Here is a 224,573-nt window from a genome sequence, read left to right as displayed (position 1 = left end):
CCTTATATCGCGACGGCTCCAAGCTCTCGCAGCCGCTCGCAGCGACGTCCGATCTCGGCGGCGAAGCGGTCGAGGAAGAGCAGCCGCAGCGAGCGTTCCAGCATCCGTTGCAGATCGCCGAGCGCATCGTCTACCGGTACATCGCCAAACGCCGCCGCATGCCTGAACGCCGCAGCGGCTACACGCAAAAAGCGATCGTCGGCGGCCACAAAGTCTACTTGCGCACCGGCGAGTACGACGGCGGCCAACTGGGCGAGATCTTCATCGACATGCACAAGGAAGGCGCGGCCTTCCGCTCGCTGATGAACAACTTCGCGATCGCGGTTTCACTGGGTTTACAGCACGGCGTGCCGCTGGAGGAGTTCGTCGACGCATTTACGTTCACGCGCTTCGAGCCGAACGGACCCGTCGTCGGCCACAACCACATCAAGATGGCGACGTCGATCCTCGACTACATCTTCCGCGAGCTAGCCGTCAGCTATCTCGGCCGCTACGAGCTCGCGCACGTACAGCCCGAAATGAACATGGACTCGATGGGACCCGTGCATGAGGAAGATTACTTCGGTGAGGAAGCCGGCGAAGTGCAGTACGTCACGGCGGGCGTCAGCGAAAAGATGCATCCAACCAGCACGCACCTGCGGCCCAACGGTGTTCCGCATGCACAAACGCTTGACGTCGTCGAACGCGTTATCGAGAGCCCCGGGGATGCGCCCGCAATGGCCACCGCCGGCACCGCGACTGCGGTAGCGTCAAAGACAGCGCAGATCACCGCCGCCAAAGCGAAAGGCTACACGGGAAACGCGTGCGCGGAATGCGGACAGCTGACGATGGTGCGTAACGGGTCGTGTGAAAAATGCGATTCATGCGGAGCTACGAGCGGCTGCAGCTAGAAATACCCCCGGATCAAGCGGCGCTCAACAGCAGACTATAGAGTAATCTTGCCGTCCCAATCGCCGCCCGACGGGACAGACGCGTGTTGATGGATGAGCTGCCACCTTCCGTCGCGCTTCTCGAAGCAATCGGTTTGACGCGCCATTACGCGTTTGGCGGCGCCGCTCTTAAGCACGATCTCGACCTTTTGGACCGTGCAAACAATGCCCATATTACCGTTCAGCATCGCGTCGGTCTCGAGTAACTCTACGTGACACGATTGAAAATTGCTGAAGACACTGTCAAACATCTTTCGCGCCGGTTGAACGCCCCGTGACGCAAAGGGCGGAATGTCGAACCAAAGCACATTGGGCGCCCAGTGCCGCGTGCTCTGCTCACCGGTCATTGATTCTGCCATTTCCTTCACGATGGAAATTAGGGTTTGCTCGTCGTCCTCTGCCATAATAGCCTCCATGCGTTGATTCTCCAGTATCCGGTTACGGGAGAGTCAAGATCGGCCAGAAGATTTCCGTACGCACGACGTCGTCGTTTGACATTCCGGTCATCTCGAGATAGCACTCGCGAATCGGACCGTCCGCCCCGATCGCATGCTCCGCCACGTACTTGCCAAGGGCAGCATAAGAGGGCCCTGCGGTGGACAGCGGCCCACGATGCACGGCAACGGCTGCTTCGACCGCGGGAATCTCCATTACGCGCACGCGACCCGATTCTGCTAGCGCTTTCGAAATCGGCACGAAGATCAGGCTCTCGCCGATTTCCTCGCTGAAAACTTCGGTTGCAAAGAGCCCGCCGCCCGGTCCGGCGGGAGTTTCACCTTGCGCACGCAACGCGGCATAGATTTCTCGGAACGCTTCTGCCCACCATGCGGCCATTGCACCCAATTCCACGATCTCGGTGATCGCCGCTGCCATAACAGCCGGGACAAAACGGTGTTCCACCGCAATCTCCATGGTTGTAGGCTCGAGCATGGCACGAAGCAGCGCAACGGTCACCCGCGCATTTTCGAGCTGTGCCTCCATGTGTTTCAGATGAGCAACGATGATCTCGTTGCGCTCGTCCATGTTTGAGGCCCCCAGAACCGCCTTGACCTGTTCCACGGGCATTTTGAGTTTGCGGAGGTGACGGATCAACTGCGCAGCCTCGAGTTGCGCTGCGCTATAAAAGCGGTACCCGGTGTTCGGGTCGACGTCGAACGGGCTAAGCAAGCCCACATCGTGATAGTGCCGCAAGGCCTTCACGCTCAAGTGCGTTGCCCGTGAGAAATCGCCGATCGTCAGTAGAGGTTCCAACCAGCGCTCAAGGCAGTTTTGAGCGTCGCAGATTCCATAACCCGTGCGCTGCGAGGATAGCGCAGAAAACGGAGGTGGTTGCGAGCGCGAGGAGTGTCCAAACGAAGAAGAACACTCCGCTAGATGCAGCGAGCGTGCCGGCCGGCAGTCCTCCTGGTCTGTTCACGTGAACGGTGAAAACTACCATGCCGGCCAGCGATCCGAGGAGCATGATCACGTGCCCCGATCGCCGCTCGGCGAGCACCAGCGCCCCGTATAGCCAGATGACGAGGATAGCTATTACCGCGATGTTTGCGGCCGGCGACCTATCGGTCCCATAGACGATGTCATCCGTCAAGTGGAGCGACAGCAGAATGATCGCGAGCAAAGACATGACGGTTAAGATACGGTTGTTGCGGTTCAAATGTAGTCCTAGCATTTCCGCGTGCTAACACCCGGCTTGCCATCGTACTTTCCTTCTAACTTCATACCGTTGAAGGACAGCGTGAAGTAGTCGTCCGTCTTGGATTGCAGCCAGTGCACGTGGTAGGTATTCCCGCCGGTATTTTGCCACCGGCCGACGCCGCTCTGCACGAGCGAACTGCCCCTATATGACGCGCCGCCGTTCTCGTTGAACGTGACAGTATAGCCGTTCCACCAATTCCACGTGCCGACGATGCGCTTCTCCTCTTTGTCGATCGTAGCGCGAAGAAACGAAGCCCAGCGTTTACCCGCGTGAACCTCGACCGTATCGCCCAACTCTAGACGAGCCTTCTTCTCGCGCCAATACTCCAGCGCGTCGCTGTAGAGCCGCACCGCTGGATTCTCCTGGCCGGGAGTGACGACGCGCCAGTGTTCTACGAGGAAGGTGTAATTCTTGAGATTCCGATCGATGATGGCGGGATCTTCCGTCGACATGTCCTTTAGGGTCGATCTCATCTGCTGAAGACTGAATTCTTGGCCGACACCTGCGCACGGTACCTGAGCCGCCGCTGGGGCCTCACCTAAGAAGCTGCCGCAAAGAAATATGACTGCGGCGATCACGCCGGCTAACAACGATCCAAGGCGTCTCAAGAACGTACCTCCTGCCGGCCCATCATTTCGACACAGGAATAGACTCCACTTGGGATATATGGCCTATCCATGAACGGTATTGTCGTGACGATCGCCTCCCTTGTGCTTGCTGCGGCTTTGCCTGCAGCGCCGGCGCCACTCGCCGGTCTGCAGTATCTGGTTGGTACCTGGAACTGCACGTACCACGCGGGAGCGACACGCTTCGCTTACCGTGCCGCCTATGCTTACGATAGTGACGGCCGTATTTTACGGCAAAGTGCTACTTGGACGGGCGGCGGCGACGAAGAGTTACAAGCGTACGACGCGCAGCACGGCCGTTGGACGGCGATCGTTCTCGACACACAAGGAACTGCCACAGTCATGCGTGCGACCGGCAGCGATCCGACGCACATCGCCTATCACAGCATCTACCCCGACGCAAGTATTGCGGTAACGTTCGATCGCGTCTCCGCGACGGAATACACGCTGCACGGAACGGTTCGCACGGGTGGCAAGACCATCACCTCAGTCGATACCTGCGTCCGCGCTAGCCATTAATGACGATAACGACCTTCGCGCGAGCGTGACCTTGATCCACGTACCCGAGTGCTGCAGCCGTTTCGTCCAAGGTATAGCATCGATCGATGGCGGGCTTGAGCTTTCCCTCGCCGGCAAGTCCGGCCAGAAAGCCTAGGTCGCCCTGATTGCTCCTTGCAATGAACGACACATACTTGCGCGAGCCAAGGCGCGAACGCACCGTCATTGCCACTAGCCGAGCCAACAGCCCGAAAAGTGTGACATTTTTCGGCGCGCCCGCCGCGACGTAACGACCGTCGGCAGTTAGGATTGCTCCGAGCTGCGCGAGCGGCCGATCTCCTACAAGATCGTAAATAACATCATATCGATCTTCGGTTTGCGTGAAATCTTGCTGTGTGTAGTCGATGACACGATCCGCGCCAAGAGATCGCGCCAACTCTACGTTGCCCGTGCTGCAAACGCCGGTTACGGTTGCGCCCAAGTTCTTGGCAATCTGCACCGCGAACGTACCGACGCCGCCCGACGAACCATTTATCAGGACACGCTGCCCAGGGCGGACTTTTCCGTAGTCGCGCAACCCTTGCAAAGCCGTGAGGGCAGATATCGGCAATGCCGCGGCTTCCTCGTACGTTAGGGTTTCCGGCTTCTTGACGAGGCGGGACTCCCGCGCACAGACGTACTCCGCAAAAGCGCCTGGGCACATGCCTAAAACGGCGTCGCCATGTTTGAAGCCGGTGACACGCGAGCCCACGGCCACAACCTCTCCGGACACGTTGCGACCCGGCCTGAACTTCGGTTTGCGCATGCCGAAGAAAAGCCGCACAATCGCCGGCTTACCGTGCATGAGGCGCCAATCGGGCGCTTCGATCGACGCGGCCCGGACGGAAATGAGCGCTTCGTCTTCATTCGGCACCGGTTCCGGCGCATCGCAAATCCGGACAACATCGGCGTTGCCGTAACCTGAGTATACGGCGATTCTCATCTGCCCGTATTACAAAACAACGGGCTGGTTGTTTCGCGCGCTAGCCGGTGACGGGCTTATCTTCCTCTTCCGCTTCGGATTGCTCCGGTTTGTCTCGAATGGTTAGGCCAAGCGACTTGTGATAGGTTTCGCTACGTGCGAGCGCCTCGGCGATGTCGTCTCGCGTTCCCTGCTCCCTAAAGAGCTTCAATATGCGCTCACGGCTCTCGCGCAACTGTTTCGCCCAGCCTTCCAACACGGCACCTGGGACTTCGGGTGCATCCGGAGGACGGCTCACCCACTCTTCCATCGCGTTATACGCGGCCAAGCCTTGGCGCTCGGCGTCCAATAACTCGTCCCGATAGACGCTAATAGCGGCGCATGCTCCGCATTGTGGCTGCCAAGTCCGCGAGACTGCCGCCCTTCAGCGTGATCGCGTAATAGTTGCCGCCGCTTTGCCATGCTAAGACTGCGTCCGAAGGATACGCGTAGTTGACCGACGCGACGTACCGGACTTTCACGCCCGATCCGAGCACGACCCAGGTGCCGCCGCCGGGTATGTCATCTATACTCAGGGGCTTCGACGAACCGTACACGTGACCGAAACTACAGACGTGCGCGCCGTTGCAGTCCGCAACCGCCGCAATATCCACGGCATAATGCGTCTTTGAACTTTGTTCGATGATGGCAAACGGGCCGGCGTCGACCCAGCTCGGCAGTCGCGTCGGGAGCAGCACTGGGACGCGCGTTGCCGTTTTCAGTTTCGGCGCAATCGCGGCAAAAGCGCGCGTTGCGTTGATGCTCTTTGCCGGCGGATTGGCTGCAACCAGCAACGCGATCGCCGCCAGCAGAGCAGCCGTACTATACAGTTTCATAGTCTCCTCAAAGTGCGAGATCGGCCCGGGTGATGCCTACCTAGCTAGGAACGCGTGCCGAAACTTCGCCCGGCTCGCGAACGTATCAAAGATATGTTGCTGTTCAGAGTCGCCGTATTGGCGTTTTGCGGGCTTTTGCTTGGCGTCCCCGTTGCTCGCGCGTCGAGTTCGGACGTTCCCCAACGACTCCGCGAGGCGTTGCAAACGCTCGCCGCCGAGCACCACGGGCTCATCGGTTTTCACCGGCACTACGTAGTCACCCAGCGCGCACCCGGCCACAACGAAGACGACGCAAATGACTCGGGGCGCCTACGGGATGACGGGCGTCTCGTGTGGGCACATCGCTATAGCGGCAATGCCGGCGGCAAACAGTACACCGCTGACGACATTGCCAAAGTCAATGCGCAACTAGACAAGAAGCCGCCCGGCGAAGATGTTGACGTTCCTTTGAGCCCGGACGCACTGGCCGAATACCGTCTCGCTCCGGCGGCGTGCAGCAGTTGTGCGCCGGGAAGCATCGCGTTCTCCTTTACGAGCTCAAAGCGCGATGCCAATCACAATGACGGTATGTACATCATTGACGGCCGAACGGGCCGCCTAACGCAGATCGTGTGTCATCCGGCCGTTCTCCCGAAAGACGCCGATTCGGGAACCATAACAGTCACATTTGGCCGGGTCACGCCTGACCTTTGGAGCGTCGTAGAGGTTCGGCAGCATTGGACCGGCCACGTTTTGTTCATTCACGGCAGCCGTGACGTCGTGTCGGCGTATTCGAACTACCGGCGCTTCAGTTCGCTCGACCAAGCGCACAAGTCAATACTAGCGGGAATCTAGCTCCGATAAGAATCCGTTTACGATCGTATTGAACAATTCGGCATTCTCCATGTTGCTCATGTGGCCCACACCCTTCATTTCGACCTTACGCGCGGCCGGAATTTCCGCGGTTAATTTGTTCGCAATGCGCTGGAAATCCGGCAGATCGCGCTCGCCGACAAGCACCAGCGTTGGCGCGAGTATCTCGCCCAATCGCTCGGCTGACGGCGGCCGAATGCCGCGCGCCGTGCTCTTATTCACCCATGTCCATCCTGAACACTCGGTCACCATCTGCGCTAACTTCGACCGGCACTCAGGCCGTTCGCGCGCCGGAGCGAACAAGTCATGCTCCATCCACATCTGATTTGCGGCGCTCGCACCTTGCTGCGCCGCTCTCTCCCGAATCGCGGCATAGGCCGCTTCCCACTCGCCGCTCCATTCGAAGCCGTCCAGCGCTGCATCCACCAAGACTAATTTCCATAAAGCGTCCGAAAACAGCAACGCAAATTGAAGCGCAATCATACCGCCTAGCGACAGGCCGATCACGTTTGCCTTTGGAGCTTCGAGATGGTCCATGAGAGCGCGCAGATCTTCCGCGTGTAGAAATCGCTCTTCTGTCTGGGGAGCCGATTTTCCAAAGCCCCGCAGGTCGTACCGCATGACGCGATAGCGACGCGCGAATACGTCGAATTGATCGTCCCACATGCGCATGTCCAGCCCCAGACCGTGAACGAAAACCACCGGCGGTCCTTCGCCGGCGACTTCGTAGTGGAGGCGCGTGCCGTTTACATCGGCAAAGGGCATCGCCTACATCGCCGTCCCTGAAAATGTTTCGCGATCGATGGCGTCGAGGAACGCCTGCAGTTCGGCAACGCGCGCAGCGCCCATCGTCTTCGCCGTGTGCGTAACGAGCTTCGGCGGAATATCCTTGATGAACGAGCGCAGCGATTTAATCGCCGGTCCGAAGCTAGGTTTCTGCGCACCCGTTAGCGAGATCATACGCGCGGCGCCGATCGCCCCGAGAAAATCAAGCGAGTCCGCGTCGTGCAGGACGATCGCTTCCGGTATCGTCCCCGGATCGCGATAGTACATGTGACCGCGTTCGGCCGCAGCCACAGCGGCATACTTCTGCATCGGAAATCCCGCCGGGCGAAGAATGGCCTCACTTTCGATCGCAGCGCAATCGCCATGTTCCATCTTCGGATCGCTGCACGGCTTGAATGCGGCCATGTCGTGCAAGAACGCCGCCGCGAAGAGCACATCGGTGTCCACGTGCAGATTGTCGCCCTGCGCGAGTTGCAAGGCGATCCGGTAGTTGCGTTCGGAATGCTGCCAGCCCCACGCCGGGTGCTTGAATGTCGTTTGCGCGAGTGTGTAGACGGTCACTTTCCACGGCGCATCCAACGGAATGCCGGTTGCCGTCGTTGGAACGGTTGCGGCCTGTAGCGGGGTGACGAGCGATACCGCCAAAAACGCGGCGATGAATACTTTCATAATCTTGACCTCTTCGGCGCTCCGCAGTCGCATCCAGGCTTGGTCCGCAAGCGTTATAAGGAATATGAAACGCGCTCTAGCCCTTCTCGTGGGTCTCGCCCTCTTCTCTCCGGCCGCCGCATCGGCCGCGCCGCTCCAACGCGTCGTGCTCGCCGGCGGGTGCTTCTGGGGCATGCAGGCCGTCTTCGAACCGCTCAAGGGCGTCACCAAGGCCGTGGCCGGCTACTCCGGCGGCAATGCCCTGACGGCGCACTATGAAATCGTGAGCACCGGGATGACCGGTCACGCCGAGTCGGTCGAAGTGACCTACGACCCCGCGCAGATCTCGTTCAAGCAACTCCTCGATGTGTATTTTTTGGTCGCGCACGATCCGACGGAATTGAACCGGCAAGGGCCTGACGAAGGAACGCAGTACCGTTCCGAGATTTTCTTTACGACGAACGCGCAGCGCGACGAGGCCGGCGCTTACATAAAGCACTTGACGAACGCAAAGGTTTACTCCGCGCCCATCGTTACGAAGATCGAGCCGCTCCGGGCGTTTTATGCCGCCGAAGGCTATCACCAGGATTACGTCGCCCACAATCCCGACAATCCGTACGTCGTCTACAACGACAAGCCGAAACTGGCCGCGTTGCGGCACCGTTTCCCGCAACTGCTCCGCAACTGAACGCACAGGCTCGCACCTAGCCGGCGCGGAAGACGCGCCTCGTGACGACGTTCGTCAAGGCTTCAGCCGCGCGCGGCGCGCGCACGCTCGATTCGCAGTGGTATTGTTCGCCGGATATATTCGCGCGCGAAAATGAGCGGATCTTCTCGCGTTCCTGGATCTGTGCGGCGAGAATCGAAGACCTGGAGGAACCGGGACGCTATGTCGTCCGGGAGATCGCCGGCGAGAGTCTCATTCTCACGGCCGACGATGCGCGCAACGTTCGCGCTTTCTACAATGTCTGCCGTCATCGCGGCACGCGTCTCTGTGCGGACGAGACCGGCATTTTCAAAGGTACGATTCAATGTCCATATCACGCGTGGACGTACGGCTTAGACGGAGCCCTGCGTGTTGCGCGCAACATGGACGGCGTCGAGGATTTCGACCTGAGCGCCTATCCGCTGCGCGAAGCGTCCGTTGCGCAGTTCGAAGGATTTGTTTTTGTCGCGCTCGATCCGCTCGAGCCGTTCGCAGAAACTTTCGCCTCACTCGCCGGCCGGTTCGCAGCCTGGCAGTTGCCGAAACTACGCCGGGCTGCATCCATGACCTATGACGTGGCGTGCAATTGGAAGCTCGTCTTTCAAAACTATTCCGAATGCTATCACTGCCCGGTCATTCACCCGCAGCTCGAACGCCTGTCACCTTCAGATAGCGGGCGGAACGACCTCATCGAGGGGCCGTTTCTTGGCGGCTACTCCGAACTGCGCGAATCCGCTGCGACCCTGACCGTAAGCGGTAGGACACAGCGGCCGTTGCTTGCGGGTGACGAAAATAGCTCGCGCGTTTACTACTACACGATTTTTCCGTCGCTTCTGCTCGGCTTGCATCCTGATTACGTCATGGTGCATTACGTGCAGCCGCTCGGGCCGGCCCGAACGCGGATTGTTTGCGACTGGCTCTTCGATCCGCAGACAATGGCAGAATGGTACTTTGATTCCTCCGACGTGGTGGACTTTTGGGATCTCACCAACCGCCAGGATTGGGCGGTTAACGAGTTGACGCAAGCCGGCGTTGCGTCCCGCGCCTACACGCCCGGTCCATATTCTCAACAGGAAGGCCTACTGCACGCGTTTGACCGCCACTATTTGCGGATCATGCGCTAGATGACCGATGGCCAAGAGAAACTTGCTCGCAAATTAACCACCTTCGACGCCACGCTCATCGTGATGGGCGGGATGGTCGGTTCGGGAATATTTCTTACGCCGCCGCTTGTTGCCCAGCTCGCGCGAACCGCGCCATTGATCGTCGCGACCTGGATTTTGGGAGGCGTCGTTGCTTTGGCCGGCGCCTTCATCTTCGCCGAACTTGCCGCGCGGCGGCCCGGCGTCTCCGGAGTCTACGGCTACTTGCGCGACGGATTGCATCCGGCCATCGCCTTTACCGCCGGCTGGACAGCGCTGCTGGTGAGTTATACCGGCGCAATGGCAGCCTCCGCGATCGCGTTCGCAGCCTATCTCGAGCCGATGACCGGTTGGCACATACCATTGTGGATCACGGCGGCTGCGTTGATTCTGGCGCTCACCTTTGTCAACTGTCTCGGCGTTCGCTCCGGCAGCACGACGCAAAACGTCTTCATGGTCTTGAAGATCGCTGCCATCGCGGCCATCATCCTAACCGGTTTTTTCGGCGCCTCGCATCCTGCGGCTGCATTGCCGGGACCGATCGCTCCCGGTTCTTGGATCGTGCTCGTCGGTTTCGCCTTAGTTCCTGTCCTGTTTGCATACGATGGCTGGCAAACCGCGCCGTTCATCGACGCCGAACTCAAGGATGCTCGCCGGTCCATGCCGCGCGCGTTGCTGTGGGGCGTCATCGGCGTTATCGCATTGTATTTGGCAATTACGCTGGCGGCGCTTCGCATGCTCGGACCCGACGGCCTAGCACATTCACACGCGCCGGCCGCGGACATGGTCCGCAACGTCTTCGGTGCGCCCGGCCAGCGTGCGGTCGCAGCGGCGGTTGCGATTTCAACTCTCGGGTATTTGAGCAACGCGATGCTCGTCTCGCCGCGGCTTTATTATGCGATGGCCGCCGACGGTCTCTTCTTCAAACAGCTCGCCTGGATCCACCCTCGAACCCAAGTGCCGGTTATCGCGATCGCGGTGCAGGGAATCATCGCAGCGATCATCACGGCCTTCAACGGTTTTCAGCAAATCGTCACCTACGTAACGTCGATAGATTTTATTTACTTTGCGCTGATCGCGTACACGCTCTTCGTCTTTCGCCGCCGCGATCCGGAGGCGCATGCCGGCTTCGCCGTTCCGGGTCATCCCTGGACGACGCTTTTCTTTATTGCCGCGAGCGTCTACGTGGTTGTCAACGCCCTGATAACCGTCCCGCGCGAAACGCTGATCGGGATCGGCATTCTGCTCACCGGTATTCCGGTGTATTTCTACTGGCGTTCGCTGGCCGACAAGGCAACGGCTGCGTCAAGAGTCTCGCCGATAAAGCGCGCCTGAAACGCCACAATGTCCTCTACCATCGGATAATTCGGATGTTTGCGCTCGGCAGCCAACATGTATCCGGTTTCCGTTCGCTCCAGTATCTTTAGCCGAAGCATCGAGGCAAGGGCACGTCTCGTTACCGCGTCCGGCGATTGCTCCAGTTCGGGGTCGACGAAAACGCCCCGGGGTAAAGCGCTCAAACTCGTGCGCACCGCGTCGACCGCCTCGTCTTCGGTAAATGCCGCGTCCCGCTCTATCAGCCAGCTTGAAAGCAGCGCGCTGACCGTCACGGCCCGCGCTGCGCGCAACTCGTTTTCGGCCTGCTCGCGTCGCTGTAATGGAACCACGTGGTACAGTTGCGAGAACTTCGGCGCGAACGGATCGTAACTGATTGCGGCGATATAGATCTCTCCAGCGAGCGGCTCCAGCCTCTCCCAGATCCCTCGAAACGGCAACGCCGCGCCGGTTACGGTATATCCGCCTTCCGGCGTCACGTACATTGTCGCGCCCCGGCGCACAGCGTCTTCGAAAGCTGCCATATCCTCTTCGACGCCTCGCCGCGACACGTCCAACTGCTCTTTGCCGTACACGGCCTGCAGCTCGGTGATGCGAACGTACGCGTCCTGGGCTGTTTGAAAGTACTGGGCGCGGAACAGATCGCGCGTCGTCAGCCCTTGCAGGCCATAACGCTCGATGACCGGGGCTTTGAAGATCTCCTCAAGCGGAAGGACTCCGTGCGAACGCTCGACGCTCCAGGCCCAACGCGCGATCGACCGCGACTGCAGTTCGTTTTCGATCGGTAGCAAGCCGATGGAACGAAAGAAACCATTCATGTTGAGGTTTCGCAGCACGCGCCACAGTGACGGAAAACGCACCGCCATAAAGCCCGGTTCGAACAACAGCTTCGCTGTCGCCGCCAGAAACGGTGAACGGAACGTCGCGGTAAGAAACCCCAGCGCCGTAAACGGCATCAAGTCCAACTCGTTTTGATGATTTGAAATCACAAGTGCCGGGCCGCGCCGGCGCGGCAAGCGTCCCCACATACGAATCCGGTTTGCAGCGTGCGTGAAAATCCAAACGACGGAGCCTATGATCAGGCGCAGCAGCATGCCCCACCAAGGCAACAGCGGCCGGCGGCCCACGGCCAAAACCGACAACGAACCGATGGCGAAGCTGCCTGCCGCTGCGAAGAACAGCAGACGATACCCCGCGATCGACGTGCCGTACGTCGCCAGCAGCCAGCCTCCGAACAGCGGCGCGATAACCGCCGGGAAATTTTGCGCGATGCCCCAGGTGCCCAGATCGCGCGCGACGTCGCGTAACTTTGGAACGCTGTCGATCGCAAGCGCCCATCCGGTCGAAAGAACTCCGCCAAACCCGATTCCAAAGAGTACGGAAAACGCATACATCCATCGCTCTTCCGGCACGATCGCAAAGCCGGCCGCTGCCAGCGTCATGGGAATGCCGCAGGCCGCAACCACAAGCTTGCGCGGCACGCGATCGGAGAGCCAGCCCAGATAAACCGCCGAAGCAATCGAGCCGATCAATGCCGCGGCGGCGACTAAGCCGGTTCCAACCTTCGGATCGCCGACCTTGAGCACGTCGCGAAAGAAGTACAAAATGAACGTCATCAACAGCGACAACCCGAACGCCAGAAACAGCCGCGCTATAAAGACCACGACGAAATCGTGCCAGTCGCTGATATGCGCGTGATCTTCTTCTGCGTTTCCCGCGTCGTGCTCGCTTACCGCGAACAGCGTAATCGCTCCGAGCGCCACCGCAACGGCAATTCCGATGAACGTGCTTTGCGGATACGTACCCGCCGCAACACCGATGCCGACGACGACGCCGATAACCATCGCGACGCCTCGAACGCCCGAGACCGTGCCCCAGAATTGTTTCGGCACGACGTCGGGCAGTAGCGCTTGATACGCCGCCAAGGCGACGTTCGCGCCCGCCGTTGCAAGCAAGAGAAATAGTGCGAAAAGGCCGAGGCTGCGGACCTCGGCCATCATGACCAAGCAGACTACGTCAACGGCGGCGCCTGCAAGGATGAACGCGCGCCTCGGAACGCCTTCGCGCCGCAATCTGTCCGAGAGCGCGCCCGCCACGGGTGGAACGGCCATCGACACAAACGCTACGAGCGCCGCCAAGACCGCAAAGACTCTCACATGATCTTGCGGAGCAAAATAGACGACTGCTGCCGGCACGGAGATCGCAATGAGCGCCGTATCTTGAAAATGCAGCGGAACCCAAAAAGCGTTGAGAAGCGCGGACTTCCAGAGGCTGTAGTTGGACTTCAGAGATGCAGCTCCGGAAGTGCCGCGGCGCGTAACTGCGCATTGAGTGCGGTGAGTTGGGCTCCGAACAACGGCGCGAGATCGCCTTCGATCTGCGTCATCTCGCCCGCGTATTGCTTTGCGAAATTCTGTTGTGTGCTGGTCGGGGGACCGTCATATTGCTCGATCGTATTCCGCAGGTAAGCCAACTGTTCGCTCACCATCGCCGGGCGGCGATAGCCGCTGGGTTCGGGATTGCGCAGTCGATCGAGTTGCGCCGACAACGATCCGTCGTACGCATCGAGCGCCGGACCCAGCGACCCGGCCCGCGCTCTCACCGCCGCGATTTGGCGGCGTAGGTTCTCGAGCCGCGCGATCGCAACTTCGGCGCGTTCCTGCGTCGCCGCAAGTCCCATGAGCGCGTCGTATTGCGCCTGCAAATCTGCGGCCGCGGCCGGGTGATGCGGATCCATTGCGACAACCAGCGGCGCCGTCACCACGCCCCCCGGAGCATCAACTTCAAGCGTGTAAGTTCCCGGCAAGACTTGCGGGCCCGTAATCCTCATCGAATAGAAAATGTAGTTGCGGCGGCGGTCTTGCACCGTCGCACGACCCGACGGGGGCAACGTGCGAAGATCCCAGGTAAAGCGGTTGAGTCCCGCATGCACCGTGACAGGGAACGCTGCGACCAACTGCTTCTGAGCATCCAGCACACGCACGTTTACCGCAGGCTTTGCCTTCGGCGCAGCCGGGGGCGTCCGGGCGAGATACAAACTCAGGAGCGCGCCATATGGTTTGTTATCCGAAACAAATTCGCCGCGGCCGTGCTCGCGGTAGAACGAACTCGAATAGCGCAGCGCCGGCATCGGTGGAAAGAGATACGTGCCCGCGGACGTCGCGCGCGTCCATTGTTGGAACGGTGTTACGTCGTCCAACACGTAGAAGCCGCGCCCGTGCGAACCGAGTATCAGGTCGTTGTCGCGCGGATGCACCTGCAGATCGAAGATCGCGACGTGCGGAATCCCCAACCGAATGTCGTTCCAGTGTGCGCCGCCGTCAAAAGAGGCAAGCGCGCCCGTCTCCGTTCCGGCGTATAGCAGCTGAGAATTGCGCGGGTCCTCTCGCACCACGTGCACGTAACTCGGCAATCCGCGCCCGATTGCCGCCCACGACTTTCCGTAGTCGCGCGTGACGTACGCATACGGTGCGTAGTCGTTCCACTGATGACGATCGAACGTCGCATACGCTACGCCCGAGGTAGCCGGCGACGGTGCGAGCGAGCTCACGCGCGCGGGCAGCGGTAGACCGGGAACGTTTGCGATGACGTCCTGCCAGTTCTTCCCGCCGTCGCGCGTCAGTTCTACGTGGCCGTTATCCGTGCCGTACCAGACGGTGGCCGGGTCCTTGGCGTCTTCGCCGATCGCGTAGATGGTGCAATACGTCTCCGCATTGGTCTCATCGAACGTGATCGGACCGCCGCTCGCGGCCAGTTGCGACGGTTCGCAGCGGGTGAGATCGGGGCTGAACTCGCTCCACGAGTTCCCTTGGTCACCGGAACGGAACAGAACGTTGCCGCCAAAGTAAATGACGTCCGGGTCGAAGCGCGAGATGAGCAGCGGCGCACTCCAATTGAAACGATACTTATTCGTGGAGGGGGGCGTTCCAAAACCGATGATCGGCTGGGGCGAAATGTATCGCCGCTCTCCCGTGAGCAGATTCTCGCGCGCGAGATCTCCGAAGTGCGTATCCTCGTAAACGATATTCGGATCGCGCGGATCGGCCATCGCATACTGGCCGTCGCCCCAGTCCGAGATGTTCAGCCAGGCGCCGCCGCCCACGCCGTCGTTGGTGTTCAACGTTTCGTTCGGTCCGCGCCAAACCTCATGGTCCTGCAAACCGCCCATCACGTGGTACGGCACGTCCATGTCGTAGCCGACACGATAGATCTGCGCGAACGGCACGACGTTGTCGAAGTTCCATGTCTTGCCGCCGTCCACGGAATAGTCGAAGCCCAAGTCGCTGCCGTTGAGCAGCCGCTGCGGATCCTTCGGATCGATCCACAGGTCATGGTTGTCGCCGCCGCCGCCCGCATTGTGAAAATGTATGCCGCCGTCTTTTGAGACCGTCAATCCGCCGGCCACGGCGAAGACTCGCTGCGGGTTGGACGGGTCGCAGCGTACTTGCGAAAAGTAGAACGGTCTGAAATTGATCTCTTGGCTCGAATTTCTCAACTCCCAGTGCGCGCCGCCGTCGAGCGAGCGGTAGAGCATCCCCTTCTTCACCGGCACGAACGCATAGACGATCCGCGGATTGCTCGAGCACACATTCACGCCGACGCGGTTGATCGGTCCGTCGGGCAAGCCGTTATGCAGAGCCGGATCGGTTAGCCGCCGCCAGGTGCGGCCGGCGTCCGTGGATTTGTACAATCCGCTTCCCGGGCCGCCGCTGCGCATCGTCCATGGGCGCCGCAAGAAATCGAACGTTCCCGCATAGACGATATTGCCGTCGTGCGGATCGAAGGCGATGTCGCTGCCACCCGTGGTTTCATTAACATACAGCACGCGGCTCCAGTGCAAGCCGCCGTCGGAGCTGCGGTAAATTCCGCGGTCGCCGCCGGGCGCAAACTCATGTCCGATTGCGGCAGCCAGCACGATGCGATCGTCTTGCGGATCGAATGCGATCTTGGCGATGCTTCCGCTGTCGCTCAAACCGGTGTTTCGCCAATGCCGCGCTGCGTCAACCGAAAGCCAAATGCCGTCGCCGTACGCGGCGGTGTTACGCGGAAATCCCTCACCTGTTCCGATCAGCAGGCGTTGCGGGTCGCGCGGATCGATCGCTACGGCGCCGACAGCCGCGGTTTGGCCGGCCTGAAATACCGACGCAAACGAAAGCCCGCCGTCTTCCGACTTCCACAAGCCGCCCGACGAATGCGCGAGATAAACAATCTTTGCGTTTCCCGGTATGCCTGCGACCGCGTCGAGGCGCCCGCCCATTACGGCCGGCCCGATCCAGCGATAGGCAAGATCGCCGAATGGCGATGAATCCGCGGACGCGGCCGTGACGGCGCACAAAAGGAGCAGACATGCAAAAAGCCCGGCTTTCACCGGGCTTCCAATCCGTCTCCGGTTAGCTGCGGACCTCTACGATTGTGCCGGAGCAGCGATCCAGCGCTCCGCCCATCGCGCGATCTCGTCGAGGGCCGGGCCCAAATCGCGGCCGGACTCCGTGAGCTCGTAGACCACCCGAATCGGCGGATCAGGCTTGACCTCGCGCCGGACGATGCCGGCCGCCTCGAGTTCGCGCAGCCGCTCGGTGAGCAGCCGGTCCGAGAGGCCCGGAATGGACGTCAGGAGTTCGTTGAAGCGCCGCGGGCCGGGCATAAGGGTACGGACGACCGCCCCCGTCCAGCGGCGGCCAACCAGCTCTACAGCCCGATGGTAACGGGGGCAGAGCCCGTGCGTGGCTATTGACATCTTCGATAGACTCCCTTACTATTTTAGCACATGGCTACTTAAAGTGAGTAGCAGACGATAGGTAGGTATAGAATGTTCATCGCTTTATTGCTCGCGCGCCTGATTTTCGGCCTGGGGCTGGCCGCGCACGGCGCCCAGAAACTCTTCGGCTGGTTCGGCGGCTACGGCCCCAAGGGGACGGGGGACTTCTTTGAAAGCATGGGCTGGCGCCCGGGCGTGCTGTTCGCCGTGGCGGCCGGTCTGGGCGAGGTCGGCGGCGGCCTGCTGCTGGCACTGGGTCTGCTCGGCGGCATCGGTCCGGCCATTATCATCATCGTGATGCTAACGGCAATTCTGACGAGCCACATCGGCAAGGGCTTCTTCGCGCCAACCGGCTGGGAGCTGCCCGGGGTCTATATCGCCGGCGCTTTGGCAATCGATTTCGCCGGTTTTGGGATCTACTCGGTCGACAACGCGGTCGGCTTGACCATCGTTGCGACGGAAAACCTTCGCTGGATCGCCATCGGCGTTGCGGTTGTGCTCGCGCTGCTCAGCGCGGGTGCACGCCTTCTTCCGCAGCCCGCTAGTGCGAACGCAGCCAAGTAACGATCGCAGCCGCGGCGGCCGGATCGAATTCGTGCCGCCGCTGGTACTGCGGCCCGGTGTGCAACTCGTCGTCGGATAACTCCAGCAAGAAGTGGTCGTCACCGGAAAACCGCCGGACGGTAATCTCCCGGCGCGTATCCTTCGCCGCTTGCACAAGCTGATCGAAATCTATAGGCAGCGTTTGCGTGTCCGCAAATCCGCGCAGCGCCAAGATCGGCTGGCGAACGAATGCAATCTCCTTGCGCGGATCGATCGCTTGATAGCTCTGAAAATACGGCTCGGCTAGGAGTAGCGCGTCGTGTTCGAGGACGGGCGGCGGCGCGCCGCGATCCTGCTGCGCCAGCGCTTGCGCGTACGGCACGCTGAGCGGCCCAACCAGAACCAAGCCGCGCACCGGCACGCCTTGCAGCGCAACGGCCAGCGCGGTCTCACCGCCTTCACTTACACCGAGCACATAGACGCGGGAGGCGTCGATCCTCGGATCGGCGATTAGGGCGCGCACCGCCGCCGCGGCATCGTCAACGAAATTTTGCCGGCGCACCGCGTGCGCTTCCGTTTTCGTCGTACTCTCGCCGATGCCGCGCGTATCGTACCGCAGCACCGCAAACCCGGCGGCATTAAACGCCTGCGCGTAAAGATCGAATAACGGCGTCGCGCCGACCGGCTCGGTACGGTCCGCCGGTCCATTTGTTCCAACCAAAACAATCGCAGGCACTGCCGCACGCGAGGCGACCGGAAACGACAACGTACCCGCGATCGAACTGCCGTCCGCCGATGCGAACGTCAGACCAACCGCGAGCGCTACAGCGTGCAGCATCCCAGCGGAAGCGGCGTGCGGCGCGGAGCCGGACTGCCGCTGACTTGCGGACGCGGCGTTGCCGTCGCGGTGGGCGTAAAAATCGCGGCCGGCGATGCCAGCGGAACGGCCGGATTAAATGGCGTCGGCGTGACCAGCATCGTCTGCAGCGTGTCGATCTCAAGGCGGCGCCGCTGCGGGTCGTATGCAACGTTCACGCCGAGACTGCGCAGAAGCGGTACAATTTCAACGTACGTCTGGTCCCATTGCCCCGGCGGCGCTTGCCCGCCGAATCGAAGTTTCGCCAGATGGTCGCCGCGCGTTACGACCAGGCTCGAGCCGCTGTAAGCAATGCGGGCGGCCACAGCCGTCACGTACGGCTGCAACGGCGCCATAATGTGCCCGTTATGCAGATATGCCGGGCTGTACGAATGTACGACTGAGCCGTTCAGCACCACGACCAGCGCGGGCGTCAAAAGTGGGAATATCATCGGTCAACCGCGATACTATCGCAGGACCTTATGCGACTCATCTTAGCGTTCCGCGAGGCCGGCATGCGCTTCACGCGAGACGGCTGCGCGTTCCTGTCACAAGCCATTGCGTTCAACTCGATGTTCGCGGTCTTCCCGCTGCTCGTTCTCATTATCACCGGAGCCTCGCTGGTCTACCCCGACGCCAACGCCCAGATTCTCTCCTTCATCGACGAGTTCGCCCCGGCGCTTCACGAGACGGTCGCGAACGATCTTCAAACGTACGTCTACAGCCGTGGAATATCCAGCATCATCGCCCTTCTGGTGGTGGTGTGGGCGGGAAAGAATTTGTTCATGGGATTGGCCTTCGCGCTCAACCGCGCGCTCGCCGTACCGAAAAGCAGGCCGCTGCTTCACGATATCGCGCTCTCGATCATCATGCTGCCGGCAGCCGGCATGGTCATGATCGTTGCGATGGGCCTACCCATAGTCATCTCGCTTTTCGTGGTTTATGCAAAACTGCCCGATCCGCAGAACGTCTCCGAAGTGGTGGCTTACGCGCTGTCGATGCTGCTGATCTTCATCGTGGTCATCGTGCTGTATACGTTTCTTCCAAACCGCTCGGTCAAGTGGCAGTTCGCGGTTCCCGGTGCGAGTTTCGTGGCGTTGATGTGGCCCGCCGCTCAATACGCATTCGCCTTTTATACCGTGCACGTTAATTTCACGCATATCTATGGCGCTCTCTCCGCGCCGCTCGTCCTCTTGCTCTGGTTCTATCTCCTCGGAGCGATCTTTCTCTTCGGTGCCGAGCTCAGCGCCGGTTGGGCGCACCACAAGGGAACCGAAACCGTCGCGCCGCTGGTGGATCCGGTTCGCCCCGCGCAACAGGACGTCGTTGAAACGCTTGCGAGGGCGCCCCGTGACGCTTGAGGAAACGATTGCCCAAGGCCCGACGTTTCTCTGCGGGTTGCTGCTTCCTTAGAAAGGGTCTCGAGTGGGTCGCGTCTTCGCGGTGGTTTTACTCGGCTTAAGCTTCGCGCTGATCGGCGCGGCGCGTCCGCCTGCCCCCAAACCCACGCCGACACCCAGCCCGACCCCGGCACCGACGCTGGCGCCCCGCCTGCCGATGGTCGTCATTTACCCGTTTGATTTTAGCAGCGACCTGCACGCGGACACCGGCACCAAAGCGGCCGCGCTGTTTGTCGCGGAGATGAATGCGGCCGGCGGCGTGGACGCGCTGCAAGCGCCCACGACGGTTAAGCGCGCCGACTTCCTGACGTATGCAAAATCGTTGAACGCGGCCTATTACGTCGCCGGTTACATGACGCCGCTCGGCGGCGGTGTGTCGCTGGTCGAACAGGTCATCGACGTAAGCTCGGGCACGATCGTTCTGGGCGCCACCGCGCAGATCCAATCATTCCAAGACGCTGCTTCGCAGGCAGTGCAGCTGCGCGACGGCATCGTACAGCGCGAACAGGGCAAAGCGCAATCTTTCGATCAAAGCTCGGCACAAGCCACGCCGGCGCCGCTTCCGAGTAACCAAGCCAATCTGGGCGCAGGCATTGCGGGCCTCTTCAAACACCGTGCCAAGGAGACGCCCGATCCGCACGCTACGCCGGTCATCAAACCTTCAAAGGGCATCTTCGTCGTGCACGTTGGCGGCGGTTTAACCTCCGGCGAGCTGAGTTCGGCGACCGCCGCGTTCTACATGGCGCTGAACCAACGCTACGACGCGCACATGACCAACGCGAGCGGCGACGCTTCCAAACAAGCCAACGCGATCTGCGGAAGCGAGCGGAACAACACGGTAGCCGGCGGCGTGCTCTCCTCCAAGAACGTGCGGCGCGGGCTGTTCGGCCACAAGCAGTACACCTTCGCGCTCGCCGTGTACACGTGTTTCGGAGCCAAACTCGCCGAGGCATCGGCGGACGGAGATTCCATCAGCGGCGCCGTCAATGCAGCCGTCGCGTCGTACGCGACCGATCACCCGCAAAACAATTAACTAATCGTCGAGCAGCCCCGCGGGCAGGTCAACGTCGATTCGCTTTGCGCCGACGTCTATCGCGGTAATGAACGGCTGCACGAGCGGAATCATCTTGCCGTTCACCACCAGCATGTCCGAGCCCGGATAGTGATCGACGCGCTCGACGACGCCCAGCGTACCGCTTGCATCGCGCACTGCGCACCCGATAAGATCGCGATCCAAGTATTCGTCCGGCTTCAGCTCGATTCGACTGCGGTCGGCGTACAGCGTTGCGCCCGCAAGTTTTTCGGCTTCATCTGCGGAGGCGGCACCTTCGAAGGTCACCAGCAGGCGGCCCTTATGTTCGCGAACCGTGGCCAGACGCAACTCGCGCTCGACGCCTCCGGCTAACACCGCTCGCAACACTTGGCCCGCTTCAAAAAGCATGCGACCCGCATTGGTCGGGTCGCATTTCAATTCACCTTTGACACCGAACAAGCCGGCGATTCGCCCGACGGGCAGCTCGTCACTCGGGCGCGTCTTGCGGCTCCTCGCCTTCATCGCCTTCGCCGTCGTCGTAAAACTCGTCCGTGTCGAGGATCTCAACTTGGATCCGGCCCTCGGCGGTGGCGCGCACGATCGTGCGCAAAGCGTGCGCGACGCGGCCGCCCCGGCCGATGACCTTACCGATATCTTCCGGATCGACACCGATCTCGATGAGCGGCTGCTCGCCGTTCTCGGCCGGAAAACTCTCAATCACGACCTCGTCGGCTTTGCTGACCAACTTCTTTGCCAGAAACTCCAATAGATCGCTCGCGCGTTTCTGCGCGGCGATCGGATCGTCGGGCGCCCGGCGAGGCGCCATCGGACGGCGGCGCGGCACGGGGCCTCCGGCAGACGGCCGGCGGCGCGGCGGAGCTTCATCTTCGGGTTCGACGTCGTCGATGATCGTTTCGTTGGACGCGATCTTTCGCGCGCCTAACGTGGAGCGGCGTTCGCCCTCTTCTTCTTTATCGCCGAATAAACCGAACTCGTCGTCGTACGCGCTCATTTCGTTTCAATGATGCCCTTCTCGGTGAAGAGGCGGCGGACTGTATCCGAAGGCTGCGCACCTTTGGCGAGCCACGCCTTGGCTTTCTCTTCGTTCACCACGATCGTGCGCGGGTCGGTGCGCGGATTGTAGTGCCCGAGAATCTCGATGAAGCGTCCATCGCGCGGCGCGCGCTGGTCGGCAACAACGAAGCGGTATGTCGGTTGTTTTTTGGCGCCCATGCGCCGCAATCTAATTTTTACCATCGCTATTTGAACATTCCCATCGGAAGACGTGTTTTGCCCTTTCGGCCAAAACCCATAGATTTCATCATTTTGCGCGACTCTTCGAAGCGCTTGACCAAGCGGTTGACGTCGGCCACTTGCGTGCCGCTGCCCGCCGCAATGCGTTTGCGGCGTGAGCCGTTGAGGAGCGCCGGGTCACGGCGTTCCCGCGAGGTCATCGAGCAGATAATTGCCTCGATTTTTTTCAGGTCGCGCTCGGGGATTTCGAAGTCCTTGGGCAGCGCGCGCGACAGGCCTGGAATCATCTTGAGAATCTCGCCCATCGAACCCATCTTGCGGATCTGCCGCATCTGATCCAGGAAATCGTCGAGGGTGAACTGCTGCTTGAGCAGCTTTTGCTCGATCGCTTTGGCCTGTTCCTGGCTGTAGACGCTTTGCGTGCGCTCGATGAGCGTCAGCACGTCGCCCATGCCGAGAATGCGCGAGGCCAGCCGGTCGGGGTAGAACGGCTCGAGCGCCGAGAGTTTTTCGCCGACGCCGGCAAATTTGATAGGCGCGCCGGTCACGCTATAGATGGAAAGCGCAGCTCCGCCTCGCGCATCGCCATCCAATTTCGTCAGGATCACGCCCGTGATCGCGAGCGCGTCATGGAAGCCCTTGGCGACGTTCGTCGCCTCTTGTCCCGTCATCGCGTCGGCTACCAGCAGAATTTCACTCGGCGAAACGGCTTGCTTGATACGCTTCAGCTCGCTCATCAGATCGTCGTCGATCTGCAAGCGGCCGGCAGTATCCAAGATGACGGTCGAAACGCCGAGCCTGCGCGCCTCGGCCACCGCGTCGCGCGCGATCTCTACCGGATCGGCCGCGCCTTTTTCAAAGACCGGCAGATCGATCTGTTTGCCAATAGTCTGCAATTGCGTAATGGCTGCCGGGCGGTAAACGTCCGCCGCGACAAGCAGCGAACGGCGCCCCTGTTCTTTCAGGCGCAGCGCCAACTTGCCGGCCTGCGTTGTTTTACCTGAACCCTGTAAACCGACGAGCATGATCACCGACGGCGGCGCGTCGGAAAAATGCAGACGCGCTTGCGGCGATTCCGCGGGCGGACCGAGCAATTCGACGAGCTCCGCATGAACGATCGTGACGATCGTTTGCGCCGGCGAAAGCGAAGCCAACACCTCGGCTCCGACAGCGCGTTCCTTGACGCGGCCCACAAATGCTTTGGCTGCAGCCAGCGAAACGTCGGCCTCAAGCAAAGCGATGCGCACTTCGCGCATCACTTCGTTTACGTCAGCTTCGCTGAGCCGGCCTCGGCCGCTCAGCCGGGAAAAGATCGCGCCTAAGCGATCCGAGAGGGTTTCAAACAAAAGTCACTCTTTAGTGGTTGTTTCCTCGATACGTTTGACGGCATCGCCGACGGTCTTGATTTTTTCCGCTTCTTCGTCCGGAATGTCGATATTGAATTCCGTTTCGAATGCCATGACGAGCTCGACCTGATCGAGCGAATCCGCACCGAGGTCGTCGGTAATCGATGCTTCGGGAGTTACTTCAGATTCGTCGACGCCAAGCTGTTCGACGATGATCTTTTTGACTTTATCGAACGTGGACATAGGTCTCCTACATTACGACTCCGCCGTCGACCACGAGCGTTTGGCCCGTTATGTAGCCGGCAGCATCCGAGCAAAGAAAGCGGACCACTCCGCTAATATCTTCAGGTTTTCCGGCGCGCCCGAGCGCCGTTTGCTTGAGCAAATACTCCCTAGCGGCGTCCGGCATCTTCTCGGTCATCGCCGTTTCGATGAGGCCGGGCGCGACGGCGTTGACTCTTATGTTCCTCGAACCCAATTCCTTTGCTAGGGACTTGGTGAGCCCGAGAACCCCGGCCTTCGAGGCCGCATAGACGGCCTGCCCCGCATTGCCGGTCAATCCCACGATACTCGAAATCAGCACTATCGAGCCCGCGTGCTGCTTCATCATCGGCTTCGCAACCGCGTGGCACAGGTAGAACGCCGACTTCAGATTTACCGCAAGCAGATCGTCCAGCGCTTCATTTTTGAGACGGACGATGAGGCCGTCCCGCGACTGGCCCGCATTCGCGATGGCGAAATCGAGCCGGCCAAACGCATCCAGCGTTTGCGTCACGAACGAGTCGACCGCGGCCGGATCGGCCGCGTCTCCCGTCAGAATCAAACACTTCACGCCGCTGCGCGCGGCCCGGCACGCCGCCGCCGTTGCGTCGAGCGCTTCGCGGTCTCTGCCTACCAGGGCGATCCCGGCGCCGTGCTGCGCGAGATCCACCGCAATGGCACGTCCGATTCCGCGGCTCGCGCCGGTAACGATCGCAGCCTTGCCGTCGAAGATCATACCTGCACGCGCACTTTCTCGCGTAGCTTTTCAACCCCCGCAGAGTCCGTGACGTTCAGCACGTCGGGCGCGCCGGGCAAACGCTTCATGAGCGGACCCAGCACCGGCGTCGCGCCGAATTCGATCACCAAGTCGAGACCGTAGGAAACGAGTTTCTGCGCGGTATCGTGCCAGCGGACTTCTTCCGTTATCGATCGCACTAAGTTACGCTTGATCGTTTCCACGTCACGGTACGGCTGCGCATCCACGTTGGAGATGACGTTGAACTTCGGCAGGTTGAAATGCGCGCTGTTGACGGCCGCCGCGAACTCTTCCACGGCCGGATCCATCAATTGGCTGTGCCACGCGCCGGAGACGTTCAGCGGTACGACGCGTTTTGCGCCGCTTTCGAGCAACACATCGCCGGCAGCTTGGACTGCGGCCAGGTCGCCGCTAATCACGATCTGCGCGGGTGAGTTAAAGTTCGCCAGCTGAACGCGCCCGCCGCGCTCGGACTGCACGCGGGATACAACCTCACGGATCCTTTCCGCTTCCATTCCCAGCACGGCCGTCATGCCGCCCGGCGCGATCTCGGCCGCACGCTGCATCGCTTTGCCGCGCGCGTCGACCGTGCGCAGCGCTTCTTCAAATGAGAGTGCCTCCGCAATCGTCAGGCTGCAGAACTCGCCGAACGAATGTCCCGCGCTCACGACCGGCGCGAGTGTGTCGCCGGCTGCGTAATAGAGCGCAAGATTCGTCGTGAAGATCGCGGGCTGGCTGTACTGCGTTTCACGCAACTGTTCTTCAGGCCCATGCTCCTGCAAGTGCAAGAGATCGTAGCCGAGCACAGTCGCGGCGCGCTCGAAGAGTTCGCGCGCTGCTTGCGAGGATTTCGCAACGTCGGCGCCCATTCCGACGATCTGCGATCCCTGGCCCGGAAAAATCGCCGCGGCTTTCACGCCCATCTCCACGTGACTGCGCCCCACGACAGGCCGCCGCCAAAACCGACGAACACGATTACATCGCCCGGTTTGATCTTGCCGCTGTCCAAGGCTTCCGATAAGGCGATCGGAATCGAGGCGGCCGACGTATTCCCGTACTCCTCGATGTTGATAATGACTTTGTCTTCGGGCATGTCGAGATATTTGGCGGCCGCGTCGATGATTCGCCGGTTCGCCTGATGCGGGATAAGCCAATCCACATCGCCCTTGTGCAGATGCGCCTTTTTCAGCGCAACGCCGGTCGAGTGAATCATTTTGGTAACCGCAAACTTGAAGACCTCGCGGCCTTCCATGCGCAGATACTGTTCGCCGGCTTCCAACGACTCTACGGTGAACGGCCGGCGTGAACCGCCGCCCAACAGGCACAGCATTTCGGGGCGGCTCCCGTCGGAGCCCAAGTCGCTGGAAAGAAACGAGTTCTGCTCCGAGGCTTCCAAAATAACCGCGCCCGCTCCATCACCGAACAGTACGGCAGTGCTGCGGTCGCTACGATCCACGATCTTGCTGAGCGTTTCGGCGCCGATCAGCATCACGCGCGAGTACACGCCCGAAATGATCAAACCCGAGGCAAGCGTCAATCCGTAGATAAAACCGCTGCACGCGATCTCGACGTCAAATGCCGGCTTGTCGGTGGCGCCCAAACTCGACGCCACGATACAGGCTGTTGCGGGGAACGGGTAATCCGGCGTCGCGGTCGCGACGATAAAGCAATCGATGTCGGATGGCTTGAGGGTTGTTTTTCCTAACGCGTTTTTTGCCGCCGCGATGCACAGATCGCTGGTCGCTTGATCCGGCGCGGCGATGTGGCGGCGTTTCATGCCCGTGCGAGAGGCGATCCACTCGTCGGAGGTGTCGAGCACTTTCTCGAGGTCTTGGTTCGTCAGAAGGCCGGGCGGCGCGTAATGCCCGACCGCGCTCATTTTGACTCCCGTCAATCTCTAGCCTTGGCTCTGCTTGTGATCATCCTTTATCTCGATGACCTGGCGCCCGGCATACGTGCCGCAGTTCTCGCAGAGGAAGTGCGGACGCTTGGCGGCGTGACACTGCGGACACTCGACCGTCGTAACGCGGTTGAGCTTCCAATTGGCAGCGCGACGGCTGCGCGTCTTGCTGCGGGGGGTCTTCCATTTTAGATTAGCCACTAGCTGTCTCCGTTACACTCGCACTTTGCAGTATTTCGATTCTCTCCGCATCGCGGACAGATTCCCTTGCAATCCTCTTTGCACAATAACCCAATCGGTATCGCGCTGCAAACCAGTTGGGCCGTCAAGTCGGCCACGTCCAGGCGGTCGCCCGCCAAGACGTTGCTGTCGTCGAACGGGTTGCCTTGCAGTTTCGCTCCGGTCTCGACCTGCTCGTCAACCTCCAAGTGGATGTCGCCGTGGACCTCGCCCAAACAGCGCACGCACTCGCCCTGAATCTTCGCATCAACCTTGCCGGCGATCTCCAGGAGCTGCCCCGCAGCCTCCAGTTCCAGATGCACCTCCGCCCGCTCCGGGAACGTGATGCCCTCGAACGGCTCCAACGGCACCTGGTCATCCAGGACGAGCCTTTGACGGCTGCCCGCGAGCAGCCCACCGACGTCAACTTTGTGCGCAGAACCCATAACATAGAGGAAGGCCCCGCCGGGGGCCCTCCAAACTCGACCCATTGTAGAACGCGCTCCAGGCCTTGTCAAACGGGTTCGTCGACGGTATAGACCCTCGCATGATTGAATCGGCGGCTACCCTGGCCCGGCAAGGCGTGGCCTACGCGCCCGAAATCGTCCAGGCGGCCCAACGCCACGGCGTCGACGCTGCGCTCTTGGCGGCAGTCGCGGCTCAAGAGACCGGCGGCCCGGGCGCCAACGCCGGCAGCAACATCGTCGGCGACGGCGGCCATGGGCACGGCATCTTCCAGATCGACGATCGGTGGCACACCTTCGCGCGGACAGCCGCGGCAATGAATCCGGCAGCCAATGCGGACTACGCGGCCGGCATGATCTCGGGCTTGCTGCGCCGGTACGGCGGCGACGTTCACAAAGCACTCTCCGCGTACAACGCGGGCGATCCCAACGCGACCGGCACTGTGACCGAATGGCGGGACGGGCGCCGCCTAAGTTACGCCGATTCGGTGCTGCGTCACTACGCGCAGCTCGGCGGCGAGCAAACCGTAAACGAACTTAGCGCCGAGAGCGCAACCGAGCAACACAGCATCAATACGCTGGCGTCCTTTGCATCCCTGATGCCTCCGCCGGCCGCGCCGAACACGCACTCCTACCGGCAGCTGGCCGGACACGATACTGCGAACCCCGGATCGATCATCGCGGATGACGGTGACGACGATCTCTCTGACGTGAGGTGAAACGATGAGCTTCAATTTAATAGGCGGACTTTTGAACGCGGGCCTTGGGCTGCTGGAAAGCGGCGGTAACCCGCTGGCCGCGATCGGCATGGGTCTGGCCGGCGCAACGACCGGCGGCGTCACCGCCGGGAACGTCGCCGGCGCGGCGGGTAATGCCGGACTCGGTGCGCTCAACGCGCAGGACGAAGCGTTTCAGCTTGCCATGTACGGCGAACAGATCCGGCATCAGGAGCAAATGCAAAAGCAGTCCGAGGCGTTCGACGAGATGATGGACGAGAAATCCGAACAGATGCGCGAGGTGAACACGTTGCGCGACGTGCAGATGGTTCAGCGCAAAGAAGACAACGCCATCACGAAAAAATTCATTGAGTCCATCGGCAGCTGATGGAGCCCACTAGGCAGATCGGGCCGCGGCAGCCTTCGTCGCGGCCTTCTCTTTCCAAAGGAAAACCCGTCGCGCCCGACGAGGCAACGGACGCTCAACACCAAGCCTTCGATTTCGAGATGGCCGAACGGGCCGAGTTGCTGCGCGAAGCGGGAGTACGGCGCGATATGATGCTGGCTCAACTCAAAGCCGACGATGAAGCATTGAAAAAATACATCGCGATGATATAATGGCCGCTACCCGGGGGCCACTAGCTCAGTTGGTTAGAGCATCGCCTTGATAAGGCGGGGGTCCGAGGTTCGAATCCTCGGTGGCCCACCATCCCGTCTAGCGCTGCTCGCTCTCGCCGAAGTATCCCGGCGGTAACGTGTTCGGGAATGTGAATCCACTCAGCGTGTACTCGCCGAAATAGCTCGCCCACTGCGAATACTCGCGCCGGCGCAGCTGCCACACGACGTGGTTCACCACTAGGAATGGCCCTGAGTATCCCAACTCCACTTGGAAGTCGGTCAGCGGCGGCGCTTCGTTGGCGTTGATGAACATGATGTAGCCGCTCACAATCAGCTTCCACACGTCGCGCGAAGCCGCGTCGATCCAAATGGCTTTGATCGCGGGTTTGTTGGGCGCCAGATTTCCAAACACGATGTGGTAGCTGCGATGGCCTTTGTAGTCTTCGACGCCGGCCACAGTGCAGGTGATGTTGCCGTTGACATGCACGCTCGTGATGACCGGGAGCCCTTGCACGCCCTCCAACGGAAGCCACGCAGATCGAGCCTTCCCGTACGGCCCAAGCTCCGGTGGTCCCGGCTCTGCATGAGTGGTATAGATCGGCAAATAGTTGAAGCGCTGGTCCTCGACGCGCGCCGTTCCGTCGTCACGGTAGTCCACGTGCGCCAGGCTGTAGAGGATGGGGTAATCGTCGCCCATCACGGAGATGCGCTCGTCGTAGCTCACATAGGCTGGATGCGCACCGACGGCGTTGTGCTGCAAGGCCCCCGCGAAGATATCCCAGCACGGCTGACCCGAAACTGCGGCGGCAAGGACGACTGCGGGAAACATTCCTTATAGACCCCTACGTTCTGATTATCGCACCCGCAGGCAAGGGCTGTCTCTAGTGGGGCCGAAAAAACTGCGCGGCGTCCAGGGGATGTAGCTCAGCTGGTAGAGCGCCTGCTTTGCAAGCAGGATGTCAGGGGTTCGAGTCCCCTCATCTCCAAATTCTCGCGCGTGGGGGCATAGCTCAGTTGGTAGAGCACTTGCATGGCATGCAAGGGGTCAGGAGTTCAAGTCTCCTTGCCTCCACAATTAAAAAGCCCGTAACCACGGGCTTTTTGCTTCTTTTCGATCTCCGAGAAAACGGCCGGAAAACGTTTGACAGCCTATTTGACAACCTATTCTAAGACTTTAGCAGTCAAGGCTGGCACCGAAGGCGCAGGTTTGAGTACACCGTCGAGCGCGTCTGCTGTCGCCCGGTCAGCGCCCGCCAACAGGTGCCCATAGCGGTCGAGCGTCATGCGCGTAGTCGCATGGCCTAGTCGTGCTGCAACCGATTTGATGGGTAGCCCCTCACTCAGTGCAAGCGTCGTCATACTGTGCCGCAGTCCGTGTATCGTTACGCCTTTGATGACGTTTAACGGTCCATTGTGGGCATCCCGCTGGGGAGCCGTGGGCCGAAAGCCCCAACGACGCGGGCCCCGGTTTACCGAAAGCGTGCGATGCACTTCAGAGTCGCCTGGCGCGGCGTAATGCATTTTCAGTATGGACTCTGACGTTCCGTAACAAGTATGATCTAACTGGAAACGACCATCACAACGGGTCTTGAATATTGCTTCGTGAGAAGCGCATACTACTGATCTAGGTCAGGGGGTGATAACGACAGCAGGGTGAGGGTGGTTCTAGCGGCGGCATAAGAATCGCGGCCGATCCCAACATGACTTCCTCAAATCGGGTCCGCCTTGAGAAGGCGCCGTTTTTGGTTTGCTATCTGAAGAGAATGGCGATCAAAACAAATCCCGATGTAGCTACTCAACGTAACGAATTGGAGGTCTTCACGGGAATCGTCTTTGGCGGCGACTACTGGATTCAAACAGCGTTCATCCGGGGTGCCCCAGACTGCTAGGAAATATGTGTTGCAATGCGTATGAAACTCATCAATCACAAGAACCATAATCTCTTTGGGGGCCTAATGCGACAGACTGTTATCGTCCTGGCTGTTGTCCTCGCAGTCAGTGGGGCAGTAGGTAAGGAAAACAAGAACGTGAACCATTTTCCGCCGTCTGTGAAGCAAGCTCTGAGCGAGGCTCGGCACCAAGCATTCGTTGCTCTAACCGCAGATCACCGAACTCGTGCTGAGCTGATAATAGACCAGGTGACAAAGGGACGTTTGGAGCCACAAGTTGCGGCGTCCCAAATCGACGCGTTTTTGACCGCGTCCGAAACGACAGCGGTCCTAGCGGCGGGAGAGAAATACAATGCCGCGCTAAGGTCTTGGATGCAGGGAATGCCAAAGCGTTCCACAGGCACGAAACGTCCAAGCCCAGACGCGGGTCTGACGCTCCTAATGTTGGGGACTGCCATCGACTCGTAACTTCGTCCCTAGCGCTCGCGCGCGGCTCTCCGCGTTATTCGGATGTCGCGCGCGGGCCATGCTTGACATTGCTCGTCGTGGCGCAGAGCTTCAAGGCGTCATGGACTCCCTTCCTAATCTTTCAAGTCTTCCGGTCATTTTGACGGATGCGCGAGCGTCGTGGTGAAACCCGCACTGATGACCAAAGATGAGGCCAAGAATAACTTCGTGCACAGCATGGCGGAACGAAAGTCCATCCTCGCCCTGCTCTTCGAGATGACCATCACGAACTGGCGATCACATCCACTCGTGCCAGAAGGCGATCCCCGTACAGTCGCCCTCCGGTTATCGCAAGATTGCGGGAACGCCCTGATGCTTATTCTTGACTACGCCATAGTTCGTTTTCTCGTAGATGATGATTCGTTGACGCCAGAATACAAGCCGAGGAACGGAGAAGTGCAGAAAATCTACTCTCGTAAGAAACTTCATGCCGAACTTCAGCAACGCAATGGCGACGCGTACAATGGGATTCGGATTTGCGACGCAATCACGACTCTTGCGGACGTAGCAAGACATCTTCACGAGTTTCAGGCCGATGATCCGGCCCATCCGGAAGGCTATGCAACCAGCGAGGATAACAAGCGCGTTTTGGAGGCCCTATGCTTAGACAAACAGCACGACCACGCCGCGGCAGCGTTCTTGGCTGAGCTTCACGAGCGCGATTCTACATTTTCGAACTACAGTCGACTTGCAGACGAGGTTCTGAAAATCGCCGGATAACTGTCTTCAGTCATTTAGCGCCGACCTACTGTATTCGCCGGCCCTCCAACCAACGCCGGAGGTGACGGCGTCGGCGCACTGCCTAGCGTTGGGCCCGACTGAGCTGGATTGTACGCCCCGCCGCCGCACGCGGTGAGAACGCCCATCGATCCGACGGATACAAGGAATGACCGGCGGTTAACGGTCAAAAAAAACGGGACCGCGAGCGTGCCTCCTACGATCGCCGAAGTACCGCACGTAGTGATTGTACGCTGCGGTCCCCGCAGTCGACGCGATGTGGCCTACGCCGGTCGCGCTCAACAGGATTTTCCGCCCCGCATTTTCGGCACGCTCCTCGATCAAATTGTACACGCGGCGGCGCGCAGTTTTCGTATCGGCCCGCGCGAGCAGCGTCGCAAACTCCCACGAATTGCGGCGGGCATGTTTAAACCTGCGGTGTATCCTGCTGCCGGCGAAATGGCCTAGCCACCGCTGACTAACCGGAAGCTCCGCACCGTACGCATCGGCGATGCGCCGCCGGACGAGCGGCATATTGAGCCGCAGCACATCATCGATTCGCACGTAGTCCTGATAACAACCGGCGCAATTGACATTGACGCCCGCTTCTATTACCGCGTGCGGCAGGTCACGATTGATATGAGCGTTGATTCCGAGCATCAAGCACCGGTACACGCCCGGAGTTCGTGCGTCGCACGCATCAAAAGATTGCCGCCAGGCCGCCGGAACGCGCCAGTGCTCGCCGGCGACCCTGCTTTCGAGTGCACGGCGGTACGCGTTCCCAAACGCAACGACGTATCGGGTCATAGCCGCATTGTCCAGAAAAGCGCCTTGATCGATCCAACGCGTGATCGTGTCCGTGGTGGCCACGTACGCCATTACGAACAGGCCGCGTAGGTCGCGTGCGGCTTGAAACTGCCGGTCGAGCGCGGCAAGCCCGCCGACGACGTCGTCGACCGATCGAAAAGGCGGCGGCACATCTAACCGAGAGGCCACGCGCCTGGTTTCGAGCTGCGCGGGAACAGCCCCGCCCGCTTGCTACCTCCCGGCTGGTGGCGTATACTGAGCGCCGCGGAGTACGCTGGATGGCCGCTTCCGAAAGGGAGAGGAAAGTCCGGGCTTCACCAGGGCAGGGTGCAGGATAACGTCCTGTCGGGGCAACTCGAAGGAAAGTGCCACAGAAACATACCGCCTGTTCGCTCCGGCGAACCGGTAAGGTTGAAATCGTGAGGTAAGAGCTCACGGAGTTGCACGGAGACGTGCGCTCGGGCAAACCCCACCTGAAGCAAGACGCTCGTCCCCTCACGGGGCGGATGCCCTCCGATGAGCATGAGTCGCATGAGGCGCGCGGCAACGCGCGTCCCAGATAGATGGCCGTCATTTACAGAATCCGGCTTATAGGCGTACTCCGCTAATTCAAATTCTGTCCGGTGAGTCCGTATGTCAGCCGAGCGATTAACCTGGCCCTAAAGCGAGGCTGACATACGGCGAGCCGATGCAACCAAGCGGGGCCGGCGTGCGTTTTAGCCAATGAATACTATGATGACCGAACAGCGTTTTACGCCCGAGATGACCGTCGACCAAGCCTTCAAGATGCACGCGGGCGCGCGTCGCGTTTTTGCCAAGTTTCATCTGGGCGGCTGCTCCAATTGCGCCATCAGCGAATCGCATACGATCGGCGCGATCAGCGAAGACTACGGCATTCCGTTGCCGATGCTGCTCGAAAGTTTGAACGCGCTGTGGGATCAAGGCACACTTGCCGTCGGTGACAAGGTGCGTATTCCGGATGAGATCCGCTCGAAGATTCCGCAACTTGCGGACGTGCCCGAAGTTGGCGAAATTAAGAGCGTTGAGAGCGGCGCCTATACCGCCGAGTTCGGCGAAGTGCGGCTGCAGGGCTTAGCGGAAGATTTTCTTCCCGCTACAGCGGACGCGACAACCGCTTAGTTAGACCGGCCGTCGTGACGAGTAGCCCTCGTCCATCGGGTGCCAGTGCGTAATCTCCGGTTCGCCCGCCTTCCAACAGAGATAGACCGCGCGTCCGTCGCGCATTGACGGAAAATCCAGCAATCCCAAATCCAGATCTTTCAACAGACAGCCGTACGCTTCGATGCGGTTGATGATGCGCACGATCTCGGCCTTTTGCTCGCCGAACCGGCTCGGCGTAAACGGCGAGCGCGGAACAGCCATTCGCATCGGCGGCGAGGCCTCGACCCCATGCAGCGCCGCGTCGGTCTCGAGCAACCTGATCGCCAGGTCGCGCCGCTTCTGCCACAGCTCTTCGACGAGCGGGGCTATCTTGGGGATGAGGGCGTTGGCCTTTTCAGGCGAAAACAGTTTCATGCAAATGAGGTCCGGTCAGACTCTATGGTTCTTCGGGGCCGTCCAGTGAGCATGCTGGGCAGACGGCTGGCCGTCAAGATCGTGGCCTTCGGATTCAAACACGGCCTCCCGGCCGACATCGATCTGCTCTTTGACGTGCGCTTTCTGCGCAACCCGAACTACGAGCCCGAGCTCGAACCGCTGACCGGCGAAGACCCGGCGGTGGGCGCGTACATTGCTGCCGACCCGAATACAGGCCCATTCTTGGAGCGGCTCTTCGCGCTTATCGATTTCTTGCTGCCGCTCTACTCGGACGACCGCAGCGGCCTAACCATTGCAATTGGCTGCACCGGCGGACGCCACCGGTCCGTGTACATCGCGCATCGTTTGGCAGCTCACCTCGATTCGAATGACGGCGTTGACGTCAAACTCGAAATGCGGGACGCTCGGCGATGATGCAGCGGCGCTTGCAAAAACTGCCGCCCGCGTTGCGTTGGGCCTATCCGGGTCTGGGCGTAAAACGCTGGCTCGCCGTCGTCATCGTCGGCATTCTTCTGCTCGTGAACGGCGTCGATCGCTATTTGGTCGCCGAAGGTGCCGGCGTCAACGCAAACGAGTGGGTCGACAGCTTCGTTTCTGACTATTTCTCGCCGTCGAATCTTGCCTGGATATTCGTCATCGTCGGCATCGCGTTGATCTTCTTCGGCATCCGTCAGTGGCTGATCGCGATCTTGCGCGCCAGCACCGCAGGCGGAAAAGAAAACATCATCGATACGCTGATGGACATGCGCTTGCAGCAAGGCTACAAAGTTGTCGCAATCGGGGGCGGCACCGGACTCTCGACGCTGTTGCGCGGATTAAAACGGAAGACCAGCAATTTGACGGCCGTCGTTACCGTGAGCGACGACGGCGGCAGCTCCGGACGGCTGCAGAAAGAACTCGGCGTCTTGCCGCCCGGTGACGTTCGCAACTGTCTGGTCGCCCTCGCCGACGACGAAGCGATGGTCACCGATCTCTTCAAGTACCGCTTTAGCGAGGGAGAAGGGCTGAGCGGACACTCATTCGGCAATCTGTTTTTGGCCGCGATGAGCGGCATCACCGGGAACTTCGACAAGGCGATCAAAGAGTCGAGCCGCGTCCTCAACATCAAAGGGCGCGTGCTGCCCTCAACCCTTGGCATCGTGCGTTTGTGCGCGCGCCTGGAGGACGGCACCGTCGTCGAAGGCGAGTCCACGATTTCGACCTCGGGCCGGCGCATCAAGCAAGTCTTTTTCGATCCGCCCTTCGCGGCGCCGCTGGCCGAAGTGATTGCCGCCATCGCCGAAGCGGACGCGATCGTCCTTGGCCCGGGAAGTTTGTTCACGTCGATCGTTCCCAATCTGCTGGTCGACCGCATTGCGCGCGAAATCGCCGCTTCAGGCGCCGTGAAAATCTACGTTTGCAACGTCATGACGCAGCCCGGCGAAACCGACGGCATGACCGCCAGCGATCACGTGCAGGCGCTGCTGGACAATGCCGGCGCGAAGATCTGCGACTACGTGATCGTCAACGACGAGCCGCCGTCGAAGCTGCGCGAAGCCTACGCCAAAGAAGGCCAGATACCGGTCACGGCCGATCTCGATCGCATCCGCGAATTAGGAGTGACGCCGGTGCGCGCTCAGATGATCAGCGAGACGGTGAACGTTCGTCACGATCCGGAGAAACTCGGTGAGCAAGTTCTGGGCGTGATCGACCGCGCGATCGCTCACCGCGCGTCGTACGTTAAACCCTCGCAGGTCAAGGCTTCGTAAGCGAAACCGAAAGGCTCAGCGGTTTATCCGGCTCCAGCCTGGCCGGAGCGCTGTATTCTTTGTAGCCCGGCGCCGTTACGACCACGTCCATGTCGCCGACCGGAACTTGCGCGAACGCGAACTTGCCGGCCGCGTCGGTGGTCGTTGTGAGAACCGTATCGATCGTCACCGTGGCTCCGGCTACGGGCTGATTCGTGGCGGCGTCGAGTACGACGCCTTGCACCGCATTGTACGTGCCGCCGGGCGGCAGGGCGCTGTCGTTGCATGCGGCCAGCGCGAGAACTGCGAAAAGTGCGCCCAGTAGTCGTACACGTCTCATAGCGGCTTCCTTCTTCCTACATTATACGCCCGGCTCCCGGCAATATGACCAACCGAAGGGCCATCCCCGCGACACGCGGAAGCCGAATTCTTCTCCGTAAGCACTCCTGGAGGTTCCCCTTGGCGACCACAGCCACGGACCGGCGCACGGGCATGCGTTATTACAACGACGCCCTGCAAGCAATTGGCAACACGCCGCTCATTCGGCTGAACAAAGTAACCGACGGCGCGGCGTGCCTCGTGCTCGCAAAAGTCGAGTACATGAATCCCGGCGGCAGCGTCAAGGATCGGCCTGCTCTTGCCATGCTCGAGGCCGGCGAAAAAGCGGGCTACCTGAAGCCCGGCGGCACGATCGTCGAACCGACCAGCGGCAACACCGGGTCCGGACTTGCGATGGCGGCGGCGATTCGCGGCTACCGCTGCATCCTCGTGATGCCGGACAAGATGGCAAAAGAAAAAGTGGACCTGTTGCGCGCGTACGGCGCCGAGGTCGTTGTCACGCCGAGCAGCGTGCCGAACGAGTCGCCTGAATCATATTACGGCGTCGCCAACCGGCTCGCGGCGGAGATCCCGGGAGCCTTTCAGCCCAACCAATTCCATAACCATCACAATCCCGAGGCGCACTATCACACGACGGGTCCGGAGATCTGGGAAGCGACCGGCGGACAGATCACGCATCTGGTAGCGGGTATCGGAACCGGCGGCACGATCTCCGGCACCGCACAATATTTGAAAGAACAGAATCCGAAGATTCACGTCATCGGTGCGGACCCCGAAGGCTCGATCTACTCGGGCGATACACCGAAGTCATACGCCGTAGAGGGCATCGGCCTGAACTACTTGCCCGAAACCGTGGACTTAAAAGTGATCGACGAGGTCGTACGCGTCTCGGACCGCGAGTCGTTCCTGATGGCGCGCCGCATTACGCGCGAGGAAGGCTTGCTGGTCGGCGGCTCTTCCGGCACCGCCGCGGTCGCCGCGATCAAGCTCGCCAAAACGTTACCGCCAACCGCGGTACTCGTCGTCATTTTTCCCGACTCGGGCCGCGGCTACATGTCCAAGATCTTCAACGACGAATGGATGATTGCCAACGGATTTTTGGCGGAAGGCAAACGCCGCGCCATCGTCGGCGACGTTCTGCGCAGCAAACGGCCGCTGCCACCCATGATTACGGTGAAAGACACCGACGTCGTCAAAGACGCGCTCGACCTTCTTCGCCAGTATGAGATCTCGCAGATTCCCGTGATGCACGATGGCGAGCAGATCGGCAGCATCAACGACGTTGCAGTTATGCAGGCGGTCTTCGACCGCTCCGACATCATTCACAAGCCCGTGAGCGAGGTTATGGGCAGCCCGTTCCCCGTGCTCGATCAGAGCGAGGCTATCGAGCTCGCGTACAAACTTCTTACGCTGGCCAATCACGCTGTTGTCGTCACCGACGACGGCGAGCCGATCGGCGTACTGACGCGCCAGGATATCATCAGCTATCTCTCGACCGCCTCCGAACCACTGAAAAGTTAGGCCATGAAATTCAGCACCAAAGCCATACACGCCGGGCAAGGCGCGGACCCGACGACGGGCGCGACTATCGTTCCAATCTATCAGACGTCAACCTACACGCAAGACGCAGTCGGCGTGCACAAAGGCTTCGACTACAGCCGCACCGCCAACCCAACGCGGCGCGCACTTGAGACGCAACTCGCCTCCCTCGAAAACGCTGAGTTCGGCTGCGCATTCTCCAGCGGTGTTGCCGCGACGGCGGCCGTCGTCGGACAACTGTCATCGGGCGACCATGTGATCGTTTCGGACGATCTGTACGGCGGCACGTACAGACTCTTTACCAACGTATACGGCCGCTATGGGCTGGAATTCACGTACATTGACATGACGGACCTGGACGCGTTGCGCAAGGCGCTTCGCCCGACAACCAAGATGGTGTGGATCGAAACACCCACAAATCCGATGCTGCATCTTGTGGATATACGCGCGGCGGTCGCGGCGGCGCCCGGACTCATCGTGGCCGTCGACAATACATTTGCGACACCGTATTTTCAGCAGCCGCTCGAACTCGGCGCGACCGTCGTGGTCCACTCGACGACGAAGTATATCGGCGGCCATAGCGACGTCGTCGGCGGAGCCGCGGTCACCAACGACAAGGCTCTCTACGATGCGCTAAAGTTTCAACAGAACTCGGCGGGCGGCGTGCCGGGCCCGCAGGACGCCTTTCTCGTGATGCGCGGCGCAAAAACCTTGGCAGTGCGCATGCGCGAACATGCCAAGAACGCGCAGACGGTTGCGGAATTTCTCGCCTCGCATCCAGCGATCGATCGCGTCTACTACCCTGGACTTCCGAGCCATCCGCAGCACGAACTCGCCAAGCGCCAGATGAGCGGCTTCGGCGGCATGGTCTCGTTTACGTTAAAGGGTGACGACGCGCGCGCGCTCGCCTTCCCGAATAAATTGAAGTACTTCAGCCTGGCGGAGAGTCTAGGCGGCGTCGAGTCGCTGATCTGTCATCCGGCGCGCATGACGCACGGATCCATTCCGAAGGAAGAGCGCGAACGGCGCGGTTTGACCGACCGCTTGTTGCGGCTTTCCGTTGGAATCGAGGATAGCGAAGACTTGATCGACGATCTGCGCAGCGCGCTGAGTTAGAGCCGGTACTTCGGGTACTGAACGCCGTAGGCGTTGGCCAGCAATTTCTTCGCCGTCGGCTCGTCGAGATGCCCGTACTTGCCCGTCACCGCCAGGATGACTCCCCGGACTCCGTCTATCCAGACATAATCGAAGCGCTTGAGCGTATCGAAACCGGAGCCGAGCGTCAGTTCCTGCCAGTACGCCGGCATGCCGTTGCTCAGCTGCGTCAGCTGCGGCTTCTTAAAAAACACGCTGTCAACTTTGTTGCGCAATTCGTTCTCAGTGATCATTTCGAAGCCGTCCAGCGCCTGATCGTGCTCCTCCATCGTGATCGTGATCGTCAGCTGCTCGGGCTTTCCCGGATCGCGTACCCAACCGGCCATCAGCGTTTGCTGGTCGAACTTTGCCGGGTCGCGCGGAGCCAGCGGAACGCGTAAGAAACCCTCAGGAGCCGTGAACGACATGGCGGGATCGCTGTACTCAAACGGGGAGGGCGTCGGTGTCGCATCGGGTGACGGCGGCGGCGGCGTCTGCGCGAAAGCTTTCGCGGACACCATCAGCGCGCACATCGCAACAGCAAGAAGAAAACGGTTCACTGCGACTCCAACACGCCGGCTAACGCCGGCAACGAGATTTCGTAACGGTAGCCTACATTTCGATGATCGTCATCGAATTCTTCGTGCCGCACTTCGAGGCCAAGCTCACGAAGGCGCCGCGCAATCACGCGAGCGCCGATGTCGAGCCCGTACTCGTCCTTGCGGCCGCAATCCAGGTAACGTAGGCGTAAACGGGCGAGTTCCGCCCGCTTGTCCAGGCACATCCGGGCCGGGTCGAAGGCGAGCCAGCGATCGAAAACTTTTTGATCGAGCTCGCCCGTTTCGCGCTGGAACGGCAGGTCCAGGTCGAAGGCTGCCGCGCTGCGCGGCGAGTACGCTGCCGCATATCCGAGCATCTCGATCGTCGAGTACTCAGCCGGCTGCCGTTTGCGCTGCCGCTCGAACCGGTCGACAAACGCTTCAATATTCCAGTCGAACGACTCGAGCGTTCGATGAACGTCCGGGAACGCACGCGGATGCGCATATTCGAAGTACGAGTCGCCGCTGTGCGAGGCGAATGCCGCAAACACCCCGGGATATTGCATGGACAGGTACAGCGCGCCGAAACCGCCCGACGACTTTCCGAGCACCGCGCGTCCGCCTTCGGCAGCGATCGTCCTGTACGTGGCGTCGACATGGCCGATAACATCCCGGATGACGTACGTTGCGTAATCGCCGTTGTGAATTGAATTCACGTACTGCGAGCCGCCCAAACGTGAGAATCCGTCCACGATAACCAGAATGGCTTCGGGCATGCGGCGCGACGAAACGAGCCGGTCCATCCATTGGACGACATTCGTTTCCCACGGACGCGCGCCGATGAGCGCGGCCGCGTCGCCTGTGTATCCGTGCAAACAGTACAGCACCGGATAGCGGCGCGAGCCCTGCGGGTCGTAACCGGGCGGCAGATACGCGACCACCGGACGTTCCGACGGATCCCCCAGCGGATTGTCTTTTAATGCTGCGCTTTCGATGAACTCGATGCGAATATCGCCGGCGAGCCGCAATAAGCGCGCGTATCGCGATTTGGAATCTTGCATGCGTTGCAATTCGCCGCCAGGTCCGGGACTCACTACCCCGAAGGTCGGCGGATGATCCGCGGGATCGGCTTGCGCAGCGGCGTCGCGATCAACGTGATCACGATGGTCGGCATCGGACCGCTTATTACTATTCCGCTAGTGCTCGCGCAACTCGCCGGGCCGTTGGCGCTTATCGGCTGGATCGCCGGAGCGATCGTCGCGCTGTGTGACGGGTTGGTTTGGGCCGAGCTCTCCTCGCGTTATCCCGGAAGCGGCGGAACGTACGTATATCTGCGTGAGATCTTCGGCCGCGACCGCTGGGGAAGACTGCTCGCGTTTCTTTTCAACTGGCAGTTCTTACTTTTTGCGCCGTGTCTGCTAGCGACCGGTTACCTTGGATTTGCAATCTATTTCGGCTATCTCGTTCCCGGCATTGGGGCCTCGCATACCGCACAAGTCTGGACCGCAATTGCCGTAGGAGTTCTAACTATCGCGCTTCTCTACCGCCGCATCACCACGGTCGCAAAGATCGGATCCGTCTTTGCCGTTATAGCAATCGGAACGCTGCTTCTCGTTATGTCCGCGGCATTTTGGCATTCGTATATACCGCATGCTTTCACGCTGTCTGGGCATACCGGCCTCGGCGCCGGGTTCCTAGCCGGCCTCGGCGGCGCCTTATATATTACGCTCTACGATTACACCGGCTACAGCGATGCCGCGCTGCTTGGCGATGAAGTCCGTAATCCGCATCGCACGATTCCGCTCGCAATCGTGTTTTCGATCGTCATCGTGGCCATACTGTACGTCGCGCTGCAAATAGGCGTCCTAGCGCACGGAGTCCCCGCCGGCAATCCGCAGTTCATCGCTTCGTCCATTGTTGCGGAATCGTGGGGCCCAACCGCTGCACGCATCGTGACCGGGCTTATTCTCGTGACGGCTTTTGCATCGGTCTACGGTAATCTTGTAGGCTTTGCCCGCATACCGTACGCCGCAGCCAAGGATGGCGAATTCTTTCGCCCCTTCGCGCATCTGGATTCGCGAGGACATTTCCCCGACGTCGCACTGCTCGTCATCGGCGCCGCCGCGCTCGTCGCATGCATATTCGAGTTGGGCAACGTGATCGCCATTCTCACTGCGGGCATCGTGTTGATTCAAGGCGTGATGCAGATCGTGGGCCTCTTCGTATTGCGCTCGCGGGGCGAACGCGCGCCGTTTCGCATGTGGCTCTATCCGCTACCGGCGCTGGTCGCTCTGTGCGGCTGGCTCTACGCCTTCTACTACACCGGCACGCTTGCCATCGTACTTGGCGTGGGCTGGCTGGTCATCGGAATACTCGCTTATCTCGTGACGGCGCGGGTGCAGCGGCGCTGGCCCTTCGCAATACTAGCCTGCCTGGCAATTCTTGCGCTGACGCCGGCGCACGCGAATGCGGGCGCCTGGCCCGGCAGCGCGATCGTTCAACGCAACGGCTATCCAATCTACACCGTTGGCGGCAAACCGTTTTTTGTGTACGGCGCGGCCTTCTTCTACGAACGCATTCCACGCCCGTTGTGGGAAGCTTCGCTTGCGCAGTATCGCGCGATGGGTATCAACACGATCGATCTCTACGTTATGTGGAACTGGCATGAGCTGCGCGACGGCGACTTCGATTTTAACGGGCGGACGAATCCACGGCGCGATCTGGCCGGCCTGTTGCGGCTCATCGACCGCGACGGGTTCAAGGTCATCTTGCGGCCGGGACCGGTCATTCGCAACGAGTGGCGCAACGGTGGCTATCCCGATTGGCTGTTGCGGCGGCCCGAATACAATATGCCGCTGCGCGACATACTCGAAGGACGTTACCCCGCGACCGCGACGCTGCAGAACCAACACTCTGACGATGCGGCAGCTGAATGGATGAACAACTCCGTCCACATGCGTTATGCGACGCGCTGGCTGCAAACCGTTTTGCATGCTGTCGAACCTTGGCAGCGGGATGTCATCGCAATCGCGCTGGACGACGATCAAGGGGCCTACCTCGATAATCAGACGTGGCCCGCTCCGCACTTTCAGCGCTACATAAAGTATCTTGCCTCCGTTACGCGCGGGGTTGCCGGCTCGCACGTGCCGCTCTTCATCAACACGTACGACATGAAAGTGACGCCCTCCGCGCCCGTATGGGCGTGGGGCAACTGGTATCAGAGCGATGCATACAGCATCGGCGAACACGACCGTGCGCAGCTGGAGTTCTCAACCGGACTGATCGCGACGCAGCCGCATCTGCCGGTCATGGTCAGCGAGTTTCAGGCCGGCTGGCTGCAAGATGCCGATCAGGCGTGGCCGCGCCCCGCGGACCCCGCCAATACAACACTTGCACTGAACACGCTTCTGCAATCCGGCGCGCACGGTGTCGTGAATTTCCCGGTGCAAGATACACTGAACCCGCCCGGCTGGGAAGCGCCGTGGGCCAACGCCTTTTATTCCTGGGACGCCGCGCTGTCGGTGCAGCTCACGCATCAAGGCCGGTGGCTTCCGACGCAACGGTTCGGCGAACTCATTCACAAGTACGGCCCGCTGCTGGCGCAGATGCATGTGAAGGCCGACGCGGCGATCGCATATCTTACGAGCGCTTACGACGCTTCCGCGCTAACGAACGACGACGTCTTCGCCATCGCCAAAGCAACGATGGATGCGCAGCACGATTGCCGCGCGGCGCGCATCACCTGCGCGCTGGTGGACCTGCGATTTGCCCCGCTTAGCGATCTGCAACGCTATCCGGTGCTCATCGTTCCACCCGGCCCGCGGAGCCTCGCCTTCACGCACGGTGTTCAGCTGAAACTCGAAGCGTACCGCGCCCATGGAGGCCACACCGCGGCAGATGTGGCGGCCGCCAACATTTCACATCCCGCCGCGGGCGGAATTCCGAACGCGGTGTTGCTCGTCGAGCCCGCCGAACGCTTTGGATTCCTTAACGTCGTCAACTACGAGAATCTGCCGGCGCGTATCCAGCAGCGCTTCGTACATGCGGACCGCATGCGCGCCGCTATTCGCGCCATCTCGGTCGCGCCTCGCGACGCGGCACTTATTCCGGTAAATCTCCCAGCCGGCGCATACCCGCCGAATCGTCCGATAACACGGCTGAAACAGACGCCGCTACCGCGCGGTGTTCACCTGCCGCTTCGGCCCGGCAGCTGGCTCTACTCCGTCATTCCGGCCGGTTTCTCGGACACAGGCGTTACGTTGCAGTATTACGGCGGCGATTCATACCTCGATGAATACCTCTCCTTCGATATGGAGAATGCGTTCTTGAGACTCGTCGTGTCACCGTGCGCGGGAGCGCGCGCATTTATTCTCCAGGATAAGCGCACGGGGGACAATCTTTTCACGACGATCGGAGCATTTCGCGATACGTGGTCGCAAGTGTCGCCGCCCTCGAATCGTGACTACATCGCCCGATACACGCATCCCATTGCAACCGGCACCTTCAATCGCTGCTACTCGTTCAAGCCGAATGCCGGCATGCCGACATCGATCGACTTCGACTATTCAGCCCCGGACGCGCCGCCGAACGGAGCTGCTTTCAAGAAGACGGTTCAACTCTATCCTCGCGTGCCGTTCTTCACGGTGAAGACGTTCGCACGGTTCGCCGCGACGACCTCACAGCGGGCGCAACAGCTCTCGTCGATCGCGATCGCACCGGAAACGCAGATCCTCACCGCGGCAAATGGCTACGGTTTCTATGAGGCCAAGAAACAGCGGCTGTTTGAAGTCGCCTGGCCCTCGATCGACGTAGAAAAACACCAACTGGACCGCCATCCTCAGGATGCGTTGTTGACGTTGACATTCGCGCCGGGTGAAACGCGCGAGGTGCGTTTCGGCGTTGAACCGGCACATGGCGTTGCGCAAGCGCAGGCAGCCCTGGCGGCGTTCGCGAAACTGCCGCCTCTGCCAACTCGCTGACGAGGGGAAGTGGCGGAACGGTAGACGCAGCCGCCTCAAAAGCGGCCGGGCAAAACTCGTGAGGGTTCAAATCCCTCCTTCCCCACCATCTATTTGATCGGAGTTATATGCGCATTCTTTTGACAGCCGGCGCTTTTGCCGTCGCTGCATTATTCATTCCGCAGCCCGCGCTGGCCGCAATGTGCGGTTCGCCGGGCGACGTCACTGCAGTCGCGACCAGAACCGTTTACAATTACAACGCCACCGCGGCTAAGGGCGCTACGAAGATCGACAAGACATATATCGCGTCGATCGCGATTCTCACTACCTACGCGGAAGTGAGCCTGGATTTTCCGGCAGGACCGATCTGGCAGTATTGGATTAAGAAAAGCGGCAATTGGACGTACGCCGGAATGCTGCAAGCGCCAAAAGGTTGGCCCACCTCGGTCGCCCCCAAGCTCGATAAGATGAGCATGTTCAGATCGAACGGCACCAATCAGTGCCAAAATCCAAATTGGAAAAACCGATCGAGCTCGGGTTGATTCTCGCGCACTAAGAAAGAACGGAGATATATGCGAACTCTTTTGATAGCCGGCGCCCTTGCGGTCGCTCTGTCATCCATGCCTCGGCCCGCAATGGCCGCAATGTGCGGCCCATCCAAAGACGTCTTCGATGTCGTCAACGGAACCATCTACTTCTTCAATTCCAGCCTTCACAAAGGCTCGAAGAAGATCAACAAGACCAACATCATGGCGGTCGTGGTCCTCGGCACGTACGCACAAGTTGATATATCGTACGCCGGACAAATGTCCGACTTTTGGATCAAGAAGAGAGGCAGTTGGTCTCTCGTAGGAACACAGATGCCCAAAGGCTGGCCTGCTTCGGTCCGAACCAAGCTCGTAGCGATGAGCAACGCCCGCGCCAAGGGCAGCAAGCAGTGCACGAATCCGAGCTTCGTCCCGCGGGGAAGCGGCGGTTGATCTTTACGCCGGGACCTTTGCGCGGGACGATCCGCGTTCCCGGCGATAAGTCTGTCTCGCATCGGGCTCTGATACTTGCGGCCAGCAGTTCGGAGCCCGTTACCATTCGCAATCTCAATCCGGGGCGCGATGTTTCAGCCACGGCTTCGGCGTTGTTGGCGATGCGCGTCATGATCCGGCAATCTCAGGACGACACGGTCATCGTAAACGGCACCCTATTGCACGATCCGCAGAACACCGTCGACTGCATGAACTCAGGTTCCACTGCGCGCATGCTGGTGGGCGTCTGCGCGGGCGCAAACCTGCGGGCCCGTTTAGACGGCGACGATTCGCTGCGGCGGCGCCCGATGGAACCGGTCGCGGCCCAACTGCGGGCCTTTGGCGCTCGCATCGAAACCACGAATGGCACGCTTCCCGCCAACGTGCAAGGCACTTCTCAAGCGCAGACGCGCGATTTCATCTTGCTTGCGCCTTCGGCACAGGTCAAGACGGCGCTACTTCTGGCCGGCGTATTCGGGCGCGTTCCGGTTACGATAACCGGCGATCAAGGCTCGCGCGACCATACGGAGCGCTTGTTGCGCTACTGGGGAGCAGATCTCGAATCCGCTCGCGAGCGCGTCGAGCTGCGAACGGGCCCGCAATCGTTTGCACCTGTCGACGTCGTAGGCGATTTTTCGGCCGCGGCCTTCTTCATCGTCGCTGCGACCGTCGCGCCCGGGAGCTCGCTGCGCATCGAAGGCGTGGGCGTCAATTCGACGCGGACGGGACTGCTCGATGCGCTTCAAGCGATGGGCGCGAACATTCGCCTTGAAAACCTGCGCGAGCAATCAGGTGAGCCGATCGCCGACATCAGCGTCGAGTCGGCGGGTCTGCGCGGCGTCTCGATCGGAGCCGACATCGCGCTGCGCGCCATCGACGAGATCCCGGTGTTGGCCGTAGCCGCCGCCTTTGCCGAAGGCGAAACCAAAATAACCGGCGTGCGCGATCTGCGCAACAAGGAATCCGATAGAATTGCCGCGATCACGCGACTATTGAGTGCTGCGGGCATCGCGGTGCAGGCTCTGCCCGACGGTATTGCCATCGGCGGCGGCACGCCGCGCGCCACCGGTGCGACTGTCGAGACACAGCACGATCATCGCACCGCTATGGCAGCCGCGGTGCTGGCCGCGGGCGCAGGCAAGCTCGCGATCGATGACGACGCCAGCATCGACGTCAGTTTTCCGAAGTTCAAAGAGGTTCTGCGCACCGCGCAGATGCCGGCTTAGGAGAGTTCTTCGACCATCGCGCGCAACTCGACCGCGCAGGACTGCCACGATTGGCGAACGGAATCGAACCCGCTAATTCCAACGCTCGTCCGCATGGATTCCACCGCAACATTTAAGCGCTGCGCGAGTTCTTGCGCATCCGCGGTACTCCGCGCCAAACGATCGACTTGAATCTGCAATGACTCCAGTTTGGTTACAAACGGCGATTCGCGCAAAGCTGTGAGCCGTCTCTTCAAGCGAATCCCCGCGGCCAGCGTCTGCACGATCCCGATGAGCGCCAGCAACGCGCCGGCCGTACTCAACGCGATGAGGGTCCAGAAAAACCACATGTCCATGCTCATGCCGCCGGATCTTTCGCGGGAGTGCTCGCAGCGGGCGTGTCCTTCGCGGGCGTATCCTTTGCGGACGCGTCTTTCGCCGGCGTATCCTTAGCCGGCGCCGATTGTGATTTGCCACGCGAGTCGGTCACGTAGAATCCCGACCCCTTGAAGACAATCGGGGCGGGATTAAAGACCCGCGCGAGTTTGCCGCCGCACTGCGGACACGGCGACGTCACGTCCTCCCCGAAACCGTGGCGGATTTCGGTGACCTTTTGACATGACGAACACTTGTAGTCGTACAGCGGCATAGTCGGAGTATACCTCAAAAGTCCGCGAGCAATGCGTCCTTCTCGGTATTGTATTCGACCAAATGCTTGAAATGCAGCACGGCTTCATCGAACTGTGCGGTCAGTTTCCGCGCGGTTCGCACGCGATCGAAAAGCACGCCGAGCCGCCCGCCGTACGCGGGATATTCAAGACGTGCGTGCAGACGAGACCGCGTGCTTTGCCCCTCGATGCGAAAATCGAGGCGCCGGCGCGTTGAGAACGCGCCTACGAGCGAGACGTGATGATTCTTGATGAAGCGATCGACTTCGAAGAGCTGCTCGCTCTCGCCCGGAATCGCCGACCTCACCGAGATCTCGCTGCCCAGCCCGAGGCCCGGTTCGTGCAATTTTGCGGTGCGCAGAAACGGCAGCCACAGCGGCCACTTTTCAACGTCGCACAGCAGAACGAAGGCGCTCTCGGCCGGCGTCTGGACGTCGACGGATGCTCGGATTTCCATGGACGGACGGCTTCTATGCCACTATATGTGGTGCCTCTAGGACGGACTTCCCACAAGGGCTAGGGGTCAGGCGGGCGCTACAGCCCCCGTGCCCACGGCCACTGCAAAGGCCACCAGGGTTTGCACTCCGGCCGGCAAGGCCCGTTCGTCGATGCGAAAGAGCGGGCTATGCCCGGAGTGCGTCGAGCCGGCCTTCTCGTTGCGAATGCCCAGACGGACAAGCAATCCCGGAATGCGCTCCGCGTAGTACGCGAAATCTTCGGCGCCCATTGTCGGCGCCGGGCGTTCCACGCGTAACTGCGAGTGTGCTTTCAAATATTGCGCAAAGTTCTCGGCAAGCGGCGTGTTATTGACAACCGGCGGGTAACCGTAATGCACTTCTAACTTCACGGTAACGCCGTAGGCGTCGGCGACGCCTTCCAAGATTCGGCGCAGGCGCGCTTCCAAGCCATTGCGGACTTCCGGATCGTGCGCACGCAGCGTGCCGGTCAGCTTTATTTCGTCGGCGATAATATTACTCCGATATCCGCCGTTGATCGTGCCGATCGTCACCACGACGCTCTTCAGCGGATCCGTTTCGCGAGAGGCGATATTTTGCAGCGCCAAGATCATCGCCGCGGTGGCCGGAATCGCGTCCGCGGCGGTGTGCGGATAGGCGCCGTGCCCGCCGCGCCCTTGCACGGTGATGAACATCTCGTCGGCGGACGCGCTCACCGGTCCGGGCGTAATGCCGATGTGACCGGTTTCCAAGCGGGCGTCAACGTGGAGCATCGCGATGGCTTCAACTCTTGGATTGTCGAGCGCGCCCTCCGCGATCATCGGCTCGGCGCCGCCCACGGCCGGAAAACCCGCGCCTTCTTCAGCCGGTTGGAACAACAACACTGCCGTCCCGTGGAGATCGCTACGCATATCTTGCAAAACGTGCGCCGCGCCCAGCAACATCGCCGTGTGTGCATCGTGGCCGCACGCGTGCATCTTGCCTTCGACTTCGGATGAAAACGGTTCGCCCGAGCGCTCCGTAACGGGCAGCGCGTCCATGTCGGCGCGCAGTCCTGCAACGTGGCCCGGCTTGGCGCCGCGGATAACGGCCACGACGCCGGTTCTTGCGCAGCGCCGGTGCTCGACGCCGATTGTATCGAGCTCGCGCTCGATCAAACTCTGCGTGCGCGTCTCCTCGAAACCCAGTTCGGGATGGCGATGAATCTCGCGCCGCAGATCGACGACGCGCGAAAGTACCTCGTCCTGAAGACTAACCGTCATGCCCGGCTTTTCCGCGGCGGTGAATCCGCCCCTTCGCTCGAAGCACTCAACCAATGATCCCTGCGGACGTAGCGCTTGCTGCTCTTATGAACCGGACCGCCCAAGCCTACGTGCAAAATGCGCCCGCGTACATCGTCTACCGTGAGCGCACGCACGTGGGTGCCGCCAGCCTCGGCCGATCGCAAGACATCAACCGTTTCGTTCAAGTGCGTCAAGCCGACAACTATGCGGTGATGCGGGACCTTCCGCAGGGCGCCGAACGGACCGGGCAGGCGTTTCCGATCATTCCGTATTTCGATCCGTTTACGCAGTTTACGTTTTCGTGGTTTGCAAATCTCAAGAACGTGGACATCAAACTCGATCGCAGCACACCGGGCTTATGGCCGATGCCGCAGCCCGATCCGAGCGTCACTGTCGTCCTTCCCTATTTCAGCTTCTGGGCGCCGAGCTACGCCGCGGATTCGACGGACCAGCGGGCGCATATTCTCATCGCGCCCACGCCGCAATATGGTACCGACTCGCTGTATCCCGCGCAAGTGATTGAGGACGCACGCTCGCGTCTTCCGGCCCGAGTGGAGATGCGCACGACCGGCGGCGACGAGATCATCACCCTCGACTTTCAGGTGGTGCAGAACCACTGGGTGATAACGCACGGAACGTTCACGTCCCGGCAGCACGTCGGGCCGCTCTCGTTTCAGGTTGTTTCCGACACGACGTACGATCAATTCGAGTTTCCCACCACGGCGCCCGATCCGCGCTTGGCCACGCCCGCCACGCCCTCGTCGTAATCCACGCGAGGCTTGCACTTTCATTTACTTTGTGATACAAAGTTACTTGAGATGCGTAAGATTTGGCTCGCGGCCGGCGGCGCCGCCGCACTCGTCGCCGTTCTCGCAGCGGGCTTCGTTCTCTGGGCGGTGCCGCGCGTACCGCACGTCATTGCGCTGGGGACTCCGATTCAGCACGACGACTTCTTCTTCACGGTCATCCAGTCAAAACGGCAGCAGCTTCCCGACAGATCGGCGCGATATCACGTGGCAGTTGTTGTTCGAAACGGGGCGAAGGTCGTGAATTATCAATGGCGCGACGCCATCGCTTACGTGCGCGCGTTTGACGATCGCGGCTTCGGCCACGACTTCTACCCGCTAACCCACCGTTCGTTCATTCTACCGGCCGGATCGGCGCGCACGACGGAACTCGAGTTTCGAATTCCGCCCGGCTTCTCAAGCGCGAACCTGCGTTTTTGGGACGGCATCTTCATGGGCGATGCAATCAACGGCGGCGCGTACAGCAGAGAGATCGTTCCGCTCGAAGCGTATCGTCCGCCTTTTGGAACCTAACAAAAAGCCCGGCTATTCGCCGGGCCTCTGTACTTCGGAGAGGGAGAGATTCGAACTCTCGGAACGCTCATCACGTTCGCCCGCTTTCGAGGCGGGTGCCTTCAACCACTCGACCACCTCTCCGTAAAACCGCAGGTTTTACGGAGCATTTTAACAGGCGTATCCGCGCTGCGCGCTCCACGCCCCCCACGCGCAAGGCGCATGGGCCCCCGGCCTTCGGCCCATTTGCGATCTGTCTTTTATCGGCGTTTTTTAAAGAACGCCTGCAGCTGGGCTGCGGTTTCATCTTCTAATACGCCGCTGGTTACCTCCAGGCGGTGGTTCAGCTCCGCGTTTTGCACCACGTCTACAATACTTCCGGCCGCACCGCCCTTAGGATCCTTGCATCCATAGACAAGGCGCTTGATGCGCGCCGCAACCATGGCGCCCGCGCACATGACGCAGGGTTCCTTGGTGACATACATCGTGGCGTCGGGAAGCCGCCATTCGCGCAACTGCGAAGCGGCCTTCTGCAGCGCGATCATTTCGGCATGCGCCGTGGCGTCGCCGCGAGCTTCCTTTTCGTTCTTCGCCTCGATCACAGTATCGCCGGCGATCAGCACCGCTCCAATCGGAACGTCGCCGGCCGCCTCCGCTTCATCCGCGAGCTGCATAGCGCGGCGAATGTACTGCTCATCTAACGACTGCATGTGTTTACCAAAAAAATATGCGCTCGGCGGGACTCGAACTCGCGGCCTCTTCCTTCGGAGGGAAGCGCTCTATCCAACTGAGCTACGAGCGCGCACAGTCTCGCTTCTTCGTTCGCGCGCAGTTTTTACTTTTAACGCTTGCCTGCCAGGTGCTAGGCAGCCCGGCGCCCTACAAGAGCATGTGTCGGCCAGCTAAGCAAGCAGGCTCGCTCGCGGCTGCCGCTACTTCTCGACTGTGTGGGGAGGCCTGAACATGCGGAACCTACGACCAGCCTTTTTGCTTCTTATCCTGATTGCGGCCGCATCGTGCGGCGGCGGCGGACATTCAAGCCCCGCTGGACCTCAACTCTTGCCGGCGACCATCGACGGCCGCCAGGCGGCCTCCGCCGATCACAAGATCGCGGTCCCTGATACGAGCGGAATCCATCCGATGGATGTAAACGGCGTGCTTCAGGACGGCGGCTTTGAATCCGGCGGCTACACGTACTGGCAGCAGTGCGGCAGCGTGAACGGATTCGTCTCGACCGCACGCGCTCACACCGGATCGTATTCGCAAAAAGACGGATACGTATCCGCGCCTGAAGTCAACGGCGACTCGGGGCTTTGCCAGCAAGTAACAATTCCCGCCAGCGGCAACCTGACGTTCTGGGTTTATCAGGGAACGAACGAGTCGTCCACGACCTACGCGTATCAGGAAGCCGACTTGCTCAACTCGAGCGGTACCGTCGTCAAGAACTTTTACACGACTGCCGCCAACACGAGCGGCTGGGTCCAAAAAACGTATAGCATCAGTGCATACGCCGGGCAAACGCTCTGGATCTATTTCGGCGTGCACGGCGACGGCTATTCAAACGGTTACGTCTATCAGTACATTGACGACGTCGCCTGGAGCGGATCCGCAACCCCGAGTCCGACGCCGCCTCCAACCGCAACGCCGGTTCCGACGCCCACGCCCACTCCGGTGCCAACGCCTACGCCGACCGGCGGCCCGACGCCAATCGCTACGCCCACCGGCCAAGGCAGCCAATCGTGCGGCGTGAGCTGCGGCGTGGAGCGCTGGCACATCAAGACGCTCGACGACGCCTTTGTTAATACCATTAACTGGACGCCTACGTCGATCAGCGTCTCCTCGTTGGTGGCCGCGCCGGTTCCCAGCGGCTTCAGTGGAAGCAACGATACGACGCGCTATGCTCCCTACGAGACGCACACGTACACCGTGCGTGCGATTCTGGTCGGCTGGAAATCGGAATCGGATCACGACTTTCACGTCGTGATCGCGGATCCGAATAATACGGCGAAGACCATGATCATCGAGCCGCCCGACCCGGGCTGTACCGACGCATGCGCGTCGAACTTCGGCAGCTACTACACGGCCTCGCGGAATAAGCTGACCAATTGCTTTGGGGCGGTTCCGAGCGGATTCACGAACTTCCCATCGGGCGTCGTCGTGGACGTCACGGGCGTTGCCTTCTTCGACGTCTTACATGGCCAAACGGGCGTGGCGCCCAACGGCATCGAGATTCATCCGGTACTGAACATCAAGTTCATATCGGGCGCTCCAGGCTGTTGACGCTGCCCGCACTCAAGCAGTACGGAGAGCGCCTCACCGGCGCTCTCTGTGCGATCGCAATTCTGGCCGGCTGCGCGCAACACGCGGGCGCGCCATCGCCTTCGCCGAAACCGGCGAACCCGCTACTCAGCACAATCGTATCCGCCACAACGCTGCCCACCGTTGAACGTGCTGTCGCGCACAGCGATCTCACCGCAGCGGACAAATCCGCCTTCACCGCAATGGTGTCGCAGCATCGCGGCAAGCCGGCCGCGCTCAACGGGAAGACGGTGGGCGAAATGATTAACGAAGAACGCGCATATGTGATGGCGGTCCGCATGACGGCGGCGGCACGCGCCGCAGACGCCAAACACCGGCGCGAGATGGACGCGTTGATTATGCTGTCCGCCACACCCGGCCAGAGCGACGAGGGGACCCTCGCGCTAAACCTGAACGCGCGCAATAAGAGTGCGAAGGCCATCCGTTCGATCGATGTCGGAATTGAAGTACACGACGCAGCCGGAAAGCGGCTCGGACTAGCAGAGTTCGTGCTGCATCGCACCATGCAACCCCACGCGGCGATCGCCTTCGGCTACCGCTTGCCCTATCAAAAGTTCGGTGGAGACGGACGGGACGTACGCGCGATGCGCGGCAAGCAGCTAACAATCCCTCTGGACGTCAAGTCAATTACCTATGCCGATGGAAGTACCGCCGGCGAGGGCGATTGACGCTAGCGCGTGCTCTCCGGCGAGTTGCCCGCGCTCGGAATGTGCTTGAAGAGGTCCAGCTTATGGTCGATGAGCGTCCTGTAGAATTTTCGTACGCAATCGGGGTGTCCGAAGAAATACGTCCGCGCGTACGCTAAATCGTCGCCCGCGCTGTCAGGGACGTAGTGCGAGATCTCGATCTCTTCCATTTGATTCCGATCGACAGGGTGCGGACAGAAATCGCACGGGATCGTCGACATAGCTCGTCCCTTCGAAGAAAGATGTGACTCGGGTAGGATTTGAACCTACGACCTAGGGCTTATGAGTCCCCCGCTCTACCACTGAGCTACCGAGCCATTTCTTCTGCGTCTTTCGACGCTCTACTTTAGCAAATCCCGGCGCACGGCATCAAGGCTCGTTTGGAAAGGCCTGTAGGATGACTTTACGGCCCCGCGCGCAAAGCAGTTAAAATGAACGTTCTAGCCGCCCTCTTAGGGACCGTACTTATTTCTGTTTCCGGAAACGATGCGTCCGCGCTCTTCGCCAAACACGCGCAGTATGTCGGCTGGAAAGCCGGCGACCCCAGCGTTATGGGCTGGGCAGCAACGGGTACGCGCACGAATGGAAAAGTCGTCGACGGGTTCGCTGAGAAGCGTAGCGGCGTCGCGTATCGCGATACCCTGACGGCGGCCTCGGGGCGTGTCAACGAACAGATGGGCTTCAGCGGCACGATGGTTTGGGAGTCGAACCCCAACGGCTACGTCGTCAAGCAGGCCGGTATCCCCGCACAAGTCGCCTACGATCTCAACCTCATTCGCGGCGAGACGCTTTCCGCTATCCCCGACGTCACACTAAACGGCTCGGCGAACGTGCGAGGCACCACGACGACCATCATCCGCATCAAGCCCGCCGGCGCGCCCCCGATGGATGTTTATGAAGATCCGAACTCGGGCGCGTTCCTGCAAGCGATCGTGGATCCCGAAGGTCCCGCCAGAACTGCAATTTCTATCCTCACCTACACTGACGTCGCACCGGGAAAGAAGGCCGTCAGTGAATGGACGGTCGGGACCCTACAATACGCGTTTACGACGATGACCGCGCAGCGCATCAGCGACGCTGACTTGCTCCCGCCCACTCCCACCGCGACGTGGACTTTTGGCGATGCAACAATTCCTATCGACCTCTTCGATCTGGGGGGCCAACGCTTTCAGCCACGCGTAGAGCTCACCGTCAACGGAATTACCGGCGTCTTCGTGCTGGACACGGGCCAGCCGTCGATCGTACTATTCGACAACTTTGCGCGCAGGGCCGGAGTAGTCGCCATTGACGGCGCCGACTTTTCATCCTTCGTCAGCAATCCGCGTTACCAAGGCTACGGAATCGTCAATACACTCACCGCCGGCAATAGCACGCTCCACAACGTCATGGTAGAACGGATCGCCGATCCGAATGTGCGCATCGCGGGGCTGATTGGCTACGATTTCTTTGCGGCATCTATCGTCGAAGCAGACCTTTCGAGCCGCAAGATGCAGATTTTTAATCCCGCAAGCATGCAGCCAGCCCTAACGGCCGGTGCGTTTGCGTTTCCAATCGACCTAACGTCGCGCCGGCCCGTCTTCGGAATGCACCTTTCCGGCAATGCTTACGGCTTTCCATATTTTTCTACCGGTGAACCGTTCTTCATGATGCTCTCGCAACGGCTCCGAGAGTCTGGCGCAGTAGCGGCCAGCGACCTCTCGAGCGAGCACCTCAATCCCGCGCATGGCTCGAGCGGCTTCTTCGGAACCATGATCGAATCGGACCCGGTTCAGCTGGCTTATACGGATTACACGGGTGCTTACGGCTCGGGCAACTGCGTATTATTGAGCCAAGCGCTCATCGGGCCATATAAATATCAGAGTCCGCCGCTCTGCTTCGTCGGTTCCGGAGTCTTCGGTGAAGACGGCGGCGCGATCGGTAACGATTTCTTGCGTCACTTCGATTGGACGATCGATTATCCGGACGCGAAGTTCGTTCTAACGCCGAACAGTATTCAATAATAGGTGTACGACCATGACAAGGCTTCTCGCAGCATCGCTTCTCCTCGCGGGCGTGCTCTTTCCGGCGCATCCGCTTTCGGCTCAGCCCTCCGAAAGCTGCGCCTCTTTAGTCGCAAAACGGCACGACACATTTGATCGACATCTAGAAACCTTAACAAAGGTACGCCAGATTCGTTCCGAGCTCGGCGCGATGAATACCGTCGACCCCGCAGTGATCAACACACGGTTCGATCAATTCACCAGGGCCATCACGAAACTGCGGGCTAATTACGAGCGCGCTACGCCCAGTGAAAAGAGGCTCTTCGCCACGTATTATGCGGCTCTCGAGGACGGCTATGCGTTCTGGCAGGCCAAGAAAGCGCACGAGGACACCGGGGGCATGGTCGATGTGCCGACGGCAAGCCGTTACAGAGAGTTCTTGCTGGCAGCTCTCAAGGGTAACGATAGGCTTGAGCGTTCATACGCTGCTGACACCGTGCAGCTCGACCGCCAGATTCAGCGGTGCAAGGCCACACAAGGCGGCGGAGAAGCGCGGCAACGCACGAACTGGAGCGGCACATACGTTAGTGGGCCATACACTATCGTGGTCAGCGGCGGATTCGGATCGCTCTCATATAAGGGCGATAGAAACGACCCGTCTACGACAGATCACGTAAGTGGAAAGTGCACGGTAAATGGGAGCGAAGCGAGGTGCGAAGAAACCGGAACGTACCACGACAGCGGCAAGGACGTCGAACGCACGAGCACCGTCGTGCTGACCCTCTCCGGTGACACGATTCTTTCAAGAGCGAAGGTGACGAAGGCTAGTGTTACGCTCGCAAGCGGTCAGCCTTGCCCCGATCCGGCGCAATGCACGAGTCTGCACGCCGGCGCTGAATTCGACGGAACCTGGACGCGCAAGAAACCGTAAGCGAGTAATGCGCGGTCGGAGGGACTCGAACCCCCAACCTACAAGTTCGTAGCCTGTTGCTCTATCCAATTGAGCTACGACCGCACAGCCCCGAGTGATACCTCGGGGTTTATTTTTTCCCTTTAAGGAGTTTTTTGGATTCGGAGAGGGAGGGATTCGAACCCTCGGACAGTTTTTAGCCGTCGGTCATTTAGCAAACGACTGGTTTCAGCCACTCACCCACCTCTCCGGGCCGGGACGACTATACCATAAAGGTTGCGGCCGTACCTAGTCCGTCGGCGCGCGCGGGCCCGAAAGCGGTTCGTCGTCTACGAACTCCGCCTTCACCGCTCGGCTTTTCGGCTTGCGCACCAGCAGCGCATCGATGCCCGCAGTGCGGCCGAGCGGCAGCACGACTGCGAGGAACGACAGCACAAGCGCGGTCGCATTGAGCGAGCCCAGGCCCATCGCCGAATGAAAATCGCCGCTTGCGGCCATGTAATTCAACGCGAGGAAACAGCCGACGAGTCCGCCGAGCGGCGTCAGAAACCCGAGAATCAGGCTGATTCCCACGAGCACTTCCGCCAGTCTTACGAGCTCCGCAAACAGAAAGATGTTCGGCGTTACGGTATTCACCAAAAAATCGTGATAGAATCCCGTGCTCGTTTGCGAGGCGTGCGCGATCATTTGACCCATGTAACCGTTGGGCGGCATGAACATCGAAGGGTTCAGGAATTTCGGGAGGCCGTGCACCAGCCAAAAAAAGCCGGCGTAGAGACGCAGAATAACGAGCCATCCGGAGACCGCCGAGCGCTGCAGGATCATGCGATCGCCTCCTGTCCGGACTCTGCGGCAAGATCTCGGATGACGCCTGCCACCTGCGCCGCGGCGTCCGGCTTGGCGAGCCCTTTCATGGCTGCTCTCATGTCAGCGCGCTTGCTTTCGGATTGCAAAAGCGTAGCGATTGTGCGCGTTAGGTGTTTAGCTGATTTTGCGCGTACCGCCGCGCGCCGTTCGACAAGATAACGCGTGTTGCGTTCCTCCTGGCCCGGCAGCGGCTTGAACAGCACCAGCGGAATCTCCGCCGCGAGTGCTTCAGCCGAGGTGAGGCCGCCGGGTTTGCTAATCAAGACATCGCTCGCGTGCATGTAGTCGTTCACGTTCCCGACGAAGCCTAAGATGCGAACCGGATAGCGAACGTCGTGTGCCGCTTCGAGCACGCGTTCCGCCGAATGGTTGCTGCGCCCGACGATCGCCACCACGCACATCGGCGACTCCACCGCGTTTAGCGATTGCATCATCGTGGCAAGCGGGCCGATGCCCAGGCCGCCGCCCATCATTAGCACGATGTGCCGGTCGCGCGGTAAATCCAACGTTGCGCGCAGCGCGCCGACGTCCGCCGGCAGCGCTCCGAAGGCGGTGTTTACCGGAATGCCCGACACGACGATGCGTTCGGGCCGAATTCCGCGCTCGACCATGGCGGTGCGCATTTCATCGGTTGCCACAGCGTAGCGCTCGATGTTGTCGTGCATCCAAAAACTGTGTACGGCGAAATCCGTGACGATGCCGACCACAGGCGGAGCGTCGCCGAACTGTTTCTTATACTCCGCCATCACGCCGCAGGGAAATGCGTGCGTGCAAATCACGACGTCCGGCCGAAACTCTTGCAGCAGCGGCCGAAGATTGCCGGCGGTAAATTGGTGGATCCAAGTGCGAAACGGCCCTACTTCGGTCGCGCGCTCCGCGCGATTGTACAGGAAGCGGTACATCTGCGGAATGGTCTTGACCATGCCGATGTATCCGTCCGAGACCACGCGCGATACAACCGAGGCCGCGTACTTGTACGAGTCGACGACGGTCGATTCGAAGTGAGGATCTTCGCGCGCCAGCTCGGTGCGCAGAGCGGAAGCCGCCGCCATGTGTCCCACGCCGACGTTGGCAGAGAGAAAGAGCGCGCGGATTAGCCGGCGCCTCCCTTATCGCCCGACTCTTCGGCCAAAACGAAGAAGTCGTCCAGGATCTCTTGCGCCAGCTCTTCGTCTTGCAACAGATTGCCTTGCGCGTCGGTCACGACAAACTCGTCGGCCGATTCGCAGTAGAGTACGGCGAATGAGTTGTGCTCTTCATCCTCGACGAGCCCGACGACCTCGAACTCCAGCTGCTTGTCCTCGCCCGTCGTCTTTATGACGAGAACGTCGCGCAGTTCCAGATCGCGTTGCGGTTGTCCGGATTCCCCGTCGGTCGACATAGCGTCTCCTATTTCAAGTACTTAGCGGCGTTCGCGTTCTGTTCGGCCAGCGTCTTTGCGAACGCGTGGTGCCCGTGACCTTTGTAGACGTAGTAGAGAAAATCGGACGGGCGGGGATTGAGCGCGGCGATCAGCGACGGGCGCCCCGGGTTCGCGATGGGCGTGGGCGGCAGCCCCTGGTGCAGATATGTATTATAGGGCGAATCGAGCTTTAAATCACTATAGGTGATGACCGTTTCGTGCTGCGGCAGCGCATATTCGATGGTCGCATCTACTTCCAGCGGCATTCCCAGGCGTAGCCGGTTGTAGTAGACGCCGGCCATCAGCGGCCGTTCGTCGTCCGCTTTCGCCTCGCGCTCGATGAGCGAGGCCAGCGTGACGATCTGCGGCACGGTGAGTCCGCGCAGGCGCGCTTTGCGCGCCGCATCGGCCGGAAACTCTTTGCGGAACTGCGCGCTCATGATCGCCTCGACCGTCGCGGATGACGCACCGACCGGCATCAGGTACGTATCGGGAAAGAGATAGCCTTCCATGTTCCGCGTGCGGAAGCCGTCCAGCACGATCGTATCGTGCATGAACGCTTGCTCGTAGTTGGCGGCGTCGCCGAAGCCTTCGCTGGCCAGCTGCGCGGCAATTTGCTTCGCGGTGAAGCCTTCCGGGATCGTTATCCACTTGGCAATCTGCGCGCCGCCGGTCTGTAGTTGGCGCAGAACTTCGGCTTGCGTTTGATGCGGAGCGAAACGGAATTCGCCGGCGCGAGCCTGCGTGTCGGTGCGGCTTGCCTTGGCGTAGACGCGGAAGAGCTCGGCGCTTCCGATGACGCCTGCGGTTTGCAGCTGTGTCGCGATGTCCGCAAACGTGGAGCCTTGCGCGATCACGACGCCGGTCGTCGTAGCGGGATGCGACCGGTCGCCGAATAGCGCGTAGGCGATCCACGCGCCGCCGATCGCAACGGCAAGAACGATCAGGAGCGCTAGGGTTGAGAGAACGCGTCTCATTCGTGAGCCTGTCCTGAGCGGCGACGCAGAGCCAGAAATGTCTCCAATATAAGGGCGGCGGCCATTTTATCTATGACGGTTTTGCGCTTGGCGCGGCTCACGTCGGCGGCGATGAGCGCCTTCTGCGCCTGCGCGGTCGTGAGGCGCTCATCCACGCGGTGAATCGTGCCGTCGAATATTTTTCGTAACTGCTCGACAAACCGATCGATCTGCTCGGCCGCTGGGCCGCGCTCGCCCGACAAGCGGATCGGATCCCCCACCACCAGCTCGCTGGCGCCGTACTCGTGCAACAAGCCGGCGATGCGCGCGAGATCCGCATCCAGATTGGTGCGTTCCACGACAGTAACCGGCAGCGCGAATGTTTCCGATGGGTCGGCAACGGCCACTCCAATCCGCTTCGTGCCGACGTCCAGCGCAATCACCGGCATCCTACTTGTTCGCGAACTCGGCGGCGTGCGCACCGGCTTTTGGCCTGCGCCCCAAATGGTGATTGATCAACGTTTCGATGGCGCGCGCGACCGCCGGCGTTGCGCGCACCGCCGCTGCCGCATTGCCGCGCGGCGCGGCCAGCGCCCGCAAATTCTCCATGTCCGCTTTCTCCAGCAGCGGAGCGTCCCTCCACGCAACGCGGCACTCCTCGCCGGCGAAGCCGCCCTGCTCCTGATCCAGCCATGCCGGTTTGCCCACCAGCGAAGCGCCGCATAAAACGCACGTGTCGATTGGCGGAGCGAGCCCCAAGGCGTCGAGTAAACGCAGCGAAAACCGCGGCACCAGCGCCAAAGCGTCGTCGCTGCGGCCGATGGCGCGCAGCGCGCCCGTCAGCAATGCGTAGACTTCGGGCAGGGCCAGGTCCGGTTCGCAAAACGCGTCCACCAACTCGACTATGAGATTCGCTGCCGCATATCGTTCGGGAGCGACCAAGTTCTGCCAGTACGCGTTTTCGATTTCGGCCGAAACCACGACGTCCAGATTACGCCCGCGATGCATCGTGAGCGCGACTTCATTTCCGAGTTCCAATCTGCCGGCCAGGTGGCTCTTGGTGCGCCGCGAGCCCTTTGCGATCGCGTCCATTTTTCCGCGCGCGGTTGAAAAAAACGTCAGGATGCGATCCGCCTCACCATAGGTGCGTCCGCGCAAGACGACCGCGGTCGTCTTATACGCGCGGCTGGGAGTGCTCATCCCTGGACGCTAAACGATGCCGGTCCAAACGCGTCGGGCAGCAGCCGGTCGACCGCCGTTACCACGTAGCCTTCGTTCGATGCATACACCACCGGCAGCTCCGCGTTGAATTCGCTCAAGAACTGGCGGCACGTCCCGCACGGCGCCGTACCGACGCCCTCGGCTCCCACAATTGCGACGGCGCGAAAGCCGCGTTGCCCGTGGGAGACTGCGGCGGTGGCGGCCGCGCGTTCGGCACAGATGGCCAATCCGTAACTCGCGTTCTCTACGTTGGCGCCGCAAAAAATCTGCCCGTCTTCGACGAGCAGCGCGGCCCCCACCCGGAACCCGGAGTACGGCGCGTAGGCTTGTTCGCGAACTTCTCGCGCTTTCGGCAACGCCAGCTCCATGAAATCTTGCACGTCGATTCCCGCGCGCGCGCGAAACTCGTCGGCCGTAATCCCGTCGAAACGGATGGTTTCCTTAGACTGCATCTTCCTCCGCGTGAGCGCGCTCTTTCGCTTCCTTGGTCAGGCCGTTTGAAAAGATCCGGACCGCCAGGATGCGCCGGCCGCGCATGCGATCGATCTTCAACTTCGTGTGATCGTCGGCCTGGATTTCTTCGCCTTCTCCCGGGAGCCGTCCAAACAGGCCGACCGCATAGCCGCCTATGGTCTCGAACTCTTCGTGCGGCAGGTCGGTCCCGAGTTTCGCGTTGACGTCCTCGATGTTCATGCCCGCGTCAACGACGGCCTCGCGATCGCTCAAGACGCGCAGCGGCTCCTGCTCGTCCTCGTCGTGCTCGTCGCGGATCTCGCCGACGATCTCTTCGAGCAGGTCCTCCATCGTTACCAGACCGGCCGTGCCGCCGTATTCGTCCACGACAATCGCCATCGAGAATTTGTCGCGCTGCATCTCGCGCAAGAGCTCGGCGAGTTTCTTGTTCTCGGGCACGTGCGCGATCGGACGCATCAGCGAGCGGATTGGCACCGAGCTGATCGTTCCGTTCGCCAAACTAATGAGCAGCTCGCGGTCGTGCACGACGCCGATGATGTCGTCCTTCGACTCTTCGTAGACGGGCAGTTTCGAATACCCTTCGGAGATGACGATGTCGAGCGCCCTGCGCGGCGAGTCTTCGACGGAAACTGCAACGATATTCGGGCGCGGCGTCATCACTTCGCGCACGATCGTGTCGCCGAACTCGATCACCGAGTGAATCATTTCGCGTTCTTGCTCTTCGAGCACGTTTTGCTCGGCGGCGACGGTCGCGATCGTGCGAATGTCTTCGTCCGTCACGAAGATTTGGTGGCCGGGCTTAATGCCAAACGGGCGGACCAGCATGTTCGAGAGCGACTGAAATGCGTAGACGAGCGGAGTGAGCAGCGCGGCGATCCGGCGCATCGACGGCGCCAGGCGTAGAGCCCAACGCTCGGCATCCGAAACGGCGATCGTCTTCGGCACGATCTCGCCGAACAGCAGCAGGATGAAAGCCATGACGATCGTCGCTATCACGGCGCCGTCGGGGATGCCCATGCGTATAAAGATGTAGGTTGCCAGCGAGTCGGCCGCCAGCAAGACGCACGTATTCGCGATCAGCGTCGAGGTGAGAAAACGGTTTCGGTCTTCGGTGAGGACCAGCACGGAGCGGGCGCGTTTCAGCCCGCGCTCGACCATCGTGCGCGCGCGCAAGCGCGAAACCGCCACCAGGGCGGCTTCGGAGGCGGCGAAAAACGCGGCCAAGAGCACCAGGACGACCAGCGCCGCGATTTCGTACCACGAAACGTGCGGGGCGGTTATGGGAGCCATTTAGAATCCGGGCCTATCGAGGGCCCGGCCGGCTTCGTCGAGGGATGTCCAATGCGCGGCCATTATAGCACAATGCCCGGACGGGCCAGTAGGAACACAGCCAGGGCCAGCAGGCTGCCCAGCACGGCCCCCCAGGTGACCTCGAAGACGCTGTGGATGCGCGCTTCCACGCGGCTCTGGGCCACCAGGAAGGCCACGAAGTACGCCAGCACCCAAACCAGCGGGCGCGGGAAATAGACTGCCAAGCCGGTCGCCGCCGCAAAAGCGAGGGCAGTATGCCCGGAGACCGCGCCGCCCTGGAAGGGCGTTCCGCGCCCCGAGAACGCCTTGGCCAGAATCGTTCCGATCAGCACGACCCCGAACATGACGAGCACAACGTTGGCCGGCACCGACGCAACCGCCGTATAGACGCGCTGGCCGCCTTGCTGAATTCCCTGATAAAACACCAGATAGCCGACCAGTACGGCACCGACGCTGGCGATAAAGACCGCGCCTGCGGCGGCGTCTTTGGCGGTCTTGGCCAACGGATGATGCGCGACCGTCAGCAAGTCCACCACCGCTTCAATCGCCGTATTGAAGAGCTCCAGCGACAGCACGATCACGATCATCACGATAAGCGCGACGATGTAGATGCGTTCCAAATGCAGCAGCATCGCCACGATTAGCACGGCGGCCGCGATGAGCAAGTGGATGCGCATGTTGGCCTGCGTCCGCGTCGCGTACATGATCCCTGAAAACGCGTAGTGGAATGAGCCCCAGAATTTGCTTTCGGTGATACGCGTGTACTCGGGCTGCGGATGCTCGCGTGACGGCGGCGGCAGGTTTTCAGTCATACGGCCACGGCATCGCGATCGCGCTCGCCAGCCGGCGCTCTTCCGCTTCCATCGCGGCGCGCTCCGCAGGTTCGTGGTGGTCGTGTCCAAGCACGTGCAAGAGTCCGTGAATCAGCAAGCGGTAGACTTCGTTCTGCAGCGGCGCGTCGTACTCGGCAGCTTGGCGGCGCGCGGTCTCGACGCTGATCGCAATATCACCGAGCATCTCCGCCCCGGTGTCATTCTGAGGTATCGAAGAACCCTGAGGTAACGAAGGGTTATTCATCGGAAAACTCAGCACGTCGGTCGGTTTGTCTTTGCCGCGGTGCGTGCGATTGAGCTCGCGGATGGATGCATCGTCGGTCAGCAGCACCGAGATTTCAGAATCGGGTCGTCCGACCGCGCGCAGCAATTTTTGCGCGGCACCCTTGAGGCGCCGCACGTGTATCTCGGGATCGCGCACGTCGTCACGCAGCAAGATCACCGCATTCCGCGATCGGCGGCGTAGGCGCGAATGATCTGCGTGACAAGCGGATGCCGGACCACGTCCGTATCGGTTAACTCGACGATGCCGATGTCGGGCATGCCGCCGAAACGCCGCGGCGCCTCGAGCAGCCCGCTCTGCGCGCCGCCGGGCAGATCGATTTGCGTGACGTCGCCGTTGACGATCATCTTCGAACCCGCACCCAGGCGCGTAAGAAACATCTTCAATTGATCGCGGGTCGTGTTTTGCGCTTCGTCGAGAATGACGAATGCCTCCGAAAGCGTGCGCCCGCGCATGTACGCGAGCGGCGCCACCTCGATAACTCCACGCTCCAGATAACGCGTCACCAGCGGATCGTCCATTAGTTCGGAAAGCGCATCGTAGAGGGGGCGCAAATACGGATCGACTTTCTCTTTCATGTCGCCGGGCAGGAAACCGAGTTTTTCTCCCGCCTCGACGGCGGGTCGCGACAAGATGACGCGTGCAACCTGACGCGCGCGCAGGGCGCGCACCGCCATGACGACCGCCAAGAACGTCTTGCCCGTGCCGGCGGGACCGATGCCGAACGTCAGCGTGTTGTTTTCGATCGACTCGACGAACGCGCGTTGTCCCGGCGTCTTCGGACGAATCTCGCGTCCGCGATTCGATCGGAACAGGGTGTCGGGAAGCGCCGGCTCTTCGCCGCCGCCACGCAAGACGTCGGACGCTGCCAGCGCGACGTCGTCGGGCGTGAGTTGCGCACCGCGAACCGCCGCGTCGAGCATGCGCTTCACCACGTCGTAAGCTTGATCGACTGCGGCGCTTTCGCCGTGCACGACAAGGCTGTGGCCATCGACTCGCAGCGAAACTGAGAGCGCGTCTTCGAGAGCGGATAGATTTTGATCGAATTTTCCGAACAGCCGGAATTGATCGGCGAGTTCGCTTAGGTCGACGGTTCTTTCGGTCGTTGACTCCAGAGTTCGTGCTCCCTCAGCGCCCGTGGCGGTCCCAGTACCTCAGCCGCGATAACGGCTCGTAATAGACTGTTCCCATCTTCGAACAGCCCGTCCAAAGCTCCGCGCCGGGGAGCCGTTTGAGGCTCCTGCGGCGCGAACGGGGGCTGGGGCCGGTGCCGCGCCATCCTATTTCGGCGGTGGAGGCGGCGGGGGCGGGGTTTGCTCGGATTGGTTGACGCTGGCCGAAATAGAGCCGCGCATCTCCGAATCCGCCTGGATGTTCTTCATCCGGTAGTAATCCATGATCCCTAGGTTGCCGCTGCGGAACGATTCGGCAATCGCCTGCGGCACCGAGGCCTCGGCTTCAACGACTTTCGCGCGCATGCGCTGCGTCTCGGCCTTCATCTCTTGCTCCGCCGCTTGCGCCGCATACTGGCGTTCCGAAGCTTTCGCTTGCGCGATTCTGCGGTCGGCTTCGGCTTGCGACATCTGAAGTTCGGCGCCGATGTTTTTACCGACGTCTACGTCCGCGATATCGATCGAGACGATCTCGAACGCCGTGCCCGCGTCCAAACCTTTGGCGAGGACTGCTTTGCTGATGCGATCCGGATACTCCAGCACTTGTTTGTGATCGACCGCTGCACCGACGGCCGAAACGACGCCTTCACCGACGCGCGCGACGATCGTCGGCTCCCCTGCGCCACCGACGTACCGGTCGAGGTTGCTGCGAACCGTGATACGCGCCTTGACGTTCAGCTGAATACCGTTTTGCGCGACGCCCTGAAAGATGGGCGTCTCGATGACTTTCGGATTGACCGACGTTTGGAGCGCTTCCAAGACGTTGCGTCCGGCGAGGTCGATAGCGGCGGCGCGCTGCCACTCCAAGGGAATCTGCGCGCGCTGCGCGGCGATCATGGCGAGCACAACGTTCTCCACGTTGCCGCCCGCCAAGTAGTGCGACTGCATCTGATCCACGTTCAATGGCAAGCCCGCTTTACGCGCGCGCACCAAGTTCGTCACGATGACGCTGGGTGGAATGCCGATGATGCGCATGCGGATCAGGGCGCCGATCGACAGCGGCACGCCGGCGGCCATCGTCCTGAACCACATCCCGATTGGGAAATAGTACAGGAACGTGAAGAACAAAATGATGACGGCGAAAAAGATAATTCCGCTCACAACTACGCCCAAGATCTACTCCTTATGACCCGGCAGATCTACCGGTTCGACAAAAACGCGCGCCCCTTCGACGCGCTGCACCCTAATGGGTGTCCCCGCGGGAATAAATTCACCTTGTGTCAGGACATCGATTCGCCTTCCGTTGATATTCGCTACGCCGGCGGGACGCAGGTAGGATGAGGCTACGCCTGTGTGACCGTGAAGGTCCGAAAAGTCACGGCTGGTGACGTACTCCGCGCCTTGCGCCCCCGCAAACGTAAGTTTGGCGAACCACGCGTTTTGTGGAAACGCGCGCGTGGCCAGGTAGAAAAAGACGACTGTCAGCACGATTGCCGTCGAGAGCGTCTGCATCGCGATGAAGAAAAACGGAATGCCGAATGCCAGCAGGATGGCTGCGAGCAGGGCGATGCCGCCCAATATTCCCGGCGCACCATGTCCGGGAACGATGTGCAGTTCGTAGAGGATGCCGACGACGCCGGCGACGGCCAGTATGATCACAAGACCGTTGCTGAAGCCGGCGTAGATATGCGACCCGAAAAAGAGCGCGAGGGACGCTACGCCGATGACGCCGGCGATGCCGTGCAGGGTCTGCATCTCGATCAGCAGGCCTAGGAATCCGAGCGTCAGCAGCAGGCCGCTAACGGCGGGGTTCGTCGCGAAGCGCGCGAGCTGTTCGGCGAACGTGTACGGAAGGGACTCCTGCGGTCCGCTCAAGTGATTGGCGGCCAGCATCTCCGCGAACGTAAGATATTCGCCGTCGGCGATCTTCGTTTTAAGAGCATCCTGGGTGTCGAGCGTCAGGTTTTGGCCCGGGCGCTTGTACTGCGGCAAGTCGATCGTTTTATCAACCATTGCCGCCACGATCAGCGGATCGCGGTGGTTGCGCTCCGCGGTGGACTTGAATTCGGCCTTGACCGCCGAGATGAGTTTTGATGTAGCCGGCGCGGGCTCGGCTTCGCCGATCGAAGCGCCGGGCGCCATGTAGACGTGCTGCGCGGCCAGCGTGATAAGGGCGGCCGAAGAGTATGCGCGCTCGGAGACGTAGGCGTACGTCGGCACGCGTGCGTTCAAAACGGCGTCGCGGATGTCGAACGCCGCTTCCAGCAAGCCGCCGGGAGAGTTGACGTCCAGAACGATTGCCGACGCGCCGTCGCGCTGTGCGGCTTCAATCGAGCGCGCAACCAGATGATCCATGCCGTCGTCAACGACGCCGTGAATCGGAATAACCACAACTGGCCCGTGGCCGATGACTGCCGGCGGCTGCTGACCGACGATCGCGGAAGCAAGCCCGGCTGCCATAAGCCCGGCTGCAGCAAGCAGCCCCAATTTCACCCCAAGCATAGTTTTAGCTACCCGGGGGCTTCGCGAAGGTTACGAGGCTTCTCTTTAAGCGAGTTCTTCGGTGACGATTTGGCGGACGAGGTTTCCGTCGGCTTGTCCCTTGAGCTGGGGCATGGCGACCTTCATGACCGCCCCTTGATTGCGCCCGCCCTGGGGCAGCTCGGCAACGATGGCGCGGACGATCGCACGGATCTCGTCGGCGGACTTTTGCGCCGGCAAGTACGCGGTCAGGATTTCGCGCTCGCGCAGTTCTTTCTCGGCCAGTTCTTTGCGGCCGGCCTTTTCGAACTCGGCAGCGGCGTCGTTGCGCTGTTTGACCTGCCGGCGCACGACGTCGGCCTCGTCGGCGTCGGTCAATTCGACGCCGGCTTCGGTGCGCTTATAGGTAAAACCGGACAGCACAGAGCGCAGCGTATCCAGCCGAAGCTGATCGCGGGCCTTCATCGCCTCCTTTAGGTCGGCGGCGATGCGGTCTTTTAGAGCGGCCATGGGTGGTTAGGCGCGGCGCTTGCGAGCGGCCGCCGACTTCTTCTTGCGGCGAACGCTCGGTTTTTCGTAGTGCTCGTGCTTGCGCGCTTCGGCCAGGACTCCGGCCTTCTGGGTGGCTTTCTTGAAACGGCGCAGCGCGCTCTCAATCGATTCGCCTGGAGCAACGCGAACTTCCATTTAGTACAACCCCCCTTTCAGCCAAAATCGGTCCGGGGTCTAAGCGACCCCAGTAGGTGACTTTATCACAGGAGTGGAGCCCCGTCAAAAATCACGACAAATAGCAAGGCCCGCTGCCGTGAGGCCTCGGGCCTTGTTGTATCTCCGGGAGGGTCCGTATGTTTGAAACCGTTGCCGGCCCCCTACCCACGTTCTTCACCGGTTCGACCTTCGTACTCGGACGCCGCACTTGCAACGTCGTCGGCATACTCGTTCGCGGCTTGTTACATTCCGCACTCCGTCGTTACTCGAAGTGCTTGCATGGTATCAACTTCAAAAAACGATTGCAATAGGGTTTTGGCGCAACTCACAGGCATTCCACAAGAAACTGCATTTACTCACATTCATACACAACTTATTCGCGTTTAATTGTCATGGTGAGGCACTGTTGTCATCCTGAGGTATCGAAGGACCGCGAGGGCTGTGCCCGAGCGGCCCTGAGCGCACGCGAAGGGTAGCGGGTGGGCCGGCTTAGCCCGGAGGCCACGTCATGTGACGGCCTGCCAATACGTGCACGTGTAGGTGATCGACGGTCTGTCCGCCGTCGGCGCCGGTGTTCACAACGAGCCTAAATCCGCCGGGATTTTTTGCACCGATTCGTGCGGCGGTTTCCATCAGCGACGTGATTTCGTCGGCGGAGCCTCTGAAGGTGTGCTCGGCGATGTTCGCTACGTGCCGTTCCGGCAGAACGAGCAAATGCACGGGCGCCTGCGGATTCACGTCCTCGATCGCGATGATGCCGTTCTCGCGATACACGACCTTCGCCGGTATGTCGCCTGCGACGATCTTGCAAAAGATGCAGTCGTTGTTCATGCGGCCCTCGTCACGGGCGCCAGCGGCGCCCTGCTCGGGCGTGGTTCGACAGGCTCACCATGACACACTAAACGCACTCGCGCTTTTCATCCTTCGATACCTCACGATGACAACTAACCTCACGATGACACGCTAAACGCCGTCGTCATTTGTTATTTCGGGTGTAGGTATTCGAAAGCGATGTGCGTGTCCGGGCTTGGAATAAAGCCGGCGATGCCTGACTTCACGATGACCGGCACCGTTGTGTGAACGATCGGCAAAGCCGGCACTTGGTCGTGCACCATCGCGTTGGCTTGGCGATAGATGCTCGCGCGCGTGCTATCGTCGAGGGTGGACTGCCCCTTGACGTCCAGCGCGTGAAACGCCTCATCCATCCAGAACGAATAGTTTTGCCCATTGGGTTTGGCCAGCGCAACATCTCTGTCGAGCAGCGGATAGAAAAAGTTGTCCGGATCGCCGTTGTCACCGCTCCAGCCGATCAGGCACATCTCGTGCTGGCCGTTACGAACTTGATCCAGAAAGACGCCCCACTCGCGGCCCTCGAGCGTCACGTTGATTCCAACCTTTTTGAGGTCGGCTTGAATCGCTTCGGCAATGCGCTGCGGCTCGGGCATGTACGGCCGCGGGATCGTCGGGTAGTAGAGGTTCGTCGAGAAACCGTTCGGCAAGCCGGCCTGTGCCAGCAATTGGCGAGCTTTTGCGGGATCGTAGGGATACGGTTGCAGCGACGAATTCTCGCCAAGCATTCCCGGCGGTGTCCAGTTGCTCGCGACCACGGCCCCGGCGCTGTAGAAAGCTTTCACAATCGCACGCACGTCGATCGCGTACGCAATGGCTTGACGGACCAAGAGTTTGCCGTACGGCGCCTTCTGCGTATTCATCGCAACATACGAATTGTTATTCGAAGGTTGCTGGTAGACGGTAATCCCGGATTGCTTGGCAAGTTGAACGGCGTCGTCCGGCCGCGGATCCGTCAGGAAGTCAATTCCGCCGCGCTGCATTTCGAGCACGCTCGTCGCTTGGTCCGGAATGTCGCGTACGATGATCGTAGTATACACCGGTTTCACGCCCTGCCATGTGGGATTTGCAGTCAGCGTGATGTGATCGTCTTTCACCCACTCCTTGAGGACGTACGGCCCGTACCCGACGGGGTGCGTGCCGAAGCCGGCAAGATCGCGACGGACTGCCGTCGGCGACGCGATCGCAAACGAAGGCATCGCAAAGTCACGCAGCAGTGGGCCGAGCGGACGCGAAAGCGTAAACACAACTGTTTGCGGATTCGGCGCCTCCACCGCGGTTATTATACCGGGAAAGCCGCCGAACATATCCGCGTAGTACGCGTACGGATAGTTTTGGTGATACGGGCTCTTCGTCAAGCGCCAGCGATCGAAGTTGAACTTCACCGCAGCCGCGTCGATCGGCGTGCCGTCCGAAAACTTTAGGCCCTTCTTCAGCGTGAACGTCCAGCGCAGGCCGTCCGGGGTCATCTTCCAACTCTGCGCGATTGAGGGCTGCACTTCGAACGTACCGACCTTGAACTCTACCAGGCCCTTCATCATCTCTTGCGTCAGGTTGAGCGACATGCCGTCCGTGGCTTGCGCGGGATCCAGGATGACCGCATCCTTCACGCGTGCGACCACAAGTGACGTGGTGCCGAGGCCGTTACCGCCGCTCCCAGCGTTCCCGCCGCAAGCCGCAAGGAAGATCGTCAGAATGGCGAGTGCGCTGAGTCGTTTCATGCCCTACCTCAATTTGATGAAGAACGTCCAGGTCTTGGTGGTCATATTCCCCGCTTCATCTGCAACGCGCACAACGACCCGTACCGTTCCCTCGCGCAGGTCCACCTGCGGCATGTAGTCGATGAAGCGGGCGCTGCGCGTGGATGACGACGTCACGTCACGCCCGTTGACTTCAATGGTCGCACTCGAGGCGTTCACCGGAACGGCTCCCGCCGAAAACGTTGCATAAATGCTCGGCCGCGTGTTGTTCACCGTCGCGCCGTTGCCCGGCGCAAAGTCGCCGATTCCCGGGGGCTCGGTCGAAATGGAAACGAGCGTGCCCGACGCTCCGACCGGCGCCTCGGAGCCGCGGACGTTCAAGTGGCCGAAGACCGGCGCATCCGCAAAATTCACGCCACCCGTAACTTTATACGACCCGGTGTACACGCCCGGTTGGGTTTCGCGCAGGGGAAGCGTTGTTACGTACGGCCCGACGTCGAATGCCGCCAAGCCGCCGGGTGTGCCGTGCATCGTCACTAGAAGCGTGTCGCCTTTGCGCAAAGGCCGATCCGGCGCGACGCTGATGTCCGTAATCGCCGCAGCTCCGGCCGGAACCGGCGACGCCGTCGTTTTGCGGGTTGCGATGATCTGCCGCGGCTCTGCCGTGTCGATGTTGTAGCGTTCATTGACCGCGTCGCCAATCTGAAGGCGATCGATCGTGACCGTGGCGCCGTTCAGCGTTATGCTCGTGGCGCGGCTTGGACTGATCACGTGACCGTCGCCCAGCACGATCACACCCGAGGCCGCCGCGGCAATCGTGCCGCTGCGCGAACCATACGCGTCGACGATCTGTTTGACGCGACCGTTCTTGTCCAGCGTGACTTGCGCCCAGTCGCCCGCGTGAATGTCGCTGAGTTCGCCCGCGTTTGACGTTCCCGTGTTGACGTCTTGGACGATCACTTGCGCGCTCGCGTTGATCGGCAGCGTTCGAACCGATGCATTGTACGTCAGTGTAACGGTCGGCGGGGAGGAATTCAGATCGACCGCGGTCACTGTCCCGCGCGTTTGCGAGCCTGAGCTGGTTGTTCCGGGTCCGCTCCGCCCGACCAGGCTCGACACAATTTCAACGCTGCGCGTTTGGTGGTCGAAGTTCGCCTGCGCGTCAAGCGCTTCAGTAAAAAAGCGGAGCGGCGCGTACAGTGTATTTTTGATCTCGACGGGAGCAGCGTCGAGCATAACGACGTCGCCGTCCACCAGCGCGCGCGCCGATCCGATCGTGAGCGTAATCTGTTTGGCGCCGACGTACGTGGTGACGTTGCGGCCGTCTCGTTCGAATTGCAGTCCGAGCGCTTCGATGATCCGCCGCACCGGAACCAGCAGATGCTCGCGATAGAGTTGCGGCGGCGGGTTCACGGAGAGGCGCGTTCCGTTCAAAATCAACGCGATCGGCCGCACTTCCTTGCCGGGCTTGACCTGTTTGGGCGCGTGCGCCGCTGCGACAAGCGTGCCGAGAGCGAGAGTCAACGCGAGCCATTTCACCGCTTCGATTCCTCCAGCACTTCCCGGTAGACTTGCGCCGTGGAACGCGCGCAGCGATCCCAGCTCAAAGCCTCCGCTCGGGTTCGCCCTTCATTTACGAGGGTCGTGCGCAGACCCTCGTCGGTCAGCACGCGGCGCATTGCGACGGATGCGGCAACAACGTCGCCGGGCGGAAATGTGAGCGCCGCACCGCGCAATACGACTGGGAGCGCGGCATCGCTGGCGATCACCGCAGTCCGGGCTGCCATTGCCTCGAGCATGGGAAACCCGAACCCCTCGCGGAGTGCCGGATGAACCAGCGCAACCGCGCCCGCGTAGTATCGCGCCAATTCGTCAACCGGGAGCTCGCCAAGTGCCGCAACGCGGCCGTTGCCGCGCACATAACGTGTGCTGCCGAAATCGTCGGGTCCGGTAATGAAGAGATCGGCTTCGCATTCTTCCGGCAGCGCTTTCCAGGCCGCCAAGAGCGTCGGCAGATCTTTGTGTTCGCGGTGGTTGCCTGCATACAAGAAATATGAACGCCCGCTTCGCTCCGGTTCGATCGCCTGTAAGAACCGATCGTCTACTCCGAGCGGGATCACGCGCACGCGTTCCGGCGCCACACCTAGGAAACGTTGCAGATCTTCTACCGTCCGCTCATCGTCGGTGATCACGCGCGCCGCACGCGAGCATACAAATCGAACGACCGTGTGATAGTACGGCCCGACCTTTGCCTTGAAATACTGCGGAAACAGCAGGTGGATCAAATCGTGCACCGTGACGATGTACGGGCGCGCCGGCAGCACCGGCGTGTACTGCGAGAGAAAATGCGTCAGATCGGGTTTGGCGGCGCGAATTGCCAGCGGCAGCCGCACGTGCTCCGCCCAGCCGAAGTTGCCGCCTTCGCGAAACATGACGAACTCGAAATCGGGCGCGACGCGCGGAAGCCGTTCCGTCAGCTCGCGCGTGTACGCTTGCATGCCGACGCTGAGCTGCCGCGTTAGGCGTGCATCAAGTGCGATTCGTGTCACGGGCGCAGCGCTTTGAGCCGCACTGTGGCCGGATACAGCGCAGAATACCACGCGATGCGCACGCCGGCCGGTCCGTCAACCACCGCTCCTTTGCCGAGCGCGTACCAAACGAAACGCGGAATGACCAGCAAGACTGCCGCGGCGGCTTTCGCTCGCGAGGGCAGCAAGCCGCGCGATTCGATCGAGGTGTACCAATCGTATTTCGCGGCATATGCGGCATGTGACGGATACGAGTAGTGCAAGAGCGTTCCGGGCAGCGTTCCGATAGGGGGCTCACAGGTCCAGCGCTCGTGTAAGTGCGCGCTTCCACCCGCCGTCGGGGCTCCTTCGATACGCGCGCCGTGCGTCCGGAAAAGGCGGAGCAGCCGTTCGTTGCGCCACATGCGCAATGGGCGGCCGCAGTAGAACGTCGTGCGCGCGAGCAAATAGCAGTTGAACTCTTCACCTGCTGCGCCGATTGCCTCGCGTAGCCGATCGTCGAGCACCTCATCTGCGTCGATCATCAGCGTCCACGGCGTTCGCACTTGCGTGAGTGCGAAGCGGCGCCCGGCAACGAAGCCTTCCCACTCCCGCTCGATGACTTCGGCGCCGCGCTCGCGCGCGATCTCGCGCGTGCGATCGGTCGACCCGTGATCGATCACCAAGACGCGCATGCCCATAGGCAACGAGTCCAAGGCGCGCGGAAGATTCCGCTCCTCGTCGCGGGTTAGGACGACCGCAGTGACGTCGCTTGAATGAATGAAGGTTCTTCCCGCAAACGCTCTTCACGCACCAAAGCTGCCGCGACGAAGTCGCGATACAGCGGAGCCGGCCGCGTGGGACGCGATTTGAATTCGGGATGAGCTTGCGTGCCCACGAACCACGGGTGCATGTCGGCGGGCAGTTCGATCAGTTCGACGAGTGTCGTCTTGCCGATCATGTGATGTCCGCTAAAGCGCATGCCGTTCTCTTCGAAGAGCGCGCGGTAGCGGTTGTTGAACTCGTAGCGGTGGCGGTGGCGCTCGGTGACCTGCAATTCGCCGTACGCTTCGGCCGCCAGGGAGTCCGGCTCCAGTTCGCAGGTATACGATCCGAGGCGCATCGTTCCGCCGTAAACTTCGAGATTGCGCTGATCCGGCATGAAGTCGATAATCGGATCGATCGTCGTTTCGTCAACTTCCCGCGTCATGGAATCCGGCAGTCCGCAGACGTTACGCGCGAATTCGACGCAGGCCAACTGCATGCCGTAACAGATCCCCAGGAACGGAACGCGGCTTTCGCGAGCGTATTCGATCGCGCGCAGCTTGCCTTTCACGCCCCGCGCGCCGAAGCCGGGCGCAACCAGGATGCCGTGCACGGAGCGAAGCACGCCCACGCCTTCGTTCTCGATGGTTTCCGAGTCGATCCGGCGGATTTCGACTCCCGCGTTGTGATAGATGCCGGCGTGATGCAGCGCTTCGTTGATTGAAATGTAGGCATCTTTGAGTTCGACGTACTTGCCGACGATCGCGATCGTCACGCGGCGATCCGGCCGCAGCATCCGGTCAACCACCGACGCCCACTCCTCGAGCTCGGGTTGCGCCTGCGGAAGGCGCAACTTACGCACCGCGGCTTCGGCCAAACCTTCGGCTTCCAGATTCAGCGGAACCTGGTAAATCGTCGGCGCGTCCGCGTTTTGCACGACCGCTCCCGGCGGCACGTCGCAGAACAACGCGATCTTCTCTTTTATCTCCACCGCCATCGGCGTCGAGGTTGCCGTGCGGCAGACGATCGCATCGGGGCTAATCCCAATGCCGCGCAACTCGCGCACTGAGTGCTGTGTTGGTTTGGTCTTGAGTTCGTCCGGCGCGCCCAAATGCGGCATCAGCGTCAGGTGTACGAACATCACGTTCTCTTCACCGACGTCGTAGCGGATCTGACGGATCGCTTCCAGGAACGGAAGCGATTCGATGTCGCCCACCGTGCCGCCGACCTCCACGATGCAGACATCCGCATGGCTTTCCTCGGCCACGCGTTTGATGTGCGCTTTTATTTCATTGGTGATATGCGGAATCACCTGAACGGTCGCGCCTAAGTAATCGCCGCGGCGCTCTTTGCTGATCACGGAATTGTAGATCTGACCGGCGGTAACGTTGTTCGCGCGCGACAAATTCTCGTCGATGAAGCGTTCGTAGTGGCCGAGATCGAGATCGGTTTCCGCGCCGTCTTCGGTGACGAAGACTTCCCCGTGTTGATACGGGTTCATGGTGCCGGCGTCGACGTTGATGTACGGATCGAGTTTCTGAACCGAAACACTGATCCCGCGCGCCTTCAGCAGCCGCCCGAGCGAAGCTGCCGTAATGCCTTTACCAAGCGAGCTCACGACGCCGCCGGTAAAGAAAATGTATTTCGCCACTCGGGACTATCTTATTCCGTCGGGCCGGAGTTTTTACCTAGCGGCGATGCGCACGTAACGGTCCAGCCCGGCGTAATCGCGGCAGACGCGAACCGCGGCGGCCGGGAAGGCTGCTTCGGCCAGCGCCCGCAGGGCTGCCATCGTGGGAGGGGCCGCTTCCAACAGGATAAGCGCTCCCGGCGCCGCCAGCCCAGGCGCGGCCGCCAGCAGCTTGCGGTACTGCTCCAAACCGTCCGGCCCGCCGTCCGTCGCCGCCCGCGGTTCGAAACCGACCGCGTCGGGCTTGGCCGGTACGTCCGCACTCGGGATGTACGGCAGGTTCGCCACGATCAGGTCGTAGCGTTTGGAGTAGTCGTTCACGATATCGGCAAGCGCGAACGTGCACCGATCGGCGAGGCCGAGCCGCGCCGCGTTTCCTTTAGCTACCGCAAGCGCGGCTGCGCTCACATCCGTCGCGTCCACAAAAGCCGCCGGCACTTCGGCAGCGATCGAACAGGCTATTGCGCCGCTGCCGGTTCCTACGTCCAGCACGTTCGTGCGTTTCGTATCGCGCAAAAACGCGACGGCGTCTTCCACGAGATGCTCCGTCTCAGGGCGCGGGATCAGGACGTCGGGTGTGACCGCAAATTCCCGGCCGTAAAATCCGGCGAAACCGGTGATGTAGGCTAGCGGCTCGCCTTCTTCTCGCCGCCGCGCGATATCGGGATCGATCGTCGCGTCCGGATGGGCCGCAACGAACGCGCGCAGCGCCCGCTCGTCAGGCTCCGGCCAGCGCTCGCGTGTGTTCATCTTTGATGAGTTCGTCAACGATGTGGCCCATGTCGCCGTCCATTATGCCGCGCAGGTTTCCGAAGTTTTGGTTGATGCGATGGTCGGTGACGCGGTCTTGCGCGTAGTTGTACGTGCGAATCTTTTCGGAGCGGTCGCCGGTGCCCACCTGACTGCGCCGCATCGAGCCCACCGCTTCTTCCGCCTCGCGCCTCTTCAGATCGTAAAGCCGGGCGCGCAGCATCTGCATCGCCTTTTCGCGGTTCTGAATCTGCGAACGTTCTTGCTGTGAGGCGACGACGAGCCCCGTCGGGACGTGCGTGATGCGAATTGCCGACTCGGTTTTGTTGACGTACTGGCCGCCGGCTCCGCTCGATTTGTACGTGTCGATCTGCAGGTCGGATGGCTTGATCTCAACCTGGAAGTCGTTGTCCACCTGCGGCAACACCGCGACGGTCGCCGTGCTCGTATGCACGCGGCCTTGCGATTCCGTCAAAGGTACGCGCTGCACGCGGTGCACGCCGGACTCGTGTTTGAAGTACCGGTACGGCGAGTTGCCTTTTACCGCGAAGACGATTTCCTTGAATCCGCCTGCATCGCTCTCGCTCTGCGAGACGAGTTCGACTCGCATGCCGAGCGATTCAGCATAGCGCATATACATGCGCGCAAGATCGCCCGCAAAGATCGCCGCTTCGTCGCCGCCCGCGCCGCCGCGGATCTCGATGAAGACGTCCTTGTCGTCGTCAGGGTCTTTTGGGATAAGCAGCAGCGCAAGCCGGTCTTCCAGCTCTTTGCCGCGCTCGCGCAAGCCTTTGACTTCTTCTTCGGCCAGCTGCGCCAGCTCCGGATCGCTGCGGTCTTTGGTCAGCGCGTCGTTGGCGGCGATCTCTTCGAGAATCTTGCGATACGCGCGATACGCCTCGACGGTCTCCTCGAGCGCGGCGCGCTCCTTTACCAGCGCGGTAAAGCGCGCTTGGTCGAACGTCTGCGAAGGGTGTGCGAGCTCGCCCTCGATCTCGTCGAAGCGATTGGCGATCGCATCCAGACGGTCTGAGAGGTTCAGCTAAACTTCGGCTGCGGCTTTTTCGGCTTCGCGCTTGGCTTTGCGCGCAGCGGCCTCTTCCTGCTTGCGCTTGGCGATCTGCTCGCGCTGACGGAACTTGTCAACGCGGCCCGCCGTATCCACGAACTTTTGCTGTCCGGTGAAGAGCGGGTGGCATGCCGAACAGATCTCGACCGCGATCTCCGGAATCGTCGATCCGGTCGTGAACGTGCTGCCGCACGCGCAATGCACGCGGGCCTCGGGATACCATTTGGGGTGAATCTTCTCTTTCACAACGTCCTACATTATAACCCACGGCTGCAAGCCCGGGTTTGCACGGGGCAGAGCCAGGGGGTATTGGGGGTATTTCGACTAAGGTGGGTCGATGATACGGGCGCCTCTTCCAGGGCTTCTGTTTGCGTTATTCGCAACGGGCCTTTGCGCCTGCGGCGGTGGAGGCGGAGGCGGGGGCTCGTCCGGCGGCTCGTCCGGCGGTGGTGGCGGCGGGGGTACGCCCGCGCTCAACCCAGTTGTCCTGTCCACGCAATCGATGTCGTTTAGCGCAACGGGCGCCTCGAACGCCCAAACCTTGACCGCGTCCGAGATAGGCTACAACGGCAACTTTTCGGCAAGCACTGCAAATTGCAGCGGCATCGCGACGATTAGCCCCGGCACGTCCGCCAGCGCGTTTACGGTTACGCCGGCAGGTGTCGGGACATGCAGTTTTACGATCTCAGACGCATCTGCGCAAACCAAGTCGCTTTCAATAACCGTGACCACGACGACGATTGTTGGCAGCTAGCATGAAAATAAGCGCCCGCGTCGCCGCCCTTTTCGCGGCGGTCCTGGCTCTCGCGGCCTGCGGCGGTCACGCGTCGTCAACGATTCCGAGCACCACCGAGGGACAGCTCGTTTCAGTCGCTTTCACCATCATCATTCCGCCGGCGATAACGCCACAATATATTTCACCGTCAACGCAGTCGGCGACGATCTCCGTTAACAGCGGCACCCCTGCCGTCGCAAACTGTTCGGGCGGCAGCTGCACGACGACGGTTCTGGCGCCCGTCGGCAGCGACACATTCGCCGTGTCGCTTTACGACGCGGCCAACGGAACGGGCAATGTCCTTTCGCAGGGCAGTGCAACGCAAACCATCGTATCAGGCACGGCCAACTCGGTCTCGGTAACGCTTAACGGAGTCCCCAAGAATGTTACTATCACGTCCAGCGGCAACGCCTTCACGTCCGTAACCTTGGGTTCGTCTTCAACGATCGCATTGACCGTGACGGCTAAAGACGCGGGCGGAAATACCATTATTGGTACATACAGTTCGCCGGTGCAGCTGACAGTCCGCAACGTCAGCGCTCCAAACAGCATCACTATAAACGGCGGCACTCAAGTTACCATAAGCGGTGCAAACGTAACGAACGTGCCCTCCTCTACCACCGTGATCACCGCGTCATATAGCGGGAGCTCGTCTTTTACCGCGGATCGCATCACCGCATGGGCCGTCTATCCAACCGACAACGGCGGTAGGGGGCTCGCGTCGGTTCTTATCAAGGGTCCGTGCACGTTGGCTCCCGGAGTGGGCCGTGACGGTTATTTTCCTTGCGATCTGCAATCTGCGTACAACCTGACATCGATCTCGGGTTCCGCTGGCGGCACCCAAACTGTCGCGGTTGTCGATGCGTACGACGATCCCAGTGCCGAGAGTGACTTGCAAGTCTATAGAACCGCATTCGGGCTACCAGCGTGCACGTCGGCTAACGGCTGTTTCAAGAAGGTTTCTCAAACCGGAAGTCCGACCGCGCTGCCGCCGACAGACCCATCGCTTTGTGCAAGCACTACCGGTTGCTGGGAGGATGAGGAGGCGCTCGACATCGACATGGTTTCGGCAATTTGTCCGAACTGTCATATCCTGCTCGTCGAAGCCAACACCCCCACCAACCATGACCTGTACGCGGCCGAGGACGAGGCGGTTGCGCTGGGCGCAACCGAGATCAGCAACAGCTTTGGCGGGTCGGAGTACTCCCTTGAGACCACTGACGAGGTACACTTCAACCATCCGGGCATTCCGATTACGGCGAGTAGCGGCGACAATGGCTTTGCGGGTGGAACCTCGTACCCAGCGTCGTCTCGATACGTCACGGCCGTTGGTGGCACCACGTTGCTTGCTGCCGCGAATCCCCGTGGCTGGAGCGAAAGTGCATGGTCAAGTTCCGGCAGTGGATGCAGCGCGTTCATTCTGAAGCCCGCGTGGCAAACGGATCCCGGTTGCGCGAAGCGCATGGTCGCCGACGTTGCCGCAGACGCGGACACGGGAACGCCTGTGTGGATATACACGACTTATCAAAACCGCGGCTGGGCCGGCTTTGGAGGAACAAGCGCGTCGGCACCGATGATCGCTGCAGTGTATGCTATTTCAGGAAACGCATCCACAATCAACGACTCAAGCTTTCCATATTCGCACGGCTCGCTATACGACGTAACATCGGGAAACAACGGGACTTGCAGCAGCGGCGTGACGGCTTATTTCTGCACCGCTGGAACCGGATACGACGGACCTACCGGGTTGGGAACACCGCACGGCGTTAGCGCCTTTGCACTCCCCGCGAGCGTCTGGATCGACGCACCGCCCGAGCGCACCACGCTAAACTACCACCCTGGCCCGTTTAAACGCGTCTGCGGAGGACCTCCACAACCCGGCGTTGCTAGATGTTTCGCACTCGAACGGACGGATCGGGATTAAGGTGTCGGATCCCCAGTGAAGAGCTGAGACTGTAAGACGCAAGCCACGCCAGGATCAGAAGAATTCGTAGCGTTACTCCAAAGGGCCTGAACCGCGAAAGACGTGCCATTCAGTTGCTGAATCGATTTGCCGCCCTCGCACTGGTCGCCGATTTCCCGGTATCGCGCTGCGCCAACCCATCCGTCGTAAGGTTGTGGATCCGTCAGGGCCTCCGCTAGCTCATGTCCGGCTACAACGCTGACGCCATCTAGTGATGTGTTCGCGGTATTGCCGTAGCAGCTGACCCCGGCATCCACAACATAAGGCACAAACGCGAAAGCTGCGAAGGTCCCAGCAGTGTCTGTACCAAACCCATGGCTGCCGCAGAAGCCGTTCGCGCCATAGTTATTGTACGCTTGAGTCGGAAACGCGAGAACGTAAAGAGCGTCAAAGTTCCCCGTCTGTTCCGCCATCGAGATTGCCTCAGCACCGAGAGCGTTCTGAAAAACTTGGACCGGCGTTGAGGGCAACAAAGTTGGCGGAGTGCTCGGATCATTTAGAATTCCAATTAGTATACCCGTTGGGTTTTGGATACGCACGAATCCCGGGCGAAGCCACAAGCAATTCACATAGCCCGGTGGAGGTGTACCGCAGCCGGTATACCCTTTCCCGTAGTATTGCGTGACTGTGTTCAGCCAATCACTTCCTCCGACACTCGCGAAAAAACTTTGCAAGTATGGGCGCTCGTTGGCCGGATCGCTCTGCCAACCGCCCCAATAAACGATGTACACCTGAGGGTGCGTAATAACTGTACCGCCGTAGTATTGCAGCGGAACGGGAGGCGGCGGCGTCGCCGGCGCTGGTGAATCAGTGGGTCCCGTACATACGGTTCCCGTGTTTGGACAAACAGTGTCCATGACGTGATAAACGGATGTGGTGTCGACCGCCCCGCCGCCAGAGCCGCCCCCAGGGTCGCCCCCGCCACCATCACAAGCAACGTCCGGATCGCTGTTGCAAATGTTGCCCGCGGGCTTAATCGAGTGACTTGGCAGCAAACTCGTATCGTGCCGGCTACAAGCCGACGTGACGATTGCGGCAACAAAGAGAAACACCAAAAAGCGTCGCATTCAGACTACCCCGATCTCAGCGAAGCGCAGTACTCGGGCTTTTTACAGGCACGCAACCGGACCTCCCGTGGCCTCGGAAATCATCGGCGGGAGGCTCGCCTGCTTGTTCCTTTCGCCCGACACGGGAACGAAATCGTCCTCAGCGTAGTTAAGCAGACCAAAGGAGTACCGAGCACAAGTGAAGCGTCTCTTCCTACTTTCCAGTATTGTCGCGCTCGCGCTCGCCGCCGGCACGTTCGCCGCGGCTCAGAACGCGCCGACGCCCGCACCGTCCGCAGCGCCGGCCGTGGTACTTCCAATGCCGAAGGCGACACCCGCACCAAAGGCGACGCCTGCTCCGCCGAAAGATACGTCGGTGAAGCGCGTCGGCATCTCCGGCGTTTGGGAGATTGCGATTCAGCGCGTGAGCGGGGTCACGTACACGCATTTCAAGATCGACCAAAAAGACAACGTTCTCACGGGCGAGTACCTGGATTCGGACGGCAAGAAATTCCCGCTGTTCGGTTCGATCGACGCCAAGAACGTGCGCGTGGTCGTCTCGCTGCCCACCGGCGCGACGCTTGTGTTTACCGCCACGGTCGACGGCTTCAGCGACATGATCGGCATGATCGCGATGACGAACGAGAGCGTTCCGTTCACCGCGGCCTACCGTCCGAAGTACAACTGGCTGGACAACCTCACGCCGGGAACCGGCGGAATGGGCGTCCCCTAAGCGCGTTCGGCTAAGCGCTTCTCCACATAAGGCTGTAAGCCGCCGGCGTCGATCAGCGATTGCATGAAGGGCGGGAACGCAGCCGCTGAATAGGTCTGATTCTTCGTCAGATTGCGGATCACGCCGCCGGCCGGATCGATCTCGAGCTCGTCCCCGTTTTCAACCGCCTCAACCGCTTCGACCGATTCGAAGATCGGCAGCCCGATGTTTAGCGCATTGCGATAAAAGATTCGCGCGAAGCTTTTGGCGATCACTGCCGACGTGCCCGACGCCCGGATGGCGAGCGGCGCAACTTCGCGGCTCGAACCGCAGCCGAAGTTTGTGTCGGCGACGATGAAGTCGCCCGGCTTCATTTTCGCTGTGTACTCAGGATCCAAACCTTCCATGGCGTGTTTGCCGAGCTCGGCCGGGTCGATGATGTTGCAGTATTTTCCAGGGATGATGACGTCGGTGTCGATGTTCTTGCCGTATTTGTGAACGCGGCCGCGCAACGAGTTTTGCATTACGCCCCCACCGGTACCGCAACGCGCGGGTCCGTGATTCGTCCCGTGAGCGCCGATGCGGCGCACGTTGCGGGCGACGCCAGGTACACCTCGGCTTTGGGCGAGCCCATGCGGCCGACGTAGTTGCGGTTCGTGGTCGACAGGCAGCGCTCGCCGTCGCCCAGCGTTCCCATGTGACCGCCGAAGCACGCGCCGCAGCCTGGCGTATTAACCGCACAGCCCGCGCCTGCAAGTGTTTTAAGAATGCCTTCTTCCGCCGCTTGCATCCAGACTTTTTGCGAGCCCGGATTCACGATCACGCGCAGGCGCGGATCGATCTTCTTACCGTCCAAAATCCTGGCGACCTCGCGCAAGTCTTCGATATAACCGTTGGTGCACGAGCCGATGAAGACTTGGTCGAGCAGAATCTCCTCGCGCGTCACCTCGGAGATCGGATGCACGTTGTCGGGCGTATGCGGGCAGGCGACCTGCGGCTCCATCGAGCCGATGTCGATCTCGATCACTTGCTCGTAGCGCGCGTCCGGGTCGGCCTTCTCGACGATGAATTCGCGGTCGGTGCGCTCGGTCACGTAGGCGATCGTCTTGGCGTCGGCGTGGAAGATGCCGTTCTTGGCGCCGGCTTCGATCGCCATGTTGGCCATCGTGATCCGCCCGGTGATCGAGAGCTCGTCAACGGTCGATCCGTGATATTCGATCGCGCGATAGGTCGCGCCGTCGATTCCAAGCGTGCCGACGGTCTTGAGCATGATGTCCTTGGCGAAGATCATCTCGCCGGGTTTGCCGCTGTAAATTAATTTGATCGAAGCCGGCACTTTCAGCCACACTTCGCCCAGCACGAAAGCGGCCGCAATGTCCGTCGAGCCCATGCCCGTTGCGAATGCGCCGAAGGCGCCGTAGGTGCACGTGTGCGAGTCGCCGCCGACGATCAACTCGCCCGGCGCGATGAGCCCTTCCTCGGGCAGAACGACGTGTTCGATGCCCCCGCGGCCGACGTCAAAGAAGTGTTTGATCTTCTGCTCGACCGCGAAGTCTTTCATGATCTTGGCGATCTTGGCGGACTGCGCGTCCTTGGCCGGCACAAAGTGATCTTCGACTAACGCGATCCGGTCCGCATCGAAGACCCGGTCCGCGCCCTTTATCTGACGCATCACACCGATCGCGACGGCGGCGGAGAGCTCGTTGGCTAGTACCAAGTCCACTTTCGCGTTGATGATTTGGCCGGGTTCGACGGTATCGAGCCCCGCGTGGCGCGCAAGTATCTTCTCCGTCAAGGTCATGGGCATGGGCTTCGCTCTCCTATAAAATGACTTGCTGGGGTACCGTGATGGTTCGGGTCGAAGCAGAGACGACCATGCAAGATCGTCAGTTCGGGTTCGCGACCCGTGCCATCCACGCGGGTACGCCCCCGGACCCGGTTACGGGCTCCCGCGTCATGCCTCTTTACCAAACCGCGGCCTACGTCTTCGGTTCCACCGAACAGGCGGCCGAACTCTTCCAGCTGCGCAGTTACGGCCACATTTACAGCCGCATCAGCAACCCAACCGTCGCGGCCTTTGAGGAGCGCATGGCGAGTCTGGAGGGCGGACTGGGCGCGGTCGCGTTTTCCAGCGGCCTTGCGGCCCAGTTGGGCGTCGTGCTCTCGCTCGCGCAAAACGGCGATCATCTGCTGTGCTCGCAGAATATTTACGGCGGCACGGTAACGCAGTTCACCGTACTGCTGAAACGGCTGGGGATCGACAGTACGTTCGTGCCCGTGGACGATCACGCGGCCATCCGCGCGGCGGTGCGGCCGAATACGAAGTTGATCTTTGCCGAAACGATCGGCAACCCGGGCGGAACGGTCGCCGATTTGCATGCGCTCGCGGAAATCGCGCACCAGGCCGGCCTGCCGCTCGTGGTCGACAACACCTTTGCGACGCCGTACCTCTGCCGCCCGATCGAACACGGCGCCGATCTGGTCGTTCACTCGGCGACAAAGTTTATTTCCGGACACGGCACCGTCATCGGCGGCGTGCTGGTTGAGTCCGGGCGCTTTCCGTGGGATAGCGGACGGTTTCCGCTGCTCTCCGAGCCCAGCCCGGGGTACCACGACAAAGTCTTCACCGAAACGTTCGGTGAGTACGCATTCCTCATGCGGGCGCGCGCCGAGATTCTTCGCGACGTCGGCGCGCAGATGGCGCCGATGGACGCGTGGCTGCTGCTGCTCGGCCTGGAGACGCTGCCGATTCGCATGGAAGCGCACGTTCGCAACGCCGTTGCCATCGCGGAGTTCCTGTCCAAACGGCCGGAGGTCGAGTGGGTGAGTTACCCGGGCTTCGCTTCGCATCCCCAACACGCACTGGCGAAAAAGTATCTTCCGCGCGGCGCGGGTTCGATCTTTACGTTCGGCATTAAAGGCGGCCGCGAAGCCGGACGGCGCTTCATCGATGCGCTCGAATTGTGGAGCCACCTCGCCAACGTCGGCGACATGAAGAGTTTGGTGATTCATCCGGCTTCGACGACGCACTCTCAACTTTCCGACGAAGATATGCGCAAGGCCGGCGTCGCGCCGGAAAGCATCCGGCTTTCGGTGGGCCTGGAAGATCTCGCCGATCTCACTTGGGATCTGGACAACGCGTTACGCGCCGCTGCTTGTCATCCTGAGGTGTCAAGTAGTCATCCTGAGGTATCGAAGGACCCTGAGGTAACGAAGGGCCAGGTCATAACCACAAAATGATCCTCGGCACGATCGCGGAGCGCCAAGACTTGCTGGCGCGCAGCAAGACGATAGCAATGGTCGGCGCATCGGCAAACCCCCTGCGTCCGAGCTACACCGTTTTCAGTTACCTGCGCACCCAAGGGCGCTTTACCGTGACGCCGATAAACCCAACGATTACCGCGATCGACGGCGTGAAAGCCTATCCGTCGCTTACAGCTTATGCGGCCGAAAACGGCCCTCCCGATATCGTGGATGTCTTCCGTAAGCCGAGCGAAGTCGTTGAACTGACGCGCGAAGCTATTGCGGTAGACGCCAAGGCGATCTGGTTCCAATACGGCGTCGTCAACCAAGAGGCAATCGATCTCGCGGACCGGGCGGGGCTCGACGTCGTCGTCGATCGCTGCGTGAAAGTTGAATCGGCACGCTTCAACGGCGGGCTGGCAACCAGCGGCTTAAATAGCGGACTGATAACGAGCCGCCGCCGGACGTGACCGCCGGCTACCGGGCGGAAGCCGGCGCGCTCGACGCCGAGATACTTTCGGCAATTGCGCAACGGTCCGTTGAAGACTTCGACGATCTCGCCTTGCGGATCTTCGCGCACCAGCTCCGGTACAATAAACCGTACTCGCAGTACTGCGAGCGCCTCGGCGTAACGCTCCAAGCCATGCCCGAGCGCTGGGATGGCATCCCGCCTGTGCCAGCCGCGGCGTTTAAGGAAGCCATACTCACAACTTTCGATCCGGCCCGGGCGCAGCTGACGTTCCGAACGAGCGGGACTACGGCCTCATCGAGCGGTAGGCATTATATGGAAACCGCCGCTCTCTACGATGCGGCGTTGCTGGCGGGATTTCACGATCGGTTCCTGAGGAATTCGAACGGCACGTTTCGCTATCTGTTCATGGTCCCAAACCCGGCTGAGAATCCGCACTCGTCGCTCGGCTACATGATGAAGCGCGTGGCAGCGACGTATGGTGAGGTCGCTGCCGAGTGGTTTGTCGAGGGCGACTCGATCGACATCGCGCGCTTCGTTCACACCGTTCGCGGCTTGCAAGCTGCGCGTGCGCCGGTATGTTTGGGCGCAACCGCGTTTTCGCTCGCGCGGCTGCTGGAGGCATTGCCGGAGCGCGGCTTCGATCGCTTTGAATTGCCGGCCGGATCCGTCGTTATGGAAACGGGCGGTTTCAAGGGGCGCACGCGTACGGTCGCGCGTGCGGAGCTGTATGCTGCGATCGAGCAGATGCTCGGGGTGCCGCAAGACTCGATCGTTTCCGAGTATGGGATGACGGAGCTAAGCAGTCAGTACTATGATGCCCCGCTCCCTTCGATACCTCAGGGTCCTTCGATACCTCAGGATGACAAACCGATACCTCAGGATGACAAATTAAAGGTTGCGGCGCCGTGGTTGCGTTCGTACGCGGTCGACTTCGATGGCAAAAAGGTTCCGGACGGTATAGTCGGCGCGCTCGTGCACGTCGATCTCGCCAATCGTTCGTCGTGTATCGCTGTGCTAACCGAAGACCTGGGAGCCGTCGTTGACGGCGGCATCGTGTTAATCGGCCGGGAGCACGGAACGGAGTTACGCGGCTGCTCGCTCGACGCCGAATCCCTGCGCGTCGCATCTCGATGACGGCCCTAGCGATGCTCTCAGCTCGAGACATCGTGCGCGCGATCGCGGACGCAGCCTCACGTTGGAGCGACGCCGATTTTCCGGCGCGCGTGCGCGCGACGCAACGTGTAGCCGAACGCACCGGCTACTCGATTCCCGTCGTCGAGTACGCGTTCGACCGGCTCTTCTTCTCGATCACGCAAGAGGCACTTACTGCTACGATCGAAGACGAACTTGGTGGGCTCGACATTCTCGACGAGTTCATGCCGCGCCAAGGCCGCACCGACGCGTGGGCGCAGCCGATCGGCAACGTGTGCATCATCTCGAGCCGGACAACCATCGGCGTTGCGCTGCCCGCGGCGATCTTTGCGCTGTGCGCCAAATGCGATGTGCTGGTAAAGGACCGCGAAGACTCGCTCGTCGCCGGGTTTTTCGAAACGCTATGTGAGGAAGACGAACATTTCCGAAACGCCGCCCGGGCCGAAGCCTGGAGCTCTGACGATAGCGGCATCCCCGATCTTCGTTCTTTCGATATGGTCGTTGCCTTTGGACGGGATGAGACGCTCGAACAGATTCGCGGCGCGCTCAATCCGGAAGCGCGTTTCGCCGGCTTCGGATCGCGCGCGAGCGCGGGGTACATCACGCGTGAAGCACTCTCCGATGCGGCTGCGGCAAAAACGATTGCGCGCGGCGCGGCCCGCGATCTCGTCTTGTATGAAACCGAAGGCTGTCTCTCCCTGCACATTCTCTTCGCCGAAAACGGCGGCCGCGTCTCTGTTGCCGCGTTCTCGGAGTTCCTCGAAAAAGAGATTGAAGACGCGAGCGTTGAGTTTCCGCGCGCCGAGAACCCGGCACGCGTCGTGCAAGCCCGCGCGCTCGCCGCATTCCGCAGCGCCGTAGCCGTCCCGCCGCCGGTACTCGAGGCGCCGCAATTCTTGCCACGTACGCTCAGCGCGATTGCCGTGGACGCTCCGGCCGAAGCTCTGGAGTACTTGCGCCGCCATGCGATTCCACTCGAAGGCTTTGCCATTGCAGGCGACCGCGATGACGTTAACGCGCTGGCAATTGCCGCGGGGGCAGTGCGCCTGAGCGGTTTCGGCGAACTGCAGCATCCGCCGCTCCACGGGAATCACGGCGGGCGTCCGTGTATCGCCGACTTCGTTAAATGGGTGGACAAAACGTTTTGACTCCAATACCAGGCGAGCGCAGTTTCGAGCTCGCGCACCTCTTGCGCAAGTACGAATCGCGCAATGTCACGCACCTGAGCGACGAGTCTCCAGTTTTTTGGGAGTCTTCCGGCGGTTCGACCGTCACCGACGTTGACGGTAACGAATACATCGACCTCACAGCCGGGTTCGGCGTCGCGAACGCCGGGCATAGCAATCCGAACGTTGCCGCAGCCATATCGCAGCAAGCGGCGCGCTTGATGCACGCCATGGGTGACGTGCATCCGGCCGAGATCAAAGTCCGCTTACTTGAGAAACTGGCCGCGATCACACCCGGCAATCTCACGAAGACATTTTTGGCTTCGAGCGGCGCCGATGCGGTCGAAGCCGCGATGAAGACTGCCATGCTTGCCACCGGCAAGTCCGCCTTCGCTGCATTTCGCGGCTCGTATCACGGTCTCTCGATTGGAACGCTCGAGATCTCCGGCATCAAAAAGTTTCGCGAGCCCTTCTTGGCTTGGCTTCCGGAGAAGACGCTGTTGCTCGATTACCCGAAAAATGCGCGCGGCGGGGAGCAGTCGCTGGAGTATGCGCGGCGCGCCTTTTCGCGACGCTACGATCTCGCGGCGGTGATCGTCGAGCCGGTGCAGGGGCGCGGCGGCTGCATCGTGCCGCCGAAGAATTATCTGGCCGGCCTGCGCGAGATTTGCCGCGAACGCGGGCTGCTGATGATCTGCGACGAGATCTACACCGGCTTCGGACGCACGGGAACGATGTTTGCCTGCGATTATGAAAACATCGTCCCGGATATTCTTTGCGTAGGGAAAGCCATGGCCAACGGCTTTCCGATCTCCGCTGCGATCGCCACGCCGGATGTGATGGACGCCTGGCCGCCGTCGGACGGCGAGGCGCTGCACACGTCCACGCACCTCGGGAATCCGATGGGATGCGCGGCGGCGCTGGCCAGTATCGCCGAAATCGAAGAACGCAATCTGCCAAAGCGCACAGCGGAGCTGGGCGTGGTGCTTGGATCCAGACTGGAAAGTCTTCGCGTCTCCGGCAAGGCAGCCGGCATTCGCGGCAGAGGTTTGATGTGGGGCATCGAACTGCACGACCCGGCCCACGCCCGTTCGGCAGTCGAACGCGCCCTGAAACGGGGCGTCATTCTTCTGCAGGCCGGCGAAGAGGGCAACACGCTCTCACTTACGCCCCCGCTCGTCATCCCGGAGGACGAACTCATGCGCGCCGTCGACGTCGTCGAATCATGCCTGTAAAGTACAAAGTCGGAATCGCCGGCGGCGGGTTCGGCGTGCGCGGCCACTTGCCGGCGTTCAGCGCCCACTCGCGCTTCGAGGTCGTGGCGCTCGCTTCGCCGCACAGCGCGAAAAAGGCCGCGCAAGAGCGGAAAATTCCGCACGCCTTCGAGAGCTGCGAGGCGATGCTGAAAGGGTGCGACCTCGACGTCGTCTCGATCGCAAGTCCGCCGTTCACGCACCACGACAGCGTGCTCGCGTCGCTCGCCGCCGGAAAGCACGTGATCTGCGAAAAGCCGTTCGCGATGTCCGTTAAGGAAGCCGAAGAGATGCTCGCGGCCTCAAAGCGCTCGGGCACGGCCACCGCAGTGATGCACGAATTCCGCTGGGTGCCGCAGCGCTTTGCGCTCAAGGAGCTGATCGCCAACGGACACATCGCGCCGCTGCGCGAGTTCGAGCTGACGCAACTCAACGGCATGGTGAATCTGAAGTCGCAGCGCAAGCGAAGCTGGTGGTTCGAGCGCGACAAGGGCGGCGGGATCGCAGGCGCCCTTCTCTCGCATCTCGTCGACAGCGCCAATTGGATGGCCGCGCGAGCGCCGGTGCGCAGCTCGGGCTATATTCGAACGGCTAATCCCCAGCGGACCGACGCCGAAGGCTCGTTCACCAGCACGGCCGATGACGGCGCCTTTGCGTTAATCGATTACGGCGGCGGCCTTGTTGCGCGCGTCAGCGTCGACGGCACCACGGCGGTGAATTCGCTCACGATCGCCGCGCACGGCGAAAACCGCACCGCGGTCGCCAGCGGCGACGGCCTTCATTCGATGCGGCTGTTCAGCGTGGACGACGACGAAACGTCCGAACTCGAGTGCAAGCCCTCGCCGAACGCGCGCTTTGCCGTCATCGATGCGCACATTCCGCCGCTGATGGATTTGCTGGACGAATTCGTGAAAGAGATCGAAACCAAGGAGAGCATCGTGCCGACGTTTACCGAGGCCGTGGCGACGCAGCGCGTACTCGCCTCCGTGGGGTTCGGGAGCTAAACTCCCTTGTCGGCTCCAAGGTACTGAATCAGCTTGAGAATCACGTCGTGGCGCGTTTGGAGCTGGTTCGGATCCCCATACGCGAAGTAAATCTCGGCATGCGGAATGCGCTTGTACAATGCAATCGATAGATTCGTCCCGTTGATGAATCTCCCCGGACCAAAGAACGGAGGTCCGGTGCCGATGATTTTCCGCACGCCAATCGCGAACGTCTCTCCCGGCGCAATCTGATAGCCGAAACTCACGCGCTCCAGCCACTGCTGCAACAGCGTCCCGTTGTCCAGGGCATCCCGCGTATTGTTCGCCTGAAGCGTCAGCGTGCCGCGTGGCCCGACCTTGAAGCTCGCGGAGCGTGTAATCGAATGTAAATAACCGGCCGCAAATCTACCCAGGTAATACGAGAATATGATCGGCGTCGACGTGTTGCCGCCGTAGGAAATATAGAGTCCATCTTGATTGTCGAAGCCGCCTGGTACGCCGCCGAAATTGAGGTAATTCGATCCCAGGTCCAGCTCCACATAGAACTTGTTTCGCGTTTGGATCGAGATTGCCGACGAGTAGTTGAAATAGTTTAGTGCGCCCGCGTGGGAGTGATAAAGCTGGAAATCATGCGATAGCACTAGGCTTTGCACGAAGGCCTTCGGACCAAAGTCGAACTCCCGGTATGCGTACACCGTGGGTCCCTTCACATCATTGAACGAGCTGAACGTGTCGACAGGACCAAACTCCGAACCGACCTCGTGATAGGCTCCGAAAATACCCGACTTGGGCGTGTAAAGATTGAATCCGTATTCCGCATAATTGCCGTTGCCCGGATGAGGCACGAGCGTCCCGGTTTGCTGTCCGAGCGTTGTATAGACGCTGAAGTTGTGGGCGTTGCTGATTTGAAATTGCCCGAACGTCGCGACATCGTGCAAGCCGAGCATATCCACGCCTTGGCGCTGGAACAATATCGCGGCGCGCCGGTCCGGCCGGCGCCAGGTCACCGCCTGCGCCGAGTCCGTGCGCCGCACGCCGAGCGAAGAGAACGCGCCGAACGAATACGTTCCCTGGGTGCCTTCTACTGCGTAGCCCGTCGTGGGCGTTGGAATGGCGGGCGTGTATAGCCCGATATCGACGCAATCGTTGCAGTTGAAGTTGTTGTAAAATCCGGCGCCCTGCGTGAAGAACGGCCGAACTTCTTGGAAGCGGCGCGGAAACGCGCTCGGCGAGATGGTTTGCTGATCGAGTTCGACGTTGGAGTAGTCGGGATGAAAGGTCGCAACGAGCGAGGCCGTCTGCGTTATGGGAACTGCGAGGTCCGCGCCGACACGCGAAGTCGATCCGCCGGCCGCGGCGCTCGCGTACTGGCCCAACTCGTACACGTTCAGGCGCGGCTTGGCCCGCACGCTGTTGGCGGAGACGGTCATGCCGTTCAAATAGCCGGCGTAAATCGAGGAGTCCGTGCCGCCCTGCGATTCGGCATGCGCCCATTCGGTCACCTGATTGCTGTTCCGGATCCGGCGATCGAACTGCACGCGCCAAGTCTTTCTGCCGTCGCCGCGCATGATGTTCAGCGGAATGCGCATGGTGGCACTCCAACCGTCAGGCGTCGTTTTGACGGCAGAGTCCCACACCGGCGAAAACGCCGCATTCTCGCCGGAGAACTGGAAGCGTGCGCCGACGGGGTTCGTCACAAAACCGTATTCGAACCCCTGGTCGCCGGCGGGCCAGAGATAAATTCGCACGACGTCATCCGCGCCGAGCGGCTGATCGTTGCTGTGCTGCGTCGCTACGATCGGTTCGGTTTGTTTGGCGACGAACGCGACGTAGAGATATTTTTGGTCCATCAGCAGATACGCGTCGGTCGCTTCGGCCGCCGGGCGCCGGAACGTAAAGTCCCACGCGAGCTGTACGTGCGCGGCATTTTTCCAAGCCGGATCGTCGATCGTGCCGTCGATTTTTGGCGGCGCCGACGTCGTAACGCTCGGAATCGTGAACGTTTGGCTCGCTGTTTGCGCGGCTGCAGGCGACGCCAGCACCACCATAAGACCTAAGACTATAGGTGAAATAAGCGCAATGCAAAACCCGCGCGAACTCATCGCCTTAGAAACCGCTGTCCCGTAACCGGATGAGTTCGTCCACGCTCAGTTTCGTATAGCCATGACTGCGCATCCGTTCGATGAACGATGCCGAAACGCCGTGGTCGCGCAAGCGAATCAGGTCGCTCGCGCTCGGATGGTAGCCCATCTTGGCTAGGTCCTGAATGTACAACTCGGAGACGCCGTGATCGCGCATCGACGCAGCTTCGGTCGGACTGCTGTTGTAGCCCAATTGCCGTAGCGTCGTCATGAACTGCTCGCTCACGCCGTGATCGCGCAGTGAAATCAGATCGTCGATCGTCGCCGTCGGCATCGCCCTCAGAATTGCCGCCGCGAATGTCGGCCCGACGCCGTGATCGCGCATACGGATGAGCGACTGCACGGATTTGGGATGCAGCCCGAGTCCGCGCATGCTGCGAATGTAGTCGTCACTCACGCCATGCTGGGCCATCGACACCAGATCGGCGATGCTTGGGCGTTGGAAACCGTCCGCGAGCAGCATGTCGAGCGTCGAGAATTTGAAGCCTGCCATCGCCAGCTGGAATTGCTGCTCGGCATTGGGAGCGCCGATTCCGCGCCGCTGCAGTTGACCGCCGAACGATGGGCTCGGCACGAACGTCCACGTTCCCGCGCCATGGCCGTCGGAAAACATGCCGTCGGCATGCATCGTCCCGGCATCGCGGACGATGTCGAACGACCGCGGGCCGCGCGCGTTCAGCACGTCCATCGTGATGCCGCGGAAGTCTCCGATCGGAACCGATCGCGACTCCGACCACTGCTCGTTGCCGGTAGGTGTGGTCACGCGGTACTCGAGTTGTAGGTACAACGAATCCGGCGGCGGCGTCGCACCTGACCGCGATGAATAAGCGCGTTCGATCGACCACGTCCCCGTGTATTGCTGGGCCAGCGCCGGCGTCATCGCGGCAAGCAGCAGCGCAAAGGTCGTTATAATTGCAAGTCTCATGGTGTGAACCCCGCGTCGTGCAGACGAATGATGTCGTCGATTGACGGATGACCGTTGGCACGGATCCGCTGAACGGTTTCGATGTACATGATGCCCACGCCGTGGTCTGCCAGCCGCACCAGGTCGTCCACGTTCAGCGCGTATCCGCGCGCGCGCAAGCCGGAGATCAGCATCATGCTGACGCCGTGGTCGCGGAGCCGGATGACGTCCTGCGCGGAGAATTTCGGCATGCCCGCCGCGCGCAGCTCGGCCAGATAGCTGCCCGAGACGCCGTGGTCGGCCAGCATCACCAAATCGTTCGGCGAAGGATGCCCGAAGAACGAATTCGCGCCCGTGATGAGCGAGCCGCTTACGCCGTGATCGCGCAGTCTGATGAGGTCGTCTACCGACAGATTATTGTAGCCGGCCTGCGAGAGCGCATCGAGGAGGTCCGTTCCGGGATGGCGCCACGGTAGCGGCGTTACGTGATCGCGAATGGCCCAGATGTGCGGCCGCGGAGCTGGCGCGGCTTTTGGCGTCGCGGCGCCGATTGACGACGTCACGGCGTACGCGTAAGCAACCGGCGCAATGGCAGAGGAGCTTGAGTAGCTTGAGGAGCTCGTCGAAGCGATGGTTGCCCGGCCATCCACACTAACGATCGTAAGGAGATTTTTTCTCACTATGCTCGCCAGCTTCGGCTTGGGCGGCTTCGGCGGCTTGGCGGGAATCGGAATTCTTGCGAGCTTTGCTTTTACCGGGCATCTCACCGGTTTGAGCGGGCACTTTGCCGCAACTGCTTTGAGTGCACGCACAACAACCACGCGTGGCGCTATTGCCGGCGCGACAGGCGCCGGATGTACGGCGGCAACAGCCGGTTTGGGCGGCGCCTCGACCGCGATCCGTTCCGCAAACACCGGAACCTGGAAGCGCAAGACGAGCGCGGCGACGAGTACGAGTGCGCCGACGGCGGAGACCGCAAAGCGCGCGTTGGGCCGCAGCGAATGGCTGACCGCTGCGTCGAGCAGCACTTCGATCCGGCGGAGCAACTGTTTGCGCTTGAAGATGAAACATGGAACCGGGACGGCGCTGGCTTCGATCCAGCCGGCCATCGCCGAGAGCGTGCGCGCGTACGCGTAACGATTGCCCATTCCCGCGATAGCCGCGTCGTCGCAGACCTGTTCGCGGCAGATCGCCAACTCGCGCAGCGCGATCCGCACGCCCGGCAAGAAGAATCCGAGCGCGCCGGCGAGCCGGTGCAGGACGTTCTGCACGTCGTCGAAGCGCATCACGTGTTCGTGCTCGTGCAACACAACGCTAAGCAGTTCTTTGTCGCTTCCCGTTTCAAGCAATGCCTCAGGGATAACGATAAGCGCGGGCTGGAAGCCCAGCACGCACGGCATCGCAAATCCGGGCGAGGCGGCAAACTCATACGCGCGATGCACCGAGTCGTGCAGTTCGAACGGCGCGTCGATGGGACGAACGGACCGCCGCGCGGCGATCATGGTCACAACTTCGCGCACCAAGAACGCCAGCCGCACGAGCGCAATCAGCAACAATGCGTACAACGCGTACTGCGCGTAGGTTGCGAGCCGCGCCGCATCGCTCATCGCGCGTTCGTATAGTGTCGGCTGTGCCGTGACTGCGAACCACGTCGCCTTTCGACTTGGCTGGGTGTCGCCGCCCGAGCGATTAACCTGGCCCAAAAGCGAGGGCGGCGATAGCCGGCCGAGTCGAAAGATCTCGGCCTTGGGCTGGGCCTGAACCTTCACGACATGCGTGACGGGCTGAACCGAAAACGCGTAGTTCGCGAACGGCAGCAGCAGCGCAATGCCGAGCAGCCCCGACCAAATAGCGTAGCGCGTCGCGGCGTTGAGTTTACGGAAGCGTGCCAGTAAGACGAAAGCTCCCAGGCAGAGCACCGTTCCCTGCCAGGCTCCGTTGAAGAGCGCCATCAAGAGCGCCGGCGCGTTCATTCGGAGCGCTCCGCGCGTGACAGCATCTCGCGCAGGTCCGCGATCTCTTCGTCGCTGAGCCGCTCGTTCTGAATCAAGTTCATCGCAAGCGCGCCGGGCGAGCCGTCAAAGAAGCGCCGCACCACGGTCTGCATGGCCGAGCGCGAGGCTTGCGTACGATCGATCTTCGGGTAGTAGCGAAACGCGCGCCCCTCTTCCGTGTGGCGCACGTAACCTTTTTGTTCCAGGATGCGCAAGGTCGTCTGCACCGTGTTAAATGCGGGCGCCTTCGGCGACTTCACCGCGCCGAGCACCTCAGCGACGGTGCCGCTGCCGGTCGACCACAGCACTTCCATCAAGCGCTGTTCGACCTCGGTGAGATTGGGGGCTTTTTGTCGAGGCACGCCTACCTCCGCGATTCACCTAAGGATTTAGGTGAATGCTACCACAAGAAAAGCCGCGCGTCTAGGGGACCTATGGCCTTAGGTGTCTAGGGAGACGGGTCGTTGACGGCTGCCGCGACGGCGCGATAGACGTCGAGCCTGCCGCAGCCCGATTTCGTGTTGTTGATATTCCTCGCCGTCGAGCAGAGCGTAGTTTTGACCGTCGATGGCGTGAGCCCACCGTTGACGCTGAGCATCAGCGCCACCGCGCCGGTGACGTGCGGCGTCGCCATCGACGTGCCGGCAATCAGCACGCGGCAATCACCGGGCGCACCAGCACGATCGTTCGTACAGAAGTTGCCGCCGGTCGTGCTCGAGTAGATGTTCTCGATCCAGTGGAAGTCGTCGTTGTCGGTGTTACCGGACGGATCGCCGCCAGGCGCCACTATTCCCCACGCCGCCGGATTGGCGGCGCTGTAGTTCGAGTAGCTTGCGACCGACTCGACCGGCGCGCTCGGGTTTGAATCGTCGAGTGACGACGCGCCGACCGCAATCACGCCCGCATCTCGTGCAGGGAAGTCCAGGGTCGTTAGCGTTTCGTTTCCGGAAGCAGCGACCACGACGACGCCGGCCGAAATAGCGTTCGCAACGGCGGTGTCCTCGGCAGTATCCGGTCCACTTCCGCCCAGGCTCAGATTGATCACCTTCGCGCCGCCGGCGACGGCATCCGTAATCGCTTTGGCGACGTCGGTTCCGCTGGCTGTGCAGAGATTGCTCGTCGAACCCGGCGAGCATCCACCGGGCGGCGGATCCGGAAAGACTCTGAAGATCATCAGCGGCGAGTTATACGCAACGCCGGTAAAACCGAACGCATTGTTGCCGGTCGCGGCCGCAATGCCGGCCACATCGGTGCCGTGGCCATCGTTGTCGTGCATGGTGGCGACGCCGCTGGACGTCACCGTGCCGTTGCCGTTCACGATCGTTTCGGCAAGCACCACGCGCGCTGCCAACAGATCCGGATGCGTCAGGTCCGCACCGGTGTCGATAATGGCCACCCTCACCGTTCCCCCGAGCGCGCCCGGACTGATGGACCCGGTGGTGTTCGGAGTTCCGTAGCCCCACGCGTTGGCGGCGCAGATAACGTGCATGTCCCACATGCCCGGGACGGTTGCCGACATGTAGAACGGCGGCGTGTTGGCCGGAGCAAAACCGTTGAAGTACGGATCGTTGGTGAAGTTCGCCGTCGTGGACGACATGCGGCGAACGGCGGAGCGCGTAGCGCTTTCCACAATCGAGCTCGCGCGCAATTGACGAATGGCGTCGTCTTCGTTGCCCGGACTCACTTGGACGACCTGAATCCGATCGCCGATCGCGCTTGCATCGAGCTCGCTGCGAAGTTCTCCGCCGACGCGCTGAATGAGCTGCGAGGCTTCGGCCCGGTTGGCGGCCAGAACCGGCGAGCGATACTTGATTTCGACGACGCCCGGCACGTATTCGTTTTCAGCGCCGGCGATCGTGTTGGGCATGCGGCGCGAAACAGTGTCGACGCTCGTGGAATGGCCGATCGACTGCGCCGTGCCGTTGCTGCGGCACACATAAGACGCGAGCGCGCTGCTCGTGTTCGTCGGGGAAGGGGCCGGGTTTGTTGGGGTCGGGCCGGAAGGCACCACCCCGCCGCCGCCTCCACCAGAGCTTCCGCCGCCGCCGCCACCGCAGGCGGCCAAAATAGCCATCCCCAGGACGGTCAAGGCGGCAGTCAGGCGGGTCCTAAATTTCACTCGGTACCTCTATACCCGTTACGAGGCAAGACCCCTAATCGGTTCCCCGGCCGCGAGGGTTTTCCAGGCGAGGCCCAGGGCCGCGGTCGTCGCCCGGTCCTGGATCGCGTGCCGGTCGCCCGCGAGGTTCAATCGAACCGCCCGGGCCCCGCTGTGTTCCGCAAGGGCGAGCCACACTAACCCTATCGGCTTCTCGGGCGTCCCACCTTTGGGGCCGGCGACGCCGGTACTCGCTAACCCCAGCGATGTGCCCAGCCGCTCGCGAATGCCCACCGCCATTTGAACTGCCGTCTCTTCGCTGACGGCGCCGAACTTCGCGAGCGTCTCTTCGCCGACACCGAGCAGCTGCGTCTTTACCGCGTTGTCGTACGCGACGACGCCGCCGATGAAACTCTTGGACGATCCCGGAACGCTCGTGAGCGCCGCGGCGATCGCGCCGCCGGTGCACGACTCGGCAACAGCGATCGTGCGGTGCGTTTGCTGCAGCAGCACGAGGATCGCGCCGGGCAGCGTTTGTTCGTCGACTCCGTACACGTGGCCGTTCAGGCGGCGCAGCAATTCGTGTTCCACCGGAGCGATCAGCGCGATCGCTTCTTCTTCCGACGAGGCTTTTGCCATGATCTTAACGTCGCAGCGAAACTGGTGCGCGAGCACGGCGATCTTCGGATTCTCGAGCGACGCGAAGAGATCGGCGATGCGATGATCCACTTCCGACTCGGCGATGTCGATGGTGTGCAGCGTGCGCGTGCGAATGTGCTGTGTGAGGTCGAAGCGCTTATGCAGCCAGGGAACGAGGCTGTCCGCGAGCATCGGTTTCATCTCGCGCGGCACGCCCGGCATGCTGGCCACGAATCGCCCGTTCGACTCGATGATGAAGCCGGGCGCCGTACCTTGCGTATTCTCTAACGCGATTGCGCCGCGAGGAAGGAACGCTTGTTTGCGATTGTTCTCGCGCATGTGCCGGCCGCTTTTTGCGAAGACGGCCTCGATGTTTCGCAGCGACGGTTCGTCGAGCTCGGCTTCGAGTCCGAGCGCATCGCAGACGGCTTCTTTTGTTATGTCGTCCACGGTCGGGCCGAGGCCACCGGTTGTAATCACGCCGTCCGCGCGTTCAAGCGCCGCGCGAACTGCCGCCGCGATGCGTTCGCGATTGTCGCCGACGGCGCGCGTTGCGAAAACATCCACGCCGGCTTCGGCGAGTTTGCCGGCAATGTACGGCGTGTTGGTGTCAACGAGTTGGCCGAGCAGCAACTCGGTGCCGATCGCGATCAACTCAACGGAGGGCATGCCTTACCCTTCGATACCTCAGGGTCGTTCGATACCTCACGATGACAACCCGGTGCCTCACCATGACACATTGGCACGATGACAACTCTATTCGAACCAGTCGGGATAGTGGAATTTAACGTCCGCCTCGAAGCCACGCGCCGCTTCGATCATCGCGCTGCGGCGGGCGGGCGATTCGTCCGGCGCCGGGTGCTGCTGCTTCGTCTTCTCGCGTTCGCCGGCGAGGTGCTCCACGAACCGCGCGAAGCGCGAGTCCATGGCGCGCTGCAGCCCTTCCTTTAAAAGCTTGCCGACGCGCGGCGCGAGGCCCGCGGTTGAGATGGCGACGCGCACCGGGCCGGCCTTGGCGATCGCGAGCATCGCCACGAAGCCGTGCTTCGGCTGGTCGATGCAGCACAGCAGAAAGCGTTCGCGATCCGCCAGCGCGCGCAGGCGGGCGGAGAGCGCTTCATCTTGCGGCGTTGATATCACCAGAAACGCACCGACGAAATCCTCGTCGCGGAGCGTCGCCGGGTTTTCGATCCGCCGCACGTCGGCGCCCGTCTCGCGCAGCGTTGCGCTTTTTTGCTCCGCTTCGCGATCGTTTCCGATCACGATGCAGGTACGGCCGGCGAGATTCAAGCCGACCGGTAAGTAGGGGTTAATCATGCGCCCTTCGCCTTCGCTCAGGGCCGCTCGCGTTGCTCGCGGTCGTTCGATACCTCACGATGACAAGCATCAGAAGTCCACGGGGCGGAGATAAAATTCGTTAATCGCCGTGCTTGAAAGCATCGCGGTCGTCGGCAGATGGCGTTTCCAATGCGTGCCGTCCAAGCGACCGCGCACGATCTCGACTTCCACGCGATCGAAGCCGTGTTCGACGAGTTGGTCGTTGGAGTAACCTTCCAAAATGCGCGCGAGAATCGCATCCGCTTTTGCGTAGGTGATCCCGAGATCGCCCTCGTCGGTTTGATTTGCCTCGAGATCCGCGCTCGGCGCTTTTTCGATGAGCGGTTTGGGGACGCCCAGATACTCGGCGAGCTTCCACACTTGCGACTTGTAGAGATCGCCCAGCGGATTGACCGGCGGCGAATCGTCCGCGTGCCAGGTGAAATACCCTAGCAGTCGTTCCGTCTTGTTTCCGGTGCCGACCGGCAAGGCGCGCCGTTTGGCGGATTGATCGAACAGCACCAGCATGCGCGTGCGCGCCAGGACGTTACCGCGCCGGCGTCCGTCGGCCTCCGGTTCGAGTTGCAGATAACCGTCGGCGGCGGCCGTGATGTCGATCGTGCTTTCGTTGCTGCCCAGCGCTTCGGTCACGAGATGCGCGTCGGTCAGGCTGCCCGGGCTGGAATGTTTGTACGGCATGCGAATACCAAAGACGTTTTTCGGGCCTAACGCGCGCGCGCAAAGAAATGCCGTGACCGCCGAGTCCACGCCGCCGGAGAGCCCGATAACCGCGCGCTCGATGCCGCGGCCGTCGATCAGCTCATCCTTTAAAAAGGCAACGAGCCATTCCGTGGCTAGCGCCGGGTTTATCGAGGGCGGCTGAGTGAAATCGCCGGTTTGCGGCTCGATGACCGGCAGCGTCACCGCACGCTCTTATCTTCCAGCAAGTCCGGCAGCACCGCGTTGAGATCGCCCAACAGCGGCAGCGACGCGCGCGCCAGATCGATCTCGCGCAGGTCCAGCGTCGCGCGGATGATCTGCGCGCCCAGCGCCGGCGCTTCAACAATGGTTTGGCCGCGCGGATTGACGATCCGCGACGAGCCGGTCATGCCTTTGCCGCCTTCGAAGCCGGCTAAGCCCGCGTATAAGAGGAAGACACCGTGCTCGCCCGCGGTTGACTCGAGGATCGCGCGCCAGCGCGAGATGCTGCCCAGTTCGTCGCCTTCTTCAATCCCGCGGCCGGGCGCGGCACTGGGAACGATCAGCACGCGTGCACCTTTGATGGCCGCCAGCGTCGGCACGATCGAATGCCAGCTGTCCTCACAAATGAGCATCGCCATACAGCCGAAGCGCGTCTCGAAGGTTTGCAGCCGGTGACCGCGCGACAGAAAACGCTCTTCGTCGAAGACGCCGTACGTCGGCAGAAACATCTTGCGGTGCACGTGTTTGATGCGCGCCTCGCGCGCGGCGATCTGCAAGTAGATTGCCGAGTTGTAGTACGTGCCCTCATCGTTTTCATAAAAACCGGCGACGAGGTCAACGCTTTTGTCGCCGTTTACTTCAGTCCACGCGGCGGCCAAATCGTCGGCGAAGGCCTGCGCGTTCATCGCCAGTTCGTAGACCGCGCCTTCCAAGAAGTATCCGGTCAGCGCCGCTTCCGGAAGAATGATGAGGTCCACGGGCTCGGCGGCCACTTGCGCGAACACCTTTCGCAGCTCTTGCAAGTTCTCGCGATACTTGCCCTTGCGCGGTTTGGTCTGAACGATCGCAACGTTCACTAGAGCGCTACCTCGGGATCGATCTGACCCGGGCCGGCCATCTCCAGTTTGGCCGCGCACTCTTCAGCCGGGTACGTCCAAATCTCAGCGAGCGTCGGGTGCAAGTGCGGAATGCACATGAACTGCGCCACCGTCGCGTCGTAGCGCATCGCCACGATCATCTCGTGAATCAGATCCGAACCGTGCGGACCTAACACCGCCGCGCCCAGAATCTTGCCGTCGCCTGCCGCGGCCATCATCTTCACAAACCCTTTGGTCTTGCCGATGCACTGCGCTTTGCCATGCTCGGCGAAGTCGTACGCGCCCTTGACGTACGCGACGCCCTTGCTTTGCAGTTCGCGTTCGGTATGCCCGACCACCGCGACTTGCGGATCGCTGAAGACCGTGTGTGCGCCCGTCAGCGAGTAATCGGCTTCCTCGTTAGCACCCGTTAGCGCATTGCGCGCAGCTACTTCGCCTTCATAGATCGCGACGTGCACCAGCATATGTTTGCCGGCGACATCGCCGATCGCGTAGAAATCCGGGTTGTTGGTACGCATGGTGCCGTCGGTCTTGACGCCCGTAATATTGTGCTCCAGCACGCCGGCCGCCGCGAGATTCAGTCCCTCGATGTTCGGCACGCGCCCCAGGCAGTACAGAAACTCTTCGGCTTCGATCTCGCCGTCCACGCCGTCATGAACGATGTGCGCGACCTTCTTGCCGTTGCGGACGCTCGCGCGCACGATCTGCGTGGTGGTATGCACTTCGATCCCTTCGCCGCGGAAGTACTCCGTCAGGCTTTCGCCGATATCGTGATCTTCGCCGGACAGCAAATGCGGGCTGCGGATCACGATCGTCGTCTTCACGCCCATGCGCGCGAAGAATTGCCCTAACTCGCACGCCGTGTAGCCGCCGCCCAGAACGATCAGCGATTCGGGCAGCTTCTCCAATTCCAGCGCCGCGTCGCTGTCGATGAATCCGGCTTCGGGCAATCCGGGAATCGCCGCCGGCGCGACGACGCTGCCGGTTGCGATGATGAACTTCTTGGCCTCCAGCACGACATCACCACCCACTTCGACTTCATGCGGGCTGATGAAGCGCGCCGGGCCTTCGTAGAGCGGAAATTGCCGCAAGCCTTCGATGCGGTAGTCCGCGAAGCTGCGAATCAACTCGTGCTTGCGCTGCATGATGTGCGGGAAATCGATGGAGATGTCGCCCGCGTGAATTCCCAGTTCGATCGCCTCGCGCATATCCGTAATCGCGTCGCTCGACGCGAGCAGCGTTTTGCTCGGCATGCAGCCGCGTAAAATGCACAACCCGCCCAGCGGACCATGGTCGATCAGGGCTACGTCAGCGTGAAGATCGCGCGCGGTGCGCGCGGCGGCAAATCCGCCGGAGCCGGCGCCCACGACAATCAGGTCGTGCTTCTTGCGAGTTTTCAAAGGTTATGCTGCGGCCGCGCTCCCAAACTATGGACGGATTCGATAAATCGCAGCGTACCGTCCGAGTGCATGACGATTGAGTGCGTGCGCGCGTTGTTGCCGAAAAAGCGTACGCCGCGCGCCAAGTCGCCGTCGGTGATGCCGGTCGCGCAGAAGACCAGATGCTCGCCTTTGACGAGATCGTTCATCGTCAAGACTTGCGAAAAGTCGCCGATCCCCATTTCGTGGGCGCGCCGCGCCTCCTCATCATTACGCGGCTCGAGCTTGCCCATGAACATCCCGCCCAAACATTTCAAGGCCGCAGCCGCGAGCACGCCTTCGGGCGCGCCTCCGGTTCCCATCGCGACGTGAATGCCCGTTCCCGGAACGGCCGTCGCGATGCACGCGTCAACGTCGCCGTCCGAGATCAGTTTGATGCGTGCGCCGGCTTCGCGGACTTGCGCCACGAGTTCCGCATGGCGCGGCCGATCGAGAATCACGACGGTCACATCGCTCGTCGGTTTTTCCAACGCATTGGCCACGGCTTCGATATTCTCGCGCACGGGCGCGTCGATGTGCACGAACGGGCCTGCCTTCGGCCCAACGGCGAGCTTCTTCATGTACGTGTCCGGCGCGTTGAGCAGACAGCCGCGCTCGCCGATTGCCATAACGGCGATCGAGTTCGGCAAACCATTAGCTACCAGGTTCGTACCCTCAACCGGATCGACGGCGATGTCTACCTTAAAACCGCCGCGGCCGACTTCTTCGCCGATGTAGAGCATCGGAGCTTTGTCGCGCTCTCCCTCGCCGATCACGATCCGGCCCGAGATCTCCATTTCGCCCAGCGCTTCGCGCATGCGTTCGACTGCCGCGCCGTCCGCTTTGTCGCGCTCGCCGCGGCCCATCCAACGCGACGCCGCGAGCGCCGCGCTTTCAGTAACCTTTACAAAATCCAGGGTATTGACGGGGCTGGTCGACGTACGCGAGATCATGGTCGCCATTACTTCTTAGGGCTACCGGGGGAAGCGAGGCGATTCCTTTAGAAGATGCACGTATCCGTGCAACTCGACGATTCACAACGCACTCTTCGCATCCATTCGAACGCGCTGCAAGCCTTACTTGCCGCGGGTTGGGCGCCGCTGGCGGGCGTTGCAGCCGCGGGCTTCACGCTTGGATTCTTTGCGTGGTACGCATTTGTCGTACCGCTGCACGATTCAACGCTCACCGGCGCGGGTCTGCCGCTACTGCTGGTGATCGGTTTGGTCGGCACCATCTGGGCATGGCAGGCGTACAGCGACTATTTTGCGTCCCGCACCGGCATCAAGTATCAGCGATCGCTGCAATACGACGCGATCGCGTGGTCGGTATTCGTTCTGTTATGGCTTTCGTTTTTTTTGCCGCTGTGGCTGACGCATGGCGGGATCCGTCTCTTCGTCTATTGCGCCGCGCTGTTCTGCATTTCGAAGTTGGCCGTGGCCGCGCGCTTTAACGAAACCGTCCGCGACGTTACCGTTGACTTTCTGGTCACGCGTTTCGCCATTATCGTCATCGCCGAACTGGCGGCGGTCATTATCGGCCAGCGCGCCGGAACGCACGTGCAAGAATCCCGCACGCTGCTTCTGGCCGTTTGGGGACGCTGGGACGCGGTTCACTACCTGGACATCTCGATTAACGGCTATCACGGCACGGACATGGCGTTCTTTCCGCTCCTTCCACTGCTGATCGCGATTCTGGCAAAGTTCGTCGGCAATCACCTGGTCGCAGGGCTCATCATCTCGAACATCGCGTTCTTCTTCGCGCTGCTCTTCCTTTATAAGCTGGTCGAGCACGAGTTCGACCGCACGGTGGCCCGGCGCGCGATCTTCTACATCTCGATCTTTCCGACGGCGGTCTTCTTCTCGGCCGTTTATACCGAGTCGCTCTTCCTCATGCTCACCGTTGCCTCGTTCTATTACATGCGCGAGCGCCGCTGGTGGCTGGCAGGTGCGATTGGACTCCTGGCGTCGCTAACGCGAGTCGAAGGGATTCTGCTGGTCGTGCCCTTTGCGATCGAGTGGTGGAGCGCGTATCGCGACGACCTGGCGGCGGGCGCGCGCAACCTCGTGCCGATTGTCTTTATCCCGCTCGGCTTGCTGATCTTCATGGGCTATCTCTGGGTCCTCAACGGCGATCCGCTCTACTTCACGCACGTCCAGGCGCATTGGAACCGGCAACTCGCCGCACCGTGGACATCGGTCGGAAACTCGATTCACAAGATTCTGACGGCGGCCGGACCGCAAACCGTCGCGCAGCAAGTGCTCGAACTGGTCTTTACCGCGTTGATGATCGGCGTGCTCGCGGCCGGATGGCGCAAGCTGAAGCCGTCGTACATCGCCTACATGGCGCTCTCCATTTTGATGCCGCTGTGCACGTCCAGCCTGATGAGCATGCCGCGCTTCGCGCTCGTGCTCTTTCCGATGTTCGCGATCTTAGCGCTTTGGGGCGGGCGGCCGCGGGTCAACAATGCCATCGTCGCGCTCTCCCTCCCGCTGCTCGGACTCTTCACCGTCTTATTTGCCGACTGGTATTGGGTTGCATAGCGTCACCCGGCGCCGCGGCGTGCGCCAGTTCGTCAAGTTCGGGATCGTCGGCGCCTCGGGCTTCATCGTCAACCTTGTCGTTTTTACGCTGCTGCAGCGCCTCGTACCGCATCACGAACAGCCGGCGCAGTATTACGTGATTTACTCCGTGGCGTTTCTTACCGGCGGAGTTTCGAATTACTACTTCAATCGAAACTGGACGTTCCGCTCATCCGGGCACGCGTTCGTTGAAGGATCGCAGTTCCTCACCGTCTCGGCGCTGGCGCTCGGCGTCGGCTTGGGCGTCTCGGCGCTCGTCTCGCCGTACCTCGGTCACGGGCATAAGACGTGGTTCGTCGCCACGGTCTCCGGCATGCTCGTGAACTTCTTCCTGAACAAATATTGGACGTTCAAACACGTAGACTAACCGCAGACCAAACGCGGCGGGCCCTATGGACGCTGGGCGTCGCCGTGATGCTCCTGATCGGTTTGATTCTGCGCCTCAAAGGCATCCACAATCCGCTCTTGGATCATCCGGGCTGGCGCCAGGGTGACGAAGCCTCGATTGCGCGGAACTTCGCAACGCTTCAATACAACATTCTGTACCCGCAGACCAACTACGACGGCCCGCCGCCGAACTACGTCGAGTTGGAGCTGCAGATCGTGCCTTTTCTGGCTGCAACGCTCTACAAAATCTTCGGCGTACACGAAATCTTCGGCCGCCTGATCACGATCGCGTTCAGTTTGGGCACGGTCGCGCTGCTGGCGTTCTTCGGGCGGTGGCTGTTCGCGAGCGCGGCCGCGGGGATACTCGCCGCATTGTTTTACGCGATCATGCCGGGCAGCGTCTACTACGGGCGGACCTTTACGCCTGACGCAGCGATGGTCTTTTTCATGACCGCGGCGCTGTACGCGATCTGCCGTTTGGTCCTCGACGAGGAACGATGGCGGGCCCGAAGCGTGGTTTGGTGCACGGTCTTGCTGGCGATAGCGCTGCTCGCAAAGCCGGTAGCGATCGTCGTCTTCGTGCCCATACTCGTGCTGATGATCGAACGCATCCGATCCGGCCGGACATTCAGCGTTTTGCCGGCGACGGCGATCATCGTCGTCCCCCTTCTTCTTTATTCGCTGTACGACAAGGCTGTGGCGGCGCACGCCGAGTGGCATTGGACCAGCGGCATCTTCGCGCTGCACGTCTTACCGTCGCTCCAGGCTTCGCTGCAGAACGGCGCCGCGTTCCTTTTAAAAACGCTCCGTTTTCGCGTGATGCTGGGAGAGCTCACCCGGACGATGATCGGCCCCGGCGTTACCGCCCTTGCCGTGCTGGGGCTCTTGCTGCCGCCACGCGTCACACGCTCGCGCTCCTTGCTGTGGGCGTGGCTCGCCGCCGGGTTGGCGTACGTCTATGTCGTGGTGACGGTCGAGCGCGTGGATTACTACATGTTCGTGCTCGTGCCGCTCGCCGCACTCGCCGCCGCCGGTTTCGCGACGCGGCTGATTAGCGCGGTCTCGCAAAGCGCCCTCGATCGGAACCTCAAGTATCTCGCCGCCGCGCTGGGCCTTCTGGCGTTGGCAGCGATCGGCTATCAGAACGTTCAGATCGTCAAGCCGTACTATGCGTACTCAAAGAGCGTCTACCGCAACGCGATAACGCTCAACAAAACGCTGCTGCCGAACGTGCTGGTTGTGGTCGGTCATTTCGATCCGTCCGTACTCTACTACATCGGGCGCTACGGCTGGGAAGAGGACCCGTACGTCTGGATTCCGCGCGACGAGCAGAGCGCGATCCGCAAGGGCTCGCGTTACTTCATCGTGATCGAACGGAAACGGTTCTACCGGAACATCGAACTCTGTGCTTGGATGCAGCGGTTTCCCGTGGTGAACCCGCACGCGGAGTGGCTCGTCTACGAAACGGATCTGAAACGCATCAAGCCCGGCACCCAAAAAGCGTGGCTCGAATTCCGCAAGGCCGAGCACGCCCATCTCGCGCGGCAGTGGCTCACTGCGCGCGGCTTGTGTACGTTTAAGGCAGCGGCAGCAGCGAACCCGAAACAGCCGTAGCGGCCGCCTTTTCCGTCGCCGGCACTCCCGACTCGACAAGCTGGCGGTACGCGATCAGCCTGTTCGTATTCTTGATGATGTCGCGCTGGAGCTCGTAGGAGTCTTCAATCGCGCGCGTGAGGTCTTGCGTGTTGTACGTATACGCGAACCGGTGCAAGCTGTGCACGATCAGCGTATTCTGTGCGCGCAGCGCGATATAGGCGGCCTGAATATCGGCGCCCGCCGCCCGATACGTCGGATAGTTCGAAAGCACGATCTCGCGTTTCAGCCGGGCGTCGTCGATCTGCGAACGGAGCGCTTGCAATCTCACGCTGGCCGGATCGTACTTCTGCGCCGAGTTAATCGTTGCCAGCGCATCGTCGTAGTTGCCCGTGCGGAAGTCGGCGTCCGCGATGTCCGCGGAGACCGTCGAGAATCCGGAGCGCGCGCGCGGATCCGTCGGGTCAACGCGTAAAGCCAACCGGTAGGCCGTCGCCGCCTCGTGATAACTCCCACGAGCGACAGCCGTGTCACCCTGGTGCACGCGCGTGTCCACGATCCAGCGCTGGATCGTGCCGGCGCAGCCGGTCGTGGCGAATGCCAAACTCGCTGCACAGAGTACTAGACGAACGAATTGTTTCTTCATGTTGAGGTTCTCAAAGTCTACCGGCCGTGATTGACGAGGTGAGCGACGGCCGCAATGATCCAGGCAGCGGGAGAAAGCAGCGCCTGGGACAGCAGCCAGCCGATAATCGCCGTCAGCGACAGATAGAAGACCATCGCCTTCACGTCGGCATGGGGCCGCTCCCCTTTTACGGCCTCATCCACGATGATCGACGAGGTCGGGTCTACGAAGAACGTAAAGGCGATGGTCCCGATTCCGTTGATGATGCCGGAGATGCCGATTGCGGTTCGCGCGACGTTTACGTCGAGCACGCTCGCGTAGTACGCGGCTACCACGCCGATCGCATACACGGCGGTGACAACCACGTTAAAAACGAGCAGGCGCTTTGGAATGTTGCGCGCTGAAAACGAGAATATCTCGCTATAGTGCGGAATCCGGATCTGTCGCATGACCTCCAACATCACGCTGGGATAGAACAGGCGCGCCAGTGAGTGGGGCAGCGATTTCGTGCGCTCGAAGGACCGGACGCCCCGCACGTACATGAACGTGAACACCGGCAGCAGCAAGCTTCCAAGAACGGTTCCGATCGTGCCGGCCGCGATAATCAGGCGCAGCTGCAATTCGAACGTGTGCTGAACGTCCGCGATTTGCACCTGCGCGAACGGCAGCACCGGATGACGCGAGAGCAAGGCGCGCACCGCGTTGCCCGCGCTGTCCGACAGCGGGCCGAGCATCAGGGTATAGACGAGGGTTGCCAGACGGCTGGCGGTCATAAACAGGTTGAAAAGCGAAATCGACGTTGCGATTCGTCCGGTTCGGACGCCCGCCAAGCGCGCGGCGTATGCGCCAATTGCCATCGCTTGCACCGCGACGTTGATCAGAAGGGCGACGAGAAGCTGCCAGGACCAAAACGGGATCAGCGCCACGGCGCCGTGATTAGGCAGCGCTACGGTTCCACGCGACGGACGCCTCGTCGACGGGTCCGAGGACGCAGAGTCCGAGATTCTCTTCCCTCAAGAGCTCTTGAGCGAGCTCTTGGATCTCTTGCGGCGTAACTGCCTCTACCTTGGCTACGATCTCGTCAATCGGCAGGTCGCGTCCGAGCGAAAACTCACTGCGTCCGAGGCGAATCATGCGGCCGGACGTGCTCTCGAGCGAAAGCGAGAGGCTTCCTTTAATATGCTCTTTCGCCAGGCGCAGCTCGGCGTCGCCCACGCGCTGGCGTCGCATCTGCAAGAACTGATCGCCGATGAGCGAGACGCACTCGGCCACGCTCTGCGGCGACGTGCCGGCATAGACTGCAAAGAGTCCGGCGCCGCGATACGAGGCTTGGAAAGAATAGACGGTGTAGACGAGTCCGCGCTTCTCGCGAATCTCTTGGAACAGGCGGCTCGACATACCGCCGCCTAAAATGGTGTCGAGTACCGAAAGCTGATAGCGGCGTTCGTCGCGCACCGAAAGCCCCGTCGTTCCGAGCACCAAATACGCTTGCTCGCTGTCTTTTTGCCGGAACAGCGAAGCCGGAGTGGACGGCGGAGTTTCCGGAACAGGAAGGTCGCAGGTACCCTTGAACGGCGCGAGTGCTTTTTCGAGCATCTCGGCGAGCGCGTCGTGGTCAACGTTTCCCGCCGCGGCCACCACGACCGAGTTGGGCGCATAGTGGCGCGTCATGTGCGCGCGCAGATCGCTCTGTGAAAGCTTGGTCACCGTGTCGGCAAAGCCAATCGTCGGCGAACCCAGGTTGCTGCCGCGCCACATCGTTTGAATAAAGAGATCGTGAATTAACTCGTCGGGCGAGTCGTCGTACATCTTGATCTCTTCAAGGACGACCTTTTGCTCTTTGCCGAGTTCGGACGGATCGAACCGCGAATTTAAGAACATGTCGCAGAGCACGTCCACCGCCAGCGGCAGATGTACGTCCATGACCTTGGCGTAGTAACAGGTCGCTTCTTTATCGGTAAAAGCGTTCAGGTTTCCGCCGACGCCGTCCATCTCTTCGGCGATCTGGCGCGCGGTGCGCCGTTCCGTACCTTTGAAGAGCATGTGCTCGACCATGTGCGAAACGCCCCGCACTTGCGGCTGCTCGACGGCCGAGCCCACGTCGGCCCAAATGCCGATCGAGGCGGAACGGAAGCCGGGCATCGACTCCGTGATGACGCGGACGCCGTTCGAAAGGACGCTCTTACGATACATTCGGACCCTTCACTTTAAAGCAGTACGGGCCCACTCCTGGTCCCAAAAGACTCCGGCGCCTGCGTGCAGCCGCCGAATGAACGAAATGCCGCTCTCGCCGCGCCGCACGCTCACGGTGAAGACTGCGCGGGAACTGGGCACTGCGAGGTCGCCGCTCACAACGACATCCTTGCCCACTACCAGCGGAACGCTAACCCAAATGTCCACCTCGTCCACCGGCGCCGCCGCGAACGTCTCGCGCGCGAGCGACGAAATCTCTTCTTCGAATTCGCTCCGAGTCAACGTGTGATGAAAGTGCTCGCCGTTGACGCGTAGACCGGCAATGTCGTGCCCCGCAAATCCATCGGCGTAGACGTTGAGCACTTGCGCGGGCCAGCGCGTCCTAAAAAGCGCGCGCCCGATTGTGACGGCAATAGCTTTACGGTTACCGGACGCGCGCGCGTCAGCATCCAGCTTGTCCACCGTGGGTGGCGCGGTCGGAAAGAGCTGTGCGACCAGGATCGCGGCGAGGCTAATAGCTTTGAGCAAAATACGCGTTGACTTTTGCAGGTTCTCCGCATGCGACGCACACCGCGCCCGGGATCTGGAGATCGCGCGTGTTGCGGGTGGTTGCCGAGGTCTTGTTCTTCACTTCGGCCTCACACTCGGGCCGGGCGCACCACGGAATGTCGATCATCCCGGCGCGATTCTTGCACTTCTCGAAGAACTCGGCGCGGTCGCTGACGGCGAACGTGTGCGCGGCGAGAAACTCTTTGGCCTGCGCATACATGGACGCTTGAATCGCATCGAGTAATTCGCGCAAGGTCTTACCGAGCGCGTCAAACGCGACGGCTGTCTTCGAGCCCTCTTCGCCCTTCTGTTTGTCTCGCCGGACGATCGTCGCCGTGCCGCTCTGTAAGTCGCGCGGTCCGATTTCAATTCGCAAAGGAACGCCGCGCATCTCCCAGTCACTATACTTGTATCCCGGCGAACGATCGCGATCGTCCACGCGCACGCGCAGGCCTTCGGCGCGCAACTTCTTTCCGATCTCCTGCGCTTTGTCGAGCGCGGCGCGGTCCTCGCCTTTGACAATCGGTACGATGACGGCTTCAATGGGCGCGAGTTTCGGCGGAATGCGCAGCCCGCGATCGTCGCCATGCACCATAATCACGCCGCCAAGCATGCGCCACGACATCCCCCACGACGTCGTATACACGTACTTGACCTGCTGGTCGGCGTCGTTGAACGTAATGTCGTAGGCGCGGCTAAAGTTTTGCCCGAGATCGTGCGAGGTAGCCGATTGAAGCGCCTTGCAGTCGGGCATCAGCGCTTCGATGGAATAGGTTTCAACGGCGCCCGGAAAACGCTCGCTCGCGCTCTTGCGGCCGGCATATACGGGAACGGCGGCAACATTCTCGGCGAAGTCGCGATAGACTCCGAGCATCCGTTCCGTTTCCTCGCGCCCTTCCTCGGCGGTCGCGTGTGCGGTGTGCCCCTCTTGCCAGAGAAACTCCATCGTGCGCAGAAACGGCCGCGTCGCCTTCTCCCAACGCACGACGTTGGCCCATTGATTGATGAGCACCGGCAGATCGCGATGCGATTCGATCCATTTGGCGTACATGACGCCGACGGTCACCTCCGACGTCGGGCGGATCGCCAGTCGCTCGTCAAGTTTTTCCTGGCCGCCTTGCGTAACCCACGCAACTTCGGGCGCAAACCCCTCGACGTGCTCGGCTTCGCGCGTCAGTAAGCTCTCCGGAATCAGCAGCGGAAAATAGGCATTTTCATGCCCGGTCTCTTTGAAACGCGCGTCGAGTTCGCGCTGCAGATTTTCCCACAGGCCGAACCCGTACGGGCGCAAGACAACGCAGCCGCGCACCGGAGCGTATGACACGAGCTCGGCTTTCAAGCAAACTGCGGTGTACCACGCAGAGAGATCCGCGCTCTTGGGCGGGATCTCTTTGACCAGCGGCTCCTGCTCAGGAAGTTCGGGCATCAGAGCGTTATGAGCGCTGCGGAGGCAGGCGGCACTTCAAGATCCGCTAGGTCGGCGGGCTGCCACCCGACCACGTTGATCTGCGTCGTGTCGGTGCTCAAGCCAGTTATCCGGCGCACTCGCGGGTTGTTCGGCGCGCGCCCGGCATTCAGCGTCACGGTTGCGCCGACGATCGCATCCCGATTGATCAGTGTGATTAAACGTGTTCCATCGTCCCGCTGCACTGCCCAGGCGGTGAAGTTGTTGGGCGCAGTCTGTAGGCTCACATTGATCAAACGTGTACCAACCGATTCCTTGAACAGTTGCAGCGCTTGATAGAGTGCGCCTTGCTGCAGCCCGTCGGCATCATCGTGAAAGTTCGCGCCGTCGGCGCCGCTGCCGGCCAGCTCGAACGCAAAGTCAATCGCCCATAATGCATTTGCCACATTGTTGCGATCCGAGACGATCTGCTCGATGCGGTACGGCAAATCGGTGACTGCCGTGATCTTAGGAATATTTCGCACGCCGGCACGCAGGCTCTCCTCGCCGCCGGTGTGTTTGTATTGTTGCGTGAGCAGCACGATTTGCGGGCGTTCGTCCGGCGCAAACCGGTTGAGCCAATCAGGGTGCGAGGCCGTCCCCGGCCCGGCGTACATTGCCGTCGGAGCGTTAGCGCTTATCGACGAGACGCGCGCGCGAAACGCGGACAGAAACGAACCGTAATCTTTGAACTGCTGGTCGGGAGCGTTCCCGATTTCGAACGCCAAGAGCTGCTGTCCCAACGCCTGAGTGGCTTTGGCGGCCTGATCGGCGACGCTAAATACAGGCGCAGTCATGCTCAAACCAAGCAAAACGCGCCAGCCGGTCGCCGACGCAAACTGCGCCAGCTTCGCCAGATCGTCGGCGGTGTAGGTGGTCGAGTTGAGATTCGCGCCGCTGAATTGCAACACGCCACGGCTGCCCAGCCCGCGGACGTAATCGATCAGCGCGCGGTTGCCGCCGTTAAAAAACGCTCCGCCGGGTATCAGCGAAGCTTCGAAGCTCAGGCCCATGAACTCCGCCAACACTCGTCGGCCCGAAGGTTCGGCGTCGAGTTGAACCTTCACGGACGAGAAGCCGGTTTGTTGTCCGTAGGCGATGCCGTTGCCCAGGGCGGCGCTTGCAGACACGGCGGCGCAGGCCGCTAGAAACGCGCGGCGTTCGATGCTCTTGCTCATACCCTGGCATACGTTCGCCGCCGGCCGTCCGTTCCGTTTTCAAAAGGCCTGGAGCCCGCGAACGTTGCAAGGAGCAGCATGGCGAAGCGAACGCGCATCTACACCCGGGCCGGCGATGCGGGGCAAACCGGACTCGTCGGCGGCGAGCGCGTTTCCAAGAACAGTCCGCGCATCGAAACCTACGGGACCGTCGACGAGCTCTCCACCGCCATCGGCGTGGCCCGCTCGCACTTGCGGGACGCCGCGCGAAGCGACGCCGACATGCGCCGGATCGACGCGTGGCTCGCGTGGACGCAGAACATGCTCTTCAACCTGGGCACCGAGCTTGCGACTCCGGTTGCGCATCGGTGGGCAGGCATGCCGCTGATCGGCGAGGCCGAGATTGCGGCGCTCGAACGCGGGATAGACGAAACCGAGGCCGATCTCGAACCGCTGCACGCCTTTATCTTGCCGGGCGGCGATTTCGCCGGCGCGCATCTGCATTACGCGCGAACGATCTGCCGGCGCGCCGAGCGGCTGTTGATTTCGCTCATGGAGCAGGAACCGGAAATCTCGGGCGAGACCCTCCGTTTCTTGAACCGTCTCTCGGATGCGCTGTTCGTTTGGGCGCGCGCAGTCAGTCTGGATGCGGATGCGCCCGAGACGCAGTGGGACGCTGCGTCACAGCCCCCGGAGGATCGCGGATGAGTTCGTTCGGCGCCCGTTTATTCCAAACAACGAATGTCGAGAAGCTGCGGGAACTCGGCAAGCGTAAGATTTTGCGGCGCGCGCTGACCGCGAAGGACCTCGTCGCCATCGGTCTCGGGACGATGATCGGGGGCGGCATTTTCACCACGATCGGAACCGGCGTCAAAGGCGCCGGTCCGGCTGTCATCGTTTCGTATTTGCTGGCCGGGCTCACGTCGTTCTTTGCGGCGCTCTGTTACGCCGAGCTCGGCGCGATGGTGCCCGTCGCGGGCAGCGCCTATACCTATGCGTACGCGACCATGGGAAAACTCTTCGCCTGGATTATCGGCTTCGCGCTGATCTTCGAATACGGCATCAGCGCCGCTCCGGTCGCGCAGCAGTTTTCTGCGGCGCTTCAAGACGTCCTAAAGACGTTCGGCCTGCCGCTTCCCTATTGGGCCCAGCAGTCGGCGCTGATCATTCACGGCTCGTGGTGGATTCCGCAAAACTGGGATCTCGCGCATTCGCAGGTGGACTTGCTCGGCGCGCTGTTCGTACTTCTGCTCAGCGTCTTGCTCTCGATCGGAATCCGCGAAACCGCCACGACCAACAACATTTTCGTCGTGCTGAAAATTTCGGCGCTGATCGTCTTCATTATCGCGGGTCTGTCGCTAGTGCACATTGCCAACTTTGCGAACTTTAGTCCGCATGGATGGGGCGCGTTGCAGCCCTTTGGCGGAATGATGGACTACTCGTCCTCGGCGCAGCCGTACGGCATCATCGCGATCTCCGCATATGTCTTCTTCAGCTACATCGGATTCGACACGGCGACGACGACGGCCGAGGAGTGCAAGAACCCGCAGCGCGACGTGCCGATGGGCGTGATCGGCGCGCTGGCCATCGGTACGGTTATCTACTGCGCGACGGCGCTGGTGCTGGTCGGCGCGGTGCCGTGGGACAAGGTGCCGATCAAAAACCCCCTGGTCTATGCGCTCGCTCCGCTGCATATGCCGTGGCTGAATTGGGTGATCACGATGGGCGTGCTGGCCGGAACGACGAGCGTCGCGCTGAGCTCCCTGCTCGGACAATCGCGGATCTTTTACGTAATGGCGCGCGATAAAATGCTGCCGCCGGTCGTCGCCAAAGTGCACCCGCGTTTCAAAACGCCGGCAATCACAACCATGCTCACGGGAATCGCCGTTTCGCTACTGGCGCTCATCGTGCCGCTCAACCAGCTCTTGAACCTGGTGAACATCGGAACGCTGATTGCATTCACGGTTGTGTGCGCGGGCGTGCTGTATTTACGGCACCGCAAACCCGATCTGCCGCGCAGCTTCCGCGTGCCGTTCGTTCCGCTTTTCCCGATACTTGGGATCCTGTGCTCGCTGTTCTTGGCTGTATTCGGACTCTCGCGCACGACTTGGCTATGGTTTGCGGGCGCGCTTCTCGTCGGCCTGATCTTCTTCTTTGCCTACGGCTTCCGCAAATCCGATCCGGATGACGTCGTCCCCGTTCTTGAACCCGAGGGCCTGCAAGAGGCCTAAGTGCGGCACGTTTCGCGCGTAGTCCCCGTCATTATCTGCGTGTTCGGGGCGCTGACGCTGATAAGCGTGCTTTATATCGTCTTCTCTCAAAGCACCGTGTTCCCGGATAGCGTTCCTCGCTACATGTGGGCGATCACGGCGGAAAGCAAAGGCTCGACGGAGGACGACGCTCTTTCAAATCTAGCCGCACCTCGAGACCGTGCAACCATCTTCTTGGAGCGAAATAATTTCGCGGCATCTTCGATCGTGTTGGGCCGCGCCAATGCCGAAAAGGAGCAGAGCTATTCTGGCGAGGTGGAATGGGACGCGAACCAAGATATCTCCGTCCCTGCGGACACGTATGCGCGTTTCGCAAGGCTGTCCAATCGCTTGGAGATCTACCAAGCCGGAAGGAAGGACCTAATATTTTCGTTCCCGGCGATCCCGTTTCTCCCATTCGCAAATGTGATCGTCTTCTCAACGATTGCGCTGCTCTGCCTATCGGTTGTTTCGGTTGAAACGCGCTACGCGGACGTCGCGCGTGCTCCGCGAGGTATGCATCCGGTAATGGTTGCCGTCCAAACGATCATGTCGGGGCTACTCATCCTCTCGTCGCTCGTCGAAGCACACTTGCTTTTCTTGTTCGGCCCGCGCGTGCTCGCAATCGTGCTGGCCATCGGCCTAATATCGCTGGCAGCCTGGCTATACCAAACTCGCAACTGGTGGCGAGAAAGCTCGTTTCTGCGGGTAGCTCAGCTGGGTTACATGTTCGCGTTTGTAGCCGTAATCGGATTCGGCGTCTACGCGCTTCTTGTGCCGGTTACCTAACGGCACCCTCGTCACCGTGCGCCAGAGGCGCACTGCTCGGGGGTGGTTCGACAGGCTCACCATGACACGGAGTTAGGGGCTGGCTGAGACTGCCGTGCCTAGCGTGTCCACGTCGACGCGGGATGCGCTCTTGTCGTATTTCACGCGAACGCCGAACGCGCGCTGGACTGTGTGCAACCCGATCATTGCGCGACCGCGAACGCGGAACGGCGCGTGGAGCAATGTCATGGGCATCCCGTTCAGCGTTGCATGACGGTCGCCGATCTTCAGATGTAAGAGTTGGTCGCCGTGCGTCAGGAAGATGTCGCCCGATTTATCATCGTAGCGCGCCTCGGCGCCTAACGCTTCGCTCAAGGGACGCAGCGGCACGAATACTGTCTCCGCATTCGTTCGCACGGGTGGCACGTCGCTCACCATCGGCTGACCGTCAATGCGCACTTCCACCGGTTTCGCCAGGGTATAGGAGATCGATGCCGCGATCGCCAGGACTGCGGTTACCGCCAGCGTCTTCCAGCCGGGCGCCTTATACCGCATGCTCCGGGTACTTTTCTCGGATCACTTTTTCGATCTCGAGGCGAAGCGCTGCGAGCAGCTGATCTTCCGGGAACGTTCCGACCAACTCGCCCGCGCGATAGATGGCGCCTTTGCCTTTGCCGCCGGCCACGCCGACGTCGGCCATCTTCGATTCACCCGGACCGTTCACCACACACCCCATGACCGCAACTTTGACGGGCGCCGTATATTCTTTGGCGATCGCTTCGACGCTCTCGCCCAACTCCAGCACGCTGATCTCGGCGCGGCCGCATGACGGACAGGCGGTGATTTCAAACCCTTTTTCGCGCAAGCCCAACGATTTCAGCAGACTCCAGCAGGCCGGAACCTCTTCGATCGGGTCGGCGGCGAGCGAAATCCGGATCGTGTCGCCGATGCCTTCAAACAATAAGATGCCCAGGCCGACCGACGACTTTATCGTTCCGTCGCGCAGCAGCCCCGCTTCCGTGATTCCCAAGTGCAGCGCGTACGGCGTGTCGCGTTCGCGAAGGCGGCGATCCATCAAACGGTATGCTGCGACCGTGGTCATCACGTCGTGCGCTTTGAGCGAAATGACGATGTCGGTGTGCGCCAAGTCTTCCAGAATCTCGACGTGACGCATCGCGGACTCGACCATCGCTTCGGGGGTGTGCCCGAGCGTCTTCTCCAGGTCGGGCGCCAGCGATCCCATGTTGACGCCGATGCGAATCGGGATGCCGCGCGCTTTGGCCGCTTCGACGACTTCCTTCGTCTTATTGTAGTCGCGGATGTTGCCCGGGTTGAGCCGCAGCTTGGCAACGCCGGCTTCAATTGCCGCCAGCGCCATGCGATGATCGAAATGAATGTCGGCAACGATCGGAACAGGCGAGCGCGAAACGATGGCCGGCATGGCCGCCGCATCGGGCGCATCTTTCACGGTGACGCGGACCACTTCGGCGCCTTCCATGGCCAGCCCATAGATTTGCGCGAGCGTCGCGTCGGCGTCGCCGGTGTCCGTCGTCGTCATGGTCTGCACGACGATAGGATGGTCGCCGCCGATCCAAACGGACTTGGCGTCGTCCTTTCCGGTCTTGTTTTGCAAGAAGACCGGTTTGCTTTTACGCCTTAAGCGAATCAGAACGGTCCCTTTCCTTGATAGATCTGCACGACGTTATAGAAGTTGATGACGAGCATCAGCGCGATCAGCACGGCGAACCCCGTGATGTGCACTAAGGCCTCTTTCTCCGGATCGACGGGTTTTCCGCGCACCAGCTCGGCGATGATGAAGGCGACGCGGCCGCCGTCGAGCGCCGGCAGGGGCAAGAAGTTGAAAAGGCCCAGCGCAAACGAGATCAGTGCCGCAAAAAACAGGTACGGACCCCAGCCGAAGTCCTGAATGGACATGGCCGCCTGCCCCATGCCCACGACCCCCGACACCTGGCCTCCGTACTGCACCGGATGGCTCACCAGGAGCGCGAGGCTCCCGAAGACTTGCCGTCCGATGAAGACGAAATTCGCAAGCGAAGCGCGCGCGGCCTCACCCAATCCGACGCGTTCGAACACCGCCACCGGCTGGAAGCCCAAACATCCTTCAGCCGCTTTTGGAGCCGGGCAAGGCGCGGGCGTGACCGACACCGTGCGCACGTCGCCATTGTGGTCGTACGTGACGCGCAACGGTTTGTTCAGCGATGAGTGAATGATCTTCACGAGCTGGTTTCCGTTGCTTATCACCTGCCCGTTGATCTGCAGGATCTTATCGCCGGCGTGCATGCCGGCGCGCTGTGCGGGCATGTTCGGGCTTAACGGGCCGATGCGCGGCTGATACTGGTCGCCTTGCACGCCGAATGCGACGGCGCTGACGAACAGAATGGCCAGACAAAGAATAAAGTTCGCGATCGGTCCGGCGGCGATAATGGCCAGGCGCGTCCACGGATTCTTGGATTGGAAATTGTCTTCTTCATACGCCGGCGCTTCTTCACGGAACTCACGCTGCTGCTCGGCTTCCGAGGTTTTGTTGTCCTCGCCGTACATCGCGCAGTAGCCGCCCAAGGGCAGCGCGCGCAACGAGTACGCGGTGCCGCTGCGCGGACTGGTCCAGCCGAGGAGCTTCGGACCGAAGCCGACCGAGAATTCGAGCACGCGCACCTTGCTGAGGCGGGCCAGAATAAAGTGTCCGTATTCGTGCAGCACGACGAGCACCGAGAGCACGAGTATGAAGAGCGCGACCTTCGCGACGCTCGTGAGCGTGATTGCGGCGAGAATCATCATTATATACATATCGTCATACTTTCACTCGGCGCACAGCGGCTACCGCGGCCCGAGCGCGTTCGCGAGCCTGCCGGTCCGCCGCGCGCAGCGCCTCGAGGTTCAATTCGCCGGGCGCCGCCGAAGACAGCGTCTCCTCGATGACCGCGGGAATCTGCCCAAAGCGGATCTCACCTTCTACAAACGCCTGGACGGCTATTTCGTTTGCCGCCGACAGAATCGCCGGCATCGTGCCGCCCGTCGCAAGCGCTTCGTAGGCCAGGCGCACGCAGGGGAACCGCTCGAGGTCCGGCCGCTCGAAATCATAACGCAGCGCCGCAGCTTCGGGATGGGCACCGAGTGCGACAAGGGGATCGGACCCTTCGCTACCGCTCAGGGCCGCTCGCTGCGGCTCGCGGTCGTTCGATACCTCACGATGACAACCCGATACCTCACGATGACAACCCGATACCTCACGCTGACAGTCGAGGCGGTCCGGATATGCGAGCGCGTAGCCAATCGGCAACCGCATATCGGGGGCGGCGGCTTGAATCTTGACGTTGCCGTCGGTGAAGATCACCATGCCGTGCGCAATCGATTGAGGATGAACTACGATGCCGATCCGCTCGCCTGGGAGCCCGAAGAGACGGCTGGCTTCGATCACTTCGAGCCCTTTGTTCATCATGCTCGCGGAGTCGACGGTGTTCTTCACGCCCATCTGCCACGTCGGATGTGCGAGTGCCGCCTCCAGCGTGGCATCGTCGATCTCGATTTTCGTTTTGCGCCAAAACGGGCCGCCGGACGCAGTCAAAATGATCGAATGCACGCGATCGCGCGACTCGCCGGCCAAGCACTGGAAGATCGCCGAATGCTCCGAGTCGACCGGAACGATCTGCGATCCGCTGCGCTCCGCTGACGCGACGAGCAACTCGCCGGCCGCTACAATCAGCTCTTTGTTGGCAACCGCGACGTCAATCCCGCGCTCGACGGCGGCAAAGACCGCGTCGAACGACACGAAGCCGTCGGTTGCGGCGAGTAAAATATCCGGCGCCGAATCCACCGACACGCGCAGCAAACCGTCGGCGCCATCGGCAGACGATGCGCTGATCGGGACGCCAAAGCGCTCCGCCTGCTCGCGCAGTTTGTCCACTTGTTTGCCGGCTGCCAGAGCAACAACCTCAAAGCGGTCGGGGTGATGCGCGATAACGTCGAGCGCTTGCGTCCCAATCGAGCCGGTGCTTCCGAGAATCGCTACGCGCTTACGCAAAGGGAAGCAATCCGATCACGTGCAGCATGCCGTAGAACGCCATGCCGCCGAAAAGATACGAGTCGAAACGATCGAGCACACCGCCATGGCCTTGTATCACCGTGCCGCTATCCTTCACGCCGGCGTCGCGTTTCAGCGCCGACTCTACCAAGTCGCCGGCCTGCGCCGCCAAACACGTGACCGCGCCCAGCGCCGCGCCTTGCCACCACTGCATGCCCAAGTACGGCGTCGTTCCGAGAAAGGCCCCAATCGCCGTTACCAACACCAGAGCTCCGGCCGAACCCTCCACGGTTTTCTTGGGTGAGATCTTCGTCAGACTCGTGCGTCCAATCAGCGAGCCGATGACCATCGCCAAGATGTCCGTCAGTGCGATCAGCACGATCACGAACAGCGTCCAATCCAACCCTCGACCCGGTACTTGCCGGATAAAAATGAAGTACGTCAGCAGTTTGCCGATGTACAAGACCGCCAGCAACGTGTAAGCGGTGCGCGCGAAGTAACCTTTCTGCTCGCCGTACATCCCCAGCCAAAACGCCACCAGCACGACCGACGCCAGCAGCACGCCCTCCCAGCGCGACAGCAAGCCGAATATGCTCAGCAGAATGTAGATCAGTACGCCCGGGATGGCGACTTGATATTCCAGGGGCGTTCCTTTGATTTCGCACAGCCGCGCTAACTCGTAGAGACTCACCGCGCCGACCGCCAAGATCACAACGTAAAATGCGATCGGCACGAACACCGAACCCAGCCCGACGACGGCAAGCGCGATCCCGACGAGGACGCGCCGGGTCGCCGTGTTCACGCGCCCCCGAAGCGCCGCTGCCGCTTCTGAAACTCCAGCAGCGTACGCATGAATTCGTCCCTTCCAAAGTCCGGCCAGAACACGTCGCTCATCACGAGCTCGGTGTAAGCGAGTTGATAAAGAAGAAAGTTTGAGAGCCGGTGCTCGCCGCCCGGACGGATGAGCATGTCCGGATCGGGCTGATCGGCGGTGTAGAGATACGACGAAATGGTCGCGTCATCGATCGCGTCGGGCTGCAAAACGCCAGACGCCACATCCGCCGCAATCGCTTTGACCGCGCGCTGCAACTCGGCGCGAGCGCTGTAGTTGACGGCCAGATTGAGCACCAGACCGGTATTGCCGGCGGTTCGCTCCATCAAGCGATCGAGAGCCTCTCGCGAACTCTGCGGCAGGGCGCGATACGCGCCGATAACGTTTACGCGTACGTTATTGCGGCTCAGTTCGATGAGTTCGTTCTGCGCGAAATACACGCACAGGTCGAGCAACAGCGAGATCTCCGTCGCGTCGCGGCGCCAGTTTTCGGTGGAGAAACCGTAGACGGTTAAAATCGGAATGCCGAGATCGCTGCACGCGCGCGTTACTTCTCGCAGCGCAAGCATCCCGCGACGGTGACCTTCTATCGCGGGCACACCCCGGCTTTTCGCCCACCGGCGGTTGCCGTCCATAATGATCGCGACGTGACGCGGGAGCTTGGCGAGATCGAGTTCCGTTTTGTCATCCTGAGCGGAGACGAAGGGCTGCAATACTCGAGCCATCAGTTAATGCGCTCGTAGGATTCATAGCCGCAGGTTAGCTCGAGTTGCTCGCCCCTCGTTACCTCGGGGTCCTTCGATACCTCAGGATGACAAGCAACCTCACCATGACAAGTGGTGACGCGTAGCACGCGTAGTGTGCCTTTTCCGGCGAACGAGCCTACGGGCGCGAGGACGGAAAATGCGCCAATGCGGCCGGAGAGCATCCGGCGCGCTTGGACTTCGGGCATGAGGACCAGCTCTTCAAGCAGCTCCTATACCTCCATGATCTCTTTTTCTTTGGCAGCGACCAGCTGATCGATCTCTTTGATGAAGCGATCGGTCGTTTTTTGGAGCTGGTCCTGCATGCGTTTGTTGTCGTCCTCGGTGATCTCGTGATCTTTGAGCTGCGCGCGCAGATCGTCATGCACTTTGTGACGAACGTTGCGGACGGCAATCTTGCCGTCTTCGCCTTTCTTTTTGACGATTTTAACCAGGTCTTTGCGGCGTTCTTCGTTGAGTGCCGGAATCGACAGACGGATCGAATTGCCGTCCACGTTGGGCGTCAGGCCCAAGTCGCTCTTCTCGATGGCTTTGCGAATATCGCCCACCGTGTTGCGGTCGAACGCGGCGATCATGAGTGAACGCGGATCCGGGACGCTTACCGTGGCGACTTGTTTGAGCGGCACCGACGTGCCGTAGGCTTCAACATGCAGGCGGTCGAGCAGTGCCGGCGTCGCCCGGCCCGTGCGAATCGCGGCGAATTCCGCGCGCGTCGCATCGACGCACTTGGTCATCTTGCCTTCGGCTTCTTTAAAACTGTCGGCCATTACGAACCGGCCGATCCGGCGAACGTGAGCACGCTGGACTTTCCGACCGTCGTGCCGATCGATTCGCCCCAGATGACGCGGCGGATGTTGCCCGGCACGGCCATATCGAAAACGATGATCGGCAGGTTGTTATCCATGCAGAGCGTCAGCGCCGTATTGTCCATCACTTCCAAACCTCGCTGCAGCACCTCCAGATAGGGGAGCTGATCGAAACGTGTCGCGGTGGGATCCTTTTTGGGATCGGCGGTATAGATGCCGTCAACCCGCGTCGCCTTCAGCAATGCCTCGGCGTTCACTTCGACTGCGCGCAGCGCCGCGGTCGTATCGGTTGTAAAGTACGGGTTGCCCGTGCCGCCTGCAAATATCACGACGCGGCCCTTTTCGAGATGGCGGATTGCGCGGCGCCGGATGTACGGCTCGGCGATCTGGTGCATGGCGATCGCGGTTTGCACGCGCGCCGGAATGCCCGTTCTTTCGAGTGAGTCTTGCAAGGCGAGTGCGTTAATAACGGTGGCGAGCATGCCCATGTAGTCGGCAGTCGCGCGGTCCATGCCGGCTTCCTCGTGGACCTTTCCGCGCCAGATGTTACCGCCGCCAACGACGATGGCGACGGAAACGCCCTCGCGGCTGACCTCGGCCACCTGTTTGGCCATTTCGTCGGTCGTGGTGACGTCGATGCCGGATTCTGTTCCGGCGAACGCCTCTCCGGAGATCTTCAACAGGACGCGGCGGAATCTCGGCTGCGCGGCCATCGCTTTAGCGATCTCCCAGTGCGTACTTCGTGAAGCGGCGCACCTTGATGTTCTCGCCCAGAACGCCGACGAGGCGGTTGATTAAATCGCCGACGCTTATGGTGTCGTCTCTGACGAACGGTTGGTCGAGAAGACAGTGTTCCTCAAACCACTTGTTCATTTTTCCCTCGACAATTTTCGCTGCGATCTCTGCCGGTTTTCCCGGCGGAACCGTGCCCGCCAGCTCCTGCCGCACACTTTCGACGACCTCCGGCGGGACGCTTTCGCGGTCCACGTAGAGAGGGGACATGGCGGCGACATGCATCGCGATGTCGCGGGTCAATTCGCTAAACTTCGGGTTGCGCGCCACAAAGTCGGTCTCGCTGTTCACCTCGACCAGCACGCCGATCTTGCCGCCCGCGTGGATGTAACTAGCAACGAGGCCTTCGTTGGCTGCGCGGTCGGCTTTCTTCTGCGCCTGCGCGGCGCCACGGGCCAACAGCCCTTCGCGCGCCTTGTCGAAATCGCCGTCCGCCTCTGCGAGCGCACGTTTGCAATCCATCATCGGCGCGTCGGTGGCCTCGCGCAGTTTTTTGATCTCGTCCGCTTTTGGTTGGTAAGCCAAGCTCAAACCGTTGCCTCCGCCTCGGCTTCGGCCAGCGTCGTCACCGGTTCTTCTTCGAAGCCGCTATAGTCGACGCTCGTACCGTCGTATTCCGTGACGTCGAGCGAGCTCTCCGTCTCGGTCTTGCCTTCGATGATTGCGTCGGCAATTTTCGATACCATGAGCTTGACGGCGCGGATGGCGTCGTCGTTGCCGGGAATCGGATAGTCGATCTCGTCGGGATCGCAGTTTGTGTCGATCACCGCGATAATCGGAATCTTGAGTTTGCGCGCTTCGAGCACCGCAATGCGCTCCTTCTTCGGGTCGACGATGAAGATCGCGTCGGGAAGGCGGTGCATGTCTTTGATGCCGCCCAGGAAGCGCTCGAGTTTGTTCATCTCGTCCTGCAACTTCGCGACTTCTTTCTTGGGAAGCCGCTCGAAGTCGCCTTGCTGTTTCATGCCTTCGAGTTCGCGCAGGCGCGAGATGCGTTTTTGAATTGTAGCGAAGTTGGTGAGCGTTCCGCCCAACCAGCGTTGGTTGACGAAATAGGTTCCCGCGCGCTCGGCCTCTTCTCTCACAACGTCCTGTGCTTGTTTCTTCGTGCCGACAAACAGCACGACTTTGCCTTCGCGCGACATCTGTTTGACAGCGTCGTACGTTTCGCGAAGTTTTTGGACGGTGAGGGAAAGATTGATGATGTAGATGCCGTTACGCTCTTGAAAGATGTACGGCTTCATCTTCGGATTCCAGCGGCGGGTCTGGTGACCGAAGTGCACGCCGGCTTCGAGCAGCGCGCGCATGGAAATAACTGACAAGACAAGTCCCTCTCTGACCCCGGACCGGCGGCCATCCTGGCTCCGGCCACTTGTGAGGCCATCGCGCCCAGCCTCCATGCCGGGCGAAGTGTGCTGCCTACGCAGCCGCGCGATTATAACATGCCCCCGGCGCAGATGGGAACAACAGCCCCAATGAGTGCAGAGTACCGCCCGCCGATGGGGCCTCCCGGGCAGCCGGAGGCGCCACCGCCCGACCGGCCTGAACAGTCGCCGCCACCCGCCCAGCCCGAGCCCGCCTGGGATCCGGGCGAGCCGGGGCCGCCGGACCAGCCGCCGGACTACGAGCCGGCCGCCTAGGCCTTAGGACTTCTCGCGAACCTCCGACCGGTCGACGGCGACCTCGCGGGGTGCCTCGATGCCGAGCCTGACCTGGTCGCCCTCGATTGCCACGACAACGATCCGCACGTCGTCGCCGATTGCGATCGACTGATTCACTTTACGGGTGAGCACGAGCATGAGACTCTCCTTCGCTTCACAGCTCTTCAAGCCCGTAGCTGTAGTCGCGCAGTTGCGGCCACAGCGCTGCGAGCGGTTCGCGGATTCCGCGGCAGACATAGATCCGCACGTTGTTTTCGTACGGCATGGCATACGGGTTTCGGAAAACCGCGGCGAGTTGGACGGAGCGGAAGCGGAATCGATCAGTCGCCGGATCTCCGTTCACGTCGATGAGCACGTTCCCGCTGTAGCCGCGCGGACCCCAGATCCAATAGTTGTCGTTGCCGCTGAGGGCGGGCGGCAGAGCATAGCGTTTTCCGTACACGTCGATCGCCGCGGCCTCACCGGCGCTGTGCGCGAAGATTGCAGCTTGCGCGCGGTCCGCAGACGGAAGGCTGCCATAGACGCTCACAACGGTTGCCGTGAGTTCGGGCCAGCCCGTCATATCCGCAAAGTGTTGAACCGGAACGTCGTTGCCTGCACGAGGATCGAAATGAAAGCGCAGGTGAAAGATGCGGCCCAGCGTTTCCTGATACGCGACGAACGTGCGCATCGGCAAGATGGGCAGCACGAACGGCGTTGACGGAATCGCGAACAGCAGAACTGCCGCGATGGCCGCACCGCGCCAAGCGCGGGATGAGATCGTCCAGCGCTCGATCGGAATCGCGCCTGCCGCGATGAGATACGGATAGACCGGCGCTGCGTAATAATTTTTCGCATCGAGCAGCCACATGACTGCGATCAGCGCAAGGTAGGCGATCCCCATGAAGCGTGTGCCGCGAACGGCTAGCAGCCAGACCAGGCCGACAAGCCACACGGCCGAGAGCAGAGGGCTCATGATCAGGATCTGCTGCAGCGGAAACGGCGGGTTCTCGAACACGAACTTTCCGTAGTCGTTGTGCAGCAGCTGCAGCATCGGATAATTGTTCTGAACCTGCCACACGACATTCGGCAAGACGAGTGCAATCGCCAACGCCACTCCCGCGGCGAACCAGGTCGACCAGAGGGCGCGCCGCTGCGGCGTCAGCAGCAATCCGACCAACAACGCCGCGACGAAAAAGACGACGGTGTATTTGCCCCAAAATGCAACGGCGGAGAGCGCGCCAACCGCCAGCCACCAGCGTGTATCGGCGCCGCGCGTGATGCGTAACGTCACGAGCGCGATCAGCGGCCACGTCCACAACTCGATCGAATCCGGCGACAAGCGAGAACCGAGCGCCATCAGCTCCGGCGCGACGATCGTAACGACGCCCGCAACTATCTGCGCGAAGGCGCCGCCGTCGAATTCTTCGGTAAGAAGGCAGGCCGCATAGGTTGCTATCGCCGCGCACGCCGCCGGAATCAGACGTAGCGCAAACAACGAGATGCCGAAGGATTGCGACAGCGCCGCCAGGATTGGCGTCAGCGACGGCTGGTCGACGTACCCGGCGGCCGGATGCCGGCCGCACACAATAAAATACAATTCGTCGCGAAAAAAGCCGTAATGCGCGTTACCCGCCGCGTGAAGAACGAACGCGGCCAGCGCGCACCACAGACCGATGCGCGAAAACTTCAAGCGAACTGCGTTGCGTGCAGCCGCGCGTACGCTCCGCCGCGTGCCAGGAGCGACTCGTGCGATCCCATCTCGATGACGCGCCCCGCCTCGATATACAGGATCGTGTTCGCGCGGCGGATCGTCGAGAGCCGGTGTGCGATGATCAGCGTCGTGCGTCCCGCCAGCAGTTGATCCAAGGCTTGCTCGATAAGCGCTTCCGAGTGGCTGTCGAGCGAACTCGTGGCTTCATCTAATATAAGAATGCGTGGATCGCGCAATATGGCACGCGCAATCGAAACCCGCTGACGCTGCCCTCCCGACAGGCGTGATCCGCGCTCGCCGACTTCGGTCGCGTAGCCCTCGGGGAATCCGGCGACGAACTCATCCACATTGGCCTCGCGCGCGGCCTCCAACACCTCGGCGTCGGTGGCGTCCAAGCGCCCGTAGCGGATATTGTCGGCGATGCTGCCGCGGAAGAGCTGCGCCTCTTGAGGTACGATCGCGATCGAGTCGCGCAATTCGCGCAGACGCACGTCGGCCAGATCGACACCGTCGACCGTGATGCGCCCCGACTGCGGCTCGAAAAACCGCGGCACGAGATTTACGATCGTCGTCTTGCCGGCGCCCGACGGCCCGACGAGCGCGACGATCTCGCCGGCTCCGACATTTGCGCTGAAGTCTTGCAGCACCGGCGATCCGGGCTCGTAGGAAAAGTTCACGTTTTCGAACGTAATACGGCCTTGTACTTTGCCCAATGCAACCGCGCCGGGTTTATCGGCGCGCTCGGCCGGCAGGTCCAGAAGCCCATAAACGCGTCCCGACCCGACGATTGCTTTTTCCAGATCCCCGACAAACGCCGCGAACCGGTTCAGCGGATTCACCAGGTTCACGAGCAGCAGCCAATATGCTAACAAGTTGCCCGGATTGAGCCGGCCGAGGATAACCTCGCGAATCGACAGCCAGATGATCAGCGCGGCCGCGCTCGACATAAGCGCCGATATCACCACGGGCTGCGTCTGAATGAACTGCGTCAGCTTCATGTAGGTCGAGAAATACTCGTCGTTGCGCGTCGAGAACCGCCGCGTTTCGAACTCTTCGCGCCCAAACGCTTTGATGACGCGCTGGCCGCTCAACACTTCGGTGAGATTGGCCGAAAGATCGGCGATGCGTTGCTGTGCACGAGTGGTCGCACCCGATATCAGCAGCTGAAAACGCGAAACCGAGAAGGACGCGATGGGCGCTACGATGATCAGCGACAGCGTCAGCACCCAATCGAGGTAGAGCATGTACGCAAACGACGACAAGAAGGTCACGGACGTCGTAATCAATTGCGGCAGCGAGATCGTCACGGCGTCCGTCATCATCTGCATGTCGGTGCTGAAGCGGGCGATCAGTTCGCCCGGACGCCACTTGTCGAACTCGCGCAGCGGCAGCTGCAGAAGTCTTGCGAAGAGCCGCACGCGCAGCCGCGCGATGAGTCCTTGCCCGCTCGACGCCAGCAGATAGCTCGAGCCGTAGTTCGTCAGAGCCGCCACGATCATCGAGCCCCAGACGACGGGCAGAACGACGTAGAGCTCGTGCATGTCGGGCGGATGCGCGATCACGACCTTGTTCAGCAGCCGGCTCAGACCCAAAGCCGGCACGAGCGCCAAGAGACCGCCGATCGTCCCTAGGATAACGGCGGTAACTATGCTTGGGAGGTATGGGCGCGCGTCGGAAGCCAGGCGCGCCAGCGTGCGGGAACGCGTCATTCGCAACTGCCTTGCCGCCCGGTAGGGGCGAAACCTCTCCCGCCCCTTAGGAGTAGATGAGAACGAAAAGACTTGCTTGGGGGCTAAAAATGGACTGTTATTTTCACAGCAACGTTCCGTCGGTAGCGCGCTGCGCGGATTGCCAAAAGGCCATCTGCGCGACCTGTCGCGACGAGGCCGGAACATGCCCCAGCTGCCGGCTGGCCGCAAAGATCGATGCGGCGACTGTGCAGCCGAAATCGGTGGCGGGCAAGGTCCCGCCGCGCTCCCAGCAATGGTGGAGGAGCGCGCAGCAGCAGCCTGCGTCGCAGGCTCGCGCGACCATCGCCGAACCGAGCGATCCCGCAGAGTCGCGTGCCCTCGTTGCGCTGGGCTATCCGCTCTGGCCGCTGGCGCTTATCTCGCTGTTCGATCGGAAGCAATCGCGCCGGCTGCGCAAGCACGCCTACCAGGCCATCGGCTTCAATTTTGGAATGTACGGAATCTACGCGCTGCTCGCGCTCATTCTCCGTCTACCGCTGATTAACGCGACGCCGCTGGGCTGGAGCGCCGACCTTCTCTTGGCTTTCATGCTGCCGATCTTCATGGTGCTTAGCGTCTGGTATGGAATTCGCGCCTGGCACGGTGATGACGTGCGCGTACCGATTATCAGCGATTGGCTCGACGACCGCCTGCCGGCCTGACGAACTGCTGATAGCGCTTTAGGAAATCGCGCGCCGCCTTTTCGTGATCGACCACCGGCTGCGGATACGTCGCCGTCGCGTGTAAGGGTAACTCGATTTGCGCCGAAGCCCGGCGCGCCGCCTCGAAGCCGCCTCCCGGAACGTTTGTGAGTTCGGCGATCCAAATGCGCGCGTAGACGCCGTTCGGATCGAAGCGGCGCGCCTGCTTACGCGGATTGTAAATGCGCGGGTAGGCCGCCAGGTCCGCGCCGACCCCCGCGATCCATTGCCAATTTCCGACTGCCAGCGCCGGATCGTCTTCAATGAGCTGGGTTTCCCACTCAGCCATACCGACGCGCCAATCCACGCCTAAGTCAAAGCAGAGGAACGACGCCGCCATGGCCCGGACGCGCGGATGCATCCACCCCGTCGCGCGCAGTTGGCGGATCCCCGCGTCGATCAGCGGATAGCCCGTCCGCCCTTCGCGCCATGCATCGAGCTGCGGATGCGACTCAGCGAACGAAAACGCGCGCATCTTCTCCTGCAGTGTTTCATCGGACGTCCGCGGATGATACCATGAGAGTTGCAGGAAGAAATCGCGCATCGCGATCGAGCGCAGAAATAACCGAAGCGAACTTCGTTCTTCGGACAAAAGGAATGGATCGTCCATGCGCGTGCGCGCTTCTCGGACGATCGTCCGCGCCGCGAGCGTTCCGAACGAAAGATCCACGCTCAAGTGCGAGGTACGATCGTCGGCCGGGACGTTGAGTGCAAACGAATACTGCAGCGCGGGGCCGCGCAGGAAAGCGTCGAGTTTTTCACGCGCCGTCGCGGGGCCGGCTTTCGCTTCCGATTCCGGCGCGCCGAACTCTTGGGGCTGCGGCAGAGGTTCGCTTTGCAACTGCACGCGCGCAAACGAAAGCAGCAGCGGAGCTTCATACGATCCAGGCGCCAGTTCACGCCAAACCTCGTAGTAAGGAACGAATGCCCGGTACCCCTCGCCGCCGGAGCTGCGCGCCGCCGTGCTTTCTTCGGGCGGGATCGCCGGAGCATCGTGCGCGATGAGAGCGCGCACGCCGGCATCTTCCACGGCGGCTTGCAATTCGGTATCGCGTTGAGCGCCGGCGCCGTCGTAACTCGCGCTCCATGCAACCGCCTCCGCCTTCGATTCCCGGATCAGGTCGCGTAGGATCGTCGAGGCTTCGCCACGGCGCACGATCAGCGCCGAACCGCGCTCTCGCAAGGCAGAGTCCAGCGATGAGACGGCCGCGCAAAAAAAGTCCGCTCGCCGGGGTGACGATCTCAGCCGCTTGCTCGTGTCGCTGTCGATGATTAACACCGGTACGATATCGCCGTGCGCCGATGCGGCGCTCAGCCCGGCATGATCGTCCAGGCGAAGGTCGCGCGCAAAACGGTAGATCGCCGCCGGCATCAGAGCGTTTCTACGAACGCTGAAACGTCACGAACATCGGCTTGCGTCAAGCGAGCCGGATAAAGCTTCGGCATCGGCGGTTCGGGGTTGAGCACGATCGCGCGCACGGCAGCCTCGTTGCGCCGCGCGCTTTCGTTCCGTAGCGACGGACCGATCTGCCCGCCGGTGCCGTCGCGCCCGTGACACGCCGAACACTGCACGGCGTAAATCGATCTCCCGCGCGCGACGTTGGCCGGGACGTCCGTCTGCACGGCCGCGGCGCGCGTCGAACTGTGGGTTTGACGATTGCAAGCCGCAAGACCGGAGCCGGCCGCCACGACGGTCAGGAACGCGAGAACGCGAAACGGCATTGCGCCGCGTTTTGCTAAACGGGAGCGTTCTCCCGGTGGGGCAGGCTAGTGGATCGGCTTGGGAAGCCCGTCGCTCGCGGCGGTGCTGACGCGGAAGGTGAATGCGTCGCGATAGACGCCCGGAACCGCGCGTCCCTCGATCGTCTTCGGCGAGAAGCGAGCCTTCATCGCGGCTTTGCAGACGGCGTCGTCCAGAAAACGGTATCCCGCGGGTTTGGTGATGATGCACTTCGTCGGCAAGCCGCGCTCGTCGACGAGAACTTCAAAAGCCGTCGTGCCTTCCGCACCTTCGGCATATGCAATCATGGGCGGCTGCGGGCTGATGGCGGTTTCGCCGCCGATAGGCGCAGCTTCGTACGTCGAGGCGTGGAATGTGCCGATCGCCAGCGACTCGGCGCTGCTCACTCTTTGCGGTGCAGTTTCCGTTAGTGCTGTCGTCGTCATGCGCGATACGGTGCGCCACAGCGGAACGTTCGGCGCAGAAGATTTCGAAGAATGTTTGGGCGCCGGCGCGGTCTGCGGATAGACCGTAACGGCGGCAATCTCCGGCGCCTTCGCGCCGATTTGCGGATCGACCGGGCGCGACGGATATGGCAGGGCAACCGGTGCGCGCGCGATGAGCACGACGTTATGGTACACGCCGAGCCTGCGTTGATTTTGCTGCGCGGGCGCGTGCGCATTCGACGGTTTCACTGTGGTGCCCGCGACGGCGGTCATGACCGGCTGCTGTACGTCCGGCGCCGCGGCGGAGCGAACGGTGAAGAAATGCAGCGCCGTGGCTGCGCCTGCGAACGTCACCGCAAAAGCGGCCGCAAAGCGAACGACTTGCGACGGGCGGCGCGAACGGCGCTCGAACAGGTTCCCGAGCTGCGGCTCCCAAACTTCGGTGTCGCGCGCGGCGCCGACGGCCGCGGCAGTGCGGGCGAGTTCGTGCTCGCCGCCGAGCTCGCTCAAACAGTCCGCGCAGCTTGCAATATGCTCGCGGTACGCGCGCCGGTCGGCGTCGGTCGCTTCGCCGAGCGCAATGGCGCCGGCCAGCGACTCGATTTCCTTGTGCAGTCTTTCCCTCACACTTTCTCCGTCATGACGAGGCGCAGCGTTCGCAGCGCGCGGCAAACGCGCTGGCGGACGGCGTCCGCGCTCGTCCCGAGAATCGCCGCAGCTTCCTGCGACGAGTACCCGGCATAACTAGTCAACATGATCGCGGCGGCTTGTTCCGCCGGCAGGCGGGCCATGGCCGCTTGCAGATCCATCGAGGCCGTGCTGCGTTCGTCGATCCGCAGCGAATGAACGTCGTGATCCCGATCGAGGGACACGAAGCGCAGGATCTTCTTCCGGCGCAGATAGGAGATGGCCGTATTCGTCGCGGTCTTGTAGAGCCAGCCCGCCGTTAACGGGCGTTCGGGTTCTCTTTGGAGTGTGCGGTACGCACTGAAAAAGACGTCCTGTGCGATGTCGAGCGCGACGTCCGCATCTCCGACCATCCGGCGCACGTACCGTGCGAGTTTCGTCTGGTGCTCGCGAACGAGCGCTTCAACTCGGCTCTGCGCGGCCGACGTGCCGGTGACGAGGTAGACCTGCTCCATGTCCAGGGCCCCCTTTGGCAGGTAACGTACCGCTTCGCCCCGTTGTGACCGGCTTCTTTTGGCCCATTGGCCGGGATTGAAGTTATAGTTCGGGTAGACTAACCCGATGAGGCGGGCGGCTGCTGCGGCGATACCGGGCTCCTTGGCGTTGACCGTCTTGGCCACCGCCGTTTTTCTGTTGTCCGCAACCCTTTCGGGGGCGGCCTCGAAGGAGCCCCAATACCTCAACGCCTCGATGAAGAGTCCCCTATTAAGTGCATTTTGGGGTCAGACCGTCTCCGTCAGCGCGTACATTCTTCTGCCGGATTCATATTATAAGGAGCCGCAAAAGCGCTATCCGGTGTTCTATTGGATTCAAGGCTTCGGCGGTACCGGCCAACTCGACTACGCCACCGAGGCGGATTGGCAGCGGCCGATGCGCCGGCTGCATCGTGAATTCATTATTGTTTTCTTGGATGGCATGTTCAACGAGGGTCATCAGGAGTTCGCGGATTCGGCTAACAACGGACCGTGGGGCGCTGCGCTCACAACCGAGTTCATTCCGACGACCGAAGCGTACTTTCGTGCGATCGGAGACGCAAAGGACCGTTTTGTCGGCGGTCACTCATCCGGCGGCTGGTCTGCACTCTGGCTGCAAGTGAAGTATCCCGACATGTTTGGCGCAGAGTGGTCTATATCGCCCGATCCGGTGGATTTTCATGACTTTCTGGGGCCCGATATTACGCGCACGCCTTCCCAGAATTTCTTCGTCGACGCGGCCGGCCACGACTACGAGCTCGACGGTCAATCTCTTCGGCATTTTGTGACGGGACCCGGCTGGGAGAAAAAACAGTACGAATCGTTTGATGCGGTCTTCAGCCCTCGCGGGCAGGACGGGAAACCGCTGCCGCTCTTTAATCGGAGCACAGGCGTTATCGATCCGGCCGTCGCCCAATATTGGGAAGACCACTATGACATAGCGCAGATCCTGCGCAGCAATTGGAGCGACCTCGAGCCAAAACTGCGCGGCAAATTACACATCATCGTTGGAACGGGCGATCAGTTTCATTTGAATCGTCCCGTCGTGTTGCTTCAGAAAGAACTCGTTGGGCTCGGCAGTGACGCGGAATTTGATTTCGCGCCGGGCGCGAATCATTTTACAGTCTTTGACTGGAATGGCGGCGCAATCGACTATATCGTCAAGAGCGCAGCAGCCATGGCGACGCCCTAGTCAGCCGCCGATTTCGGAGAAGGCCCGCATGCGAGAGGAGGTCTCGCCTAGGCGCAAGTGATGGCGCTCGGGCTTGATCAGCATCGCCGAGCGCAAAATCTCGACGAGGTCGCCGGTCGAGGCGCCATTGCGTACGGGCGCGCGCAAATCGATGTCCTGATCGCCGAAGAGACATAATCGCAGTCGTCCGTCGGCCGTTAGGCGCACGCGGTTGCACCGCTCGCAATAATCATGCGACAGCGGGCTGATGACGCCGACCGCACCCGGAGCTCCGTCAAAGGCGAAATAGCGCGCAGGCCCGTTTCCGCCCGGACCGATAACGGGTTGCAGATCGCCGATGGATCGCATGCGCTCTAAGATTTCATCCGAACTCACATAGGAATCGCGCTGCACGCCGAGGTTCTCGTGAACCGGCATGACTTCGATAAACCGCACGTACACGGATTGCCGTTTGGTCCACTCCGCAAGGTCTGCAATTTCGTCGTCGTTTTGCCCGCGCATGACGACGACGTTGATTTTAACGGGCGCCAAACCGCGAGCGATCGCGGCGTCAATTCCCGCAAGAACGCGATCCAAACCCGGCCGGCGCGCGATCTGTTCGAATCGTTCGGGACGCAGCGTATCGAGCGACACGTTCACGCGGCGCAAACCTGCGGCGACCAACTCTTCGATCTGATCGGCGAGCAGCAGTCCATTCGTCGAAAGCGAGATGTCTTCGATACCGTCGATCGCATTGATAGCTGATACCAAGCCGTGCAGGTCGCGGCGAATCAGCGGCTCGCCGCCCGACAGCCGTACGCTGCGAACGCCCGCCGATGCGGCGGCTCGCACGATCTCCTCGATCTCTTCGTACGTAAGGATCTCTGACTTCGGCAGCCACGGCAAACCGCTCTCGGGCATGCAATAGATGCAGCGCAAGTTGCACTTGTCCGTAACCGAGATACGCAGGTACGTGATTGGACGGTTAAATTGATCGGCCAGCGGCGCGCGCGTCAGATCGATGGTCGTCAGGGCCACATCCAGTGGATTCAGGCCTCCCCGGCGGCCGACCTGTCCCCGGAAGCTCGCTGCGAGAAAGACCCTGCTCCCGAGAATGTCTGACTTTCTCGAGCTCGACAGGATGTCGACTTCAAAACTTTGTTATCTCGAGAAAGCAGTCAAGCGGCAAAATTTCAGGACGTAATTTTGCCAGCGGTTCTCGGGAGCAGGGTCTTTCTCGGAGCGAGCCTACTCCGCGAAGATTGAGTCGGGGATCTGGGCGTTTACTTTGAAATTGCTGAACGTCGAGGTGACGTCCGCGTTATAGTTGGAGTCTTGGAAGTGACCCGTTTGATGCGTGACGAGCCAGTATGCGCCGACTTTGCCGTAGCTTTGGTCCAGCGTCGCGTACCCGCCGCCGGTATAGTTCCAACGCAGCTCTGCGAGTTCGCCGGACTGGTCCGCAACTTTGGCATCAACGTGCTCGATACGGCCCGGATTGCGAGGCACCATTTTAAAACTCGTGTACTTCCCGTCGTCCTTTACAACCGTAATGGCGTAGACGTCGTTCCAGCGTGACGGGCTCTCCACGCGCGGGTAGACGTTGCTGAACTGGTTCGCAATCAGAGGAACTCCGCCGGTGAAGACGATCTTGTTCTTGTTCGGCTCTTTGTGGTAGTACGTGCCGGTCAGCGTCGCGCCGAGGTACGGAAAGGAATGCATCACAACGTCCGCGCGAACGTCCGCAGTATAACTGTGGAGGCGATCGTTTAACGCGATGAGCTTCTGAAGCGCGGGGCTGACGGGCTCAGCGGCTCGACTGATTGGGCTCATGCCCAGCAAGAGCGTGGCCGCTATGGCGACGGCGGCGAGAAATCGTGAAATCTGCATGCCGCTCCTTAACGCCCGGCGATAGCGAACGGTTCCAGCGCCGATTCAATCTCTTCGCGTACCGATGGATCGGCCTCCGAATCGTGGCGGAGCTGCAGCGCCTGGATCGCAGCGGGCGAACCGATGCGTCCGAGCGCCCACGCGGCGTGAGCGCGCACGAGCGCGTGCGGGTCCTCTTCCAACGATCGCGCGAGCGCCGGGACTGCGGCTCGATCCAGTGCATTTCCGAGCGCGACGGCGGCGTTGCGCCGCAATATCGCACCACCGCGCCAGCCCATCGCCGAGCGAGCGTAGTGTCGTTTAAACTCACTGCTGCGCAAATGCAGCAAGCGAACGAGTTCCGGAGTCGAGGTTTCTTTGGATGGCTGCGCTATGTGCGTCCCCTCGTCAGCGGCGCTTACCGCGCCGTGCTCAGGGTCCTTCGACAAGCTCAGGATGACATTCGGAGGGCATGCGAGTTGACAGAGATCGCAGCCCCAGACCCACGTGCCAATCAGTGGCCGCATATCGCGCGGAATCGCGTCCGTGCGTTGCGTTAAATCGGCGATGCAGCGCGTCGCATCGATCGTGTAGTCGCCGCGGAGCGCGCCCGTGGGGCACGCCGGAATGCAGCGCGTGCATGAGCCGCACGTTTTTTTCAGCGGCGAATCCGGCGGCAGCTCGAGTTTCGTAACGATCTCGCCGAGGAAGACGAACGAACCAAAGCGAGGCGATATGAGATTGGTGTGCTTTCCAATCCAGCCCAGGCCGGCGCGCGCCGCGAAGGCGCGCTCGGCGATCGGTTTGGTGTCGCAGGCAATCGCCGTAACCGGCGCACCGGCGGCTGCGTCGATTTGGGCTGCGACCTCGCGCAGGAGCGACTTCACGCGTTGGTGGTAATCCGCGGACCACGCGTAGTTTGAAACTCGCCCTTCGAGAGGGTGAACTTCAGGCGTATCGCCACCGTAGGACACCGCGATGCAGATCACGCTGCGCGCGTCGGGCAGCACGTGCGACGGATCGGCCGCCTTGCGCGCATACTCGTCGTCGTACGGCCAAGTTGCGAGGTCGCCGCGCGCAAACGACTCGCGCAACGACGCGCGAACAGCGCCGCCATCATGAGCAGAGGCTACGCGCACATCGGACGCGCCAAGCTCCAGCGCCTTCTCTCGCGCGAGCTTTTTAATCGCGGCCGGATCACAACGTTGCAAGGGGACCTTCGACTACGGGAAAGGCGGCGTCGATCGCCGCCACGTCTTCCGCGTCCATCTCCCACCCCGCGGCGCCGGCGTTTTCCTCGACGTGCGCAACGGTTGCAGCTTTGGGAATTGTGAAGACGGCGGCGTCGCGAGTTAATGCGTTCAGCGCCACCTGCCGCGCGGTTTTTCCGTGTTTGTTTGCAATGCGTTCGAGCTCCGGTTTTCCCGGCGAGTCCGGACCCAGCACGCGCCCGCGGCCAAACGGCGTGTACGCGACAAGCGCGATCCCGCGCTCGCGGCAGTAGGGCAGCAGGTTCACTTCGGGGCCGCGCTCGGCCAGGTGGTAGAGCACTTGGTTGGATGCGAGTTTAACCTTGCGCAGGTGCGACTCGGCTTCACGCACTTCGTCTACATCAAAATTGCTGACGCCGATGAAACGCGTCTTTCCCTGATGAACGAGATCCTCTAACGCGCGCATCGTTTCGGCGAGCGGATGCGAACCGGCCCAGTGCAGCAAGTACAGGTCGACGTACTCCATGCGCAGCCGCTTCAACGAACGCTCCAAGGCCGCGATCGTTCCTTTATATGTAGCGTTCTCGGGAAGAACTTTGGTCGTGATAAAAAGCGAGTCGCGCGGAACGGCTGCCAGCGCCTCGCCGACGATCTCCTCGGCGGCCCCGGCGCCGTACATCTCCGCGGTGTCGATATGAGTCATGCCCAGCTCGACTCCACGGCGCAGCGCGCGCATCGCCTCGGCCCGCCGGTGCCCGCTCTCGGGAATGTCCCACGTGCCTTGCCCGATAACCGGCACAGCAACGGCCGTTTGGCCAAAAGGTTTCCGCGTCACCGGCGGAAGCTTCTCGTCATGACCGAGATCTCATATCTACTCTTTGATGTTTTCGCCGAGGAGCCGTTTACCGGGAACCAGCTGGCAGTCGCTTCGCAGCACCTGCCCGATGCGGCGATGCAGCGCGTGGCCAACGAACTCAACATCGCCGAGACCGTCTTCTTAAAGCGCACCAACGATCCAAAGAGACCGGCCGAGTTGCGCATCTTTACGCCGGGGCGCGAGATACCGTTCGCCGGACACCCGACGGTGGGCGCGACCTTCGCGATCGCTGAAGTGCTCAAATGGGTTCCGCCCGGACAAACGGAGTTCGCGCTGGGCGAACGCGTCGGCGATGTCGCCGTGCGGATCGAGCGTCAAAACGGCGCGTGCTTCGCGTGGCTGCGGACGCCGCCCGTGACGTTCCTGGAAGAGATCGATCGCGAACGCTGTGCGGCGGCAATCAGCGTAACGCCGGAAGACCTCGACGAAAAACTGCCGCCACAGATCCTTTCCGCCGGCAGTCCTTTTCTCTACATTGCGCTCAACGATCCGCAAACCGTCGATCGTGCCGCTTTTCAAGCAACCCGTCTCGATGCATCGGTCGATTGGGAGATCGTCGGGATCTTCGTCTTCGCCGTGACGGATCGGGGAACGTACGCCAGAATGTTTGCGCCGATGAGCGGCATCGGTGAAGACCCGGCCACGGGCAGCGCGACGGGCCCGCTCTTTGCGTACCTCGCGCGTTATGGCGCCATCGATGTAAGGCGCGGCTCGTTCGTCAGCGAACAAGGCGTGAAGCTTGGAAGGCGCAGCGTCTTGCACGTGCGGTTGGAGGGCGCCGGCGACAATCTGCACGTTGACGTCGGCGGACAGACGATCCTGATCGGCGAGGGCCGCCTGAAGTTCTAGAAAAACTCGAAGTCCGGATGCCGCGCCGCGTACGCGAGCAAGCCGTCGCGCAAATGCACGGTGCGCCGGAAACCGGCGTCGCGTAAGAATCGCATCGCCCAGGCGGACTTCTGCCCCACGCGGCACGCCACGATATACGATTTGGCCGAATCGAGCTCGTGCAGCCGTTCGGGCAGCGCCGACGCCGGCACGTGCAGCGCTCCATCCAAAACGCCGAAGGCCACTTCGTGAGGCTCGCGCACGTCCAACAAGATCGCGCCCTTCATCGCTTCGTCCAAATCGGCGGCGTCGATCTCCTCGAACTCCGACGCTTGTCTCTCGGGCGCACCGTCCGTAACATCCGAAATACCGGCGTTGTCGCCGCACAAAGCGCATTCCACATCGCGTTCGAACGTGACGTCGCGCGTGCGCGCGCCCAGCGCATCGATCAGCATCAGGCGCCCGAAGAGCGGTTCGCCGATGCCTAGAATAATTTTCAGCGCTTCGTTCGCCTGAAATGCGCCGGTTATTCCGGCCAGGACCCCGAGCACGCCGCCCTCGGCGCACGTCGGCACGCTGCCGGCCGGCGGCGACTGCGCGAACAAGCAGCGATAACACGGCCCGCGCTCGCGCCAAAAAACGCTCACCTGTCCGTCAAACCGAAAGATTGAAGCATAGACGTCCGGCTTGTTTTCCAGCCAGCACGCGTCGTTGACCGCATAGCGCGTCTCGAAGCGATCGGTGCAATCCAGCACGACGTCGTACAACCGCACCAGCTCCCGCGCGTTGCTTGCATCGAACCGCACCGGGATCGCGTCGGCCGCGATTAGCGGATTCAGCTCGCGCACGCGCCGCGCGGCGACTTCCGCTTTCTTTGCACCGATGTCGGCGGTGCTAAAGAGCGTCTGGCGCTGAAGATTGCTTTCGTCGACGACGTCGTCATCGACAATCCCGAGACGCCCGGCGCCGGCCGCTGCCAAATACTGTAACGCCGGTGACCCCAAGCCGCCGGCGCCGATGCAGAGCACGCGCGACAAAGCCAAACGCTCCTGTCCGGCGACGCCGACTTCGGGAATAAGCAAATGGCGGCTGTACCGCCGCAAGCCCCGCACTACCGGGGATGCAATGCGTTCAGCCATTGCAGCACTTCGCCGCGCGCGTTCTCGGCGGCGTAGGTGTGATCGCTCGCGACGGTGACGAACGTCTTTGGTTCGGAAGCACGGTTATATAAGTCTTCGACGCTGCTCCGGTTGACCATCGCATCGCGCTCGGCGGCGACGTAGAGCTGCGGGCGCCCGGCCAATTTCGGCAGCGCTTCGTTGAATTTGTCGTCCACGCCGCGAACCAGATCCGGTAGCGGCAATCCGTCCACATAGGCTGCGCGAAAGTCCGTAGCGCCTTTTTCGCGCAACGCGTCGAGCGCCGTGGGCCTTCCAAAACCGGTCGCGATCGCGATCGTGCCGGCGATAGTGGGATCGGCGGCAGCGGTAAGAATCGCCGTCATCGCCCCCATGCTGTGGCCCATCGCATAGACGGGGCCCTCGTGACGGTCGCGCACATGCGATACAACGGTTCCCATGGCGTCCAACAGGTCGTCCGGATCATCCAGCCTGCCGCCGCTGGCGCCAAGTTTATGTCCCGGAAAATCCAGACTGAACACGCCGTAACCGTGGCTTGCAAGAAAATAGCAGAGCAGGTCGAGATTCTGTTTCGAGCTGGAGTACCCGTGACCGGCGACGATCCAGACGTTGCGCGCGCGCCGCGGCTCGTACGCCAAGACCGCGACCTCATTGCGCCGGCCCGTGACCCGGAAGAGATCGAGTTTCACGCCCGGTCCGCGCCCTCTTGATTGGTTCGCCAGGTGCTGGCGCCGCTGACATAATGTTCTTTCTTCCAGATCGGCGCGCGGCGCTTCAGTTCGTCGATTGCGTATTCGCAAGCGTCAAATGCAGCGGCGCGATGCGGAGCAGCCACAGCCACCGCGACGGAGACGTCGCCGACCTTCAAGTCGCCGGTGCGATGCACGATGGCGATCTCACACGGACCGAAACGCTCGCGCGCCTCGGCGGCAATCCGTTCGAATTCTTCGCGCGCCATCGCCTCGTGCGCTTCGTACGACAGGCCGGTCACATCGCGGTTGTCATCGGACCGCTCGCGCACGACCCCGGCAAACGAAATGACCGCCCCGCAGGCATCACTGCGCACACTCTGCGCGATCGCCGCGACGTCGATCGGCTCGCGCACGATGGCGAACATTACCCGCCGCCTACCGGCGGCAGCAGCGCGATCTCGTCGCCATCAGCAAGGGGTTCCGACGGATTCACGATACGGCCATTGCGGGCGATGCGCGTCGATCCCGCCAGCTCCGGCAATCCATCGCAGCCTTCAGCCAATGCCTTCCAAAGCGTCGCAGCGGTTGCGTCCGGCGGCAGGTCCACATCGCGCGATGCGCCGAGCAACTCGCGCAGCCGCGCGAACCCCAGCACGCGCACTTTCACGCGATACGCTTTTTCTTTTGCGGATCCGGCGTCAATGCAAAACGCTCGATCGCCAATGCCACGCCGTCTTCTTCGTTACTGGCCGTGACGAATTTGACTGCCTCGCGCACTTCCGGCAGCGCGTTGCCCATGGCAACACCCGCACCCGCCCATCGCAGCATCGGCACGTCGTTCCGCGAGTCCCCAATGGCCAGTACGCGTTCGGCCGGAATTTGAAAGTCCGCGCACAGTCGCGCGAGCGCACGCTGTTTGGTCGCATCGCGGCTCGTGACCGCGCACTCGACGAAGTCGAGCCACGTCTCGTATTTGAAGTGCAGCGGCAGATCGCAGAACTCTCGCTCCATGGCCGCCACCGATTCCCGCCCCATGAAACGGATGAACGTCGGCGCGGTGTGCAGCACATCCGCAAATGTAGTGACGGTTTTCCAAGCCGGGCCGCGCATGTCGTCCATGTGCAGCTTCGAACCTTCGAGCCGGTAAAAACTTTCTTCGGCATAGATTGCAATCGAAAGTCCTTCGCGCTCCGAGAATTCGACCATGGGTTTGGCATATTGCAGCGGAACCGGAATATGTCCGAGCGTACGGTTCGCTCCGAAGTCTTTCGTCAGCGCGCCGTGACAGCAGATCACCGGCAGATTCAATCCGAGCTCGCTGCTGACGCGAATCGGCATATCTACGCCGCGGCCCGTCACGAGTACGATGCGGATGCCGGAAGCCAGCGCGGCCTCGATGGCGCGCCGGTTACGCGGCGAAACCCGCTCCTGCGAATCCAGGAGCGTTCCGTCGAGGTCCAGCGCGATCAGGTCAAAAGACATCGGTAAGATTGTATACCCTCGCGTCAAAAGAAGGCCCGCCGGGCCGGCATGCAACCTTTGAAGGCGCAGCTCTCGTTGTCCTTAATGGAGACTTCTGTAGCATGTATCGCCGCTCGTCCCTCACGCTTCTCCTTGCGCTCTGCGTTGCGAGCGCCGCTTCGGCACAGACCGGGCGCTGCACGCGTGAAACGCTTCCCATCAAGGGCACGCCGCTGACCGCCAGCTACTGCGTCTCGGGCGAAGCAGCTGCGGCCGCCGGGCACGATTTGCCGGTCCAAGTTGTGGCGACGTATGCCACGGCGCGCGGCTCGTTCACCCAGCAAAGCACGCTGCAGTTCATCGCCGGCGAGACCGCTTCGCGCGTCATCGAGGACGTGGCCTTAAGCCGCGTCGGGCTGGATGGTACCCTCCATCTGACGCTGGTCTACCGGGGCGGCCTGGTCCACGTCGAGAGCGCCCTCCTTACTCCGGGGGCCATCACCGTCAAGTAGGTCAGCCGAGGCTGGAAGCCGGGATAGTCCGGCCGAGCGATTAACCTGACCAAAAAGCGAGCGCCGGGCTATCCCGGTTCCTAGCCTCGCCAAGTGGTGCAACCCAAACGGGCAATCGGGGTATTTTAAGGCTTTGATGCGGCGACTCTACATAGCGTTTGGCATGTCCAAGATCCCCGACGGCTGTCGAGGCTAACTGCATGCCCTGTACGGCTTACGCCCCCAATCTCACGGCTCGCGACCAAGCGCACTTTCTTTACGACGCGATCCCGTCCGGACTGTTTAAGGTAGAAACCGCAGACGAGCGGATCCCGTGGCGCATCAGCCCCGAGCCGTTTGCATTATCGCCGCGCACGCTCGAGCGGATCGAAACGATCGGCAACAACCTTCTGCTCTTCTATCGCGCGCTGAATGCGCTCTATAATCGAAGCGCGCGCGGCACCGCTCCAGCGTTCATCGCCGAATATCTGGATCGCGGGAAACCCGAGCACATTATCCGGCTTTCACGCCAGAATCGCTTCCGGCAAGATCTGCCCGGCATTATTCGTCCGGACTTAATTCTCACCGACGATGGATTCATCTCCAGCGAGCTCGACAGCGTGCCGGGCGGCATGGGCTTCTTAGGTGCGATGTCCGAGGCGTATTGCAAGCTCGGCATGGACAGCGTGGGCGGAGCCGACGGCATCGCCCGATCGTTTGCCGCGATGATCGAATCGGCGACCGGAAAAGAAAAACCCGCCCTTGCGATCGTCGTCTCGGACGAATCCGGTGATTACCGGCCGGAGATGCAGTGGATGGCCGATGCGCTGGTGCGCGTGGCGCAACTTGACGCTTATCTTTGCAAGCCGCAGGAGATACTCTTCACCGAGGAGGCGCTTTTCGTGCGCCTGCCCGACGGCCGCGAGCAAAAGATCGACGCGCTCTACCGGAACTTCGAGCTCTTCGATCTGCTCAACGTACCGAAACAAGAACTCATGCTCTACTCCGCGCGGCACAATCGCGTGACGATGACGCCTCCGCCGAAAGCGCAACTCGAGGAAAAACTTGCCTTCGCGCTGTTCCATCATCCCGCGCTGGCCAAACTGTGGAAAGCCGAGATGGGCAGCGCCGCCTACGACCATCTGAAGCAGCTCTTTCCGGAGACGTGGGTAATCGATCCGCGACCGCTTCCGCCGCAAGCCGTAATAGCCGGACTCGAAGCGAACGGCACGCCCGTTTCGGATTGGATGCAACTGGCGGAGCTCACGAAAACCGAACGCGATTACGTGGTCAAGCCTTCCGGTTTTTCAGAGTTGGCGTGGGGATCGCGCGGCGTTCGCGTGGCCAACGATCTGACCAAGGACGAATGGGTCGCGACCTTACAGGAAGCGATCCGCGAATACGACCACACGCCGCGTATTCTGCAGCGCTTCTATAAAGGAAAGCGCGTGCGCCAGACCTACCTTGACCGCGCCGCCGACGAAGTGCGCACGTTCGACGGCCGCGTGCGTCTGTGTCCGTACTTCTTTGTGGTCAACGACGCGGTTCAGCTGGGTGGAATTCTCGCCACGGTCGCGCCCGCGGACAAACGTTTAATTCACGGCATGACCGATGCGGTCATGGCGCCCAGCATCATAAAACCCGACGGCAACTAAGGCGTTAGTGCGCCGGTAATACCACGATCGACGGCGTCCCCGTCGGCATGCCGTCTTTCGTGCTCTCCGGATCCCAGAGCATCCAAATCTTGCCGTACGTCTCCAACAGCGACGCGACGACTTTCTTCTGCTGCGCCGGCGGCATTCCGGGAAGCGTGGCGTGAACGAGCGGAATCTCCACGCGGTGGTAGTGCCACAGCGCTTGCTCGGATTTCGGAAACGCCTTCCAGACGGCGGCCGGGACGATCGTTTCGATCTCTACCAGCCGCGCGTTTGAAGCGTCCGAGTCGTAGATCTGACACTCCAGGATGCCGCCGGCGAGTCCGCCCTTGCACCAATGGTGCGCGATCTGAGTCGGGTGGCCGGGGCCGAAGTGTTTCAGGGCGTCGATGTGCAGCGTCCAACCCGCAGACGGCATGCCGGCCGGCGACGCGGACGCGACGTTCGGCTGCAGACGCGAAGCGAAGAAACCAAGGCCGAACGCAAGAGAAATTACCAGGGCGATCAGGGATTTGTTCATGAGCACCTCCGATAAGCCCATCTTCCAGGAAGCGGCCGAAAATCCGTGCAAGCGGGAGTCATGGCCAGAACCCCCGGCACTTTCGTCGGCGGAAACCGCGTCCTTATACGAACCGCCAACGGCTTCAAGATGTACGTGGATTCAAATGACGTCTGCATTTCACCGCACCTGATTCTCGACGGGGTGTGGGAAGAGTGGACCGAGGCCACGCTGCGCCACGTGATTAGGCCGGGAATGCATGTGCTCGAGATCGGCGCGAACGTCGGCTACTTTACCTTACTGCTCGCGCGGCAAACCGGCCCCGCCGGTTCAGTTTACGCCTTTGAGTGCGATCCCGATCTGGCGCAAATCGCCGAGGACAACGTCGAAATCAACGGTTTTGCCGATCGCGCTACTATCGACCGCAGAGCGGTCGGAGAGACAGCCGGTTTCGCTGAGTTTGCCCGCGCGCAGCGCCATCGGGGCGGCGGTACGCTCGTTGCGGGTTTGCAGCAGATCGAGCAGCTGCGCGAATCGGAACGCGAAGCCTTAAGGGTTGAAGTGACGACGGTGGACGCTCTCATACAAGCGCGCGGCACTTCTTTTGATTTCGTAAAAATCGACGCTGAGGGCGCCGAAACGTGGATTCTCAACGGCGGGCTGACGCTCTTCGCGGACGCAGCGCATCCGCTGATGGTGCTCATGGAGTTTTGTCCGAAGTTCTTGCGCAGTGCCGGTTACGATCCGGCGGCGGAGCTGCGCCGCTTCGAACAGTGGAACTTTGCGCTCCAGCGGTTGGACGAGCGCCGCCGGCGCCCGATCGCATGCGCCGCGGACGATCTTCTCACGCGCGACTATTCGGAGATACTCTTAACGCGCGCCTGAGCGCACGTACGATGCGCTCTGCAGCGGCACGTCGAGCTCGTCGACGATAAGCGTCGACGGATCGTACCACAGCGTGAACTGCACGGGATCGCTGACGGACAGCGCGAGGTCGCGGGCGGGAACGCCTTTGGGACGATCGGCTCTGAGCGCCGCGTCTACGGCAATCGAACCGGCATGGCCGAACATCGGCGAGAGCGCCATGACCGGCGGCGTGCTCCACGCTTGCAGTTGCGCCGGCAGAATAAAGAAACCCGAAAAGAGCGTGCCGTCCAGCACTACAAAGTGTTTGGTATCCGCGCCAAGATTGAACTTTAGCGCGCCATTGTCGGCGGTTTCGTTCGCGGTGGCCCCGTTAAACGCAATCGCGGCGTGAACGGTCCGGCCCGGCGGATTGTAGATCGCCGAATAGCTCGCGGGCGCCAGCGTCCCGTCCAGCGCCAGACTCGACGTGGCCGAAAAATCCGAACCGCCGAACGAGCCGGCCGCCGATTCGGTCAGCTGCACGCCGGCCGCCGTATGCGTCAGCGTGATGGCCGTCTTTCCCGTGCTTTCTCCGGCGACGGTCACCGTGTACGTGTAGACCCCGTCGGCGGGCGCCGCGGGTGCGGTCGCGGCCGCCAGCAAAAACATCAGCGGGAGCATCATGCTTCCTTTCTCTATGCGCCAATCGCTTGGAGCAGCGCATCGATTTCTTCGTGCGTGTTGTAACCGTGCGGCGCGACGCGAACTCCGCCCGCGCGGTAAGTCGTAACGAAACCTTCGTGCTGGAGTTTCCTGCCGAGCTCGACCGAATCCGTGTCCGGCAGCATAAAGGTCACGATCCCCGACGATTCGCCTTCACCGCGCACGCTTGCGATGTGCGCGCCTAGCCGTTTCAATCCGTCCACGAGGCGATCCGTCAGCTCAAGAACGTGCGCGGCGATCTGTGAAGTTCCCGCACGGTCGATCACGTCGATGGATTCCGCCAAGGAGAGCGCTCCGATAAAATTCGGCGTTCCACCCTCAAAGCGCGTCGCGTCCGCCACAAAAGGCTGGTCGTACTCCAGGAAATCCCACATGTCCGCGGTCGAACGCCAGCCCGGCGACGCAAGCTCCAAGCGTTCGATCAGATCTGCGCGAACGTACAAGAAGCTGACGCCTTGTAAGGCGAGCAGCCATTTCGCGCCTCCCGAATACAGCGCGTCGATGTTACAGGCTTGTACGTCAAGCGGGAAGGCGCCCAGGCCCTGAATAGCATCGACGCAAAAAAGCGCGCCCACGCTATGAGCGACCTCGGCGAGCGCCGCGAGATCGTGGCGATAGCCATCCTCGAACGAGACCCACGAGACGGCGACCACCTTCGTTCGCGGCGAAATGTGCTCGCGTAAGACGTCCGGAGTCAAACGCGCTTGCTGGGAATTCACAAAGCGCACGTTCACGCCGAGTTTACGCAGACGCAGCCAAGCCTGAACGTTGGCGGGGAATTCGTTGTCGGGCAGGATCAGCTCATCGCCCGGCGCCCATGACACGCCGCCCGCAATCGCATTCGCGCCATCGCCGGTGTTGCGCAAGACTGCGATCTCGCCGGCCCGGGCGCCGATAAAACGCGCGATGCGCGCGCGGTACTCCGGCATTTTGCGCTCGTAGGCAAACGTGCCCATGACGCCGCCCGCCGCATGCGCCGCAAGAAACCCTTCCAGTGCATGATGCGTTGGCTGCGGGAGAACGCCGACGGCGGCGTGATTGAGATACGTAAAGGATTCGGTGACTGCGAAGAGTTCGCGTGGGAGCGGGGTCGTCAAATGTCCCCGGTCATTTCCTTTGTATGCCAGGCGATGTTGTTCGCCCGGTCCCCGACGCGCTCCAGCTCTGCCAGTACAAAGAGAATGCGCGCACCGGCCGGCACCATCTCCGGGTCGGCCTGCATCTCCCCTTCGAGCGCCTGCACGCCGCGTTTGTACTGCCGATCGATTTCATCGTCCTCTTCGATCACCCGCGAAGCTAACTCCGCGTCGCGTTCCGTATAGGCGCGCATGGCGTCCACCAGTGTCGCATGCGCAAGGTTGGCAATGCGATCGATCTCGACGCGTACCGGGCGCAATGGGACGTCCGCGAGTTTGATGGCATGCTTGGCGATGTCCACGCCGTAGTCGCCGACGCGCTCCAAGTCGGTGGCAATTTCGAGCATCGCCGCGATCTCACGCAGCTCGCCCGCCACCGGTTGCTGGCGCCAAATCAGCTCGATGCACGACGCTTCGATCTTGCGGCGCAGATCGTCGATCATGTCGTCGCCCGCGACGACGCGCGCGGCAGCCGACGTATCGCGCCGCTCAAGCGCATCCACGGCGACGCGAACGGCGTCGCCGGCGAGCGCGCCAAGCCGAACGACGTCGAGCCGAGTAGATTCCAGCGCCTCGTGATAAGCCGTACGCATCCTCACAGTATAACCGCAAGGTTCCCCGCACGCAATTAGACAATTCGGAACCGGTGAATCCCGAAACGGACCAATCGATCCTCGTCGAGCGCGACGGAGCCGTTGCGATCGTCACGCTGAACCGCCCAAGCGTTCTCAATGCGCTCAACGCCGCGTTGCTCGACGACCTTAAGCAGACCTTAACGCAACTGGACTCCGACGCGTCGGTACGTGCGATCGTAATCACGGGCGCGGGAAGTAAAGCTTTTGCCGCCGGCGCCGACATCGGCGAGCTCAACGCGCTTCGCAGCCCGTTCCAGGGCGCGTCCAAGGCCCGCTCCGGTCAAGCCGTCACGCTGCAAATCGAGCGCCTGACCAAGCCCGTCATCATGGCGGTCAATGGTTTCGCACTTGGCGGCGGCTGCGAACTTGCGATGGCAGGCGACATCATGATTGCAAGCGAGAACGCGAAGTTCGGACAGCCCGAAGTGAACCTCGGCTTGATTCCAGGGTATGGCGGGTCACAGCGCACGACACGGCTCGTTGGAAAAGGCATGGCAATGTATCTCTGCCTAACCGGCGAGACGATCGACGCGGCGGAAGCGCTGCGCATCGGACTGGTGCAAAAGGTCGTGCCGCAAGCGCAGCTGCTCGACGAAGCCAAGCGGATCGCGAACACGATCGCAAGTAAGGCGCCGCTGGCGATTGAAGGCTGTAAGCGCGCAATAAACTCCGGCGCGCATCTCTCGATTGCCGATGCGCTGGAGCTCGAAGCGGTCGAATTCGGCGGGCTGGTGGGCACGAACGATTTTAAGGAAGGCACAGGCGCCTTTTTAGAAAAGCGCAAGCCGTCTTGGAAGGGTAACTAGCCGCCGACTGTGCGCCACGCGCTCATCTTGCTCGCGCTTCTTGCCACGACCCAGTGCGCTTTAGCGGATGACTTTGGACCGCGCGGTGATGTTCACGAAGTTCGTTTTGTAGCTCAGCGCTTGTTGGCGCACCGGGCGCGGCACGTTAAGGCAGACCCGAAGAATACCAAGATCGCGGACGTAGTAGTCGTCAAGGATGCAGCTCTTCTTTCGTGGGACGTTGGCTCCGGCCATGGGATGATGGGCCTGATCCGCACGCTCGATCGCTGGTGGGATGCCTTCGACATCGATAAAACCGGCGGCTGCTGGAGCGGCGGGTCGACGTCCTATCCGTTGCAAGGGGATCGGCGACTATTGGTGCCCCCAGGGCCGACAGTTGCGTTTCTGTCTGAGGCCGGCTTGCCGGCGTCTCTTGTGGCCCAAGCGAAGCATAACGCCGACGTGCGTGCTGGTGCACGTCGGTTTGTGCCGTCGTGCGATGTTGCTACGTATGACATCCCCAACCTTCAAATCATCAAACCTGAAGGCGCGCAGCTGAGCAGTTTTCGTTGGGATACGTCGGGATACGAAATCGCCGTACATTACTCAGCCAACAACTCAAAGAATGGAGCATTCCATACTCCGTACGCCCGGCCGCCGACGCCAGTCGAGATTATTCCGTATCCAACGACGTATGAATTTGTAGCCACCGCCGTAGTCTATTTCCATTTTGAGATCGATGGGTCGTCACCGGTAACCTTTCAGCCAGGCACGACGATCGACATCTGGTTTCCATTCGTGCTGGACGACACTTTAACGTACGATCTGACGATTGGGTTTGCCCGCGAACCGATCGGCCCGATCTACGCCAAGCCGTACGACAACGTCTTGCACTATGAACTTCCGGGCTTTACCGCAACGCCCGGCCGCACGCTCATGGCCGAGGTCGACGGCAACTGGCATTAACAAAAAGGAAATATTCCGGCAATAGTCGCACCGTATGGTTCCGGTAATGGCAAACAGTTACACATTGGAAGACATCATGACAACGCTCATTGATTTGCGCGATGCGACTGCTCTCGGGTTTGCAAATCTGCGAGCCGAAATGAGCGACCGGTTCGAACACCTGGAAGACAAGATTAATCGCCGATTCGATTCAGTCGATCTGCGCTTTGACGCCTTTGAAAGGCGAGTTTCAGTTCTAGAGCAGCGCTAACGTCTTTGCGGCGTGCGCCATGTTCAGCTGCACCGCCGGGTTAAGGCCCTGCCAAGTGGCACGAATTCGTCCGCGCCCGTCGATAACGACCATCGTCGGGAAGCCATCGAGTTGAAAGAAGCCACGTGACAGCGCACGCGGATCGATAGCCACCTTCGCCAGCCCCAGATCGTGCGCAAATGCGGCCGCCACTTCGCGCGGCTCGCCCACATCTACGGGCACAACTTGCACCTCCGGGTGCGATCGCGCGAACGATTCCACCAGCGGCAGCGAGACTCTGCACGGCGTGCACCATGAGGCATAAAACTCGAGAAACACGACGTGCCCGCGCTGCTTGGCCAAATCGAAGGGCGCGCCGGTCAGCGTTTGATACCGAACAGCAGGCGCCGGATAGGCGCTGCTTTCCGATAAAACGCGAGGCGCTACCAGCAGCCGGTACGCGATAAACAGCACGAGGCACACCGCAAGCGCGTCGATGAGGAACCGGAGACTTAAGAGGCGCCTAAAGTTCATTCCGCTGTAAGAACGGCTGCAATTCCTTGACCGCCGCCGATGCACGCCGATGCGACGGCGTACCCGCCGCCGTTTTGCCGGAGATGATGCAACGCGGTATATGCAAGTCGCGCGCCGGAGGCCCCCAGCGGATGTCCGAGTGAGATTGCGCCGCCATGCGGATTGATCTTTCCGCCGGCGAGATCGGACCACTCCATCGCCTTGAGGCACGCCAGCACTTGCGGCGCGAACGCTTCATTGATCTCTACGATCGCAACGTCGGTGCGCTTCACGCCGGCATCGGTCAGCGCTTTCGGAATCGCAACAGCCGGTCCGATGCCCATAATATCCGGATCGACGCCCACCACGCTCGCTCCCACGAGCCTGCCGATCCATTGCAAGCCATCGGCTTTCGCTTGTTTCACCGTGGTTAGCACAACGGCCGCCGCGCCGTCGGTAATGCCGCTCGCGTTTCCGGGCGTAACCACGCCGTCTTTGCGAAAACGCGGCGGAAGTTTGGCCAGCTTCTCCATCGAAAGCCCCGGGCGCGGTCCTTCGTCTTTGTCGACGATCACCGGCTGCCCCTTAGCATCCTTTACTTCAACCGGCGCGATCTCTTCGGCAAAGTATCCGTCGCTTTGGGCGCGCAGCGCATTTTCTTGCGAGCGAAGCGCGAACTCATCGCATTCCTCGCGCGCAATCTTGTAGCGATCCGCGAGATTCTCCGCGGTAATCGCCATCGGCATCCCGTTGTACGAGTCCGTCAACGCCTCCCACAGCGTGTCTTCGAATTTAACGCCCACGCCGAGCGCGAAGCCCTTGCGTCCGCCGCGCACGACGTGCGGCGCTTGGCTCATGGATTCGGTGCCCCCGGCGAGCGCATATGTGCTCTGTCCCAGGCGCAATGAATTCGCAGCGGTGAGAATTGCTTGCAGCCCGCTGCCGCACAGCCGGTTGAGCGTCAGCGCCGGCGTTCCCACCGGAACTCCGGCGCGCAGCCCGACATGGCGCGCAAGGTAAATGGCATCGGCGCTCGTCTGCATGACGTTGCCGAACACGATGTCGTCTATGCGCTCCTTCGGGACCCCGCTGCGGGCAATCACCGCGTCCGCGGCGGCCACCGCAAGATCCGTGGCCGTACGGTCAGCCAGCACTCCGCCAAAGTTGCCGAACGGCGTCCGCGCGCCGGCGAGAATCACCACGTCGTTGTCAGCCACGAGCCAAGCCTTTTGCAGGCGCCCGCCGCGAACCCCCCAAATGACTCGCCCGATGCCTATGAACCGGCCGGCGGCGATCGCCATTGACGCTCGCTCGCTTCAGCCCGCAAACCGAACGGAACAGATCCTAGAAGCCTTCGACAAGCTCACCCTCGGCGCAATCCTGGAGATCAACGAAGAGAACGATCCGAGGGCCTTGCGCAACGAGCTCTCGCAGCTGCGGCCCGGCAAGTTCTCCTGGGATGCGCGCAACCTCGGATCCAACCGGTGGACCATCCGCGTCGAGCGGATCGACGAAAATGCCGAGCCCGAAGCGCTGCTGCAGCACGTCGCGCCGTTCGCGAGCGCCAAAGCCAGCACGCTGCGCGACCTCGCCGGCCAAATGTCGGAACGGACTTACCGCGCGGGCGAAACGATCTTCGATGAAGGCGAAGTGTGGCCGTATCTCGGGATCGTCAAGAGCGGAAAAGTCATCCTCACGCTGCTCTCGCCGGACGGCAAGACGCATACTTTGGGCGAGCGGCTCACGCATGACACGCTCAACGACAGCGGCACCTTCGATACGGGCGGCGCAACGACTCGCGCCGAGGCCTTAACCGACGCAACGATCATGACGCTGCCAAGCGAGGCCGTGCTGCACGCCTGCAGAAACGACGCGGAACTCGCGCTCGGTTTTCTTTCCGAAGCATCGCAGGCACGCCGGCGATCCATCGACACGATTGCCGACCTTGCGTTCGCCCACGTGCTGCAGCGCGTCGCAAAATTCTTGCTCGGTTATGCGCGCGCATCCGTCGGTATGACGCGCGGCTTGCCCGGCGTGGAAAACCTATCGCAAGCTCAGATCGCGGCGGCGGCAGGCACCGTGCGCGACATGGCGGCTCGCGCGCTGCTGCGCTTAAAGAATGCGAATGCAGTCGAACTCGACCGCGGACGCGTCAAAGCGATCGATCGCGCGAAGCTCGAAGCTTTCGCGCAGAACGTGCAAGCGCCGCCGGTCTAAGGGCTGATTGGGGACATAAAGCCGTAGCCGTAGAACGGCGCCATCCCGCACGTCGATCCCAATCGCGCAACGTAAACGACCTCAATCGGGCGCGGCGCGCCCATGCCGGGCGTCATCGTGCCGGACGTATTTGTTCCAAATACCGATTGAACGTGGCACAAAACGGCCTGCTGACGAAAACCTAATCCCGGATTGAAGTTTCCCATGCCGCGCCAGCTCGTGGAATAATCCGTTGGATGGTTGACCGGCATCGACGCGTTTGCGTGGACCAATCCCGGATTGAAGGTCTGCGAATCCGCCGAGGCGGCCGGACAATTCAGCGCCAACGCGCTCACGGCTGCGATCCCAAAAAGAAGAACTCGTTTCATAACGGCCTCCTGAAGCCAGTCTAGCACCAGTGCCGCTACTGTGGAATAGCTGCCGAAGCGACTGCGTGAACCGCCTGATTAAAACTGGCGACCGGGACAACGTGGATGCCGCCCGTGCCTTTGACTTCCGCGTAGTTCTCGGCGGGCACGAGGAACAGGCTCGCGCCGGCAGCGCGTGCAGCTGCCACTTTCTGCGCAGCGCCCTCGATTGGCCCGACGCTTCCGTCGTACGCAATTGTGCCGGTGCCGGCTATACGCAATTCGCCGGGCAGCGGCTGACGTTTGAGCGAGCGGTAGATTTCAAGCGCAAACATCAGGCCGCCGGAGCTCCCTGCCACGTGCGGCAAATGGAAGGAGACGCCGACGGGTAGGCGTGGCCGTTCGTAGATCGTCGTAAGGTAGGTGCCCAAGACGGTTCTGCCTCGATAGGCTGTCGTTTGAACGGCGGCGATCCTCCGGCCGCCGTTTCGGAACAGCCCAACGTGCACCACCGTACCGGCCTTCACACGGCGCAGGGCCTTTTGCAGATCCGAACTCGATGAGATTGATTTGCCGTCAACCGCCGCCAGAATGTCGAGCTGACGCAAGACTTGCGAAGCGCGGCTGTGCGGAACGAAATAGACAACCATCACGCGGCTACGCGGAGAGGGAACGTGATAACCGGCGGCGCGCTCCGCCACGGCGGCCGCAATCGTTTGACTTTCGCTCATCGCCTCACGCTCGACGCCTTCATAGCGCGTCATGCTCACGCCGCTCGGCAGAATGTCGTTCGTCCAAACGACTCGCACGCCGGGGAGGAACGCGCTGAGCAACTCGAGCGGCGTAACGCGCGTCGCAAATCGCACGTCGGTCAAATAGAGCCGCGTTTGAGCCGGGTGTCCGCCGCCCAGCGACACGACATCGGCAAGATCGACCGCGCGCCCCGGGAGTATCAGCGAGTAGGGCGTCGGAATAAAAGCGCACAGCGCCAGCAGACAAGCAGCGGCTACATAAATCGCGACCCGGTTACGGGCCAGGTGCAGCCGCATCGAAGCTTACTTAACGACCTCGACCGATTCGAGCGCCGTCGTTTCGTCGCTGGCTTGCGCATCGAACGCCGCGCGTTTGCTCTTGGCAGCCGCATCGGCCATCGGCTGGGCCGGTTCGGTCTGCGCGCGTGGCGCCAGCGCTTCCCGCCCTTTGCGGATGGAGCCAAGCGCGCCCGCCAGCCGATTCTCCAGCGTTCCGAGCATTTGCAGCGCGTACTGATCGGCGCCCTCGCGCACCTTGCGCGCGCGTTCTTCGGCTTCGCGCAGAATTACATCCGCGGTGGTGCGCGCTCGCTGGACGATCTCGTGATCGTCGAGCAGCTCTTCATGTTTGCTGGCGGCCTCGCTTACGATCGTCTGCGCCTTCTCTTGCGCGGCGCGCAGCATGCGATCTTGATCTTTGGCGATGATCTTAGCGCGGCCCATCTCCTCGGGCAGCGAGGAGCGCACCTTTTCGACGAATTCCATCAAGCGCTCTTCGCTCAGAATCCGGTAGCCCGCGGGCAGCCAAGTTCCATCGTGCACGTATGCTTCCAGTTTGTCCAAAACGCGATAGACCGACATGAGGTTCCTCCGTTTACGTAGTGCGTAAGCTCGCGCGTTTAGCCGCCATTAGCCGCATCACAGGATCCGGCACCAGCGCCCCAACGTCGCCGCCAAGAAAAAAGACTTCTTTTACGATGCTCGAGCTGACGAACGAATATCGTTGGTCGGACATCAAAAACATCGTATCGACGTCCGACAGCGCCCGGTTCATGAGCGCCGTCGACATCTCGCTCTCGAAGTCGGAAACCACCCGCAAACCCTTGATGATCACTGCCGCGTGTTCCTTGCGAACATAATCCGCCAGCAGACCGCGGAAATGTTCGACGCGTACGTTCGCCAGGTGCGCCACAGAGTCGCGAATCATCGCTTCGCGCTCTTCGAGCGTGAACATGGGTTCGCGCTTTTGCGGATTCACGACAACTGCCACGACGAGTTCGTCGAAATACCGGCACGCGCGTTCGATGACGTCGAGATGACCGTTGGTCGGCGGATCGAAAGAGCCCGGATAGACCGCCTTCATCCTACCGGCGTGAAGAAAGCCAAAGCGACATCGCCATAGACTTCTTCGCGGACGCTGCGGTACCCCGGTACGTCGGGCAGAATCATGCGAGCGCTATGCTCGTAGATCACCAGCGCGTCCGGCGCGAGCAAATTGCGCTCCAACAGCAGGCGGAACATTTGCGACGGCAGTTCGCCCGCGTACGGCGGATCCGCGTACACGATATCGAACGCCGGATCGAGCCGGTAGAGGGCGCGATCGACCGGCGCTCCGACAACGGTCACCACGTCCTGTATGCCGAGTTCGTTCGCGGCTTCCTGGATCGCGTCGGCGGTTTCACGGTGCCCCTCGACGCAAACGACGGATGACGCACCGCGCGAGGCCGCTTCGAAGCCGATGGCGCCCGTTCCGGAAAAGAGATCGAGAAAGCGCGACCCTTCGATGCGCGGCTGCAGGATCGAAAACAGGGACTCCTTTACGCGGCCCGGCGTCGGCCTGACGTTGAATCCCTTGGGCGATCCGAGCTTGCGGCTGCGCAAATTCCCTCCCGTGATCTTGGGCACACGCGCGAAGTTCTACAGGAGCGTAAGCAGTTCCGTGAGGCTGTGGATAACTTCGCTTGGCTCCGGCAACTCCGGCGGATATTCCGCGCCCTCCGCATCGAGCCAAATGCCGTGCATTCCCGCGGCGATCGCGGCCGCGATATCCGCTCGCGGGTTGTCGCCGACGTATGCTACGTCGCCGGGTTCGGCCGACAGCGCGCGAGCGAGAGCCGCAAAAGCAGCCGCGCCGGGCTTTTGCGTGCCCGGCCCCTCGCCGACGAGCACCGGTCCGTCAAAGCCTAAGGACTGCGCTTTTCTTTCTTGCAGCGCCGGCCAGCCATTGCTCAAGATAGCGCACGGAATGTGGCGGCGCTTTAGTTCTGCAAGCACCATCCGCGCGTCGGTCTGGGGCACAAAAAACTCGGGCACGCTTTCGACAGCCATTCGTTTGTAGGGCTCGACGTAACTCGACGGCGAGCGCGCGCCGCGTTCCGCCGCGAATCGCTCGACGGCTTCGTCGATTGAAAATGCGCCGCTGCGCTGCCGTTCGAGCAGATCGTCTATGCGCGCACTCTCTTGCGCGAGCGTTCCTAGAGCGCGCCCGCCTTGTTCGCAGACTGCGTCGAGCAAGCGCAGAAACGCAACGCGTTCGAGCTTGTTGTCGATGCCGAGCGTGTGGTCTATGTCAAAGCCTACGGCTTTGACCGGCGGCATTACTTCGGGCCTGGGCCGGTTACGATGCGGACGAAATCGTCCGGACGAATCCACTTGCGCATAGCCGCAGCCACGCGCGACGCCGTCACCGAGAGTTCGCGGCGGGCGTCGATCAAGTTTTGATTCAGCGGCAGATCGAGCGAGGCGTACCGGTGCAAGATGCTGCCGACGCCGTCATAGCTGGCAAGAGTTATCGGAATCTCACCCATCAATTGCGCCTTCGCGCGAAGTAGACGGTCGGCCGCAACCGGCTGGCTTTGCATACGCGTTAAGTCCGCCACGACCAGCTGCTGGGCCGGCACGACCTTTGAAGGATCGGATCCGTAGCTCACGCTGAACGACGACCGCGTCTTTTCGGTGCTCAGTCCGCTGCTCACGTAATAGACGTAGCCCTTGACCTCGCGCAAGTCATGGTAGAGAAGCGATGAATAGAATCCGCCGGTAAGGATCGTGTTGGCCACTTGCAGCGCCGGCCAATCGGCGCTCGTGCGCTTGATTCCGGACGTTTGGATAAGCTGCACGCTGGATTGCACGCGACCGGTCGCCGGAATATCGGCTGCACTCGCCTTATTCGGAGGCACCGGCGGCGGTTCGGTCTGCGGCTTTGGCCCGTGCGCAGTCCATGCGCCGAAGTATTTCGCCAATACTTGCCGCGCGCGCGCCGGCGTGACGTCGCCGACCACGACGACCGTCGTCAGATCGGGCCGGTACGCCGCAGCGTAATACTGCTTCACATCGTCGAGCGTGAGGGCACTCATGGTGGTTGTGTTGGCGAAACGCTGCGCCGGATCTCCCGGCGGATAGAGCGCCTTCGCCGTGGCGACCGCAGCCAGATGATCCGGCGAATTCTCGACGCCGGTCAGCGAACCGACTTCCTGGCTCTTCACGATGTCGAAATACTGCGGCACGAACCGCGGATGCAGTTCGTTGTCGGCGAGCAACTGCACGCCATGTTCGAAATCGCCACTGAGTACCTGAAGACTAAACGACGTTCCACCCGACTCGTTGGCTGCGATCGAATCGAGCTCTCGCTGATAGACCAAACGGTCGCGCGAGGCGGAGCCGTATCCAAAAAGATCTCCGGTCAGCGAATCGACGCCTTCTTTACCCGCAGGCTCTTGAACCTGGGGATCGTTGTCGATGTCGCCGGTTACCGTGACCGTGTTCGTGGAATGGTCGGGCTGCACGATGATGCGCAAGCCGTTCGGTAACGACGTTACGACGGGATGCAGCGTTTGCGCCGGAACCTGCAAATGCGCCAAGACGTCGCGCGCCCAAACCGGCAGCAGCTCGTGCTTGCTCGGCGGAATGGAATTGTTTTCTTTGGCAAGCGCGCCGCCGCCCGCGCTCATCTTGCCGAGATTCTTCGGCACGGCGTACGCGGCCACCGATTTCGAACTGGCGAGGGCGGTGCGGAACAGGCGGTTCACGTCGGCCGGCGTCACCCGTTTGTACGCGGCAATCATGTCATCCGGCGAACTGAGTCCTTGCACGGCGACCGCGTCGCTCCACTCTGTGGCCAGGCCTTCAATCGAGGTTGCATTATATTCGAGCTGCGCGATCTCGCGCCGGATCGACGCTTGCACGAGATCCGCCGGGACGCCCCACTTGCGGTAATTCTCGATCACGCCGCGCATTAGGCCGTCGGCAACCTCCGGCTTCGTTGTCACCGGTACCACCATCAGCGCCAAACCAACGGAGACTTTGGCATACGGCTGCAAAACGAATTCACTGCCCAATGCCTTACCTTGCGCCGTCAGCGCAAAGAGATCGCCGCGCTGGCTATTGAGGATATCGGACAGAATATTTGCCGCAGCGAAATCTTTGCTGGTAAATCCGGGCAGACGGTATCCCAGCAGCACGGCCGTGAACGGCTGGTCGCTGAAGTCGTGATAGAGGTGCGTCTTCAATGGGCCGAGATTGACGGCTTCGCGCGGCGGCAGTTTCGCGGCGGGAATGTCTCCGAAGAGTTGCCGGATGCGCGCGACCGTCGCCGGCCCATCTACGTTGCCGACGATAATGTAGACCGCGTTGTTCGGATGATACCAGGTCTTGTAAAAGTTTAAGATCTGTGGATGGTTGATCGTGTGCGCGAAATCGTAGACGGTGCCGAGCCCGTTTTTCGCATAGGGTGTGCCGGCCAGCAGCGTTGCCTGCATCTTGGTGACCAGCCGGTAGAACGCGTTGCTGTTGTCTTGGGTGACCTCTTGGGTGATGGCCTTGCGCTCGTCGTTCCATTGCGTTTGCGACAACAGCGCGCCGGTCGCGCGCGACCGTTCGAGGCGCAGCGCGATGTCGAGATATTGAGCGGGCACGGTAAAGAAGTATTGCGTGATCGAGCTTTGCGTGTCGGCGTTGAAGTTGCCGCCGGTAATGTCGACCGAATCCATGAGCTGCGACGACGACAGCGTTTGGCTGCCGCGGAACATCATGTGCTCGGTCGCATGCGCGAGCCCTGCGATCGACTGATCATTGGAACCGGCCTTGTAGTTCAGCATCGTCGTTACGACCGGCGCGAGGGAGTCGTGCACGACGACGATCTTCAGCCCGTTGGGCAGCGTTGCGCGGGTAACGGTCAGCGATTTGGCCGATGCCTGGTTGAGACAGGCCAACAATCCCAGACTCAGCGCGATGGAGGCTAGTCCGAAACGAAAGCGATTCATGGCGGGCGCATTCAAGAGCTGAGCAGCATGGCCCTAGCGCTCGGCTCTCCTTCAACTAACAAGCGCAGCCCCGCATGAGCGGGCAGCCTGAGGCCGGCATCTTGCGCGACGATCTCTTCTGCAGCGGCCTTTGCATCCCGATAGATAGCGATGTCGCGCACTAAGTCTGCAACGCGAAAACTTGCCAAGCCCGATTGCGCCGTACCCGCGAACTCGCCCGGCCCGCGCAGGCGCAAGTCTTCTTCTGCGATTTCGAACCCGTCGCTCGACTCAGATAGAATCTGCAGGCGTTCGAGCTCGGCGGCCTCATCCGGCGCGATCAGCAGACAGTACGACTGTGACGTATCGCGTCCAACGCGCCCGCGAAGCTGATGCAGCTGCGAAAGCCCGTAGCGCTGCGCATCGAGCACGATCATCACGCTGGCGTTCGGCACGTCTACGCCGACTTCAACGACCGTTGTGGAGACGAGCACCTGCACTTCATTGCGCGCAAAGCTTTGCATGACGCTCTCTTTTTCACGCGACGGCATCCGGCCGTGAAGCAGGCCGAGTTTCAATTCGGGAAAGACTTCGCGCTGCAGCCGTTCTTGCTCGGCAACGACGCTCGTTAGTGCATGCTCGGACTCATCGATTACCGGCGCAACGATGTAGGCTTGACGTCCCAGCGCCACGTTCTTCCGCACGAACTCATAGGCTTTCGGCAGGCGGCTGCGGCGCAGCGTGTAGGTCTCTATCGGCGACCGCCCCGGCGGCAGCTCGTCGATCACGGAAAGATCGAGATCCGCGTAGATCGATTGTGCGAGGGTGCGCGGTATCGGCGTGGCCGTCATGTGGAGCGTGTGCGGCGCGGTCCCTTTGGCCCGCAGCCGGGCACGCTGCTCGACGCCGAAGCGATGCTGTTCGTCGATAATGACGAGCCCCAAGCGCGCGAAATCCACGCCTTGCGTCAGCAACGCGTGCGTACCGATCGCAACCGCAGCTTCGCCGCCCGCCAAACGCGCTACCGCGTTCGCGCGTGACTTCGCGCTTTGGCTGCCGAAGATCGCTTCCACCGCGATTCCGAACGGCATCAGCAGCGGGGAGAGCTTGGCGGCGTGCTGGGCAGCCAGAATTTCCGTCGGCGCCATCAAAGCGGACTGGACGCCGTTGCGCGCGGCCAGTAGAATCGCCGCCGCTGCGACCAGTGTCTTCCCGCTGCCGACGTCACCCTGCAAGAGCCGGTTCATCGGCGCGTCCTGCGCCATGTCGTTCCAAATCTCGGCGATCACGCGTCGCTGTGTGGCGGTGAGCGGGAATGGAATCTCGCGCTGCAGTTCAGCCAGCAGTTCGCCCGGAACGCGAAGCGCGCGAGCATTGCGTTCGATAGCGCGTGCTTGACGTTTCATTTGCGCGGCCAATGCCAGCGCCAAAAACTCCGTGAAGATGAACCGTTCGCGCGCTTTTTCCGCCGTCTCAGGAGTCTGCGGCGCGTGCATCTCGCGATATGCGTCCTGCACCGCCGGAAATTTGCGCTTCCTTAGTATATCCTTCGGCAGCGGCTCCTCGCCCACGAGCGCAAGCAGCTTGGGCAAGTTGCGTTGGACGACTTGGCGGATCTTGCGCGAGGTCAGGTCTTTTCCGGCCGGGTAGACCGGCACGATTTCGCCGCGATAGCTTTCACCGTCAGGCAGCACCTTGTGGGTTGCGACATTCATAACGGCCCCGGCCAGCGTGCGCTGCGTGCGGCCGCGCACGAAGACTCGCATGCCTTTGCGCAGGGCGCCCATCAAATAGCTGCGGCCGAACCATTTTGCGACGAAGGTGCCGGAGTCGTCGGCTATCTCCGCTTCAACGATCGCCAACCGCCGCGCACGTCTTTCCCGCGTCCAGACGATGGTACCGACGGCATTTTCTTCCGGGCTGTCAACGCTGTCATCGTGAGGTATCGAACGCTTGTCATCGTGAGGTATCGAGTCCTGAGCCCCTGTCGAAGGGGCGCGAGCGACAGCGAGCGGCCCCGAGGTAACGAGGGGTCGGGGTATACCGAGCTCTGCCGCCGGCGTAACGATCCGCAAGTCGTCGTAGCGGAATGGGAAGTCGTTCAATAAATCGAGCGGCGTTTCGATGCCGAGCTCGACAAAACGCTCTGCCGTTTCTTTTCCGACACCCGCGAGATCCGTGAGGTTCATGCTGCCCTTCGATACCTCAGGGCCGCTCGCTATCGCTCGCGGTCGTTCGATACCTCACGATGACATCGTGCTCACGACGACATACCGGATGACAGCAGCTTCGTTAGTGCGTAGACTGTTTCAATGTGCGGCACTGGTACGCCATACTGATGCGCAATCTCGATCGTGGCGCCGCATATCGGCTCCAGCTCGAGTGGCTTACCCGCTTCGAGATCCTGCAGCATCGAGGTCTTGACGTCGGCGATGTGCCTGGCCATATCGAGTCGCTCTTCGGCGGAAACTCCGACTTCCGTGCCGGCCGCCCGAGCAACGGCTAACCCTTCCTCTATAATAGCGCGCAAGATCGCACGCGTCGGCGGATCGTCGAGCATGGTCGACACCGTGGCCCCCGTTAGCGCGCTGATCGGGTTCAGCGCGAGATTTCCCAGGAGCTTGCGCCAGACTAAACGCCGGATGTCCGTTTCCACCGGCGCGTGCAGGCCGGCAGCTTCGAAATACTTGGACAGCTCCGTAATTCGCGAGCTAACCGAACCATCGAGTTCGCCGATGGGATAAAGCGTGTTCCCGCTCTGCCGAATGAATCCGGGCCGCAGCACGCTTCCCGAGGTGTGTACGACGCCGCCGATGATCTGCTCGTAAGGAATTGCCGCGCGAATGTGTCCGCCGGGATCGACGCTCTCCAGCGCGCGGTCGCGCTCGAACCAAAATGGTAGACCGTTCTGCAGAGTGACGATCGTCGCGCCGGACTTTACCGCTTTCTCGAATTGCGGCAGCACACCGTGCCATTGGTGAGATTTGAACGTGAGCAGAACATACGTCGCGTCAAAGTCGCGCAGATCGTTCGATGCGGCAACGCGCGCCTCAAAGTTTCCTAAGACGCTTTCGATCTGAAGGCCGTGCTGCTTGATGGCTTCGAGGTGCCGGCCGCGCGCGACAACGCCGACCTCAATACCCGAACGCGCCAGCGCGCCGGCGATGAAGCCACCGATCGCGCCCGCGCCAAAAACTACAACCATGAAAACTTTGAGGCGACGGGCAGATTTGAACTGCCGAATGGAGCTTTTGCAGAGCTCTGCCTTACCACTTGGCTACGTCGCCGCAATGAGCGGGTGGCGGGAATCGAACCCGCGCGTCGACCTTGGGAAGGTCACAGGCTACCATTACATCACACCCGCCCGCGATTGGGCGTCGGCCACGTTTCCTCCCACCTCCGGTCCCGTCCTACAATACGACGACGGAGTGTGAGGTTGCAGCGGAGAACCGAGGCGGCGTGACGTGGTTATACGGCATACCGGTCTGGGTTATTGTCCCAGTTGCGGTTATTATGGCAACCGCACTGTCCCTGGTCGGCCTCCATTTGGCTCGCACACTGATTCGGCGCAGCCAATTGATCCCGCACAACGACGTGGCAGGCGCGATCTTCGGAACGATCGGGACCGTCCTCGCCGTCGGGCTCTCGTTTATGTTCATCAACGTGTGGACCCAATATGTCGTGGCCGCCAACATCGTTCAACAGGAAGCCAACTCGGTGGCCGACCTGCACCACCTCGCCGATGCGTTTCCTCAGCCCACCCGTGGTGAAATACAAACCAGTCTTGATAAGTACATGCAGCTCGTGATCAAGGTCGAGTGGCCGCTGATGCGCAGGGGCGATCATAGCGTTGAGGCTTATCATGCGGGATACGCCGTCCTGAACACGATTACGGCATTTCACCCCAAAGAGTCAGAGGTCATCATGCTGCAATCGCACGCGCTCGATTCGGCAAATGCTTTCTTGGACTATCGCCGTCAGCGCCTCGCCGCCAACGATGACGGAATTCCGGGACTCGTGTGGGCGGCGCTTATTTTCGTCGGGTGCATCGTCGTCATCTTTTCGTACTATTTTCGCGTCGACAACGCGTTCGAGCAGCGCTTGATGGTCGCCGCGCTCGCCTCGGTAATCGCTGTGGTCATGTTGCTGATCGCTGAATTCGATTACCCATTCCGCGGCGACATCGCCGTAAAACCGACGGCCCTTCAACACGCGTGGAACAGTATGCATAACGTCGAGGGCGGCTACTAATGATGGCGTGGGTCTACGCCCTACCGGCGTGGATCCTCATACCGTCGGTCGTGCTCGTATCATGCGCGCTCACCGGCCTGGCATTGCACCTGACCCGCGAGCGTTTAACGCGCAACGATCTGATCACGCACAACGACGTTGCCGGATCGATTCTTGGAATGCTCGGAACGGTGCTGGCCGTGATGATGTCCTTTATGGTAGCCGGCGTGTGGCACGATTACGATGACGCCGGACAAAACACGCTCGTTGAGGCCGGAGCGCTCTCGGACTTATACCACATAGCCAGCGTCCTGCCGCAACCGTCGCGCGGTCAAATTCAGGCCGGCGTCGACGAGTACATGTCGCTGCTGCTGACGGAAGAGTGGCCGCTCATGAAACAGGGCGGCGAAAGTTTGCGCGCCCACGACGCTGCCTACCGTCTTCAAGCAATCGTGGCGAACACGAAGGCGACAACCCCGCAGGCAGGCTTGATTCAGTCCCAGGCGCTTGCGTTTGCGTCGCGTTTCTTGGATGCTCGACGCCAGCGCATCCGCGACAACATGACCGGCATCCCCAACGTCTTATGGTCGGCGATGCTGGCTGTCGGACTCATCACCATCTTCTTCTCGTTCTACTTTAAAGTCGATCGCCCGTTCGCGCAGCACATCATGGTTGCCGCGCTCACCGCTGTAATTTCGCTCATCTTTATGCTCATCGCCGAGCTCGACTACCCGTTCCGTGGCGACATCGCGATTCAGCCCGTTGCGTATATGCACACGTACCAGGTCATGCACAACCGCGGGCTAGAGCCCTAGCCGCCGACCATATTCACCGCGCGTCCGGCCACGATCGCGATCGTTACCAGCGCGGTTAGAGCCTCCGCCATCATCAGCGTCTTGGCGAGTCCCGTCAGCGGGAAGGTATCGGTTGGGCTGAAGGCGGTGGCATTGGTAAATGCGAGAAAAAGATAGTCGATGAAGCGCGGCCGCCAGGTCGATCGCTTGCGCAGCTCCGGATCGAGCAAACTCTGCGAAAACATGAAATCGCCGCGTTGGGGATTGTCCACAAAACTCTGATGACAACGCGCCGCCGGCCCGCCGCCGTCGATCTCCCAGAACCACAAGGAATAGATCAGAATGTTCGTCACCCACACCTCGATCGCGGCCAGCAGGAGCTGCTCGCCCGAAAACGAGTGCTTGCGATGCAGCAGCTGATAGATAAACAGTCCGACCGTCGCAATGTTGAAAATGGTGAGCACCGCAATATGTGCGATCGACGCCACTCGCGCCCACTCGCCTTCGCGATGCCGGTGCGGCGACAAAACGAGCAGCGGAATGAGAATTCCCAAGACCAGTAAGGGCAACAGCCACAGCGGGCCGACGATGATCCTGGGCGGGAGTGTCGTGTACAATACCACGGCGGCCACCGCCGCCAGCGCCGCATGCCAGCGCGGTTCTTCCGGCAAAGCCCCCGAGGGTGCGTATGCGGTCATAGGGCGCCTTTCGCAAACGGCCGCTTCATTGCATCCCTGTCCGCACGGTTTTGGTTACAGCCACCATGGCAACTGATTTTCGAGACGGCAAGACTTTTCCGCGGCGCGGCCGGGACCCGATCGGCGACGCGCTTTGGCTGGCCAGACTTCACGACAAGGCGCGAGCTTCGGCCGCCGGAACGATCTTCGACTATATCTATCCGTGTCCGATGGACAAAGGCGTAATGGACCGCTGGGGAATCACCCCGGGCGAGTTTGACGCGGCCATTAAGGTTCACACCACCGACGATGCGCTCTATCAATGGTTGCTGACGCGCACGACGAAGGAACGGCTCCGCGCCGCCAACGAGTGGCTGCTCAAGGAGAAAATCGAAAACCTCGACAGGCAAGACTCGGAGGAAGGCGCCACGATTTAAGGGAGGGTCGCGCATGGGAGAGAGGATCGAGTGCACGCGTCCGGATGGGAAGTCGACGCCGGCATATTATGCGGCGCCGAAATCGCCCGAGAACGCGCCCGGAATTGTCGTCATATCGGAATGGTGGGGCGTGACTGCGGACATGACAGCCATCGCCGATCGCTACGCCGAGCTGGGATATCGCGCACTGGTTCCGGATCTCTTTCGGGGACGCACCGCCGCCAAAGGCGACGAAGCGACCCATTTAATGGAAGGCCTTGATTTCGGCGACGCGGCGACCCATGACGTCCGCGGCGCAATCCAGCACTTGAAGAAGTCCGGCGGAAAAGCCGGCGTGACGGGCTATTGCATGGGCGGCGCGTTGACGCTCTTGGTGGCGATGCATGTCCCCGAAGCCGACGCGGCCGTCGTCTTCTACGGTTTTCCGCCGCCCGAAGCCGGCGACCCCGCGACTATCAAAATTCCGCTGCAATGCCACTTTGCCAAGCACGATGATTTTTTTGCGCCCGCGAGCGTGGAGAAACTCGAGGAGCGGTTAAAGGAAGGGCACGTTTCTTACGAGCTCTTCTGGTACGACGCGAAGCACGCATTCGCAAATCCGAATCCGCCGGGCAGCGCGGGCTTGGGACATTACGATGCCGCGGCAGCTCAACTGTCGTGGGAGCGGGCCGTCAGGTTTTGGAAAAACACACTTCATTAACGACGACTGGAGGTTAGCTACGCATGCCTAAATACATTATCGAACGCGAGATCCCCAACGCCGGCGATCTTTCCGGCGACGAGCTGCAGGCAATCTCGGCTAAGAGCTGCAGCGTGCTGCGCGACATGGGGCCGTCGATTCAGTGGGTCGAGAGTTACGTGACCGGCAATAAAGTCTATTGCGTGTATATCGCCCCGAGCGAGAAAGAAGTGCGCGAACACGCGCAGCGTGGCGGTTTCCCGGCGAACGCCGTCAACGAAGTGAAAAACCGGATCGACCCGACCACCTCGGAGCGCTCGAAGGCTGCCGTATAGCCCGGGGCCTGGCGCCTGGTTGTTTTTGGGCCGAGACGGGGAACAAGCGAGCAACCGACCCAATAGTGGGAACAATCTGGGGCGGAAACCGTTAAGTAGGCGGAACCCGTCCAGAAAGAGGTAGTTCATGCGCGTCATCTCACCCTTGGCCGCCCTGGTGTTGGCGGTCTTTGCTAGCGGAACGGCCCTGGCATTGTCGGCTGGGACCAATCTCAGCGGCCAGATCAATCAGACGATCGACACCGGACATGCCTACGTCGGCGAGATGGTGTCCATCTCTAACGTGAGCGCTCCGGGTGCCGGGATTTACAATGCGAAGATGTACGGCACGGTCACGAAAGTGGTCAGCGCCGGACAAGGCCGCCCGGCCCAGCTTCGCATCACCCTGAACCGGCTAGTGCTCACGAACGGCACGACGTATTCGATCGTCGGAGTCGTGACCGGCTGGAACGCCGTTACCAAGAACAACACGCTTAAGGAAGTCGCCGGCGCGGTCGGCGGCATGGTTGTTGGTAACATCCTCGGCAAGTGGATATTCCACGGCGCCAGCGGCGGCGGACTCGTCGGCGCGGCCGGCGGTTATCTGACCGCCAAGAACAACCGTGCGAACATGGTTGTCAGCCAAGGATCGACGGTTCAAGTACAGCTCGTTTCGGCTCGCCGTCAAGCCGGCCACTAACAGGCAGAGCATCTAAAGAGGGCGCCTCGCGCAAGCGGGGCGTCTTTTTTTAGCCGTGCATGAAGCTCAACGGGCGTTCGCGATGGAGAATTAGCCAATCGGCGTGTTCGGTAAGTGCCTCGTGCCCGAGCTCCCCGATCACTGCGGCCGCGTCACCCGCGTAGCCTCGATCGTAGATCTTATGTAGGCGCCGGAGTGCGAAATCGAAGACGACAAACATGCGTTGATACCGTCGCGTATTTTCGCTGTACGCCTCGTGTTCGGAGAACGAACGCATCAGCAGCGCCATCAGACCCGCGAGCGCCATCGGCACGGTGGCCAAATACGTGACGAGCTGATTGTTCGCGGTGACCCACGGGATCGTTATGCCGCTCCATTGGAAAGGACCGAGTTGAAAACCGCTTGTGGCCGCAAGCGCGATTCCGGCCGCGCCGGAGATTACTATTGCCAGAGCTGTGGCGATGGCCGTCAGCCGTTTATACCGGCGATCGCGCTTCGCCTCGCGCCGGCTCGCGCTGTAGTAGTAGCGCCACTGCCCGCGAATCCAATCCAGACATTCGGGATGGCGGGGCGACTCGTTGATTGGTTCTTCCGAGCCGAAAATCAAATATGCCGTGCGCAGCGCCAGCCGTATCCATTGCAGTTCGCTTTGCTGCATGCGTAGATAGGACGCATCCACCAGGCGATCGCGCAAGCCCGCGCAGCGCCACGCTTTTTGTACGCGTAAGCCTTCCGCCAGCGCCCGGCAATCTTGGTAACGATTCTCGTAGTCGTTTCTGCGCGCGATCGCAAAAAACGCAAACGCAATAAATAGCAGGCCGGCTTTTATCGCTACGCCGGCGGGCCCGAGTTCCACGATCTGCGCGGCGCCCGCGATAAAACCGATCGTATAAACGAAGCGCATGAACCGGACGCTGTCTCGCTGCAAGCGATTCGCGACGGCGTCGGTTTGTTTCATGAGCGCCGTCAATCGATCGCCTTCCGGGCGCAGCTCCCGCGCGATGTCGCGATTGAACGAATCGAGATGCGCAATGGCGGCCCGGAAATCACGCTCGCCGCGGCGGTCAGAGCTAAAGCGCCGTGGATGAATTTCATGCAGCCCGAAAACGTCATCCGGCGCCGCCTGACCTTCCCGCGGCGTTACGATGTGGAAAACCGGCCCGATATCCGGCACGTAAGGCACGATCGCGCCGGTCCGTACATTCGAAACGCCCGTCGTCCGAAGGCGAACCGCGTCCGACGTTCCGCCCGGCCCTCTCCCCGCTTTTCCGTCCCAGAGCGCGACCAGAATTTGGCAATAGTATGCGATGTAGGTCGTCGCAGCGATGTAATCGTGCTCGCGGTTCTCCGACGTCCCGAGGACGGTAACGTCCCAACAGCCGGCAAGCACCTTGTGGAACCGCGCGCGCTGCGGCGGCGAGAAATCTTCTTCGAATCGTTCCGGCGACATCGGCAGACACGCCATGACGGCGACCCCGTGCGCCTGTGCTTCTTCAGCCGCGAAAATATCCGCGCCCGCGGCCAGTGCCGTCAGGACCAGCAGAGGCGTTGCGGGGTGCTCCGACTGCAGGCGATCGAGAACTTCGCCGAACCGCCGGCGCAGTGGCGCCTCCGCGTCCGCGGGCGTGTCCCGGTGACCGACAACGCCGATAACCAGCGGCAATATATCGAAGGCCGTTTTCATCGCCATCAATAATAACACGGGGGAATGGCCCACGACGTTTTCGTCTGTTACTCCTCGGAGGACAAGACGATTGCCAACGCGGCCTGCGCGAAGTTAGAAAGCGCGGGCATTCGCTGTTGGATCGCTCCGCGCGATCCGATTCCCGGCATTCCGTACGGACGTCAACTCGTCGACGCGATCGGCGCCGCGCGCGTGGTCTTGTTGATTTTTTCCGGGAACGCGAATCGCTCCGAGCACGTGTTGCGCGAACTTGAGGTGGCCTCGGACGGCGGCAAGATCATCGTGCCGTTCCGGATTGAGAACGTCGTCCCGAGCGGCGACCTGAAATACTACATCACACGCGTGCATTGGCTCGATGCCATGTCGCCACCAATGGAAACGCGGCTTAACGAGCTCGTTGCGATGATGCAGCGCTTGCTCGACCTTCCGGTCGTTGCGCCGCCGGCTTCTGCGCCTGCTGTTCAACCGCGCAAAATGACGGGGGCGTATATTGCCGGAGCCGCCGCGATTGTTGTCGTGGCCATTGCGGCCGCGCTCGCGTTTAGTTTCAATCGGCCGCGAACCGCCGTCGTTTCACACGCGGTTGCAAGAGCGACGGCGCAGCATAGGAAAGCCGCGCCGAAACCAACGCCCGCACACGCAACAATGGTCGCGGTGCAACCTACGCCGCGGCTTGTTTACGTCGCCGGTACAGCCGCGCCGGTCGCAACGATTCCGAAGCACGCGATCATGCGGGCTCGAAGTACGCCTGCCGCTCGAGTGGCAACGCATGCGCCGACAGCGGTTAAGACGATCGCGCCAACCATGGCACCCGTCGTGCAAACGCAAGCCCCCACGTCGCTTGCATACCGCTTGCCCAGGGGAAATGAAATTCGAGTTAGCCGTCTCTCCGCTGACTCTTGGCGTGTCGGAACCGGGAGTTACACGACGGTGGGCCGAGCGAGTATCGCCGGAACTTCCGGCACGACCCTTTCGTCGCCGCGCGGTGCCGAATGGTTTTTCATCCCCGACATAGGCGCGAACGGCCCATACGCCCACCAAGTTTGCTTCAGCACGGCCGGCCCAGGTATATGCGACGCAAACAAAATATTTCCGATACTCACCGAGCAATAATACTTGCCCGGAACAGGGAGCCACTAACGCGCGTTGAAGCGAAGGCGGTCGCTTAAGCCGAGATAGCTCAGCTGGTAGAGCACGCGCCTGAAAAGTGCGGGGTGGTCGGTTCGACTCCGACTCTCGGCAAATTTAAGCCGCCGGAATGCAAATTTCGGCGGCTGTTTTATCACATTAGTTTCAGAATGCCATACAGTTGGCACGCACACTTTTTATTATCTATCCATGAGAAAGAGCGACTATTGCGGTAATTGCGGTGCATTGAAATACGTTCGACCAAGCGGGGTCTCGCGGTGTCGGGCTTGTACGACGCTTTGGAATCGCGAATACTATCACCGTAGCCAACGCTATCGTAAGAAAATGCGGAACGATTACTACCTGCGTACTTACGGAGTGTCGATCGCAGACCTGGAGGGACTTCTTGCAGCACAGGATGGCCGTTGTGCCATTTGCTTAACTCATTGGAAGGAGTGCGCGGCCCCTAAAGCTTCTCGATACGAGAGAGTATTCGTCCAGCACCTGTATGTTGACCATGACCACGTGACGGGTAAAATCCGCGGGCTCTTATGCAACTATTGCAACATCGCTATCGGGTTTCTAAAAGAGAACGTAGAGATCATTAAGTCGGCCGCGGATTATCTCCAAGCGCATAAAGGAATGGACGAGCAGACAGACACAATCTGACGGGCATGCAAGACCACTCAACACTGCAAGCATTCGCGCTGCTCGATGTGCGGACCGGAACAATTACCGTAGCCGAACCGTTGCCCGAAGCCCGCAAGCCGGCCTACAAGTTAACAATTGATTTCGGCCACGAGATCGGCACGAAGCGCTCGAGTGCGCAACTGACGGCGCATTACAGTGCGGCCGACCTCGTCGGCAAGCAAATTATCGCGGTCGTGAATTTTCCGCCGAAGCGTATCGCCGGATTTCCAAGCGAAGTCCTAGTGCTGGGCGTGCCCGATGACGCGGGTCAAACGGTGCTGGTCGCACCGGAAGCGCGCGTTGCGAACGGCGCGCGGCTTTACTGAGAGAACTCTACTTTAAAGAGATACGAGCCGGGCACAGCCTGACAGTCACGCACCTCGGGAGAGTACGTGCTCTGGCGAGCAGCCTGCATCGCGGCTTGGTCGAGTTCGAGCGAGCCCGCCGAGCGATACACCGAGACGCCCAGAATCCGTCCGCTCGCGTCAAGATCCACCTTGATCATCGCAGTCACGTCGGTTGCGCCGCCGTAAGCACTCGCCGGCGCGTCGGGCGATATCGCCACGATCGTCTTCGCATCCACATTGGGGTCGCTGCACGCGGGCGCGGGCGGACCCACGGGAATATCCGGTTGACCGATCACGCCGCCGGGTGTTCCGGTGTTGCCCGGCGCAGTTGGCACGCCGGTTGCTCCCGGCGACGCGATGGCCACGACGCCGTGCAGATTCGGGGCTACATGGGGCCGCTGAATCTGCGGGCGCACGATTTGAACAGGATGGTGAGCAAATGCCACTGTGTGCGGCTTCGGAGGAGGCGTAAGTTTCGGACGCACCCAGATGTGCGTGATGACGGTTGGTATTTGATACGGCTTCGCTTCAACAAAGCGAACGTGAACGAAAGTGGCCAGCACGGCGTGCACCGCAAGCGACACTGCGAGCGCTGCTGCCAGGACGCGGCGGTTTCTCTTTCCGTCCATAGCCGCTGAACGAGCGGGCCGGGCAAGCCGTGACGGGACCGTGACCGCCGGCCTGGAACGTGAACCGTGGGTTATGGGAATGCGTTTTTTACGTTTTTCGCGCTTGTGTTTGCTCGCGGCGCTGGCAGCATGCGGGGGAGGAAGTCACCCGGTGCCGCTTCCCTCGTCGTCACCGCCATTATTTGGGGCCGCCCCCGGGAGCCCGATCACGCACGTCGTCTTCGTGGTGCAGGAAAACCGCACGTTCGACAACATCTTTGGCGGCCCGCACGGATTCCCGGGCGCGGACACCGCTTCAACCGGCCGAAGAACCGACAACAGCATTCAGATTTTGAGCCAAGTCGAGCTCGAATGCACGTACATCATTCGCGTTTTCGATTGCCCGCGGCAAGACCCGAACAACTATCACCAGCCGTGGCTGCTCGCGTGTAACCCGCCGTCTCCACCGCCGTTCACGGCCGGCGGAGCCTCGCCGTGCCGCATGAATGGTTTCGATCAAGATCAAACCCCGGATCTCGATCCCGACCAAGTCTATTCTTACGTTGACTACAGCGAAACGACCGCGTATTGGGACATTGCCAGGACATATACACTCGGCGATCACTTCTTCATGGGCCATAACAGCGAGTCGTACACCGCGCATCAGTACATTTTTTCCGCGCAATCCAATAATGTCGTCGACGGGCCCGTTTACCCGAACCCGCCGTCATCGGCAACGGTCTTCTTAACGCCGTGGGGTTGCGACTCGCCCTCGGGAACATCGACGTACAGGCTCGACCCCGCGACCGGACAGGAAACCAGTACTGCGTCGGGGCCGTTTCCGTGTTTCGGCGGCATGCCGGGCGGGGCGTATCGTTCGCTCGCAGATCTCGTGAACGCCAAAGAGGGTCTGAACTGGCGTCTCTACTCGTATTCAATCTGTCAAAACATCAACGCGCTCGACGTCAACAAATCAATTCGTTACGGCGGGAGTTGGCCAAGCGATGAAGAGGCGGACTGTCCGCTCGCCGGCAACGTCAACACGGCGCACTTCCGAACCCCGCAAGGTACGTTTCTCACCGACGTCGCGAACGGGGATCTCGCAAACGTTACGTGGGTGCTGCCCGGTCCGGTCACGTCCGATCATCCGGGCGTCCCCTTGGGTACTGCGGCCCATGGTGGGTCGCCAGTGTCGTAGATGCAATCGGCCAGAGCAAGTTCTGGAACTCAACGGTCATCTTCATCTTCTGGGACGATTGGGGCGGCTACTACGATCACGTGCCGCCGTACGTCGTGCGCGATCAGGCCGGTCCAGGTTTTCGTGTGCCGCTCATGGTTGTCTCGCCGTATTCGGAGCTCGGCCAAGTCGTTCACACAAACGGCGAATTCGGGACGCTGCTGCAATACACTGAACAGAATTTTGGACTCGGAACGCTTGCCCAGTCTGACGCCTCGCCGTACCTCAACAACTTGCGCGACTACTTTGATTTCAGCAGCGCGAAGCCGTTCGTCCCGATAACGATTCCGAGCTCCCTGGTATGCGGTTCCGGAACGGGCCTGACTCCCGGCCTCCGCCCCACAAAATGGCAGCGGCTGATTGGTGACGACTAACCGCGTCTCTTAGCGTAGGCCGAGCTTTTTGCCGGCTGAAAGGAGCCGTATCGTTTCGCGAATCCGCTTCTGCCGCGTTTCCTCTCGCTTCGCGGAGTGAATCCACATAAGGAACTCGCGACGATGTGTCTGCGGAAGCGCCTGAAACTGCTTCCATGCTTTAGCGTTCGCCTTCAGCGCCGTAGTGATATATGTGGGAATCGCCTTCGGAAGAACTGGTGGCGGCGCGGGCCGTTTCGCGGTCGGGGCCGCTGCCTTTCCGGCGGCGGCTAACAACCCGGCGGCTTTCATTTCAGTCCAACGCTTCCGGTTGCTATCCGACCAGTTGCTCGTCGGTTTTCGCGGCGTAAACTTGCGGGCGTACCGATCGGCGTCTAGACGTTTGATGAGACTGTCCACCCACCCGAAACAGAGCGCTTCGCACACCGAATCGTCATAGTCCACAGACTCGATTCCGCTGTGCGCCTTGTGATAGACGAGCCACACACCCGGACTTAAGGCATGATGCTTCTGCAGCCAGGCCCGCCACTGCGAGCGGCTGTGAACGTCTAAGGTCTTGAGGTCAGATCTGATAATGCTGGCATTTTGTAACGGTCGCCGACTGCGCCCCTGCCGGGGAAGGATCGCTGTTCGGCTCAGTCGCACAAATCGAAGCTCTCGGGCTCGAAGAGGTAGAACCAAATGGCAAGCGCCCCCGTTCGCGATCCGCTAAGCGACCATCTCATAACTCCTAAAAACGCGGCAATGGTCCTGATCGATTACCAGCCGGAACAATTCGCCGTAATCCGCTCTATGGATACAGCTCTACTCCTCAAGAACGTCGTGTCGACGGTGAAAACGGTTCAGGCGTTCGGCGTTCCGATTGTCCACTCAACGGTAAATGTTGCCTCAGGCAGAACCAAGCCGACCGTCCCAGAGTTGGCAAAGCTGCTTTCGAAGAGTCCGCCAATCGATAGGACCTCCATCAACTCGTGGGAGGACGTCGACTTCGTCACAGCAGTACGCGCAACGGGCCGTCGCAAGCTCATCTTCTGTGCTCTTTGGACCGAAGTGTGCATGGCGTTCCCAGCGCTGGATGCGCTCAGGGAAGGCTACGAGATCTATCCCGTGATCGATGCCATCGGCGGAACGTCGCTCGAAGCTCATCGAGCAGGCCTGGAGCGTGTCGTCCAAGCTGGCGCGCAGCCGATCAGCTGGGTCTCGTTGGCGTGCGAACTTCAACGCGACTGGGCTCGCACGGAAACCGTACCCGCAATCGTTGAGATAGTACTCACGGAGCGGCTAATCCCGGAACGCCAAAGCAACCCCGTTACTTAGTCGAGGAGGCTAGCGTCATGTTTAGTTGGACGTCTTTATTCTCCGCAACGCGCCTCGCCGCCGCGCTTGTTATCCTCAGCGCGGTCTTGGCGCCGACTCAGGCGAACGCGTCCACAAAGTGGACTGTGATCGTTGGCGGCCATACGAAGGACGACAGTGTTTACGCCAACGGATTTTTTCCGCGCGTATTAACGATTCACGTCGGAGACACCGTAACGTTTCATTTTGACGGATACCACAACGTTACGTTTTTGGGCGGCACACCCCGGCCGTCGTTTACGATCAAAAACGGCAATACGTTCTTCGGAAATCCACAAGTGTTTTTTCCCGCCGGTGGTAGACAATACGATGGGACTGGCGGCTTGCACAATTCGGGCACGCCGGTCGATGACCATCCGTATTCGTATTCACTCACGTTCACAAAGCCGGGGCACTACGAGTATGGCTGCACGATTCACGCGGGTATGACCGGCGTCATAAACGTCATCCAGAATCAACCCAAAGAGAGTCCGGCTAGCGCTCTTACTCGTGGAAAAAGCGAACAAGCCGCATCCGTAAATGCGGGCGCGAAGGCGCTCGGAAGCCTCATCCCGCAGCGCAACGGTTCGCACGTCGTCGTGACGCTGATGGGAAACAGTCGAGATCGCTACTCACTTCTTCGCTTCACGCACGATCCGCTTGTCATCTCCGCCGGCACGACGGTCACATGGACCGTTCGCGACCCGTTCGAAATCCACACAGTTACGTTTACGAGCGGCAAGAAACCGCCGGCGCTCATCGTTCCGCAACCACAGGCAGGCGGGCCGCCCAAACTTCTTATGAACCCTGTCGCGCTGACTCCAACACAGGCGAAAACGTACAATGGCACCGGGTATCTGAACTCGGGCTTGCTGTTCCCGGTCGGCACTCCCGGAACCACATCCTCATTTAGTTTGACGTTTCCGAAACCGGGACGGTACGAGTACTGGTGCATCGTGCACGCCGACGTTGGCCAGAAAGGCATAATCATCGTTAAATAGAGCGCGCGCGAAAGGAGAACTTGTTATGGCATCTATCGTCTTGGTCCACGGTGCATGGTCGGATGGCTCGGGTTGGGCAAAAGTCATCCCGCTGCTCCAGTCCGCGGGACATAACGTTGTCGCGGTGCAGAATCAAATGACGAGTCTGGCGGGCGATATGGCCAATACGCGCGCGACGATCGACGCGATGCAAGGCCCGACCGTCGTCGCCGGCCACTCGTACGGCGGCGCAGTCATAACATCGGCCGCGCAAGGCGCAAGTAACGTCAAAGCCTTGGTATTTATCGCAGCATTCGCTCCCGACGAAGGTGAAGCACTCGGGGGCTTCCCGCCCGGCGCTGGCGCACAGTTCATCGCTCCCGGCCCCGGCGGACTTCTTTATGTCGATCGAGCAAAGTTTCCGGGATGCTTTGCTGGCGATCTGCCGCCGGCAGAAGCTGCCGTGCTTGCGGCGGTACAGCGTCCGGTCGGCGGCGCGATATTCGGCGAGAAGATGGGGACGCCGGCCTGGAAGTCGATTCCATCCTGGTATCAAGTCTCCGAGAACGATCAAATGATTCCGCCGGACACGGAACGGATGATGGCTTCCCGTGCAAAAGCAACGACGATATCGCTCCCGTCTAGCCACGCGTCGCTCGTTTCGCATCCCAAGGAAGTCGCCGAGCTGATCTTAACTGCGGCGCGGGCTTGACCGGGGGAGCCCGCGCTAGGCTACGAAGTGGTGCGGCCTGGATAACTAGTTAAGAGGAGGCCCATTATGCGCCAGAGGCTTATTGCATTGGTAACTATTCTTACCGTTTTCGCAATTACCGGCGCGCCGGCTTTAGCGGGCCCGTACATGTCCTGGGGACAATGGACATCGGACCCCGGCGTCCCGTATAGCCAATGCGCGGGTCGTGCCGCTCAAGCGTTCTCCGCTGTCGGCCTAAGCTCGGGCAACGACGGCCGCTTCTTCCACGGCTCGAATGGTGCGTTCAGCGTATCGCTGATTTGCTACGATCTCGGAAACCGGTTCATCCTTACGATCACCGTAGCGCAGTCGCTCGGCACCGAGAACAACGGGATGACGACTACTCAAGTCCGCGATCAGATGGCGGCTGTAATTTTCGGCGCCGGGTCCTCGTCCGAAGTAAATCTCACCGGCAGATATACCTGTGAAGGTCCCTGCTCATCCCCCGGACGGACCGCATCGGTCGAACAAAATGGGAATGACCTGTTGTTTATTAGTGAAGTCGGCGGCCGAGCGACCGGGCGTTTCATAGACGCGCGAACCATTGCTGTTGACGCCTGGGGCCTCCGCGCTACCATCAGCCCCGATGGCCGCACGATCAGTTGGACCAACGGCGTCCGTTGGGTCCGTCAGTGAGATAGCCGACGAAGCACAAATGATGCTCGCGAAACTGATACTCGTTGCACTCGTCACCGTGGGCGCGATGCAATCGGCCCCTGCCCCATCAAACGACACGCCGACGAGTTTGCCTTCAGCCGATCCCAAGATCCTAATGAAGGCGCAAGAGTGGTTCTATCGCTTTCAGACCGGGAAAATTGACCGCTCGCAGCTGGACGTCCGGACGAATAACGGCCTCACTCAACAAATGGTCGCCGGCGAGGAAAAGACGCTTCAAGCCTTAGGCAGGCCCTCGAAATGGCTCTATTTCGGTTCTCAGCCGGTGCAATACGCCGTAGGCTATGAGTTTGGTATTCAGTTCAAACACGCTCGAGTGCTTGAACACATCGCCTTTGATGCTGACGGAAAGATCGCCGGCCTCCAATTTCAGGTCTATCCATATTAGATCAATCTTGATCTGAACGCTTACGGCCTAAGGCGACCAATTTTGTTCCCGTTTGTTTCGATAAACCAGATTGAGCCATCCGGGCCCGCCGCTATGTCGGAAGGGAAGCTGTCGATCGTTGGAACCGGAAACTCCGCGAGTTTTCCGGTCATACTGACGCGGCCGATCTTATTCGCATACGGTTCAACAATCCAAAGCGCGCTGTCCGGGCCGCTGACAATGGCCCGGGGATCGCGAGTGGGAATAGCCTCGGTGTTGCATTTGCACAGCGTTGGAGCAGGAAATAGAAATTGGGTGAGCTTCCCACGCAGCGTGAGACGCCCGACACGATCTTGAGCCGAATCTGTGAACCACAGAGCTCCGTCGGGACCCCACGCAAATCCACCGACCCCGTTGTTTGAAATCGTGTGGTACGTGATCTTTCCTTCGGGAGTGATGCGGCCCACGTAACCCTTAGAGGCCTCGGCTCGCGGGCTGCACGTCGGACATCCGGTGACGATGAACCAAACGGCATCATCGCGCCCGCCGATAATGCCCACAAGGTCGCGCCCATTTCGAGAAGCGGCAAATTCGCTTATCTTGCCGGTGGTCGAAACGCGGCCGACCTTCCCGCCCTCGGCTTCCACAAACCATATGGCATGGTCCGGGCCGGATGCGATCGCGTCGACGGCTCCGGCCGATGAAGGGACGTGAAACTCGCTGACTTTGCCACCGAGCGTCATACGTCCGATCTGCGGAGACCCGACAGAGTCCCTCTCGTTACAGCCAACGGTTTCCGAAAACCAAAGCGCCCGATCAGGTCCCGTTGCAATTCGCAAGGGCTGCCGGTGCGAGCAGGGATGCGCCTCTATCCAGCCGGGCGTTGCTGGAAGAAGCGAAAACTCCGTGATCTTTCCCGAGGCCGCGATACGGCCGATTTTGTCGGCGTTGGTTTCAGTGAACCACAGCGCGCCATCTGGGCCCACTGTAATACCACCAGGCGCACTGCCGGCGGTTGGGACCGGGAACTCCTGAATTCTTGTCACCGCCTGCGTTGGAGCGGTGATGATAACAATGACAAAGGCAATAAACGACAGTAGGTACTTCACGCGCTAGGGCCGGCGTACGATGTGGGCGCTGCTTCCTGGCTGTACGATGCTGAAGGTCTCGCTCACGCGGACGTTCTTGGCGTGGGCGGGGCTCGGCATTACGCCGTGAAAGCACGCGTCGGCGCTCACGAGTATATCTACACTCTTCCCGGTGTACGTGTACGTGAACGTGTGCGATTTTTTCGAAGCGATTCGCTCATCGCCGATGTCGAGGTGGTGGCCGTCGCTCCCATAGCCTTGGACCTTGACCGTATAACAAATGTACGTCTCGTTTTGCACTTTAACGGTGCGAGTCTGCGCAGCCACAGGGGCCGGAAGCCACGCACCGGCCACGACCAGGAGCAAGAACACAAAGCGCTTCATAATTGCACCTCTGTATCTATCACTTCGACCGGCCGGAGCGTCCCCCCGCTCGGTAGCACGTCGGCATAAGCCGGCGTTGCATGAAAAAGAGCTCCGAGGCATCGGAGCTCTTTTTTCAAATGGCGACGCTGAAGGGGCTCGAACCCTCGACCTCCGCCGTGACAGGGCGGCGCTCTAACCAACTGAGCTACAGCGCCATCGCCAAATGATGGTGGGCACGGTTGGGATTGAACCAACGACCCCCCGCGTGTGAAGCGGATGCTCTCCCACTGAGCTACGCGCCCATGCGTTTGCGAACCGGCATATCGTATCCTAGTCGCGGCGGCGCTGTCTAGCAAGCGCCTTTCGGGTATAGGGCACTGGATGGACGCCCTCGAGTCAGCCAAGGCCGCACGCCTTCGCTACGTCACCGACCAGATGCCGGGCATTCGCCGCCAAAAGCGCGGCGAGCACTTCGTCTATTTCGCCCCAGACGGCTCGCAGATCGATGACGACAAGGAACTCGCGCGTATTAAAGCCCTGGCCGTCCCGCCGGCCTATACCGATGTGTGGATCTGCCCGATTGCCAACGGCCACATCCAAGCGACCGCCCGTGATGCGCGCGGGCGCAAGCAATACCGCTACCACAAACGCTGGCGCGAGACGCGTGACGAAAATAAATACGAGCGCATGATCGCCTTCGCCGAAAGCCTGCCGAAAATCCGCAAACGGCTCGAAACCGACATCTCACTTCCCGGACTTCCGCGCGAAAAGGTCTTGGCGACCATCGTGCAGCTGTTGGAAAGCACCGCAATTCGTGTCGGCAACGACGAGTATGCCAAAGACAACAACTCCTACGGTTTGACGACGCTGCGAAACAAACACGCAAAGGTTGAAGGCTCGAACGTTCGCTTCTCCTTCCGTGGCAAGAGCGGCGTGCGGCAGGCGATCGACTTGCGCGATCGCCGTCTGGCAAAGATCATCCGGCAGTGTCAAGATTTGCCCGGCCAGCAACTGTTTGAATATGTCGCTGATGACGGGGCGACCGGCGCGATCGATTCGGCCGACGTCAACGACTACATCCGTGAGATCTCGGGCGAGGATTTTTCCGCCAAGGATTTCCGGACGTGGGCCGGCACCGTCACCTGCGCGATGCTCTTGGCTGACGACGTCATCCTCGAAGCGCAAACCGAACGCAAGCAGCGCGTTGTCGATGTCGTCAAAGAAGTCGCCAAGCACTTAGGCAACACGCCTGCGATCTGCCGCAAGTGCTATGTGCATCCGGCTATCGTCGAGGCGTATATGGAACAAGGCCGCCTCGCGGCCGCTCGAACACCCCGCGCGCGTGCGGGGTTGGCCGAAGGTGAGCTATTCGTGCTTGCTTTGCTGGACGAACGCGCTCGCGAAACTAATAGAAAGGCGGCATGATTTCGCTCGTGCTCGCGATGGTCGTCTCAACGAGCGACCCGCAAGCACAAAAGTCTTTCGATCGTGGATTGGCCTCGTTCTATGCGTACGATCGCGCCGGCGCGGGCAATGCATTTGCAAGCGCCTTGCAACAGGATCCGAATCTGGCGATGGCAGCTTGGGGCGAGGCGCTCGCTGCCGCCGGCGACTTGAACCATCCGCCCTCACCCGAAGCGTTTGCCGCGGCACAAAGCGCCGTAAAGCATGCGGTGTCGCTGGAGTCTCACGCGTCGCCGATCGAACGGGCGTATATCGATGCGCTGGCGCTTCGTTACGCGGATACGTGGGATGCGCATGAGACGGACGAACGGCGCTACGTGCAAGCGATGAGTGAGATCGTCGCCGCGCACCCGCTTGATGACGATGCAGTAACAATCACAGCCGAAGCGATGCTCGAGGATCGCGAGCCGCCCGCCAGCGTCCTCGCATTGCTGCAACCCGTGCTCCAACGTCATCCGCAGAACGTGATGGCAAATCATCTGTGCATTCACGCCTACGACGATTTGCCCGATCGCACACCCGTAATCGCCTGCGCAGATCGATTGAGCGCGATGACTTTCTTGCCGCAAGAAGAGCATCTCGCGCACATGCCGGCGCACGCCTATACTGAAACTGGGCTCTATGCGAAGGCCGTCGCGGCCAGCGATCGCGCCTGGCGGCTGCGCGTGGCCTGGAACGCCGGTCCGAGGCCGTATGAGTTGGAATACGGCCCGCACGATACGGAAGTCGGTTATGCAGCAGCGATGATGCTCGGGGATCTGCAGCTTGCGCAGCAGTGGGCGACGCGAGTAGAGGATCAAACGCTGAGCTCGCTGCGCCCATTGACGCTCGCGCGGTTTGGAAAGTGGGCGGAGATCGTCGCGTCGGTATCGCAACCGAACTCGCGCCAGCCTTTCGCGCTCGGCATGGCGTACGCGCACGAGCAAGACCTCAATTCAGCCGATCAACAACTCGCCGAATTGCGAGGGTCCGTTCCGGACAGCGACCTGGTTCCTATCCTGCAGTCGGCCATCGAGGAGCGCCGAGGCAATATCACCGCTGCCGTCGCGTCGCTCCAGCGCGCCATCGCCATTCAAAAGCGTGACGACACGAGCGAATATCTTCCGCTCTTTCCGGCCGGTCCCGCATTGGGAGCGCTCTATGTTCGTGCGGGGCGATACTCGGACGCGCGTGCAGCCCTGCAGGAATCGCTCACGCGTTTGCCCGGCGATCCGCGCGCATTCTACCTGCTAGCGCTCGCCTGCACTCACCTCGGCGACGGCCCATGCGCGACAGCTGCGAACGCGCGGTTCAACGCTATCTGGCACGAGGCCCCACCGACTGTCGCCGACCTTTAACCAAGCGAGCGCGCCCTCGCGCACCGCCGCGCGCTTTGGGAACGTTACTCTTGAGACATCCCGATCTACAGCTAGGAGACAAAACGGATGAAACAACTTACCAACCGTGCGCTTGCGACCGCCTTCGCACTAGTCCTGATCGCGGGCTCGGCGTCGGCTGCGTTGGCCGACAAGGACAAAGACAAGGGCAAGCACGTTCACGGCAACGCCGCGAACGCTCACGCCAAGGTCGTGACCAGAGTCGACAACGATTCGCGCGTCAAGGTCGATAACGACAATGACAACGACGCCGACAAGAAGGTCAAGCGCTCACATGGCAAAAGCGCGATGGCGCAAAGCTGCATCAACCCGGCCGGCAACATGCGCGGCTGGTGCAAGAGCCACATGAACGGCGCCTTCATTATGGGCACCGTCACCGGCATCAACAGCGACCACACGGCGATCGTCACGCTGGCGAACGGTCAAGAGGTTCAAATCAACACGGGCGACCGTCACTTGGTCGTCGGACAGCAGGTCACGCTGCGCGGCAACTTTGGCAACGGCAACGTGTTCGTGCCGGTCGGCGGCAACTACAAGAACTTCGGAGGCCCGTTCTCAGGTGCATCGGTGCGCGGACTGATCGTTTCGGTCAACGGCAACTCGATCCAAATCGCGCAAGGCCTGAACCTGATCACGATTAACGACGCCAATGCGGCTTCACGCGGCGCGATCAGCGGTTCGCTCTTTCCGGGGCGCACCATCACGGCGGCCGGCAATTGGAACGGCAACATCTTTTACGCCAATAGCATCCAGTAAAGACTTCTTTACCTCGTTCGCGGGGTAAAGATGAAATTGAGACGAGCCCCAGAAATATCTGGGGCTCGTTTCTTAGACAACGAGGGCGGTTAGCTCAGTGGGAGAGCGCTTCCCTGACACGGAAGAGGTCATTGGTTCAATCCCAATACCGCCCACCATTAGAGCGCTATTGAATCCGGCAGCCGTGCGCACCCGAGGCCACAACGCGTAACGTGCCGCCACTCGCGCGACGCATTGGTCCGCAAGGCGCCCATGGTCTACCGCCCGGAAGACTCATCTCCGCGTGAATGTTCACCGTATCGGCTCGAAGACTCCGTTGCCCACCGGGCCGTAAGTGGATCTGATTGCTGGGCATTCCCCTGCCGTTGAACTCTTCCACCATAATGTTATTCCGCGTGCCATTTACGACCATCCCGCCGCGCGCGGACGCGGTCTGGATCGAGGTAAATAGAATCGATACCGCGGCAAGCGCCGCCAAGAAATAAATGCGAGCCCTCATGTAAGAACCTCCTGTGCCGCAGCCCTTAGCGACCGCGACGCCTTGAGCCTTTGTCATCCGGAAGACGCAGGAAAACCCACGCATGCGGGGGCAAGGCGGCCGCTATGCCGACTGACAAGTTCGTAAGACTTATCGCTGCACTTTTGCTCTGGAGTGCATGCAGCGCGAGCACCCTCGCCGCGCAAAAAGTAACGATTACCGGCGCTTGGCGCTGTCCTCAGACTGCGGAGTATCCTTATCATTTCGAGTTCGTAACGGAGACGATCATCTCTCCGAACGGAACATATAGCTCTCTCGCACGGTCTCCGGCGGGCGCAACCCGCGCAGCCGGGCATTGGCGGATGGCCGATGGGAACACGATTCTCTTTACGGTGGAGGACTGGGATCCGAAAGAGGTTTACATTTCAGGGCAGGGGTACCAGTCGCGACCCAAACCGCCCGATCATTTGGACAAGATTGTCGCCCTGTCGGCAACCAGCATAACAACGCATAACGCCGTATGGGGTAACGTCACATGCACGCGAATTCGTGTTTAGCTTCTTCGCCTGCCGCCCAATATTTGCAGAATCGCCAAGAAGATGTTGATTGCATCCAAGTATATCTGGATCGCTAATTGAACCGGCGTGAGGTTATCGCCACCCGCGCGGATTCGCGCAAAATCGATTAACACGAGCCCCGAGAAAATCACCAGCACGATCCACGAGTAGACCTGCGGTTGCAGCCAATGCGTAAAAGCCGAGACGATGCCCGCAATCACCAGCGCGATAAGCGCGAGATAAAAATAGCTCGCGAAGCGCCGCAGGTCGAGGCCGGTCGCGTAGACGATCGCCCCCAAGGCGAACATGCCGAGCCCCGTGGTCATCGCCGCCTGCGCGACCACGTCGGAGCCGACGGTACTGTTGTAATACCCGATGGTCGGCGCCAGCCCGACGCCTTCGAGAAATGTGAAGGCATAAAATAGCGTCAGCGAAAGCGCGGAATTGGCGCGCGTCGCATTGATCACGAAGAGCAGAATGAAGCCGGCAATAAGTGCTATGAGACCGGCAACGGGCGGAACATGTTGAAAGAGCGTCGCCGCCAGGGCCGTGATCACCAGACCTAACGCGGTGATGCCGAGGACCTGCCCCAGCAAATGCTGGACCGGTACGGCAGGCGCCAGCGAAAAGCGCTGGGGCGGAGATTGAGAGCCGGAAAGCATGGGGATATGTTCACAAGGGAGGGCTCGTCAACCTCGCCTCTAAGATTCGATCAACCGTTCTCTTCCGGAGGGTGTAAACATGAAGCGCACTCTGTTCATTCTTCCGATCCTCGCACTCATTACGGCGACCGTGGCGCTGGCCAAAGACGACAAGCTCGACGCGCCGCCGGATGGCATCACGCCGACGACCGCCACGGTCTCGCAGATCCTCAAGCACTACGATGCCGCAGTCGGCCAGCTTAAGGCGGGCGTGGACGATACGCACCGCGAGGTGTGGCATTTCTCGAATGCCGGTTTGGCCGGCACGGAAACGCTCACGCGCAAAGGCTTTGACTTTCGCTCAAAAATCGTAGCCGGACCCGTCGTGGACGAATACGGCCAGTTTCTGGGCCATCGCTGGCACAAAGATCCGAACGGGTACGTCTCGCCGATGGAAGCCCCCGATCCCACGAGCTTTGAGATGCTCATCTTCATGCGTAACTTCGGCGACACGGAGGATACGAAGAACGACGTCAAGGTGATCGGCGAAGTGGCGGACCCGCATCCGGCGTACGTCGTGCAGATCACTCGCCCGAACTACAAACATCCCGAATGGGTTTTTTACGACAAGAATACCGGCTTGATCGACGAGATCGTCAATGCGATCTACACGACCCGGTATACGGCGACCTACAGCGACTACCGGCCGACCAAAGGCCTGACGCAGCCGTGGCACATCCACGTCACCGACGGCCGCGCGTATCTGGACGACGATTTCATGCGCCAGTCGCTGACGATAGGCGAGCCCGTTGACGTGCGCGACTTTATCACGCCGTCGGACACGCCGGCATTTGCGACCTACAACGGCCATGTGGAGATCCCGGCACGCGTCATATCCGAGAGGCTGTACTTTGAGACGGGCCTTGGACAATACCAGCCGTTCGTCGCCCCGACGGCCGTCGTACGCGTCAACATCAACGGACGTGGTCTCGACTTCGAGCTTTCTACGGGTGATTCGGGTTCGTACATCGACTGGGACGTCGCGCAGCAACTGGGCCTTTCCGCCAACGGGCACGCGCTGCGGATGCCTGACGGGACGCCGATTCCTTATGACACGATCGTGCCTTCAATGCAGATTGGCGGCCTAACGCTGCACAACTTCGCCATGCGCGCGCTGAGATTTAACTACCACATCGGCGGGGATACGCAAGTTGTCGGAACGCTGGGATACGATGTCCTCAAGAGTGGAGTCTTCAAAATCGACTACGACAACGGCAAGATCACCCTCGATCCGGCCAGTGCGTTCGACAGCGGCCAGCCGGTGGAGGGCGCCTTTTCCATCCCGCTGCATTTCGATGACGGGTACGCGTTCTTGGAAGGATTGCTGAACTTTCACTTTAGCTCGGCGATCTTGTTTGCGAACAATTTCGAAATCTCGTTTGTCTTTGGTCATTTCACTTCGCGCTATCCGGAATCGGTAAAGGATACGAACGGCCGGAATCACTCGTCGGCAGTCGTTCCGTTTGCTGACTCGGGCGGCTACGGGAGAGAGGCCGAGGTTTGGCTGAGTACGATCCCTGACTTACAGTTCGGGCAGGCGCACTTCATCAGCTACTACATGCTCGGTACCGATGCCGACGAAGACTATGGGGGCCATCAGGTGGACGCAGCGCTTGGGGCGGATTTCCTCAAGTACTACGACATGTACGTGGACTATCCGCACAACCGCGTTCTGCTGAAGCCGAACAAGTCGTTCTTCAACGCATTCCACATGTGAGCACGGCCATGCTGCGCACGCTTATCCTGACGGGCGCGCTCGCGCTTCTTCCGTCATCGTTGCCGGCGCAGACCGGCGCGATCGAGCCTTTTGGAATCACGCCCACGACGATGACGTTGAGCGCGCTCTTGAAACTGCACGCCACCGCCGTGGGCAAGCTCCCGCCGGGTATGCCGAAGACGCGCAGCGCGGCATGGACATATAAGGAAGGCGACCTGACCGGCACAACCACCTCGCTGGTCTCGGGTGACGATTATCGTGACGACATAACACTGGGCCCGTTCCATGAAGCTGACGGCCAATATCACGGACAAGAGTGGGCGCAGAACGCCAACGGCTTGACGCATCTCGTAACGGGCGTTCACGGACGTGATGACGCGAATCGCAAGGCACTGGGCCTTAGCCACGCCCTGCAAAAAAACAGCGGCGTGCAGTTGCTCGGCGCGATCTCCGACCCGTCGCCGGCCTATGTCGTGAAAGTCTCGCCGCCCGACGGCCGCGTGGAATTCATTTATTACGACAAGGCCAAGTACTTGATCATCCGCACCGAGCGCGCGGTCGAGCAAGGCCGCATTGTGACGACCTATGATGACTTTCGCACCACCGACGGAGTGACCGAGGCTTGGCACGTCCACGTCAGCGACGGGCAGCCGGGTAACGACGAAGATTCACAACTTCAGACTCTGCAGCACGGCGTGGCGATCGACGCTTCCAAACTTGTCATTCCGCCGGACGCACGCAACCCAGTGACGCTGGGCGGGTCGCGCGTTTCATTACCGGTATCTATTTTGAGCGACCGCATCATCGTGAAGACGCAGATCGGCGGGCGCAAAGTAGACTTCCAGCTGGACTCGGGCGCGTCGGGGCTGCTGCTCGATCGTTCGGTTGCCGAAGCCTTGAAGATTCCGCTCTACGGCAAGTTAACGGAAGTCACCGCCGGAGCGTATTTAGCCTCGCGGGCGATCGTGCCGCAGATCACGATCGGAAACCTCACGATGCAAAACGTCGCGATCGAAGCGGCGCCGTTCCACTGGTATGCGTCCGACGGCACCCCCATCGCGGGTTTAATGGGTTACGACCTCATCGCCTCGACAGTCATACACGTCGACTATCTAAACGGAACCGTCGAAGCCATCGATCCCAGTGCATTCACGCCGCCCGCCGGCGCCTTAGTACTGCCGATCCGGTTGGACGACCAGGTGCCGGTAATCGCGGCTCGCATCGGCGCAACTTCGGCTCAGAAATTTATTCTGGACACCGGTGCCGATCGCAGTTTGCTTTTCTCGGAGTTTGTAGCGGCACACCCGGCGGATACCGCCGATCAGGGGATGGGCGAAGCCATCGAGGATTCGTTTCCATTCGTCGAATCGAGCGGCGGCGTCGGCGGCGAGATCGAGATCCGTCCGGTCGAAGTCAACGGCCTTGGCCTATCGACGATCAGCTTTCCGCGCTGGCTTTTTTTCGCAACCCAAACAGCCAACTCGTTCAATCAAGAAGACTACGATGGCTTAATCGGCCAGGACGTGCTGCGCAATTTCGATCTGTATTTCGATTATCGCCACGCGAAGATCTATCTCGTGCCGAACGATCGCTACCGCACGCGCTGGGGCAGCTAATCGTCTTTCAGGTGTGAAAGGATCTCTTCTTCGGCGATTTCCTGTTGTTGTTTGACGATCCCGGTATCGTCGGCGCTCGTTACCTCTTCGTCAAGTTCGTCGTTTCCGAAGACGCCTGAATTATCTTTGGGTTTGTCGGCCATGAGTGCCTCTCTGTGTAGAACGCTAGAGCCTAAGCCCAGACGAGTGATTCCGAAGGTTTGATCTGCAGTAAATAGGCATAGTCGCCGATGCCGCTTGCAATCTCCCGCATTTCCTTTTCGGTCATGGGTTTCAGCACGCATGCGTTTGCCCCGCCGCGATACACGCCTTTTACGATCTCGGTTTCACCCTGTCTTGCCAGCGCGACCACCGGCACGTCGGCGAATTCCGGACGCTTGCGCAGCCAGCTCAGCGACGCTATCGCTTCATCCCACGGCAGATCAAGATCGAGCAAGAAGACGTGCGGACGCGGATACGTCTGCGCCTGAACGGGTGGCAAGTCGTTGGTATTGGCGCCCGAACCCGCTAAGAATAGGCATACGCCGCGGCCACCTTTGATGAATGCGCGCCGCAAGCGCGCTCCATACAGCGGATCTCCCGTGACAAGAACGACCGTGTACGAAGCCGAGGTCACGCCGGCTCCCAACTGGCTTCGCGGCTGAGCAGATCGTAGTGCTCGCGCGCGCGATCGACAATCGCATCGGCCAAGTCCGGCAGGTTATTGCGCAGCCACAGAATCATGCTTTCCGGCCGCGGGACCACGCCCCACGACGGACGATAGTTCGCCTTGATCAGCGAGCGCAGGTTATGGACGCGGTCGCCCAAGACGTCGTCCATGGCTGTATTGACAGCACGTTCCAACGCCCGATCCAAGCCGCCGGGGAAAAGCTGCGTGTGCGCGCATAGGACGGGGTCCACGCTCGCGAGTTGAAAGTCGTCGCTGAAAACGTCGATCGAATAGCTACAAAATAGGGTAAACGGCGTCGTCTTTTGCAGGTCATTCCACAGATCTTCAAGGCAGATCGCTTCGGCGCGGCGGCCCTCTTCCCACAACTTACCGACCATCTCGCCATATGCCCGGATGCGCTCACCAGGCAATTTGCGGAGCATGCCCCCGATAATTTCGTCAAACCGCTCGCGGTTCGGCTGGCCCGCCACGCAGATCTGCTCGAGCGTTCTATCGCGATCGAGTAAACGCAGACGGCCCTCCGCGCTTGCGGAGCCGGCGTCGCCGCCCAAGCGCATTATCTCGTCCACGAACTTATCGCGCCGAGATTGCGTCGCCACGATGGCTAAGCTGTCGCCGGCCTCCAAGCCTTCGAACAAGAATCTTCCGACATTGCGAACTAAAAAGCGTTCGTCCGCCCCGCAGAACTGCACAAAATGACCTCGCGGCTCTGGGCTAACAAGCATGCGCATAGCGGTCATACTTACCCAACTTCCAGGGGTTCACCACCCCGGCAACGCGAAAGGCGATAGCTATGTTTCCGACATCGCGCTTCATCGGCCTGGGCTTTTGCTTTGTTTTGCTGGCTGCGTCACCGGCGCCCTCAGCTTCACCCACGCCTATTGCCACTATTCTCGCAGCGCCGGCTTCATTTGACGGTCAGCACGTGACCGTCAATGGAACGATACAGCAGTTAAGCGAGCGCACGTCGCGGCGCGGCAACGACTATACGACGTTCGACTTGTGCGACGGGTCGTGCGTTCATGTGTACAGTTACGGGCACCCAAAACTCTCCAATGGCCAAACGCTAACGGTTAGCGGCAAATTCTTCGCGGACAAACACGTCGGAAACGCGGATTTTAAAAACGAAATTGACGTCGACGAAGGGAGCCTCTAAGCCGTCCGGTTGCGCAGCATACCGTAGACCAAGACGCCGACCACCAGCGTTAGCCCCATGCAGACAATGAGCGAAGCGTGCAGTCCGTAGACAAAACTGCCGCCGCTGATTCCGGCGGACAGGACCGACCCTAAGACGGCGATTCCGAAAACGCCGAAGAGCGAACGGCTGAGTGCTTCCGCGCCCGATGCGAATCCCTCATCGGCCGAGGTCACCGCCGCCATTCCCATCGATGCCGCAGGCGTGAACGCAAATCCCCATCCGATGCCCGCGATGAACAGGCCGGCCGAAACTTCCCACGCTGCCGAGGCGGCTCCGAGCAGAGCGAGCCAACCCATGCCGGCCAAGCTGATGATAAAACTCACCGTGATGATGCCACGCGCGCCGAGCCGCTTCTGCACCGCACTGCTATATTGGTTTGCCAAAAAGAACGCAATGTTGCTCGGCATCAGATAGAACCCGGCCAGCATCGCGGATTGGTGCAGCACGTCTTGCAGGAACAGCGTGCACAGCAGCATGACGCCGTACCACGCAAAATTGATGCCGCCGATCACTAGCAGCGCAACGTTAAAAGCACGCACCGCAAAGTAGCGCAGGTGAATCATCGGTTGTGCGACGCGCCCTTCGACGTACAAGAACACCGCCAGGGTCACGACGGAAAGAATGAACGCGCCCACGATCACGGGAGAGAGCCAGCCGCGCTCGTTGCCCTCGATCAGTGCGAAGCAGATCGCCAGGAGCGAGAGGATGCTCAACGCCTGGCCGATGCCGTCGATGCGCAACGCCGGATCGCGCTTGCTCTCTTCGGTCGCCGGCAGCGTAGCCAGCACAACGACCGTCATGATGACCGACAGATAAAAAATGGACGGCCAGCCGAACCAGTGCACGAGCACGCCGCCGATGGCGGGTCCGGCCACGGCGCCCAAGCCGGCTACCATGGCGAAATTCTTGATCGCGTCCTCGCAGTCGGCCGGATCGGGAAGCATCTGCACGAGGATCGCAACGGGAAGCGACAGCAGCGCTGCGCCGCCTAAACCCTGAAAACCGCGCGCCACGATGAGCAGCGGCGTGTTAGGTGCCAGCGCGCAAGCGATAGTGGCGAGCAAGAACAGCCACGTCATCGCCGCCATTATGCGTTTTCGTCCGTAGAGATCGCCGAGCGTTCCGGCCGCCAGCGTAAAGCCGCCTTCCATTAAAGGATAGATACTCAGGATCCACTGCTGATCGGCGATGTCGGCATGCAGCGCGCGCTCGATCGACGGCAGCGCCAGATAGATCACGCTGATGTTCACGACCGCCATGAAGCCGGCCAGGTACATTCCGAACTTGGCAATGCGAACTCGGCGGTCGCTCACGGCGACCGGCGCGTGCACCTTGCGGCGCGCCAGAGGGAGTAGCGGCACTTAGAGCCGCTTCGCTAACTCGCTTGCTTTCGCTTTCGTCAGGTCGCGAATCTCGCGGACACGCTCGAGCGGCTGGCCTTTTGGATCGGGCAAGCCCCAGTCTTCGTCGATGCGGGGCACGCCTTGGACGTCGCAGCCCATCGTGATGATGACGTCCGCGCGTTCGACTGTTTGCGGATCCAGTAGTTTTGGACGGGCGCTCGAAATGTCGATTCCGTCCTCGCTCATCGCTTGAACCACGATCGGTTCGGGTTTGTCGGCGGCCACCGTTCCGGCCGAGGCCACTTCAACCGATTCGCCTGCGAACCGGCGCAGATACGCTTCGGCCATCTGGCTGCGGCCCGTATTGTGGCGGCAAACGAAGAGCACGAGGGGCATCAGCGAGCCAGCCACGCAAAGAGCGCGGTGGCGGCGAGCGCACCCACCAGTTCAGCGATGACGAAGCCGCCGATATCGCCGGGAGCGATGCCGGCAAACGTATCCGATAGCGAGCGCGCGATCGTGACGGCCGGATTCGCGAACGATGTTGAGGCAGTGAACCAATAGGCGCCCACGATGTAGGCGGAAACCGCGTAGGGCGTGGCATTGTTCCCGGCCCGCACGCAGCCCCAGATAACCGCCAGCAAACCAAACGTTGCGACAAACTCGCTCAGAAGCACGGGAAACCCGTGGCGCGCGTGGTGCGACGCGAAGAACACCGGCTGCGCAAACATCACGTTCGCGATCGCAACTCCGGCGATCGCGCCGGCGATCTGCGCCGTTATGTACACCGGAACCTCGCGCCACCGGAAGCCGCCATGCAAGGCGTCCGCCAGAGTTACAGCCGGATTGAAATGCGCCCCGGAGATCGCGCCAAATGTCAGAATGATCGCGAGCAAGACGCCACCCGTTGCCAGTGTGTTCGCAAGCAGGGCGATGGCAACGTTTCCACCGGAGAGCCGCTCGGCCATTATTCCCGAGCCGACAACCGCGGCGAGCAAGAGCGCAGTGCCCAGCGCTTCCGCGACGGCGCGTTTGGCCAGCGGGTTAGCCGAGGTTACGGCTTGCAGCACGCGCTAGCGCAGCAGTCGCAACAATCGCAACACTCGCAGTCACAACAGCACTGCTTTTCATGAAGCTCGTTCATAGGAGACCTTTCCCTCGAAGATGGCGCGCAGAACGTGCTGCAAACGCCGTTTTGCATCTGCCGCCAACCGGTAGTACACCCAAGTTCCGCGCCGCACGCCCGTCACGAGTCCGCTTTCGCGTAGGATGCGCAGGTGGTGGGAGACCGTCGGCTGATTGAGCGGCAGACAATCGGTGAAATCGCAGACGCAAATCTCGCCCTCGGTTTGCGCGAGCGAGGCGATTATCGCTAGGCGATGCTCGTCCGAGAGCGCGGCGAAGAGCGCAGCTTCGTCGCCGTAGTTTGCGCGCGCGACGCGTTTTGGCGGGCAGCAACGCCGTAGAGACATGGTTCGATACTAGAACCTGTATCGATATTTGTCAATATAAGCACAACAAAAACGCCCCTCCGAGGAAGGGCGTTTTGTCCTGCACACATGCGAGCTCTTGCGAGCTACACGCGTAAGAGCCTATTGCATCGACGTCGCGTAGAAGATTCCGTTCTGGTAGTAGCCGTACGCCGTGACGAACCGGCCGATGACCACGCGTCCCGTGCTCTGATTATCTAGCGCCGGCTGGTCGTTGATCGTGACGGCCTGGCCGAAGCCTTCCATCAGCGTCACCTGGTTGCCGCTCACCGACGTAATCGTTCCGCGAATCACCGAGTTGCCTTGGCCGTTGCCATTGCACCGGCCGTTGTATTGACCGTTCTGTCCATACTGGCCGTTGTTGTAGCCGCAGTTTCCGTTGTAGCCGCAGTAGTGCGGGTTATTCGGGTTCTGCCAGCCGCGCCTGTGCCCGCGGCCGTGAGGCTGCTGCGCTTGTTGCGGCAATTGATGAATTTGACCGTTGTTGTCGTCGGCATCGTTGTCGTTATCGTTGCCGCGAACTCCACCGTTCGTATTGCACTGGCCATTTTGGTTTTGCCAGTTGCCATTGTTCCGGTTGTGATTGTTGCGGCCGTTGCCTCGATCGTCCTGATCCGCGACGGCAATTGAAGTCGTCGAAGCAAAGACGCCGGACGCCGCGCTAATTCCAAAGAGTGTTGCCAGAGCTGCAACGTGCAGATTTTTCATGGGCGTTCCTCCTGGGTTCGAAACGAACACCGCCGTCGATTAGTTCTGAAGATTTGCTGGGGCGAACCAAGCGTGCGCGCGCCAAGATTGTGCGCCGAGCGTGCCCCGGGTAAAGAGAGCGTAATGATTGCACTTCTTAAGGCAACGTACGCCGGCTTTGCTCGTCATAAATCGCCGTGGCTGGCCGCCGCGATGTCGTACTTCGCGGTATTTGCCGTCGCGCCGCTGGTCATCGTGCTGATTGAGATTGCCGCTTTGGCCGTCGGCAACGACGCGACCGCGCGCAAGGAGGTGTACGCTTATATCGCCCAGCACGCGAGCGGCAGCTCGGGGACGGCGATTCGCGGTATGGTCGATGCGACGCTGAGTCAGCGCCGCGAAGGCATCATCGCGCAAGCCGTCGGCTGGACGGTCTTCGTATTCGCGGCGGTCGGTTTGTTTGGTTCGCTGCGCGATGCGCTCGACACCATTTGGGACGTAACACCTCAGAGCAAGGGGTTTATCGGCGTTATCTGCCAGGAGGCGGTGTCGTTCTTCGTGATGCTCGGCGTCGCGCTCTTGCTGATGATCTCCGTGGTTGCGAGCGCCGCGCTGTCTGCCGCGCCGGGCTCGAAAGTCATCGTCTTCTTCGTCTCTTTTGCCGTTATCACCGCGGCGTTCGCGGTGCTCTTCCGCTTTCTGCCGGCAGCAACAATCGAATGGCGGGACGTTTGGGCGGGCGCCGCGCTGACGTCGCTGCTCTTCGTTCTCGGACAGTTCTTACTGGCGTGGTACCTCGGGCGCGCTGGAACCGCGTCGATCTTCGGCGCCGCCGGCGCGCTGGTTATCTTCTTGATGTGGGTGAACTACTCGGCGCAGATCGTGCTGTTCGGCGCCGAGTTCACTCACGAGTATGCAAGTCTTCGTCGTCGAGCCTGATGCCCGCGGCGGCGACATTTTCCTCGAGATGCTGCAGCGACTGCGTTCCCGGAATCGGCAGCATGATCTTCGAGCGGTGCAATAGCCACGCCAGCGCGATTTGGAAAACGGTAGCGTCGTGGCGTTCAGCGATCTCTTGCAGCTCGTTGTTGTCCGACACGTCGCCGGCGTTGAGCGGAAAGTACGGTAGGAACGCCAGGCCCTCACGCTCGCAGTAGTCGATAACGCCGTCGTTATCGCGCCGCTCCGCGTAGTTGTATGGATTCTGCACCGAAACGATCGGGACGATCTTCTCGGCGGCCTGCAGCTGCTCCAGCGTAGCATTCGAAATTCCGACGTGCCGGATCTTTCCGGCATCGCGCAGTTCGCGCAACGCGCCGACTTGGTCTTCAAGGGGCACTTTTGTGTCGATCGCGTGCAGCTGATAGATCGCAATCGTATCGAGCTTCAGCCGCCGCAGGCTCGCATCGCAACACGCCTTCAGGCGCTCGGGCCGGCAGTCGCGTTCCCACTTGCCGGGTCCGCCGCGGGTCAGACCGCCCTTGGTCGCGATAACGAGATCGTCCGGATAGGGGTAGAGCGCCTGCGCAATCTGTTCTTCATTGACCTCGGGCCCGTACGAATCGGCCGTGTCGATGAAATTGATGCCCAGCTCGATGGCGCGGCGCAGCACTTTTAGCGCGTTTTCCCGGTCCTGCGGCCAGCCCCAGATACCCGGACCGCAGAGACGCATGCCGCCAAAGCCCATGCGGTTGACCGTTAAATCGCCGCCAATTGTAATCGTGCCGGCAGCTGCGGCAGTAAGGCGCGTTTCCATAGACGCTATCTACCCGTCCAGGGCCAAGCGAACCCTTCCTCTAAAAGGCCATGCCAGCTCATGGCAGACCAACAGCACGCCGGCCTTCCCGAACTGCGCCATACCGCCGCGCACGTCTTGGCCTATGCCGTTCAGGATCTGTTTCCCGACGCCAAGCCGACGATCGGACCGGCGATCGAAAACGGCTTTTACTACGATTTCGACCGCCTCGAGCCGTTCACGCCCGAAGATTTAGAACGCCTCGAAGCGCGGATGCGCGAGATCGTCGCTGCAAATTACGAGATGACCGGCCGCGAGGTGAGTCGCGCCGAAGCGCTCGAACGCTTCAAAACGAATCCGTACAAGAGCGAGATCGCTCGCGAAATTCCCGAGGGCGAACCGATCACGCTCTACACCATCGGTGAGTTCACCGACTTGTGCCGCGGCGGACATCTCCATCGCACGGGCGAGATCGGCGCAGTCAAGCTCATGAGCGTCGCCGGCGCGTATTGGCGCGGCGACGAGCACAACCCGATGCTGCAGCGCATCTACGGGACCGCTTGGAAAACGCAAGGCGAACTCGACACCTACCTGCATCAGCTCGAAGAGGCACAGAAGCGCGACCACCGGCGCCTGGGACAAGAGCTCGATCTCTTCTCCATCGAGGAAGAAGCCGGCGGCGGCTTGATCTTCTGGCATCCTAAGGGCGCAATCGTTCGCGGGATCGTTGAGGACTTTATTCGCACGGGTTTGCGCGAGCGGGGATATCAGCCGGTCATAACGCCGCACATCGTTAGCGAAAGGCTCTACGAGATCTCAGGGCATCTCGAAAACTTCGCGCAAAATATGTTCGGACCGATCGAAGTCGAGGAACAACGGTTCCGGCTTAAGCCGATGAACTGTCCCGGGCACATCCTCATCTATAAGAGCCGGCAGCGCAGCTACCGCGATCTGCCGCTGCGTTTCTCGGAATTCGGTACGACGTATCGCTTTGAGCGCAGCGGCGTGCTTCACGGGCTCACGCGCGTGCGCGGCTTCACGGTGGACGACGCTCACCTCTTCTGTCTTCCGGAGCAGCTGCAAGACGAATTCGAACGTACCCTTGATGAAGCGCTACGCCTCATGAAAGCCTTCGGGTTCGAGCAGTTCGAGTATTTCTTGTCGACGCGCGAGCCGCAACTGCGCGCGGAGACGGATCCGATCGCCGAAAGTGCCATTCGCAAGGCGCTCGAAAGCCGTAACCTCGCCTTCGAGCTCGATGAAGGCGGCGGCGCGTTCTACGGACCGAAGTTGGATATCAACGTGCGCGACGCGCTCGGCCGGAAATGGCAACTCGGCACGGTGCAAGTGGACTTCGTGCTGCCGCACCGTTTCGACTTAAAGTATCGCGGCGCCGACGGGCAAGATCATACGCCGGTGATGATCCACCGCGCGCTGGCGGGATCGATGGAGCGTTTCTTCGGCTTGCTGATCGAGCACTACGGCGGCAACTTTCCGGCGTGGCTGGCGCCGGTGCAGGCGGTCGTCACACCGATCTCCGAACACCAGCTCGAATATGCGCGCGCGGTGGCGACGCAGTTGCGCGAACGAGGATTTCGCGTGGACGTCGACGAGTCCAACGAAAAGCTGGGCTACAAGATTCGCCATTGGAAGACGCAAAAAGTGCCATACATTCTGGTAACGGGCAAACAAGAAGCTGCAGACGGGACCGTAAACGTGAACGAACGTCTCGTGGAAGAAAAACGAACGGTTCCGGTGGAGGCATTTATTTCAGAACTTCGCGCCAAAGTGGAATCGAAGGGTTAGCGTGTCTCGCTGTCATCCTGAGGTATCGAAGGACCCCGAGGTATCGAGGGGCATATTAATCCTAGCGATCGTTGCCGCGTTCAGCGCATGCTCGGGCAACTTCAGCTCCGGCACGCAGAATCCGATTCCGCCGCCAGGCGGTTCGGTAAACACAACCTCGACGTCCGCGACGCCCGGCGCGAAGAGCTCGTCGTCGGCCGCGCAGATCGCGACCGGCCCGGGAGTTTATCCGCTTGCCGATGCCGCCAACGGCTTCGCGTGTCCGGAAACGTCGCCGGGTTTTTCATGCCTGCTGCGCTTTAACGTTCCGCCGCCAACGCCGACGCCCGCTCCGACGAACGGCAAGAAACGGCCGCCGCCGACCGCGAGCCCGTCGCCGAGCCCGACGCCGAGCCCAACTCCGAATAGCAGTGCATCGCCAGCCGCAAGCGCGTCACCCGCTGCGAGCGCCGCACCCGCCGATACGATCATGCTGAACGCGGTGGCACTTCCGAAAGCCGCACCTGCGATGGTGCATGTGCCGAAAAACGCGCTCAACGTTGTCGCCCTGATGATGGTGACGATCACGACGACGACGGACTTCCCGCTGAACGGGCTCGCCATCGCGCAATTCACCGTGCCGAAAGAACAGATCGGCGGCCGCGGCTTTGCCTTACAGCTCTTCCTGCAGCGCACGCAAGGAAAAACCAAGAGTTACGCACCGGTCTTGTCGCTCGATAAGTCTTCGCTGGAAAAAGAGACGCTGACGTTCGGATTCGTCCCGCCGAAGATCACGGTTAGCAAGGGTGGTACGTACGTACTCGTGCTGTATGGCACGGATATCTCGGCGAGCTCCACACCCGGCGCCGGCAGCCCGAGCCCGAACCCCAGTTCCTCGCCTTGAGCGCAGTCCAAGCCCTTCGCGATCTCACCGTCGTCCAGAAAAAGACGTTCGTCGCAAGTTTCTTGGGCTGGACGCTAGACGCGTTCGATTTCTTCATCGTCGTCGTGACCGTGCCGCACATCGCGCACGATTTTCACGTAAAGCCTCCAACGATTTTCTTAGCGGTAACCCTCACGCTGGCGATGCGCCCGCTCGGCGCGCTGATCTTCGGCTGGATTGCCGATCGCATCGGCCGCCGGATTCCGCTCATGATCGACATCGGGTTATATTCCACGCTCGAATTGGCAACCGCATTTTCACCGAACCTGACCGTCTTCCTGATTCTCCGCGCCTTCTTCGGCGTCGCAATGGGAGGCGAATGGGGAATCGGGGCGGCGCTTGCAATGGAAACGCTGCCTGCCAAGAGCCGCGGCCTTTTCTCCGGCATTTTGCAAGAGGGATATGCGGTAGGCTATTTGCTGGCGGGCATCGTGCTTGCGGTGCTCTACGTTCACATTGGGTGGCGCGGCATGTTCGTCATCGGCGCATTGCCGGCTTTGCTCATTCTCTTCATCCGCTCGCACGTGCCGGAATCACCGGCTTGGCTGGCGAGCCGCGCCGCGGGTGTCGCCGCTGTGCGCGATCCCTTATTCGCGGCGCTACGCCGGTCGTGGCCGCTGTTTCTGTATGCGATTCCATTTATGGCCGCCTTCAACTTCATGTCGCATGGCACGCAAGACACGTATACTACGTTCTTGACCGCGCAACACGGCTTTGGTCCAGGCCTCGCCGGTACGCTCACTTCGGTCGCCGCAATCGGTGCGATCACCGGCGGCATTTTTTTCGGCTGGCTATCCCAACGGTTCGGCCGCCGCAACACGATTATGGTTTGCGCTGTTCTGGGCGCTCTGGCAATTCCGTTGTGGGCCTTTAGTCAGACCATAGCGCTGATCGCCCTAGGCGGTTTCCTGATGCAAGTGATGGTGCAAGGCGCGTGGGGCATCATTCCCGCCCACCTGAATGAGATCTCACCACCGACCGCACGGGGAACGTTCCCGGGATTGACCTATCAGCTCGGCAACCTTATCGCCGCGGGCGCGGGCCAAATAATATCGGCCTTGGCGCAGAACTCTCCGTTGCCGTCCGGACATCCTGATTACTCGAAGGCTATGTCGCTTGTGATGGTCGGCGTATTTGCGGCGGTCATTATTATGACGGCATTAGGATACTTCGTAGTCCCCGAACATCGCGACGCCGAGCTCGTGGCCGAATGATCGACCAAGACGATCAGCGCTGGCAAGACTTTGTGTCGGCCGCTCGCCAGTGCATCGAGACGATCGATACCGCTTCAGCAGACCTCGTCGAAACGTGCGCGAAACTGCACGGCGACCTCTTGGAACTGCAGTTGGCCGCAATCGACCTTCCCGAGGTCACGACCGACGGCAGCGACCCTGCCATGGTGACCGAAGCCGCGCACGCCGACCGGAACAGACTCAAAGAAGCATTCCCGATCCGGTACAGCATGCCGGACCAAGTCCTGGAACTGTCGGGAGCCGAGCCGCCGGTCATCCGCGAGATGTCCGAAGACCTCGCGGATATCTACGACGAGCTGCAGGACGTGCTTGCGCTCAGCGAAGCCCGCTACATCGACGACGCCGTCTTCCAGGCTCGAAGCGGCTACGTCGAGGACTGGGGCTTTCTGGTCGTCAGCGCTCAGGCGGCGCTCTGGAAATACGTCGCCGAGGCGGCCATCGACGCCGAGGACCAGGCGACTCCTGACCCGGATTCTAACTAATTTCTTAGTTGACAAAGTCAGGCGCTTGGCTTATGCTCTTAAGGAATTAGTTCTTCACTTGATTCCAGGGAGAAACGCCATGAAAATCGCCGCCGGAGCCATCGTCCCAAGCCGGGTCCCAGTTCCCGCACCCACACTTCCGCCGCCGGGCAGCCGCCCCGCCATCTTCATGGGTTGGGGTCCCCGCTTCGGAAACTAAGGCCGCACTCGAGCCTTGCGCGCGGCAGCCGCGCGCAGTTGCAGCTGCAAGAGATTCAGCTGTTGCTGCAAGAGGATCTGCCGGATGGCCGCGTCGTTCTGAACGAGCGACGAACGCAGTTGCAACGTGCTGAGCAACTGCTGGGTCTGCAACGCGGCCTGCTGGGTTGCAAGCCTCGACTGCAAATCCGCCTGCAACTGCTGCTGAACGATCGCGCGATTCAACGCCGCTTGCACGTCGGCATCGTCGGCAAAGCCGGCGATCGGAAGCCCACACAGCACTGCAAGCAAGAGAAAGGCGAACAATTTCATGATGCTAGTATTTCTACGACCTTACCTCAAAGCAGCTATGGTTTCGGCGCTGCGTGAGCCGTCGGTTACCACGACCTTCACGAATCGAGGCCGGAACGTCGAGTGCCGCCGCAGCGTGAGATCGATATGCGTCTCCGGCCGCTCGAACGACCACTCGTAAAACACTTTCTTGTCGCTCGAGAGAAACACCGAGTAGAGTAACTCGCGGCGGGCCTCACCCGTGCCGCGCCACGCGACGTGAATTTTTCGGCCGGCGCGCGTCGCGCGGTCGACCGCCACGGTGGGCGCAATCTTGCTTACCGTCATTGAGTCGAGCAGCGTATTGTTGGGCGCGCGCAGATCGATGCGCGCTATCGCCGGGTCGTACTTGAAGCGATATTGCACCGAAATAATGTTGCGGTCAAAGTTATTTTCGTCGCTCCATTGCGGATCGAACGTGCCCTTCTGCACGACGCCGCCCCCAGCGTTGTAAGCCGTAATCGTGAATTTACCGGCACGCACCGTCTGCGAGAGCGTGGCCGGTGTGATGTACGCCGGCCGCAATCTACCGACCACGCCGCCGTGCACCGGGCGCGCCAAGTAGAAGCGCACGACCAGCATCAGCGGATCGACGGGGCCGCGCAAAGCGCCGATCAGATTATCGTAAGTGCACTGTGAGATCCAGGCCTCGTCGCCGGCGCCTTGCATGATGTCGAACGGCCACCCGAAGTGCTGCTGGCCCGTAATCGGATTGCTCAATTTCATCGTCTGCAGCCCGTATGCGACGCCGTCGCTCGTATTGTGGTAGTTCTTGTCGCACTGCGCTTGCATTTGGACCGAGCTCCACAAGAACGTGGGCAGCGTATGGGCGACTTCGTGGCCCGGCGTCGTCCACGGCTGCGTCCACTTTACCGCCACGAGCTTCGTGCTCATCGTGTAGCCCAACGCACCTGGTCCGACCAGCGCATCGAAGTCGCTGTTCACCAGCAGCGCGACGGTCCGGCTCGCGCCCTGCAAGACGGTGGTCGTTGCAAAACGGTCGTCTAACGCGGCCTGCAAATTTTGCTGGTGCCGGTTGCGGATCGTGATGTCAAAGGAGATCGCGTCGTCCCAACTCGTGTCGAAGATGTTTTTGCCGGTGAGGTCTATTGGCTCGGCGACTTGCGGCATGGGCAAACCGTGGGGCTTGAGCGGATAGATGTCGGGAATATGCTCGAAAAGTTCACCCTGCAGGCGCTTTGCCTCAGCGACGAGCCCGTCTTGGCGTTCCTGGGTCTGCGCGTCGCTCTTCGAATGCGATAACAGCAGCGGCAATAAGCGCAGGAGCGGACCGGTCGTGACCTCCGTATAGCCGTTGAGCCACATCTTCAGCCCGAGCCCGTGATCGTGCTCGTCCACGAGCTCCGCGTCGATGGCATAGTGATTGGCGCCGACGTTAAACGTGAACGGCGTCTCCGGCACCCCATCGAACGTCGGCACGCTCGCCTGCCACGGCGTGAATTTCGATTCCGCGTGCCCTTTAAAGAATACGTATCCCGCGATCGGGCTGGTGTAGATCACGTGCGGACCTTCGCCCTGCTCGTGCAGCGTGAAGCGAATTTTTACGGCCGCATATTCGGAACAGTTCGTCTCGCCCTTCATCACGATGTTGTTGCGGCTGTCAACTTTTACAAGGGTTCCATCCTTCGAATATTCGAGCACGCCCATCAGCGCCGATGGACGGCTCTTGATCATGTCGAGCTGTCCGTAATAACTGATCGTGTTGCCATCTTCGCGCAGCAGGCGTTCCGGTTTTTGCGTAAAGACCGGATCGTCTTGGTACGGACCTTGCACCGCTTCGAACCATCCGTCCGTCAGTCGAATCGTGCACGGGATGAGCGGCGTCGGTACCGGCGTTGGCGTCGCGGTATACGGGCGCGGCGTTTCGTAATAATCGCTGTAGTTATATTTCAGGCCAAGGTCGACGTTGAGTTTCCAGCGCAGGTTCACCTCGCCGGGCTTGTTCGCAGTTACCGTCGTCGTTGCTTGGCCGGGCGGCGTCACCGGAACGGTGATCTCATCCTTGTCGTTTGCCAGCACGGCGCCGCCGGTCACGTCGAACGTCACGCTCGCGCGATCGCCAAAGAGCCCGTCCACGCCGAGCGTTACCGTGCGCGGAATTCGATAGTCGTTCGGCCCGGTGACGCTCAGCGACGTTTTCACGATATCGGCTTGCACCTCGATCGCCGCGCCTTTGCCCGAAATGCCCACGCCGTGACGGCCGAGCGGAATCGATTCACCGAGCTTCGCGACGACGCTGCGATCCGATCCGGCGAGGAGTTGGATGGGATTCTCGTCGACGATGACGCGCCCGGCGAGCGGATCGAAATGCTCCACCTGCAGCAGCACCGGCTGGTGAACGTCGTATGCCGCTTGCGCGGCAACAATTGCGAGCGCACCGGACGCGGCGCGCCGCGGCACGAGCCCGCCTACTATGAGCTTGCGATCGGCAGAGATTACGGTATGCGCGATTGCGCCCGAAACGCTGAAATCAATTCCAACGGCGTTCGCCGGTGCTCTCAAAACGAAGCGTCCGCTACCGTCGGCTGAAATCGTGCGGTGCTCTTTACGATTGCCCGTTTCGCGGAAGTCGATGCTTATGGAGCCGTTCGGTCCCGTCGTTCCGACGAGCGTTGAATTTGGGCCGGCAATGGCCGGCGCGTAGAGCGGCGCATTCGTTTGGGCCGGCACCGGAACCACCGGCAACAGCAAGAGCAGCGCGAGAGTTACCAGCGCTCGCCGCATCGGGAAGCCCTTCTGTGAGGATTCGACCTACCCTGCGCGAACTCGGGCAACATGCGTCGCCGCACGTTTCTTGCTTCTACCGCAGCTTTAGCCGGATCGTCCGCAGTGCCCGTATTCGCGGCGTCGCAAAAAGCGGATCTCATTGTGACGGCTCACTCGATTCACACCGTCGATCCGCACTTCGCAAACGCCAAGGCGTTCGCGGTTGCGAACGGCCGGTTCATGTACGTCGGCTCGCTCGCCGGTGCGCGCGCGTTGGCCGGAGCGCACACGAAAATGCTCGACCTCGGAAGCGCCACGGTGTTGCCGGGTCTCATCGATGCGCACATGCATCTCGTCGGCGTCGGTGCGGCGCTGCACGAAGTCGACCTCTTTCACGTTGCTTCATTTGAAGAGATCGTACGGCGCACCGTCGCCTTCGCGCGCAGCTCTCCCGACCCGTGGGTGATCGGCGACGGATGGGACCAGAACCTTTGGCCCGGTAAAGCATTTCCGACTCACGATGCGCTGAGCGCCGCGCTGCCGGATCGTCCGGTTGTCCTGAATCGCGTGGACGGACATGCCCTGCTCGCCAATGCGAAGGCGATGCAGTTGGCCGGCATCAGCGCGTCAACGGCGGATCCGAGCGGCGGAAGAATCTTGCGTGATGCATCGGGCGCGCCGACCGGCGTCTTCATCGACAACGCGATGGGATTGATCGGCCAGGCGATCCCGCCCGCAAGTGACGCGCAGATCGAACGCCAGACCGTTCTCGCGATTCAAGAGGCAAATCGCTGGGGCGTCATCGCGATCGGCGATCCGGGCGTTACGTACCAAAAAGCGCAAGCCTACGACCGCGTGGCGAACGCCGGGAAGTTTTCGCTGCGCAACCACGTCATGCTCGCCGACAATCCCGAACTGATCGCGGCTCATCTCGATCATGGGATCATCCAAGGGGCGTATGACGGCCGCATCTCCATTCGCGCGATAAAACTCTTTATGGACGGCGCGCTAGGTTCGCGCGGAGCGGCGCTGCTCGCACCTTACGACGACGATCCTTCCAACACGGGCCTGCTGCGAACGACGCAGATGCACGTCGAGGACGTCGCCACGCTGGCGCTGCGCGCCGGGTTCCAAACGTGTGTCCATGCGATTGGCGATCGCGGGAACCGCGTCGTCCTGGACGCATATGAAGCGGCATTGCGCAACGTGCCGAGCCGCGGCCACCGCATGCGCATCGAGCACGCTCAAGTGCTGAGTCCGCAAGACATTCCGCGCTTTAAGCAGCTCGGCGTTCTTCCGTCGATGCAAACCACGCACCAGATCAGCGACATGGGCTGGGCGCAGGCGCGACTCGGTCCGCAACGCGTGCTAGGAGCGTATGCGTGGCGCTCGCTGCTCGACACCGGCGTCATCATTCCGAACGGAACGGACGCGCCGGTCGAGGCGGTCAATTCGCTGCGCACATTTCACGCCGCAATTACGCGGCAAAACGAGGCAAATCAACCGCCCGGCGGCTGGTATCCGTCGCAGCGGATGAGCCGCGACGAAGCGCTCAAATCCATGACGACCTGGGCGGCGTTCGCCAATTTCCAGGAGCACGGCAGCGGCTCGATCACGCCGGGCAAGCACGCCGACTTCGTAGTGATGGATCGCGATTGGATGACGATCGAACCCGATGCAATCATGGAGACCCAGATTCTCGCGACGTATTTTGCCGGGCAGCCCGTTTATGAAGCGTCTCGCGGCGCCGCGTTCGCGCCGCTACGCGGGCGGCGCTCGCGCGGGCGCTGCTGCGGGTGATCATCCTCGGAGTCGAAACCTCGTGCGACGATACCTCGGCGGCTATAGTGGAGGATGGGTTGCGCGTGCGCTCGAGCGTGGCAACCAACCAAGATGAGTTTCACGCCAAGTACGGCGGAATCGTGCCGGAGATCGCCAGCCGCCAGCATGTCGCGTTACTAACGGCTGCCATCGAGGATGCGGCTGCGCGCGCGAACGTGCGGCTCGAGGACCTCGACGGCATCGCCGTCACGCGCGGACCCGGCCTAATCGGCAGCCTGGTCGTCGGCGTGGCGTCGGCCAAAGCACTGGCGTTTTCACTGCACAAGCCGTTGTACGGCGTCAATCACTTGCACGGACATATCTTCGCGGCATTTCTCGATCGCGACGACCGCCCGCAGTATCCGTTTCTCACGCTGCTCGTCTCGGGTGGACACTCGCAACTCGTGGCTGTCGAAGGGCCTACGCACATGCACGTTATCGGGCGAACCAAAGACGACGCGGCCGGGGAAGCCTTCGACAAAACCGCGCGCTTGTTGGGCCTTCCGTTTCCAGGTGGACCGGAGATCGACAGACTGGCGCGCGAAGGCAACCCGGCGGCGATAAAATTTCCGAGGCACCGCGGCGAGCCGGATTCGCTCGACATGTCATTTTCCGGAATAAAGACCGCCGTCCGGTACTTTATCGAATCGGACGCCGGCGGTAAAGCTTCGAAGGCGGACGTAGCGGCGTCGTTTCAGGCGGCGATCGTGGATATGCTTATGCAAAGGGTTAAGACCGCATTCGATCGCGGACCCTACACGAGTGTCGTACTCTCGGGGGGCGTCGCAGCGAATTCCGCGCTGCAGCGTGCGCTAAAAGAGTGGGGAACACAAGCGAACGTGCCGATCTTTATCCCGCCGCCCAAATATTGCACCGATAATGCGGCGATGATCGCGTCGGCGGCAGCCCATCAAGGCGACGCCGTGCGAGTCGATCCGCTCAGCCTTAGTGCAGATCCGAATTTGCCGTTTGAATTGGGAGTGACTGCATGAGCCCCTCGCTGCGGCTCGGGGTCCTTCGATACCTCAGGATGACAACCGGGCTCACCATGACAACTGTTTGTCTTCTGCTTGTGGCGTGTGCTCAGTCCGGGCAGCAGCGCAGTGTCATCGGACGATCGACGCTCGTCATCGCGCAGCAGCGCGAACCGCGATCGCTGAATCCTTCACTTGAAAACGGCCAGTCGCAAACCGAGTGGGGAGAACTGCTCTTCTCATTCCTGGTGAAATACGACGACCACGCACAGCTCGTGCCCGACGTTGCGACGGAAGTTCCAAGCCTCGCAAACGGCGGTATCAGCGCGGACGGCCTGACCGTGACGTATCACCTGCGCAAGAACGTACGCTTCGCCGACGGACAACCGTTGACGGCGCGCGACTGCGTCTGGTCGATCAACGCGATCAACAATCCGGCAAACCTCGTGCAGTCGCGGTATGGCTACGACAAGATCGCCTCGGCAACCGCGCCGAACGACACGACACTCGTCCTTCATCTAAAAGAGCCGTTTTCACCGCTCCTGACGCTCGTCATGGCTCCGCAAGGCTTTCCAATTCTGCCGCAGCATGTGCTGGCGAAGTATCCCGACTTTAACCGCATCGATTTCAACACCAAGCCGGTCGGTTCGGGTCCGTACGTCGTTGACCAATGGCTGCACGGCGATCGCGTCGAGATGCACGCGAATCCGTACTATTTCCGCGGCAAGCCGCGCATCGAGCATCTGACCGTGCGATTCGTGCCCGACGCGCAGACGGCGGTCAACCTCTTGCAGACGCATGAGGTGCAAGGTTATTTCAACGCGCAAGATTACGCTCAGTACCCGCTGCTCATGGGGTTGAGCGGTTATCACGTGCTGAGCACGCCGGTCAGCGCCGTCGGCGCGATCATCTTCAATACGCGATCGCCGCAGACGAATGACCCGAACGTACGGCACGCGCTGGCCCAGGCGATTGACGTGCCGAGTTTGGTAGCCAAGGCGTCGCGCGGCGCGCTCAACAGCGACAACGCGGGTCGCGGGCTGTTCATATGGGCTTATGACAAGCGCGCATACCCCGACATCCCATACGATCCGGCGCATGCGCGCGCATTGCTGGACAGGGCCGGATGGCGCGTTGGCGCGAACGGCGTACGATCCAAGAACGGCGTGCCGCTCGAAGTCACCATGGTCATTCAAGCGGCGACGCCCGGCGATGCGCTTATCGGAAACTCGGTGACGCAATACGAGCGCGCGGTTGGAGCGCGCGTCGAGCTCAAACAATACAATATCACGCAGTTCGTGGCTCCGGTCAGCCAGGGCGGGCCCGTTTACGGCGGCAAATTTCAGCTCGCGCTCTATCCGTTCGTCAACGGGGACGACCCGGATACGACCGACCAATTCGCCTGCGCGAACGTGCCTCCGAAAGGCTACAACAAATCACGTATCTGCGATCCGCGCATCGACGCGCTGCTCCTGGCGGGCCGGAGCACATTCGACCTCACGAAACGAAAAGCGATCTACGCGCAGCTCCAGCGGTTACTGTACCAGGAGCTGCCGATAATTCTGATCTATCAGCGCCGGGAAATCGATGCGTTCACCTCGCGGCTTCAGGGCGAGACCGGCTCTACCGACAGCGTTTTCTGGAACGTCGGCTCGTGGCGTCTCTCAGGTGACTAGCGACTCGCTCTTCAAATTCTTCTTCTACACCTTTGCCGCGAGCTGGCTCTGCTTCGCCGTGGCCCTGGCCGTACCGCAGTTTGGCGGCAGCATCTTTTTGTTAGGCGTATTCATGCCGTCGTTCGTTGCGATTTTGCTTACCGCAAAGGCCGGCGGCACCACAGGCTTGCAAGCGCTTTTCGACCGCGTCTTTCAATGGCGCGTCGGCGCGCGATGGTATGTTTTCGCGGCCGGCTACATGCTGGCGATTAGGCTTGTCGCAGCGCTTGTGCAGCGGCTCGCAACCGGCCACTGGCCGCAATTCAGCCACATTGCGTGGTACGCACTTGTAGCGGTGACGATCGTCTCGCTGCCCGTGCAGGCCGGCGAGGAGATCGGCTGGCGCGGTTATGCCCTTCCGCGTTTGGGCCCAAGAATGGGTTACGCGGGCGGCAGCGTGCTGCTGGGCGTGATGTGGGCGTTGTGGCACTTCCCGACGTTCTATCTCTTTCCAGGCAACGGCAACTACGGGCAATCATTTCCGCTGTTTCTCGTTGGCGTTACTGCGATCTCAGTTGCAATGGCGTGGCTCTACGTGCACACGAACGGGAGCATCCTGCTTGCCTGCCTCATGCACTCGGCAATCGATCAAACGCACGAAATCGTGCAGTCCGGCATGGCCGTGATCGGCCCGCTTTCGATAAACACGACCCTTATCTCGTGGATCACGCTGCTGCTTCTTTGGATTGGTGCGGCCTATTTCATTATTCGCATGCGAACCATGAAGCCGCTGGCCATCGACGCGGCGCTGACTTAAGGAAACGTCCCCTGGTCGCGCACGTTCTGGGCCGCCTCGCGAAATGCGGTCATGGCATGGCGCATCGGGCGCGGGCCATAGCTGATGCGTTTGACGCCGAGCTCCGCCAGCCGCGCGATCGGCGGCGCATCGGGCAGCGCGAGAATGTTTAACGGCGCCGGTATGTTGCGCACGAGGTTCGCAATAGCTTCTTCATCCGTCACGCCGAGAATGTAGATGCAGTCGGCGCCGGCTTTCGCGTAGATTTTTGCGCGCCGAAGACTTTCGCGGTATTTCTCCTCGTCCGGCAGTTCGGTCCGGAAATAGACGTCGGTGCGCGCATTGATGACGAGCGGCACGCCGGCTTGTTTTCCTGCGTCGCGAATCGCCCGAATACGTTCGGCTTGCAGGTCGGCGTCATACAGATTCGCGGTGTCCTTATGCGCCGAATCCTCAAAGTTCAATCCGACGGCACCCGCCTCGATTGCGCCACGCGCGGTTGCGACAGCATCTTCAACTGTCGGGCCGTAACCCGCCTCGAGATCCGCCGTAACGGGGACGTCGACCGCCTCTGCAATTCGCGCGACGGTTTCGAGCATCAGGCCGCGCCCTATCTCCTCATTATCGTCGTAGCCGAGCGAAGCCGCGATTGCGGCGCTCGCCGTAGCCACCGCCGGAAAACCGAGCTCTTCGAGGATCTTCGCACCTGCGACATCCCACACGTTTACGAGAACCAGCGGCTGTTCGGCGTGATGAAGGGCGCGGAGCTGCTCCGCTTTCTCAGCTTGCGACGACAACAGCCAGCGAGCGCGCGGCCGCGCGCAAAGCGACGAGGGCTTCGTCGAGCTGCGCTTCGGTGACGATGAGCGGCGGGCCGAAACGCAGCGTGTTGTTGCCGGCTTTGTTCAAAAGCACGTGCGCATTTTCGCGCGCGTGCGTCACCAGCGTCGCGGCGTCGTGCGGGTCTTTTACCGGCAACCCCGCGAGTAAGCCTAGGCCGCGCGGTTCGCCGAAGATCTCGGGAAACTCGCGCGCAACTTCACGTAGTGCCGCAAATAGGTGGGCCGATGCCTTCTTGACGTGTTTCTCGAGTCCGATTTCGTCGCGAATACGCAAGTGTGCAAGGCCTGCCGCACACGGGACCGGCGATCCACCGAATGTCGTACCGTGATCGCCGGGCTGAAGGCCGGTCGCAACACGCTCGGTGAGCAGCATCGCGCCAATCGGCAATCCGTTGGCGAGCGCTTTGGCGATCGTGACGACGTCGGGCGTTACGCCGAAATGCTGGAAGGCGAATAGCGGCCCGACGCGGCCCATGCCGCACTGAATCTCGTCAAAGATGAGCAACGCACCGTGTTGCGTGCACAGCTCGCGGGCTGCTTTTAAGAACTCGGGAGCGGCCGGAATCACGCCGCTTTCACCTTGAACCGGCTCGACGATAAATGCCGCCACCGAATCGTCAATGGCGGTCTTCAGCGCTTCGACGTCGTTAAACGGCGTGTAGCGAAACCCGCCCGGCAGCGGATCGAAGCCTTCTTGGTATTTTTCATTTGCCGTTGCGGCGAGTGCGCCGAGCGTGCGGCCGTGGAAGCTGCCGGTGCAGGAGAGAATCGTCCGGCGCTTCTTCTCGCCGTTTCTATACGCGAACTTACGCGCGAGTTTTATTGCGGCTTCGTTCGCCTCGGCGCCCGAGTTGCAGAAAAATATCCGGTCGAAGCCCGAGCGCGCCGCAAGTTCGTTCGCAAGCGTACGCGACGGCTCGTGCCCGAAGAGATTGCTGGCCTGCACGAGCGTCCTCGCCTGTTTTGCGATCGCATCGGCGATTCCGGGATGCGCGTGTCCGAGCGCGCAGACCGCTATGCCGCCGATCATGTCGAGGTAACGTGTCCCCGCGTCATCGTACAGATAACACCCTTCGCCCCGCACGATCGTCACCGGCGCGCTTCGGTAATTTTGCAGCAGGTGGTTATTTTGTGTCATGGTGAGCCTGTCGAACCACGGCCGAGCCTGTCGAGGCCCGCATGCTACGTCCTATAGCTAGCATTAATCCGCACATAGTCGCGTGAGAGATCGCAGCCCCAGCCGGTCGCGGCCGCGGAGCCGATGCCGAGATCGAGGCGCACCGTAACGCTTGCGTGCTCGAGTTCGCGGTGCGCTTCGGCTTCAGAAAGCACTTCCACGGCGCCGCGATCGACCCATAAGAGATCGTTCAGATACAGCGCCCATTTCTCGGGGTCGATCCCGCTGCGCGCGGCGCCCGCAGCCGACACGATGCGGCCCCAGTTCGGATCTTCGCCGAACATTGCCGTCTTCACCAGATTACTGTTGATGATCGCGCGCGCGACCGTGCGCGCTTGCTCTTCGTTTTTCGCGCCGGAGACGTGAACCGTCAGCGCTTTCGTGGCGCCCTCGCCGTCGGCAACAATCGCCAACGCGAGTTCGTCGCACACCTTGCGCAAGGCCGCGCCGAAATGCTCCGGAGCGGCATCCTCGGAGGCCGGCGCGAACGCATACACGGCGTCATTCGTGGACATGTCGCCATCGACCGAGATCATATTGAAACTGCCATCGACACTGGCTGTCAGGTGCGCTTGCAGCTCTTTCTGCGCCATCGGGGCGTCGGTCGCAATAAAGGCGAGCATCGTCGCCATGTTAGGAGAGATCATCCCGGAGCCTTTGGCGATGCCGCCCACGACGTAACGCCGTTCTCCCTGGTAAAAAGCGTACGCGGCCAGTTTTGGCACGCGGTCGGTCGTCATAATCGCTTCAGCCGCATCGTTGGCGGCTTCGCCGCCGCTTTCCAAGTCGTGAACGGCTCGCTCCAACGATTTCGAAATACGGTCGATCGGTAGTGGTATTCCAATCACGCCGGTCGAGGAGACGACAACACTCTGCTTCGGAACGCCCAGCAACGCTGCAGCCTGTCGTGCAGTAGCGACTGCATCGTGTTCGCCTTTTGCGCCGGTGCAGGCATTGGCGCAGCCGGAGTTACAGACCAGCGCTCGCATCGCAGACCCGTGCGTCTTCAGCGAGTCACGCGTCACGAGCAGCGGCGCAGCTTTCACTTCGTTGGTCGTAATCACCGACGCGCAAGCTTGCGGCGCGTCAAATGCAATCAGCGCAAGATCGCGCTTGCGTTTTTTGATGCCGGCATGCACGCCCGCCAGCCGCACGCCGGGAACGTTGCCGATCCCGCCGCGCAGCGCAACGAGCCGCGGCAGCTTTTCAATAGGCGATTGCGCGAGCGTCAAGGGCTGACTCCTCCGGATAACCGAGCATGATGTTCAGGTTCATCACCGCTTGGCCTGCGGCGCCTCTTCCCAGATTGTCGATGGCGCAGATCGAACGGACAACGTTGCCTCGAACGGAAACCGCGACCTCGGCATCGTTGGTTCCCGCGACCGCGGCGACGCTGGGTTCTTCGTCTTCACCCAGCACTCGCACGAAACGGTTGCCGTCGTAGGTCTTTGCGAAAGCGGCATCTATCGCCGCGCGGTCCACGGGTTTACTCATCACGCAATACACATCGGCGAGCAGACCGCGTACGATCGGCACGACGTGCGGCGTAAAGACTAACGGCGCATCCGTTCCGGCGGCGCGAAACTCTTGCAGCATCTCCGGCTCGTGCCGATGGCCCGTCAAGCCGTAAGCGCGAATTTCGTTTGCGACCTCAGCATACAGTGAGCTCACCGCGGGCTTGCGGCCCGCGCCGGTAATGCCGCTCTTCGCATCGACGATAATCTGCGCGACGCCGGCGTGTCCAAGGACGGGCAGTATTGCTAGTAGTGTCGCGGTCGGATAACAGCCGGGATTCGCCACCAATTGCGCGTCGGCGATTTGCGCGCGGTAACGCTCGGGAAATCCGTACACCGCCGGAGTCGGCGCAAGCCGGAAATCATCCGAGAGATCGATAACGCGCGCACCGGCGGCAAGAAAATCAGGCGCCACCTGTTTGGCGGCGCCGTGCGGGCCGCCCATGATAACTACATCGCCCGTTTGCAGCGATTCGAGGACCGCGCCCGGCGGATCGAATTCGCGCTCGAGCTTGCGCAAGCGCGGGAATTGAGAGCCGACGCTTTCACCGGCGCCGCTGCTGCTTTCGAGCGCGCCGAGTTCGACAAATGGATGCGCCATCAAGAGCGCGATCGTCTCCGAGGCCGCATAGCCGGAAGCGCCCCAGACGTGAACGCGCGTCATGCCACGGCCTCGATCTCGCGGCGCAACGTACCCAGCGCGCGTTCAACTTCTTCCGGATGCGTGGAGCCGAAGCTCTTCTTTGCGAGCACCGAAGCTTTGGCGTCCAGCGGCGCTTCTAATGAAGACAAGCCGGTGTCGGCCGCCATGCGCTCCAGATCGGTCGCGTCGAGCGCGCGGCCTTCTTCCTCCGCGCGCGACACGGCCGATCCAACCAGTGCGTGCGCGTCGCGAGCGCTCACACCATTTGCGATTAGGGCATCGGCAACGTCGGTTGCAATGGTAAAATTCGCATCGGCCAGCGCGTTCATGCGCGCGCGGTCAAAGGTGACGTGCGCGAGCGCGCGTTCGAATGCATCCAGCGCTGCGAGGCCGCGCTCCACAATTCCCACGACGATCGCCTTTGTCACTTGCAAGTCGCGATGGTATGAAAGCGCGATGCCGGCGATTGAGGCGACCGCACCGGCGTAGCGGCCCGCCAGGTCGGCGGCTGTTGCGCGAACGAGTTCAAACGGATCCGGATTCCGCTTTTGCGGCATCAGGCTCGATCCCGTCGACGCCGCGTCGTCCAGACGCGCATAGCCGAAGGCGGGCGAACACCACACGACCAGTTCTTCGCTCATTCGCGAAGCGTTTGCCAAGGCACGTACAAATGCATGCGCCGCGTCCAGCGCGGCCTCCCGATTGCCGATCGCGTCCAGCGCGTTGCGCGCCGGCTGACGAAATCCTAATGCTGCGCACGACACCTTGCGATCGATCGGCAGCGTCGTGCCGGCGAGTGCCGCCGAGCCGAGCGGGCAGAGCTCTTTGGCGGCAGCGGCGACGCTTGCGAAACGGTGCATGTCGCGGCTGAATGCCTCTGCCGCGGCTCCTAAATAAAACGCCAGTAATACCGGCTGCGCGGGCTGCCAGTGCGTCGTGCCGGCAAAGAGCGTCTCGGCTTTGAGTTCCGCTTCGGCGCTTTGCACCAACTGTTCGACGATGTGCGCCGCAATGCGCCGCCCCTTTTCCGCCCGGTCGGCCGCATAGAGTAACAGCGTCGTGGCGACTTGATCGTTGCGGCTGCGGCCGGCGTGCAGGTACGTTCCCGCAGGCGTGAGTTCGCGCACGCGCGCATCGATCGCCCCGTGAATGTCTTCGGCTTCACTACTGCGCGCGTACGCAGCGAATTCACCGGTTTCGATCTCCGCTGCAATCTGGTCGAGCGCTGCGGTGAGTTCATCGGCTTGCGCCTGCGTCACGATCTTGCCGCCGCGCAGCGCCAGCACGTGCGCGCGCGAACATTGCACGTCGAACGGCGCGAGTATCAAGTCTTCTTCCAGCGAGGAACCGAAGGCGATTAGCGCCGGCTCCGGCGCCGTCTGAAACCGGCCTCCCCACTGGAGACTTTCGGTCATACCATTTCTGCGTGTTGCGCCGTGGCGCGCGCGACCAACTCCAACGGCAGCCCGTGCAGTTTGACAAAACCCTCCGCTGCCTGATGATCGAAGGCGTCGGCTTTGCCGTAGGTCGCAAGCGCTTCAGAATAGATCGCGCACGGCGATTGAATGCCGGTCACGGTCGCAACGCCTTGCAGCAGGCTCAGCCGCACTCTCCCGGTCATTCGGGCGGCAAACGAAGCATTAAAAGCGTCGAGCGCGTCGCGCAACGGCGACATCCACAAACCATCGTATACGAGTTCGGCGTAACGTTGGTCGCAGATGGCTTTGAAGCGCAACTCGTCGCGCGTCAGTACGACGCGCTCGAGCGCTTTGTGCGCCGCTATTAAGACTGTCGAAGCTGGGCATTCGTAGACTTCGCGCGACTTCAGACCGATGACGCGGTCTTCCACCAGGTCGATCCGGCCGATGCCGTGTTTGCCGGCCAGCGCATTGAGCTGCGCCACGAGCTCCCAGCCGTCCAAGCGATCCCATTGCGGAACGCCGTCTTGGAAAGCGATGACGATCTCATCGGGCTGCGACGGACGTGCCGCCGGCGAGGCCGTCCATGCGTACGCATCTTCCGGCGGCGCGTTCCACGGATCTTCGAGCACGCCGGCCTCGATCGATCTGCCCCACAAGTTCGCATCGATCGAATACGGCTTTTCTTGCGTGTGCGAGATCGGAACGCCGTGTTCTTTCGCAAATGCTATCGCATCGGGCCGCGACAACGGCTGCTCGCGTAGCGGCGCGCGGCACAGAATCTGCGGATCGAGCGCGCGCACGCCCAACTCGATACGCACCTGATCGTTGCCTTTGCCCGTGCAGCCGTGTGCGACGACGTCGGCCCCGTGCGCGTGCGCGGCCTCGACGAGCAGATGCGCGATCAGCGGCCGAGACAGCGCCGCCGAGAGCGGATAAATGCCTTGATACAGTGCGTTCGCGTGCAGCGCTTTTTGCGCGAAATCGTTGATGAAACGGTCCTTCGCATCGACAAGCACCGCCTCGCGCGCGCCTAAGGCAAGGGCTTTGGCCGTCACCGCATGCAACGCGGCATCGGCGCCGCGGCCGGCGATCGCGTCGCTTTCACCCAAGTCGGCTGTTAGGGCGATAACGTCGTAGCCTTCGAGCAGAAAGCGTTTCAGCAGCACGGACGTATCCAAGCCGCCCGAGTATGCTAAGACAATCGTTTTGTCGTTCACGTGGACTCCCGCAGATCGATGAAGCGTTGGACGATGATTGGCGTCTCCTTGGGATCGCGCACGATCACCATGATCGTGTCGTCACCGGCAATCGAACCGATGATCTCCGGCCACTGCGCCTCGTCGATCGCGGTGGCGACCAGCATGGCGCTGCCGGGCGGCGTGCGCAGCACGATGAGATTCACGCTGCTGGTAATGCTCGTTACCAGCTCCGTGACCGCGCGATGCAGACGGCTTGCAAATGAGAGCTGCGGACTCGGCAGGACGTACTTAAATTGATGGCTGTTGCCGTTGCCGTTCTTGATGGGAACCTTCGCCAGCCCGAGGTCTTTGATGTCGCGCGAAATTGTGGCTTGCGTCGTTTCGAAACCTTGTGAATCGAGCATCGCCGCCAACTCTTCTTGCGAATGAATGGGCCGCGTCGCGACCAAGGTTAGGATAGCCCTCTGTCTACGTTCTTTCATAATGTCTCACGTTGAGCAGGGGCTCCCAATGTGTCACGTTGAGCAGGGGCTCCCAATGTGTCATGGTGAGCGGGCGCCGTGAGGCGCCCCAGTCGAACCACGGCCGAGCTTGCCGAGGCCCGCGTGAGGGAAGCACTCATACCGGAAATCCTTTTAGAGTTGTAAGCAAGGCGACGAGCAACGCTTTTTGGGCGTGCATGCGGTTTTCCGCTTGGTCGAAGACAACGCTGCGCGGCCCATCAATTACACCGGCGGTTACTTCCTCGCCGCGATGCGCGGGGAGGCAGTGCATGAAGATCGCGTGGCCGGCTGCATGCGTGAACAGCTCTTCCGTTACACGGAACGGCGCAAGCACAGCGCGGTTGCGTTCCGTTGCCGCTTCTTCACCCATGGAGGTCCAGACATCGGTGTAGATGACGTCCGCACCGCGCGCGGCGCGAACCGCGCTGCAGAATGCGCGGGCGTCGCCGCCGCTGGCTTTACCCAAGCGTTTGAGTTGCGCGAGAAACGATTCCGATGGCCGGTGCGACGGCGGCGAGCCGAAATGAATCGTCGCGCCGGCCAGCACCGCAGCTTGTGCGAGTGAGGCTGCGACATTATTGCGGGCGTCGCCCAAGAACGCGATCGTCAAACCTTGCAGCGTCCCGAATCGCTCTTGCATCGTTAGCAGATCCGCGAGCGCCTGGCACGGATGGGCCGCGGCGGACAAGCCATTGATCACAGGCACCGTCGCTGCCTCGGCAAAACGCTGAAGCGGCTCGTGCGCGTGCGTCCGAACCACGATCGCATCGGCGTACCGCGACAGCGCGCGTGCAGCGTCTTCCGGCGACTCGCGCGTTCCAATCAAAAACTCCTGACCGCTGGCAAAAATCACGTGGCCGCCGAGCTGCGTCATCGCCACTTCGAACGAGACGCGCGTGCGCAGGCTCGGCTTTTCGAAGAGCATGGCGAGCGTCTTGCCCGGGAGCAGCGAGGACTGCTCGGCCGTCCGGCGCCCCTTCAAGTAAGCGGCCAAACGGAGCAACGCGGCCAACTCGTCGCCTGAGATGTCGTCGACCGCCAGAAAGTGCCGGCCATACAGGGTGGGGGCTGGCGCCAAGAGGTACATATGTTGTATATTTATGCATATAGTGCATAGATTTGCAAGCTCCTCGAGTGTCATGGTGAGCCTGTCGAACCATGCCCGAGCGTAGTCGAGGGCTGCTGAACTGACGATTTTAGTGAAATACGGCGGGAACGCCATGGGCGCCGGCGGGGACAAAGCTCTCCTCGCCGAGCTAGCCGAACTCCGAGCCGCCGGGCACGCCGTCATCCTCGTGCACGGCGGTGGGCCGGAGATAGATGAAGCGCTGACGCGACGGGGGGTAGGGTCCCGCCGCGTCGACGGCCTCCGAGTCACCGAGGCCGAGGCGCTGGAAATCGTTGAAGCCGTGCTCTGCGCGACCACCAACAAGCGCCTTGTGCGCGCCTGTCTTCAGCAAGGCATCACGGCCGTCGGGATTAGCGGACAAGACGGCGGGATGATTCGCGCCCGGCCGGCGGGCAAAGAGCTCGGATTCGTCGGCGAGATTACGAGCGTCGATCCCGCACCGCTGCTGGCGCTTCTCGAAGCCGGATTTCTTCCGGTCGTGGCGCCGCTTGCGGTGAGTGAAGACTCAGCGCACGCGTATAACGTCAATGCCGACACTGCAGCGGGAGCGATTGCCGGCGCCGTTCGCGCCGATGCCTACATTACGCTGACAAACGTCCCGCGCGTCTTGCGCGATCAGTCCGATGCGTCTTCGGCAATTCACGAGCTGACGGTTTCCGAGGCGCAGGCCTTTGCGCGATCCGACGCATGCGCTTCCGGAATGAAACCCAAGATGCTCGCCGCCATCGGGGCGATCACCGGCGGCGCAGTCCGCGCCTACATCTGCTCGGCACAACCCGGCGCGATTGCGGGCGCTCTGGCGGGCAACGCCACGATCATTGCTTAGCCGCTAGTGTGTCATGGTGAGCCTGTCGGGATGTCATCCTGAGCATTGTCGAAGGGCACGGCCGAGCGCAGTCGAGGCAAGGGGCCCACGCGTAATGCAGCAGAAACAACCTAGAGTGAAATACGCAGCTCTCGGCCTAGCGCTAGCACTTCTCCCAATAACCGCGTCAGCCAAACAGACGCTCGGCGTCTTGCATCATGGTTCCGATGTCATCGAATTCGTACTAAACGGTTCGAACGTGACCATCGAGCAAGCCGAGGCCGGCGGCACTCGCAACGACATCTCCGTCAGAATTCGCGATATGGGCTGTACCAGCGTCGGAGCAAATCACACGATGACGATGAAAGCCCGCGGCTTGAAAATGCGCCCGGACGAAACCTCGAAAAACAACTTCTTCATCTACAATTTTCAAAAGGGCGGCAGTCGCTCGTGGGTCTACAACCGGAACGAGGACCTCGACGCGCTCGCACTTGCGGAAAAACTCAACCGTTTAGCGCACTGTAAGTAACCGAAAGTATAGAATGAAACAACGAACGCTCGGGCGCAACGGCCCGTTGGTTTCCGCACTCGGTTTGGGCTGCATGGGCATGTCCGACTTTTACGCCGGCCGCGACGACAACGAATCGATAGCGACCATTCACCGCGCTATCGAGCTGGGCGTCAATTTTCTGGACACGGCCGACGTGTATGGAATGGGCACGAACGAGGAACTCGTCGGACGCGCAATCGCGGATCGCCGCGACAAAGTGTTCTTGGCGACCAAGTTTGGGAACGTGCGCGGCGAGGACGGCAGTTGGCGCGGCGTCAATGGCAAACCCGACTACGTCAAAACCGCCTGCGACGCTTCGCTCAAGCGCCTCGGCATCGAGACCATCGATCTGTACTACCAGCACCGCGTCGATCCGCAAACGCCGATCGAAGAAACTGTCGGCGCGATGGCGGAGCTGATCGCAGCCGGCAAAGTGCGTTACATCGGGCTCTCCGAAGCGGCTGCACCAACGATTCGCCGCGCGCAGGCGACGCATCCGATAACCGCTCTTCAAACCGAATACTCTTTATGGACGCGCGATCCCGAACGCGAGATCTTGCCGGTCTGTCGCGAACTCGGCATCGGCTTCGTTCCCTACAGTCCGCTCGGCCGCGGATTTTTGAGCGGTCGTTTCCAACGCCCCGAGGATCTCACTGAGGAAGACACGCGGCGCAATCATCCGCGCTTTCAGGGCGAGAATTTCGCGCGCAATCTCGAACTCGTGCATGCGGTCAAGGCGATCGCGGCGGAAAAGAGCGCGACACCGTCGCAGGTCGCACTGGCATGGCTTCTAGCGCAAGGCGACGACATCGTCCCGATTCCGGGAACAAAACGCCGCCACTATTTGGAAGAAAACCTTAAAGCACTCGATTTGCAGTTAACGAACCATGAGATGCAGCGGATCGAAAAAGCCTTTCCGGCAGGCGCAGCTTCCGGTCAGCGTTATCCGGAAGCGGCGATGGCAGCTGTCAACCGCTAGCGGATTATAGTCCCATCCGGCTTTCGCAACAGGCCGCTGCACATAAAAATGCTGCTATGGCATTGCTTGCCTTCAAGGGAATCGGTTGTGAGGTCGAGGATCGGCACTGCCGATGCGTCGTCGAAATGCCAGAGCACGGCGTCTTGATTAGGCAAAATAACCCACTCTGAAAATGTTCGCGGCTCTTCGAACATCACTTTGAAGACTGTCGGCAAGGCGCTCTCGTCAACTACGCCTTCACGCCCCAAAGCCTTCATGTCGGCGAGAAGGTCCGCCTGATCCTTAGAACTCAACGTTGTGCCTCGATCGTTCTCGATGAGGACTTGCAGCTTGATTTCCGGGCGATTCTTCAATACTTGACGTACCCATGGAATCTGCACCGTAGTCTGCAAGAAGACCCTTGCCGCGGGTATGCTCTCCGTGTTTTTGATTTTGTTATTAACGATCGGTAAGGACACGACTGCGCCGGTGTTTGGAAGGGAATCGTCCCACCATAGACCTGCGTTCCAAGCGAGCATCGAGTCGGAGGTCACTTTGTCGCCATGACTTACGTGAACGTGATACCGCTGCTCGAGTCCAGTTACGAGTGACTCGAGGTCAAATTTTGGCAGCTTGTTCCAAGCCGTTTCAATTTCAGTACCGACGAGCCGAGGCAGCATCGTCAATAATGTGGCCAGTGAGAGCCGCTCATGGTTAACATAGTTCCTAGGCAAGAAGGCTCCGATTGCTTCACTAATCGCCGGGTTGAAATTATTTCGGCGGGCCGGTCCATCTATGACGGACCACGGCAGCATCAAGGCTTGGGTCCGATCCGAGTGTATGGTGATTGTTCGTCTGTCGCTCATTCGCAAGCTCAGCGTTACATCGGGCGCGTCATCGGCAATTGGGCGGTTATCCGCGTAATAATGGGCCAAGGCAGCAGCAACGGTCCGCGAGTTCTTGAACTCGCCTAAGTAGAGTGAGCGCTGCGCCGCGGTATAAAAGCCCTCTCCGCCGCCGCTTCCGTTGTTTATGTAGACGGTAAATGCGCGCGCTGCATTACGGTTGAGCCATGCATTGGTTATTCCAAAGTCAACGTTTATGGGTGCCGGCCGCTCCGGCTGGTCCAATGCTGCAATGAGCGCACGAATCTTTTCTGGATCGACCGATCGATCAGCAGAAACGAAACGGGTGCCTTTCCTTCTCAAAACCACGTCGTAACGCTCAGCGACGTTCGGCAACCCGAACCACTCCGATTTTATTTCTATCGCAGAGATTAAACTTGATCCGGGGGCGGCCGGGGCGCCGGCTCCCAGAACACCAAGCAATACAGTCAGGTTCGCGGCCGCGCGTATGTTCCTAACCAGAGACATGTTCGCCCTTTACTCGCTCCCTTCGACTTCGCTCAGGGCCGCTCGCATTCGCTCGCGGTCGTTCGATACCTCACGATGACAACTCAACGTTCATAAACCCAGCGCATAATAGCTAATGCCAACACTTGGTGCTCGAGCGGGTGCAGGCGTTTTAGAATTGCTTCTTCGGTTTCGCCGGGATTTAGTGCGAGCGGCTTACGCGCGAGGACCCCTCCGCGATCGGTTTCGAGCGTGATGCGATGCGCGCTCGCCCCGCTCCAACGACTGCCCCATGCAAGGGCATCGCGCACGGCGTTCGCGCCGCGAAAGGCCGGCGTCGAACTGCCGTCGGGGAAGATGACTTCGTCGCTGCTCTCGGTGAGCGGTAGAAATGCCGGATGAATGTTGATCGTGTCCGGAAACTCAGCGACGAAGCGATCGTCCAGCAGATGCATCCAGCCCAGCAGCAGAACGAGATCGGGTTCGGCGCGCCGCACGACCTCCGAGAGCTGCGCGTCATAGTCCGGACGCAGCTGCGTTTGCCTATCCCACGGTAACGCGACGGCCGGGATGTTTGCTGCGCGGGCGCGCTCGATCGCGCGGGCCCGCGGATTGTTCGAAACCAGCGCGACAATGTCCAGCGGTAGCGAGCCGGCGGCCGCGCCATTGATGACGGATTGAAAGTTCGTTCCTTCCCCCGAAGCCAGAACGACCGCGCGATGCTTCTTTGCCCGCCACTGCGATCGATCGAAGCGTTCGGCGACGCGCGCGCCGCCGTGTTGTTCGTAATACGTAATCAGCTTGTCGCTCCCGACCGCCGCGATGAGCCCTTGCGCGTAACCGGCTTCCCGCAGCGATCCGAGCGCCGCGAGATACAATAACGGACCGAGCTTCGAGCCGCGGAATTCGCCGCCGACGCCGAATGGCCCGAAAATACCGACGCCCTCCTGCGATCCCAAGCCGCGCAGCCACGAGAATTTCAAGCCCTGCGCATCGTACGTTGCAAAGCCGGCGAAACGGTTGCCCTTCTTGGCGACGATACTCTTGCCGGCGAACGCTTCGGCGCTCCAAAAGCCTCCGAACTCGTAATCGATCCATGAGAAGAAACGCTCTTCGCCCGGTGCGACGCGCTCGATTTCAAAGCCCGCGGATGCGATCGCGCGCAGTGTTTTTGCAAGACCCTTTATGGTAAACTGTTCGCCGCTCAAATCGGCGACGAGGTTGACCAGCTCTTTGCCCGCCATGTTAGGCGCGCGCGGGGTGCACGATCGCGCGCGGCTCGTCGCCGCTGCGCTCCTCGATCCACCCGATAATTTTTGCACCCGGAACCGCCGCGACTGCCTTTGCCGCACCGGCAAGCGGTACGACCAGCGTGTACCCGATACCCATGTTGAACGTCCGGTACCGCTCTTCGAAATCCAGATTTCCGCGCGCAACCAGCTCGTTGAAGATCGCCGGAACCTCCCATCGAGACTGTTCGCAGATCGCTTTGACGTTCTCGGGAAGTGTGCGCGGAAGATTCTCCAGCAATCCGCCGCCGGTAATATGCGCCATCGCGTTCACTTTCGCCACGGCCTGAATCGCCCGCACGTCCTTATAATAGGAAGGGTGTTCGGTCAGCAATGCGTCACCAAATGCGCGCACATCCAAAAGTTTTCGCGCGAGCGTGTAGCCGTTGGTATTCAGGCCAAACGCGGGCAAACCGACGATCGCATCCCCCGGCCGCACGTCCTCTCGCTTCGGCACATTCTTCAGATCGACCAGACCGACGATCGTGCCCGCCAAATCGAAATGATTTTCGGCATAGAGATCCGGCATCTCCGCGGTTTCGCCACCGAGCAATGCGCAATTGTGCTTGCGGCACGCGTCGAAGCAGCCGGCCACGATTTCCGCAGCGACGCGCGGATCCAGTTTCCCAACGGCCAGATAATCTAAGAAAAATAACGGCGACGCATTCACGACAAGAATATCGTTCACGCAGTGGTTCACGAGATCTGCGCCGACGGTATCGTAGCGGGCGAGCTCAGCCGCGATCAAGAGTTTCGTTCCTACGCCGTCCGTGGAGGCCGCCAGCGCCCGGCTGCCATCGCCCGGTAGCCGGAACAACCCGCCGAATCCACCGATCTCTTCGAGCTGGTCCGCGTGCCGCCACCCGCGCATGACGTCCTTATAACGTGCCACCGCTTCGTTGCCGGCTGCGATATCGACACCGGCGGCCGCATAGGAATCGCGCGTCATAGGGCCTTCTCTTCACCCCCTAGAAAGGCGGCCCATGCAAGTTCGTATCGTTACTGATGCGCCGGGTTCGGTGCGCACCGGGGCACTCGTCGTGCCTATTTTTACGGGCTCTCCGTTAGAGGGAGCCGCCAAAGAGATCGACGCGCAGCTGCAAGGCGCCGTCACCGAAATTTTAGCCGGCGAAATTTCCGGCAAACTCTGCGAAGTGAGCTTGATTCACGCTCACGACAAACCGTACAAGCGCGTGCTGCTGATCGGACTCGGCGACGCGAAAAAATTTGAGCCGTACATGCTCGCGCGATTCGCGGGCACGGCCGTTCGCTATTTGGGACGCCGGAACATCCGCGATATCGCGGTTGCTCTGCCTGCACAAGTGAAGGGCGCCGAAACGGCATGTGCGTCTCTCCTAGTGGAAGGCGCAACCACCGGCGGTTTCGATGCCACCGTTTACCAAAAGCAGCCTGAAAAACGCAGCGGTGTGGAAAGCTTGGCTATTCTCGCCGGAACGCTCGATCAAAAAGCGCTGCAAGCCGGCGTCGCGCGCGGCGAGATTCTCGGCGATGCAGTGAACTTCGCGCGCAAGCTCGCGATCACGCCCGCCAACGACATGACGCCTTCGCATCTGGCGAAAGCCGCCGAGGAAGCTGCCAAAGAAACAGGCCTCGAAGTCGACATTCTCGATGCCGATCGCTGCCGCAAAGAGGGCATGGGATCGTTTCTCTCGGTCGCGCAAGGCAGCGCGCAGCCGCCAAAATTCATCGTGCTGAAATATACGGGCGATCCCGGCAGCAAAGAGCTGCTCGCATTTGTCGGGAAAGGCATTACATTCGATACCGGCGGCATTTCGCTCAAACCGCCCGAGCGCATGGAAGACATGAAATACGACATGTCGGGCGCCGCGGCTGTCATCGCTTCATTGCGCGCGATCGCCAAACTGAAACCGAAACTGAACGTCGTCGGCATCGCACCCGCGACCGAGAACATGCCGGGCGGACGCGCCACCAAACCGGGCGACATCTTCACCGCCATGAACGGCAAGACGATCGAAGTCATCAACACGGATGCCGAAGGCCGCTTGATTCTGGCGGACGGACTCTGTTACGCGAACAAACTCGGCGCTACCAAGATCATCGACGCCGCCACGCTCACCGGTGCCTGCGTGATCGCGCTCGGCCACACCGCCAGCGCAGCCGTCAGCAATAACGACGAACTCGTGCAGCAATTCCTCACCACAGCCAAAGCTACCGGCGAACGCTATTGGCAGATGCCGCTCTATGACGAATACGGTGATCTAATGAAGAGCGACATTGCCGATCTCAAGAACACCGGAGGCCGCCCCGCGGGCACGCTGACGGCAGCGGCTTTCTTGCGCGCCTTCGCCGGCGAGACGCCGTGGGTGCATCTCGACGTCGCCGGCACGGCCTATCTCGACAGTGAATCCGCCTGGCAAGCCAAAGGCCCGACGGGAACGCCCGTGCGCGCGTTTCTAGCCTTCGCCGAGCAACTCGCGGGCACGCCGGCCGGCGGAAACGGAGCGCGCTCGAAGTCCGTTACGCCGGTATGAAGCGTTGGCTTGCCTTGGCATCCGCAGTCGGGTGCCTCACCGCCTCGGCGCCGGCAGCAAAGCCGGCCAACTATGACGCATTCGGCATCGCGCTGTTGCAGCGGCTCGCGCCGCAATCCAAGAACGCGAACGTCTTTCTCTCTCCGCTCAGCATCGGGATGGCGCTCTCGATGGCCGCCGACGGCGCCGCCGGAAAGACCCGCACTGCAATTGCGAACACGCTCGGCCTTTCCGCGAACTCGTTTGCGCCTTCAAACGCCGCCCTCATGGCCGCGCTCGCCGGCAATAACGACGCGCAGGTCGGCGTGGCCAACGCCATTTGGTTCAGACAAGACATCCCGCCGAAGAGCGCTTATGTTAACCTTTTAAAGAGCAGCTACGGCGCCCAGGCGCAAGCGCTGCAATTCGGCAATCCATCGGCGGCCGCGGCAATTAATGCCTGGACGAAGGCTCACACGCTCGGTTTGATCGACAAGCTCGTCTCGCAAACGCAGCGCTCGGATTTTGCCTATCTCACCAACGCGCTCGCATTTAAGGCCAATTGGACCTATCCGTTCAAGCAGAGCGACACGCACCCGCGGCCGTTCACCAATGCGGATGGGACCAAACCGATGGTGCCCACGATGTCGCAAACCGCCACGTTCCAAACCCTCGACGGAACGTACTACCGCGCGCTACGCATGACATACGGCAAGGGCGGCTATGCGGCGTACATCATTCTGCCGAACAACGGTATCGGAACCGCCGCTGCGATTCGGTACTTAAACGCCAAGAATTTCAATCGCATGATCCAATCCATGACGCCGCAGCGCATGCAAGTGATGCTTCCGAAGTTCACCGCGCAGTACGATACGTCGCTCGTCGGCGCCTTGAAGTCGCTGGGCATGGGGATCGCGTTCACGAATCAGGCCAACTTTTCGCCGATGCACACGCCACCGCCGGGGTTAACCATCTCAGACGTCCATCACGCGGCGTACGTGCACGTTGACGAAAAAGGAACCACGGCCGCCGCCGCGACCTCGGTCACCATCGGCATTACCGCCGTGCAGATCCCGCCGAAGCAGTTCATCGTCGACCACCCGTTCCTGTTCGCCCTCCGCGACGAGCGGACGGGGACGCTGCTTTTCATCGGCGTGATAAACAGCATCGCGGCTTCCTGAGCTAAGTTTGGGTCAGCAGGACATTATGGTGCCCCCAGGGCGAGGGGCCTACCCCCATAATGGGGACATTAAAGAATGGTGAGAACGGCTGCGCTCGGATTGTTCGTGTTGCTCTTGGGGGGAACCGCAGGTGCGGCTACTGCTACGCCCTCCACCTTGAGCGACCCATATCAGATATACGCGCGCACACGCACGGCGTGGGAGTCGCAGCGGTACCCGGATTATCTCGCCTACACCATACACGTGGAAGTCGACGAGGGCGGCGTGCACAAGTCGAAACATTACCACGCGGTCTACGAACAGCCGAACGGCAAGATCCATCTCATCGCCGTGAGCGACGAAGAGATCGCGCAGCCGCCGGCCCCAACGGGCATGACGATTCATCTGCTGCCCAAACGCCAGAACGCCACACTTATCGACAAGCGCGTCGGGCATCCCGACGAAGCCGTGGACTACCTCGGCATTCCGATGTTATCGCCGAACTATTCGTTCGGTCTCGGCATTCCGCAGCCCGACGAACTGGCCAGCGACGCCGAGCTGATCGCGCAGATCCGCAGCGAGTACCACGACCCCGCACCCGTCGTAAAGCCGGCTCAGGTGGATTCCGACGGCAAGCTCAAGTCGATTGCCGCGATCACGGTGATCGCTCGCCGGTACCGGATCGAACTGGCCGGCATCGAAACGATCGAGGGCACGAGTTGCTATCATTTAGTGCTGTATCCCTCGCGGGAACCGCAGCGGTTCCGGCTGCGCGACCTGTGGATTGACGTCGAAAACTACCAAACGCGGCGGCTGCTGGCGGCAAACAATTTTATGAATTCAAAGGTTCCCTGGCTCGTGACATTCGCCGATGTCGGCGGAGCGCGCTACATCGAATCCGAGGTGGCGCAGGCGCCGGTCGTCATGGGCGGTCATCGCTACGAACACGCGCAGATCTCATTCGAAGAAGTCGCGCCGGCGGCGCGCCCGGTTCCATTCGATTCAAGGTTCTTGACCTCCGAGAACATCCTCAGAGAGCCGCCGCTTTAGGTCAATTATCGTGGCCAGCCACACCGTCCACACGGGAAAAATAGACGCGCGCCCATACGAGCCTGAAAAAGGTACTATTCGCCGCGTTACGGCCGGCGCGGTCAAGCGCCGCAAAGGACGCACGATCTTTCCGATCGTTACGGCATACGATGCGCCGTTCGCGCAATTCGCGGAAAAGGCTGGAATCGACGTTATCCTCGTCGGCGACAGCGTCGGCAACGTCGTCCTCGGTTACGATGAAACGACGCCGGTAACGATAGAGGACATGATCCATCACTCGAGGGCGGTCGTGCGTGGAACTTCACGCGCGCACATCATGGTGGATATGCCATTCGG

Annotated in this window: 242 protein-coding genes, 15 tRNA genes and 1 other RNA gene (2 of these 258 running past the window's edge); 97 read left to right on the top strand and 161 right to left on the bottom strand. The window is 61.1% G+C overall.

Going from position 1 to position 224,573, the window contains the following annotated elements; all coding sequences use genetic code 11:
- Positions 1-890, top strand: the 3' portion of a protein-coding gene (locus VFO29_04960) for a vitamin B12-dependent ribonucleotide reductase (protein HET9392856.1). The gene continues 2,704 nt to the left of window position 1, outside the view; the window shows 890 of its 3,594 coding nt (coding positions 2,705-3,594); the start codon falls outside the window, past its left edge; the stop codon is at positions 888-890.
- Between the two features lie 35 nt (positions 891-925).
- Here VFO29_04960 and VFO29_04955 read toward each other — a convergent pair whose 3' ends face one another.
- From VFO29_04955 to VFO29_04940, 4 genes are all read right to left on the bottom strand, one after another.
- Positions 926-1,288: a nuclear transport factor 2 family protein gene (locus VFO29_04955; protein ID HET9392855.1), complete on the bottom strand. Its 363-nt coding sequence runs from the start codon at positions 1,286-1,288 to the stop codon at positions 926-928.
- A 79-nt stretch (positions 1,289-1,367) separates the two neighbouring features.
- Positions 1,368-2,180, bottom strand: coding sequence for a MerR family transcriptional regulator (locus VFO29_04950; protein HET9392854.1), 813 nt, complete (start codon positions 2,178-2,180; stop codon positions 1,368-1,370).
- 7 nt (positions 2,181-2,187) lie between these two features.
- Positions 2,188-2,553 carry a hypothetical protein gene (locus VFO29_04945; protein ID HET9392853.1) on the bottom strand — a complete coding sequence of 122 codons (366 nt, stop codon included), beginning with the start codon at positions 2,551-2,553 and terminating at the stop codon, positions 2,188-2,190.
- A 38-nt stretch (positions 2,554-2,591) separates the two neighbouring features.
- On the bottom strand, positions 2,592-3,098 hold the full coding sequence (locus tag VFO29_04940) for a hypothetical protein (GenBank protein ID HET9392852.1): 507 nt from the start codon (positions 3,096-3,098) through the stop codon (positions 2,592-2,594).
- A 204-nt stretch (positions 3,099-3,302) separates the two neighbouring features.
- On the opposite strand from VFO29_04940, the gene VFO29_04935 reads away from it, so the two are divergent.
- The gene (locus VFO29_04935; protein ID HET9392851.1) at positions 3,303-3,770 is read left to right on the top strand and encodes a hypothetical protein; all 468 of its coding nucleotides are present in this window, start codon (positions 3,303-3,305) and stop codon (positions 3,768-3,770) included.
- Here the strand turns inward: VFO29_04935 and VFO29_04930 are convergent.
- From VFO29_04930 to VFO29_04920, 3 genes are read right to left on the bottom strand one after another with little or no spacing between them, the layout of a single operon-like run.
- The gene (locus VFO29_04930; protein HET9392850.1) at positions 3,760-4,731 is read right to left on the bottom strand and encodes an NAD(P)-dependent alcohol dehydrogenase; all 972 of its coding nucleotides are present in this window, start codon (positions 4,729-4,731) and stop codon (positions 3,760-3,762) included. The genes VFO29_04935 and VFO29_04930 overlap by 11 nt on opposite strands.
- Before the next feature lie 40 nt (positions 4,732-4,771).
- Positions 4,772-5,059 (bottom strand): hypothetical protein, encoded by a 288-nt coding sequence (locus VFO29_04925; protein HET9392849.1) that lies wholly within the window; start codon positions 5,057-5,059, stop codon positions 4,772-4,774.
- A 19-nt stretch (positions 5,060-5,078) separates the two neighbouring features.
- Positions 5,079-5,585 carry a hypothetical protein gene (locus VFO29_04920; protein ID HET9392848.1) on the bottom strand — a complete coding sequence of 169 codons (507 nt, stop codon included), beginning with the start codon at positions 5,583-5,585 and terminating at the stop codon, positions 5,079-5,081.
- A gap of 93 nt (positions 5,586-5,678) precedes the next feature.
- On the opposite strand from VFO29_04920, the gene VFO29_04915 reads away from it, so the two are divergent.
- Positions 5,679-6,419: a hypothetical protein gene (locus VFO29_04915; GenBank protein ID HET9392847.1), complete on the top strand. Its 741-nt coding sequence runs from the start codon at positions 5,679-5,681 to the stop codon at positions 6,417-6,419.
- Here VFO29_04915 and VFO29_04910 read toward each other — a convergent pair.
- Both VFO29_04910 and VFO29_04905 read right to left on the bottom strand, forming a co-directional pair.
- The gene (locus VFO29_04910; protein ID HET9392846.1) at positions 6,405-7,202 is read right to left on the bottom strand and encodes an alpha/beta fold hydrolase; all 798 of its coding nucleotides are present in this window, start codon (positions 7,200-7,202) and stop codon (positions 6,405-6,407) included. The genes VFO29_04915 and VFO29_04910 overlap by 15 nt on opposite strands.
- 3 nt (positions 7,203-7,205) lie before the next feature.
- Positions 7,206-7,892 (bottom strand): HD domain-containing protein, encoded by a 687-nt coding sequence (locus VFO29_04905; GenBank protein ID HET9392845.1) that lies wholly within the window; start codon positions 7,890-7,892, stop codon positions 7,206-7,208.
- A 64-nt stretch (positions 7,893-7,956) separates the two neighbouring features.
- Between VFO29_04905 and msrA the strand changes: the two genes are divergently transcribed.
- From msrA to VFO29_04890, 3 genes are read left to right on the top strand one after another with little or no spacing between them, the layout of a single operon-like run.
- The gene (gene msrA, locus VFO29_04900; protein ID HET9392844.1) at positions 7,957-8,559 is read left to right on the top strand and encodes a peptide-methionine (S)-S-oxide reductase MsrA; all 603 of its coding nucleotides are present in this window, start codon (positions 7,957-7,959) and stop codon (positions 8,557-8,559) included.
- A 41-nt stretch (positions 8,560-8,600) separates the two neighbouring features.
- Positions 8,601-9,701, top strand: coding sequence for an aromatic ring-hydroxylating dioxygenase subunit alpha (locus VFO29_04895; protein HET9392843.1), 1,101 nt, complete (start codon positions 8,601-8,603; stop codon positions 9,699-9,701).
- Positions 9,702-11,054 (top strand): amino acid permease, encoded by a 1,353-nt coding sequence (locus VFO29_04890; GenBank protein ID HET9392842.1) that lies wholly within the window; start codon positions 9,702-9,704, stop codon positions 11,052-11,054.
- Here the strand turns inward: VFO29_04890 and VFO29_04885 are convergent.
- The 3 genes from VFO29_04885 to VFO29_04875 form a co-directional block, all read right to left on the bottom strand.
- Positions 10,988-13,249: an MFS transporter gene (locus VFO29_04885; GenBank protein ID HET9392841.1), complete on the bottom strand. Its 2,262-nt coding sequence runs from the start codon at positions 13,247-13,249 to the stop codon at positions 10,988-10,990. The genes VFO29_04890 and VFO29_04885 overlap by 67 nt on opposite strands.
- 89 nt (positions 13,250-13,338) lie before the next feature.
- Entirely contained in the window at positions 13,339-16,422 is a 3,084-nt protein-coding gene (locus VFO29_04880) for a hypothetical protein (protein HET9392840.1), read from the bottom strand.
- 36 nt (positions 16,423-16,458) lie between these two features.
- Complete coding sequence (locus VFO29_04875; GenBank protein ID HET9392839.1) at positions 16,459-16,791, bottom strand: helix-turn-helix domain-containing protein; 333 nt, start codon at positions 16,789-16,791, stop codon at positions 16,459-16,461.
- Between the two features lie 72 nt (positions 16,792-16,863).
- On the opposite strand from VFO29_04875, the gene VFO29_04870 reads away from it, so the two are divergent.
- Complete coding sequence (locus VFO29_04870) at positions 16,864-17,376, top strand: DoxX family protein (protein ID HET9392838.1); 513 nt, start codon at positions 16,864-16,866, stop codon at positions 17,374-17,376.
- On the opposite strand, the gene VFO29_04865 is transcribed toward VFO29_04870, so the two are convergent.
- On the bottom strand, positions 17,354-18,193 hold the full coding sequence (locus VFO29_04865; protein HET9392837.1) for an alpha/beta fold hydrolase: 840 nt from the start codon (positions 18,191-18,193) through the stop codon (positions 17,354-17,356). The two genes, VFO29_04870 and VFO29_04865, sit on opposite strands and share 23 nt — an antisense overlap.
- Positions 18,178-18,663 (bottom strand): hypothetical protein, encoded by a 486-nt coding sequence (locus VFO29_04860; protein ID HET9392836.1) that lies wholly within the window; start codon positions 18,661-18,663, stop codon positions 18,178-18,180. Before VFO29_04860 ends, VFO29_04865 begins: the two co-directional genes overlap by 16 nt.
- A gap of 30 nt (positions 18,664-18,693) precedes the next feature.
- Between VFO29_04860 and VFO29_04855 the strand changes: the two genes are divergently transcribed.
- Positions 18,694-19,572, top strand: a complete 879-nt coding sequence (locus VFO29_04855; GenBank protein ID HET9392835.1) for a YihY/virulence factor BrkB family protein — start codon at positions 18,694-18,696, stop codon at positions 19,570-19,572.
- Positions 19,573-19,636: 64 nt separating this feature from the next.
- The gene (locus tag VFO29_04850; protein HET9392834.1) at positions 19,637-20,644 is read left to right on the top strand and encodes a hypothetical protein; all 1,008 of its coding nucleotides are present in this window, start codon (positions 19,637-19,639) and stop codon (positions 20,642-20,644) included.
- On the opposite strand, the gene rimM is transcribed toward VFO29_04850, so the two are convergent.
- The 10 genes from rimM to VFO29_04800 are packed head-to-tail and all read right to left on the bottom strand — an operon-like array spanning position 20,645 to position 26,827.
- Positions 20,645-21,166: a ribosome maturation factor RimM gene (gene rimM / locus VFO29_04845; GenBank protein HET9392833.1), complete on the bottom strand. Its 522-nt coding sequence runs from the start codon at positions 21,164-21,166 to the stop codon at positions 20,645-20,647.
- Complete coding sequence (locus VFO29_04840; GenBank protein ID HET9392832.1) at positions 21,132-21,656, bottom strand: KH domain-containing protein; 525 nt, start codon at positions 21,654-21,656, stop codon at positions 21,132-21,134. The genes rimM and VFO29_04840 overlap by 35 nt, the downstream gene beginning before the upstream one ends.
- Positions 21,653-21,901 carry a 30S ribosomal protein S16 gene (rpsP, locus tag VFO29_04835; GenBank protein ID HET9392831.1) on the bottom strand — a complete coding sequence of 83 codons (249 nt, stop codon included), beginning with the start codon at positions 21,899-21,901 and terminating at the stop codon, positions 21,653-21,655. Before rpsP ends, VFO29_04840 begins: the two co-directional genes overlap by 4 nt.
- A gap of 2 nt (positions 21,902-21,903) precedes the next feature.
- The gene (gene ffh, locus VFO29_04830; protein ID HET9392830.1) at positions 21,904-23,244 is read right to left on the bottom strand and encodes a signal recognition particle protein; all 1,341 of its coding nucleotides are present in this window, start codon (positions 23,242-23,244) and stop codon (positions 21,904-21,906) included.
- A 3-nt stretch (positions 23,245-23,247) separates the two neighbouring features.
- Positions 23,248-23,487, bottom strand: coding sequence for an acyl carrier protein (locus VFO29_04825; protein ID HET9392829.1), 240 nt, complete (start codon positions 23,485-23,487; stop codon positions 23,248-23,250).
- 7 nt (positions 23,488-23,494) lie between these two features.
- The gene (locus VFO29_04820) at positions 23,495-24,241 is read right to left on the bottom strand and encodes a glucose 1-dehydrogenase (GenBank protein ID HET9392828.1); all 747 of its coding nucleotides are present in this window, start codon (positions 24,239-24,241) and stop codon (positions 23,495-23,497) included.
- On the bottom strand, positions 24,238-25,206 hold the full coding sequence (fabD, locus tag VFO29_04815; GenBank protein HET9392827.1) for an ACP S-malonyltransferase: 969 nt from the start codon (positions 25,204-25,206) through the stop codon (positions 24,238-24,240). Before fabD ends, VFO29_04820 begins: the two co-directional genes overlap by 4 nt.
- Complete coding sequence (locus VFO29_04810) at positions 25,176-26,141, bottom strand: beta-ketoacyl-ACP synthase III (protein HET9392826.1); 966 nt, start codon at positions 26,139-26,141, stop codon at positions 25,176-25,178. The genes fabD and VFO29_04810 overlap by 31 nt, the downstream gene beginning before the upstream one ends.
- Before the next feature lie 18 nt (positions 26,142-26,159).
- Positions 26,160-26,363, bottom strand: coding sequence for a 50S ribosomal protein L32 (rpmF, locus tag VFO29_04805; GenBank protein HET9392825.1), 204 nt, complete (start codon positions 26,361-26,363; stop codon positions 26,160-26,162).
- Positions 26,363-26,827: a DUF177 domain-containing protein gene (locus VFO29_04800; protein HET9392824.1), complete on the bottom strand. Its 465-nt coding sequence runs from the start codon at positions 26,825-26,827 to the stop codon at positions 26,363-26,365. The genes rpmF and VFO29_04800 overlap by 1 nt, the downstream gene beginning before the upstream one ends.
- Before the next feature lie 101 nt (positions 26,828-26,928).
- Between VFO29_04800 and VFO29_04795 the strand changes: the two genes are divergently transcribed.
- The 4 genes from VFO29_04795 to VFO29_04780 all read left to right on the top strand — a co-directional run bounded on the left by VFO29_04795 (position 26,929) and on the right by VFO29_04780 (position 28,270).
- Positions 26,929-27,564, top strand: coding sequence for a transglycosylase SLT domain-containing protein (locus VFO29_04795; protein ID HET9392823.1), 636 nt, complete (start codon positions 26,929-26,931; stop codon positions 27,562-27,564).
- 4 nt (positions 27,565-27,568) lie between these two features.
- Complete coding sequence (locus VFO29_04790; protein HET9392822.1) at positions 27,569-27,949, top strand: hypothetical protein; 381 nt, start codon at positions 27,569-27,571, stop codon at positions 27,947-27,949.
- A complete protein-coding gene (locus VFO29_04785; GenBank protein HET9392821.1) occupies positions 27,949-28,179 on the top strand; it encodes a hypothetical protein in 231 nt (76 codons plus the stop codon). The genes VFO29_04790 and VFO29_04785 overlap by 1 nt, the downstream gene beginning before the upstream one ends.
- A gap of 14 nt (positions 28,180-28,193) precedes the next feature.
- Positions 28,194-28,270 (top strand) — tRNA-Ile (locus VFO29_04780).
- A 6-nt stretch (positions 28,271-28,276) separates the two neighbouring features.
- On the opposite strand, the gene VFO29_04775 is transcribed toward VFO29_04780, so the two are convergent.
- Positions 28,277-29,008: a hypothetical protein gene (locus VFO29_04775; GenBank protein HET9392820.1), complete on the bottom strand. Its 732-nt coding sequence runs from the start codon at positions 29,006-29,008 to the stop codon at positions 28,277-28,279.
- An 84-nt stretch (positions 29,009-29,092) separates the two neighbouring features.
- Here VFO29_04775 and VFO29_04770 point away from each other — a divergent pair.
- The 3 genes from VFO29_04770 to VFO29_04760 all read left to right on the top strand — a co-directional run bounded on the left by VFO29_04770 (position 29,093) and on the right by VFO29_04760 (position 31,295).
- Positions 29,093-29,165 (top strand) — tRNA-Ala (locus tag VFO29_04770).
- A 13-nt stretch (positions 29,166-29,178) separates the two neighbouring features.
- Positions 29,179-29,251 (top strand) — tRNA-Ala (locus VFO29_04765).
- Between the two features lie 1,462 nt (positions 29,252-30,713).
- Positions 30,714-31,295, top strand: coding sequence for a hypothetical protein (locus VFO29_04760; protein HET9392819.1), 582 nt, complete (start codon positions 30,714-30,716; stop codon positions 31,293-31,295).
- 177 nt (positions 31,296-31,472) lie between these two features.
- On the opposite strand, the gene VFO29_04755 is transcribed toward VFO29_04760, so the two are convergent.
- Positions 31,473-32,288, bottom strand: coding sequence for a DUF5995 family protein (locus VFO29_04755; protein ID HET9392818.1), 816 nt, complete (start codon positions 32,286-32,288; stop codon positions 31,473-31,475).
- 77 nt (positions 32,289-32,365) lie between these two features.
- On the opposite strand from VFO29_04755, the gene rnpB reads away from it, so the two are divergent.
- Together rnpB and VFO29_04745 are read left to right on the top strand one after the other, a co-directional pair.
- Positions 32,366-32,706, top strand: an RNA gene (gene rnpB / locus VFO29_04750) — RNase P RNA component class A.
- Positions 32,707-32,822: 116 nt separating this feature from the next.
- Entirely contained in the window at positions 32,823-33,239 is a 417-nt protein-coding gene (locus VFO29_04745; protein HET9392817.1) for a hypothetical protein, read from the top strand.
- Here the strand turns inward: VFO29_04745 and VFO29_04740 are convergent, their stop codons facing one another.
- A complete protein-coding gene (locus VFO29_04740; GenBank protein HET9392816.1) occupies positions 33,240-33,635 on the bottom strand; it encodes a DUF2203 domain-containing protein in 396 nt (131 codons plus the stop codon). It lies immediately after the preceding gene.
- A gap of 51 nt (positions 33,636-33,686) precedes the next feature.
- Here VFO29_04740 and VFO29_04735 point away from each other — a divergent pair, with 51 nt between their 5' ends.
- The gene (locus tag VFO29_04735; GenBank protein HET9392815.1) at positions 33,687-34,070 is read left to right on the top strand and encodes an RNase adapter RapZ; all 384 of its coding nucleotides are present in this window, start codon (positions 33,687-33,689) and stop codon (positions 34,068-34,070) included.
- On the top strand, positions 34,067-35,404 hold the full coding sequence (locus tag VFO29_04730; protein HET9392814.1) for a gluconeogenesis factor YvcK family protein: 1,338 nt from the start codon (positions 34,067-34,069) through the stop codon (positions 35,402-35,404). Before VFO29_04735 ends, VFO29_04730 begins: the two co-directional genes overlap by 4 nt.
- On the opposite strand, the gene VFO29_04725 is transcribed toward VFO29_04730, so the two are convergent.
- Entirely contained in the window at positions 35,391-35,723 is a 333-nt protein-coding gene (locus VFO29_04725; GenBank protein ID HET9392813.1) for a carboxypeptidase-like regulatory domain-containing protein, read from the bottom strand. The genes VFO29_04730 and VFO29_04725 overlap by 14 nt on opposite strands.
- Positions 35,724-35,842: 119 nt before the next feature.
- Here VFO29_04725 and VFO29_04720 point away from each other — a divergent pair, with 119 nt between their 5' ends.
- Positions 35,843-37,243 carry a cystathionine beta-synthase gene (locus VFO29_04720; GenBank protein ID HET9392812.1) on the top strand — a complete coding sequence of 467 codons (1,401 nt, stop codon included), beginning with the start codon at positions 35,843-35,845 and terminating at the stop codon, positions 37,241-37,243.
- A 3-nt stretch (positions 37,244-37,246) separates the two neighbouring features.
- Positions 37,247-38,377, top strand: a complete 1,131-nt coding sequence (locus tag VFO29_04715) for a cystathionine gamma-synthase (GenBank protein ID HET9392811.1) — start codon at positions 37,247-37,249, stop codon at positions 38,375-38,377.
- On the opposite strand, the gene VFO29_04710 is transcribed toward VFO29_04715, so the two are convergent.
- Positions 38,374-38,955: a hypothetical protein gene (locus VFO29_04710; GenBank protein ID HET9392810.1), complete on the bottom strand. Its 582-nt coding sequence runs from the start codon at positions 38,953-38,955 to the stop codon at positions 38,374-38,376. The two genes, VFO29_04715 and VFO29_04710, sit on opposite strands and share 4 nt — an antisense overlap.
- Entirely contained in the window at positions 38,952-39,995 is a 1,044-nt protein-coding gene (locus VFO29_04705; GenBank protein ID HET9392809.1) for an alpha/beta hydrolase-fold protein, read from the bottom strand. The genes VFO29_04710 and VFO29_04705 overlap by 4 nt, the downstream gene beginning before the upstream one ends.
- Positions 39,996-40,046: 51 nt before the next feature.
- Here VFO29_04705 and VFO29_04700 point away from each other — a divergent pair, with 51 nt between their 5' ends.
- The 5 genes from VFO29_04700 (at position 40,047) to aroA (ending at position 46,137) form a co-directional block, all read left to right on the top strand.
- On the top strand, positions 40,047-43,913 hold the full coding sequence (locus tag VFO29_04700) for an amino acid permease (GenBank protein HET9392808.1): 3,867 nt from the start codon (positions 40,047-40,049) through the stop codon (positions 43,911-43,913).
- Positions 43,914-43,916: 3 nt separating this feature from the next.
- A tRNA-Leu gene (locus VFO29_04695) sits at positions 43,917-44,001 on the top strand.
- A 19-nt stretch (positions 44,002-44,020) separates the two neighbouring features.
- On the top strand, positions 44,021-44,434 hold the full coding sequence (locus VFO29_04690) for a hypothetical protein (GenBank protein HET9392807.1): 414 nt from the start codon (positions 44,021-44,023) through the stop codon (positions 44,432-44,434).
- Positions 44,435-44,464: 30 nt separating this feature from the next.
- On the top strand, positions 44,465-44,872 hold the full coding sequence (locus tag VFO29_04685; GenBank protein HET9392806.1) for a hypothetical protein: 408 nt from the start codon (positions 44,465-44,467) through the stop codon (positions 44,870-44,872).
- On the top strand, positions 44,830-46,137 hold the full coding sequence (gene aroA / locus VFO29_04680) for a 3-phosphoshikimate 1-carboxyvinyltransferase (GenBank protein HET9392805.1): 1,308 nt from the start codon (positions 44,830-44,832) through the stop codon (positions 46,135-46,137). The genes VFO29_04685 and aroA overlap by 43 nt, the downstream gene beginning before the upstream one ends.
- On the opposite strand, the gene VFO29_04675 is transcribed toward aroA, so the two are convergent.
- The 4 genes from VFO29_04675 to VFO29_04660 form a co-directional block, all read right to left on the bottom strand.
- Positions 46,134-46,478 carry a hypothetical protein gene (locus VFO29_04675; GenBank protein HET9392804.1) on the bottom strand — a complete coding sequence of 115 codons (345 nt, stop codon included), beginning with the start codon at positions 46,476-46,478 and terminating at the stop codon, positions 46,134-46,136. The genes aroA and VFO29_04675 overlap by 4 nt on opposite strands.
- Entirely contained in the window at positions 46,475-46,765 is a 291-nt protein-coding gene (locus tag VFO29_04670; GenBank protein ID HET9392803.1) for an FmdB family zinc ribbon protein, read from the bottom strand. The genes VFO29_04675 and VFO29_04670 overlap by 4 nt, the downstream gene beginning before the upstream one ends.
- A 14-nt stretch (positions 46,766-46,779) precedes the next feature.
- Positions 46,780-47,241 (bottom strand): SRPBCC family protein, encoded by a 462-nt coding sequence (locus tag VFO29_04665; GenBank protein ID HET9392802.1) that lies wholly within the window; start codon positions 47,239-47,241, stop codon positions 46,780-46,782.
- 66 nt (positions 47,242-47,307) lie between these two features.
- Entirely contained in the window at positions 47,308-48,501 is a 1,194-nt protein-coding gene (locus tag VFO29_04660) for a M20 family metallopeptidase (GenBank protein ID HET9392801.1), read from the bottom strand.
- 53 nt (positions 48,502-48,554) lie between these two features.
- Between VFO29_04660 and VFO29_04655 the strand changes: the two genes are divergently transcribed.
- Positions 48,555-49,289: a hypothetical protein gene (locus tag VFO29_04655; GenBank protein HET9392800.1), complete on the top strand. Its 735-nt coding sequence runs from the start codon at positions 48,555-48,557 to the stop codon at positions 49,287-49,289.
- 51 nt (positions 49,290-49,340) lie between these two features.
- Complete coding sequence (locus tag VFO29_04650) at positions 49,341-49,841, top strand: hypothetical protein (GenBank protein ID HET9392799.1); 501 nt, start codon at positions 49,341-49,343, stop codon at positions 49,839-49,841.
- 35 nt (positions 49,842-49,876) lie between these two features.
- Here the strand turns inward: VFO29_04650 and VFO29_04645 are convergent.
- From VFO29_04645 to VFO29_04635, 3 genes are all read right to left on the bottom strand, one after another.
- Positions 49,877-49,964 (bottom strand) — tRNA-Ser (locus VFO29_04645).
- A 116-nt stretch (positions 49,965-50,080) separates the two neighbouring features.
- Entirely contained in the window at positions 50,081-50,530 is a 450-nt protein-coding gene (gene tadA, locus VFO29_04640) for a tRNA adenosine(34) deaminase TadA (GenBank protein HET9392798.1), read from the bottom strand.
- Positions 50,531-50,548: 18 nt separating this feature from the next.
- Positions 50,549-50,622 (bottom strand) — tRNA-Arg (locus tag VFO29_04635).
- Between the two features lie 161 nt (positions 50,623-50,783).
- Between VFO29_04635 and VFO29_04630 the strand changes: the two genes are divergently transcribed.
- Both VFO29_04630 and VFO29_04625 read left to right on the top strand, forming a co-directional pair.
- Complete coding sequence (locus tag VFO29_04630) at positions 50,784-52,100, top strand: hypothetical protein (protein ID HET9392797.1); 1,317 nt, start codon at positions 50,784-50,786, stop codon at positions 52,098-52,100.
- Entirely contained in the window at positions 52,097-52,807 is a 711-nt protein-coding gene (locus VFO29_04625) for a hypothetical protein (protein ID HET9392796.1), read from the top strand. Before VFO29_04630 ends, VFO29_04625 begins: the two co-directional genes overlap by 4 nt.
- Before the next feature lie 2 nt (positions 52,808-52,809).
- On the opposite strand, the gene VFO29_04620 is transcribed toward VFO29_04625, so the two are convergent.
- Together VFO29_04620 and VFO29_04615 are read right to left on the bottom strand one after the other, a co-directional pair.
- Positions 52,810-53,046, bottom strand: coding sequence for a hypothetical protein (locus VFO29_04620; protein HET9392795.1), 237 nt, complete (start codon positions 53,044-53,046; stop codon positions 52,810-52,812).
- Between the two features lie 24 nt (positions 53,047-53,070).
- Positions 53,071-53,142 (bottom strand) — tRNA-Met (locus VFO29_04615).
- A gap of 114 nt (positions 53,143-53,256) precedes the next feature.
- On the opposite strand from VFO29_04615, the gene VFO29_04610 reads away from it, so the two are divergent.
- A complete protein-coding gene (locus VFO29_04610) occupies positions 53,257-54,825 on the top strand; it encodes a retropepsin-like aspartic protease (protein ID HET9392794.1) in 1,569 nt (522 codons plus the stop codon).
- A gap of 190 nt (positions 54,826-55,015) precedes the next feature.
- Positions 55,016-55,735, top strand: a complete 720-nt coding sequence (locus tag VFO29_04605) for a hypothetical protein (GenBank protein HET9392793.1) — start codon at positions 55,016-55,018, stop codon at positions 55,733-55,735.
- Between the two features lie 10 nt (positions 55,736-55,745).
- On the opposite strand, the gene VFO29_04600 is transcribed toward VFO29_04605, so the two are convergent.
- The 27 genes from VFO29_04600 to VFO29_04470 all read right to left on the bottom strand — a co-directional run bounded on the left by VFO29_04600 (position 55,746) and on the right by VFO29_04470 (position 77,424).
- Positions 55,746-55,819 (bottom strand) — tRNA-Arg (locus tag VFO29_04600).
- Between the two features lie 57 nt (positions 55,820-55,876).
- Positions 55,877-55,964, bottom strand: a tRNA-Ser gene (locus VFO29_04595).
- A 38-nt stretch (positions 55,965-56,002) separates the two neighbouring features.
- The gene (locus tag VFO29_04590) at positions 56,003-56,539 is read right to left on the bottom strand and encodes a TQO small subunit DoxD (GenBank protein ID HET9392792.1); all 537 of its coding nucleotides are present in this window, start codon (positions 56,537-56,539) and stop codon (positions 56,003-56,005) included.
- Positions 56,536-57,633, bottom strand: a complete 1,098-nt coding sequence (locus tag VFO29_04585) for a glycosyltransferase (protein HET9392791.1) — start codon at positions 57,631-57,633, stop codon at positions 56,536-56,538. Before VFO29_04585 ends, VFO29_04590 begins: the two co-directional genes overlap by 4 nt.
- Positions 57,634-57,674: 41 nt before the next feature.
- Positions 57,675-57,962: a hypothetical protein gene (locus VFO29_04580; GenBank protein ID HET9392790.1), complete on the bottom strand. Its 288-nt coding sequence runs from the start codon at positions 57,960-57,962 to the stop codon at positions 57,675-57,677.
- Between the two features lie 8 nt (positions 57,963-57,970).
- Positions 57,971-58,960: an endolytic transglycosylase MltG gene (gene mltG / locus VFO29_04575; protein HET9392789.1), complete on the bottom strand. Its 990-nt coding sequence runs from the start codon at positions 58,958-58,960 to the stop codon at positions 57,971-57,973.
- Positions 58,957-59,388 carry a Holliday junction resolvase RuvX gene (ruvX, locus tag VFO29_04570; GenBank protein ID HET9392788.1) on the bottom strand — a complete coding sequence of 144 codons (432 nt, stop codon included), beginning with the start codon at positions 59,386-59,388 and terminating at the stop codon, positions 58,957-58,959. Before ruvX ends, mltG begins: the two co-directional genes overlap by 4 nt.
- 1 nt (position 59,389) lies before the next feature.
- A complete protein-coding gene (gene recO, locus VFO29_04565; GenBank protein ID HET9392787.1) occupies positions 59,390-60,139 on the bottom strand; it encodes a DNA repair protein RecO in 750 nt (249 codons plus the stop codon).
- The gene (locus VFO29_04560; protein ID HET9392786.1) at positions 60,136-60,612 is read right to left on the bottom strand and encodes a cytidine deaminase; all 477 of its coding nucleotides are present in this window, start codon (positions 60,610-60,612) and stop codon (positions 60,136-60,138) included. The genes recO and VFO29_04560 overlap by 4 nt, the downstream gene beginning before the upstream one ends.
- Positions 60,602-61,924, bottom strand: coding sequence for a hemolysin family protein (locus VFO29_04555; protein HET9392785.1), 1,323 nt, complete (start codon positions 61,922-61,924; stop codon positions 60,602-60,604). The genes VFO29_04560 and VFO29_04555 overlap by 11 nt, the downstream gene beginning before the upstream one ends.
- A 62-nt stretch (positions 61,925-61,986) precedes the next feature.
- Positions 61,987-62,757 (bottom strand): diacylglycerol kinase, encoded by a 771-nt coding sequence (locus VFO29_04550; GenBank protein HET9392784.1) that lies wholly within the window; start codon positions 62,755-62,757, stop codon positions 61,987-61,989.
- A complete protein-coding gene (ybeY, locus tag VFO29_04545; GenBank protein ID HET9392783.1) occupies positions 62,750-63,220 on the bottom strand; it encodes an rRNA maturation RNase YbeY in 471 nt (156 codons plus the stop codon). The genes VFO29_04550 and ybeY overlap by 8 nt, the downstream gene beginning before the upstream one ends.
- Entirely contained in the window at positions 63,217-64,035 is an 819-nt protein-coding gene (locus tag VFO29_04540; protein HET9392782.1) for a PhoH family protein, read from the bottom strand. The genes ybeY and VFO29_04540 overlap by 4 nt, the downstream gene beginning before the upstream one ends.
- 306 nt (positions 64,036-64,341) lie before the next feature.
- On the bottom strand, positions 64,342-65,334 hold the full coding sequence (gene floA, locus VFO29_04535) for a flotillin-like protein FloA (protein HET9392781.1): 993 nt from the start codon (positions 65,332-65,334) through the stop codon (positions 64,342-64,344).
- 15 nt (positions 65,335-65,349) lie between these two features.
- Positions 65,350-66,666 carry an NfeD family protein gene (locus tag VFO29_04530; protein HET9392780.1) on the bottom strand — a complete coding sequence of 439 codons (1,317 nt, stop codon included), beginning with the start codon at positions 66,664-66,666 and terminating at the stop codon, positions 65,350-65,352.
- A 54-nt stretch (positions 66,667-66,720) separates the two neighbouring features.
- Positions 66,721-67,164: a GatB/YqeY domain-containing protein gene (locus tag VFO29_04525; GenBank protein HET9392779.1), complete on the bottom strand. Its 444-nt coding sequence runs from the start codon at positions 67,162-67,164 to the stop codon at positions 66,721-66,723.
- A gap of 6 nt (positions 67,165-67,170) precedes the next feature.
- On the bottom strand, positions 67,171-67,341 hold the full coding sequence (gene rpsU, locus VFO29_04520) for a 30S ribosomal protein S21 (GenBank protein ID HET9392778.1): 171 nt from the start codon (positions 67,339-67,341) through the stop codon (positions 67,171-67,173).
- 510 nt (positions 67,342-67,851) lie between these two features.
- The gene (locus VFO29_04515; protein ID HET9392777.1) at positions 67,852-68,193 is read right to left on the bottom strand and encodes an HIT domain-containing protein; all 342 of its coding nucleotides are present in this window, start codon (positions 68,191-68,193) and stop codon (positions 67,852-67,854) included.
- A gap of 152 nt (positions 68,194-68,345) precedes the next feature.
- Positions 68,346-69,932, bottom strand: coding sequence for an ABC transporter substrate-binding protein (locus VFO29_04510; GenBank protein ID HET9392776.1), 1,587 nt, complete (start codon positions 69,930-69,932; stop codon positions 68,346-68,348).
- Between the two features lie 3 nt (positions 69,933-69,935).
- Positions 69,936-71,450 carry a copper amine oxidase N-terminal domain-containing protein gene (locus VFO29_04505; GenBank protein HET9392775.1) on the bottom strand — a complete coding sequence of 505 codons (1,515 nt, stop codon included), beginning with the start codon at positions 71,448-71,450 and terminating at the stop codon, positions 69,936-69,938.
- Positions 71,447-72,460 (bottom strand): glycosyltransferase family 1 protein, encoded by a 1,014-nt coding sequence (locus tag VFO29_04500; GenBank protein ID HET9392774.1) that lies wholly within the window; start codon positions 72,458-72,460, stop codon positions 71,447-71,449. Before VFO29_04500 ends, VFO29_04505 begins: the two co-directional genes overlap by 4 nt.
- Positions 72,457-73,119 carry a glycosyltransferase family 2 protein gene (locus VFO29_04495; GenBank protein HET9392773.1) on the bottom strand — a complete coding sequence of 221 codons (663 nt, stop codon included), beginning with the start codon at positions 73,117-73,119 and terminating at the stop codon, positions 72,457-72,459. Before VFO29_04495 ends, VFO29_04500 begins: the two co-directional genes overlap by 4 nt.
- A 47-nt stretch (positions 73,120-73,166) precedes the next feature.
- Positions 73,167-74,834 carry a CTP synthase gene (locus VFO29_04490; protein ID HET9392772.1) on the bottom strand — a complete coding sequence of 556 codons (1,668 nt, stop codon included), beginning with the start codon at positions 74,832-74,834 and terminating at the stop codon, positions 73,167-73,169.
- A 33-nt stretch (positions 74,835-74,867) separates the two neighbouring features.
- On the bottom strand, positions 74,868-75,623 hold the full coding sequence (prmC, locus tag VFO29_04485; protein ID HET9392771.1) for a peptide chain release factor N(5)-glutamine methyltransferase: 756 nt from the start codon (positions 75,621-75,623) through the stop codon (positions 74,868-74,870).
- Positions 75,592-76,638, bottom strand: coding sequence for a peptide chain release factor 1 (gene prfA, locus VFO29_04480; GenBank protein HET9392770.1), 1,047 nt, complete (start codon positions 76,636-76,638; stop codon positions 75,592-75,594). The genes prmC and prfA overlap by 32 nt, the downstream gene beginning before the upstream one ends.
- 27 nt (positions 76,639-76,665) lie before the next feature.
- On the bottom strand, positions 76,666-76,938 hold the full coding sequence (rpmE, locus tag VFO29_04475; protein ID HET9392769.1) for a 50S ribosomal protein L31: 273 nt from the start codon (positions 76,936-76,938) through the stop codon (positions 76,666-76,668).
- A gap of 315 nt (positions 76,939-77,253) precedes the next feature.
- The gene (locus VFO29_04470) at positions 77,254-77,424 is read right to left on the bottom strand and encodes a hypothetical protein (protein HET9392768.1); all 171 of its coding nucleotides are present in this window, start codon (positions 77,422-77,424) and stop codon (positions 77,254-77,256) included.
- A 23-nt stretch (positions 77,425-77,447) separates the two neighbouring features.
- On the opposite strand from VFO29_04470, the gene VFO29_04465 reads away from it, so the two are divergent.
- Positions 77,448-79,391 carry a hypothetical protein gene (locus tag VFO29_04465; protein HET9392767.1) on the top strand — a complete coding sequence of 648 codons (1,944 nt, stop codon included), beginning with the start codon at positions 77,448-77,450 and terminating at the stop codon, positions 79,389-79,391.
- Positions 79,392-80,675: 1,284 nt separating this feature from the next.
- On the top strand, positions 80,676-81,209 hold the full coding sequence (locus VFO29_04460) for a hypothetical protein (GenBank protein ID HET9392766.1): 534 nt from the start codon (positions 80,676-80,678) through the stop codon (positions 81,207-81,209).
- Here VFO29_04460 and VFO29_04455 read toward each other — a convergent pair.
- Together VFO29_04455 and VFO29_04450 are read right to left on the bottom strand one after the other, a co-directional pair.
- Positions 81,206-81,712: a 3-isopropylmalate dehydratase small subunit gene (locus VFO29_04455; GenBank protein ID HET9392765.1), complete on the bottom strand. Its 507-nt coding sequence runs from the start codon at positions 81,710-81,712 to the stop codon at positions 81,206-81,208. The genes VFO29_04460 and VFO29_04455 overlap by 4 nt on opposite strands.
- A complete protein-coding gene (locus VFO29_04450) occupies positions 81,712-82,989 on the bottom strand; it encodes a 3-isopropylmalate dehydratase large subunit (GenBank protein HET9392764.1) in 1,278 nt (425 codons plus the stop codon). The genes VFO29_04455 and VFO29_04450 overlap by 1 nt, the downstream gene beginning before the upstream one ends.
- 74 nt (positions 82,990-83,063) lie before the next feature.
- On the opposite strand from VFO29_04450, the gene VFO29_04445 reads away from it, so the two are divergent.
- The 6 genes from VFO29_04445 to VFO29_04420 are packed head-to-tail and all read left to right on the top strand — an operon-like array spanning position 83,064 to position 89,478.
- Positions 83,064-84,428 (top strand): O-acetylhomoserine aminocarboxypropyltransferase/cysteine synthase family protein, encoded by a 1,365-nt coding sequence (locus VFO29_04445; GenBank protein ID HET9392763.1) that lies wholly within the window; start codon positions 83,064-83,066, stop codon positions 84,426-84,428.
- The gene (locus VFO29_04440) at positions 84,425-84,901 is read left to right on the top strand and encodes a CoA-binding protein (GenBank protein HET9392762.1); all 477 of its coding nucleotides are present in this window, start codon (positions 84,425-84,427) and stop codon (positions 84,899-84,901) included. Before VFO29_04445 ends, VFO29_04440 begins: the two co-directional genes overlap by 4 nt.
- On the top strand, positions 84,898-86,037 hold the full coding sequence (locus VFO29_04435; GenBank protein HET9392761.1) for a hypothetical protein: 1,140 nt from the start codon (positions 84,898-84,900) through the stop codon (positions 86,035-86,037). The genes VFO29_04440 and VFO29_04435 overlap by 4 nt, the downstream gene beginning before the upstream one ends.
- Positions 86,038-86,048: 11 nt before the next feature.
- On the top strand, positions 86,049-87,203 hold the full coding sequence (locus tag VFO29_04430; protein HET9392760.1) for an acyl-CoA reductase: 1,155 nt from the start codon (positions 86,049-86,051) through the stop codon (positions 87,201-87,203).
- Positions 87,200-88,456, top strand: coding sequence for an aspartate aminotransferase family protein (locus tag VFO29_04425; protein HET9392759.1), 1,257 nt, complete (start codon positions 87,200-87,202; stop codon positions 88,454-88,456). Before VFO29_04430 ends, VFO29_04425 begins: the two co-directional genes overlap by 4 nt.
- Entirely contained in the window at positions 88,447-89,478 is a 1,032-nt protein-coding gene (locus tag VFO29_04420; protein HET9392758.1) for a Gfo/Idh/MocA family oxidoreductase, read from the top strand. Before VFO29_04425 ends, VFO29_04420 begins: the two co-directional genes overlap by 10 nt.
- Here the strand turns inward: VFO29_04420 and VFO29_04415 are convergent.
- The 11 genes from VFO29_04415 to glpX form a co-directional block, all read right to left on the bottom strand.
- Entirely contained in the window at positions 89,475-91,505 is a 2,031-nt protein-coding gene (locus VFO29_04415; protein ID HET9392757.1) for a DUF5916 domain-containing protein, read from the bottom strand. The two genes, VFO29_04420 and VFO29_04415, sit on opposite strands and share 4 nt — an antisense overlap.
- Before the next feature lie 58 nt (positions 91,506-91,563).
- Positions 91,564-92,523 (bottom strand): hypothetical protein, encoded by a 960-nt coding sequence (locus VFO29_04410; GenBank protein ID HET9392756.1) that lies wholly within the window; start codon positions 92,521-92,523, stop codon positions 91,564-91,566.
- Complete coding sequence (locus tag VFO29_04405) at positions 92,520-94,475, bottom strand: M56 family metallopeptidase (GenBank protein HET9392755.1); 1,956 nt, start codon at positions 94,473-94,475, stop codon at positions 92,520-92,522. Before VFO29_04405 ends, VFO29_04410 begins: the two co-directional genes overlap by 4 nt.
- Complete coding sequence (locus VFO29_04400) at positions 94,472-94,858, bottom strand: BlaI/MecI/CopY family transcriptional regulator (protein ID HET9392754.1); 387 nt, start codon at positions 94,856-94,858, stop codon at positions 94,472-94,474. Before VFO29_04400 ends, VFO29_04405 begins: the two co-directional genes overlap by 4 nt.
- Positions 94,859-94,944: 86 nt before the next feature.
- The gene (locus tag VFO29_04395; protein HET9392753.1) at positions 94,945-96,615 is read right to left on the bottom strand and encodes a S8 family serine peptidase; all 1,671 of its coding nucleotides are present in this window, start codon (positions 96,613-96,615) and stop codon (positions 94,945-94,947) included.
- Positions 96,616-96,633: 18 nt separating this feature from the next.
- Positions 96,634-97,902: a competence/damage-inducible protein A gene (locus VFO29_04390; protein HET9392752.1), complete on the bottom strand. Its 1,269-nt coding sequence runs from the start codon at positions 97,900-97,902 to the stop codon at positions 96,634-96,636.
- Between the two features lie 87 nt (positions 97,903-97,989).
- Positions 97,990-98,550 (bottom strand): NAD(P)-dependent oxidoreductase, encoded by a 561-nt coding sequence (locus tag VFO29_04385; GenBank protein ID HET9392751.1) that lies wholly within the window; start codon positions 98,548-98,550, stop codon positions 97,990-97,992.
- Positions 98,551-98,619: 69 nt separating this feature from the next.
- A complete protein-coding gene (locus VFO29_04380) occupies positions 98,620-99,474 on the bottom strand; it encodes an NAD+ synthase (protein ID HET9392750.1) in 855 nt (284 codons plus the stop codon).
- On the bottom strand, positions 99,471-100,328 hold the full coding sequence (locus VFO29_04375) for a nitrilase-related carbon-nitrogen hydrolase (GenBank protein ID HET9392749.1): 858 nt from the start codon (positions 100,326-100,328) through the stop codon (positions 99,471-99,473). Before VFO29_04375 ends, VFO29_04380 begins: the two co-directional genes overlap by 4 nt.
- Positions 100,328-101,749, bottom strand: a complete 1,422-nt coding sequence (locus VFO29_04370) for a dihydrolipoyl dehydrogenase (protein ID HET9392748.1) — start codon at positions 101,747-101,749, stop codon at positions 100,328-100,330. The genes VFO29_04375 and VFO29_04370 overlap by 1 nt, the downstream gene beginning before the upstream one ends.
- A complete protein-coding gene (gene glpX / locus VFO29_04365) occupies positions 101,746-102,720 on the bottom strand; it encodes a class II fructose-bisphosphatase (protein HET9392747.1) in 975 nt (324 codons plus the stop codon). The genes VFO29_04370 and glpX overlap by 4 nt, the downstream gene beginning before the upstream one ends.
- A gap of 54 nt (positions 102,721-102,774) precedes the next feature.
- Here glpX and VFO29_04360 point away from each other — a divergent pair, with 54 nt between their 5' ends.
- The 3 genes from VFO29_04360 to VFO29_04350 are packed head-to-tail and all read left to right on the top strand — an operon-like array spanning position 102,775 to position 106,347.
- Complete coding sequence (locus VFO29_04360) at positions 102,775-104,307, top strand: mannosyltransferase family protein (GenBank protein HET9392746.1); 1,533 nt, start codon at positions 102,775-102,777, stop codon at positions 104,305-104,307.
- Positions 104,300-104,713, top strand: a complete 414-nt coding sequence (locus VFO29_04355; protein HET9392745.1) for a GtrA family protein — start codon at positions 104,300-104,302, stop codon at positions 104,711-104,713. Before VFO29_04360 ends, VFO29_04355 begins: the two co-directional genes overlap by 8 nt.
- Positions 104,689-106,347 (top strand): glycosyltransferase family 39 protein, encoded by a 1,659-nt coding sequence (locus VFO29_04350; protein HET9392744.1) that lies wholly within the window; start codon positions 104,689-104,691, stop codon positions 106,345-106,347. Before VFO29_04355 ends, VFO29_04350 begins: the two co-directional genes overlap by 25 nt.
- Here VFO29_04350 and VFO29_04345 read toward each other — a convergent pair.
- The 6 genes from VFO29_04345 to VFO29_04320 are packed head-to-tail and all read right to left on the bottom strand — an operon-like array spanning position 106,310 to position 112,315.
- On the bottom strand, positions 106,310-106,972 hold the full coding sequence (locus VFO29_04345) for a tetratricopeptide repeat protein (protein HET9392743.1): 663 nt from the start codon (positions 106,970-106,972) through the stop codon (positions 106,310-106,312). The genes VFO29_04350 and VFO29_04345 overlap by 38 nt on opposite strands.
- A gap of 17 nt (positions 106,973-106,989) precedes the next feature.
- A complete protein-coding gene (locus tag VFO29_04340; protein ID HET9392742.1) occupies positions 106,990-107,877 on the bottom strand; it encodes a DUF2837 family protein in 888 nt (295 codons plus the stop codon).
- Between the two features lie 10 nt (positions 107,878-107,887).
- Positions 107,888-109,144 carry a pitrilysin family protein gene (locus VFO29_04335; GenBank protein ID HET9392741.1) on the bottom strand — a complete coding sequence of 419 codons (1,257 nt, stop codon included), beginning with the start codon at positions 109,142-109,144 and terminating at the stop codon, positions 107,888-107,890.
- 9 nt (positions 109,145-109,153) lie between these two features.
- Positions 109,154-109,672: a hypothetical protein gene (locus VFO29_04330; GenBank protein ID HET9392740.1), complete on the bottom strand. Its 519-nt coding sequence runs from the start codon at positions 109,670-109,672 to the stop codon at positions 109,154-109,156.
- On the bottom strand, positions 109,656-111,119 hold the full coding sequence (gene proS, locus VFO29_04325) for a proline--tRNA ligase (GenBank protein HET9392739.1): 1,464 nt from the start codon (positions 111,117-111,119) through the stop codon (positions 109,656-109,658). Before proS ends, VFO29_04330 begins: the two co-directional genes overlap by 17 nt.
- The gene (locus VFO29_04320) at positions 111,119-112,315 is read right to left on the bottom strand and encodes a twin-arginine translocation signal domain-containing protein (GenBank protein HET9392738.1); all 1,197 of its coding nucleotides are present in this window, start codon (positions 112,313-112,315) and stop codon (positions 111,119-111,121) included. The genes proS and VFO29_04320 overlap by 1 nt, the downstream gene beginning before the upstream one ends.
- A 78-nt stretch (positions 112,316-112,393) precedes the next feature.
- Between VFO29_04320 and VFO29_04315 the strand changes: the two genes are divergently transcribed.
- From VFO29_04315 to VFO29_04305, 3 genes are read left to right on the top strand one after another with little or no spacing between them, the layout of a single operon-like run.
- Positions 112,394-113,002 carry a cob(I)yrinic acid a,c-diamide adenosyltransferase gene (locus VFO29_04315; GenBank protein ID HET9392737.1) on the top strand — a complete coding sequence of 203 codons (609 nt, stop codon included), beginning with the start codon at positions 112,394-112,396 and terminating at the stop codon, positions 113,000-113,002.
- Positions 112,999-114,525 carry an amino acid permease gene (locus VFO29_04310; protein HET9392736.1) on the top strand — a complete coding sequence of 509 codons (1,527 nt, stop codon included), beginning with the start codon at positions 112,999-113,001 and terminating at the stop codon, positions 114,523-114,525. The genes VFO29_04315 and VFO29_04310 overlap by 4 nt, the downstream gene beginning before the upstream one ends.
- Positions 114,526-115,332 (top strand): hypothetical protein, encoded by an 807-nt coding sequence (locus VFO29_04305; GenBank protein ID HET9392735.1) that lies wholly within the window; start codon positions 114,526-114,528, stop codon positions 115,330-115,332. It abuts the gene before it with no gap.
- A gap of 72 nt (positions 115,333-115,404) precedes the next feature.
- Here the strand turns inward: VFO29_04305 and VFO29_04300 are convergent, their stop codons facing one another.
- The 14 genes from VFO29_04300 to VFO29_04235 all read right to left on the bottom strand — a co-directional run bounded on the left by VFO29_04300 (position 115,405) and on the right by VFO29_04235 (position 127,610).
- Positions 115,405-115,866 carry a copper amine oxidase N-terminal domain-containing protein gene (locus VFO29_04300; GenBank protein HET9392734.1) on the bottom strand — a complete coding sequence of 154 codons (462 nt, stop codon included), beginning with the start codon at positions 115,864-115,866 and terminating at the stop codon, positions 115,405-115,407.
- Positions 115,856-116,944: a flavodoxin-dependent (E)-4-hydroxy-3-methylbut-2-enyl-diphosphate synthase gene (gene ispG / locus VFO29_04295; protein HET9392733.1), complete on the bottom strand. Its 1,089-nt coding sequence runs from the start codon at positions 116,942-116,944 to the stop codon at positions 115,856-115,858. Before ispG ends, VFO29_04300 begins: the two co-directional genes overlap by 11 nt.
- Positions 116,945-116,976: 32 nt before the next feature.
- Positions 116,977-118,110 (bottom strand): M50 family metallopeptidase, encoded by a 1,134-nt coding sequence (locus VFO29_04290; protein ID HET9392732.1) that lies wholly within the window; start codon positions 118,108-118,110, stop codon positions 116,977-116,979.
- A gap of 13 nt (positions 118,111-118,123) precedes the next feature.
- Positions 118,124-119,353, bottom strand: coding sequence for a 1-deoxy-D-xylulose-5-phosphate reductoisomerase (locus VFO29_04285; protein HET9392731.1), 1,230 nt, complete (start codon positions 119,351-119,353; stop codon positions 118,124-118,126).
- A complete protein-coding gene (locus VFO29_04280; GenBank protein ID HET9392730.1) occupies positions 119,346-120,155 on the bottom strand; it encodes a phosphatidate cytidylyltransferase in 810 nt (269 codons plus the stop codon). Before VFO29_04280 ends, VFO29_04285 begins: the two co-directional genes overlap by 8 nt.
- The gene (locus tag VFO29_04275; protein HET9392729.1) at positions 120,152-120,910 is read right to left on the bottom strand and encodes an isoprenyl transferase; all 759 of its coding nucleotides are present in this window, start codon (positions 120,908-120,910) and stop codon (positions 120,152-120,154) included. Before VFO29_04275 ends, VFO29_04280 begins: the two co-directional genes overlap by 4 nt.
- A complete protein-coding gene (locus tag VFO29_04270; protein HET9392728.1) occupies positions 120,910-121,137 on the bottom strand; it encodes a hypothetical protein in 228 nt (75 codons plus the stop codon). Before VFO29_04270 ends, VFO29_04275 begins: the two co-directional genes overlap by 1 nt.
- A gap of 24 nt (positions 121,138-121,161) precedes the next feature.
- Positions 121,162-121,716, bottom strand: a complete 555-nt coding sequence (frr, locus tag VFO29_04265) for a ribosome recycling factor (protein HET9392727.1) — start codon at positions 121,714-121,716, stop codon at positions 121,162-121,164.
- Positions 121,716-122,468: a UMP kinase gene (gene pyrH, locus VFO29_04260; GenBank protein ID HET9392726.1), complete on the bottom strand. Its 753-nt coding sequence runs from the start codon at positions 122,466-122,468 to the stop codon at positions 121,716-121,718. The genes frr and pyrH overlap by 1 nt, the downstream gene beginning before the upstream one ends.
- 4 nt (positions 122,469-122,472) lie before the next feature.
- Positions 122,473-123,078: a translation elongation factor Ts gene (tsf, locus tag VFO29_04255; GenBank protein HET9392725.1), complete on the bottom strand. Its 606-nt coding sequence runs from the start codon at positions 123,076-123,078 to the stop codon at positions 122,473-122,475.
- A complete protein-coding gene (rpsB, locus tag VFO29_04250; GenBank protein HET9392724.1) occupies positions 123,075-123,869 on the bottom strand; it encodes a 30S ribosomal protein S2 in 795 nt (264 codons plus the stop codon). Before rpsB ends, tsf begins: the two co-directional genes overlap by 4 nt.
- A 321-nt stretch (positions 123,870-124,190) precedes the next feature.
- A complete protein-coding gene (csrA, locus tag VFO29_04245) occupies positions 124,191-124,346 on the bottom strand; it encodes a carbon storage regulator CsrA (protein HET9392723.1) in 156 nt (51 codons plus the stop codon).
- Between the two features lie 16 nt (positions 124,347-124,362).
- Entirely contained in the window at positions 124,363-125,880 is a 1,518-nt protein-coding gene (locus VFO29_04240) for a glycosyltransferase family 39 protein (protein ID HET9392722.1), read from the bottom strand.
- Positions 125,877-127,610, bottom strand: a complete 1,734-nt coding sequence (locus VFO29_04235; protein ID HET9392721.1) for an ABC transporter ATP-binding protein — start codon at positions 127,608-127,610, stop codon at positions 125,877-125,879. The genes VFO29_04240 and VFO29_04235 overlap by 4 nt, the downstream gene beginning before the upstream one ends.
- A gap of 89 nt (positions 127,611-127,699) precedes the next feature.
- On the opposite strand from VFO29_04235, the gene VFO29_04230 reads away from it, so the two are divergent.
- Positions 127,700-128,293 (top strand): DUF4870 domain-containing protein, encoded by a 594-nt coding sequence (locus VFO29_04230; protein ID HET9392720.1) that lies wholly within the window; start codon positions 127,700-127,702, stop codon positions 128,291-128,293.
- Here the strand turns inward: VFO29_04230 and VFO29_04225 are convergent.
- Genes VFO29_04225 through VFO29_04210 form a run of 4 tightly spaced genes read right to left on the bottom strand, consistent with a single transcriptional unit; the run spans position 128,259 to position 131,640 of the window.
- Entirely contained in the window at positions 128,259-129,704 is a 1,446-nt protein-coding gene (locus tag VFO29_04225; protein ID HET9392719.1) for a deoxyribodipyrimidine photo-lyase, read from the bottom strand. The genes VFO29_04230 and VFO29_04225 overlap by 35 nt on opposite strands.
- Positions 129,704-130,054 (bottom strand): cytochrome c, encoded by a 351-nt coding sequence (locus VFO29_04220; protein HET9392718.1) that lies wholly within the window; start codon positions 130,052-130,054, stop codon positions 129,704-129,706. The genes VFO29_04225 and VFO29_04220 overlap by 1 nt, the downstream gene beginning before the upstream one ends.
- A gap of 45 nt (positions 130,055-130,099) precedes the next feature.
- Positions 130,100-131,125, bottom strand: a complete 1,026-nt coding sequence (locus tag VFO29_04215; protein HET9392717.1) for a TonB family protein — start codon at positions 131,123-131,125, stop codon at positions 130,100-130,102.
- Positions 131,122-131,640 carry an RNA polymerase sigma factor gene (locus tag VFO29_04210; protein HET9392716.1) on the bottom strand — a complete coding sequence of 173 codons (519 nt, stop codon included), beginning with the start codon at positions 131,638-131,640 and terminating at the stop codon, positions 131,122-131,124. The genes VFO29_04215 and VFO29_04210 overlap by 4 nt, the downstream gene beginning before the upstream one ends.
- 235 nt (positions 131,641-131,875) lie before the next feature.
- Between VFO29_04210 and VFO29_04205 the strand changes: the two genes are divergently transcribed.
- Complete coding sequence (locus VFO29_04205; protein ID HET9392715.1) at positions 131,876-132,850, top strand: alpha/beta hydrolase; 975 nt, start codon at positions 131,876-131,878, stop codon at positions 132,848-132,850.
- Here the strand turns inward: VFO29_04205 and moaA are convergent, their stop codons facing one another.
- The 4 genes from moaA to VFO29_04185 all read right to left on the bottom strand — a co-directional run bounded on the left by moaA (position 132,851) and on the right by VFO29_04185 (position 136,744).
- Positions 132,851-133,867 carry a GTP 3',8-cyclase MoaA gene (moaA, locus tag VFO29_04200; protein HET9392714.1) on the bottom strand — a complete coding sequence of 339 codons (1,017 nt, stop codon included), beginning with the start codon at positions 133,865-133,867 and terminating at the stop codon, positions 132,851-132,853.
- A gap of 210 nt (positions 133,868-134,077) precedes the next feature.
- The gene (locus VFO29_04195; GenBank protein ID HET9392713.1) at positions 134,078-134,719 is read right to left on the bottom strand and encodes a hypothetical protein; all 642 of its coding nucleotides are present in this window, start codon (positions 134,717-134,719) and stop codon (positions 134,078-134,080) included.
- An 8-nt stretch (positions 134,720-134,727) separates the two neighbouring features.
- Positions 134,728-135,909: a tRNA epoxyqueuosine(34) reductase QueG gene (queG, locus tag VFO29_04190; protein ID HET9392712.1), complete on the bottom strand. Its 1,182-nt coding sequence runs from the start codon at positions 135,907-135,909 to the stop codon at positions 134,728-134,730.
- A complete protein-coding gene (locus VFO29_04185) occupies positions 135,896-136,744 on the bottom strand; it encodes an aldo/keto reductase (protein ID HET9392711.1) in 849 nt (282 codons plus the stop codon). The genes queG and VFO29_04185 overlap by 14 nt, the downstream gene beginning before the upstream one ends.
- A gap of 18 nt (positions 136,745-136,762) precedes the next feature.
- On the opposite strand from VFO29_04185, the gene VFO29_04180 reads away from it, so the two are divergent.
- Positions 136,763-137,635: a PhzF family phenazine biosynthesis protein gene (locus tag VFO29_04180; protein ID HET9392710.1), complete on the top strand. Its 873-nt coding sequence runs from the start codon at positions 136,763-136,765 to the stop codon at positions 137,633-137,635.
- Here VFO29_04180 and moeB read toward each other — a convergent pair.
- From moeB to VFO29_04155, 5 genes are read right to left on the bottom strand one after another with little or no spacing between them, the layout of a single operon-like run.
- Positions 137,632-138,753 carry a molybdopterin-synthase adenylyltransferase MoeB gene (gene moeB / locus VFO29_04175; GenBank protein HET9392709.1) on the bottom strand — a complete coding sequence of 374 codons (1,122 nt, stop codon included), beginning with the start codon at positions 138,751-138,753 and terminating at the stop codon, positions 137,632-137,634. The two genes, VFO29_04180 and moeB, sit on opposite strands and share 4 nt — an antisense overlap.
- A complete protein-coding gene (locus VFO29_04170) occupies positions 138,726-139,442 on the bottom strand; it encodes an alpha/beta fold hydrolase (GenBank protein HET9392708.1) in 717 nt (238 codons plus the stop codon). The genes moeB and VFO29_04170 overlap by 28 nt, the downstream gene beginning before the upstream one ends.
- Complete coding sequence (locus VFO29_04165) at positions 139,439-139,870, bottom strand: molybdenum cofactor biosynthesis protein MoaE (protein HET9392707.1); 432 nt, start codon at positions 139,868-139,870, stop codon at positions 139,439-139,441. Before VFO29_04165 ends, VFO29_04170 begins: the two co-directional genes overlap by 4 nt.
- Positions 139,870-140,112, bottom strand: a complete 243-nt coding sequence (locus VFO29_04160) for a MoaD/ThiS family protein (protein HET9392706.1) — start codon at positions 140,110-140,112, stop codon at positions 139,870-139,872. Before VFO29_04160 ends, VFO29_04165 begins: the two co-directional genes overlap by 1 nt.
- Positions 140,109-140,927: a Cof-type HAD-IIB family hydrolase gene (locus VFO29_04155; protein ID HET9392705.1), complete on the bottom strand. Its 819-nt coding sequence runs from the start codon at positions 140,925-140,927 to the stop codon at positions 140,109-140,111. Before VFO29_04155 ends, VFO29_04160 begins: the two co-directional genes overlap by 4 nt.
- A 101-nt stretch (positions 140,928-141,028) precedes the next feature.
- Between VFO29_04155 and VFO29_04150 the strand changes: the two genes are divergently transcribed.
- Both VFO29_04150 and VFO29_04145 read left to right on the top strand, forming a co-directional pair.
- Complete coding sequence (locus tag VFO29_04150; protein ID HET9392704.1) at positions 141,029-141,418, top strand: hypothetical protein; 390 nt, start codon at positions 141,029-141,031, stop codon at positions 141,416-141,418.
- A 200-nt stretch (positions 141,419-141,618) separates the two neighbouring features.
- Entirely contained in the window at positions 141,619-143,052 is a 1,434-nt protein-coding gene (locus VFO29_04145; GenBank protein HET9392703.1) for a hypothetical protein, read from the top strand.
- Between the two features lie 4 nt (positions 143,053-143,056).
- On the opposite strand, the gene VFO29_04140 is transcribed toward VFO29_04145, so the two are convergent.
- On the bottom strand, positions 143,057-143,572 hold the full coding sequence (locus tag VFO29_04140) for a DUF1264 domain-containing protein (GenBank protein ID HET9392702.1): 516 nt from the start codon (positions 143,570-143,572) through the stop codon (positions 143,057-143,059).
- A 60-nt stretch (positions 143,573-143,632) separates the two neighbouring features.
- On the opposite strand from VFO29_04140, the gene VFO29_04135 reads away from it, so the two are divergent.
- Entirely contained in the window at positions 143,633-144,436 is an 804-nt protein-coding gene (locus VFO29_04135) for an FkbM family methyltransferase (GenBank protein HET9392701.1), read from the top strand.
- On the opposite strand, the gene VFO29_04130 is transcribed toward VFO29_04135, so the two are convergent.
- The 3 genes from VFO29_04130 to phoU are packed head-to-tail and all read right to left on the bottom strand — an operon-like array spanning position 144,422 to position 146,849.
- Positions 144,422-145,081: a hypothetical protein gene (locus tag VFO29_04130; GenBank protein HET9392700.1), complete on the bottom strand. Its 660-nt coding sequence runs from the start codon at positions 145,079-145,081 to the stop codon at positions 144,422-144,424. The two genes, VFO29_04135 and VFO29_04130, sit on opposite strands and share 15 nt — an antisense overlap.
- An 11-nt stretch (positions 145,082-145,092) precedes the next feature.
- Positions 145,093-146,217, bottom strand: coding sequence for an aminotransferase class V-fold PLP-dependent enzyme (locus VFO29_04125; protein HET9392699.1), 1,125 nt, complete (start codon positions 146,215-146,217; stop codon positions 145,093-145,095).
- Positions 146,214-146,849 (bottom strand): phosphate signaling complex protein PhoU, encoded by a 636-nt coding sequence (gene phoU, locus VFO29_04120; GenBank protein HET9392698.1) that lies wholly within the window; start codon positions 146,847-146,849, stop codon positions 146,214-146,216. The genes VFO29_04125 and phoU overlap by 4 nt, the downstream gene beginning before the upstream one ends.
- Before the next feature lie 53 nt (positions 146,850-146,902).
- Between phoU and VFO29_04115 the strand changes: the two genes are divergently transcribed.
- The 3 genes from VFO29_04115 to VFO29_04105 are packed head-to-tail and all read left to right on the top strand — an operon-like array spanning position 146,903 to position 148,892.
- The gene (locus VFO29_04115; GenBank protein ID HET9392697.1) at positions 146,903-147,697 is read left to right on the top strand and encodes an enoyl-CoA hydratase-related protein; all 795 of its coding nucleotides are present in this window, start codon (positions 146,903-146,905) and stop codon (positions 147,695-147,697) included.
- Positions 147,698-147,706: 9 nt separating this feature from the next.
- Entirely contained in the window at positions 147,707-148,642 is a 936-nt protein-coding gene (locus tag VFO29_04110; GenBank protein HET9392696.1) for a hypothetical protein, read from the top strand.
- Between the two features lie 46 nt (positions 148,643-148,688).
- A complete protein-coding gene (locus VFO29_04105; protein ID HET9392695.1) occupies positions 148,689-148,892 on the top strand; it encodes a hypothetical protein in 204 nt (67 codons plus the stop codon).
- Here VFO29_04105 and VFO29_04100 read toward each other — a convergent pair.
- Positions 148,878-149,354 (bottom strand): TlpA disulfide reductase family protein, encoded by a 477-nt coding sequence (locus VFO29_04100; protein HET9392694.1) that lies wholly within the window; start codon positions 149,352-149,354, stop codon positions 148,878-148,880. The two genes, VFO29_04105 and VFO29_04100, sit on opposite strands and share 15 nt — an antisense overlap.
- Before the next feature lie 47 nt (positions 149,355-149,401).
- On the bottom strand, positions 149,402-150,601 hold the full coding sequence (locus VFO29_04095) for a thiolase family protein (protein HET9392693.1): 1,200 nt from the start codon (positions 150,599-150,601) through the stop codon (positions 149,402-149,404).
- A 40-nt stretch (positions 150,602-150,641) separates the two neighbouring features.
- Between VFO29_04095 and VFO29_04090 the strand changes: the two genes are divergently transcribed.
- Complete coding sequence (locus VFO29_04090; protein HET9392692.1) at positions 150,642-151,601, top strand: DUF2249 domain-containing protein; 960 nt, start codon at positions 150,642-150,644, stop codon at positions 151,599-151,601.
- Here VFO29_04090 and VFO29_04085 read toward each other — a convergent pair.
- The 11 genes from VFO29_04085 to VFO29_04035 all read right to left on the bottom strand — a co-directional run bounded on the left by VFO29_04085 (position 151,598) and on the right by VFO29_04035 (position 161,304).
- Positions 151,598-151,969, bottom strand: a complete 372-nt coding sequence (locus VFO29_04085) for a hypothetical protein (GenBank protein ID HET9392691.1) — start codon at positions 151,967-151,969, stop codon at positions 151,598-151,600. The two genes, VFO29_04090 and VFO29_04085, sit on opposite strands and share 4 nt — an antisense overlap.
- 35 nt (positions 151,970-152,004) lie before the next feature.
- Positions 152,005-152,997, bottom strand: coding sequence for a PDZ domain-containing protein (locus VFO29_04080; protein HET9392690.1), 993 nt, complete (start codon positions 152,995-152,997; stop codon positions 152,005-152,007).
- Positions 152,998-153,003: 6 nt separating this feature from the next.
- Complete coding sequence (locus tag VFO29_04075; protein ID HET9392689.1) at positions 153,004-153,561, bottom strand: hypothetical protein; 558 nt, start codon at positions 153,559-153,561, stop codon at positions 153,004-153,006.
- A 13-nt stretch (positions 153,562-153,574) separates the two neighbouring features.
- Positions 153,575-154,063 carry a pantetheine-phosphate adenylyltransferase gene (coaD, locus tag VFO29_04070; protein ID HET9392688.1) on the bottom strand — a complete coding sequence of 163 codons (489 nt, stop codon included), beginning with the start codon at positions 154,061-154,063 and terminating at the stop codon, positions 153,575-153,577.
- Complete coding sequence (rsmD, locus tag VFO29_04065; GenBank protein HET9392687.1) at positions 154,060-154,605, bottom strand: 16S rRNA (guanine(966)-N(2))-methyltransferase RsmD; 546 nt, start codon at positions 154,603-154,605, stop codon at positions 154,060-154,062. Before rsmD ends, coaD begins: the two co-directional genes overlap by 4 nt.
- A 12-nt stretch (positions 154,606-154,617) precedes the next feature.
- Positions 154,618-155,298: an HAD family hydrolase gene (locus VFO29_04060; protein HET9392686.1), complete on the bottom strand. Its 681-nt coding sequence runs from the start codon at positions 155,296-155,298 to the stop codon at positions 154,618-154,620.
- Entirely contained in the window at positions 155,298-157,961 is a 2,664-nt protein-coding gene (locus VFO29_04055; protein HET9392685.1) for a pitrilysin family protein, read from the bottom strand. Before VFO29_04055 ends, VFO29_04060 begins: the two co-directional genes overlap by 1 nt.
- 11 nt (positions 157,962-157,972) lie before the next feature.
- Positions 157,973-160,129, bottom strand: coding sequence for an ATP-dependent DNA helicase RecG (gene recG / locus VFO29_04050; GenBank protein ID HET9392684.1), 2,157 nt, complete (start codon positions 160,127-160,129; stop codon positions 157,973-157,975).
- A 71-nt stretch (positions 160,130-160,200) separates the two neighbouring features.
- Complete coding sequence (locus tag VFO29_04045; GenBank protein ID HET9392683.1) at positions 160,201-161,145, bottom strand: 2-dehydropantoate 2-reductase; 945 nt, start codon at positions 161,143-161,145, stop codon at positions 160,201-160,203.
- A gap of 10 nt (positions 161,146-161,155) precedes the next feature.
- A tRNA-Cys gene (locus VFO29_04040) sits at positions 161,156-161,227 on the bottom strand.
- Positions 161,228-161,233: 6 nt separating this feature from the next.
- A tRNA-Gly gene (locus VFO29_04035) sits at positions 161,234-161,304 on the bottom strand.
- Positions 161,305-161,399: 95 nt separating this feature from the next.
- Between VFO29_04035 and VFO29_04030 the strand changes: the two genes are divergently transcribed.
- Complete coding sequence (locus tag VFO29_04030; protein ID HET9392682.1) at positions 161,400-162,191, top strand: hypothetical protein; 792 nt, start codon at positions 161,400-161,402, stop codon at positions 162,189-162,191.
- Positions 162,191-162,985 carry a hypothetical protein gene (locus VFO29_04025; GenBank protein HET9392681.1) on the top strand — a complete coding sequence of 265 codons (795 nt, stop codon included), beginning with the start codon at positions 162,191-162,193 and terminating at the stop codon, positions 162,983-162,985. Before VFO29_04030 ends, VFO29_04025 begins: the two co-directional genes overlap by 1 nt.
- Here the strand turns inward: VFO29_04025 and VFO29_04020 are convergent.
- Complete coding sequence (locus VFO29_04020; protein ID HET9392680.1) at positions 162,982-163,662, bottom strand: hypothetical protein; 681 nt, start codon at positions 163,660-163,662, stop codon at positions 162,982-162,984. The genes VFO29_04025 and VFO29_04020 overlap by 4 nt on opposite strands.
- 65 nt (positions 163,663-163,727) lie before the next feature.
- Between VFO29_04020 and VFO29_04015 the strand changes: the two genes are divergently transcribed.
- The 4 genes from VFO29_04015 (at position 163,728) to VFO29_04000 (ending at position 165,771) form a co-directional block, all read left to right on the top strand.
- Positions 163,728-164,078: a DUF5069 domain-containing protein gene (locus VFO29_04015; GenBank protein HET9392679.1), complete on the top strand. Its 351-nt coding sequence runs from the start codon at positions 163,728-163,730 to the stop codon at positions 164,076-164,078.
- A gap of 13 nt (positions 164,079-164,091) precedes the next feature.
- A complete protein-coding gene (locus VFO29_04010) occupies positions 164,092-164,778 on the top strand; it encodes a dienelactone hydrolase family protein (protein HET9392678.1) in 687 nt (228 codons plus the stop codon).
- 23 nt (positions 164,779-164,801) lie between these two features.
- Positions 164,802-165,092 carry a DUF4242 domain-containing protein gene (locus VFO29_04005; GenBank protein HET9392677.1) on the top strand — a complete coding sequence of 97 codons (291 nt, stop codon included), beginning with the start codon at positions 164,802-164,804 and terminating at the stop codon, positions 165,090-165,092.
- Positions 165,093-165,219: 127 nt separating this feature from the next.
- Positions 165,220-165,771 carry a hypothetical protein gene (locus tag VFO29_04000; protein ID HET9392676.1) on the top strand — a complete coding sequence of 184 codons (552 nt, stop codon included), beginning with the start codon at positions 165,220-165,222 and terminating at the stop codon, positions 165,769-165,771.
- Between the two features lie 49 nt (positions 165,772-165,820).
- On the opposite strand, the gene VFO29_03995 is transcribed toward VFO29_04000, so the two are convergent.
- Positions 165,821-167,455 carry a hypothetical protein gene (locus VFO29_03995; protein ID HET9392675.1) on the bottom strand — a complete coding sequence of 545 codons (1,635 nt, stop codon included), beginning with the start codon at positions 167,453-167,455 and terminating at the stop codon, positions 165,821-165,823.
- Positions 167,456-167,479: 24 nt separating this feature from the next.
- Here VFO29_03995 and VFO29_03990 point away from each other — a divergent pair, with 24 nt between their 5' ends.
- The 3 genes from VFO29_03990 (at position 167,480) to VFO29_03980 (ending at position 169,599) form a co-directional block, all read left to right on the top strand.
- A complete protein-coding gene (locus tag VFO29_03990) occupies positions 167,480-168,568 on the top strand; it encodes a TIR domain-containing protein (GenBank protein HET9392674.1) in 1,089 nt (362 codons plus the stop codon).
- Positions 168,569-168,624: 56 nt separating this feature from the next.
- Positions 168,625-168,697, top strand: a tRNA-Phe gene (locus tag VFO29_03985).
- Positions 168,698-169,257: 560 nt separating this feature from the next.
- The gene (locus tag VFO29_03980; protein ID HET9392673.1) at positions 169,258-169,599 is read left to right on the top strand and encodes a tRNA-binding protein; all 342 of its coding nucleotides are present in this window, start codon (positions 169,258-169,260) and stop codon (positions 169,597-169,599) included.
- Here VFO29_03980 and VFO29_03975 read toward each other — a convergent pair.
- A complete protein-coding gene (locus VFO29_03975; protein HET9392672.1) occupies positions 169,593-170,249 on the bottom strand; it encodes a TonB family protein in 657 nt (218 codons plus the stop codon). The two genes, VFO29_03980 and VFO29_03975, sit on opposite strands and share 7 nt — an antisense overlap.
- 151 nt (positions 170,250-170,400) lie before the next feature.
- Here VFO29_03975 and VFO29_03970 point away from each other — a divergent pair, with 151 nt between their 5' ends.
- Positions 170,401-171,426 (top strand): alkaline phosphatase family protein, encoded by a 1,026-nt coding sequence (locus tag VFO29_03970; protein HET9392671.1) that lies wholly within the window; start codon positions 170,401-170,403, stop codon positions 171,424-171,426.
- Positions 171,342-171,839, top strand: a complete 498-nt coding sequence (locus tag VFO29_03965; GenBank protein ID HET9392670.1) for an alkaline phosphatase family protein — start codon at positions 171,342-171,344, stop codon at positions 171,837-171,839. Before VFO29_03970 ends, VFO29_03965 begins: the two co-directional genes overlap by 85 nt.
- Positions 171,840-171,848: 9 nt before the next feature.
- Here VFO29_03965 and VFO29_03960 read toward each other — a convergent pair whose 3' ends face one another.
- Positions 171,849-172,325: a YdeI/OmpD-associated family protein gene (locus tag VFO29_03960; GenBank protein HET9392669.1), complete on the bottom strand. Its 477-nt coding sequence runs from the start codon at positions 172,323-172,325 to the stop codon at positions 171,849-171,851.
- A gap of 195 nt (positions 172,326-172,520) precedes the next feature.
- On the opposite strand from VFO29_03960, the gene VFO29_03955 reads away from it, so the two are divergent.
- The 5 genes from VFO29_03955 to VFO29_03935 all read left to right on the top strand — a co-directional run bounded on the left by VFO29_03955 (position 172,521) and on the right by VFO29_03935 (position 175,968).
- Complete coding sequence (locus tag VFO29_03955) at positions 172,521-173,156, top strand: hydrolase (protein HET9392668.1); 636 nt, start codon at positions 172,521-172,523, stop codon at positions 173,154-173,156.
- Between the two features lie 17 nt (positions 173,157-173,173).
- On the top strand, positions 173,174-174,175 hold the full coding sequence (locus VFO29_03950) for a hypothetical protein (protein ID HET9392667.1): 1,002 nt from the start codon (positions 173,174-173,176) through the stop codon (positions 174,173-174,175).
- A gap of 25 nt (positions 174,176-174,200) precedes the next feature.
- Positions 174,201-174,866: an alpha/beta hydrolase gene (locus VFO29_03945; GenBank protein ID HET9392666.1), complete on the top strand. Its 666-nt coding sequence runs from the start codon at positions 174,201-174,203 to the stop codon at positions 174,864-174,866.
- Between the two features lie 66 nt (positions 174,867-174,932).
- Positions 174,933-175,541, top strand: a complete 609-nt coding sequence (locus tag VFO29_03940; GenBank protein ID HET9392665.1) for a hypothetical protein — start codon at positions 174,933-174,935, stop codon at positions 175,539-175,541.
- Positions 175,542-175,560: 19 nt separating this feature from the next.
- Positions 175,561-175,968, top strand: coding sequence for a hypothetical protein (locus VFO29_03935; GenBank protein HET9392664.1), 408 nt, complete (start codon positions 175,561-175,563; stop codon positions 175,966-175,968).
- Positions 175,969-175,988: 20 nt separating this feature from the next.
- Here the strand turns inward: VFO29_03935 and VFO29_03930 are convergent, their stop codons facing one another.
- From VFO29_03930 to VFO29_03915, 4 genes are all read right to left on the bottom strand, one after another.
- Positions 175,989-177,056, bottom strand: a complete 1,068-nt coding sequence (locus tag VFO29_03930) for a hypothetical protein (protein HET9392663.1) — start codon at positions 177,054-177,056, stop codon at positions 175,989-175,991.
- Between the two features lie 3 nt (positions 177,057-177,059).
- Entirely contained in the window at positions 177,060-177,419 is a 360-nt protein-coding gene (locus VFO29_03925) for a hypothetical protein (GenBank protein HET9392662.1), read from the bottom strand.
- A 120-nt stretch (positions 177,420-177,539) separates the two neighbouring features.
- A tRNA-Asp gene (locus VFO29_03920) sits at positions 177,540-177,616 on the bottom strand.
- A gap of 12 nt (positions 177,617-177,628) precedes the next feature.
- Positions 177,629-177,703: transfer RNA gene (locus tag VFO29_03915), tRNA-Val, on the bottom strand.
- A 79-nt stretch (positions 177,704-177,782) separates the two neighbouring features.
- On the opposite strand from VFO29_03915, the gene VFO29_03910 reads away from it, so the two are divergent.
- The 4 genes from VFO29_03910 (at position 177,783) to VFO29_03895 (ending at position 181,155) form a co-directional block, all read left to right on the top strand.
- A complete protein-coding gene (locus tag VFO29_03910; protein ID HET9392661.1) occupies positions 177,783-178,826 on the top strand; it encodes a hypothetical protein in 1,044 nt (347 codons plus the stop codon).
- On the top strand, positions 178,823-180,202 hold the full coding sequence (locus VFO29_03905; GenBank protein ID HET9392660.1) for a tetratricopeptide repeat protein: 1,380 nt from the start codon (positions 178,823-178,825) through the stop codon (positions 180,200-180,202). The genes VFO29_03910 and VFO29_03905 overlap by 4 nt, the downstream gene beginning before the upstream one ends.
- An 87-nt stretch (positions 180,203-180,289) precedes the next feature.
- Complete coding sequence (locus VFO29_03900; protein HET9392659.1) at positions 180,290-180,997, top strand: hypothetical protein; 708 nt, start codon at positions 180,290-180,292, stop codon at positions 180,995-180,997.
- Between the two features lie 83 nt (positions 180,998-181,080).
- A tRNA-Val gene (locus tag VFO29_03895) sits at positions 181,081-181,155 on the top strand.
- Between the two features lie 8 nt (positions 181,156-181,163).
- On the opposite strand, the gene VFO29_03890 is transcribed toward VFO29_03895, so the two are convergent.
- Positions 181,164-181,496, bottom strand: a complete 333-nt coding sequence (locus tag VFO29_03890; protein HET9392658.1) for a hypothetical protein — start codon at positions 181,494-181,496, stop codon at positions 181,164-181,166.
- 104 nt (positions 181,497-181,600) lie between these two features.
- Between VFO29_03890 and VFO29_03885 the strand changes: the two genes are divergently transcribed.
- Positions 181,601-182,032, top strand: a complete 432-nt coding sequence (locus VFO29_03885; GenBank protein ID HET9392657.1) for a hypothetical protein — start codon at positions 181,601-181,603, stop codon at positions 182,030-182,032.
- Here VFO29_03885 and VFO29_03880 read toward each other — a convergent pair.
- Positions 182,029-182,694, bottom strand: coding sequence for a Bax inhibitor-1 family protein (locus tag VFO29_03880; GenBank protein ID HET9392656.1), 666 nt, complete (start codon positions 182,692-182,694; stop codon positions 182,029-182,031). The genes VFO29_03885 and VFO29_03880 overlap by 4 nt on opposite strands.
- 79 nt (positions 182,695-182,773) lie before the next feature.
- Here VFO29_03880 and VFO29_03875 point away from each other — a divergent pair, with 79 nt between their 5' ends.
- Both VFO29_03875 and VFO29_03870 read left to right on the top strand, forming a co-directional pair.
- Entirely contained in the window at positions 182,774-184,450 is a 1,677-nt protein-coding gene (locus VFO29_03875) for a retropepsin-like aspartic protease (GenBank protein ID HET9392655.1), read from the top strand.
- Entirely contained in the window at positions 184,447-186,066 is a 1,620-nt protein-coding gene (locus tag VFO29_03870; protein ID HET9392654.1) for a retropepsin-like aspartic protease, read from the top strand. The genes VFO29_03875 and VFO29_03870 overlap by 4 nt, the downstream gene beginning before the upstream one ends.
- Here VFO29_03870 and VFO29_03865 read toward each other — a convergent pair.
- From VFO29_03865 to VFO29_03855, 3 genes are read right to left on the bottom strand one after another with little or no spacing between them, the layout of a single operon-like run.
- On the bottom strand, positions 186,063-186,209 hold the full coding sequence (locus tag VFO29_03865) for a hypothetical protein (protein ID HET9392653.1): 147 nt from the start codon (positions 186,207-186,209) through the stop codon (positions 186,063-186,065). The genes VFO29_03870 and VFO29_03865 overlap by 4 nt on opposite strands.
- 29 nt (positions 186,210-186,238) lie before the next feature.
- Entirely contained in the window at positions 186,239-186,682 is a 444-nt protein-coding gene (locus VFO29_03860) for a response regulator (protein ID HET9392652.1), read from the bottom strand.
- Complete coding sequence (locus tag VFO29_03855; GenBank protein ID HET9392651.1) at positions 186,679-187,428, bottom strand: MEDS domain-containing protein; 750 nt, start codon at positions 187,426-187,428, stop codon at positions 186,679-186,681. The genes VFO29_03860 and VFO29_03855 overlap by 4 nt, the downstream gene beginning before the upstream one ends.
- 101 nt (positions 187,429-187,529) lie before the next feature.
- On the opposite strand from VFO29_03855, the gene VFO29_03850 reads away from it, so the two are divergent.
- Entirely contained in the window at positions 187,530-187,892 is a 363-nt protein-coding gene (locus tag VFO29_03850) for a hypothetical protein (GenBank protein HET9392650.1), read from the top strand.
- Here VFO29_03850 and VFO29_03845 read toward each other — a convergent pair.
- The 5 genes from VFO29_03845 to VFO29_03825 form a co-directional block, all read right to left on the bottom strand.
- Complete coding sequence (locus VFO29_03845; protein ID HET9392649.1) at positions 187,889-189,295, bottom strand: MFS transporter; 1,407 nt, start codon at positions 189,293-189,295, stop codon at positions 187,889-187,891. The genes VFO29_03850 and VFO29_03845 overlap by 4 nt on opposite strands.
- Complete coding sequence (locus VFO29_03840; GenBank protein HET9392648.1) at positions 189,296-189,673, bottom strand: arsenate reductase ArsC; 378 nt, start codon at positions 189,671-189,673, stop codon at positions 189,296-189,298.
- A complete protein-coding gene (locus VFO29_03835) occupies positions 189,673-190,347 on the bottom strand; it encodes an MIP/aquaporin family protein (protein HET9392647.1) in 675 nt (224 codons plus the stop codon). Before VFO29_03835 ends, VFO29_03840 begins: the two co-directional genes overlap by 1 nt.
- Before the next feature lie 57 nt (positions 190,348-190,404).
- The gene (locus tag VFO29_03830; GenBank protein ID HET9392646.1) at positions 190,405-190,749 is read right to left on the bottom strand and encodes a metalloregulator ArsR/SmtB family transcription factor; all 345 of its coding nucleotides are present in this window, start codon (positions 190,747-190,749) and stop codon (positions 190,405-190,407) included.
- Between the two features lie 120 nt (positions 190,750-190,869).
- Positions 190,870-191,475, bottom strand: a complete 606-nt coding sequence (locus tag VFO29_03825) for a DUF5666 domain-containing protein (GenBank protein HET9392645.1) — start codon at positions 191,473-191,475, stop codon at positions 190,870-190,872.
- Between the two features lie 123 nt (positions 191,476-191,598).
- Between VFO29_03825 and VFO29_03820 the strand changes: the two genes are divergently transcribed.
- Positions 191,599-192,393: a YihY/virulence factor BrkB family protein gene (locus tag VFO29_03820; protein HET9392644.1), complete on the top strand. Its 795-nt coding sequence runs from the start codon at positions 191,599-191,601 to the stop codon at positions 192,391-192,393.
- Here VFO29_03820 and VFO29_03815 read toward each other — a convergent pair.
- Positions 192,356-193,210, bottom strand: a complete 855-nt coding sequence (locus tag VFO29_03815; GenBank protein ID HET9392643.1) for an aldo/keto reductase — start codon at positions 193,208-193,210, stop codon at positions 192,356-192,358. The two genes, VFO29_03820 and VFO29_03815, sit on opposite strands and share 38 nt — an antisense overlap.
- A gap of 60 nt (positions 193,211-193,270) precedes the next feature.
- Between VFO29_03815 and thrS the strand changes: the two genes are divergently transcribed.
- From thrS to VFO29_03795, 4 genes are read left to right on the top strand one after another with little or no spacing between them, the layout of a single operon-like run.
- A complete protein-coding gene (gene thrS, locus VFO29_03810) occupies positions 193,271-194,995 on the top strand; it encodes a threonine--tRNA ligase (GenBank protein ID HET9392642.1) in 1,725 nt (574 codons plus the stop codon).
- A 1-nt stretch (position 194,996) separates the two neighbouring features.
- Positions 194,997-195,878 (top strand): hypothetical protein, encoded by an 882-nt coding sequence (locus VFO29_03805; GenBank protein HET9392641.1) that lies wholly within the window; start codon positions 194,997-194,999, stop codon positions 195,876-195,878.
- Positions 195,875-197,131: an MFS transporter gene (locus tag VFO29_03800; protein ID HET9392640.1), complete on the top strand. Its 1,257-nt coding sequence runs from the start codon at positions 195,875-195,877 to the stop codon at positions 197,129-197,131. The genes VFO29_03805 and VFO29_03800 overlap by 4 nt, the downstream gene beginning before the upstream one ends.
- Positions 197,128-197,652, top strand: a complete 525-nt coding sequence (locus VFO29_03795) for a DUF5063 domain-containing protein (protein ID HET9392639.1) — start codon at positions 197,128-197,130, stop codon at positions 197,650-197,652. Before VFO29_03800 ends, VFO29_03795 begins: the two co-directional genes overlap by 4 nt.
- A gap of 195 nt (positions 197,653-197,847) precedes the next feature.
- Here VFO29_03795 and VFO29_03790 read toward each other — a convergent pair whose 3' ends face one another.
- A complete protein-coding gene (locus VFO29_03790; protein ID HET9392638.1) occupies positions 197,848-198,162 on the bottom strand; it encodes a hypothetical protein in 315 nt (104 codons plus the stop codon).
- Between the two features lie 21 nt (positions 198,163-198,183).
- Positions 198,184-200,925, bottom strand: a complete 2,742-nt coding sequence (locus VFO29_03785) for a hypothetical protein (GenBank protein ID HET9392637.1) — start codon at positions 200,923-200,925, stop codon at positions 198,184-198,186.
- A gap of 51 nt (positions 200,926-200,976) precedes the next feature.
- Between VFO29_03785 and VFO29_03780 the strand changes: the two genes are divergently transcribed.
- Genes VFO29_03780 through VFO29_03765 form a run of 4 tightly spaced genes read left to right on the top strand, consistent with a single transcriptional unit; the run spans position 200,977 to position 206,174 of the window.
- A complete protein-coding gene (locus VFO29_03780; protein ID HET9392636.1) occupies positions 200,977-202,707 on the top strand; it encodes an amidohydrolase in 1,731 nt (576 codons plus the stop codon).
- A complete protein-coding gene (tsaD, locus tag VFO29_03775) occupies positions 202,704-203,720 on the top strand; it encodes a tRNA (adenosine(37)-N6)-threonylcarbamoyltransferase complex transferase subunit TsaD (protein HET9392635.1) in 1,017 nt (338 codons plus the stop codon). The genes VFO29_03780 and tsaD overlap by 4 nt, the downstream gene beginning before the upstream one ends.
- 56 nt (positions 203,721-203,776) lie before the next feature.
- On the top strand, positions 203,777-205,378 hold the full coding sequence (locus VFO29_03770) for a peptide ABC transporter substrate-binding protein (GenBank protein HET9392634.1): 1,602 nt from the start codon (positions 203,777-203,779) through the stop codon (positions 205,376-205,378).
- A complete protein-coding gene (locus VFO29_03765; protein HET9392633.1) occupies positions 205,371-206,174 on the top strand; it encodes a CPBP family intramembrane glutamic endopeptidase in 804 nt (267 codons plus the stop codon). Before VFO29_03770 ends, VFO29_03765 begins: the two co-directional genes overlap by 8 nt.
- On the opposite strand, the gene VFO29_03760 is transcribed toward VFO29_03765, so the two are convergent.
- The 8 genes from VFO29_03760 to argF form a co-directional block, all read right to left on the bottom strand.
- Positions 206,171-206,950 carry an isocitrate lyase/phosphoenolpyruvate mutase family protein gene (locus tag VFO29_03760; GenBank protein ID HET9392632.1) on the bottom strand — a complete coding sequence of 260 codons (780 nt, stop codon included), beginning with the start codon at positions 206,948-206,950 and terminating at the stop codon, positions 206,171-206,173. The genes VFO29_03765 and VFO29_03760 overlap by 4 nt on opposite strands.
- The gene (locus tag VFO29_03755) at positions 206,934-208,133 is read right to left on the bottom strand and encodes an aspartate aminotransferase family protein (protein ID HET9392631.1); all 1,200 of its coding nucleotides are present in this window, start codon (positions 208,131-208,133) and stop codon (positions 206,934-206,936) included. The genes VFO29_03760 and VFO29_03755 overlap by 17 nt, the downstream gene beginning before the upstream one ends.
- 44 nt (positions 208,134-208,177) lie before the next feature.
- On the bottom strand, positions 208,178-209,404 hold the full coding sequence (gene argJ / locus VFO29_03750) for a bifunctional glutamate N-acetyltransferase/amino-acid acetyltransferase ArgJ (protein ID HET9392630.1): 1,227 nt from the start codon (positions 209,402-209,404) through the stop codon (positions 208,178-208,180).
- The gene (gene argC / locus VFO29_03745; GenBank protein HET9392629.1) at positions 209,379-210,350 is read right to left on the bottom strand and encodes an N-acetyl-gamma-glutamyl-phosphate reductase; all 972 of its coding nucleotides are present in this window, start codon (positions 210,348-210,350) and stop codon (positions 209,379-209,381) included. Before argC ends, argJ begins: the two co-directional genes overlap by 26 nt.
- Positions 210,347-211,744 carry an argininosuccinate lyase gene (argH, locus tag VFO29_03740; protein ID HET9392628.1) on the bottom strand — a complete coding sequence of 466 codons (1,398 nt, stop codon included), beginning with the start codon at positions 211,742-211,744 and terminating at the stop codon, positions 210,347-210,349. Before argH ends, argC begins: the two co-directional genes overlap by 4 nt.
- Entirely contained in the window at positions 211,741-212,967 is a 1,227-nt protein-coding gene (locus VFO29_03735) for an argininosuccinate synthase (GenBank protein HET9392627.1), read from the bottom strand. Before VFO29_03735 ends, argH begins: the two co-directional genes overlap by 4 nt.
- Entirely contained in the window at positions 212,964-213,431 is a 468-nt protein-coding gene (gene argR / locus VFO29_03730) for an arginine repressor (protein ID HET9392626.1), read from the bottom strand. Before argR ends, VFO29_03735 begins: the two co-directional genes overlap by 4 nt.
- A gap of 136 nt (positions 213,432-213,567) precedes the next feature.
- A complete protein-coding gene (argF, locus tag VFO29_03725; GenBank protein ID HET9392625.1) occupies positions 213,568-214,539 on the bottom strand; it encodes an ornithine carbamoyltransferase in 972 nt (323 codons plus the stop codon).
- A 112-nt stretch (positions 214,540-214,651) separates the two neighbouring features.
- On the opposite strand from argF, the gene argB reads away from it, so the two are divergent.
- The 3 genes from argB (at position 214,652) to VFO29_03710 (ending at position 216,915) form a co-directional block, all read left to right on the top strand.
- Positions 214,652-215,407, top strand: a complete 756-nt coding sequence (gene argB / locus VFO29_03720) for an acetylglutamate kinase (GenBank protein HET9392624.1) — start codon at positions 214,652-214,654, stop codon at positions 215,405-215,407.
- Positions 215,408-215,522: 115 nt separating this feature from the next.
- Positions 215,523-215,915 (top strand): hypothetical protein, encoded by a 393-nt coding sequence (locus VFO29_03715; protein HET9392623.1) that lies wholly within the window; start codon positions 215,523-215,525, stop codon positions 215,913-215,915.
- A 13-nt stretch (positions 215,916-215,928) separates the two neighbouring features.
- Positions 215,929-216,915, top strand: coding sequence for an aldo/keto reductase (locus tag VFO29_03710; GenBank protein ID HET9392622.1), 987 nt, complete (start codon positions 215,929-215,931; stop codon positions 216,913-216,915).
- Here VFO29_03710 and VFO29_03705 read toward each other — a convergent pair.
- From VFO29_03705 to purM, 3 genes are all read right to left on the bottom strand, one after another.
- The gene (locus VFO29_03705; protein HET9392621.1) at positions 216,912-218,222 is read right to left on the bottom strand and encodes a hypothetical protein; all 1,311 of its coding nucleotides are present in this window, start codon (positions 218,220-218,222) and stop codon (positions 216,912-216,914) included. The two genes, VFO29_03710 and VFO29_03705, sit on opposite strands and share 4 nt — an antisense overlap.
- Before the next feature lie 128 nt (positions 218,223-218,350).
- Positions 218,351-219,490 (bottom strand): formyltransferase family protein, encoded by a 1,140-nt coding sequence (locus VFO29_03700; protein ID HET9392620.1) that lies wholly within the window; start codon positions 219,488-219,490, stop codon positions 218,351-218,353.
- A gap of 1 nt (position 219,491) precedes the next feature.
- Positions 219,492-220,484 carry a phosphoribosylformylglycinamidine cyclo-ligase gene (gene purM / locus VFO29_03695; protein HET9392619.1) on the bottom strand — a complete coding sequence of 331 codons (993 nt, stop codon included), beginning with the start codon at positions 220,482-220,484 and terminating at the stop codon, positions 219,492-219,494.
- A gap of 34 nt (positions 220,485-220,518) precedes the next feature.
- Here purM and VFO29_03690 point away from each other — a divergent pair, with 34 nt between their 5' ends.
- From VFO29_03690 to panB, 4 genes are all read left to right on the top strand, one after another.
- The gene (locus VFO29_03690; protein HET9392618.1) at positions 220,519-222,048 is read left to right on the top strand and encodes a leucyl aminopeptidase; all 1,530 of its coding nucleotides are present in this window, start codon (positions 220,519-220,521) and stop codon (positions 222,046-222,048) included.
- A complete protein-coding gene (locus VFO29_03685; GenBank protein ID HET9392617.1) occupies positions 222,045-223,208 on the top strand; it encodes a serpin family protein in 1,164 nt (387 codons plus the stop codon). The genes VFO29_03690 and VFO29_03685 overlap by 4 nt, the downstream gene beginning before the upstream one ends.
- Positions 223,209-223,283: 75 nt before the next feature.
- Entirely contained in the window at positions 223,284-224,237 is a 954-nt protein-coding gene (locus VFO29_03680; protein HET9392616.1) for a hypothetical protein, read from the top strand.
- Positions 224,238-224,247: 10 nt separating this feature from the next.
- Positions 224,248-224,573, top strand: the start of a protein-coding gene (gene panB, locus VFO29_03675) for a 3-methyl-2-oxobutanoate hydroxymethyltransferase (protein ID HET9392615.1). It continues 505 nt past the right edge of the window; only the first 326 of its 831 coding nucleotides appear in the window; the start codon lies at positions 224,248-224,250; its stop codon lies off the right edge, out of view.

It is taken from the genome of Candidatus Rubrimentiphilum sp. (assembly GCA_035710515.1).
Classification (GTDB): Bacteria; Vulcanimicrobiota; Vulcanimicrobiia; order Vulcanimicrobiales; family Vulcanimicrobiaceae; genus Rubrimentiphilum.
The sequence above is the reverse complement of the archived record's forward strand: the minus strand, read 5'-3'. Positions and strand labels throughout refer to the sequence as shown.

Coding starts and splice junctions, on each gene's coding strand:
- glpX (HET9392747.1), bottom strand. CDS start 102,720: ATGATCTCGCGTACGTCGACCAGCCCCGTCAATACCCTGGATTTTGTA.
- proS (HET9392739.1), bottom strand. CDS start 111,119: ATGCCCGAACTTCCTGAGCAGGAGCCGCTGGTCAAAGAGATCCCGCCC.
- VFO29_03990 (HET9392674.1), top strand. CDS start 167,480: ATGGCCCACGACGTTTTCGTCTGTTACTCCTCGGAGGACAAGACGATT.
- rimM (HET9392833.1), bottom strand. CDS start 21,166: ATGAAGGCGAGGAGCCGCAAGACGCGCCCGAGTGACGAGCTGCCCGTC.
- VFO29_04675 (HET9392804.1), bottom strand. CDS start 46,478: ATGAGCATGGACATGTGGTTTTTCTGGACCCTCATCGCGTTGAGTACG.
- VFO29_04905 (HET9392845.1), bottom strand. CDS start 7,892: ATGAAAGTATTCATCGCCGCGTTTTTGGCGGTATCGCTCGTCACCCCG.
- VFO29_04700 (HET9392808.1), top strand. CDS start 40,047: ATGATCCGCGGGATCGGCTTGCGCAGCGGCGTCGCGATCAACGTGATC.
- VFO29_04405 (HET9392755.1), bottom strand. CDS start 94,475: ATGAACGCGCCGGCGCTCTTGATGGCGCTCTTCAACGGAGCCTGGCAG.
- VFO29_04140 (HET9392702.1), bottom strand. CDS start 143,572: ATGAACAAATCCCTGATCGCCCTGGTAATTTCTCTTGCGTTCGGCCTT.
- VFO29_03890 (HET9392658.1), bottom strand. CDS start 181,496: ATGAGGGCTCGCATTTATTTCTTGGCGGCGCTTGCCGCGGTATCGATT.
- VFO29_04135 (HET9392701.1), top strand. CDS start 143,633: ATGGCCAGAACCCCCGGCACTTTCGTCGGCGGAAACCGCGTCCTTATA.
- phoU (HET9392698.1), bottom strand. CDS start 146,849: ATGCGTACGGCTTATCACGAGGCGCTGGAATCTACTCGGCTCGACGTC.
- VFO29_04230 (HET9392720.1), top strand. CDS start 127,700: ATGGACTGTTATTTTCACAGCAACGTTCCGTCGGTAGCGCGCTGCGCG.
- pyrH (HET9392726.1), bottom strand. CDS start 122,468: ATGGCCGCGCAGCCGAGATTCCGCCGCGTCCTGTTGAAGATCTCCGGA.
- VFO29_03710 (HET9392622.1), top strand. CDS start 215,929: ATGAAACAACGAACGCTCGGGCGCAACGGCCCGTTGGTTTCCGCACTC.
- VFO29_04165 (HET9392707.1), bottom strand. CDS start 139,870: ATGTTCGCCATCGTGCGCGAGCCGATCGACGTCGCGGCGATCGCGCAG.
- VFO29_04450 (HET9392764.1), bottom strand. CDS start 82,989: ATGACCTTGACGGAGAAGATACTTGCGCGCCACGCGGGGCTCGATACC.
- VFO29_04910 (HET9392846.1), bottom strand. CDS start 7,202: ATGCCCTTTGCCGATGTAAACGGCACGCGCCTCCACTACGAAGTCGCC.
- VFO29_04610 (HET9392794.1), top strand. CDS start 53,257: ATGAACGTTCTAGCCGCCCTCTTAGGGACCGTACTTATTTCTGTTTCC.
- VFO29_03850 (HET9392650.1), top strand. CDS start 187,530: ATGTTTCCGACATCGCGCTTCATCGGCCTGGGCTTTTGCTTTGTTTTG.
- VFO29_03910 (HET9392661.1), top strand. CDS start 177,783: ATGGACGCCCTCGAGTCAGCCAAGGCCGCACGCCTTCGCTACGTCACC.
- VFO29_03945 (HET9392666.1), top strand. CDS start 174,201: ATGGCATCTATCGTCTTGGTCCACGGTGCATGGTCGGATGGCTCGGGT.
- VFO29_04205 (HET9392715.1), top strand. CDS start 131,876: ATGAAGAGTCCCCTATTAAGTGCATTTTGGGGTCAGACCGTCTCCGTC.
- VFO29_04465 (HET9392767.1), top strand. CDS start 77,448: ATGAAAATAAGCGCCCGCGTCGCCGCCCTTTTCGCGGCGGTCCTGGCT.
- VFO29_04525 (HET9392779.1), bottom strand. CDS start 67,164: ATGGCCGCTCTAAAAGACCGCATCGCCGCCGACCTAAAGGAGGCGATG.
- VFO29_04060 (HET9392686.1), bottom strand. CDS start 155,298: ATGCCGCCGGTCAAAGCCGTAGGCTTTGACATAGACCACACGCTCGGC.
- VFO29_04085 (HET9392691.1), bottom strand. CDS start 151,969: ATGAAACGAGTTCTTCTTTTTGGGATCGCAGCCGTGAGCGCGTTGGCG.
- VFO29_04075 (HET9392689.1), bottom strand. CDS start 153,561: ATGTCGGTCTATCGCGTTTTGGACAAACTGGAAGCATACGTGCACGAT.
- VFO29_03685 (HET9392617.1), top strand. CDS start 222,045: ATGAAGCGTTGGCTTGCCTTGGCATCCGCAGTCGGGTGCCTCACCGCC.
- VFO29_04145 (HET9392703.1), top strand. CDS start 141,619: ATGCCCTGTACGGCTTACGCCCCCAATCTCACGGCTCGCGACCAAGCG.
- VFO29_04220 (HET9392718.1), bottom strand. CDS start 130,054: ATGCCGTTTCGCGTTCTCGCGTTCCTGACCGTCGTGGCGGCCGGCTCC.
- VFO29_04820 (HET9392828.1), bottom strand. CDS start 24,241: ATGATCTTCGACGGCAAGGCTGCGATCGTTACCGGCGCGAGCCGCGGA.
- VFO29_03700 (HET9392620.1), bottom strand. CDS start 219,490: ATGGCGGGCAAAGAGCTGGTCAACCTCGTCGCCGATTTGAGCGGCGAA.
- VFO29_03780 (HET9392636.1), top strand. CDS start 200,977: ATGCGTCGCCGCACGTTTCTTGCTTCTACCGCAGCTTTAGCCGGATCG.
- VFO29_03755 (HET9392631.1), bottom strand. CDS start 208,133: ATGACACAAAATAACCACCTGCTGCAAAATTACCGAAGCGCGCCGGTG.
- VFO29_04550 (HET9392784.1), bottom strand. CDS start 62,757: ATGACTGAAAACCTGCCGCCGCCGTCACGCGAGCATCCGCAGCCCGAG.
- VFO29_04210 (HET9392716.1), bottom strand. CDS start 131,640: ATGGAGCAGGTCTACCTCGTCACCGGCACGTCGGCCGCGCAGAGCCGA.
- VFO29_04875 (HET9392839.1), bottom strand. CDS start 16,791: ATGTCAATAGCCACGCACGGGCTCTGCCCCCGTTACCATCGGGCTGTA.
- VFO29_04620 (HET9392795.1), bottom strand. CDS start 53,046: ATGTCGACGATCCCGTGCGATTTCTGTCCGCACCCTGTCGATCGGAAT.
- VFO29_04555 (HET9392785.1), bottom strand. CDS start 61,924: ATGGCTCCCATAACCGCCCCGCACGTTTCGTGGTACGAAATCGCGGCG.
- VFO29_04025 (HET9392681.1), top strand. CDS start 162,191: ATGATGGCGTGGGTCTACGCCCTACCGGCGTGGATCCTCATACCGTCG.
- VFO29_03880 (HET9392656.1), bottom strand. CDS start 182,694: ATGCTTTCCGGCTCTCAATCTCCGCCCCAGCGCTTTTCGCTGGCGCCT.
- argF (HET9392625.1), bottom strand. CDS start 214,539: ATGTACCTCTTGGCGCCAGCCCCCACCCTGTATGGCCGGCACTTTCTG.
- VFO29_04745 (HET9392817.1), top strand. CDS start 32,823: ATGAATACTATGATGACCGAACAGCGTTTTACGCCCGAGATGACCGTC.
- VFO29_03680 (HET9392616.1), top strand. CDS start 223,284: ATGGTGAGAACGGCTGCGCTCGGATTGTTCGTGTTGCTCTTGGGGGGA.
- VFO29_04300 (HET9392734.1), bottom strand. CDS start 115,866: ATGCGGTATAAGGCGCCCGGCTGGAAGACGCTGGCGGTAACCGCAGTC.
- VFO29_03830 (HET9392646.1), bottom strand. CDS start 190,749: ATGTCTCTACGGCGTTGCTGCCCGCCAAAACGCGTCGCGCGCGCAAAC.
- VFO29_04865 (HET9392837.1), bottom strand. CDS start 18,193: ATGCTGCACGCTGTAGCGCTCGCGGTTGGTCTGACGTTCGCATCGGCG.
- VFO29_03995 (HET9392675.1), bottom strand. CDS start 167,455: ATGAAAACGGCCTTCGATATATTGCCGCTGGTTATCGGCGTTGTCGGT.
- VFO29_04740 (HET9392816.1), bottom strand. CDS start 33,635: ATGAAACTGTTTTCGCCTGAAAAGGCCAACGCCCTCATCCCCAAGATA.
- rpsU (HET9392778.1), bottom strand. CDS start 67,341: ATGGAAGTTCGCGTTGCTCCAGGCGAATCGATTGAGAGCGCGCTGCGC.
- VFO29_04335 (HET9392741.1), bottom strand. CDS start 109,144: ATGTATCGTAAGAGCGTCCTTTCGAACGGCGTCCGCGTCATCACGGAG.
- recO (HET9392787.1), bottom strand. CDS start 60,139: ATGAGCACTCCCAGCCGCGCGTATAAGACGACCGCGGTCGTCTTGCGC.
- VFO29_04270 (HET9392728.1), bottom strand. CDS start 121,137: ATGCCCGAAGTCCAAGCGCGCCGGATGCTCTCCGGCCGCATTGGCGCA.
- moeB (HET9392709.1), bottom strand. CDS start 138,753: ATGGCTGAACGCATTGCATCCCCGGTAGTGCGGGGCTTGCGGCGGTAC.
- VFO29_04855 (HET9392835.1), top strand. CDS start 18,694: ATGCGACTCATCTTAGCGTTCCGCGAGGCCGGCATGCGCTTCACGCGA.
- thrS (HET9392642.1), top strand. CDS start 193,271: ATGGCAGACCAACAGCACGCCGGCCTTCCCGAACTGCGCCATACCGCC.
- VFO29_04510 (HET9392776.1), bottom strand. CDS start 69,932: ATGAAACGACTCAGCGCACTCGCCATTCTGACGATCTTCCTTGCGGCT.
- frr (HET9392727.1), bottom strand. CDS start 121,716: ATGGCCGACAGTTTTAAAGAAGCCGAAGGCAAGATGACCAAGTGCGTC.
- VFO29_04445 (HET9392763.1), top strand. CDS start 83,064: ATGCAAGATCGTCAGTTCGGGTTCGCGACCCGTGCCATCCACGCGGGT.
- VFO29_04760 (HET9392819.1), top strand. CDS start 30,714: ATGACCAAAGATGAGGCCAAGAATAACTTCGTGCACAGCATGGCGGAA.
- VFO29_04010 (HET9392678.1), top strand. CDS start 164,092: ATGGGAGAGAGGATCGAGTGCACGCGTCCGGATGGGAAGTCGACGCCG.
- VFO29_04935 (HET9392851.1), top strand. CDS start 3,303: ATGAACGGTATTGTCGTGACGATCGCCTCCCTTGTGCTTGCTGCGGCT.
- VFO29_04195 (HET9392713.1), bottom strand. CDS start 134,719: ATGCAGATTTCACGATTTCTCGCCGCCGTCGCCATAGCGGCCACGCTC.
- VFO29_04000 (HET9392676.1), top strand. CDS start 165,220: ATGCGCGTCATCTCACCCTTGGCCGCCCTGGTGTTGGCGGTCTTTGCT.
- VFO29_03950 (HET9392667.1), top strand. CDS start 173,174: ATGTTTAGTTGGACGTCTTTATTCTCCGCAACGCGCCTCGCCGCCGCG.
- VFO29_04870 (HET9392838.1), top strand. CDS start 16,864: ATGTTCATCGCTTTATTGCTCGCGCGCCTGATTTTCGGCCTGGGGCTG.
- tadA (HET9392798.1), bottom strand. CDS start 50,530: ATGCAGTCGTTAGATGAGCAGTACATTCGCCGCGCTATGCAGCTCGCG.
- VFO29_04015 (HET9392679.1), top strand. CDS start 163,728: ATGGCAACTGATTTTCGAGACGGCAAGACTTTTCCGCGGCGCGGCCGG.
- VFO29_03690 (HET9392618.1), top strand. CDS start 220,519: ATGCAAGTTCGTATCGTTACTGATGCGCCGGGTTCGGTGCGCACCGGG.
- VFO29_04725 (HET9392813.1), bottom strand. CDS start 35,723: ATGAGACGTGTACGACTACTGGGCGCACTTTTCGCAGTTCTCGCGCTG.
- VFO29_04730 (HET9392814.1), top strand. CDS start 34,067: ATGATGCAGCGGCGCTTGCAAAAACTGCCGCCCGCGTTGCGTTGGGCC.
- VFO29_04130 (HET9392700.1), bottom strand. CDS start 145,081: ATGATGCTCCCGCTGATGTTTTTGCTGGCGGCCGCGACCGCACCCGCG.
- VFO29_03905 (HET9392660.1), top strand. CDS start 178,823: ATGATTTCGCTCGTGCTCGCGATGGTCGTCTCAACGAGCGACCCGCAA.
- VFO29_03820 (HET9392644.1), top strand. CDS start 191,599: ATGATTGCACTTCTTAAGGCAACGTACGCCGGCTTTGCTCGTCATAAA.
- rpsP (HET9392831.1), bottom strand. CDS start 21,901: ATGGTAAAAATTAGATTGCGGCGCATGGGCGCCAAAAAACAACCGACA.
- VFO29_04390 (HET9392752.1), bottom strand. CDS start 97,902: ATGCCCTCCGTTGAGTTGATCGCGATCGGCACCGAGTTGCTGCTCGGC.
- VFO29_04385 (HET9392751.1), bottom strand. CDS start 98,550: ATGATTAACCCCTACTTACCGGTCGGCTTGAATCTCGCCGGCCGTACC.
- VFO29_04345 (HET9392743.1), bottom strand. CDS start 106,972: ATGAAGAAACAATTCGTTCGTCTAGTACTCTGTGCAGCGAGTTTGGCA.
- VFO29_04055 (HET9392685.1), bottom strand. CDS start 157,961: ATGAATCGCTTTCGTTTCGGACTAGCCTCCATCGCGCTGAGTCTGGGA.
- VFO29_04320 (HET9392738.1), bottom strand. CDS start 112,315: ATGAGCAAGAGCATCGAACGCCGCGCGTTTCTAGCGGCCTGCGCCGCC.
- VFO29_04795 (HET9392823.1), top strand. CDS start 26,929: ATGATTGAATCGGCGGCTACCCTGGCCCGGCAAGGCGTGGCCTACGCG.
- VFO29_04440 (HET9392762.1), top strand. CDS start 84,425: ATGATCCTCGGCACGATCGCGGAGCGCCAAGACTTGCTGGCGCGCAGC.
- VFO29_04660 (HET9392801.1), bottom strand. CDS start 48,501: ATGACGGTTAGTCTTCAGGACGAGGTACTTTCGCGCGTCGTCGATCTG.
- VFO29_03975 (HET9392672.1), bottom strand. CDS start 170,249: ATGGACGGAAAGAGAAACCGCCGCGTCCTGGCAGCAGCGCTCGCAGTG.
- VFO29_04665 (HET9392802.1), bottom strand. CDS start 47,241: ATGGAAATCCGAGCATCCGTCGACGTCCAGACGCCGGCCGAGAGCGCC.
- VFO29_04630 (HET9392797.1), top strand. CDS start 50,784: ATGCGGAACCTACGACCAGCCTTTTTGCTTCTTATCCTGATTGCGGCC.
- VFO29_04495 (HET9392773.1), bottom strand. CDS start 73,119: ATGGGCATGCGCGTCTTGGTGATCGATCACGGGTCGACCGATCGCACG.
- VFO29_04310 (HET9392736.1), top strand. CDS start 112,999: ATGAGTTCGTTCGGCGCCCGTTTATTCCAAACAACGAATGTCGAGAAG.
- VFO29_04020 (HET9392680.1), bottom strand. CDS start 163,662: ATGACCGCATACGCACCCTCGGGGGCTTTGCCGGAAGAACCGCGCTGG.
- VFO29_03980 (HET9392673.1), top strand. CDS start 169,258: ATGCAAGACCACTCAACACTGCAAGCATTCGCGCTGCTCGATGTGCGG.
- VFO29_04360 (HET9392746.1), top strand. CDS start 102,775: ATGCACGTATCCGTGCAACTCGACGATTCACAACGCACTCTTCGCATC.
- VFO29_04605 (HET9392793.1), top strand. CDS start 55,016: ATGAATACCGTCGACCCCGCAGTGATCAACACACGGTTCGATCAATTC.
- VFO29_03885 (HET9392657.1), top strand. CDS start 181,601: ATGCCGACTGACAAGTTCGTAAGACTTATCGCTGCACTTTTGCTCTGG.
- VFO29_04890 (HET9392842.1), top strand. CDS start 9,702: ATGACCGATGGCCAAGAGAAACTTGCTCGCAAATTAACCACCTTCGAC.
- VFO29_04515 (HET9392777.1), bottom strand. CDS start 68,193: ATGAACAACGACTGCATCTTTTGCAAGATCGTCGCAGGCGACATACCG.
- VFO29_03875 (HET9392655.1), top strand. CDS start 182,774: ATGAAGCGCACTCTGTTCATTCTTCCGATCCTCGCACTCATTACGGCG.
- VFO29_04715 (HET9392811.1), top strand. CDS start 37,247: ATGAAATTCAGCACCAAAGCCATACACGCCGGGCAAGGCGCGGACCCG.
- VFO29_04415 (HET9392757.1), bottom strand. CDS start 91,505: ATGGTGGTGCTGGCGTCGCCTGCAGCCGCGCAAACAGCGAGCCAAACG.
- msrA (HET9392844.1), top strand. CDS start 7,957: ATGAAACGCGCTCTAGCCCTTCTCGTGGGTCTCGCCCTCTTCTCTCCG.
- VFO29_03815 (HET9392643.1), bottom strand. CDS start 193,210: ATGGAAACGCGCCTTACTGCCGCAGCTGCCGGCACGATTACAATTGGC.
- VFO29_04585 (HET9392791.1), bottom strand. CDS start 57,633: ATGGCGGCGGCTTCCGCTCTGCGCACCGAGCTGGCGCGCGAAGATCCT.
- VFO29_04455 (HET9392765.1), bottom strand. CDS start 81,712: ATGCAAAACTCGTTGCGCGGCCGCGTTCACAAATACGGCAAGAACATC.
- VFO29_04840 (HET9392832.1), bottom strand. CDS start 21,656: ATGAGCGCGTACGACGACGAGTTCGGTTTATTCGGCGATAAAGAAGAA.
- VFO29_04775 (HET9392820.1), bottom strand. CDS start 29,008: ATGTTTCCCGCAGTCGTCCTTGCCGCCGCAGTTTCGGGTCAGCCGTGC.
- VFO29_04705 (HET9392809.1), bottom strand. CDS start 39,995: ATGCAAGATTCCAAATCGCGATACGCGCGCTTATTGCGGCTCGCCGGC.
- VFO29_04945 (HET9392853.1), bottom strand. CDS start 2,553: ATGTCTTTGCTCGCGATCATTCTGCTGTCGCTCCACTTGACGGATGAC.
- VFO29_04315 (HET9392737.1), top strand. CDS start 112,394: ATGGCGAAGCGAACGCGCATCTACACCCGGGCCGGCGATGCGGGGCAA.
- VFO29_04235 (HET9392721.1), bottom strand. CDS start 127,610: ATGACGCGTTCCCGCACGCTGGCGCGCCTGGCTTCCGACGCGCGCCCA.
- VFO29_04650 (HET9392799.1), top strand. CDS start 49,341: ATGCGTAAGATTTGGCTCGCGGCCGGCGGCGCCGCCGCACTCGTCGCC.
- csrA (HET9392723.1), bottom strand. CDS start 124,346: ATGCTCGTGCTCACCCGTAAAGTGAATCAGTCGATCGCAATCGGCGAC.
- VFO29_03925 (HET9392662.1), bottom strand. CDS start 177,419: ATGAAGCGCTTTGTGTTCTTGCTCCTGGTCGTGGCCGGTGCGTGGCTT.
- VFO29_04045 (HET9392683.1), bottom strand. CDS start 161,145: ATGGTTGTAGTTTTTGGCGCGGGCGCGATCGGTGGCTTCATCGCCGGC.
- argR (HET9392626.1), bottom strand. CDS start 213,431: ATGAAAGAACGTAGACAGAGGGCTATCCTAACCTTGGTCGCGACGCGG.
- VFO29_04090 (HET9392692.1), top strand. CDS start 150,642: ATGACTCGCCCGATGCCTATGAACCGGCCGGCGGCGATCGCCATTGAC.
- VFO29_04940 (HET9392852.1), bottom strand. CDS start 3,098: ATGAGATCGACCCTAAAGGACATGTCGACGGAAGATCCCGCCATCATC.
- VFO29_03785 (HET9392637.1), bottom strand. CDS start 200,925: ATGCGGCGAGCGCTGGTAACTCTCGCGCTGCTCTTGCTGTTGCCGGTG.
- VFO29_03770 (HET9392634.1), top strand. CDS start 203,777: ATGACAACTGTTTGTCTTCTGCTTGTGGCGTGTGCTCAGTCCGGGCAG.
- VFO29_03900 (HET9392659.1), top strand. CDS start 180,290: ATGAAACAACTTACCAACCGTGCGCTTGCGACCGCCTTCGCACTAGTC.
- VFO29_04005 (HET9392677.1), top strand. CDS start 164,802: ATGCCTAAATACATTATCGAACGCGAGATCCCCAACGCCGGCGATCTT.
- VFO29_04410 (HET9392756.1), bottom strand. CDS start 92,523: ATGAGACTTGCAATTATAACGACCTTTGCGCTGCTGCTTGCCGCGATG.
- VFO29_04655 (HET9392800.1), top strand. CDS start 48,555: ATGATCCCTGCGGACGTAGCGCTTGCTGCTCTTATGAACCGGACCGCC.
- VFO29_04790 (HET9392822.1), top strand. CDS start 27,569: ATGAGCTTCAATTTAATAGGCGGACTTTTGAACGCGGGCCTTGGGCTG.
- VFO29_03865 (HET9392653.1), bottom strand. CDS start 186,209: ATGGCCGACAAACCCAAAGATAATTCAGGCGTCTTCGGAAACGACGAA.
- VFO29_04105 (HET9392695.1), top strand. CDS start 148,689: ATGGCAAACAGTTACACATTGGAAGACATCATGACAACGCTCATTGAT.
- VFO29_03935 (HET9392664.1), top strand. CDS start 175,561: ATGATGCTCGCGAAACTGATACTCGTTGCACTCGTCACCGTGGGCGCG.
- VFO29_04785 (HET9392821.1), top strand. CDS start 27,949: ATGGAGCCCACTAGGCAGATCGGGCCGCGGCAGCCTTCGTCGCGGCCT.
- VFO29_03825 (HET9392645.1), bottom strand. CDS start 191,475: ATGAAAAATCTGCACGTTGCAGCTCTGGCAACACTCTTTGGAATTAGC.
- VFO29_04825 (HET9392829.1), bottom strand. CDS start 23,487: ATGTCCACGTTCGATAAAGTCAAAAAGATCATCGTCGAACAGCTTGGC.
- recG (HET9392684.1), bottom strand. CDS start 160,129: ATGAACCTCACGGATCTCGCGGGTGTCGGAAAAGAAACGGCAGAGCGT.
- VFO29_04915 (HET9392847.1), top strand. CDS start 5,679: ATGTTGCTGTTCAGAGTCGCCGTATTGGCGTTTTGCGGGCTTTTGCTT.
- argH (HET9392628.1), bottom strand. CDS start 211,744: ATGACCGAAAGTCTCCAGTGGGGAGGCCGGTTTCAGACGGCGCCGGAG.
- purM (HET9392619.1), bottom strand. CDS start 220,484: ATGACGCGCGATTCCTATGCGGCCGCCGGTGTCGATATCGCAGCCGGC.
- VFO29_04800 (HET9392824.1), bottom strand. CDS start 26,827: ATGGGTTCTGCGCACAAAGTTGACGTCGGTGGGCTGCTCGCGGGCAGC.
- ruvX (HET9392788.1), bottom strand. CDS start 59,388: ATGCCGGTGATTGCGCTGGACGTCGGCACGAAGCGGATTGGAGTGGCC.
- VFO29_04150 (HET9392704.1), top strand. CDS start 141,029: ATGTATCGCCGCTCGTCCCTCACGCTTCTCCTTGCGCTCTGCGTTGCG.
- coaD (HET9392688.1), bottom strand. CDS start 154,063: ATGAAGGCGGTCTATCCGGGCTCTTTCGATCCGCCGACCAACGGTCAT.
- VFO29_04290 (HET9392732.1), bottom strand. CDS start 118,110: ATGATGATTCTCGCCGCAATCACGCTCACGAGCGTCGCGAAGGTCGCG.
- argC (HET9392629.1), bottom strand. CDS start 210,350: ATGACGCGCGTTCACGTCTGGGGCGCTTCCGGCTATGCGGCCTCGGAG.
- VFO29_04430 (HET9392760.1), top strand. CDS start 86,049: ATGCTCTCAGCTCGAGACATCGTGCGCGCGATCGCGGACGCAGCCTCA.
- VFO29_03795 (HET9392639.1), top strand. CDS start 197,128: ATGATCGACCAAGACGATCAGCGCTGGCAAGACTTTGTGTCGGCCGCT.
- VFO29_04155 (HET9392705.1), bottom strand. CDS start 140,927: ATGTCTTTTGACCTGATCGCGCTGGACCTCGACGGAACGCTCCTGGAT.
- VFO29_04735 (HET9392815.1), top strand. CDS start 33,687: ATGCTGGGCAGACGGCTGGCCGTCAAGATCGTGGCCTTCGGATTCAAA.
- VFO29_04930 (HET9392850.1), bottom strand. CDS start 4,731: ATGAGAATCGCCGTATACTCAGGTTACGGCAACGCCGATGTTGTCCGG.
- VFO29_04580 (HET9392790.1), bottom strand. CDS start 57,962: ATGTCGACCGACGGGGAATCCGGACAACCGCAACGCGATCTGGAACTG.
- VFO29_03955 (HET9392668.1), top strand. CDS start 172,521: ATGGCAAGCGCCCCCGTTCGCGATCCGCTAAGCGACCATCTCATAACT.
- VFO29_04560 (HET9392786.1), bottom strand. CDS start 60,612: ATGCAGTCTAAGGAAACCATCCGTTTCGACGGGATTACGGCCGACGAG.
- VFO29_03840 (HET9392648.1), bottom strand. CDS start 189,673: ATGCCCCTCGTGCTCTTCGTTTGCCGCCACAATACGGGCCGCAGCCAG.
- VFO29_04860 (HET9392836.1), bottom strand. CDS start 18,663: ATGATATTCCCACTTTTGACGCCCGCGCTGGTCGTGGTGCTGAACGGC.
- VFO29_04080 (HET9392690.1), bottom strand. CDS start 152,997: ATGCGGCTGCACCTGGCCCGTAACCGGGTCGCGATTTATGTAGCCGCT.
- prmC (HET9392771.1), bottom strand. CDS start 75,623: ATGAACACACGCGAGCGCTGGCCGGAGCCTGACGAGCGGGCGCTGCGC.
- VFO29_04590 (HET9392792.1), bottom strand. CDS start 56,539: ATGATCCTGCAGCGCTCGGCGGTCTCCGGATGGCTCGTTATTCTGCGT.
- VFO29_04180 (HET9392710.1), top strand. CDS start 136,763: ATGACCGAGATCTCATATCTACTCTTTGATGTTTTCGCCGAGGAGCCG.
- VFO29_04955 (HET9392855.1), bottom strand. CDS start 1,288: ATGGCAGAATCAATGACCGGTGAGCAGAGCACGCGGCACTGGGCGCCC.
- VFO29_04670 (HET9392803.1), bottom strand. CDS start 46,765: ATGCCGCTGTACGACTACAAGTGTTCGTCATGTCAAAAGGTCACCGAA.
- VFO29_03790 (HET9392638.1), bottom strand. CDS start 198,162: ATGAAATTGTTCGCCTTTCTCTTGCTTGCAGTGCTGTGTGGGCTTCCG.
- VFO29_04920 (HET9392848.1), bottom strand. CDS start 5,585: ATGAAACTGTATAGTACGGCTGCTCTGCTGGCGGCGATCGCGTTGCTG.
- VFO29_03940 (HET9392665.1), top strand. CDS start 174,933: ATGCGCCAGAGGCTTATTGCATTGGTAACTATTCTTACCGTTTTCGCA.
- VFO29_04225 (HET9392719.1), bottom strand. CDS start 129,704: ATGCCGGCGGCGATCTACCGTTTTGCGCGCGACCTTCGCCTGGACGAT.
- VFO29_04810 (HET9392826.1), bottom strand. CDS start 26,141: ATGAGCGCGGTCGGGCATTACGCGCCGCCCGGCCTTCTGACGAACCAA.
- VFO29_04420 (HET9392758.1), top strand. CDS start 88,447: ATGCCTGTAAAGTACAAAGTCGGAATCGCCGGCGGCGGGTTCGGCGTG.
- mltG (HET9392789.1), bottom strand. CDS start 58,960: ATGAGACGCGTTCTCTCAACCCTAGCGCTCCTGATCGTTCTTGCCGTT.
- VFO29_04690 (HET9392807.1), top strand. CDS start 44,021: ATGCGCATTCTTTTGACAGCCGGCGCTTTTGCCGTCGCTGCATTATTC.
- VFO29_04275 (HET9392729.1), bottom strand. CDS start 120,910: ATGGCTCGAGTATTGCAGCCCTTCGTCTCCGCTCAGGATGACAAAACG.
- VFO29_04685 (HET9392806.1), top strand. CDS start 44,465: ATGCGAACTCTTTTGATAGCCGGCGCCCTTGCGGTCGCTCTGTCATCC.